Origin of the sequence: Trichodesmium erythraeum IMS101 (assembly GCF_000014265.1) — a bacterium.
Classification (GTDB): Bacteria; Cyanobacteriota; Cyanobacteriia; order Cyanobacteriales; family Microcoleaceae; genus Trichodesmium; species Trichodesmium erythraeum.
In genome coordinates, this window is the sequence record NC_008312.1 from 2,018,503 (window position 1) to 2,249,188 (window position 230,686).

The window sequence follows — 230,686 nt, forward strand, 5'->3', positions numbered from 1 at the left end:
CGAAAATATATTCCAGTTGTTAACAGTACTTTGATATTTTTGACAGTGAAAATGGCTTCAAACCCAACATGGAGAAGGAAAGTACATTGCTCGGGTTAGAAATAGCTCAAACCCAGATATATCAAAAAACAGTTTGATGCTATTTTAAATATATTTTTTACTAAAGTCTCGTTAAGCAATAAAACCGATAATATGAAAATTCTGTGATATTTATAATTCCTTGAAAAGCTTGTATTGCAAGCAGATTATCAAAATATTGATTTGTCAATAAAATTTTAGATGAGCTTGCCTTGCCCCGTGAGTTCACACACTGTTATTTTGAAGTGATACCAATTTTTATAAGTAATATTTATGTTTAATAATACTTTGTTGGTATATTTTTGATTGATAATACAGTTATCAAACATTAAGTATCTTTCTGTAAGTATTGTTTTAGCTATTGGACAATTTTATATTTCACATTTAGCCAAAAATATTGGGTCGGCACAGCTCTCTGTTAGCAGTGTAGTGATCAGCCAATATAATTGATTAGTTCTTGATATTAATATTGAAAATATTACGTTTTTCCAGATTTAAAATTTGAAAGTTAAATTATTGGCGATCGCTACATATAATCAGCTATTAACTATTACTTTTAGAGCAAAAAATTATTGATTTATCCAGAATTAAATCTTAGTAAAAAAAATAGCTTCCTTAACCTTAAAGTCTATTTTCATATAAACCCTGTCCTTCATTCCATAGTCTTATTGTTTAGAGCTAAGAAGTTGAGCGCTAATAGCTAAATAATTAAGTTAATATTCTAAATTACTTACATATCCTAGTAAGTGGTAAATTATAGAGTATTAAAAAATGAATAAATATGGTAAATTCTAAAGGGATTACTTGTTAACTAAAAATTTATGAAACTAATTGATTGGCTAATTGTTTTACTATACCTTATTTTAACTATGTGGATGGGGCTATATCTATCTCGCAAAGGTGCAAAAAGTTTAGCAGACTTTTTTGTTTCTGGGCGATCGCTTCCTTGGTGGTTAGCAGGTACAAGTATGGCAGCTACAACTTTTTCCATAGATACTCCTCTTTATATTACAGGGGTTGTAGCTAACCGAGGAATAGCTGGTAATTGGGAATGGTGGATTTTTGCTGTTTCTCATGTAATTATGATTTATATTTTTGCTAAAATGTGGCGACGCTCGGAAGTAATTACTGATGCTGAATTAACTGAAATTCGTTACGGCGGAAATATGGCAGCTGTTCTACGAGGAGTAAAAGCTTTTATCTTTGCTATTCCTATGAATTGTATTGCTATTGGTTATGCTATGTTAGCTATGGTTAAAGTTGTTGAAGCATTGCAAATTTGGCAAAGTTTAGGTATTGATGCTAATGCCAATAATCTCAAATTATTAAGTGTGATAGGTGTAAGTATATTTGTATTAATTTATGCTGGTTTATCTGGTTTATGGGGAGTAGTTGCTACAGATTTTTTCCAATTTTTTCTAGCACTATTTGGGGCAATTATTGTAGCGTTTTTTGCTGTTAATAGTGTGGGTGGAATACAAGAATTAATTATTAAAATTCCTCAAGTTATCCCAGACAAAGATATTTTATCATTTGCACCTTTTACTATTGGTGGAAATGGTAACTCTTGGATTACTTTTAGCAAAACAGCAGGCATAACTGCGAGTACATTTTTTGCTTATATTGCTATTCAATGGTGGTCTTGGCGCCGCAGTGATGGAGGAGGAGAATTTGTACAAAGATTTGCTGCTGCAAAAAATGAAACAGAAGCAGAAAAAGCAGCCTGGTTATTTAATATAATGCACTATGTTATTAGAACCTGGCCTTGGATTTTAGTTGCTTTAGCTTCTATTATAATTTACCCCGATTTACAAGATAGAGAATTGGGTTATCCTAAATTAATGATTGATTTTCTTTCTCCAGGAATTTTAGGCTTAGTTGTTGCTTCTTTAGTGGCAGCATTTATGAGTACAGTTTCTACTTCTATTAATTGGGGCGCTTCTTTTATTACTAATGATTTATATCGAAGATTTATTAAACCTGATGCTACTCAGGCAGAATTAGTTTTGGTAGGACGACTTTCTTCTCTATTAGTAACAGTTTTAGGAGGAGTTGCTGCATTTTTTGCTAAAGATGTGGCAACAGTATTTAGGTTAGTAATAGCTATTGGAACAGGTTCGGGGTTGGTATTAGTTTTACGTTGGTTTTGGTGGCGAGTAAATGCAGCAGCAGAATTAACTGCTATTGTCGCTAGCTTTTTTGTGGGGATGGCAACTAGTTTATTTCCTGCCTTCAAAATAGAAGATTTTGGTTTGCGAATTATCTTTATTACTGTAACTGTAACAGTTTTGTGGGTGGTAGCAATGTTGATTACACCGCAAGAGTCTGATGCTACTTTAGAAGACTTTTATCGGCGATCGCTCCCCGGTGGTCCTGGTTGGCAACGGCAAAGAGTAAGCACTGGTTTAGCTCCTGCACAAAATTTGGGTAAGGATTTACAAAAGGTTCTGGCATCTATATTATTATTGTTTGGAGCGTTGTTGGCGACTGGTGGTTTCCTGTTACTTAAGCCAACTATTGGTTGGATATTTATGATTATTGCTGTTTTCAGCGGGATGTGGTTGCGACAACTCAATAAGTCTAAAATTTTACCTATGCCAAGACCAGGGTTAGATGATGAAGATTTGTTATAAATGACTTCTGAGAATTTATCCATTTTAAAAATGTTTAAAGTAGTTTCGCTTCTTGTGATGTGAAATAATTACCTAGAGGAGTTCTATGAAAAGTGTTTTCCTCCTACTGGCGTGTCAAGCTTAAAATAGTTTATTAGGGTTAGAGGTAAGAAGTTATGACCACAGACCATCAGGCAATTGATAAAAATTGACAAGAAGAAACAAGCGATCGCTAAGAGAAGATTTGTAAAACAAATCTTAAGAATGGCCTGAGTTTTTAGTACTAAGCCTTGGTAATATCAATCTAATCATTGCAGTTTAAATCAAAGCTTCACTAATCTCAGGTAGTTGTTCATACTTGATAGCTAAATGTCGGTTTTGAACTAGCCATGCAAAAGTTCTCTCTACTACCCATCGTCTGGGTAAGACTTCAATTTTTTAACTATTATACCATTTATCAAAAAAAATGCTCTACTTAAATAGATATGAAAAATGTTGTATTAGTCCCACGGCAAGCCAATAACTCGTAACTACCCGATGTTGGTTGCATAAAAGAATGCCCGAAATTAGTATAACGAAGCATTCATAAGTGGCATCACGACTAAACACTGGATGTAAGTTGATCAATATTTGCTCTAGACGAAGTATTATATGCATCCCGAGAGTATTAGCTGGTCAAATTTAAGAATCATTAACCAGTGTGCACCATTCCCTGACATAAGAGCGGGGAATGTTTTTTTTCTACCGAGAACTTTGTACTGTCTGGTAATAAATAATAGTAATTAATTTTACTTAGGAATTTATAGGTTTTAGCTCTAAGATAGATACAATTCAAGCTCTCCTACAAACTTTTTTGATAACAAAACAGGTTTATGATCAAGAACAAGCAAGATATCCATGCCACAAAACTATCTACTATAAATTTTCAATTACCTTATCAATCAAATCACAACCTTGCGCTACAGTTTGTACTTTTGCCAACTGACCCCGCAACTCACCTGCTCCTGGAAAACCCTTAGAATACCAAGTCAAATGCTTACGAGCTTGACGAATCCCGCGATCGCCTTTATATTCCCATAGTGCCCGTAAATGCTCTTTAGCACACTCCAGTTTTTCTGCTGCAGTTGGTGATACTTTTTTTACACCATTTTTCAAAAAATAATCAATTTCTCCCACTAAAAAAGGATAACCTAAAGTTCCACGGGAGCACATTACTCCATCTGCTCTAGTTTCCTCCAAACAACGTATTGCAGCATCAACAGAGAAAATATCTCCATTAGCAATAACTGGGATAGAAAGTATTTCCTTAACTTTTGTAATCCATTCCCATCTGGCCGGGCCATTATATCCTTGGGCACGAGTCCGACCATGTAAAGTTAACATTTGGGCACCTGCATCTTCCATTCTTTGAGCAAATTCGAGAATATTAATTTCTTGATTACTCCAACCAATTCTTGTTTTTACAGTAACAGGAATAGGAACAGCTTTAACAACTTTACTAACAATTTCTCCAGCTAATTCTGGTTGTCTTAATAATGAAGAACCCCCGCCGTTTTTTGTGATTTTATTAACAGGACAACCCATATTAATATCAACAGTATCAGCTCCTTCTTTTACAGCCATTTCTGCTGCTTCTGCTAAGAAATCTGGACGACAATCAAATAATTGAATACTTATTGGTCGCTCATTATTATCAACCTCCATTATTTGAGGTAATTCTTTTACATAATGTAACCCTGTAGCATTTACCATTTCAGTGTACATCATTGACTCTGGAGCATGACGACGTACTAGACGACGAAATACTAAGTCTGTTACTCCTGATAATGGTGATTGAAGGACACGACTTTTAACTTCAAAGTTGCCAATTTTTAGTGGAGTAGATAATTTTTTCTTTAATTCAGGAGATAGAATAGTCATTTCAGTTATTACTTATCAGTTATTACTTATCACTTATCAGTTATCAGTACCTCTGAATAAATTAGGAGGCAAGAAAATACGTAATGCGTTTTTTTTATCCCTTCAAAAAGGGAAGCTATTGACCTAATTTATTGATTATTACTCAACAGAATTAATTTAATATTTTGATGAGTTATACCAAATTATTTCTCAAAAGCTTTACTATATTTTGATTTTCTATTTCTAAATACTATTTATTGGCATAATTTCATTTTTAACTAACCTATGTTATTTTTTTGAGTTATTTTGAATACTTTTCGAGTGTACCATGACTTTTAATGAATGGCGTCATACAAATTCTCAAAATTTTTGCGATATTTTAATTTTCTACGAGACAGTACAAAGTTCTCGGTAGAGAAAAACATTCCCCGCTAAACAGTCAGGAAATTTTGAGGAAAAAGACTGCTTCACTACAGAAAATCTAATACTTGAGACTAAGATGGTGACTCTCAGATATCGCTGTTTTTACTTGCATTAGGACTCTTATGTTAAAAGAGTTCCCTTTGTACTAGCTGTGTTGGCAAAGGGCAAAAAAATAATACTGCTGTCAACTGATATCAGTCTATCTGTCGCAGAAATGTTGAACGCTTACAGTTGTATTTTAAAGATTAAAGTCACTTTCGGGAACTTAATTTAACTATTATCCAGTTTTAGCTATCAGTTTTGGATGAAAGATATGACTCCGACTAAGGGGTTGCCGAAAGACCTTATTCTGAGCCGATATCTTCTGAAACAGCAGCAACAGTTTCACAAGAAAAGTCGAAGCAATGGAACGGTTTGTACTCATCAACGCTATAGCTCTGGGTGTTTTACAACTACTTAGTCTAGAAATACATAAGACTGTATGGAAGAATTTTCCTCGTTGGTTTGGTACTTTACCCTCCAATGGTTATCCGAGTGAACAGATAGTTTGACTGACATAACAGCGAACAGAGGAAGTATATTTTAGCCAAAAGTATGTCAGGGCGACTTTTGATAAAATTCTTAAATGCTTGAGCAGCATTGACGATAAAGTCGACAACAGAGCATTTTATCACATGAAAGCAACTGTTTTATGAATACAAAAACTTTTTACTGTCCAGTTTTCTATTTATAAATACTATTTATTGAGGTGATATGAAGTGTAGCCAATAGTTCCTAAACCCCTAACCATGAGACAAATCATGGTAATGTAAATCGTGGTCTCGGAGTTTTGAGACACATACTCGTAGTCTTTAGGACAGCGTCGATAGCAATTCTACCCTCCCTAGGTGCGCTCAACCACCCAACGTTTTTTGAGGAGAATGAAAACCTTTGATTCTTGAAGACATGGCACAATTTGCACTTACCACCCGTATCCATTAAAAACTGCACAAAAAGCTCGCCGCTATATCCTCCGTCTACCCAAACCAGATAGAGACGACGAACTTGCTCTCCCAATTGCTGTAATTTGGCTAAGACTTCCTTACCTCTTTCTCTTTCCGGACATTGGCGCAGCTCACCAGCACACACATAACTAGCCCCAAGGTATCCACTACTGTGTAGCGTTTTCGTCCTTTGCTTGGTTTGTGGGTGTCGTAACCCACAGCTTTATTCAGCATAGTGCTAGTAGGAACACTCTGACTATCTACAATCACTTCTCGTGGGCTTTCTTCTTGTCCAGACATAACTCGGTTCAAATTTCGTAAACGTTGATAAATCGCATCCCAAGCTTTATCCAAGCGCCAGTTACGTAAATATGTGTCGACTGTCTGCCAGACTGGAAAATTAGCCCTCAGACTCGCCATTTACACCCTTGGACTGCTAGATAAAAAGTGGCGTTGATAACTGAGAACATGCAAACACAAGGAGAACGACCCCCTTTCTTAGCTGGAAGCAGCAATAGTTTAATCAACTCAAATTGTTCATAAGTCAGATTACTCGTATATACTTTACCCATTGTTTTGACAGCCTTATGTGTATTTTTCCTTAATCATACTTTACACCGTGTGAGCTTTTTTACTCTCTCTCATACTTGTCAAACAGCCTAGGTCAGATATAAGAATCACAAAAAGAGCTAATAAGTCATCACTATCTACAGCGATATGGCTCTTGCTACCCTCTCTGTTTAATGTCAGCAATAGCCGAAAAGCTCTCAAAGATTACTCAAAGAAATCAATTACAGAACAACTATGGTGAAAACAAGTTTATACTACAGTCAGTAAATTAGCAAAATGGCTGAAATTTTTCCAAGATAAGGGAACCACCACACATGATATTAGATGGAAGATATAGTCTTTGAGCGATGTATCAACTTAATGAAACAGGATTCACGGTAGCCTTGCGTAGCAATATCGCTCCGGGGAATTATTTTTCTTCCTTCTCTATTATACACAAACAATGTTACCGGACATGATATCAGCCCTTAAGGTTAATAATTCATAACTGGTAGCTGATCACTGACGGTTGAATGCTTACCAATAAACAATAAATTTGGTTAACAATAAATATTGAAATTTGTGAAACTGTGAGAGTATATATTGGCAATTTCGCTCCGGGAAGCTACCAGAAAGCTCTAGATAATCAGCTAATGGTCTTTGGGAACATTATTTTTTCTACATCTTATTATCAAACTAAGTAGAAGGATGAGTCATATTTTCAGGAATCACAATTTCATCAAATTCCTTTCCCGAAACATAACCTAATTCCAAACAAGCTTGCTTTAAAGTTAAATCTTTTTCATGGGCAAAATGAGCAACTTCGGCAGCCCGATCATATCCAATTTTCGGACTTAAAGCAGTCACTAACATCAAAGAATTTTCCAAATAAAATTCAATTTTTTTTCTATTTGGTTTCAAATCAACCAAGAGAAAATCAGTAAAATTATTACAACTATCAGCAATCAAATTAATCGACTGAATCAAATTAAATATCATCATCGGTTTATAGGTATTCAATTCAAAATTCCCCTGGGCACCAGCCAAAGTGATCGCTGCATCATAACCCATCACCTGAGTCGCCACCATCGTCATTGCTTCACACTGAGTAGGATTAACTTTTCCTGGCATAATAGAAGATCCCGGTTCATTTGCAGGTAAAATCAACTCCCCAAACCCACATCTAGGTCCACTTCCCAACCACCGAATATCGTTAGCAATTTTCAGCAACGAACAAGCTAAAGTCTTCAAAGCACCGCTCGCCATCACTATCCCATCATGAGCAGCTAAAGCAGCAAACTTATTAGGTGCAGACACAAAAGGCAACCCGGTTATTTCACTAATATGTTTCGCAGCAAGTTCAGCAAAGCCTTTCACCGTATTTAATCCTGTTCCCACTGCAGTACCACCTATAGCTAATTCATATAAATCTGGCAATGTATGAGTGATACGTTGCAAATTTGCATCTAGTTGCGCCACATACCCCGAAAATTCTTGTCCCAAAGTCAGTGGAACCGCATCTTGTAGGTGAGTGCGCCCTATTTTAACAATTTCATCAAATTCTACTGATTTCTCTTGGAGTGCATCCCGGATTTTTTTGACTTTCGGCAGCAACTGTTTATGTAATGCTACTGCTGAAGAGATGTGCATAGCAGTAGGGAATGTGTCGTTAGATGACTGTGACATATTAACATGATCATTAGGATGTATCGGATTTTTGCTTCCCATTTTTCCACCAGCAATTTCGATCGCCCGGTTAGCTATGACTTCGTTAATATTCATATTGCATTGAGTGCCACTTCCTGTCATCCAAACTCGTAGCGGAAAATTTCTATCTAATTTTCCGGCAATAATTTCTTCTGCTGCTTGAATGATTAATTTTGTTTTGTATTCTGGAAGTTTACCAAATTCCTGGTTAGTTTGGGCAACTGCTTTTTTGAGGATAGCAAATGCTTTGATAACTTCCAGTGGAATGTAGTCTTGCCCAATAGAGAAGTAGATAAGCGATCTTTGGGTTTGAGCGCCCCAATAACGGTCTGCTGGTACTTCAATATTTCCCATACTATCCCTTTCAAGTCGCATTTTGGGGTGCTTTGATTCTGTCATAGTTAACCTTTGTGGTAAAGTGTATCTCTATATTTACCTATATCATTACTTTTTATCTCCAGGGCTTAGTTAAATTTTTATTTTTTTACTTTTTAGGCTTATGAACCTATCCCACCAATAAAATGGGATTAATCCAAATATGCATGGTGGCGAGCACTACAATTACTTCAATATTAGCATAAGTACCCTCCTATCCTACAACTAGGGGACGATATTTACGTTGATACCTGGTAAAACAACCCTCTTATTGAAAACGAGGTACAGAAATTTTGATCGCATTTCCTGGTTTCTTTTTATCTTTCCCAAGTCATTTGGGCATTTGAGGTCTCATCCCTATTCGATACCTTGCTTGTCTTTGTCCTTGACCATCATATCCTTTATCCGTTGCAATGACTGAGAATTCCTTACATGGACAGCCTCCTTTGTCAGTTTTCAGATTCGTACTATCAATTTAGCGGAATTAGCTGTTCTCTTTCATTATCGTTAACGGGGGTAATACAGTTACCTACTGGTTATCCATTTCCTTGGCTCAAGGTATGAATTAAAATTCCCTTCCCTTGATGGCCGTAAGCTACATCCTCTCCTCTACCCTGACCAAGGGGAAAAATAACCGTCCACAGCTGCATAGCTCCAATTGATTAATCCTTGATTTTTGGCAATTCATAAAATTCGTCCTTCTATTATATCACAACAACGACAACCTGTTATCTAGGGGCTTTGGTGAATTAAGGTATGATTTGAGTTCATAGCGATCGCGATCTTAGGCAGAAAAATTATGGAATGTCCAGAATGTTAATCAACTCACATCAATAAAAATGGCCAAAAGAAAGGAAAGCAAAACTACATCTGTGTTTATTGTGGTCGTCAATTTATTGATTGCTATGAAACTTATAGAGGTTATATAGTTATTCTGAATAAAAATGGTACAATATAGAAAGTAAAATATTAACTAAAATAAACCATTTAAAGAATGTCTTACAGCCTAGATTTACGAACAAGAGTCATTGATTATATTGAAAATGGAGGAAGTATTTTATCCGCCGCCAGAATCTATAAAGTGGGACGTTCTACAATATATCGGTGGCTAGCAAGAGTAGAATTACAACCGACAAAAGTCACAAGACGCCAGCGAAAACTAGATTGGCAAGCATTAGAACAAGATGTGAAAGAAAATCCAGATTTAAGATTGTGCGATCGCGCTGTTAAGTTTGGAGTTAATATTAGTTCAATTAGTTATGCACTGCATCAAATGAAAATCACACAAAAAAAAAGAATTAAGGTATCGAGAAAGAAATAGACACTGAAAGAATAAAATACTATAAATTACTCAGAGAATTAAGCAAAAAATATGGGATATAAATCCTTGTATCTACTGATAAAATTGGATTTGAGTTAATCCAAGAATGTCTATATGCCTGGTCAAAGAGAGGGAAAAAAGTCAGAGGGTAGAAACAAGGCAAAAGGAAAAAAAGAGAAAACTTGGTAGCACAAAGAAGAAAAAGAAAGAAAGATTTAATGGCCCCAATGATTTTTGAAAGAAGCTTAAACGCTGTTGGATTTTAGGGATGGTTAGAACAATATTTATTACCATCACTTGAGGGAAAATCAGTCCTAATAATGGACAATGTAGCAATTCATAGAAAAACCCTGATTAAAGAATTAGTCAATGGGCAAGGACATGAGGTTATATTTCTCCCTAAATACTCTCTAGATTTAAATGATTAATAACAGGACTTTGGCGCATTAAAGAAGAAAAGAATATACGAAAGAAAAGATAAATCTATTGATGATATAATTCAAGATTATTGTTCCTCTTAGTGTCCCAGTCTTATTCATAATAACTATAGTTCCTATAATTGAGATATTTTGTCTTAGTTTTTGAGGTTTTTCTCCTCTAGCTCTTTTCCATTTTAAGGCTCTAGCATATAATCGAAGCATTCCCAAATTTACTCCTCATTCATCTATAAAGACTAAATTATTAGCCTTTATTCCTCTGACTATTTCCCCATACTTTACTCTCTTATCTTGGAGTTGAACATTTTCTTTTTTAGCTGCATACAATATTTTTTTTTGAGACTATAGTCTAACTTTTCAGTTATCCAAAAATTGTAATTTTTCCTATTCTTTTTTAGCTGCATACAATATTTTTTTTGAGACTATAGCCTAACTTTTCAGTTATCCAAAAATTGTAATTTTTCCTATTCTTTTTTAGCTGCATACAATATTTTTTTTTGAGACTATAGTCTAACTTTTCAGTTATCCAAAAATTGTAATTTTTCCTATTCTTTTTTAGCTGCATACAATATTTTTTTTGAGACTATAGCCTAACTTTTCAGTTATCCAAAAATTGTAATTTTTCCTATTCTTTTTTAGCTGCATACAATATTTTTTTTTGAGACTATAGTCTAACTTTTCAGTTATCCAAAAATTGTAATTTTTCCTATTCTTTTTTAGCTGCATACAATATTTTTTTTGAGACTATAGCCTAACTTTTCAGTTATCCAAAAATTGTAATTTTTCCTATTCTTTTTTAGCTGCATACAATATTTTTTTTTGAGACTATAGTCTAACTTTTCAGTTATCCAAAAATTGTAATTTTTCCTATTCTTTTTTAGCTGCATACAATATTTTTTTTTGAGACTATAGCCTAACTTTTCAGTTATCCAAAAATTGTAATTTTTCCTATTCTTTTTTAGCTGCATACAATATTTTTTTTTGAGACTATAGCCTAACTTTTCAGTTATCCAAAAATTGTAATTTTTCCTATTCTTTTTTAGCTGCATACAATATTTTTTTTTGAGACTATAGTCTAACTTTTCAGTTATCCAAAAATTGTAATTTTTCCTATTCTTTTTTAGCTGCATACAATATTTTTTTTTGAGACTATAGTCTAACTTTTCAGTTATCCAAAAATTGTAATTTTTCCTATTCTTTTTTAGCTGCATACAATATTTTTTTTTGAGACTATAGTCTAACTTTTCAGTTATCCAAAAATTGTAATTTTTCCTATTCTTTTTTAGCTGCATACAATATTTTTTTTTGAGACTATAGCCTAACTTTTCAGTTATCCAAAAATTGTAATTTTTCCTACTTTTACTCCTGTAGCTAGTTCCAGTAATAACATTTATCAAAAATAATGCTATACTTTAATGAACATGAAAACAGTGAATAATATGGCGTGTCTTGTTAAACTAGATATTCTGGAATCATCCAAAGAACTCCAAGAAATATTATCCTGACAGACAACAATTGTTTCTCTTTTCAAAGGTACAAGCATTGTATTGGCACTTAATAGGAGCAGCAGATACTATTGAATATATATCAATGTTATTAGGACGTCATCGTACAAATTTATCACAATGGTTTGCTACCCACATAAAATTTAGCATAGAAGACTTATTGAACAATAGAAAAATTGTTAGTAAACCGAAAAAAATATCACCCATATTAGACAATAAACTTAGAGCTGAACTAGAAGAATTAGAGGGTTTTAATAGTTATAATAAAATACAAATATGGTGGAAAGCATTGTGTGATATTAATCTAGTATACTCAACAGTATACAGGTATGTTTATGAGCACTTAAAGGCAAAAAAAAAGTATATCATCCAGTGATTATTAAACGAAATTTAACAGATTTTGAAAAGTAAAAAAAATGCCATAACTGCCAGAAAAAGTTATTAAAAAATTTAAGTTCCAGGAAAAAATTATGGAAAAAAACTAGGTCATGGTGTAGTGATAAAACTAGAATAGGATGAAAAATTATTACGGGAAAAGTAATAACTATTAAAAGAATCAAGGGTAAAAAAACTCAAAAATGGCAGTATAAATATTTGTATTTATATAGATTAAATTGAACCAAATTTAGGAGAAAGTTTTTTATATGAGTTTAGTAATGAGATAATTTTTCTTGGGAAATATTTTAGGAGATATTTTCCCAAAATCACCCTAATTATTTACATATAATTCAAGTAGATAATGCTAGATGTTATTAATCATTAAACTTAATAATTTCTGATAATATTGTTTTCATATTTACACTAATTTATTGTTCAGAATTTAACCCGATAGAAAGGTTATAGTCAGGAATAAAATCAAAACTGAAGTGGATAATATTTGCAGATTTATCAGACATTTTGAGGAAATATTTAAGCAAATTATACTGAATATTAACCAGGACTTATAGCTTCATTAATAGGATAGCAGTTGTTCCTTAAGGCTTTATAAAAAGTAAAACTCCTATAACTTCTCATTAGTTGAATCATTATTTTTATCCCTTATTTCTACTAAGATAACTAATTCTTCACCATTGAGCTTAGAAGGATAACTTTCTTCTTGAGGTAAAGGTTTAATATTTTCAGTTTCTTGATATTTTTTGCTTAAGGTTTGAATAAAATTTTGGCTCACTCCAAACCTATAAGCCAGCTTTCTTATAGACATTTTTTCCGGAGCCACAAATTTCTACAATTTTTTTTATAAAGTCTATAGAATAAAGTTTCATCAGTTTCGCGATCGCTATAAAAATTAGCCCTCCTAGTGTACCTTACGACCATGATAAATGCTATATATAAGAAAATCAAATAAAGAATTTCTACTTCGTTTTTACTATAGCTATCTTTTTTGATGAAAGGGCGAAAACAATTTAAGCCTTTAATCTCTTAGTAACCAGGTAGTTGAGATAGAAATTAAAGGCGGGTATGTTAAAAAACTGAAAACCACTATAGACAATGATGATATAGAACTTACGAATAGAAAAATTAACTACTGACTTGAGATATAGCATAAAGCGCGATCGCTAAACTCAACCTTGCTTGTTCAACTTCAGATAAATCATGCCACTCAACAGATTCCATTGTTGCTAAAATATTTTCCACTGTATCATTTTTTTCACCACGCATAGAATAAGCAAGAGGACGGGCCATTACTTCCAAATCTTCCAAATCCCAACCTGGTAAAACTTCGCTAACACAATGTACCAATTGGTCTGAAAGAGATAAAGTAGAACCTAAACGATTTACCTGATCGACAACATTAATTGCAATCTTGACTAACTTCTTAAGAAAATTCTTAGGAGCAAAACCTGCAAACTTTTTATATAAAGCATTCTGAGTATCAATAATTATCCAAAGTTTGTCAGTTTGACTATAAAAATTTTGGCAAGTAGAAGTCATTTCCACATCATTAAGTAAATCAGATAAAGGTAACTTTTGTTCAAGAGAATTAAAATAAGCATCTGACTCTGGTGCTTTGGGATTCCAAGGATAAGCAAGATCTTCAAGAACTATCGCACTTAATAAATCTAACTCTATCTCACTAGAGGCATTATTAGGAGAAAATTCAGAACGAGAAGGCTGATTATTCATAATTTTATTCCTGGGTACATATAAGAATCTTCTATTCTATAGTAGGCATAGCTGAATTCAGAATAATTAGCAATATTTTTACTTCCTACTGACATAAGCTACAACAACAACTTAGTTAGTTCCGTAATCTCATTTTGATTAACTAACTTAGGTCTTCTGTTGTTTCAATCACAAACTCAAAAACTTGACCTTGAGAACTGCCAAATTTTAACAGTGTTCCTGATTTTATAACAAGCTGATCACGATGTATTCTTTGCCAAGTACCAGACCGATAAATCAAAGTCCCAAAACGAGAAATATCTCGTAAAAAATAAGTAGGTTCAAGTTCTTCATTCGGCAAGCAGCGACAAAAAATTTCCGCGTGTTTTTGGGAAACCCACCGCTCCCAAATCACCACATCATTTTCCTGAGAACGTCCAACAGCGATTGGATCAATCAAAATTGGCCAAACTTGATTATTATCATCTTGAGAACGTAAAAAAGCTTTAGAAGTGTAACCGTTAATCCAAGTCTGAGAGTTAGTAGGTAGTTGAGTTACTAATTCATCAAATACTTGAACTAATTGACCATTGAACTCCGGGTGCATATACAATACTGGCAAAGTCCAAGCTGGCTTATTAAACCTATAAAGAGTTAATAACTGCTGTCTTGCGATTACTACTGCCTGATCTATCAACATTCCCTCCGTCAAACTTTGAGCAAAAACTTGAATAAAACTTAAAGCTTCTCGATCAGCAATTTCATCTCGCATCCCTAAAACCGCAGGTACTCCATGATGGATTAATACTTCTGCCAGACTACTGCGTGGTATTGCCTGTACCTCACCAGAAGATAGACGCTCTGTAGCAGGTTGTGCTCCCCAGCAAGCATTGAATACTGCCAACCTTACTCCATTGCGCACTAAAATTTGTGCTAACTCAGTACCATTGAGGGTTGTATCAGGCGCTAAAAATAACCAACCTCCATCTGGACCTGGTATACCGTGACCAGCATAAAAAACTACATTATAAGTTTTTTTATCTAGATAGGAAGTTAATTCTTTGGGAGTGGGCTGAATTAGTGTATCCACTCTACAAGGAATAGTAGGATTAACTCTAGGTATATTTGAGTTTGTGATGTTGCGAGCCTTCAAAACCTCAATTAATTGGGCAACTTCTTCCTCAAGTTTTAATTTGGATAGAACTAGAGATTTATGGCCATTACCTGTAGAAGATTTTCCCTTAGGGCTACTTTCCCCAATTACCAACAAAATATTTAGGCATTGGGAAGGTGCTTGGTTGCGTAAGGGGTTAACATCACTGGTGGTACGGCTGAACAAAATTTCCTGACTTAGGGAAAAAGCGGGTAAAGCCACTCCTGGTTGCATAATTTCCCAGGGTAGAGCAATTAATTCAGGTTCCCGAATATCTAACCTTACCCGTAAGGGCAGCTCTTGGCCAATCGCAATACCTTGACTTTGGTGGAGACTATGAGCAATTTCTCCTTGAAATAGCCACTGCCAGAGATTAATACCTAGATTTTGCATTAGGCGACTGGTAAGATTTAATTTGATACCAGATTTAGAAACAGAATGAATATTTGGGGTTGATGCTAATGTCGGTTGAGAATTACCTATTGGAATAGCCGGTAAACTTTGGGGAGAGAAGACCTCTAACCAAGTCTGCCAAGCTTTTGATAAGGTTTCTGGCCAGACCTGGTCATGGTGGACATATCCTCGCTGAAAAGGAGCCTGCATGACCCAGACGGCAAAGTGATTAGCTTCTGGGATGCTTAGGCGCGCGAGGGCTATGCTGAGGCAAGGACTTTCTGAAGGGAAAAGCATTCAACTTTTTCTATACTATTCTTAATATACTTGAAGAAATCTATGCTACTTTCATGCTACTTTATCTCAAATCCGCATTAGTAAAAGAGTATTTAAAGACTTTAATTCTTTGCTTTTAAACGAATTTAGAGATAAAACAAGCACCACTAAATCAACCAGATTTTGTATTACCTAAGTCAGTAATTAATAGTCACATATCAAAAATACAGATAAATCAACCAGATTTTGTATTACCTAAGTCAGTAATTAATAGTCACATATCAAAAATACAGATTCAGAGGTCAGTAAGTAGTTAATAATTAGTAATAGCTAAGGATATTAATTAGTATATCCTTTTAATTATCAAAATGTAAATAAGTAGGTAGATAAATTATTTGTGTATAAATTTATTTGTTGCTGATATTTTAATAGCTGTTGAGGTGATTCATAAAAAATGCACAGTTAATTCTCTCCCTGGTACTTAGTTAAAAGACAATTATAGCAAAAGTCAAAAGTTAAATTCACACCACGGACTAAATTTGAGAATGTCTGCTTAGATGTAAATTAGCTTTTATCGGACTTCATGCCCTGATACAAAGGGTGAAAAAGTCATGTTATACTTAGCTTATGTAAAATTTTAACTATTTAGTAATTTAAAATAGGTACCAATAACTTTTTTGATCATTACATCTTATTTAACTATTTTTTAGGGACATTTCATGCAATGTCCCTAACTTCTTCTTCGTGTTTGCATGCAATGTCTATACTCACTGCCCCTCCACGGTCGGGGTTTTAATCAAGAAAGTATAGCAAACATTTATCTCCCTTAGTATTATGCTTTTAAACAAGAAATCAGGTTTTTTGTCATAATTATTGTTGTTTGCGCCTTATGGGATATTTCGCTTCATAACCTGGTTTCTTTATAAGTCCTAAGTTATAGAAATAGTATTTAGCTATAGGCAATTTAAGAATATTAATTTAATAAATTTTTCTGATTACTTCTTCTTTGTCTGATAACAAATGTGGCAGTTTAAAAAATATAGTTGGTATTTTTCCCTATCCTTATTTACCGTTATAGTTATTGGTTCATTCATTGCCAGAGGATATACTTTTCCCGTAGGAAATCATTACACTCATGTTCCTCAAATCAAATCAATGTTGAATTCTGAACTCTATATAAATGACTACTACGTTCAGGAAATGTTGCAGTTTACTCCTAGATATTACTATCAATACTTGGTTTATTTTCTATCCAAAATTACTGGCAGTCTTTCCCTAACTTATTTAATTTATTATCTGACTTCATTTATTAGTTTTATTTTGGGTTTATTTGCTCTAAGTAAAATTTTTACTCCTTCTAAACTATCAGCAGCAGTTTTAATTTTTCTGAGTTTAAAATCTTATACTTTAATTGGATATTTAAAACTTTTTCCTAATACTCCCATACCTGCCACATTTGCTATGAGTTTTACTGTTTGGGGTATTTATTTCTGTTTTCAGCAAAGATGGATAATTGGTTATTTATTTTTTGGTATTGCTTCAATTTTACAATTTTTGGTCGGTGTTTTGCCTGGAATTATAATGATTCCTATTATGTTAATTGAAACTATAAAAAAATATAATTATAAACAAGTAAAACACCAATTTATAGTACTTCTATCCTCTAGAATACTTAAAGTTAAAAGTATTACTAAATTGATTGATTTCTGGTTTCGTTATGAATTGATTTTTTTGGTAATTATACCCTTAGTTATTTGGTTGAGTTTTGCTTGTTTAGTTTATCTACCTATGTTATTAACTGGCACTACTAGTACCGATCAATTAACTAATGAAGAATTTGTTTTTATCTATGGTTGGGTAAGGAATCCTCATCATATTATTCCTACTTATTGGAATTGGAAAAGTAGGTTAGATTTTGTATGCTTTATTCTGGGTGGTTGTTTGTGTATTAATAAAATTGATATTGCCAAATCGAAATATTTCTTGCACCAGCCAATAACAGAGAAAAAACAAATCTACAGATATCCTTTTTCAGAGGTAGAAATAGGAAATATAAAAGAAAAAAAGGTCGGGGAAAATTTTTGCATTTCTAATAATATGAGATGTTTAGAGAAATGGAAGTTTTATCTAATTGTTGCTGAGTCAATTTTTGCTTTGTTTTTAGGTTATATTTTTCTGGAAGTTTACCCCTTGGCTTTATTTGCTAAGTTACAGTTGGCAAGAACTGTTCCTTTTGCTCAATTGATAATATTTATTGCTGTTGGTATTTTGGTTAATCAGTTATATCAACAAAAAAAATTAGGAATTGCTTTACTCTTAATAATCTCTCTAATTTTGCCTATACCTTATCAGGGCATTTGCTTTTTTATCTTATCGGTGGGATTGTTTTTTCTGGAGAAATGGCACCACAAACTAATAATTTTTTTGATGCTGTTAGTAGGGTTAATATTTTACTTCTTACATCCATCCATAGATTTAATTGTTAATCGTTTGTTTGTTATGCCTGGTTTATTTTTGGTTTTGATATTTCCATTTATTTTAGATGAGATTGATATAGCGATCGCTCAGAAAAAGTTAATGACTTATTGTTTAGCGCTATCCACAATTTTAGTATTGATTTTAGGATTATTTGAAGCATTGCCAGGAAAAATTTTGGAGGTATTTGAGCAACAGGTAAAATTTAACAGAGTTCCCCAAGATGAAGTTACAAAACTAGCTTTAAGATTTAGGGAAATTAGCAATAAAGATGATGTAATTTTAATTCCTCCATTTGTGTCAAATTTCCAGTTTTTTTCGGAAAGAGCAGTTATTGTTGACTTTAAACATTTTCCGCAAACTGATAGGGGAATTAGAGAATGGAAAAATCGGATGGAAGATGTTTTTGGTGTTCCTTTGAATGATAAGTTAGCGGTGGGAGCCATGGAAACTTTGTTTCAACAACAGACTGGAAAAGAATTAGTTAGTGTGGCGAAAAAATATGGGGCTGGATATATTTTGACTAGGGTTAACTGGCATGGAGATATTGAAGGAAAGGTTATAGATAAACAAGGAGAATGGGGGATTTTTCAAATAAATTATGATTAGTACAACTTTGATTTGTCAGCCATAATTATAATTATTACTATAGTATAGCAACCCTAAATTATTTGTAAAAAAAAGGTAGGGGTTTGGTCTTTTTATCCTATTTTCTTTGAGTTTATAGAGCAAATTATTACGAAAAATCTTACAACCTATAGTCAAATTGCTATACATTTAGGGTGATGAAAAAATACCCTATTTCTCATCACTCTAGACAACTTAAATTTTACTAAAAAATTATTTAATTAAGACAAATTTATATGTCAAATCTCAAAGTTAAAGACTTGGAAAGATTACAAGTTGCTCTGAATCAAGCTAGTTTAGATTATCAACTATAATTAGACGAAGGAAAGATATTATTTATGGGTCTGTCAGATATTGTTTCTAGTGAAGTTAGTGTTAGTTTAATAGCTGATTTTTATGCTTGGGTTAACCCAGGTAGCCTAGGAAATTTGTTTAATTCTAGTAGTGCTTTTATTTTTCCGGATACTAATATCAAAGCTCCTGATGTTTCTTTTGTTCGTGCCCAAAATCTGAAAAAAGCGTTCTTTATTTTGGGGAATTGGTGCCAGATTTAGTAGTGACAATTAAATCTCAAAGTGACAGAATTAAACCTTGAAAAGAGAAAATTAAGAAGTATTTATAACTAGGAATACAAGTAGAAATTTTGATATTCCCAGATGAGGAAATAGTTGTAGTTTATCCCTCCAATGGTGAAAAAAATGATTTTAATAATCAAGATAAGTTGACTATTCCTAAACTATTTACTAAGTGAGAATTGCCTATTGTTGAACCTTGGTCGCCTATATTTAATTAAGAAGAGTAATTTCTGTTATAGATTCTTACAAAATGTTTATAAACTAATCAGGTTCAGCTCATCTTAACAATCATTGAAAAATAGTATCTTTTCTGATGAGGTAGGTTTTACTAACAGATTTTTATATTAATTTAGTGACAAAAATACATTCCAATTGTTAAGTCGCAAAAACTGATAATATGAAAATTATGTGATATTTATAATTTCTTGAAAAGCTTGTATTGTAAGCAGGTAATAAAAATATTGATTTGTCAATAAAATTTTAGATGAGCTTGCCCTGACAAACTACTTGAGTTTCTTTGTAGTAAATTAGACTGCAAATAAGTTAGAAATAATAGTTACAGAAATAGAAATTTAAACCCCATATTTTTTTTTCCTAATATCAGATTCTAGGGAACTTAAAGGTAATTTTTATTTAATGTAAAAATATTACTCTATAAGGTTTTTAAATTATTTCTAACCTATTTTTTTTAGATTCCAGTTAAGTAATTTAACTTCTATAGATAATAAAATTCTCATTTCTGAATAAAACGAAGGTTTTTATTTTTAACGGCGGGGTAAAGGTGAACATTTTCTATAGATATCTAGTGGTCTTTAATGAAAAGTCTAAATACTGAAAAACCTTTTTTCTTCTGTCTTTAGCATCATTGCCTTTTCATAACGATAATTTTTAACGCCCCACCTACTAAGGTACTTCTAAACCAAGACTAAAAAATTAATCCAATGACTATAAAAAAGCAGTGAGACCCTTATTTTCCTTACTTATTCTTCAGCTAGCTGTTACCTTACCTGCCACAGCAACTAGCGAAATTCTCTACCTAAACTCAACCCGTGGTAGGGGTACTGGTAGCTTGGGAAATTTTCGTAGTACAATAGCCGAATGGTTAAGTAGGTAGGGAGCAAAAAAATTTAGCGATATTAAGATTTGTGTACTGAATTTAAGCACCTCCACATAGGTGATTTGAGGTTAATTTACATTTTGTTACATAGCGACAAATTTCAACACCGACCTACTTAATTCAAATTCAGCTATGGCGTGAGATGAATCCACAGTCAATCGATGTTAACTAATGAGACATTGATTGACAATATTATTGTGGTTTTTTTTTATTCTCAAATTGTCCGGACTGCGGTATGGCAATAGAGCGAGATGTAAATGCAGCAAATATAAAAAACAGGGCGGTAGGGCATTGAGTCCTTAAAGCTCGTGGAGTCCGATGGAGTAACGGGACTGAGAAGCGAGAAGCCCACACTGTAGCATCGGCTTAGTGTGGGAGTATGTCACATTAAATATATATAGTTCACCTACTTACTAGAGAGTACAAAGTTCTCCTAAAAAACTATTGCCTTTAAAGGCTGAAAGTATTATAAGAATTGGCTTACAGCATTTATAGTTGTTTTGAGAAAGTTTCTAACTTTGAGATAGCTGTAAGCCAAAGCTCGCAATAGTTATTCCCAGAATTTCCCTCTGTCTAGCTACTTACTAAATCAAATTAAGTATCAAAGCATTGACTGGTTTTAGCTTTAGGTCTAGGCCTTTTGGGTTTAAAAAAAGTGCTAGGTTTTTAGTCCACAGAGCTGACCCATACTAGTATTTTGGATTGACCATGGCTGAAAAATCAAGGGACAAATATATCCGACTACTTACTCTATAAATTCTTTGTTCGTTTATACGAACTTTATATGCAACTTCTTTACCTATTTTAAGTCCTCGTTGCGGTTGGGGGTGGGTCTCCTACTCTTTAAAAAGACTTTTTCAACTAACGTTATTTATTGAAAAAACCCTAAGTAGATTATTTATCTAAAATCTAATAACTAAGACGTTTGAGATGAATAAAACATCAATAAATACTATTAAGTAAATTATTTATCTAAAATCTAATAACTAAGACGTTTGAGATGAATAAAGCATCAATAAATACTATTAAGTAAATTATTTATCTAAAATCTAATAACTAAGACGTTTGAGATGAATAAAGCATCAATAAATACTATTAAGTAAATTATTTATCTAAAATCTAATAACTAAGACGTTTGAGATGAATAAAGCATCAATAAATACTATTAAGTAAATTATTTATCTAAAATCTAATAACTAAGACGTTTGAGATGAATAAAACATCAATAAATACTATTAAGTAAATTATTTATCTAAAATCTAATAACTAAGACGTTTGAGATGAATAAAACATCAATAAATACTATTAAGTAAATTATTTATCTAAAATCTAAAACCTAGACATTATCTGCATTTTTCCCTCTTCAGGTAATGAATACACCAAAGTCAGCAAAAATAATTGAAGGGTATTGTTTGGTATTTTTTTCCATGCATGAGAGCTCTGGAACTGATGATATATCAGGATTCTATATTTACTCAGCCAGACCTAATTGTTCTTACTTTTTATCACTCCCCCGCTCCTCTACTCCTCTACTCTTTCACTCAACAAAGTATAACAAAAACATATTAACATTAGTATTAGGTTTATTTACTGAACCTAATATACTTGGTAGTATCATAAAAATCTACCACCTCAAACCTACTCTTCTTCAATAAATTCACAAATTTGTTTATCCACATAATTATCATCTACATTTTTAGTAATTAATTCTGCCAAAATTCCTAAAGATATTAACTGTACAGAAAGAATAATACACAAAATTCCAAATAAAAATAAAGGGCGATTACCTATCGGTCGAATCTCCATAAACCAAAGTACAATTAAATATCCCAAAGATGTCATTCCTATAACACCAAATAATAATCCTAAACTACCAAACAAATGACCTGGTTTATGTAAATAATAAGTAGTTACTAAAACTGTTAATAGATCAATAAATCCACGAGTATAACGTTCTAAACCATACTTGGATTTACCCTTTGTACGACTATGATGTTCTACAACTACTTCAGTAATTTTAAATCCTAAACTATGAGCTAATACCGGAATATAACGATGTAATTCTCCATAGACCTTTATACAATCTAATACCTCTTTTTTATAAGCTTTTAAGCCACAATTAAAATCATGTAATTTGACTCCAGTTAAAACCGATGTAACTCCATTAAATAATTTCGAGGGTAATGTTTTAGAAAGAGGGTCATTACGATGTTTTCGCCATCCAGAAACTAAATCATATCCTGACTCTAACTTTTCCAAAAATTTAGGTATTTCCGCAGGATCATCTTGTAAGTCTGCGTCTAAAGTAAAGATAATATTTCCTCTAGTTTTTTTAAATCCAGCAGATAAAGCAGAAGATTTACCAAAGTTTCTTCTTAATCTAATTCCTTTGACTTGACGGGGGTGTTTTTTGATTAATTTATTAATCTCTATCCAAGAGCGATCGCTACTACCATCATCCACAAAAATGATTTCATAATTATCAATTTTTCCTAAATTCATTACATCCAAAATTCTCTCAAACAAGGGTTTGATTGTAACTTCTTCATTATAAACAGGAATTACAAAACTGAGGTATATATTAAATATCTCCATAAAATAAATAAGAGGGAATTGGTAATAGGAAATACAGAGAATTAATTAATAATTTCTGGTTCATAGTTAATTTTATTTTTGATTTTCGTAAAAGTCTATTATTCAATCTTAAATTATAATTTTCAAAACTATATTGACGACTTTTTATACTTATTAAAACGGTAGTTATGCGTATATAAACCGTAAATTATTTGTGAAAAAAATACTATGACATAAGCATAAATTTTTCTATTTAGGATTGTTCTAGTAATTGAAAATCAGGATTAACAACATTAGACAAGGGAGCCAGATACTCCCAGTATTGTTGTAGCTAACCAAAATAATTACAATAGACTACCATTATAATGCACTACCACCATCAAAACTATGTTTATTTGTTAAAGCTATCCAATCTTGACGATTTTTCAACTTAACATAAGCTGTTAGAATTTCCTTGGCTGAGATTTGAACATTCTCTTGACTTTCGAGTTTTGACTTTTCACTTTTGACCTCAATATATCCTTTCCAACCTGAAAATTCATATTCTGCTCCTAATAAATTTGCTACATCAGCACGAGGAAAACCAGACATTCCAAAACCTTTTACTACATTTTCTTGATTCAAAATAGCAATACATTTAATCTGAACATTCTCTTGACTTTTTACTTCCCAGTTTGAAGGAGGTAATAGTGGGTCTGACTTCCTAGCTTGGGAAGAGTAAGAGGGGAGTTTACTTTTAACTTTACTAACCCATCCATTTACTCTTGCTGTAGTTGGAGAAAATTTAGTCACATTATCAAAATATCCCTGCCAATTTTCTGGCAGTTTTCCAGTTAATAAATTAGAATTAATTTTCTCATCCAAATTAGCACAAAAATTATCCTTTTTTATATCTCGATTAAAAGGTACTAAACTATCAGATTTCAAAGCATCTACTAACCCTAAAAAAGCAGCAGGTCGGTTACCAACTTTCTCTTGAATTAAAGTCGGATCTAAAACTCCTATTTGTAAGGATAATGCTACTAAAGGTTGAAAAGTTGCCCGATGAGCAATTTCTTTAAAAGTTTCTGTACCTACTCGATACATTAATATAATCAAAATAGTCAAAAGTGCCACTAATGGAGCAACAAAATACCATTGTCTTCTTGGGGTAAATTGTTGTTGTTTTAACCATAAAAAAATCAGAATAATTAGACTTAACCAGAATAGAGCAGGTAGGGTTCCGTAACGAGAAGCGATCGCTTGTTCTATTCCAAACCCAGAACGACTAACAGCAGCCATCAAAGCAGTACCCAAAGTATAAATTATTATTGATAACCAGGGCAACCAATCTTGAGGATAAATTATAAATAACCAATAAATTAAAAATATTCCTGCTAAAACTAATCCTACCCAACCTATTGCCAAAGCCAGGGAAATATTATGAGTAAAAATTGCTCCTAAATAAATAGGAATGTAAGTAACTATATCAAGAAAATTCAGTTTAGATAATGAGGGATGATGAGAGGGTGTTGTGTAGGTGATAAAATAAATACCTATTACTAAAACAGAAAAAAATAGATAAGAGAAAGTCAACTTTTTTGGCAATTTATATAGAATGGCAACTCCACATAATATAGGCCAAATTCCTAGAGCGGTACTATAACTAATACATCCTAAAATTCCCAAGGTTATACTAGTAATAGCAAATCTATTTTGTTGAGATTCTAGTAATTTTTTGACGCAAAAAATTGAGGCAATGACAAATAAATTAGCAATTACCCAATGTACTCCACTATATCCGCGCATCCAGTTATGAGCAGCAGCAGGGGTAAAGTTAAAAACTGAGATAAATAAAATTAGTAAGAAAAGTATCGGACGATGTTTTTTGAGAGTATTAGGTACTAAGATTTTTAATAAAATTCCCTGAACACAAGCTAGGAAAAATGTAGTTAGACATAACCCAATATTGGAACCTTTAGTAATAACAATATTCAGGGCATAAATTATGGCAGGAATTAAGACAAAATGTTCATTTGCCCGAAAGATCCAGTCAAAAATATTAGTGGAGAAACCATCTATAGAATAGATATTTTTAATCATCCACCAATAATCGAAATTTAGTAATTCTCCCGCCTTTGATATCATAAAAAGTACATAAAAAGCAGGTAGTAGAATTGTGATAATTGTGAGGATTATAAAATTAACTTCTGATTTTTTTTTTGCTAACATAAATAGGAATACAAGACAGGAATTTTGCCACAGATTTACAGATTAATTTGAAACAGGTTAATCTTTGTTATGCTACTTAGAATGTTTGAAAAAAGAATAGACTTGACTAGTGGTCTGTCAAAGAGATTTTGTGGATAATTTTTTTCTAATTACTCCCTTTTTTAACTAGGAGGTTTTCCTTCTCCAAAATTAGTAGTCAACTTCGGGAAAAAATTTTTATTTTTGACCCTAATATTGATAAATTTGAATTTAATTTATTTGGATTTTACAGAGAAAATAACTTTTTCTATTTTTTGAGACTAAAAAATTATGCTCCTAGAGTTAAAACAAAATATTGTCGTTTTATTATCATTTTTTTATCACCTAAATTTTTACTGAAAATATATTTTATTGTCTATTTAAGTAGAGAGTCTTAAAATTTTACCCCTATTATTTTCAAACCAATATATTCCTTGTTTTATTTATTTGAAAGTAAAACCTCAGTAAACATTCATGATTATTATGTACAAAAGTGAAATGTTTAGACTTTTTTGTAACTCTTTTATTTGCGGTTTATCTTCATTAAAAATTACGTTCTTCAAGCAACTTACTTGTTTTATATTAACAAATTTTCTTTGATTTATGGCAAAAATATTTCTGAGTATAACATCTTACTAATATAACACTTTACTACTAATAAAACACCAAGTTTTTTTCAGACTCTTTATTTACCCTGATTTATGAACTGTCTATCCTAATTTTGAATATAGGGATAATTTTTATTTTCAAACTTTTATCCTCCAAAGGCAGTAATTATTCTCGTCAGAGCAGTATCCATGAATCTGATCTATTTCTTGATATCTACTAATTAGCCTTTCTACTTTTGCTAAATCTTTTAATGAATTAAATAGCTTAACTTTAAAGATAGGAAGCTTGTCTCTAACGTGTCTAAATTTGTCACAAAAAATTATTATCCTCGGCATAAAAGATAAGAATTCAGCTATTAACAAGTAAATTTTAGCTTTGAGGATAAATTTTAATTTTCCCTCAGTCGAGGTATAGTATTACTTCCTTACAAAATAATACCTGTAGACCAAATACTAATAATTAAAGACACAAAATATTTCTGGTACAGCTACTAATAAATAGTAATATAATTACCTGGTGAACCTGTTACCTCTTTCATTGTTAGAAGTACAAAAACAAAGATAAATTTGCCAACTTTATCCTCTATTAATTGACTAATATCCAAGTCATTAAAATTAATAATCCCGTGTTTAACCACATTCTATATGAAAGTCAAAAGGTCGATTTAAGTCTTCAGCAGAAATAGCTTCAGTTCCCCAAATATCTGACCCTACCATCACTATTTTTAAGGTAGATAAATAACGACGGCTATTAATATCAGGTCTAAGCCTTCCATTAATAAATAGTAATATAATTACCTGGTGAACCTGTTACCTCTTTCATTGTTAGAAGTACAAAAACAAAGATAAATTTGCCAACTTTATCCTCTATTAATTGACTAATATCCAAGTCATTAAAATTAATAATGCCGTGTTTAACCACATTCTATATGAAAGTCAAAAGGTCGATTTAAGTCTTCAGCAGAAATAGCTTCAGTTCCCCAAATATCTGACCCTACCATCACTATTTTTAAGGTAGATAAATAACGACAACTATTAATATCAGGTCTAAGCCTTCCATTAATAAATAGTAATATAATTACCTGGTGAACCTGTTACCTCTTTCATTGTTAGAAGTACAAAAACAAAGATAAATTTGCCAACTTTATCCTCTATTAATTGACTAATATCCAAGTCATTAAAATTAATAATCCCGTGTTTAACCACATTCTATATGAAAGTCAAAAGGTCGATTTAAGTCTTCAGCAGAAATAGCTTCAGTTCCCCAAATATCTGACCCTACCATCACTATTTTTAAGGTAGATAAATAACGACAACTATTAATATCAGGTCTAAGCCTTCCATTAATAAATAGTAATATAATTACCTGGTGAACCTGTTACCTCTTTCATTGTTAGAAGTACAAAAACAAAGATAAATTTGCCAACTTTATCCTCTATTAATTGACTAATATCCAAGTCATTAAAATTAATAATCCCGTGTTTAACCACATTCTATATGAAAGTCAAAAGGTCGATTTAAGTCTTCAGCAGAAATAGCTTCAGTTCCCCAAATATCTGACCCTACCATCACTATTTTTAAGGTAGATAAATAACGACAACTATTAATATCAGGTCTAAGCCTTCCATTAATAAATAGTAATATAATTACCTGGTGAACCTGTTACCTCTTTCATTGTTAGAAGTACAAAAACAAAGATAAATTTGCCAACTTTATCCTCTATTAATTGACTAATATCCAAGTCATTAAAATTAATAATGCCGTGTTTAACCACATTCTATATGAAAGTCAAAAGGTCGATTTAAGTCTTCAGCAGAAATAGCTTCAGTTCCCCAAATATCTGACCCTACCATCACTATTTTTAAGGTAGATAAATAACGACAACTATTAATATCAGGTCTAAGCCTTCCATTAATAAATAGTAATATAATTACCTGGTGAACCTGTTACCTCTTTCATTGTTAGAAGTACAAAAACAAAGATAAATTTGCCAACTTTATCCTCTATTAATTGACTAATATCCAAGTCATTAAAATTAATAATCCCGTGTTTAACCACATTCTATATGAAAGTCAAAAGGTCGATTTAAGTCTTCAGCAGAAATAGCTTCAGTTCCCCAAATATCTGACCCTACCATCACTATTTTTAAGGTAGATAAATAACGACAACTATTAATATCAGGTCTAAGCCTTCCATTAATAAATAGTAATATAATTACCTGGTGAACCTGTTACCTCTTTCATTGTTAGAAGTACAAAAACAAAGATAAATTTGCCAACTTTATCCTCTATTAATTGACTAATATCCAAGTCATTAAAATTAATAATCCCGTGTTTAACCACATTCTATATGAAAGTCAAAAGGTCGATTTAAGTCTTCAGCAGAAATAGCTTCAGTTCCCCAAATATCTGACCCTACCATCACTATTTTTAAGGTAGATAAATAACGACAACTATTAATATCAGGTCTAAGCCTTCCATTAATAAATAGTAATATAATTACCTGGTGAACCTGTTACCTCTTTCATTGTTAGAAGTACAAAAACAAAGATAAATTTGCCAACTTTATCCTCTATTAATTGACTAATATCCAAGTCATTAAAATTAATAATGCCGTGTTTAACCACATTCTATATGAAAGTCAAAAGGTCGATTTAAGTCTTCAGCAGAAATAGCTTCAGTTCCCCAAATATCTGACCCTACCATCACTATTTTTAAGGTAGATAAATAACGACAACTATTAATATCAGGTCTAAGCCTTCCATTAATAAATAGTAATATAATTACCTGGTGAACCTGTTACCTCTTTCATTGTTAGAAGTACAAAAACAAAGATAAATTCGCCAACTTTATCCTCTATTAATTGACTAATATCCAAGTCATTAAAATTAATAATGCCGTGTTTAACCACATTCTATATGAAAGTCAAAAGGTCGATTTAAGTCTTCAGCAGAAATAGCTTCAGTTCCCCAAATATCTGACCCTACCATCACTATTTTTAAGGTAGATAAATAACGACGGCTATTAATATCAGGTCTAAGCCTTCCATAATTAAATATTTGACTATTTTTGGCTTTTTTTTAAGGAATCAGACTATCCCATTCTTTTCCCCAGTAATTACTATTACCTGTGTAAAAAATAACTATATTCTATTATTTTATTCGAGCTATTTTTTGCTTTTTTTTATTGCTCCTTTAATTATGATTAATGGTAATAATGATCCAGGAATTATTACCATTACCTTGGGGAATTGGTAAACTTTCAAATCCTCAATAAGCATCAATATTTAACAACACTCTCCTAGTGACATACTCTAACTCTCCAATTTTTTCTACTCCCAATTTATTGAAACCATAGGGTGTTCCAAAGTATTCTAAAAAGTTACCATTATCAAAATATTTTCTTTGATAAGTATTGACGCCAATATAACCTAAACTATCAAATTGATTACCAACTTTACCTAACTCAGTAACCACATACTCATGATGAGCAATAACTTCATTTCCTCCGGATAATTTATAGTTTAGTAGACCGGGAATTATTAATTTCCAATTACGTTTGCCAAATACCGGAGCATAACTTTGATAACCATTATCAAGGATAGTAAATTTACCTTTTTTGACTAATTTTAGGGATTATAATTTTTTTTTATTATTAATCCAATTAACTGAACCTACTTCATCATTTTTGACAAAAATTTAAGGGCTCTATCTCTCTATTAAAGAAAGTTCATCAGCCATACTTGAGGAATAAAAATTACAGATATTTGATAGGATAAAAATAAGTAATCTGCTCAATTTTAAGTAATTAGAAATTTTCATTGAAAATATTTTAAAACTTGGTTATCCTCAGCAAACAAAAGTATCATATATCTACAGCCGTTTTGCAAGTATTGGAGGTACAAAATTTTAGAACTTTAGGGAATAGAAAATAAGAAGTAAGGAAAGAGATTAATTTTAAGCTGGAGGCACTGATAACTGATAACTAATAACTGTTCCCTAAAATTATATAAGCATTCAGCTATTAGCAGTCAGCTTGAGCGCTTTTCCTAGGTCATGCTGGGAAAAATATAAATAAAGCTAATCATTTTTTTCCTATCAGACTTTTAATTCTTCTGGGAGGCTAATTTCTCCTTCTAGCTGATAGCTGAGGGCTGAATACTTACATAATTATCTCATATAAATTTTAAGATTGCCTCAATTAAAACTTTTGGTTGTTGTTGGAAAAACATATGACCTCCTGGAAATTCATGTAAGGCAAAGTTACTAATAGTATGCTGTTCCCATTGAGATAACTTTTGCTTACTAACTTCTATATCATCTGTACCTCTAAAAGCAACGATAGGAAACTCAAAGGGTGCTTCAGGAAAATAAATATATTTTTCATTGAGGGTAAAGTCAGCTCGCAAAATAGGTAAAAATAATTCCATTAAGTCTTGGTTTTGCAGGACTGCCTCAGGGGTACCACCGTATTCACGCAATATGGAAATTAAGATCGGATTAGGTGCTTGATGACGTAGGTTATCAATAGGAATATGAGGAGGGCGACGACCAGAAACAAACATATATTTAGGAATAGGAAGTTTTTGCCTGCGTAGTTGACGAACTACTTCAAAACTTATTAATGCGCCGAGACTATGCCCGAAAAATACAAAGGGGTATTCTGTAATTAGGGGTTGTAATTCTTGAATTAATGGAGATAAGAGGTCATCCCATTTGGTAATCAGGGTTTCTTTGATTCGAGTTTCCCTTCCTGGTAGTTGTATAGCGCAGACCTCTATATTTGAAGGCAAGTATTTTCCCCAGAGGCGAAAAAGAGTAGCACCAGCAGCAGAAGGGTGAAAACAGAATAAACGTAGTTGAGGTTGAGGACAAGGTTGAAAGATTTTTATCCAAGGAGACGGAGTAGCAATAGTATTCATTAGCTCCAAATTTAAATCACAAAAATTCTAGCTGTCAAATTGTTAATTGGTTACAGCAGCTAACTGCTTTAACATTTGCCTCAAACTATTTAACCAGTATGGAGGATGGTTTCCCAAAACTTTTGAAATTTTGCCACTATTCAAAACTGAAAAGGCAGGTCGTTTTGCTGGAGTTGGATACTCGGCAGTAGTAATGGGAACTACTCGTTTTACCTCTAAAGGAAAACCCAGTTTTTTTGCTTCCTCAAAAATAGCCATAGCAAAATCATACCAACTAATAGCTCCACTATTTGTATAGTGATAAGTTCCATAAGTTTGGGAATTAAGATGAGGAATAATTTGAGCGATCGCCTCTGCTAAGTCTCCAGTCCAAGTTGGGCAACCGACCTGATCATAGACAACCCTTAATTCTTCTCTATCCTTACCTAAGCGCAACATAGTTTTGACAAAGTTACCTTTTCCATAGGCTCCATAGACCCAAGCTGTTCTGATAATAATATGATTAACTTCTGTTTCTCGAATTGCCTCTTCTCCAGCTAACTTAGATTTACCATAAATTCCGAGGGGGTTAGTCAAGTCGGTTTCTGTGTAGGGCCTGCTTTGACTACCATCAAAAACATAGTCGGTGGAAATGTGTATTAAGGTTGCCCCCAACTTTTTTGCCTCTTTTGCCATAATTCCAGGAGCGATCCTATTGACAGCATCAGCTAATTCTGGTTCCTTTTCAGATTTGTCAACTGCTGTATAAGCTGCAGCATTGATAATTAGTTCTGGTTGAACTTGGCCTATAAGTTGGGAGATAGCATTGGAGTCTGCTAGGTCTAAGTTTTCTCGCCCCACTACTGATACTTCTCCTATTTTTTTGAGAGGTGTTTGTAGCTGGTTTCCTAGTTGTCCGTTAATACCTGTTAATAAGATTTTCATTGGTAATTTTTCGTGACTAAGTTTCAGTTAAATTTTTCGATTTTATTTTGATTAGATTTGAAAAAAATGATTTTTAGCTTAGAGTTTTAACTCCCTATTCTATTCTTTAATTAGCATAACTTCAACCTTCTATTGGCTCCATGATAATATTAACTGGGAGAGGGATCTATTTTTTGTAAAAGCTTATTTTAAGATTTTTATCAATTGTAATTATTCATAATTTTATAGAAGCATATTTTTGAATTTATTTAATTGGATGAGTAGCAATTTATAAGTAATTAGTCTAGTTTTAGGCAAAGTCTATTTTTGATATTTTTGTAGTAAAATTTAATTTTTTTGCCACTTATTTTAATGATTATTTTGGTTCAGTAGTTAAATAGTTATTATGGTTAATATTTAGATGTTTTTCTTTTTTATTTTCCTCCGATTTTTTTTATCTAAGTATTCTATCAAGTTGCTAATATCTGATTGTTATGGCTTCATATTTATTTTTTTACTCTCCTTGCTTAACTATCTGTTCTCAAGTCAAAAATATTTTTCTAAAATAACTAGCTGATACTTCTTGAATAGGAATAATCAATTTTATAAAACATATACATCTGTTCATGGTAGTAATAAGACTCAACAAGATAATTCTCCGAGCAGAATATCTAGTTATCTACCTAGATATTAGGATTCGTTTCTATTAAATAATTGAGTTTTAAATAACCATATACTTAAAAAAACTTTTCATACAACTCTGAATAAAGAATTGGCTGCCAATACTTTCTGAGTTATTCAAGGTTAGACTGAGTTTTTTCTAATATGTATATTTTACTAATTTCCAGTTAACTAATCAAATTCCTGAAAATTATCTCTTGTATAATTAACTATATCTCTATCTACATCTGTATATAAGAAAATTCCCTTTAGTGCTTCTGATTAATTATTCTCTATATTTGACTCAGTCGTTAAAATATATCTAAATATATCATCCTTATTTAAATAAAAAATTAACTGAGAAAAAAGTAGAAAAGTATAATCTAGTAGTAATTATAGAAAATATATCAAATCATCAACACTATCGTGTTACTTACTCATAATAATCACCTAAAATTAAAATATAAAAAACATAATAACACTCTCTTACCTAACAAAATAAACCATATTTATGAGCATAATTTTTTCTTTTGCTTTTGGCTTTTACCTTAGAATTAAACCCTCATATTGAGGTACAGAATAATTAGTAATCTTATACAAAACATCCGCAGTTTCAGACACTACTAAAAAACCATGAGCAAAACCAGGGGGCACCCAAAGTTGTCGTTTATTTTCTGCACTTAAACAGCACCTACCCAACTTACCAAAATTAGGAGAATTTTTCCGAATGTCTATAGCAACATCAAATATTTCTCCCAAAACTACTCTTAATAATTTACCTTAAGCTTGTTGAATTTGATAATGCAAAGCTCGAAGTAAACCTTCACTATAACGAGAATGATTATCTTGCACAAATTCGAGATTTACTCCTGTTTTTTTGGAAAAATTACGTTAATTAAAACTCTCCATAAAAAAGCCATATTCGTCTCCAAAAACTTTTAGTTATATTAATAATACTTCAGGAATTTATGTTTCAATTACATTCATTTTTTTGACTTCAGTTAATTTAATTTCATAGAATAAGGAAGATAAAATATAGCACTACTATTGCAATACTATTTATAAAACTTATAAAGCGTAGACTTAAGTAAATCCCTTTTGTAGAGTATTTACATCAAATCAGCCTCTTTCAAAGTTGTACCATCTTTATCTTTTTGAGACAATTTTACCTCAATTCCATTTATTGGCCAACTAATCCCAATTTCTGAATCATTCCACAGAATTGAACGCTCATATTCAGGTGCATAATAATCAGTAGTTTTATACAAAACATCCGCAGTTTCAGACACTACAAAAAAACCATGAGCAAAACCAGGAGGCACCCAAAGTTGTCGTTTATTTTCTGCACTTAAAAGATAGCCTACCCACTTACCAAAATTAGGAGAATTTTTCCGAATGTCTACAGCAACATCAAATATTTCTCCCAAAACTACTCTTAATAATTTGCCTTGAGCTTGTTGAATTTGATAATGCAAACCTCGAAGTACACCTTGGCTAGAACGAGAATGATTATCTTGCACAAATTCGAGATTTACTCCTGTTTTTTCGGAAAAATTACGTTGATTAAAACTCTCCATAAAAAAGCCACGTTCGTCTCCAAAAACTTTTGGCTCTATTAATAATACTTCAGGAATTTCTGTTTGAATTACATTCATTTTTTTGACCTCATTTTTTATAAAGGATAAGGAATAAGGTAAATACTATTTATTTTTTCCAAGTTTACAATTCTCCTATCCATAAATCAAAGACTAATTTATCTAGTAAAAAAAAATTAAACCAGGAAATTGATAATAAAAAATAGAACAAAACCTACTGATCATACTTTAATCTATTCAAAATAGATCCCAGACTCATTAAATTACTGGTTAGCTTTAATTTTACATCAGAAAATTCACTTTTTTCTACATCTAATTTTATCGTCTTTAGGAATAAATAAGAAATCAGTAAATTTTTCTATTGCTTGATAGGGAATAGGGAAAATCAAGTGAAAATTCCTTTAAACTTATTACCAAAAAGTTGATATTTTTAGACTCAATAGGAAGAGATAACAGAAAATATAAAGACACTGGAAACTGTTAGATAATAACTGTAACTGGTAACTGTTAAATAATAACTGTTACTACCTCTTGTTTTTCAAGCTTATAACTATCCTATCCATAAATTAAAGACTAATTTATCTAGATTAAAAAATTGAGAAATTGAGAGAAAAAAAGAGAACCAAATCTGCTAATAATACTTCAATATATTCAAAATATATCTCAGAATCATTAAATTACTGGTTAGCTTTGATTCTACATCAGAAAATTCACTTTTTTCTACATCTAATTTTATCGTCTTTAGGAATAAATAAGAAATCAGTAAATTTTTCTATTGCTTGATAGGGAATAGGGAAAATCAAGTGAAAATTCCTTTAAACTTATTACCAAAAAGTTGATATTTTTAGACTCAATAGGAAGAAATAACAGAAAATATAAAGACGCTGGAAACTGTTAGATAATAACTGTTAACTGTTAACTGTTAAATCATAACTGTTACTACCTCTTTTTTTTTCAAGCTTATAACTATCCTATCCATAAATTAAAGACTAATTTATCTAGATTAAAAAATTGAGAAATTGAGAGAAAAAAAGAGAACCAAATCTGCTAATAATACTTCAATATATTCAAAATCTATCTCAGACTCATTAAATTACTGGTTAGCTTTAATTTTACATCAGAAAATTCACTTTTTTCTACATCTAATTTTATCGTCTTTAGGAATAAATAAGAAATCAGTAAATTTTTCTATTGCTTGATAGGGAATAGGGAAAATCAAGTGAAAATTCCTTTAAACTTATTACCAAAAAGTTGATATTTTTAGACTCAATAGGAAGAAATAACAGAAAATATAAAGACGCTGGAAACTGTTAGATAATAACTGTTAACTGTTAACTGTTAAATCATAACTGTTACTACCTCTTTTTTTTTCAAGCTTATAACTATCCTATCCATAAATTAAAGACTAATTTATCTAGATTAAAAAATTGAGAAATTGAGAGAAAAAAAGAGAACCAAATCTGCTAATAATACTTCAATATATTCAAAATCTATCTCAGACTCATTAAATTACTGGTTAGCTTTAATTTTACATCAGAAAATTCACTTTTTTCTACATCTAATTTTATCGTCTTTAGGAATAAATAAGAAATCAGTAAATTTTTCTATTGCTTGATAGGGAATAGGGAAAATCAAGTGAAAATTCCTTTAAACTTATTACCAAAAAGTTGATATTTTTAGGCTCAATAGGAAGAGATAACAGAAAATATAAAGACGCTGGAAACTGTTAGATAATAACTGTTACTACCTCTTTTTTTTTCAAGCTTATAACTATCCTATCCATAAATTAAAGACTAATTTATCTAGATTAAAAAATTGAGAAATTGAGAGAAAAAAAGAGAACCAAATCTGCTAATAATACTTCAATATATTCAAAATCTATCTCAGACTCATTAAATTACTGGTTAGCTTTAATTTTACATCAGAAAATTCACTTTTTTCTACATCTAATTTTATCGTCTTTAGGAATAAATAAGAAATCAGTAAATTTTTCTATTGCTTGATAGGGAATAGGGAAAATCAAGTGAAAATTCCTTTAAACTTATTACCAAAAAGTTGATATTTTTAGGCTCAATAGGAAGAGATAACAGAAAATATAAAGACGCTGGAAACTGTTAGATAATAACTGTTACTACCTCTTTTTTTTTCAAGCTTATAACTATCCTATCCATAAATTAAAGACTAATTTATCTAGATTAAAAAATTGAGAAATTGAGAGAAAAAAAGAGAACCAAATCTGCTAATAATACTTCAATATATTCAAAATCTATCTCAGACTCATTAAATTACTGGTTAGCTTTAATTTTACATCAGAAAATTCACTTTTTTCTACATCTAATTTTATCGTCTTTAGGAATAAATAAGAAATCAGTAAATTTTTCTATTGCTTGATAGGGAATAGGGAAAATCAAGTGAAAATTCCTTTAAACTTATTACCAAAAAGTTGATATTTTTAGGCTCAATAGGAAGAGATAACAGAAAACATAAAGACGCTGGAAACTGTTAGATAATAACTGTTACTACCTCTTTTTTTTTCAAGCTTATAACTATCCTATTCATAAATTAAAGACTAATTTATCTAGATTAAAAAATTGAGAAATTGAGAGAAAAAAAGAGAACCAAATCTGCTAATAATACTTCAATATATTCAAAATATATCTCAGACTCATTAAATTACTGGTTAGCTTTGATTCTACATCAGAAACCCCACTTTTTTTCAAAGCAAATTTTATTCTATCTAGGGATAAATAAGAAATAATTAAAGTGTTATTTTGGTTGATAATGAATAGGAAAAATTAACTGAAACTTCCTTTAAAATTATTACCAAAAAGTTGATAATTTTAGAATCAAGAGTGAGAGAGAAAATAAAATATAAAGAAGCTGAAAACTGTTAGTAAATAACTGTTAACCGTTAACTGTTAACTAATAACTGTTACTACCTCTTTTTTTTCCAAGCTTATAACTATCCTATCCATAAATTAAAGACTAATTTATCTAGATTAAAAAATTGAGAAATTGAGAGAAAAAAAGAGAACCAAATCTGCTAATAATACTTCAATATATTCAAAATATATCTCAGACTCATTAAATTACTGGTTAGCTTTGATTCTACATCAGAAACCCCACTTTTTTTCAAAGTAAATTTTATTCTATCTAGGGATAAATAAGAAATAATTAAAGTGTTACTTTGGTTGATAATGAATAGGAAAAATTAACTGAAACTTCCTTTAAAATTATTACCAAAAAGTTGAGGAATTTAGAATCAAGAGGGATAGATAAAATAAAATATAAAGAAGCTAAAAACTGTTATTAAATAACTGTTAACCGTTAACTGTTAACTAATAACTGTTACTACCTCTTTTTTTTCCAAGCTTATAACTATCCTATCCATAAATTAAAGACTAATTTATCTAGATTAAAAAATTGAGAAATTGAGAGAAAAAAAGAGAACCAAATCTGCTAATAATACTTCAATATATTCAAAATATATCTCAGACTCATTAAATTACTGGTTAGCTTTGATTCTACATCAGAAACCCCACTTTTTTTCAAAGTAAATTTTATTCTATCTAGGGATAAATAAGAAATAATTAAAGTGTTACTTTGGTTGATAATGAATAGGAAAAATTAACTGAAACTTCCTTTAAAATTATTACCAAAAAGTTGAGGAATTTAGAATCAAGAGGGATAGATAAAATCAAATATAAAGAAGCTAAAAACTGTTAGTAAATAACTGTTAACCGTTAACTTATAACTGTTATTACCTCTTTTGCCCCCAAGCTTCCAATTCTCCTATCCATAAATTAAAGACCAATTTATCTAGATTAAAAAATTTAGAAATTGAGAGGAAAAAAGAGAACAAAACCTGCTGATAATACTTCAATCTATTCAAAATATATCCCAGGCTCATTAAATTACTAGTCGGCTTTGATTCTACATCAGAAAATCCACTTTTTTCCAAAGCAAATTTTATCGTATCTAGGGAGAAATAAGTCAAGTGTTCTGTTGGTTTATAATGATACCAAAAAGACCCTAATAATCTATGCCAAAACCCTCCCACATTTGGAGTAGTAATAAAAATCCATCCTCCAGGTTTCAAAAGTTGATAAGCTGCTGTTAATTGAGCAATAGGATCTGTCGTATGTTCAATCATATCTTGCAACATAATCAAATCAAAAGAATTAGGTTCAAAACTATGATTAAACAAATCCCCTTGATGTACAGATAAGCCCCTACTTTTAGCAAAATTTACTGCATATTCTGAGACTTCTAAACCTTGAGGTTTATCCCATCCTAAATCTTTTGCTTGCTCCAAACAATCACCTAAAGCACAACCCACATCTAATAATAAACCTTGACCAAAAAGTTTTTTCTCTGCTTTTAATAAACGTTTACGAAAAGTCTGATTATTAATTTTCATCCCTTGGAAATAATTAGAATATCCTCCTTTAGGGAAATCGTTATTATAATAACTTTCCTGATAAATAGTAGTAGGATTTACTGGCGGATTATTATCCCATACCATACCACATTTAGAGCATTTTGCTAATAGATAGTTATCCCCTGCTTTATAATAGTTAAACTTGTTTGTATGACATAAGGGGCAATAATTTTTTTGCATAATATTTGGATTAAAATTACTTATATTATGATATTGGGGATAGCTATATTAAAATTTTAACCTCAATATTACCAGTGAACGTAATCCATCTTCACATATCAAGTGATTTTTAGAACACTAAGTATTTTCAGCCACTTTTCAGAGACTTCTGCTATTAGCCCTGAAGTTCATTTATGGGAAATTTTGGTGGTTATTATTATCTTATCTGTTTAAATTAAAATACTAGTCAAGACTTTTCTACCCTGACATTAACTTCATTGTTTAATTTAACAAATTCTTGTTTATTAGGGTTATAAACCCAAGCTTTAATAACAGTTTCTCCTACAGGTAAAGATTTCGCTGAAAATTTTACTTTCCATCTGGCTCTACTATAAAGTTTTGACTTCATAACTTTAGCAATATCATAACTCTCTAAGTTAACAATAGCATTAGCAAAAAAATCTTGATTATTACCAGAAGAAAGTAACACTAAGTTAGGTTGTTCTTTTCCATCAGGTTGAATTGCCCAACCTCCCAAATTTAGAGTTTCTTCACCTTTAATAATTAGAGGTTTTGCAGTTGTTTGAGGATGATCTAAATAACCATAATTTTGTTTTGGTTGTTTGATAAATTGTAGATTTTGAGGAAATTCTCGCCATCCGAGTTTTGCCATAATTTCTGCACCTCGTCTGACTAGCCAAGTTTTGCCATTCATTAACACTAAACAACTATCTGGAGATGTTTTTATAAATTCTGAATCTTCTAAATAGTTAATTATTTCTAGACATTCTTTCCGACTCTCAATATAGGGAAAACTTAATTTAATATTCCTCACAACATAGAGGGAGTTTATGAGCATAATTCCTGTGATTGCAACAGCTAAAATTTTATATATTAATAAATATTTTTGTTGCTTTTGTATAAACAAAGCCAAGAGATAAACTAAAGAGATAATTAATAATATTGATGTGGTTGTATATCGGGAAGAAGTCATAGCATTTTCCACCCCATATTCTGCTCTACCTACAGAAATAGATAGAGCAGAAATTATAGAAAATGTACCTATTGTTAACCAAGGAATAGTAGGAGGAAAAAAAGTTAGTTTATACAAAGGTTTCTTGAGAAAGTAATATGTAAAAAATAGGAAACTAGAGAATAATATTAATCCTGTTAAAATTGCAGGTATGGGAAGTCTAACTAGAGGTAAACCTATAACGGCTAAAAAATAATTTATTATCAAAAATGGTTTTTCTGTAAATAAAAATGGTTTTGGTTCGCGAATTGGATTGAAGTTAATTGCGTAGATAATACATGAAACTACAAACAGTAAGCTCCAGATCACTAGTCTAGTAATTTTTTGTTTAGCTTTCCCTTCTATAGACAATATTGACGGAATTAAAACTAGCCAAGAAAATAATCCTTGTATTAATGTAAAACTTCCGATAAAACAAAATATTGCTGCTAGAAATATTCTTCTTTTTGCCGATATATTCTCTAAGACATGAATCAAATATACCGCCATTATTAAACATAAGTTTGTGAGAAACCAAAATAGAGTAAATCCCCATAACCAGTTCTGATGTTGTACTAGGGAAAATAAAAATAGACAGCTTAAAATATTTGCTATATTTATAATATTTTGATTTTGATTATGAAAGTTAATTTGGGCTATTTTACAAACAGCAAAAAATGTGATGATGACAAAAATTACACTACAAATTATTTCAGCTTGAGTGTTCCATTTAGTGGCAAAAGCTAAGGCAGTAATGATTAATTTTGGTATTAATATTCTGTGATGTCCGTGTACTGTGAAAAAGTCAAAAAATGTGGCGTTTCCTTCAGCAACTTTCTCAAATATAGGGGTTAATCTCCATTGGTCCCAGTAGGGAACATTGACACTAAAATTAGCGAGAAACCAAAGGAGTAATAAGACTGGAAAAATATATAGGGTTACTAATAATATTCTGGTTCGGGAAAATATTTTTCGCATTATTCAAAAGTTGGCAGATAGCTTTTATAAATATTACCTTAAAGCGAACTTGAAAGTCCCGTCTCTTTAGAGCTATATAGCAATATAGCTAAATCAAATTTATATTTATGATTTGCTAAAAGTTTCTATCTCTATTTCCCCAAGTGAGTCAGACTGGATAAAAACTTCTATTGTCTATCTATGCAACAATAGAGATGAATTATTTCGTAGATAGTGAGACACAAAAGAGGCGATCGCTTCTTATTTGTCTATTCCTTTTTTTTCCATTTATTTACAAATAGGAGCTTAAATTTTATCATCAAAATTAGGGACTTCAAATGTTCATAATAACTTTTTGCTCTGGACTCTAAGCTAATCTATCTAGATATGCTTGAACAGCAATTTTACAACCTATTCCTAGTAAAGTGTAGTATGGTAATTATAGTATATTGGCTGAATAAGAATTAAAATTATATTCCAGACTTCAAAAACTATTTAAAAAGCTAGTACTACTGTATTTATAAATCACTTAATGCGCTGTATATAGTATTTATCAAGGAACAGTTTGTACAGTTTTTTCTTCTTTTTTATACCCTGTTTTTCTTGCATACTACTCTTTAAGGAACTTTGCATGGGGTTCCCCTACTAAAACAAATAAATTTTGTACCTCAAAAGTATGGGATTTTCTATATTCTTAACTCATAGCTGAATGATGAATTTTACTTATCAAGTTACCTCTCTATTCAACCTAATTTAAAATTTAATTTTTCAAGCCATAATATACAAGTTATAAGTTTTATTTTGTCTGAGTTGTCATCAAAAACATTACAACTAATATGATTTTGTCTTATAATGTAGTTAATTTGAATAATTAAAGATATCAACATATACTATAACTAAAATAGTAGTAAGCCCTGGGATAAAAATTGGAAAATTATTAATAATATTGGTGGCGGTGGTCAATGTCAAAATAATCTAGTTGAACCTAAAAATAATTCGTTTCCAGCTCATCAATAGGTTCTCAAAAAACTTAACAAACAAAATAACTATGAAAAACTTTCAAGAATGCATAGAAGAGTAGCTACTCTAACTATATATTTATTGGCTAGGAATACCAAGGTTAATTGATTGAAATTCACAACTTTGAAGTCAGATAATTTCTTTTATCTGGTAACTGAATTTATACCCAGAGATACCTTATCTAATTTTATTAAAACAGAAGTAATAAATATTTTTAATGGGATAAGTTTGATAATATAATTATCACATAATCTTAACTATTGCCATCAAATATCGATAGTAAATAAGATATTAAGCCAGATAATATCATATCAAAAATAACGAGATTAGCACCCCAGTATTAATATATTTTGGGATTTATTTAATCTCATCAGTTATATATTTATATAAATAATAGTATTTATCACTTAAATAAATATAAAAGCTATATCTATAATTTATTTTCAATTTTATAAAGGACAAGGTAAAGGATTAATAATGCTACTGATCTGGTTAGCAATTGTTAAAAGCTTTTGATCATTTCCATAGTTTCCTACTAATTGAACACCAATAGGGAGCCCCTTAGAGGATAAAGTTAATGGGATAACAACCACAGGATAACCAGTTAAATTAAATAAGGTTGTATAAGCACCGATCGCTTGAAAATATGGATAACTTTTTCCCTCTATATCTATATCATTACCAAAAGGAAAACGAGGAAAAGCAGGAAAAGGAACAACTGGAATTAACCAAATATCAACCTTCTGAAAAAATAGGGCTAATTGATTCATAATCATTTGACGTTTTTCAAGAGCAATCATATAGTTTTTCTGCTCATCTTTTGGCGTTGAAGGATTAAATTCATAGCTTAAAATATTTCTATAAATCTCCCAAACTTCATCCATATTGATTTGAGAAAGATTTCTATATTCTAGCTGATAATCTAACTCAGATAAAACATCAATAACTGTTTTAATAGCTTTTTTAGTTTCAGAACAACAAGGAATATTACCGAAACCATAAGACCATACAAAGCCATAAGAATTTAAACTAGAAAATGAGTTAATTTTTTCATTTAATCCTTGATGATTACTTTCTTTTATGACCGAAAAACATAACATTAAATCTTCAACTGATCGTCCCAAATATCCGACATTTTGACAATGATTAATTGTTAAAGGATTACCCGGTAATTCAGGAATATGACCATAGGTTGAAACCCTCTTTTCTGTTGCTTTAATGGTATAAATACCACAAAAATGAGCCGGAATTCGAAGCGACCCTCCCAAATCACTTCCTATGTCAAAAACCGATAATTGAGCAGCGATCGCAGACCCACCTCCTCCTGTACTTCCCCCTGGTGTATAGTCTAAATTCCAAGGGTTATTTGTGCGACCAAATAAAGGACTATTGGTTTGAAAATCTCCGGTTAATTTTGGGGTATTAGTCTTACCTAAAATAATAGCGCCGGCTGCTTTTAATTTTGCTACAACCGTTGCATCTTTTCGGGGAATATAGTTAGCTAAAGGTTCATAACTACAAGTTGTTCTCAGCCCTTTCGTTTCTAAACTGTCTTTAATAGTAATAGGAACTCCGTGTAAAGGTCCAAAACATTTTCCTTTTGCTAAGGCACGATCTGCTTTTTTAACCTGTTGATCAACTTGTTCTGGATCGAGAGTAATAATAGCATTTAATTGAGGGTTATAGTAAGAAATACGTTGAAGATAAGCTGTCACTACTTCTTCACAAGAAACCAGGCGTTCACGAATTATTTTTGCTAAGGTATGGGCAGATAAAGATGTTAATTTCACTTTAATTAATCATCATTGGTATGTCTATCAGTTGTAAAATAAAATAGGGGATTAAAAACTATAGATTTGAATGCCAATACAATTCTAATTTTTAGTCATTATTCTATCTAGCTTTAAGTGCATCTTTAAAAACTTCCAAAGTAATTCTATCTGTCATCTTTGTACATATATATCTACTCTATATTTATCACTTACTCCTTCCTAAATTGTCAGTATTCAGCGATAAGCTATGAGTTATGAACTCATTATATTGGAAGGAGGAATTAGTCTCTAAGGAAAATTAAAAAGTTATGTTTAGACAGCATAACCTTTGTATCCCATTCCGTATTTTAGGAAAGGTAAGGTAAGAACATGTAATTGGTCATTAGGTAACCTTAGTAGTTGTTTGGCAGTTATTCAAAAGCGCTCAAGCAGAATGAATGCAGTGCTCAATGATTTAAGGTAAATTAGTAGTTAATCTAAATTATATTCAGTCACCTAAATCAGTCTACAATGGCTCAAATGCTAGATATATCAAGGAACAAGTTGATTAAAAGTAAAACCTTTACTTTATCTGTATTTGATGTTATTTTTAATGTTTTATTTTGCTAAATTACCCATATAAAAAAAAGAACTCAAACCTGGACTTAAACATTATACTTGCAGCAAGTCCAGGATTTTTCTCATCGGGTTAAGTATATTTTCTGAGCCAATATAGCAATAATCAAAGAACTTTACAATATAGACTAGTAGTTAATCTTAAACTTTTGAAATATTTGCCACTATTGCCTATTTCCTGCTATAGCTGACTGCTAAAAGCTGATAGTTAATTAACATTAGTCAAACTCTTAAACTTGCCAGTAAACCTATTAAAGAACAACTCTAAAACAGTCCGCTTACCAACATTAATATTAGAGTTAATTGCCATACCATTCTGTAAGCCAATTTCCAGATCATTCTCATTATCCAGAACAAATGTTTGGCGTTCTAAATCAATTGTAGTTTTAAAAGAAAAATAAGGTCTTCCTGCTTCTTGGTCTGGTGGCATAGCATCATCACTAATAGAAATAACCTCCCCAGTCACAGTTCCAAATTCATTAGCAGGTAAAGCTTCAACTTGTACTTCTACAGGTACACAGTCTACATCACTTAAACCTAGTTTTTCCCTATTTTCTTTTAACTCCGGACAAGCACATTTTTTACCTGCTTCACATGCAATAACCTCTCCACCAGCTAACTCTTCGTCGTGATAAGGTTCTAATTTTTTGCGTTTATCATTTAAAGCTTTTAACACCAGAGCAACATCTTTATTCTGAATATAAACTACTGCTTTCAAACCTTCATCATCATCCAATACTGTCAGTAAAGGTTGAGTTTGTTGTGCCTCATAAGAAGCATCCTCACATCTTTCTGGTTGAATATCTCCTGGCTTCAAAACATCATTAATAACATATTGACAGATAGGGTCTGTCTTAATATCTAAAGAAGATTCTTCTTTAGTTGTAGGTTGTAAATCAAAAATCACCCCAGAAACTGGTGACTTTAAAACTTGATTATCACGAGCTTCTTCTAACTTTTCTATTTGAGCATTAACTTCAGTCAGTCGCTTGTTATTTTCTAATTGTAAGCGAGTAAATTGAGAATCTATTCTGGAAATTTCTCTACCTTCATTTTCAGCAATTCTGGCATAAAGTTCCCTTGCCCAAGCATCTCTTGTATTTTTTAATTGTTCTCTAGTTCTATTAATAGATACATTTAAACGTTGTTGTTCTAACCTAATACGTTGCACTTCTGCTTGACGCGCCTTAACCTCTCCTTCTCGGGCATTAATATCAGCTTTTCTAGAATTAATTTCACCCTCGCGAGTATTAACTTCTCCCTCTAAATTATTAAGGTCCGCCCTACGAGAATTTACTTCTCCTTCTCTAGCATTAATATCAGCTAACCGAGAATTAATTTCTCCCAATCTAATATTTATTTCTCCTGCCCTTGACTGTATTTGGTCTTGTTGTCTTAAGAGCTCACTTTCCCCACGAAATACTTCTTGTTCTTGACGTTTTTTTTGCAGTTCAGCCATAGCTCCTTCTTCTACCAAAGGAGATATTTGCTCTAGAATTCCTTGGTTAGAATCTAATACTTGTCCTGATTTATCTAATTGCCCCTTTGCTAGCTTTAATTGTTCTTGAGAATACTTTAATTGTGCCTGAGTATTGTTCAGTTGTTCTCTGGCAAATTTCAGTTGTTTTTCTGTATTATTTAATTGTTCATAAGCATAAGTTAGCTTTTGCTTACTATTATTTAATTGTTGTTTAGCAAATTCTAATTGTTGTCTAGAATATTGCAATTGATCTTGAGCAACCCTTAATTGTTCTGTTGCTGCTTCTTCCTGTTTTTCTGCTTGTTGAAGTTGTTTTTGTAGTTCTCGAACTTGTAATTCTACAGCACCTACACGAGAATTATATTCAGCCTTGTAATTGATATATAATCCTTGTAAACTTCTGTCAATATTCACAAAACGACCTCTGTTTAAATAAAGTTCATCAATTAAAGCGCCATAGGCTTGGTTTTCTGATAGTCTAGTTTGTCTTTCTTGAGCAAGTTTTCGCAAATCTGAAGGTAAATCTCTAGGAACTTTACCATTTAATACTTCCTCATAAAATTTATTTTCTCTTTTGAGAGTTTCTTTTAACTTAATTGCCGAACCTAAATCTGCACTGGGAGCAGTAGGGCTAAAAGTTAATAATGGTTGATTTTTTTCTACCCGATCACCATTTTCTACATGAAGTCTAACTACATTTCCACTGGTAGGAGCTTGGACATCTATAGAACCATCTTTAAGTTCTAATTTACCTGTTGCCGGTACAGCTTGGTCTATCTCGGCAAAGTAAGCCCAGATAATAGCTGAACTAGTCATAATCATAATCATCCAGAGAAATAGCCGAGATAATATAGCTGGTTTCTCTAAAATTATTGGTTGTTCTTTTAATGATATTGATTTATCTTGCATTTTTTTTCTCTTTTAATATATTAGGAAAAAGGAGTAAGCAGGAGGTATTTAGGAATAGTCAGGCAAGGAAAAGTCTTTTAGAAAAAAGTCGGAGGTTAGTCGTCATTAACTATTAGTGCTCCAGCAAAACTATTTATCTATTTAAATTATTTGTGCTTTTTAAAAGGCAAAGAATTCAGCTTGTATAAATAAATATGCAATTAATATTGCATGACAACTTCAGTAGCTTCTTTTACCCCTCCTAATTTTTAATAATTTAGGAATTGTGCTGAAATTTTCTTTCTCCTTACTCCTTCTTCCTCCTCCAAATTATTGTTGAGATTCTTGTTGTTGATAAAGGCAGAAATAACGCCCTTTTACTCCCATTAATTCATCATGGGTTCCCTGCTCTACCACCGAACCTTTATCCATCATTATGATAGTATTAGCATTTTTTACTGTTGTTAAACGGTGAGTAATAAAAAACACTGTTGTATTGGTAAAAGCCTCAGCTAAATTCTCTCCAACCTGACGTTCAGAACTGTAATCTAAAGCGCTAGTTGCTTCATCTAATATCAACAATTTGGGATTTTGTAGAACTGTCCGAGCAATTGCAATTCTTTGTCTTTGACCCCCTGACAAAGAAGCTCCTCTTTCTCCCACCATTGTGTTATAACCACTAGGCAAATTCATAATAAAATCATGAGCAACTGCTATCTTAGCGGCTCGAATAATTTCATCAGTCGTTGCATCTGGATTTGTCAAAGCAATATTATCTTGAACAGTACCATTAAACAGAAGAGTATCTTGTAAAACCACCCCAATTTGACGGCGTAAAGAGTATAGTTCTACCTTTTGAATATCATATCCATCAATGAAAATTCGACCAGAAAGTGGAGGATATAAGCGTTGCAATAACTTCATTAGTGTACTTTTTCCGGAACCACTCAACCCCACAATACCCACAAAATGACCAGCAGGAAATTCCAGATTTATATTTGCTAATTGTAAAGGTCCGCTTTGAGTAAACCTGAAGCAAAGTTCCTCAAATTTGACACTGCCATTAATTGGTGGCATATCAATATTATTCCGGTCTTCCTCATCTACTTCCGCTTCAGTATCTAAAACATCTCTTAATCGTTCAATTGACATTCCTACTTCTTGGAAACTTTGCCAAACACTAACAAAACGGAGCAATGAACCTGTCACATTACCAGCAATAATTCGGAAAGCAATTAATCCCCCTACAGATAACTGACCATCAATAACTAAATAAGCGCCAACCCATAAAAGCGCTAATCCTGAAAGTTTATTTAAAAATGTACTAATAGAACTAGAAGTAGTTTGAGTAAGAACAGTATTAAAACTAGCAGTCATAAATCTAGTATAACGGGATGACCATTCCCAACGAGACTTCAATTCTAAATTTTGCGCCTTAACAGTTTGCACACCATTTAGTACTTCTACCAAGTATGACTGAGAATCTGCATAACGTTCTGCCTTTTTCCGTAGTAACCTTCTGACAATAGGAGAGTTAATTAAAATAATACCAGCAAAGAAAGGTACTCCAGCCAAAGCAACCGCCGTCATTAATGGGTTGAGAGTCAACATTACAGCAACATAAATTACTGAGAAGACCGCATCTAAAACCACTGTTAAGGCTGTGCCTGTCAGAAAATTCCGAATATTAGCTAATTCTCCAATTCTACCTACCAAATCACCTACCCGGCGATTATCAAAATAAGTGAGTGGTAGACGAAGTAAATGGTCAATTACCTCTGAGCTAAGTTTGACATCTATACGGTTAGTAGTATCTACAAATAAGAAAGTCCGTAGACCTCCCAACAAAGCCTCAAATAGAGCCACTAATAACATCAAGATTCCCAGAACATCCAAAGCCTCAATATTACGTTGCCCCATCACTTTATCGATGATAATCATCGTCATTAGAGGGTTGACCAAGCCAAATACCTGTACAAAAAATGAGGAAATCAAAACCTCAATAAATACTGTGCGATGTTCCATCAAAGAAGGAACAAACCACCAAAAACTAAACTGTTCCTTCTGCTCAGTTTTTGGTGCTTCTAGTAGTAGAATTTGTCCTGACTCTCCCCAAATTTCCTGGAACTCACCTGGTTTGAGACGACTTAATCCTGATTCTGGACTCCCAACGACAATTTCTTTTTCTGTAATACTATAAAGTATACCAAAACTATTTTGCCATTCAACTAGAGCTGGTGCTCTGAGTCGAGGCACTGCTGATGCCGACACTTGTGCTAGTTGACCCGTTAATCCCATCATCTGAGCGATCGCCCCACAAGCCTGCATAGACACTCTACCTGCTGTGCGGATCTGATTATCCAATACTCGACGAATTACGTCCCGGCGAAACCTGAGGCCAAAATGTTTGGCTAGCATCTGAAAGCAAGCTAAAGGAGCTGCTATTTGTCCTTTAGCTCGAAAAATTGGGTACTTTTTTGATGAAGTATCTTGAGCCACAGTAGGTTCTGATGGACGTGCTGGTGCTAGGGGAACCTTAGATAAATCCAAGGGTACCAGTTGACTAGTTTCCGCCCAATTTTCTATTGTTTGTTCCTCATCTTGTTGTTCAGGTAATCCGATAATTCTTGCACCTCTTGGCCCTTCTATTTTAATAGACCTACCTGTTCCAGCTCTATCCAAAACTACTTGAGAACCTGAAGGAAAATCTCCTACTACCCCACTACTAACTAGCCATATTTTTTTTTTGTCGAGGATCGAAGCTATTTCTATGGTTTTGTGGTCTCCTTTCGGTAGATTTACTACTACAGTATTTTGGACAACATTTTGAGCTAGTTGTTTGAGGTTATTATTTACTTCAGCTCTTCTATCAAATTCTTGGCTTAGTAGTTCAAATACTTCACTTATTGCTGGACTTTCGAGAAAGACTGCTCCAAATTCTGGTTCTACTTCTAGTATTGCCAAAAAATCTGCTGCTGGTAAAGTAATAGCGATTAAGTCTGTGGAAGCGAGTGCTGTTTCACAAGGCATCCCTCGTAGCAACCCGGCCCAACCTAGAATTTCTCCTGGTCCTGCTAATTGCAAACTGATGTGACGTTGCGATCGCTCCTCATAACCTAATACTCGTGCCTGACCCTGATAAATAATTGCTATCTGGTTTGGCATTTTTTCCCTTTCAAATAGTGGTTGGCCAGCACGGTAACCTAGAAGTTGACACTTTTCCACTAATTGAGTTCTCAGAGCATTTTCTGAAAGTTTGTTAAATGGTGGCTTATTTGCCAGAAATTCTTGTACTTGTACTCTTGATATTGTCGAAGAAGGAGTAGCCATTTAGTTTATGTTATTTCACTATAGTTGGGAGATAACTATTGATTTTCCCTAATTTTTATATATTTGGGTATTTATATGATTCACTAGAAAATTGGGTCTGCTAAACTTTTTGAGGGACTTTTGCTAAGATTTCTGTGCCATAGAATATGCTATGTTCTTTAATTATTTGCAAGGGGGCACGCCTCCTTCGGAGGAGACGCCTCTTGCAGAGGAGCTTTGCTTTAGGCATATCTAGGAATTTGTTTTCTTACCCTTTACCCCTGCCGTCCAAAATCTGAATTTTGGAGAGGTATATTTCCGGCCACGGGTATGAAACCCATTTCATGTCGCGTTTGATCTGCATAGCGATAAGGAAAATAAAACTAAAATTATAAACGGACGCGGAGGAACCCGCAACTTTCCCTTACTTCCCTTTCCTGGAGGGGGTGTGAGTGGGTTGGGGTAGATGCAGCATCCGAATTCAGGGTAAGCTTTGGGTCAGCAAAACGTCAACCCACCGAATATCTATAGCTCAGGATAAATTTCACCATCTAATACCCGAAGAGGATCTCAACCCTAAACTTTTACATCTGATACATCTGAACCTAATGGCTTCAAAAGCCCAATTTTTCCTATTTGTTCTCGTATCCAATTTTCTAATAATTCGTCCATTAGACGCCGACGCATTGAATCATCAAGCTGTGCTGGGATAAATTTTTCTAACCTAATAATTACTGTCCATTCTGTTAATGGACGTGGAGCCCAGATTTGCCCTGGTTGACTTACTGATAAAATTTTGCTTATAGAAGGATGTGGTTGAATTAGGGGGACAGGGCCTAACAACCCTCCTGTTCGCCCTTCTGGGCCTTCTGAATATTCACGAGCAACTTCGGCAAAAGTTTGCTCTTCTTCTACTATCCGAAAGTATAGTTCATGGGCTAAACCAGGATTTTTTGTTCGAATTAGAGAATATACTACTTGGTCTAAGCTACTCTTGCGGGTGAGAAAATATCTTTCTACTTGATTTTTCCAAGTTTGTTGTTTAAATTTTTCTAGCAATACTGGCCTAATTGCCATTTCTTCTAGTTGTTCTTGGGTCATGTTTTGGCTTTTTAGCCATGCTTGTTTAGCTTCGGGGTTATTTAATTGGTATTGAGTCTCAAATTTTTCTAAGGCTGTTGTTTTTTCCTTTTCTGTGCAAGTCAAGCTAGCGATCGCTTCGTCAATTATTACCCCTCGTAAAAAATGAGGCATTAACTGATAACGTTGTAATAGCGATGGGATATCTTGGGCTTGCAATAATTTATCACCTATTTGAAATAATCCTGTCATTTTTTATCTCTCCAACTAACTTGCACTATTCTTTTTAATCTAGTTCTCTGTAAAAGGTAGTGCCAAATAGTTTACTGATTCATTTTTTTTTATTGCTTTATGTTTATTTATTAGAAAATAGATAATTTACACCTATGAGCTCACATATTACAGTTTTTAATTATTCTCTAGAGTCTATTCTAACTCTTGTAAATAATAGCTTTTAGCTCTACTGGTTATAAATAATGGTAATCAGAATCTACTCTTTCTGGATCATAACATTCTCTTACTACTCAAGCATAAAAACTAAATTGTAGGACATGGCCGACTTTTTTTGTTTCTTTATTTATTTATGATGATTAATAATCTTTTTTAAGAGGATATTTGTAAATCAACACTTAAACACTAATTCCAGCCATTGCCATGTTTTCTGTCATATATCTGTAAATTTTAAAAAAATGAGCTTAAGAAAATGTATAATTAATTTTGTCAAGCTTAAAATATTAAATCCTGGTGTAGTCAACCGACACATCTAAAATTATGTAATTAGCTTATCTAAAGTTGAGGAACGAAAACCAAGCAAAATAAGACACATGTTGAGTTTGAGTTCATTTTATCAAAGCCTACATTTTTTAATTGCCTTAGTCCATTAGGGTATACTAGATGTAGATTCGCCCATTAAACTTAATAATCTCTGTGATTCATCATAACTTGCCTATATGTAAGCTGTAAGCAGACCTAATATATTTTTTTTAGTATACCTTCTAAGAGTTCTCCTATTTGCTTTAAATAACCATAATCATCTAAAATTTTAGTCTTTAGAGGCAATCTTTTGTCAAACTTTTCCTGATTATAACAACATAATTTTTGTTTGTTTATAATGCTAGGCTTAACTTAATATATTATTTATAAGTATGAATAATTAATTCCAGCAATTCTTGTTATTTTAGTAAAGTTTCTATTTATCTTTCTTTTAACTCCTCACGTTTTTTTGAACACACACCATCAGTATTTATACTAACCAAAACTCTAGTATTAAGAATAATTTTATACAATGACAAAACACTAAAATTGAGGCTTATTTACTGAGCAATGTTTTTTAGACTGTAATTGTAAAACTTTAGGATCAGATATTACTGTTTTGCCTAGAAATTATAATATCAGGCCTCAAGAAGGAAAACGGAAATTGGAATAAAAAATAAATCTTGAGGAAAACAAGTTTATATTTCAACAATTACCCCTTATTGAAAAAAAAGAGGACTTAAGCCTTACAGCATATTCGGTAAGTAATGTGCAACAACTAACAGGGTAAATATTTTTTACAAGTTTACCATTCGTAATTCCCATATTCCCTAACCCCTACTCCTATGACCCTAAAAAAATCAACATAACTACCTAACATAACAACCCAGGAGTCGTAAATTCAATATATATTTACATTTTAGGAGTCGCTACTAATATTGTATGCGACGTTCGTAAAAAAGATAAACAATTCACACCCTCAGTGGATGCTAATGATGAAAAAAATTATTCTACCTGTGTTAATTACTTAATCGTTTAAGTTTCAAATTAAAAATAGCATTAAATAGCATTTATTTTTAACCCTTGGTGTAAGAATAGTTTAATAACTCATAGCTAATATTTGATAGCTGATGGTTAAATGCTAACAAATCATACTTATTTAAGAAAGTTGTAATTTAATAGTTCAATTAAGAATAATGTTATAGGAAAAAAAGTTTACTTTACCACAATTAGTAGTTTTTTTAATCAGTAGTCCCATGAATGTGGTGATATTTATTTATAAGTAGACCCCTTTCATTGTCAATAGTTTAACTGCAAAAATCATTACTTGTGCATCACTACCCTTTAATCAATGAGTTATAGTTATACATCCATCTCTGCCCACCTTTCAAGCTATGCTTTATAAACATCTTTATTAACATAAAACTTGACAAAACAGAGAAGTTATGTGCTTTTCATTAAATAGATATTTTAGGAGAATAGACTTACTTAATTAGAGGCTTTTCTCACCTATAGCTAGGTCTATTACATCCAATGTCCCGACCCATGCTAAAGACACGGGGAGAGAAGTTTTTGATAAATTATATAAAACAGTGAGATGTTTAATTCAATTTCTCCTCATATAACTTTCAGCATTTCCGTGCTGGAATGCTCCCCAAACAACTATCAGCTCAAGTCAAAACTATTCGTGATCAAGCATTGTAATTTGATAAATTTCCTAACACTTTTTTGTAGTCTTATAGTGTTGGGAAAAATGTGTGTTTTTCTTGCATAAAAATGTATAAAAACAATATAAAAATTGTGGATTTTGTTGTTCCCTATTTCTGATTTACTAATTGATTCAATAAAAAGCAAAAATGCGAATATTATTTACAATTCCTCATTTTTTCAACCCAGAAGGTAGCGGGCAACATGGTTCTTTACGAAAAGACCCACAAACGCGCAGAATAGCTATTACTACCTGTTTAACTGCATTAAAAGCCTTATATGGTCAATCTCAGTATATGATTGATATTAGCAGACACCAAGCTATTCCTGCTAATCAAAGCCATGGAAATAATGTGGATATTATTGTTTGTACAACTAAAGGTTTTCACTTATTATCTCAGATTCCTTTGGCGTCAAATTTCTTAATGCACCACAATACTAATGTAGAACCTATGTTATTAGGATTTGAATGTCAGGCAGTACTGAAATCATGTCTGGGAAAGTATGATTATTATTGTTATTTAGAAGACGATTTAATTCTACATGACCCTTGGTTCTTTGTGAAGTTAAAATGGTTTAATCACCATACTGGAAATAGTAATTTACTACAACCTAATCGTTATGAAGTGTCACCTTTGGGGCCTGTGCCAAAAGCTTATATAGATGGTAATTTAAAACCTGAAACAACAGCTAAGTTTCAAAATATTCGAGATCAACCTCAACTTAAGGGGAAAATAATGGAGAAAGTGATTGCTTTTCACAGAACTCTTAACCCTCATTCTGGTTGTTATTTTTTGAATTCTGAACAAATGGCAGAATGGGTTAGTAAACCATATTTTGGGGATAGAGATACTAGTTTTATTGGTCCTTTAGAAAGTGCTGCGACTCTAGGAATTATGAGGAGTTTTAGAATTTATAAACCTGCTATTGCTGATGCTAGTTTCTTGGAAATTCAGCATTTTGGTACTACGTTTCTTAGTTTAATTGGTAATCAAATATCACTCTGGGATAAACTTATTCAGGGTAAAGAAAAAACTAAGACTGAAGCTAAAAATAAAGTCAACAAAGAAGTTAAAACAGAAACTAAAACTAATTAATATTAAATATTTAACTATGAACTTTGAGGGAGAAAAGAAGACTCATCCAACCTAGCAAATTTTTGTGAACTAATAAGGAGTAAAAGGGTAGCAATTAGGATGGTCATTCTACCTTTTCCTATTGTCTACCCTGTCTCTCTTTTCCGAAACTATAAATTCTAACAAAAGCTAACCATTTACAGTAGAAAGTAGAATTTTGTCCACATTGGAGGTATCTCCCAATAGACTTCCCCTCCAAAGGTTCCCAAACCCTTATACTCGTCTTTTCAGATCGGTATTTTTCGAGAAGTCTAATGTATATAAGAAAATCTTATAAACTTTTTTATGAGTTATGTAGCCTTAGTAGTAGGCGTTGACAGAGATATTCTTAGTTGCCAAGACTCAGGCGGTTGGATCACTTATCAGGAATTAGAAAACTCATAGTAATTAGTAATAAGAGGGCAGGCATCCCTAACTACTCTGACATATTAGATTACGATATGATTAGTAGCTTTGGATTGCCAACTATTAATCCCCCTTGTCTAGCCACTCAAACAGCTATTTCCCTGGAAAGAAAACAACAATACCCTAGAAGGAGTTGGTTTTAGACCCAACTTTTTTGAGGATTTTTTCTAATTGCTCAGAATTAGATAATTAAAATATCGCTGTTCTCAAGACCTGGATTACCGTTGAGACGAGCAATAGTAACAACATCGCTGTTATCATCTGGACCACCACTACCACTAGGATCGTACTTTAATAAACCAGAATCTATTCTTTCATTTCCGTTTAGAGGCTCAGGCTCGTAGATAATTGTAGGATTAGTACTTCGAGCATCATCGTTGCTATAGTTATTGCCTGGGTCAATAAGAACCAAATCAGCATTAGCAATTGTTGAACCTGCCTCAGAGTTGGCTAAATTAAATCCTTGATCTCGAAGCAGTATTTTGTCGTCAGCAGTATCGAAATCTACAATAACACTATTTGGACTTTGGTCCTTACCATCCAAACCAAAATAAACGAAACTATCGTTTCCTGCACCACCAATTAATGAATCGCCTGTACTGTCAAGACCTCCTACAATATAGTCATCACCATCACCACCAATAATTGTATCTTTGCCACCACGTCCGAATATTGTGTCATTCCCTGCACCAGCAACAATACGATCATCTCCTTCGTCTGGGGAATCTTCACTGACTGAGTTACCACCAGTAATAGAGTCATTACCTCCTCCAGTAACTAGTGTGTCATTTCCTTTACCACCAGTAATAGTATTATTGCCGAAGGTATCTTGAATATTAAATCCTGATGTACTAGTTCCAACCGCAGCAATAGTATCGTTACCTCTGTTGTTCCCAATTAACTGATCGTTAGTTGATCCAAACTGGATAAAGTCATTGCCTGTACCACCATCGAAGAAGTTAGATACACCAGCACTAGTATTACCTAGTAAACTGTCATTACCTGCACCACCAATAAGGGTAATTTGAGCAGCATCAGTACCTGCAGCAGTAGCATTTATGGTGTCATTACCTCCACCACCATCTCCCTTTGTGAATATACCACTAAGGGAGTCATTACCATCACCCCCGATCATTGTATCAGTTACATATCCCCCTACTAAGGTATCGCTACCTGCACCACCATCCAATCTGTTTTGACCATCAGAACCTTCATCAGTAGACTTGCTTACAATAGAGTCATTACCTTCACCACCAATCAAAGTGTCCCTCGCACCTCGACCAATGAGAGTATCGCTACCCGCACCACCCTCTAGACTATTTCTACTATTATTATTCTCATCACTAGGAGATGGATCAAGCCCGCCCATAATCGAATCATCACCTTCACCACCAAGTAGGGTAGACCTTTCTTCCGAGTTAGTGATTGTGTCATTACCTTTATCTCCACTTATAAAGACTCGACTACCCGAAGAAATTAGTGTATCGTCCTCCTTACCACCATAGATAGTATCGCGATCACCAGACACCTTGACATAATCTTCGTTATTGTTTGCAGATATAAAATTAAACCCAGAATTTTCTGATGGAGTTGAGGTATCCCTATTAAGAATAGTATCATTACCTTTACCTCCATAAACAGTATCTCTCTCTGTTATGAAGAATCTATCATTATCTCGATTGCCTGATAGATAGTTTCCTTCAATCAAACTTATGAGAGAGTCCTCCCCATTACCTCCATACAGGGTAGTTTGGGTAATAGCTTTTAAGGTATCATTGCCCTCATCTCCAAATCCAGTGCCTCCTGCTGCTCTGAAGTCTAAGGTATCATCTCCATTCCCCCCTTCAAGAGTGTCACCTTCACCAGAGTTGCCAATTCCAGCAGGCCCTCTGGACAGCAAAGTATCGTTTCCATTTCCACCTCTAATTAGACTACCTCCCAGGGTAGAACTTAATATTATGTCATCTCCACCAATAGCATTAATGGTATCAGGTTTCATCTGGTCTGATTGGTCCTGATCAAAGTTATTGTCTGCGTCACTTAATGTCACCATACCGTTTCACTCCTCTACATTTATCTATAATATTTATGGTCAATTATTCTGTTTAGTTATACCACTAAAAACAGAAGTTATTTTATATTCGGCTGTAGTTTAACCTGTTTATCTGGAATAAGTCTAGCCTTTTAACTACAAAAATTATTAGCCAAAGTTGGGCCTAACTATTTGTCTATAGATTTACTCTTATTGACTTGGAAGTACAACGTTAGTACTTATTCTAAGACAGCATATTTTTAACTTAATCCGCATTCAAGTTCCACTCTATTAGGTAGATTTTCTGTTCCCCAAAGCTGTACTTTCAATGTGGCAAGGCTTAAAATGCTGTCGCCGTCAGGAAAGGGGTTAGTATGAATTGCGGGATTTTACCTGCTACTTATAATCAAAGAGTCTATTAAAACTCTTCTAGAATACCCAAACAATTTCGGCAAAATTAGGAAAAATTTGACCCACTCCTCTAGTTTCCCTTCCAGGATCGGTGATTTAACCTGGGAGGTCGGCCTATTTCATGAGACAGCACAAAAGTTTAGTCTATGGGAGATGGATATTTGCCTGTGGATGCTTATGTAAGACCAAGAAAGTTTTCAGATTTTCAAGGCATTGCATTAGGGTTTAAGTTTTAAAACCTAAACCATAAAAGACATAACTGGTTTGGGTAACTTTTGGTACTTTTTTAGTACTTTACTTATTGATTATAGTTTACAGTCTAAACATTACCGGAGGACGGTATTAATTTACTAATGGTTCCCAGATATATCTAATTTTGAATGTACCTAGAATTTAGATAAGGTAAGAGATCCTTTTGTTTCCTTACCTTTAGTTGGTGTTAAGCTACGATTAGCAACTTGATTAATTAGTTCTAAATGTTTTATTAATAGATTGGATAAAGCATAACGTTCTAATACAGTTTGCCGTGCTTTTTCTCGTATTTCTGCCATACGAGTTGGGTGATCTAAAACTTCATCAACACGGTCAGCTATATGCTTAGGAGAGAAGAAGTCTGCTAATAGGCCATTTTTCCCATCTTGAATAACTTCCCTAACTGGTGCTGTGTCTGAACCGACAATTAAGCAACCAGTTGATAGGGACTCAATCATTGACCATGAAAGCACAAAAGGTCTGGTTAGGTAAATGTGAACATCTGATGCTTGAATGACTTTCAAGTATAATCCATAGGGCAATGATCCAACAAAGTGAATTCTTGATAAGTCCAAGGGTATTTTTTCTAGCATCTCTTGTTTGTAAGTTTTGCCATTTGGTAATGATTTACCATAGCAAACTCTTTCAGAACCAACTACTACTACATGACAGTTGGGCCTTCTTTCTTGGATATAGGCGATCGCTTCGATAAATTCTGGAAAACCTCGATATGGTTCCATTCCTCTTGCTACATAAGTCACCAGTTCATCTACTCCAGACAAGTCTAAGTTGGGTAATACCAGTTTTGACCCCGGATTTGGTTTGAAATAGTCGGTATCCACCCCATCATGCAGTACAGATAGTTTGCTTTGGAGTTCTTGAGGAAATTGGGAGCGCTGCCAGTGTGTGGGAGATAGTCCCCAATCACAAGAGTACAAGTCTATTAATATGGGGGCATTTTTGATCCGAATTCTGGCCATATCATCTACTGTTAAGGGTTCTGCAGGGTCAAAATCTGCATCAGAACCCTGAGAATGATAGAACCATTCAAAGTAGCAAAGTAAGGGAACTCCAGGAAATGCTTCTTTAACAAATAGAGTAGGCCCCCATCCTGAATGACCACAAATTACATCTGGGACAAACCCTTTGACCTTAAGTTGTTCTGCCATTCTAAACACGGCTTGTCCATAAATTACTGCACTTTCTAAAGGACGCACATAATGGTGAGTTTCTGGGCGGGCTTCCCGACTGGGGTTGAATAGTGCTTTATGAACTCCTGGTATTTTCCATTCTGGCCTTTCGTTTTTTGTACCAAAGACGACTTGGTTTTTTGGGTTAGCTCCTAAAGCGGTAATAATATGACGATATTGAGCCGGAAAATTCGGGTGTAGAAATAAAGCTTTCATAAGTTTGATAATTGAAAATAATACTAAATCAGGAGAGACTTTCAATATACAACTAACCTAAATTATAAGTTTAGAGAGTAGGTAAACTGTTGTGCATTTAAACGACTCATTGTTATGTGCATTGTTTACGCGAAAAACCATGATAAATTCTGACTTATTAAAGGCACATTTTAAACTGGTATTAGCTGAGTAAGGGGTAGTAAATAGATACAGGAAAACAAAAAGGTCTAGTTCAAAAAATGATGATTTTTTTCCTGTTTCCTTAACTGTTAATTATTTTCAGGTGCTTGACAAATCCAAACACAATCTCTCGGAACTGAGTTAATATCTTTATGAATAATTTGGTAGTTAAGATGGGAAAGAAACTTTTCCATTATTTTGTCTGTCATTACTGAGTGAGCTGTACCATTTCGTTCACCCATAAGATTCTCATCCCAATCTTTGAGAAATCTTTGCCAACCTAAATTACTAAGAGTATTTGTGTGATGAAAGATACAAAGCTTTTTTCCTTTTAATTTGCTAGGAATTTTAGTTAAGTAATTGAAAATATCTCTGGGTTCTAAATGCACCATTGTGTCATAGCAAAAGCAAACATCTGCTACTTCTGATTCAATTTCATTTAATGTTATTCCGTCAACTTTTACATATTTTATTTGATCTTCACCCAGTCTATTTTTAGTAGCATTTAACATAAACTTAGAAATATCAGCACATATTAATTTTTGGCAGTATTTAAGTAACAATGCTGCGGTTCTTCCCCCACCAATTCCTATCTCTAACACTGTATCTTTTTGTTTTATATATGGAGCAATAAATTTTTTTTCTATTAATTTTTCGTAATCTGCTAATGAGTTTGCTGCTCCAGCTGCTTTGCCTATCCATTCATCACCTATATAGGTTAATTCTGGGTAATATTCTTGCCATTTTTTTGCATATTCTTCCCAGGCATTTTCATAATCAATAGTCATGGGGTATAGTTATATTTTATAAGTTTATTAGCTATAAACATTTAGCTATCAGCTAAGTTCCTATGCAAAATTAATTACATATTTTTTCGGTATTTTATCAAGTACTTTTTTGAGATATTGAAGTCAATTCTTTCAGTGGTAATCTATATCGTATACATAAATTTATACCCAAAACATCTTAATTATTAAGTTAACTATTAGTAGTCTTTTTAGGTATAACTTCTATCAAGAAAACTCCAGGAAAATAATGACTCAATGAATCTCTAGGGCAACCAACTATTTCTACAAACTACTTTGATGACTCTGGTAGTGGCGTTTTAAGCCTTAAATGTTGCTTTAGAGAAGTAGTACAATGCCAATTTTTCAAAACTTTTAGTTAAAAATATAGCGTTGGCGAATCCAGCTATAAAACTTAAATTTGGCCCAAGATAAAATTATTTTGAGTTAATAGTTAGGCGATTACTATTAAAGCACAATCAAGGGTCAAAATCACCAAGGCCAAAATCTTCTATATGAGTTTAACTGCAAGCTTAAAGTCGTATTTTTTTTAACGAATAACCAAAATTCATTACTCATTATTTCTAAGATTTTGAGATTTTCTACAGCAACAAAAAAGTCATTAGCAAACCTTATTACTTGCTTAATTATTTCAAAAATTGAAGACTTAAAGAAAAATTGGGTTTAACACTTGGCCCACCCATCGGGCGATTTTCAATTGTTTAATAAGATTGGTTTAAATACCTGCCTTGTCTCATAAATATAGAGTTTTTCAAGGTAATGATGTACAGTTTTTTTCTTCTTTTCTATACTCTGTTTTCCTTGCTTACTAATCTTTAGGGGAGCTTAGATGCATCTTCCCTACTAAAATAAATTTTTACCGACTCAGTGTGAGAATTGCTATAGTGCAGAATAAAAAAGGTTTGTCGGACCACTTAAAAGTTGAGAGTTGAACTTGGGAAGCTTTCAGGTTTCTGAGTAACTTCTTTATGTCAAAGCACAAATAAAGAAAAGACCAACAAGAATTTTTGGTAAGTCACCCTCGGGCATTCCGAGACTTAAAATGGACATAAAGACTAGGCTAACCCACCTCTCTTGCTTCTCCTAACAAGGAAAGTATGGGGATAAGTCTAGCAGCCCGTGAGATGTCAACCCGCATAGGTGTTATAGTTCGGTTGTTTAAGAGTTCCTAAAAGTCAGGCAGGATGTCAAAAGTAAATTCTCATATATTCAACTAATTTTTGATTGTATGGTTCAAAATATTCAACTAATTCTTGATATATTTCTTGACTAGGTTTTGAGTAATTACCAGGATTATATTGAATATATTTTTCTGAGGAATATGTAGGTATCTCTAAAAAATGAAATACTTTATTCATAGTTTCTTGAGGAGTACTAAATAAGTCTTCACTTTTGAGAATGAGAAATTGTTCTTTAGGAAAAATGCTCATCCAATTTTGGAGTTGTTCAATATATTTGCCCCTTGCTAGATATGTATAATGTTGATGGTTAAAACTATAATATGTTCCTGTTTGAATGATTTTATTAACTTCTCCCTGTAAACGAGTTTCTTCAGTAGCGATCGCCTCTTTCAAACTCAAAAATTCAGATCCTAATCTTACTTCATGGTAGTAATGAGAAATAGCTCTTTCAGTTGGGTTCCTCAAAAGAACAATTAGTTTCATCTGAGGATATTTATCAAAAACTCTTTGAGCTACTAGAGGATGAAATAAATAGTAAGGACTTGATTCTCCAGTAATCATTCCTAGTTCTAATTCGGGAAATTGTGATTTATACCATTCTAAATCTTTGTCAAAATTTAAATCAAAATAATGAATCTCATGTTGTAAAGATGGAGCAATTAAAGGATGTTGAACTAAATATTTATATAAGGAGTTAGTACCACATTTCTGGGCTCCAATTATTAAAAAATATGGCTTGTTAATGTTCATTTTTTCCAGATAAAGTTGTGTTTTTTTGTAAAGTTGATAGGAATATGTTTATTTTATTTTTAGTTATATAATTAAAGGTATTCAAGAAAATTTTGATGGATTTATGAGTCAATATAATTTTTTTTTATCCTCAATATTCAGAAAATAATCTATAGATTTTGTCTGCTAATTTAGAAAGTAAAATACTTTATTCAGAGTTCCTTAAGGACTCTCTAATAAGTATTTATTTTCCATAATTAAAAGTTTTTTTCTGAGGAAAAATTTGACCCAATTTTCAAATTACTCAATGTATCTAGCACAGTATAAATATGTAAATTGCTGATAGGTAACACTAGAATTTATTTCTGTCTTTATAACTTTATCTACTTCGACTTCTAGACGATAATATTATTAGGATATCTCCTGTTTCAAGCTCAGAATTTTATACTCTAATTTTCCTTCATGATGATAAACTCCGATAATTTTTAGACTACCTAAAACAGTTTTCTTGAAACCTCTATATTTCAATAAAAAAGACAGTTATGGGTTGTATAAATCAATAAGTAAACCTCTATATAAGTTACGCATAAACCATACATATAGCTTTTAAAATATAACGTTATAGCTTTTGAAATCTATATATATTACCATTGCATAAGTCCTGACTTTAGATAACTTTCACACTCTACAAAAGTAAGCTTCTTGGAATATTTGACCGTAAGTTTCAGTCATTTCTGCAAAGTTATTTAATGACTCCAATACATATTTAGCATTAGTAGCAAATTTATGACGTAACTCTTCATCTATCAATAAAGACGTCAAAACATTTGCTAATTCTTCTGGGTTTTCAGGAGTATAGAATAAACCGTTAATATTTGGCTTGACTTGTTCAACTATGCCAAAAACTGGAGTAGTAACTATAGGTAAACTATAAGACATTGCTTCTAATATTACTCTGGGGAAACTTTCTATGCGAGAAGTACAAACAAATATATCTGCTGCTTGATAATATTTTGCTGTTTCTGGAGTTTCTCCTACTATTTCTACTCTTTGTTGAATTTCTTCTGGTAAGTTTTTGACAAGCTCGTGTAATTTTAAGCTGTAAAGGTTGGGGCGATCACCTACTAGAAAACATTTAATTTTTTGTCTTTCTTCTTCTGGCATAAATGATAGGGCTCTTATTAAGTCATGTTGACCTTTCCTTTCACAGACAGTACCTAATAATAGAATAACTATTTCATCTTCTTTTACTCCTAAAACTGACCTTGCTTCTTGTCTAGACCATTTAGCGCTGGCTTTTTTTAATAATTCTAAATCTAGTCCATTATGAATGACTGTAAAATTGTGATGACTATTTAAAGGAAGATACCTATTTCGAGTAGCATCAGAAACAAAAATTATGCGATAAGGATAACGGAAACATTCTAATGCTCTGGCAGCTATCTCATTTCCAAAACGATTAAAATAAGTTTGCCAAGGTTCACTTTCATGCACATTCCAGACACTGGGAATATTTAACATTTGAGCCACATCTACCATAAAAAAATTTTCTAAAGTATTGATATACATCACATCAATATTTAGAGATTTTATTTCTTGAGCAAAAGTAGTTAAAGCTGTATCATAAGCATGTCTTTCGTAAATATGTTCTAGAGGATTATCTTTAACAATAACTTGAATATTTTGTTGTTGATAAATTTCTCTTAACTCCCCATCATTTACGGAAAATATTATTGGTTCAACAATTCCATCTTTTGCTAACTTTAGAGCTATTTCTAATTGATGAAGTGGGGCACCAGTTAGGTCTAAAGAATTACTACACATCAATATTTTAATTCTGGGAAAAGCTTCTTTTTGAGAAGTATAGAAGTTTTCTGTACTATAACTAATCTGATTATTTATTTCTGATTCATTTGGATAATTTTTCTCTAATGTCTGATTATTTATTTCTGACTCTTTATCAGATTTATCGACTTTTACTTGAGTATTTATTTCCGGCTCTTTCTTAGAACTACCTGAATTCATAAAAACTTCTGGCTTTTGACTTCTGACTTCTAAATTTCTAATAAAATATCTTCTCGGTTGAATTTGAAAACAATCACTTTCTAGAGACAAATGAGGACTATAAAACCCATCTATCATCTGAGAATATTTCCTACGATAATTTGCCTCTTCTTGAGGATTATCAGAATAACCCCGACTCGTTCCTTCCTTATGAATTAATTCAGCATCTGCACAATAAACCGAACGATAACCACTTTTTAAAAGTCGATAACCATAGTCAGCATCATTATAAGCAACAGCAAAATTTTCCTCATCAAAACCACCTAATTCTAAAAATAATTTTCGGGGAGTTAACATACAAGCTGCGGTTACTGCCGAATAATTTTTTGAAACAAACGCTTGGGAAAGATAACCCCTATTTTCACTATGTAATAATTTAAAAGCATGACCTGCTAAACCATGGTGTAAACCATGAATTACACCAGCATGTTGAATTCTTTTATCCGGATAAATCAACTTAGCACCCACCGCACCGACTCCAGGAATTTTTGCATATCCCATCATTTGACTTAACCAGTAGGGAGAAATAATTTCTGTGTCATTATTTAGAAATAGAATATACTCAGTTTTTACCTGTTCGACAGCGCGGTTGTTTATAGCAGCAAAATTAAATTTTCCATCAGTATTTTTCATCGGAAAAACTAATATATTATCTTCCCCAGAATACAAACATTTTAAACCTGCCAAATATTCTAAAGTTTCAGGTTCATCACTTTCATTATCAATCACAAAAATTTGATAATTCTGATAGGTTGTCTTTCTCAAAGACTCCACACAAGCTTTCAATAACTTAACCTGATTTTTCGTTGGAATAATAATAGTTACTGAGTCACCTTGATCGGGAAAAGTTGGTTTAAAAATTCCTAACTTTTCCCGCACTGCCCAGTCTGGTTGATAAATATTTCCTGCCACACCTCGACGAATTAAACTTTCTTGAAGTGCTTTTTGACCTGCTAGAAAACTTTTCGGTTTTTCCCCTCCAGAAATAGCAGTCGAACCTGGAGTTGTTCGCCAATGATATAACACTAAAGGTAAATGTCCGACTTGACGAGAAATTTCTGTTGCTCTTAAAGCAAAATCATAATCTTGAGAACCTTCAAAACCAATTCTAAATCCTCCTATTTTGTCGAAAATTTCTTTTCTCACTACACACAAATGACCTATATACATATAGGAAAGTAATAATTCTGGAGAATATTCTGGTTTAAATTGAGGGTCGAATCTTTTGCCTTCCGTACTAATTTTATCGTCATCGGAATAAAGAAAATCTATCTCTGAATTTTGACTTATATATAAAGCAACTTCCCCCAAAGCATCCGGAGTAAGTTCATCATCATTATCCAAAAAGAGAAGAAAATCTCCCGTGGCCAATTCGGCGGCGGAATTAGTCGCAGCACTAATATTGCCATTTTCAGAGCGGAATGTAAGTTTAATACGGGAATCAGTCTTAGCTCTTTCTGTCAGAATTTCCCGAATTTTCGGATTACTACTACAATCATCGGCTATACAAAATTCCCAATTTTGGTATACTTGATTTAGTACACTGGATATTCCCTGATGCAAAAATTTTAGAGGAGGATCATAAACTGGCATAACCACAGAAATTTTTGGCAAAGGAGTCCGACAACTTTCTAAACGGGATATTAAATATTGACGGGAGCGATCGCCCCAGTTATTTACTGCCAACCAAGCATCATAAACATCTACAGTTTCTGGTAGGACAAACCCAGGGGGAAGCAATAAATCTCCCCCTTGTTTTTGCTGCTGTCTATATATTGCTAATATTTGTCGGGCAATACTAGGTAATTCTGAAGGTAGGGGGATGATGCGACCTAATCTTTGTTTTCTTTCGGAAATTCGTTTTTGAATAGCTTGAGTAAATTTGGATAATTGCCGAAATTTATCTTTAGCTTTTTCCCAAAAACCATAACGTTTTAGTTGCAAAACTTCTGAGCAAGGAAAACCAACTATTTCCCCACTTTCCAAATATGCTTCTAAACTAACTTGCCATTTTCCGGGTGGAAGTTCAACGGTTACTTCAAAGCCACTATGGCCACTTCCTACCCAATTTGGGAAAATTTCCTCTACATCTTTCCGACGCAAACCATAAGCGCAGTCTACAGAAATATCCCCATATTTAAGAACTAATTTGGTAATTTTCTCTTCTCGATGGCAACACCAACCAGCAAATAAAATTACTCCCTCCCTTTGTTGCCAGTTTGTGGGAGCATCAAAATTTGCTTCGACGGTAGATATTGATATGGGGTAGGTTACCAATTCATGCCACTTTCCTTTCTTTTCTTCTACTTCAAGTATTAATTGGTAATTTCCTGGGGAAAGTTGTACAGATATTTGAAAGCCAGAATTTTGAGCAGTAGAAATATCATTATATTGTTGGGCAACATCTGGTCGTGGGATACCATACTTACCAAAAAAAACTTCGGTTCCTACTCTGGCACGAATATTTTGGATCTTGAGAATACTATTGTGGAAACACCAACCTACTATTTCTATTTGGGAGTTGGAAATTTTCCAATTAATAGGGGAGTCGATAGAAAAAATGAAGCGCCCTCGTAAATTTTTCAGTTTCTTTTTTAGTTTTCCTTTCAAACTAAACCACTTTTCTCGTAGTTTCCAGAATTTGGAAGATTTCATCCCAGAAATTTCTGCCCTAAGCATTTCTGTTTCGTAGTGTTGAGCATCTAATTGAGCTTGAGTTTGTTGGAGAGTGGCTTGAGTTTCTTGGAGAGTGGTTTGAGTTTCTTGGAGAGTGGTTTGAGTTTCTTGGAGAGTGGTTTGAGTTTCTTGGAGAGTGGTTTGAGTTTCTTGGAGAGTAGCTTGAGTTTCTTGGAGAGTGGCTTGAGTTTGTCCCAATACTCCTTGAGTTTGCCCTAATTCTGTTTCCAGGAATTGAATTTTATTTTGAGATTCTAATAATTTTACCTGAGTACCATCGAGTAATCTTTGAGCTTCTCCGAATTCTGTTTCTAGGAATTGAATTTTATTTTGAGATTCTAATAATTTTATCTGAGTACCATCGAGTAATCTTTGAGCTTCTCCAAATTCTGTTTCTAACAGTTGAATTTTAGTTTGAGACTCTTGTAATTTCAGAATATTGCCATTAAGTCGTAGTGTAGTCTGACCTAACTTAGTTTCTAATATTCCAATTTTTTCCTGAGACTCTCCTAACTTAATTTGATTTCTCTCAAGTTTCATTTGACTTTGCCCAAAGTCAGTTTCTACTCCTAATAATTTTTTCTGAGATTCAGTAAATTTAATCTGAGTACCTTCTAGTTGAACTTGAGTTTTTCCTAATTCTGTTTCTAAACTAAATATTTTGACTAAAGCTTCTTTAAACCTAGTTTTTGAGTTATTAAATTGTGTCTGAGTTTGCCCTAAGTCTACTTCTAATCTAATAATTTTCTGTTGAGACTCTTGTAATTTTGTTTGATTATTTTCCAGTTGAGATTGAGTCTGCCCTAGTGTTCTTTCTAATGTGACTACTTTAGTTTGAGATGCTTGTAAATTTTTTACTTTACCTTCGAGTTGAACTTGAGTTTTACCTAATTCTATTTCTAGTAATTCTATCTTTTTACTAGACTCTTCGAGCTTAACTGACCTAATATTAATTTGTTGCTGAGTTTCACCTAATTCGGATTCTAATTTTCCTACCTTTTTTTGTGCTTCTTTAAATATTTTTTGCCATTTTTCTACATCTGTTTCTAAACTACTAACTTGTTTTTCTAAACATCGAATATTGAACCAATCCCTAAACTCCCATAATTCTGATTCACTTTTAACCTTCGACTCTTGGATGTTGACCTCTAAATCTCCACCTATGCCATTTTTTTCTAGTTGCTGATAAGTTTCTAATGTTTCTGGAAAATATTTTTCTATGAGACTAGGTTTATTGGTTTGGCTAATGTCTTTCACCAATAATGATTCAGCAAAAATCTCAGGAGAAGGTGCTGGTAAATTCATTTCAAATTTTTCGTTAACTGCCTGGATAAAGCTTTCAGGATCTCTACCAATAATATCAACTTTACCTATTAAACATTTTGCTGAACATTGTTGATAAAAGTCTAATATTCTCTGATTGTAATTCAACCACATTTTTACAGCTATTTCTGGTTGATCCAATAACTTTTTATCTGTACTTCGTCGATAAAGAGAGTCTACTACTTCCCAAGGAGAACGATAAACAAAAATAAATTTAGCATCGGGCAATAACTTTAACCAAAAGTTTAAAAATAATGTAGTCCTAGGGTCTTTCCATCCCCATATTTTGTGAGATTTTTCATTTTCTTCTTGACGATTTTTTATAAGTTTTCTTGCTATTTTTAAGTTTGGCTTCTTGACTACAATTTCTTGAGTTTCTAAGTTACTACCGAGGTCATCTATATGTTGCGACCGCAATATTTTTTTATGGAGTTCTACAAACTCAATATCTTCAAAATGCCCTCTAATATTTCCCAATTCAGGACCGAGTAATTTTTCTCCTATATTCACTCCTAAACTTTGAAATAAAGAAGCAGTTAAGGAGGTTCCTGAACGGTGCATTCCGGCAATAATCAAAGCTGTTGTTTTCATCTAATTTTCCTCCTTAATATTAAGCAAAGTTTGCAAAATTCCAAGATACTAATACTTCTTGTTCTGGTGGTAAAGTGATTCTATCAGTAATTACAGTTTTTAATCTGACAATTACTTCTCCTGAATATTCAGGAATTTCTATTTCTATCAAACCATAATTAGTTTTACCAAATATATTTTTATTGTTTAGTGGCAGAGTTTTTTGTACTAAAATTTCTCCATTTTTGTTATTAACAATCTCAATTTTACAGCCAATAGAATAAGTACCTAACGGTTCTATTTGTGGATAAGCTCTAAATACTTTTTGACCTTCTATTTGAAATTTCATCTCAGTATGATATTGATGACTCTCACAGAATACTTTTTCAGATAAATTTCCAGTTTTTACATCATTAGATAAAGGTATGTTTCCTACTTGTGTTGTTAGTTGCTCCTTTGTTTGACTATCAGACAATATTTTCTCTGACAAATTTTCACCTTCTCCATTATCAGATATGAGTATTTTTTCTACTTCTATCTCTTTTCCTACTATTTCTTCCGTAGCATTTCCCACATTTTCTGTCTTTAGAAAATTATTAATTTCTAAATTATTATTTAGGAGTTCTAAATTGATATCTCCTGTTATTTTTTTGGTAATATTTTCCGCATCTTTCTTTTTACTAAAATTATTAATGTCTGATTTCTGACTTCTTACTTCTGACTTAATATTAATAGGTTGAGCAACTAAACTTCCAGAAATTGGTTTTTGTAAAATATATAAATCTTGACCATTTGCTAAATTACTTTGAGGAAATCTTTTAATGTGTTTAAACATAGAAAATATTTCCTGGTAAGCTGTTGGTGTATGAACTGCTGCAATAGTATGTTGACCTTGACCATCTGTTTCTCCTTGATGGTCAAGATATAAAAATAATCCCTCTTCACCAATACTATACATTTCTGCTATATGAGAATTTCCACTGCGAAAAACATCATAAACTATGGGGAAAAATTGAGGTCCGTGAAGAGTCATAAATAATATTCCACCTGGTCGTAAAACTCGATAAATATCCCACGCCCAAAGATGTTGTAAATCTAAACTTAGATGAGTAAATACTGAGATAGCATTAATTAAATCAAACTGATTATTTTCAAAAGGTAACGGTGGCTGAATATCGTTATTTTTGACAGTGGCAAATTTAATATTTTCTTGACACCATTCAGCACATTCGGCAAAAACGTCACAACCAAATAGTTTTTGATTAGGGGAAAGTTCAGGTTCAAATGCCATTAAGTAACGCCCTACCCCACAACCAAAATCTAGTATTTTCTCAAATTGATTAAAATTAAATCCTGCGGTTTGAAGATAACTTTTTACGGTATATCTTAGGTCATCAAATGAACTAATAAAAGCTTTGATACTCGGGTTGCCACTTATTCTTAGTAATAGATCATTTGGTGGTATTAATGCGATGTTATGAACGGGATAAATATTAACTACTCGCTCCAAATTAAAATTATTAATAATTTTAACTAGTATAATGTCATTTGCTGATAAATTTTGAGTATTAATAGTAGATGACCATTGATATTTTTGAGTTTTATTTTCAGGCTTTGGGTAACAGCTTTCTACTTCGTTTCCATTGATTAAAAATGATATTTTTTCTACCTTTTCTTCTGGATTAATATCTGCTGCCCATCCCTCTAAATAAATATCTCCTGTAACTGTCATTTGAATTTTTTTGCAACCTCCATCAGGATGACAATGAAAGTTTAATAATTCATCTATTTGTTCCCCAACTTGTTCCTTATTACTTCTTCTTGCTTCCTTCTTTCTGATAATATATAAGTCATGATGTCCACAAAGACCTCTTTGAATTCGATGCCATTTTGCCTTTCCCTGAGTAACTTTTTGAATTACTTTAGCTACCCATTTTTCTCCCACATAAGTAACTCCATAATCTTCAGTTTTCAGAAAAAGACTTTCACTTTCTGGAGTAAAATAAATTTCTTCTGCTTCTACGTCTGCCTCTATAGTCATTAAAGATAAATCATGAGTACTGAAGATTAATATACCATTTTCAGTCAAGCTACTATATAATTTTTCTAACCAACTAGTAAAAGTTTTTTGGGGAGTGTGACTAAAAAAAGAACAAGCAAAAATGCAGTCAAATTTTTGATTTATTTGATAGTTTTCTGGATAATTAGTTGAAACTATCCCTTCGACACCAAACTGTTGTTTTTGAAATTCTACTGCTTTGGGATAAATATCCGAAACCCATATTTTATTGTTTGGTATTTCTTGAACCAAAAACCTACTAAAACGACCATAACCACTAGCAAAGTCTAGAAAAGAGGATATATTTTCAAATCCATCAAAATACCATTCTACAATTTGTTTTACTGCATCTAAAATTCTTTTTCCATTAGAAAAATATCGTAGCAATGCTTCATCTTTCCTCCCGTCTGTATTTTTCAAAGCATAGAGATACATTTCATCTTGTGGATGAATTATCACGTTTATTTTGTCAGATTTTTTAGTTTGGTCTTGAATAAATTGATCTATAATTAACTTGTTATTGAAATCTATTTTTTCAGGGTTCATATTTTTATATTTTAATTTGTTTCTCTCGTTTTTTTTACCATATAAAATATCTAACAATCAAGGTTAAGGTTTAAGAAAGAGGTAGTACAATTTAAAAAAAATATTTTTATCGTAGAAGTTTTATGAACAAACATCTACAATTTTTAATTAATTAATGGGTAAATGTAATATTTTTCAAGTTCCTTTTAATTGGGAATAAAAAAATATTCCCTATAGGTATTTGAAGTATAAGGATTCAGTAGTTGCTACTAATAAATAATAACTGAAATAATCTGATTTTTTCTACCCTATTTCTATTTTAAATAGATTCAATTTTGGCTTTATTGTTCAGAGTATTATGCTCAATGTTTAAGCTAGGTTCTATTAAAAAGTCAATGACACCTGTACCGCATGAATCACTATAATGTTGGACTTTAAACATTGCAATGTCAATGCAACGGGATAAATAGGTTAGATGATCGTTTGCCATTCCAACAACTCCAGCATTTAAAAAATATACACCAGGATTTAGTAAACATTTGAACCTAAATTTAACTATAACTATTTGTTGTGCTGCAATATATTCTACTGATTTAGTATAACCATGTAAAGATGCTCCTCCTAACTCAAAACCACTGAGAGTTTTTATTAACATTCCAAACCTAATTTTGGATGTTGAATTAATAAATTTTACTCTATATGTATAGTAATATTCCCGGCGGTTAACTAAATGATTTACCCTTTTACCTTCCAAAGTAATAATATGGGGGTCAATAATTTTTGCTCCTTTATCAGGATAATGTATGGTATTTGAGGGTATCATATCTGGATCATAAATTTCTTCGTATTCTATTGATTGTGCAATCTGATATTGATCTAGATTTTCACTATTTATTGCCGATTTAGATGGTGATTTATCTGTATTTTGATCATCAAATAAATCTTGAATGGTTAAATTAGGAATTTGGCGAATTTCTTCTCTTATTGATGGAATTTTATCTGGAAAAGCATAGATTAATTTCTGATATTTAGAAACTACATATTTAGGAGTATGATAAAGCAACATTTCCCCATGATCCATCAAAATTGCTGAGTCACAAAGCTGAACCACTGTTGAAGCAGCATGAGACACAAATAAAATTGTACCTCCTCTTTCTTGAATGTCTTGAATACGTGCAAAACATTTTCTTTGAAATGCTTCATCTCCTACTGAAAGTGCTTCATCAACTACTAAAATATCTGGATCTACACTGGTAGCTACAGCAAATCCTAATCTAATAAACATTCCGCTAGAATAAGTTTTTACAGGTTGGTCAATAAAATCACCAATATCGGCAAAACTAGCGATTTGGTCAAATTTTGCTTCTATTTCTGATGTTTTTAATCCTAATAGTTGACCGTTAAAAAAAACGTTTTGTCTCCCTGTAAATTCTGGATTAAATCCACTACCAAGTTCTAGTAGTGCAGAAATTCTCCCTTGAATTTTTACTTTTCCTGTTGTTGGCGTTAGAGTTCCCACAATTATTTGTAAAAGAGTACTTTTTCCTGAACCATTCCGTCCTACAATTCCTAAAGTATGCCCTTTTTCTATTTCTATATTTATATTTTGTACTGCCCAAAATTCATCAGCACAACTTTTTCCAGGGAGTAAAATTTCTTTTAAACGGTCTACAGGATGTTGGTACCGTTTAAAACATTTAGAAACATTTTGTAGTGAAATTACAGTTTCAGGTATCATGGATTTTATATGTAAGCGTTTCCTGGGGAATGCTGTACAAATAGCTGATGGCTATTTGTAATAAGTTATTAACTTATTCTTATTATATCCAAGGAGGAATTAGTCTCCAAGGAGAATTAAAACTTATCAATAAAAAGGTAATTGTTATGGTATACTATATACTGTATAAATTATCAAATTTTAATCCTTTTTTTTGTAAGTATTTGCTTATTAACTATAAGCTCTTACATAATTTAGGAAGTAAAAGTAATTAAAAATTCAGTATAATTAAGGTTACTGTCAAAGTATTCTCTTTTAAGCATGAAAAATTATATTTTTCATTTAAACCTCGCTTTTAAAGGGGGTGAATATTAAGCTAATAGTTAGGGAATGAATACTTTCATAAAACATCGGCAAAAGCAGGACGTAATTTTTGATAAACCCACAAGCCAAAATAAAATATTAGTGTAGACATTAAAGTAGCAATTCCTAATTCTCCCCAGTGTTGAATTTCTCCTACTAATATTAGGTCACGATATACTTCGACTATCGCTGTTAAAGGATTACACCAAAATACCCAAACTCTCCAATTTTCTGGAATTACTGATGCAGGATATACTATTGGTGTAACATAAAACCAAAGATTAATAATTACTCCTAAAGTCTGTGGAATATCCCGTAAAAATACTGTTAATCCGGCAGTAAAATATCCTAAACCTGCTGTTAATAAAAGTTGAGGTATAAATACTATAGGTAGTAGCCATAATGTTTGATTTATTACCCCAGATGATATATAAAGCATTCCTATTAAAGCTATTAACCCAAATGTACTTTCTAGAAATGTTGAAAGAATAGGAACTAAGGGTAATAAACTGAGTGGAAAGACTAATTTTTTAACTAAATTGGGCTGTCTAATTACACATCCAGAAGCTTGAGTTAATCCATTAGTGAAAGCTAGCCAAGCTATTAATCCTGCAAATAGCCATAGTCCAAAGGTTAGCTTACTATCTTCTGGTAATCCTCTGAGGCTCAGTTTAACTTTAAGAATAATTGAGAAGACGTAGGTATAAATTAAAAGTTGGGATAGCTGATTGAGTAGTGGCCATAAATTTCCAAGAATTGAGCCTTTATACCTGGCCTCTAAATCCCTTCGTACTAATGTGAATAATAAGTTTAAATTAACTAACCAATCAGTATTTACCACGGTTAGCCAATTACTAACTCTGCTGGTTTTGCGGATAATACTTTTCATCATAAATTTTTGGTAAGTGGAAAACCCACCTCATGTAAACCGGATTTAGTATAAACTACTTACGAATGAGAACAAGCCGGAAGCCGGAGAAAATTAATTACGCTCAAGAGCTTTCTCAGGCACAAACTACAGATTTCCGGTTTTATTTAATTTACGTTCCCTACTGGACTTAGTTGATAAAGTCCTTTTTTTTAGCAAGCCCTAAGTAAGGGTTCTATCACTTCCTTAATTGCTTTTAATTGCTCAGTATCATAGCCCCAGCGTTTTAAAAAGCCTTTGTAGTTTCCCTCGCAAGTAGTTATACCTTGATATAATTCCTGAATATTACCTGATAAACTGGGTATTTTAATGCTTTTTATTAGTTTTGTGGTTCGCGATCGCACTTTTTTGGATTCATTGGCTGCCTTTTCATCTTGATTTCGCTGATGGTGGACTACCATTGCCGAACACATGGCCAAATTTTTAATCAACAGTTCTACTACTATCTCTGGAGCTGATTCTAAAGCTTTGAATACTGAGGGTGATGGATTATCCGCTAAAGCTCGAGAATCTGTAAGATAACTGACGAAAAATCCTCTAGCACCATTTTTGCTCTTGACTAAATCTCCAATTAATGATTCTATTTTAGTTTCTGATAGCTGACCTGTTTCTATCTCGGACATAATTTCTTGAGTTAGGGCGATCGCCTCTTCAAATGTTATATTTTCTGATACTGATAATAATGATTTCATAAATATGGGACAGTTATTAAATACACTACTTTGTATGATAATAAGGATGTTAGATATAATTTTCCAGTTATGGCCATAATTTCTTCTAAAAAACAATCTCCTCAACCAGAAAGGCCAGATGATGACATTTTCTTAGCCTCAGAAAATCAAGTTTCATATAAATATAAAACGAAAAAATCAAAGTCTCAAGCTCAAAGATCGGAAGTAGAAGCTTTATTAGAACCAGAGGCATCTGCTGCAGAAAAAAGTGATAATCAAAATGAGGAAAAAATCCGACCTCAAAGGTTAGATGAATATATCGGACAGAAAGACCTAAAAGAGGTGTTGAATATTGCGATTTCGGCGGCTAAATCTAGAAAAGAATCTCTAGACCATTTACTATTGTATGGTCCTCCAGGATTGGGGAAGACTACTATGTCTCTAATATTGGCAGCAGAAATGGAGGTTAATTGTAAGATTACAACTGCACCTGCTATTGAAAAACCTAGAGATATAGTTGGTTTGTTAGTAGGTTTACAAAAAGGGGATATTTTGTTTATAGATGAAATTCATCGCCTTTCTAAAATGACCGAAGAAATACTTTATCCGGCGATGGAAGATTTTCGACTAGATATTACGGTTGGGCAAGGTAAGAGCTCTAAGACTAGGAGTATTCCTCTCAAACCTTTTACTTTGGTAGGAGCAACTACTAAAGTGGGTTCTTTGACTTCTCCTCTACGCGATCGCTTCGGAATTATTCAGAGGTTACGGTTTTATGAGGTTGATGAACTGAGTTTAATTATTATCCGAGCAGCAAAAGTCTTAAATACGGATATTACAGAGGATGGTGCTGAGGAGGTTGCCCGTCGTTCCAGGGGTACGCCTCGAATTGCTAATCGTTTATTGAGAAGAGTGAGAGATTATTCGGAGGTGAAAAAGTTGACTCCGATAAATGCTGAGATTGCAGGTGAAGCTTTGGAGTTGTTTAATGTTGACCCTCTTGGTTTAGATTGGACTGACCGTAATTTATTGAGGACTATGATTGAGAATTATAATGGTGGTCCTGCTGGTTTGGAGACTATGGCTGCAGCAACTGGGGAGGATGCTCAAACTATTGAGGAGGTTTATGAGCCGTATTTGATGCAGATTGGATTTATGCAGCGTACTCCTCGTGGTCGAGTTGTGACTGCGGCTGGTTGGAGGCATTTGGGTTTTAGTCCGCCGGATGAGCAGTTGAGTTTGAAGTTGTAGAGAAATAGATGATAGATGTATAGATTATCTAAACTTACTTACTATCAACTTTTACAGGAAAAACTAGTGGAGGAAGTTGCTCATAACTTTTAAACCAGCTTTATAAAACTTACTCTTCTGAAGAAGCTGAACAAAAAGCAGCAAAGGAATTAGCAGATAGAGCAAAGCAATATCCTTTATTCAAAGAACATCTCAAAAATTGGAGGTTGGGGGGATTTGGATTTTAGTCCCCCAGATGAGCAGTTGAGTTGAAAGTTGTAGAGAAATAGATAATGGGTATAAGGAGTGATAAACCGCCGTAAGATTCTTTTTATGAGATTTCTTCATAGATCTAGAAAGGTTTTAACTTTTAGTGAATCAGCGATCGCTTAATCTACCTAATATTTTCAATTATCTGCTCAAGATACTATCATCATTCCAAAAACCCCTTCACTGTTTCAACGGGAATAGAAAAAGCAGGATGATTAAATATTGCTTTTAATGTTTCAAGACCCTCTGCTTTCTAAGCATTTATTAATCGCCGTTTGAAAGTTTGATGATTATTTATTTACTGTTGAATGGCTATTTCTGCCAAAGCTTCATTTGCAGTTATGGGATTTTGGGCAAGATGTTCTAATAGTGGTTGAATTTCCTTTCTAAGTTTCTCAATTTATGCCTCTAGTTGAGATTTTTCAAGTATTTTGTCAATATTTCCTGTTTCTAAATTACTATCATCTACATTTTCTGATATATTCATAGATGTATTACTTTCCTTAGAAAGTGAATCTTTAGAACTGCGAAGACTTCCAGTCTTCATAATAGTATCTATTACTTAACCAGTGACTATAATAGATGTATTATTTTTTTTACTTATAGTTTTACCTCTTGTTTTTATATAAACTAAATGTAGCATTTTTGAAAGAGTTGTAGAAATTAGAATCTTAAAGCAGTATCCGCCACTCCCCAATTTTCTGGGGGGGAATGTTTTTTTTAGCCATCACTTTGTACTCTCGATATATGTATAATCACATTTTAGAGTTAGATAGTCCATTTTCTTTTGAACGCTTGTATAGTCATCCTGGTTCTCTTATTCCCTATGACCAGGGCGGTACTCGCAAACAAGTTGCAATTATTGGCGGAGGAATTGCCGGACTTGTTAGTGCTTACGAACTAAGTCAACTAAACCATAAAGTTACTTTATTAGAGTCTGATTATCGCTTAGGAGGAAGGATTAAGACTCATTATTTTAGTGATGGAACTTATGGAGAGTTAGGTGCAATGCGGATTCCTACAAGTCATGGTTGCACTTTACATTATATAGATAAGTTTAAGTTACCAAAAAGACCTTTTATTAATTACAATCCTGCAACTTTTTATTACCTGAGGGGAAAGAAAACTCGTTTAGATAATTATCAAGAACTTTTTTCTGTTTATAATTTAACCTCTGATGAAAAAGAAGACCCTGGGGTAATTTACGACCAGTTATTGTCAGAGTTAATTAATTCTTTCTCTGAACAGGAGAAATGGGAGTTATTTGCGCCTACTTTTACCAGCGATCGAGTTAGAAAATGGGATGATTTAACAGTTACTGACTATTTTTGTAGTCATCTTTCTCCCGATGCTTTTCAGTTGTTAGGTCATGCTACTGGAGCAATTCATTATGAAAAAGTTTCTCTATTAAATGGTTTAATTGACTTCTTTGCTTGGCATCAAGTTGAACAATATGAATTAATTGGAGGAATGGAAACTTTAATTAAGGCTTTGGTTAAAAGAATATCAGGAAAAATTGAGACTGAAGCAAAAGTAACAAATATAGCGATGACAGATAAAGGGGTTCAAGTTGACTGGAATAAGTTGGATAAGCAACAGACTGCAGAATTTGACTATATTATTTGTACTGTTCCAACTACTGCTTTAGCTCGGATTAATTTTGACCCTATTTTACCTAGCAAACAACAGGAAGCTATTAACAATTTAGGTTATTGTAGTTCTAGTAAAAGTCTATTACACTGCACTGCTCGTCCTTGGGAATTTACAGAAAATATTTATGGTGGGGGCAGTTTTACAGACTTAAATATTGAAAAGTGTCGGTATCCTTGCGATAATGCTAAATTAGATGGAAACAATTTTTCTCAACCTCATTTTGTGGTTAAGAATAAAGATATTTCTTATCAGGCATCTGTATTAACTGCTGCTTATCGTTGGGAAGATAATTCTAGAAAGTTTGTTACTTTAGATGAGTCAAATAAAACAGATTTAACCTTAGAAGAAATTTCACAACTACATCCTAATATTAAACAATATACTGATGATGTTGTTCATAGTATTTGGGATGAAGATAATAATCCGGGTTCTGGTTCTTATGCTTATTTTGCCCCTGGCGATCGCGAGAAATATCAACCTTTTCTTGGTCAACCTTATCCTATAAATAATCCCCGTGTATTCTTTGCGGGGGAACATTTAGCTATTAATCATGCTTCGGTTCAGGGATCGATTCAGACAGCGGTTTCAGCAGTTATTGAGCTTTTGGAAACTGCTAATCTAAACTTGTAAAATAATTATTATAGCTATTACTTATACCAATTCCCAAAAATATTGCTATACTTAGGCTATACTTCAGTTATTAAGTAATTAATACAGGATAAATCATTTTTTACTAATAATAGCTTAGTTAATGTTTATTATTCTTATGTTTACTCCTCCCCACACTCCCCACACTCCCACACTTTCCCAGCAGATCGGTATAGCATTATTTTTGAAAATGGTATTACCTATGGATAAACCACATCGCCATCACCAAAATTTTGTAGGGACGTTTTGCTGACGCAAAGCTCCACTTTATATGTCGCGTAGCATTCCCTATAGGAAATTTTTGTCTGTCTAACCTCCCTACTCTGGTTTACCGTGCAGGAAAACCGCTGTAATGCCTAATTTAATCTTAAGTGCCTATAAATAAGTAACATGAAACATTACTTGCTAAAATTTGCCAAAAGTATTTCATCTGTCTGCCTTTTGACTACAACAAAATTAGCAAACTCCACAAGTAATCCCTAAATCCTTGAGCCATTTACGATACACGAGTTCCAGTCACACCTTTTTCATGTTCGTAGCCATAGAGCCAATACACACGACTAGCTACTTTGCCAACACTCTTAAATGTATGAGGTTCACCAGCAGGAATAATTATTTCTTCCCCAATGGTGGAGCGAAAAGTTTTACCTTGTAAAGACTTTACCTTGTAAAGACAATTCTAATTCCCCTTCCAAGGGTATAATTATCTCGTCTGTTTCATGACCATCACTTGACCAAAACTCTCCAGGCGGAGTAATTGAAATTTCGCACTTGAACCCCTTTTTTTGCCAAGTGTTCTTGATCTCTTTGATTCTAGATTCATTCATCATTTTATTTAAATCCTTTTTAAAATAGAATTCCAATTTTTTGAAGCATTATAACCGTAAATATCTTGATAGTAAGCATCGATTAAGTACTCATCTTGATGCTTCATTAACCAGCTTCTCAATTCATCAAGCTTGCGCCCTCCTCGCTGAATTAATTCCTGGTCTTCCCAATCATACCATACTTCCCACATGAACTTATTGGTGTCTTCGATAATCAGGTAATCTCCAGTTTGCAGACCATTGTGATGAAAATGCTTAAGAATACCAACTAGATTATCATGAACATCCTCTATAATTAACCAAGGATGAGGCAGTGAGACAAGCAACCCTGTGGGTAAAACAGCATTAATTTCTCGACAATCACCTTCTAAAAAATTAATCCTAGAGTCTGTTTTAGCTTTTTCATCAAGTTGAGAAAGGTCATTATCAACACAGTAAACCTCACCTTCAATACCAAATAATTCTAAGTGATCTGCTAACCAAATTGCACTTCCCCCTTTGAGCGCACCCAGTTCAATAATTGTCTTCGGTTGTAACTCCCGCAGCAGCATCGGATAAGCTGCTATTTGCATAGGGTCTTTCTCCAAAAGCACCCCTTTCCAAGTCTGTAAATAAGCATTGTTTGTCAGAGGTCTCCAAGCCGACTTGGGAATATCACATCTATCTTCTCGATCGGAGATTTTAACGAACCTTTTATTATCCAAGGTTTCTTGCTCAGATCGAGTGGATTGGTCAATTTTAGTATTCATTAATATCCCTCCCTTTTAAAACCAAGAAGATACATCAACTTGGCTTCGTCATAGATCGTAAAATTTTCTTCACTGACTAATGTCCACGGTAATTTATCTAATGCTATCTGCATTTCACGGCGATAGTCTTCCCGTATCGTCAACAAAAAAATTCCGTCCTCTCTTAAAAGACCGAATAGATTGTTTAATACCTTAACACCAGCATGGGCATAAGCAAAAACTCCTGCTGCAATAATAGCATCAAAAGTTACTGAATTGTTAAAAATTTGGGAATCTTCTAAATTACAGTGATGGAGAGCCTTGTAAACTTCTCTCTCTTTAGCGATCGCCAGCATTTTTTCTGACAAATCAACAGCAGTAATATTTGTATATCCTTGTTGGGCTAAAGCTTCACCCACTAAACCCGTTCCAGCACCAGCATCCAGAATTGCGGTTTCTTTGTGAGGAAGCAGTTGGCTTAATGTTATTGCTATATTACCAGGCATAAAAAACCAATCTTTTCTGACATCTGTATCATAAGTCTTAGCCCAACCATCATACTTATTTTTTAATTCCTCAGTGCTTTGAGTATCACAAATCCCTGATAACCAAGGTCTTGCTTCTAAGAAATCTTTGGATTGTTCTTCGACCATTTTTAATTACGCACCTACTACTTCAACAACAGTATCAGGAGATAAACGTTCTATGTGCCAATTAGTTACTTCTTCTCCTGGTATCAAAATCGGACTCCCTGGGGGAACTTTCTTAATCCAACAACTACTAATTTTACCTAATACTTCCCCAATGGGTAACTTTTCTTTCCGGCAAAAGAAAGCATCTTTAGGTAAAGTATTTATTTGAGGGCGACGGGAAAAGTAACTGTCAGGTACAATCTGTTTTATGGGTTTTTCCCTCAAAATTGCTACAACTTTAGCCAGAGTTTCCCGCATAAATTGGAAATCCTGTGGATTGTGATGAAAAGAGAAAATTAATAATAATCCCTCCTCTCCTGCAAATTCCCCATCTATGCCATATTCATACAAAAATTCTGCTAACTCTTCCCCTGTCATGCGATCGCTCTTTAAATAAATTTTCAGAGGATCGGTAACTTGAGGATCGTAAGTTAAAACCTGACCATAACTATCTAACTGACTACGCAGGAGGTCGCACTCTTGAATAGCTTTGTCAAATAAAGCCTTGCCTGATTCAGAATACCCCCTTTTAATAGCATCTTCAAGACTCAGCATCAACAAATTACTGCGGGTAGTAGTTTCAAACAAAGGTAAAACCCCCATCACTTGTTCGGTGCTAAACTGGGAAGATTTAGGTAAATGTAACAAACCAGTTTGTACTAAACTTCCGGCATATTTGTGCATACTATGGGAAACTATATCTGCACCAACACTAATTGCCGATTGCCATTGTTCGTCAAGAAAGGGAAAATGACTACCGTGAGCTTCATCTACTGCTAGAGCTATCCCATGCTTCTGACAATAATTAGCGATGGTGGCAAGCTCGATAGTTACCCCTTCATAACTTGGATGAGTTAGTAACAGTGCTGATACGCCACTCGTTTCTAAAGCCGTAATTACCTCATCAGTAGTAGGCATCAGCGACTCAGAATCAATAAAATAAGGCTCTAATCCTGCTAAGATGATGCCGTTTATAGTGGAAATATGACTATTGAGGGCGATCGCCACTTTTTTATACTGAGTACCTAGTAAAGCACAAGTGGTTAAAACTCCTTGACTACCTCCTGCTGTGAGCCAGAAAGTATGTTTTGTACCATACAGCTTAGAGAAATGCTTCTCTATATTTTCAGTACGAGGACGAGTCAGAAATGGTGCATCATATTGGTAAATTTCTGCACTCAGACGATGACCATTACTTTTAATACCTTGATGAGCAGGAGTATAGAGGCTAATCTGAATATCCTGATTGTGGGATGCAATCAGCTTATAGGTAGAAGATACTTGATTCATCAATTTACAGCAAAATTGGCTTAAGTTGTGGTATGGGGCGAATTGTACTTTCTATCGTAATCCCATTCCGTAAAGCTAACAGTAATCCTGTCGCTTCCATATAGCTATTTACACGATATATTTTATGCCCCTGAGTTTCAATTTGTAATTTTTCAGGAGTAATATCGTAATTCGTAGTATTATCTTTCACTAAGATTATAGGAACCCCTTGGTCTAAAGACGCTAAGAAAGGTATATTTCCTACAGTTGTTTCTGGCATTACCACTGCGGAAATATTTTCAACAGATATCCTAGTTTCACCTGCTGCTAAAGGAGTATCAAATTTTACCGGGCGAGGAGAATTGATTAAACCATTTAGAGGAGAACAAACATAAGCACTGGAAATTAATTCGGCTCCATCCCTAGGATCTACTAATTTACCAAATCCTGTATGTTCCCACTCCAATAACAAGGGAGCATGGGCAGCAGTAAAAGGATAGAAATTAGTAGTCATGTGGGTCAGAATTGCTTCTGCACCACCCCAGGGATTGGCAATAGATTCTCCTCGGTATTAAGCTTGACGTACTTTGTCATCTACTTGCAAAGTGGTCATTAAAGCTACTGCCCTAACATCAGATTTTTCCACTACATCCAAAGCCTTCATCAACTCGTCCATCCCTTTAAATTCCCCGGAAGCATTTCCATACTGGGAATAGGTACATTCAGTTTCAACAGGACCACCTGTTACCACTACAGGGTCAATATTAATACCTCCTACAGCACGCAAGCCATTGAGAGCATTCAGAACATTATTTAAAAATCTTTCATCTTTGGGCTTTTCGATAATTGCTGCAATATTTTTGCGCTTTTCTGGAATTACCCCAATATTGCCCAGGAGCAACTGACAGATTAAATTACCTTCTAGGTACAGAACATTATCCTGAGCGAAATAGATATCTGATGCTGTAACTGCATTGGGATTAGTGATTAGATAGTCACAAGCAGTTGCTAAAAGATTAGTACTAGGAGTAGCATCTCCGGCAAAACCTCCTATTTCAGCTCTTACTCCTGTAGGAATAATACTAACTGCCACAAAAGGTTGGTTAGAAACCCGTTGACGAATATTAATGTCTAGTAATGATGGCTAAACCGGCTTTCTCTCAGTATCAATGAAACTTGATTCAAAAGTGAGAGTATCATCTTCAACTTTCGTTAAAATCAAGCGAATAGGAATACTAGGCAAGGCAAGGGCTCTAATTTTCTGGGGAATTTTCTGGGAAATTTTTCTCCATGTGCGCTGTTCTGGAGGGCATTGAATGTCAAAGTTTTTGGTATATATTTGAGGTATGAAAAACTATTTAGATATATATTTCTTAAGTACATTAATTTAAATTCCTTATTTTTGTATACTTCTTAAAGTTAGATTTATATTTAAGTAGGTAGGCAAAAATAGTTGTAAAATAGGGTAGTAGAGTACGAGGAGGAATATTTAGATTTTGCCTGCCTACTTAACTATGATATTTATGATATTAATGCATAGTAATTAATATAACTTGAATCCTATCTTCTTAATTGGTATTTTTTAATAAATATTAAATCAAATGAAATATTTAGGACTTAACAATTGACAATGACACAATTAAAAAAATGACAAAATTTAAGTGGGTACTTTAGTATATATTCATCCTAACTATGACACAAATAGCACCATTAGGTTCTTGGAACTCTCCCATAACTACTGACTTAATTCTATCCGGGGCAATTGGACTTAGTAGTATCACCATTGATGGTAATAATGTTTACTGGATTGAAGGACGACCTTCAGAGGGTGGACGAAATGTAATTGTGCGCTATACTCCAGATGGAAAGACAACTGATATTACTCCTTCACCTTTTAATGTACGCACCCGCGTCCATGAATACGGCGGTGGATCCTTCTTAGTGGCAGATGATACGATATATTTTTCTAATTTCAAGGACCAACGTCTTTATCGCCAAACACCAGGTACAGAACCTCAACCTTTAACCCCATCAGCAGACCTACGTTATGCTGATGCAGTAATAGATAAACAGCGCGATCGCCTAATTTGTGTTCAAGAAGATCATACAAAGGATGGGGAGCCTACTAATAGGATAGTTAGCATTAACCTCAAAAATGGAGAAGATATCCAGGTATTAGCAGAGGGTTATGATTTTTATGCCTCACCACGTTTAAGTCCTGATGGTTCCACGCTTTGCTGGATTAGTTGGAATCATCCAAATATGCCTTGGGATGGTACAGAGTTATGGGTGGCTCAGGTGAATACAGATGGTTTATTAGATGAAAATAAGTTCGTGGCTGGAGGAAAAGAAGAATCAATTTTTCAACCCCAGTGGTCACCAGATGGAATGTTATGTTTTGTGAGCGATCGCTCTTTATGGTGGAATATTTATCAAGTTTCAGGAATTACTGACAAGGTAAATTTAGATATATTGTATTCTTTAAATGCTGAGTTTGGAGTGCCACAATGGTTATTTGGAATGTCTACTTATACATTTACAGAAGCTAACAAAATCCTCTGCACTTTTTCTCAAAATGGAATTTGTAATTTGGCAACTATTGATACTACTAAAAAACATCTACAGAAAATAGAAATACCATTCACTTCTATTAGTTATTTAACAGCAAAAAATAACAAAGTTTGTTTTTTGGGAAGTTCCCCCACAGAAGCTAGTTCAATTATACAAATAAATCTATCTACAGGTGATATTAATATTTTAAAACGTTCTACAGATTTAAAAATTGATTCTGGTTATTTATCTATTCCTAAAACAATAGAATTTCCTACAGAAAATGGTAAGACTGCTTATGGTTTATTTTACCCGCCGACTAACAAAGATTACACAGAACCTTTAGGAGAAAAACCACCTCTTTTAGTTAAAAGTCATGGTGGTCCAACAGCAGCAACTTCTGGTAGTTTAAGCTTAAAAATTCAATATTGGACAAGTCGTGGTTTTGCTTTACTTGATGTTAATTATGGAGGTAGTACTGGATATGGAAGAGAGTATCGGCAAAGACTCAAAAATAGTTGGGGTATTGTTGATGTTGATGATTGTGTAAATGGAGCTCAATATTTAGCTAAACAGGGATTAGTAGATAGTAATCGCATGGCTATTTCTGGTGGTAGTGCTGGAGGTTATACTACTTTATGTGCCTTAACTTTTAAGGATGTATTTAAAGCAGGAGCAAGTTATTATGGAGTTAGTGATTTAGAGGCTTTAGCAACAGATACTCATAAGTTTGAATCCCGTTATTTAGATGGATTAATAGGACCTTATCCTGAGAAAAAAGAGATTTATAAACAGCGATCGCCAATTAATTTTACTGAGAGTTTGTCTTGCCCTGTAATTTTTTTCCAAGGATTAGAAGATAAAATTGTACCACCAAATCAAGCAGAGAAAATGGTAGAAGTTTTACAGAAAAAAGGATTGCCAGTGGCTTATGTTGCTTTTGAAGGAGAACAACATGGTTTTCGTAGTTCCGAGAATATTAAACGTGCTTTGGATGGAGAATTTTACTTTTACTCTCGTGTATTTGGATTTACACCTGCTGATAATTTAGAGGAGCTAGAAATTATGAATCTTTAGATTTTTAGGCTGGTGGAATAGTTGAAAATCTTTTTTCTTTGATTAGTCAATAAATTTTCAAGAGTTAGGAAAAATTATTGATATATTTACCTTTATTTATATTGGAATTTTTGAGTAGTTATTCGGGGTAAATTAATAATTTTGTCGACAAATATACTAAAGTTTTGTGGGGCTTGAATTTTCTATAACTAACTACAAGCCTCTTGACCAGCTTTCTATCAAAGACGGAGTTACCAGCTACTTTGGGTAAAATGTTCAATGTATCGTTCAAATCTTTATTATATTTGATATCTTGAAATAATTTGAATAAACTACTTTTGACTAGTTTACTCACATAGATATCATTTTTTTCTATAGATTTCTAAGAAAGAAAAAAATACTTTTCTAGTTGAACTATCCTCGGTTATGGTCACCTTGAACCTATGTAAAATGTTGTCAAGTTCTATTTCTTAATAGTATTAATACACAGGGCAAACTCATATAAAATTTCTGACTACTATAGTTAGTTTTTTAAAATTAAATAAACACTATATTGGAAAAGTCTATTGTTAACAAGTACAATAAACCATGATTTATTGATAATTACAACCGGTTTATTAACAATGTATATTTGCCCTGCATAAATGCATTTATCTATTGTAAAATTATGTTTTTTTTATGTTCCAAAAATTTCTCTTAATAACAGTAATTTCTAACTTCATAATATGGATATACTTATTAATATTTCGCGGTAATTTTTGGCTGGCAAACCAACAACTATTATCAAAATCAAAAACAAAAATTGAGAATACGGAAAATTTGCCATCAATTTATGTGATAATTCCTGCTAGAAATGAAGAAAAATTACTAAAAATTACCCTAAATTCTTTATTAAATCAAGATTATTCAGGGATATTAAAAATAATATTAGTAGATGATCACAGTAAAGATAATACAATCAATATAGCGAATTCTTTGGCTCAACAAGGTCATAATTCTACAAAGCTAGAAGTTATTTCAGCAGCAGATTTACCTAGTAATTGGACAGGAAAACTATGGGCAATTAATGAAGGAATTAACTATGCAAAAAAACAAACTCCAGCCCCAGATTATTTTCTATTAACAGATGCAGATATTGAACATTTCCCTACTAATATTCGCCAACTTGTTGTCAAAGCAGAACAAGAAAATTTAGCCTTAGTTTCTTTAATGGTAAAACTACAATGCGAAACAATAGCCGAGAAATTAATGATTCCCGCATTTGTATTTTTCTTTCAAAAGTTATATCCATTTAAATGGGTAAATAATCCCCAAAATACTACTGCAGCTGCTGCTGGAGGTTGCATATTAGTTCGTCATAAAAATTTAGATCAAGTTGGAGGAATAGAGGTTATTAAAAATGCTTTAATAGATGATTGTAATTTAGCTAAAATAGTTAAACAAAAATCCACAAATAAAAATATCTGGTTAGGGCTAACTAATGATACGAAAAGCCGACGTTCTTATCCTGATTTAATGAGTATTTGGAATATGGTAGCTCGTACTGCTTTTACTCAGTTAAATTATTCTCCATTCTTGTTATTAGTAACAGTAATAGGAATGAAATTAGTTTATTTAATTCCCTCATTAGGAATAATTTTGGGAGTTATTTTTGGTTGGTGGCCAGTAGTAGTGATCGCGATCTTAGCAAGATTATTAATATTTTTAGCTTACTTACCTATTATTAGATTTTATGGACTTTCACCAATATATGCCATGAGCTTACCCACTGTTGCTTTGATTTATATATTAATCACAATAGATTCAGCTTGGCGACACTGGCGAGGGCGAGGCGGTTATTGGAAAGGACGAGTTAATACCAGTATATTCTGAATAAATTCTATTAAATATAGTGGTATAGGTATAAATAAATTTTAGCAACTAAGTTTATATTATAAAGTCTACTATACTGACATTGGTCCTTAATGAAAAGCTTCAGCGGTTAGGCAAAAGAGAGTTTGAATTCGGTTATTTAGGGAACTAATTATACACCAAAAGTGACTCTTATAATCTAATTCCACTATAATCATTTAGGCTTGATAAGTATAACTATATTAGTATATATAAACTTATAGTCATTTTAAATAAGAATTAGACACTCTTTGGCACAATAATTACGAATAATTTCATCAAGAGATATGTTGATAGGTGAATACATTCTATCTCTTTATTAATGCATTAAAATCATGTTCTTTGCCATTTAAATGAAGAGAGTATTTTGGCAAAAATAATAATTGATGATCTCCTGCTTCTACTAATTCTCTAATAACCTTTTTTCTATGAATTGGTTAATTCTCTATAATTAGTACACTGGGAATTTTTAATGATGGCAATAAATATTCATTTAACTATTGTTTATATCCCACGGCATTTAGGCTGACTTTAAATATAATTGGTACCATTAAATCTTTTTCTTTTTTTATTCTTCAGGCTACTAAATTTTCTATTTTTCCTCGTTCTTTTTCTGGCTCACTATCAACTTTTTTCATTTTTTTTAACCAGGCATAAATACAGTCTTGATTATCTTCAAATTCTAGTTTATAAATCAAGACAAGGCTTTTACTTCCAATTTTTTGATACAATTTCGTAGTTTCTGATAATATTTTATTCTTTCTTCTCTATTTATTTCTCTATAACGAAGTTGTTTTTTTTGAAGGAAATTTAATTTTTTTAAAACCATAAAATATAGGTGTAGGATTAACTACAAATTTTTTAGATATGTCTGCTAATGAGCTATTATTTATTTGGTTTTATATCTTTTTCTAATTCTTTCCCATCTAATTTTATTTGACGACTTTTACCTTAGTAGCTTCCAAATTTGGGGGAGATAACCATCTATATATCGAAGCTATTCCTATCCCAAATATATGAGCTACTTCAGTAAGCAACCAACATTTTCTACAAAATTTATTACTGTTTTTCTTAAGTCTAAACTGTAAGACATGATTAAAATTTGGTTTTATATCTTTTTCTAATTCTTTCCCATCTAATTTTATTTGACGACTTTTACCTTAGTAGCTTCCAAATTTGGGGGAGATAACCATCTATATATCGAAGCTATTCCTATCCCAAATATATGAGCTACTTCAGTAAGCAACCAACATTTTCTACAAAATTTATTACTGTTTTTCTTAAGTCTAAACTGTAAGACATGATTAAAATTTGGTTTTATATCTTTTTCTAATTCTTTCCCATCTAATTTTATTTGACGACTTTTACCTTAGTAGCTTCCAAATTTGGGGGAGATAACCATCTATATATCGAAGCTATTCCTATCCCAAATATATGAGCTACTTCAGTAAGCAACCAACATTTTCTACAAAATTTATTACTGTTTTTCTTAAGTCTAAACTGTAAGACATGATTAAAATTTGGTTTTATATCTTTTTCTAATTCTTTCCCATCTAATTTTATTTGACGACTTTTACCTTAGTAACTTCCAAATTTGAGGGAGATAACCATCTATATATCGAAGCTATTCCTATCCCAAATATATGAGCTACTTCAGTAAGCAACCAACATTTTCTACAAAATTTATTACTGTTTTTTTTAAGTCTAAACTGTAAGACATGATTAAAATTTGGTTTTATATCTTTTTCTAATTCTTTCCCATCTAATTTTATTTGACGACTTTTACCTTAGTAGCTTCCAAATTTGGGGGAGATAACCATCTATATATCGAAGGTATTCCTATCCCAAATATATGAGCTACTTCAGTCAGCAACCAACATTTTCTACAAAATTTATTACTGTTTTTCTTAAGTCTAAACTGTAAGAGATGATTAAAATTTGGTTTTATATCTTTTTATAATTCTTTCCCATCTAATTTTATTTGACGACTTTTACCTTAGTAGCTTCCAAATTTGGGGGAGATAACCATCTATATATCGAAGCTATTCCTATCCCAAATATATGAGCTACTTCAGTAAGCAACCAACATTTTCTACAAAATTTATTACTGTTTTTCTTAAGTCTAAACTGTAAGACATGATTAAAATTTGGTTTTATATCTTTTTCTAATTCTTTCCCATCTAATTTTATTTGACGACTTTTACCTTAGTAACTTCCAAATTTGAGGGAGATAACCATCTATATATCGAAGCTATTCCTATCCCAAATATATGAGCTACTTCAGTAAGCAACCAACATTTTCTACAAAATTTATTACTGTTTTTCTTAAGTCTAAACTGTAAAAGATGATTAAAATTTGGTTTTATATCTTTTTCTAATTCTTTCCCATCTAATTTTATTTGACGACTTTTACCTTAGTAACTTCCAAATTTGGGGGAGATAACCATCTATATATCGAAGGTATTCCTATCCCAAATATATGAGCTACTTCAGTAAGCAACCAACATTTTCTACAAAATTTATTACTGTTTTTCTTAAGTCTAAACTGTAAGAGATGATTAAAATTTGGTTTTATATCTTTTTCTAATTCTTTCCCATCTAATTTTATTTGACGACTTTTACCTTAGTAACTTCCAAATTTGGGGGAGATAACCATCTATATATCGAAGGTATTCCTATCCCAAATATATGAGCTACTTCAGTAAGCAACCAACATTTTCTACAAAATTTATTACTGTTTTTTTTAAGTCTAAACTGTAAGACATGATTAAAATTTGGTTTTATATCTTTTTCTAATTCTTTCCCATCTAATTTTATTTGACAACTTTTACCTTAGTAACTTCCAAATTTGGGGGAGATAACCATCTATATATCGAAGCTATTCCTATCCCAAATATATGAGCTGCTTCAGTAAGCAACCAACATTTTCTACAAAATTTATTACTGTTTTTCTTAAGTCTAAACTGTAAGACATGATTAAAATTTGGTTTTATATCTTTTTCTAATTCTTTCCCATCTAATTTTATTTGACGACTTTTACCTTAGTAACTTCCAAATTTGGGGGAGATAACCATCTATATATCGAAGCTATTCCTATCCCAAATATATGAGCTACTTCAGTAAGCAACCAACATTTTCTACAAAATTTATTACTGTTTTTCTTAAGTCTAAACTGTAAGAGATGATTAAAATTTGGTTTTATATCTTTTTCTAATTCTTTCCCATCTAATTTTATTTGACAACTTTTACCTTAGTAGCTTCCAAATTTGGGGGATATAACCATCTATATATTGAAGCTATTCCTATCCCAAATATATGAGCTACTTCAGTAAGCAACCAACATTTTCTACAAAATTTATTACTGTTTTTCTTAAGTCTAAACTGTAAGGCATGATTAAAAATAGTTTCTAGTTTACTTGATTTTATTCTACTCAATTTTTGTCTCAATCTTAATTAAAACGACTATATATCAATAAATTAAGCTCAAATAAGTAATAGTTAAATAGCCCTATTTCCTATTGTAATTTTCACAGTAGAGAAACCTGATCTGAAGTAAAAAAATCATTCCTTATACTTACCAAAAAACTAGTTTTAAAGCCTCCGCCTTTGAGGATAACTTTTGATTTTGAATATACTTTTTCAGAAGTTTCAAGCGGCACACCTCCAACCGAAGCTACAAAATATGATGGGCTTCAAAGCGACGTTTTGTGAGGTTTTCTATATCCTGCTGCTCCATATAATCTACTGAAAAAACCTTTAAGATAACTGACTATTTGAGATTAAGACAATTTGGGTGGATATTCAATAAATCCATAAATTTAATCTGTTTTTTTATTAAACCCCAATATCTTAAAGTTCATCTTTCTAGCTACCATCTCAAAGGAATTTTTAATTAATTCTAAGCCTTCAGCGGCCAATACACTTATCAATTATTAATTAATAACACAGACTAAATGTACTTTCAAATCTAAGACACTATGTCTTTCACGTTTTAACACAGATGCATGCCAAGAATGACTATGTTATAATTATAAATTATATGCCAAAAATAAATAAAAGATGAGAGCTAAATACAGGTACAGAATATACCCAACTAAATATCAGCTAACCAAGTTATCGTAATTATTTGGTTGTGTTTGCGTAGTCTAGAATGATAGTTTAGCCTATTGCGTAGAACAGCATAAAAAAGGCCAGAAAAAGCCTAGTAATTCTGAACTGCAAAAAGTATTGATTACCAAAGCTAAAAAGATTAAAGATAGAGAATGACTAAAGGAAGTTTCTAGTATTCCATTGCAGCAATCATTGAATGACTTAAATACAGCCTATCAAAACTTTTTCAATAGTTGTAAAAGTCATAGGAAAGGGAAGTCTATGAGACCTCCTAAGTTTAAGTAAAAAAAGTCTAGGCAAACTGCTGGATTGACAAAAGGAGGATTTAAAGTTAGTTAAGATAAAATTTATTTAGCTAAAATAGGTAAGCTGAAAGTAGTTTGGTCAAGAAAACTGCCGAGTTTACCTAGCTCAGTAACAATAATCAAAGACTCAGGTAATAGATATCTCCAAAATAGAAAATAAGGTAAAATTATCAAAACCATTTATGTATACAGTCTCTCAAATGAATCTAACTTTAGAATATATTTATAATCATCCAAAAGAAACAAAAAGAATTATTGGTATTACTTATAAACAGCTAATAAAATTAATAGAAAATGCTCCAAGAATAGAATCATAAAAAAAGTCGGCGATCGCGAAAACAGAAAAAGATTAATTAAAATAGGTGGATTCAGAAAAAAGAATTTAACAAAGGAAGAAAAAATAATTTTAACATGATTTTATTTACATCAAATACCAAGTTTTCAAACATTAGGAATTGGTGGTCCTGTATATGTAGTGATAAGCCAATATAAATGATTATTTATTGACATTAATCTTGTTGAAAATATTAAGTTTTTTATACTTAATAATTCAAAATTATTATCTAGGCGATCGCTACATAATAATCAGTTATCAAACTATCAGGAATTAAGCTCAACTATCATGAAAAAAGTATGCTATTATCTATAACAGTAATAAGAAAAAATCTATATAATTCAGATGTCCATTCATAAATTAATCTGTCCTAGTTGTGGCAGTAATCATATTGTCAAAAATGGGACTATTCACAACAAAAAACAAAAATATCAATGTCAAAATTGTCTCTGACAATTTGTCGAAAATAGTCAAAGAGATTATATTAGTAATGAAACCCAAGAACTGATTGATAAATTAAAATAGAGAAAAAATTAGTTTGGCTGGTATAATCTGTGTAATAGGTGTGTCAGAAAAATGGAACCAGAATTACGTCAATAATAAGTATGCTGAGGTTTTACGCTCTATTAAATGTACTAAAAAAAACCGGTAAACTCACCATTCAATGTGATGAAATGTGGTCATTTGTAGGCAATAAAAATAATAAACAATGGCTGTGGTTAGCGATTGATATAGAAACTCAAGAAATTGTGGGTTTTTACTTAGGGGAAAGAGGAGAAAAAGGGGCAGCATAGATTATGGAATTCTAACCCACGGTGTCTTAAGGCCGTGTGCAGTTTGTTATACAGATTTTTGGTCAGCTTACGAGCTTGTCTTTCCTGAAGAGAGATATAAATCAGTGGGGAATATTCAGGTTTAACAGCTTATATAAAAAGATTAAATAATACTTTGTGTCAAAGAATTTCTCGGTTGCTCAGAAAGACTTTATCCTTTTCTAAAAAGCTTCGGTCCCATCTAGGAGATATTTGGTATTTCATTAATCATTATAATGAAGCGATCGCTTCACTGTAATTTTATCACTACATATACAGGGCCACCAGGAATTAACTTTGGTATAAGTGAATCAAGTGCTAATAATATTTTTCATTACTGGATAGATATTCTTAGAGAATTACTGCCAGTAAGTTTATTAGAACAAGTAAAAAAAAAAGAAAATGAATTGGAATGGGTAAAGGAGATATTAACAGAATTAGAATTAATTGTAGATAGTACAGAACAAGGTAGAGAAAGGCCAAGTGAATATAAAAACCAAGAAAAATATCAAATATGAAAAAAGAAAAATCATACTTTTAAAAATCAAATAATAACGACACCAAAAGGAACAGAAATAGTGAATTTAATAGTAGAAAAAAAAGGTTTAGTAAGTGATGTAAAAATATTAAGAAAACAACCGAATAAATTTGATAAACAACAAAAATTTTAAGGATATAAAGCTGATGAAGGATTAGAAATAACTACTACACCAAAAAAGAAACCAAGAAAAAAAATGCTACCATAAATCAAAGAAGAAAATCAAGAAAAAGCAAAAAAAAGAATATTTGTAGAACATGTAATCAGATTAATTAAAATATTTTGAATTCTTAGAAAAAGATTCAGATTAAAAGATAATAATTCTCGAAAAGTAATTTTAAAAATATATGGTTTATTGCGACTAATAATTGGCTAATTTATATTAGTAAAAATCATCAAAAACTGAGATAAAAATAATAAATAAAAGTCTAATAAATATTTGAATTAGTAACACGAAGTATCTCTGATACCCATAAAAATGTACAAATTAACTATCTTCAAGGTGAGCTAACGCTCCACTAAAAATAGTTAGTATAAGCGTTTGAGTATTTTTGGAGATGTCTAATAGATATTCCTTAAGCTTTGTTGTAGAAATTCAACCAGAAGTTTGATCTAAAACTGATAACTCAGTAGGTATAAATTTAAGCATCAAAACTTTTGCTACATTCAGCAATGGTACAAAAATTGATGCACCAAAACTATTCAAGAAATGAATTAAGAAATATAGACAATTAAGTAAGTTATTATCGCGCTAAAACTAGGGGTACTAAAACGTGTGAAATAGCTAGGCTGAAGCTAGCTAAATTTCATGTCAAGTTAAAATATACTAGAACTGATTTTCTGCATAAGTTATCTACTCAAACAAAATACGAAAACCAAGTAATAGTTTTAGAATACTTAAATGTTTCAGGAATGGTTAAAAACCGTAAATTATCCAGAGCTATTTCAGATTTTGGTTGGAGACAATTTAGAATACTTTTAGAGGAAAAGGCAGAAAAATGCGGTAAAGAATTTAGAGTCATTGATAGATGGTAACCGACCTCTCAAGTATGCTCATGTTGTGGTTTTTGTGGAAGCAAATTAGACCTTTCAGGGGCGAAAATGGGAATGCCTTAGTTGCCGTACAAAACACGACCGTGATACGAATGCAGCAATAAACATATTAGTCGCGGGTGGGCAGTCCGAGACATTAAACGGACGTGGAGGCAAGGGTAAGACTACTGCCAAAGTAGCAGGCGCCGATGAAACGTTGACCCACCTTGAGCTGATATAGCTATCTTTATTTGATTGAGATAACTATTAGGTGGATAGGAATAGGAATCTCCGCGCCTTTAGGCCGGAAAGGATGTCAAAAGTAAAACAATTACTTTTTTCAGTCTAGAAAAAAGTTCCATAAAGTTTTAGAATGAAGTTTTGTAGATAGTAAAGTTTGAGGTATTAAGAATCAACAGTGAGAAAAACTATAATTGCTGGTAATTGGAAAATGTACAAGACCCAACTAGAAGCTAAAGAGTTTCTCGAGGGTTTGATGTCTCAACTAACAAAAACCCCCGAAGAACGTGAAGTAGTTCTCTGCACTCCCTTCACGGCACTAGATTTTATGTCAAAAATTTTGCATGGGAGTCTGATCAGGTTAGGTGCGCAAAATGTTCACTGGGAAGATGAAGGAGCATATACAGGAGAAATTTCTGGCTTAATGCTGAAAGATGTGGGAGTTAGTTATGTAATTGTGGGTCACAGTGAGCGCCGTCAATATTTTGGCGAAACTGATGAAACGGTGAATATGCGCTTAAAAGCTGCTCAGAAGCACGGTTTAACCCCTATTCTCTGTGTGGGAGAAACTAAACAACAAAGAGATTCAGGTGAGACAGAATCACATATATTTTCTCAGTTGGCCAATGATTTAGTTGATGTCGATCAAGAAAATCTAGTAATTGCTTATGAACCAATATGGGCCATTGGTACTGGTGATACCTGTGAAGCTAAAGAAGCTAACCGAGTTATTGGTTTAATTCGTGGTAAGTTAAATAATTCTAATGTCACTATTCAATATGGCGGTTCTGTTAAACCTAATAATGTTGATGATATTATGGCACAAGAAGAAATTGATGGTGCTTTAGTTGGGGGTGCAAGTTTGAATCCCGAGAGTTTTAGTCGTTTGGTTAACTATCAATAACTTCAATTTTTTCTTGTTCCCGGGAACTTGGAATTGGGAATCGGTGAAGACATGAGAGATATATTGGTCACTTATTTTTCTTTTCAAGAAAATAGGTGAAAACACAATTATTTGTTACTTGTTTTTCACCGTAACTTTAGTAACTATCTTGCTCATTTTCCTCTTTTTCTTTAATATTTATTCCTTCTTCCTTTTTCTATCGGGAGGTTGCATCCAAGGTTCCTACCTTATATAACATATAACAAAGTGATTAGTTAACACCCTCCCCAACTGTTAAACTCAGGGGGAGTCCTATTTGCTCCCAAATTCAAAGGCAGGTTAACCTTGGGGTGTGTGTCCGTTATAGTCATGGTCGGGCATTCCAAGATATTTTTGGAGTTGGCTCTTCTTTGTCTTTTTCAGGAGTAGAAGAGTAGGAGAGTGGGTATGTACATAGCAATTAATATAATGAAGAGAGGATATAGAAATTTATATAGGAGGTAGTCAGATATATTTGTCTATTGTCGCCCTCTGCTATGGGATCCAACAAAATACAATTCATGGACGAGCTTGAGGGACCGAAAACCAGGCACTTTTTCACAGCCAAAAATGCTTAAAGCCTTTATTTGTAAATGCTTTGATATTTAATCACAAAGCAATAATTCACATCATTATTATAACTCAAGAGTACAAAGTTATCCTAAAAAACGATTGGCTTATCATTACTGAAAGTATTATGAAAGTTTAGCAAGAAAAGGCTTACAGCACCTAAGAGAGTTTAATACCTTGAGATAGCGAAAGCTTTAGCTGGCAATAGTTACTCAAAGAACTTTGTAGAATGTATTACTTACTATAGGATATTTCTTTAAAAAAAACAACTAGTCTCCCACTGATGGGCAAGCTTTTAAAGCAAATTTTTTGGTAAACAGGGAATAGAAAAAATGCAGAGTTTAACTGAAAGTTTTATTTGGGGAAAACGTACCTACATAATGGGTATTTTGAATGTTACACCAGATAGTTTTAGCGATGGTGGTGATTTTAATACACCAGAAACAGCTTTAATGCAGGCAAAAAAAATGGTGAAGGCGGGTGCTGATATGATTGATATTGGTGGTCAATCAACTAGACCAGGGTCTGAAGTTGTTTCCATAGATGAGGAACTTAATCGTGTTTTAGCAATAATTAAGTTGTTAAGAAGCAATAAAAATATTGGTGCTGAAATTATAATTTCTGTTGATACTACTAGGGCGATAGTTGCAGAAAAATCTGTTGAAGCTGGTGCTAATTTAATTAATGATATTTCTGCTGGAACATATGATGATGAAATGTTTTCTGTGGTAGCTGCTCTGAAAGTTCCGATTATCTTAATGCACATCCGTGGTACACCAAAAACTATGCAAAAATTGACAGACTATCAAGATTTAATTGGGGAAATTTATCAGTTTTTAGAGAGCAGAATTAAGATTGCTTTTAAAGCAGGAATTAAAAGAGAGAAAATTATTATTGACCCTGGTATTGGTTTTGCTAAAAATTACGAACAAAATTTAGAAATTATCCGCAATTTATCAAGATTTAAAAGTTTAAATTGTCCCATTTTAGTGGGATTATCTCGTAAAAGTTTTATTGGTCAAATTTTAAATCAACCTAATGCTAAACAAAGGGTTTGGGGAACTGCTGCTGGTTGTGTGGCAGCGATCGCTCAATACGTAGATATTTTACGGGTTCACGATGTTAAAGAAATGTCTGAAGTTTGTCGAGTTGCTGATATTATTTTTAGGAATAAATAATTATCAAATCTTGGCACGACCATCTTCGGTGAAACAACCATAACTCACTTTTAACGAAATCCTCTAAAACTAAGCGGTCGATACTGACAACCAATAACTGATAACTCAAATGTCTCGTTCTAAAGCTCTTTATTCTTATATATTAATCCGTTTGCTATTGGCACCACTGATGTTGTGGACAATTAGTACTTTAGTTTTCTTATTATTACGAGCAACTCCTGGAGACCCTGTAGATGCTATTCTTGGGCCAAAAGCTTCAACGGCAACTAAAGAAGCTCTCCGGTCCCAACTTGGTTTAGATGGTTCACTACTAAAACAGTATCTTAACTATCTAGGAAAATTATTTAGTTTTGACTTAGGTACATCAATGACTACTCGTGGTGAGTCAGTTTGGCAAATTATTCAAAATTATTTTCCAGCTACTTTAGAATTAGCAGTATTTAGTATGGCGATCGCTCTAATTGTTGGGATTACTATTGGGTCTATTGCTGCTTCTCATCCCAATACTCGTTTAGATCTTGGTGGGCGTTTATTTGGAATTATTACTTATGCAGTTCCACCTTTTTGGGCAGGTATGATTTTACAATTAATTTTTGCAGTACAGTTAAAATGGTTTCCTCTAGGTACTCGTTTTCCTACTAGTGAAAATCCACCTCCAAGCATTACAGGTTTATACACAATTGATAGTATTTTAAGTGGTAATATCGAGCATTTTTTTACATCTATATATTATTTAGCTTTACCGAGTTTAACTTTAGGAATTTTGCTAAGTGGTATTTTTGAAAGAATCGTAAGAATTAATCTCAAACAAACATTAAAAGCTGATTATGTCGAAGCTGCTAGAGCAAGAGGTATTTCTGAATTAAGAATATTATTTGCTCATGCTTTGAAAAATGCCATGATTCCAATAATTACGGTTTTAGGATTAACATTTGCTGCTTTATTAGGAGGAGCAATATTAACAGAAGTAACTTTTTCTTGGCCTGGTTTGGCAAATAGATTATATCAGGCAATTAGTTCGCGAGATTATCCAACTGTGCAAGGAATAGTCGTATTTTTTGCTGGTATTGTTGTTGTAGCTAGTATTTTTATTGATATTTTAAATGCTTACATAGATCCGAGAATTAGGTATTAAAATTATGTTGAAAATTATGGCGCAAGTATTTTTTAGAAAAAATACTTGCACTATCAACCTAATCAAGACTCAATAATTGGATTTGGGGGAATATCTAAAGCTGGGTTTTCATCAAAGAAGTTCCAAGGCTTGAGTTTAAAGTGCATAGAATGAACAGGCATAATTGGCCAATCTTCAGCACGCACCATGTGAGTAGTTCCCATGGTGTACCACATTACAACGTCTTCTCCTACCAAAAGCTCATTATCTTGTATATAGGATGGTAAACCTTGACCGGGAACTCCCTGATTAGGATAGTTTCCAGCAGCATAAAGTTCTTCTGGATCGTACTGAGTAAACCAGGCATGATGATTGCTAAAACCTGAAAGTTGACGCGCTTCAGCAAAAGGAGATAACTGATTGAAGGCATTTTCTCCAGGCATTAAGGCATAAGCTGTTGGCAAACCAACCTGATTTTTATTCTCCAGACTATTAACCATCCACATACGACTCTGGTATGTATTAACATCTCTAACAGCAGCAGTTTCTACCTCTAAGGGAATGCCTTGCATAACAAAAGCATTGCCAGCAGGGTTGTCTAATCCTGCTGGAAGTGAAACTACATTCATTTCTATTGGCATATTTGTAATTCCATCTACATCCATGTCAAGGCGGAAATTGAAGAAATGCTGGTGATTTACACCAATCAGATTTGGAGCAATCAAAGTTCCATAAGCATCACTTTCACTTAGGGTTTCCATATCGGTTGCTTCTGTACCTTTAGCTAAAATAATTCCAGTTAAATCAGCTTCAACTTTTAATGTCCCATCCTGTTGAAATACCCAGTTAACAGCATAATCGTAGTTACCAATAGTCATAATAGACCGCATTACTAGCTCTCGACTACGACGAGATTCAATTTCTTCGGTCAGGTCAAAGTCAAAATGTGACCAGAGTAGTCCACCCTGCCGTTCGTAAATTGCTGCTGCTCCCTCCCAGAGATATGGTTCTCCTAAATCATCAGCAAAAGTCCCATCTAACAACTTTGCATTTTCTGGTATGTCTCTGCCTACTTCCATTGGATAAGTAAAGCGTCCTATACTATATTCCCCTACATCTAAAGCATTTCTAACCCTCCAATTTCCATCAGGATCACCATAGGGAACCGATAATTCAGACAATGAACCACGATAAAGAATGGAGCGATCATCATAGCTAACTTGGTGCAATACCAACCCAGTTCGAGGATCAATGGAGTAACGAAAATCCCATTTATCCCAACTTATTTGATTGCCATTAAATTCATAGCTTGCTCCTTCTGGTTCAACAATTTCTAATGGTGGTAGCGGCTCGCGCAAGTCTATTTCATCTGCACGAAATCCCGCATCACCAGCAATAGGAATATTTCCCGAGTCACTGACATTGAGAATTTGATTATTTGTCAGATCGACGGTGACAAGCAACCCCTCAATAGGTCGTCCATAAAAGTTAATGTCATCTCCAATCACATAGGGAATTCCACGAATCAAGCGAGAACCTGTGGCAGCTTCTTCTTGGCTTAGAGGACCTGGTGCCCAACCTGTAAAGTAAACATTGTCTGGATTAATTCTCCGCCTTTCCAGAGCAGCTAAAACTTCTGGATCGCTGGCAGTTAATTCTTCTAGGGCATCGTAATCATCTGGATCGAGGATTTGTACAAATACATTAGGGATTTGCTCCCAACTTTCAACTTCTCCAGTAATTAAATCGACTACTGCTTCATAGGTAATATTTGCTTGTGAATCAAATACTACAGCAAATGCTTCTCTCTCAAAGGGAGTACCGGGAGTATGAGTTACTACTTTTTCTTTTGCCGGTTCATTTAGGGCGATTCGAGGAAAAAATGTTGCTTCACTGAGGAGTTGTTGCTCTCCAATAATTTTAACTGTTGCTTCAATTTCTTCTGCTGTTAAGGGATCTAGAGGATGACTTTCAGCACTTGAAATTTGACTCAATTTAATTAATGAATTATCTATATGAGTGAATGAATCGGTTAATAAGATTGGGTTTTCATTATTTTCTAAGATATTTAGTTCCATAGTTTAATTGAAAAAGTAAAGGAAACTTTAGATTTATTAAGATTTAGTAGGATATTCTTGCTTTATAGCTATCTTTATTATAGCAATCTAAATTATGGCAACTAGTACAATAGTGATTTTAGGTTTTGAATAATCATATGGCAATTAGGAATGATTTATTAGAAAGGGTGGGTTATATATTTTATTAAATCATAAATTCAAGTAATTTTATTTTATATTTTTAGTCTGAAATATAATTATTAATTGCTGTTATTAAATAATATAAGGCTGACAAAATATAAGTTATTATTTTATTAATACATACTTAATAGCTTTTAAGATATAGTTAAATATTTTCTAGGTTAGCTATGATAAATTACCACAAAATAAATTACGGAAACTTTGCTAGGTAAGAATTATTAGTTAGGATAGCCAAATTTTCTTAAAGTGATAGAATTGAGAAAAATTTAGCATTACTAAAAAATTTTCAGTTTGCCAAAATTGAACTATAATTAATCCCTTAGGTTTAACTATTTACAATATAGCACTAGTTAAAATGCTCAAAATGAAAAACTTACTTATAACTAGCAGTTTTTTTTACTTTTACCTTTCAGCTTCTTGTTTAGCAAAAACTCATGAGTTTTCTGAATATAATTTAAAAAAATAGGAATTTTGCTAAGTGTTATTTTTGAAAGAATAGTAATAATTAATCTCAAACAAACATTAAAAGCTGATTATGTCGAAGCTGCTATATCAAGAGGTACTCCTGAATTAAGAATATTATTTCCTCATAGTTTTAAGAATACTATGATTCCAATAATTACGGTTTTGGGCTTAACTTTTGCTGCTTTATTAGGAGAAGCAATATTAATAAAAGTAACTTTTATCACGGGGTGATAAGCAGCTAAAAAACATTGTTGGATAAGGGTTTAAAGAATAATAAGTGAGGGTGAAAAATTGACTGATTTTGTGATAAGGGATAATCATTCTTGTTGTTAGTGTGCTTCGCTCACCCACACCACCAACCCCTTTTGATTTATTTTTCAAATATATGAATCTCAGAACATTTATGTAAATCAATTAAAAAATTTGAGCGATCGTCAATTAAAATTTTTAGCCCTGAGATAAATTATCAAAGTTACTTGCATCTAATTAAATAATTTCTAGTTAGGACATAGCTCTTAATCCTCTCCGATAATCAGGCTTTTTCTGAGGATTTAAATTCATAATATTTTCCACAATATCAAATAAATAATTCCCAGCAAGCGTCCACAAATAACCATACATACTCACCCAAAAATTACTATTTATTTTATCTTTTCTCTTCGCCTCTGTTAATCTACAAATATAGTTTTGAGACTCATATTTTTTGATAAGTCTACCTGGATAAAATGAAGTAGTATAAGCGATTTGAGCAGTAAAATTAAATTAGTCAAACCTTGTACATTGGCTTTACTTCCTTCTAGATTATATCCACCTGTTTTGCAGTCTTTAAATATCACTTCAATACCCATTCTCGACCGAGAAATTTTGAGAAATTCATCTAAACTTTCAATATTTGTCAACAAGTACCAAGGCTCTTTTTCTATCTTTTCTTTATATTTTCGTTTCCAATATATAACTATAGTAATCCACCCATAGGTCGTAACAGATATAATAATAATAATATATCCACTTCACTAGACAAAAAATGAATATTTTAGATGAACTAGACGATTTTATAAATAAAACATGCATAGTCAAAAGAAATAAAAAGAGGCAACACATGTCAAAATGATTTTGTCGGGAAAATCCTACCGTGAAATCAAAGAATTATTAAATGTAACTCAGCAGTTTTATTAGTGAATGGAAAAATCAAGCAATGTTTCATGGTGTATAAAGTTTAAAGCTTCAATTATATTGGAACAACAGGTTACTTAAAAGCTATCGAGAAAGAGCAAATAATTGAGTGGATGAGAGCACAAGTTTACCTAAGATTATCAGATTTACAAAAATATTTAAAAAAGCAATATGATGTAGTTTTTGAGTCTAATCAAAGTTATTATAACTTACTCAAAGAAGCGGGAATAACTTGGAAAAAACTCACTCATATAAATCCAGCTAAAAATGATGAATTAGCGGGACTTTAGTGAAAAAATAGTAAAAAAAAGGGTATAATGTATACCTGATATGTATTTTACGTTAATTACTAGCCTGGGAAAAGTTTGATGAAAGAAACAACTTCAGTGGCCATGCCCTCTTGTTTCCATCGATGGTGCGATCGCTTTAACAATGTCTTTAAAACAAAAGCCCAAAAAACAGGGTTTAGGGAATATATAGGAGGATTACTCTTGAGAAAGCGATCGAAAAAACTTGTCTCAAATTGCCAACAACACTGTAGGTCACACGTACCACAAATTACGGCATTTTCTAGTTCGAGCAAATTGGTCTGTAGATGCTGTGAATGAGCGTCGTCTTCAAGTAATGTGGGAACGTCGCCAAACAAAACCTTCTCGATCCTATTGCTTTAATTATAGACGATTCAGGCCACAGAAAAAGTGGTAATTTTACTGCAGGAGTAGGGCGGCAATATATAGGAGAAATAGGAAAAACAGATAATGGTGTAGTCGTGGTGACAACTCATCTTTATGATGGAGTTAAAAGTCTACCTTTAGACATAGCTTTGTATCAGAAAGCTGATTCTTTTCCAAAAGGAAAAAAAGACCCAGAATTTGTCAAGAAACCAGACGAGTGCAATGTCTCTAGTAGATCAATGTTTGTCCAGAGGACACCAACCAGAAATTGTGTTAATTGAAATTTGGCTATGGTAACAATACATCATTCTTAAATCAACTAGAGAAAAGAAGTTTAACTTATATAGGAGGATTAGCTAAAAATCGAAAAGTCATCATTAAAAAACAAGATGACATTAAAGAGGAAATTAGATTAGACAAGCTGGCAGAAAGTATACCTCAGAAAGCTTTCAACTTAGTTCAACTAAGTACAAAAAATGCTAGAGAAGTTTGGGTAGCTACATTAGAAGTAGAAATATCTAGGATGTCAGGTCAAAAAACTATAGCTATCGTTATGAATGCTAAAAGTTTTTCTGAGGCCACTGATATTAACTATTATATCACTAATAGAGAAGACAAATATGTAACTCCTGAGTGGATATATTCTACTTATTCTCAAAGAAATTGGGTGGAAGTTTTCTACAGGGAAGCCAAAGGATGGTTAGGATTAAGAGAATATCAAGTCAGAGATAAAATCAGCCTTAAAAGGCATTTTATTTTAGTATTTTGTGCTTATACATTTATTATCTGGCATCAGTTAACAGGAGGTATAAGAAGGCGTTGGGCTAACAAACCATTAAATACGTTTACTGATACTTTAGAAGCATTTCGTACCGCAATATCTTATCGTTTTGTTGAGTGGTTAGATGAAAACATCGACGTATTTACCGCTCATAAAGAGAGTTTAGGGTTTGTTTGGGCTTGAAATTTGCTAAAGTCCCGTTAGTGAAAGCAAAAAAAAGCAATAGAGGAATTATTGGTCAAATGGCAATCAGAAATAGAAGCTGAAAAGCTTGCAGTATTTATGATTGATAAATGTCATTGATTATGGGGCTATCTCCTAAGTTATGCTTGGGGAAGAAAAGATAAACGAATATAAATTCCTCTTAAAAATGAAAGAGAAAGACAAACTTATTATGGAGCCAAATATTATCAAACTAAGGAATTTATTGTGCAAGAATATAAGAAGTGGAAATACTGAGAAACGAATTGAATTTGTTAAATATTTAAAAGAGCAAAGCCTGGTAAAAAGATTAGCAATATTTTGGGACGGTGCAAGTTATCATAACTCTCAATATTTTCGAGAATATTTGATGTTAATTAATCAAGAAAAACCCGAAGAAAAATGGTTTATAAATTGTCTAAAATTTGCTCCGAATGCCCCAGAATAAAACCCTGTATAAGATATTTGCTTACAAACCAAAAACTTCATTAGCCAATTTTATCATCTTTGTAGTTCTTTGAAAATAGTTAAGTGGTTATTTGAATTTTTTGCAGACAGTCAAATCTTTGATTTTCCCAAACTTTTTCAGTATGGAATTTTGCCACAACCTAAATAGGATTACTATAAATTAAAACTTCCAAATCCTTGGTTATGAGTAAGATTAATATTACTCATAAATATTTTTGTTCCCGGAGATACAGGTAAATTTTTCAATGGTCGATATGTTTGATGTTTTCTGTAGCTAGTACCTTGTTTTTGTCTGAAGATAAAATTAATTTTTTGATTTCTAGCTTGAACTTTTAGCCAGTGAGATAACTCTAAACCGTGAAATTTCCGGTCTCCAATAACTACTAATTTATATTTTTAATAACCGTAAAACTGGTTTAATAAGTGCCTTTTGCTCGGCTAAATTAGTAGAGCCTTTTTTGTGAAAAACTTGCCAATAAATAGCTAATGCTCGTTTCTTGTATATGACAGCAATAACGAAAATATTATGATTTTTCCATTGTGTCCTATCTATGGTAAAAATTAATTGACTACTATCAGAAAATTCTTGATTAATAATTTTGATAATAGGAAACCAAAACAATGGCCAACTCAAAGATGCAGGATGTTAAAAATCTTTGAATGTGACGGCGACGGCTTTCATATTTAATTGGTAAAGGAAAACAGCCTGCAAGCCTTTCTATTTTGACAGTTTTCTGGACAGTAATTAACCAAATTAAAATTTTTCAAGTTTGGAGTTGAGTATTAGTCAAAGATTAGAGTTGTTGGGAAATAACTTAAGTGAGCGAAAAATGAAAACTTAAACTAATTAATTTTGGGAGCGTGATTTTATTATTTATGCTGCCATCAGGTACAAGTTCCATAGTCCAGTTGCTGTTATAGTTATTTTAAATAAGAATGAGACACTATCTGGCGCAATAATTACGAATAATTTTATCAAGATATGTATTGATAGGTGAATACATTCTAGCTATTTTTAATGCAGTAAAATCATGTTCTTAGTCATTTAAATCAGGAGAGTATTTTGGCAAAAATAGTAATTGGTGACCCCCTGCTTCTACTAATTCTCTAATAATGTTTTTTCGTAATTAATGGTGAATTATCCATGCAGCAGTACACTGGGAATTTTTAATGATGGTAATAAATGTTGATCATATCATTGTTCAAATCCCACGGCATTTAGGGTTTCTTTAAATATAATTGGTGCTATTAAATCTTTTTCCTTTTTTCTTCTCCCGCCTACTAAATTTTCTCTTTTACCTCGTTTTCCCTCTTGCTCACCATAAACTTTTTTCCCTTTTTTTGACTAGGAATAAATACAGTCTTGATTATCTTAAAATCCTGATTTATCAATAAACACAAGGCTTTTACTGCTAATTTTTTTGATAAAATTTCGAGGGAAAGCTGATAATATATTATCCTTTCTTCTCTATTTCTTTCTCTATAACGAAGTTGTTTTTTTCAAGGAAAATTAATTATTTTTAAAGCATAAAATATAGCTGGTTGATTAACTCCAATTTTTTTAGATCTGTCTTAAAATGAGCGACTCTGGATTTGGTTTTACATCTTTTTCTAATGCTTTCCAATCTAATTTTATTTGACGACTTTTTACCTTAGTTGCTGACAATTTTGGGCGAGATAACCATCTATATATCGAAGCTATTCCTATCCCAAATGTATGAGCTACTTTGGTAATCGTACCGCCATTTTCTACAAAATTTATGACTTTTTGTCTGAAGTCTAAACTATAAGGCATAGTTCAAAATAGTTTCTAGTTGACTTGATTTTATTATACTCAATTTTTTGTTTCAATCTTAATTAAAACGATTATAATATTAATTTGTCATCAAAATCATGCTTATGATTACGGTAAATCTGATTGACAGCCCCATAGCGCTTAACGCCCGCGAAGGCCTTTTCACATATAACTCTCTACTCTACAGGACTTACGCAAAGACACTATATATAGCGCATGACAATTTCGACGAACTTCACGCTTTGTCACGTGCGTTAGCGGAGCTTTGCGTTAGCAATAGCCTAACTATTTTTATTCAAAAAACCAATAGTAATTCAAGTCAAATAATACTAATTTCATAAACTTAAGCTACACTTTTAGAAGTAACCTATTATAGAAAATGTCCCCATGTCAGGAGTAGTAAAAATTGAGATAAATGAATCGGTAGAAACTCTCAAAAAACTTTTAAAAAGTGCGAGTACAGCTCAAGAAAAGGAAAGACTTCAAACTATTTACTGGTTGAAAACTCAAACAGTAGAAACAGTAAAAGAAATTGCGATAATGTTAGGACGCAATCGAGTCACAGTACAAAAATGGTTAGGGAAATATCGTACAGGTGGACTGAATCTTTTACTAGAACCAAAGAAAAATCTAGGAGGGAGGCCAAGTTCAATTCCACCAAATGTAATCGAGAAATTAGAAGCAGAATTGCAAAACCCGGAAGGTTTCCAAAGCTATGGTGAAATTCAACAGTGGTTAACGACTTGTTTTGACATCGAGCTGTCTTATCGAACAGTTCATCAATTAGTCAGATTTAAATTAAAAAGTAAATTAAAAGTTCCACGTCCAAATCACATAAAACAAAATAAAGAAGCTCAAGAAAACTTTAAAAAAAACTCTCATCTCAACTAGAAGAGAAAATTAAGTTAATTAATAAATATTCGGAAAATCAACTGCCAATTCGCTATTGGTGTCAAGACGAGACTAGAATTGGATTAAAAACTATAACAGGTAAAGTCATTACTGCTTGCGGTGTTAAGCCCATTGGTTTATATCAATGGCTATTTAAATATCTATGGCTTTATGGTTTAGTAGAACCAAAAACAGGAGATTCCTTTTTTTATGAATTTAGTCATCTAGATACTCCTTGCTTTGAAAGATTTTTAGAGCTTTTTTCTCAAACATATCCTGAAGAGATTCATATTATTCAACTAGATAACGGGCGAGGGCATCTAGGGAATGATTTATCTATCCCTGATCACATCATTTTATTATTTCAACCTCCTTATTGTCCCGAAGTTAATCCCATTGAAAGACTGTGGAAAGAGGTGAAAAAATTCTTGAAAAATCGAGTTTTCGATTCCTTAGATTTCTGACGCAGAATCCTGAGAAATATATTAACTGGATTTAGTCAAAAAGATATTGCTTCTTGTACAGGATATGATTTTATTCTTGAAGCATTATGTGTAGTCGGACTTTAGGAAATTGGTATTACCTTCATTTTAATTGAAGGATATTTCAATTGATCGGTTAGATATTTTGATAATAACCCATGCTTAACTTGATAAATACTTTTGCCTATTTTCGAGGCAAATCTTTTTAACAAGTTTCACACGCTTCATTGCACAAGCAATATGGTTTTTCTGAATTATTCGCAGACGACACGCTCCACGCGTCCTAAACCTGTTAATTGCTTAATTTATCGATTGATATCTTCGATTTTCCATCGAGTTTGAATCTCAAACTCTACATCTAAAGAGTGATGATTGAGTCAAGTCATTAGTAACAATATATTCTGCCCTGTTGGCAGACACACATAATCCAAAATATTTTTACCTTTTTGCAGAGTGGAAACCCTTTAATTTTAATTATTTTCCCTGATTTTTTTTTCGGCTTCATTCCAATTTAAATCTTGAACTTTTTTGTATTTTTCTACACCTCGTGTATCATCAACGCGCGCGATTATTTTTTAAAGGGCAGTAGTAAATTTTTCTATCATTATCTATTAATCCCATTAATCTTTGTGTTGCATACCCAAATCCATTAATACTGTTTTAAATGGTATTTTCTTATTATTTATGGCATTAAATATCATTTCTTCAACACTCTTCTATTTTTGTTTTATTGTCAGTATCTGGGTCATAAATCCTATAATCTATAATCCATAATTGTTCATTCCTTGATTAAAATATACACAATTAACTATTCCAAGACCCACGAACTTCGCAGCTGATAGAACGCAAACAACTTGATGAACCTATACCACTATATTGTCGTCGTGTAAGCTCAATACTATATCCATATTTTTTATTAATTACTGTGCCATCAAAAATTAAATAAGCTTCGGTATCACCAAACAAATTCTTCTTTAACATTTCGCCATAAATCTTCTGAATTCAAAGACTAATATCTTAAATAGCGATTTATTGTATCATGACTAATATTTTCGCTCTGGATTTCCTAAGGAGCGTTATAGTAAAATTTGTGTGGAATTTAAGTAAATATTGACAGTAGTCAACAAAGTTAAAATTCATATTTTTGAACTAATATAATCATGTCATTATCATCTAGTAATTAAAGATTTTTAGCAAGTTAATTTAACCTAATTGTAACCTTGTTTAAAGATACATTAAAAGTAATATCTATCTGGAAAAAAACTAATTATAGTATGGAGAATTTCATGTCGACAGTACGCTATATATAGCGTACCTGCGTAAGTCCTGCTCTAGATTGACTCAATGTCCGATTTTCGGTATTTTAACGCTCTATAAATGCTTGGACACTATTGATTTAGCCTTCTGGCAGCGCCTTTTTTTCTCCCAAGGCTGTTTCTAATATAGGCCCAATGATGTGCCTGGCTGCGGTCTATATCAAACAATATACCAGCCAAATCAAAGGTTGGGTAACATTTAAAGTAGAAGAGAATATAGAATAATTTGTCCTTACTGGTGCGTAAACGAGCCAAAAGGCCTCCTCCAACAGAGCGTTGACGAGGTTTCTCTAGCAACGTTTGCTCATATATTTGGTGAAAAGACTTCCAACTTGGATTCAAATGCTTTAGGATTTAATCGGTGTTAATGCTCTTAGTAACCTGTCTTGTTTTAGGTCTTGTTCAACGTTTAGCATTCTTCTGGCCAATTTATTCTTTGCTCATTCTACCTTATTTCCCAACAACTCTATTGTTTAAAAAGTAACTCATACAATGATAAGAATAACATTTTAGTCAGTCTATATCTGTAAGTGGACTGACTTTTTTTTAGCATTAGCATAAATTGTGACTGATGGTCATAGTATTTTGATTGACATAAAAATCAACCAAAATTGGGAAAGAAGGGATGGGTTTGCGATATAGCTGCCGCCACCATCCTCCGCCAACGCAAACCAACCCCTTGTCTTAGGAAGAATTATCATTATCTGACTCCAAAAATTCATATTTTCAAGCTCACTTTAATCCAATAAACCCTTCTCCAAAAGTGCTTTTGAGCTGTTTGTCACATCTTGAGGTAACTTTTTCTTGACCTGGTTTAGCAAAGTTTAGCAAATAGATTATATTAGGCAATTAGTTTGCGGGATTATCCGATAGTCAGGGGATAGTTGTATTTTTTGCAGGTATTATTCTAGTGGCTATTTTTATTGATATTTTAAATGCTTGCATAGATCCGAGAATTAGGTATGTAATGGTCAGTTATCATTTATCTAGCTCCGGCTGAAACAGCTTGAAATCCAAATATTGCTTTTCCCCGTCTTAACTCCCTATCTTCCCTACTCTCTAAAACTACTATTAGTAGTAAATATTAAAAAAACTATATTTATACTTTTTTTTGTAGAACTTTATCCTTTCTGGTTAGAGTAAACTTTGATATGGAATAGGAGTTACGCATTGACAAATCATGGGAAATATGATCCACCTGAGATAGATAAAGTGATCGCTATAAATTAGAGTTCTGAAAATTGGCTTAATAATAACAACAACTAATCAATAAATTAGAAAAAAATTAGCTTAAATTCTCTCAAATAAAATGGCGATTAACTTGAAGAGATATTTCTCTTTGCAGTTGATACCAATTATCAATCAACTCTTTATATCTCATCAATTCTAATTTAATAAAAGCTCGTAATGAACTAAAAAAATGATTTAAAATCGCCTCAGACTTTCTAACTATAAATTTATTGATACCATATAATTGCTTCAGAGCGCGATGGTAACATTCAATTCCCCAATGAATTGTTTTTAGCCCAATAAATTGAGTTTTATCAACTTCTTCGAGCGTCTTGCGTATCTTGGCAAAATAAAATATAAAAACGAACCATCCCGTTTTTGAAATGTTTCTTAAATACTTTCACTTTCCCAAAATCTTTCAAGTAAACGATTGTCCCAAAGGCTCCATATCTAAGCTTTCAACTGACTGATACTCTCCTTTTTTAATTGAGACTTGTCGATTTTTAGCTATTCCTATCATGAAACCTAATTCCTGTTTTTTCAGAAATTTAAGGTTTTCCTTTGAGGAATACCAACTGTCTCCAGTTACATAACTTGGCCGTAGTCCCCAGGCTACAACCTCCGATAACATCAAACGAAAATAGTCATTTTTAGACAGGTTATCTTCTTTGTTATAAAGTCGATAATTGATAGGAACTGATATTCCATTAGGGTCTGTATAAAATAACGTAATTAAATTAATTCCTTTGATAGTTTTGTGTTTATTTCCTGACCAGAAATAGCCAATAAACTCACTTAAGTTTGGATTACTATAAAGTTTTTCGATGACCGTATCATCAATACTTAATGTTCCACCTATCAGTTCAATATACTGTTTAACTTCATTGAATAAATCAAATTGATCATAACTTTCTCACTTTAAAAAAACGGTTTACACTGTCATGAGATAAATCATCGAACGTCTCGGCTAAACGATTACAACCTGAATATGATCGATTCAGCGATTAAATACCAAGTATAAAGTTCTATATTACACTTAGCTGTTGATTTCTTCGTAATAGTTCGGATAACTACCTCGTTTGCTCTACAATCTCCTCCATTTTATCAGTTTTCTGCTCTTTATTTTTAGCGATCGCTTTCTGAGTTCGTACTATGCACATTATATACTATCTGTCAATGCGTAACTCCTATGGAATTTACATTATTTTACTATTGACAGAAAATGCCATAAATCTTACTATTGTGAAGTACGCAATAGTAAAAATTATGTTCGTTGGTACAAAAGAAGCTGCTTCTCTTTTGAATATTTCAACTCAAAGAGTACGAGTCTTAATTAAAGAAGGCCGGGTTCAAGGAGCCAGAAAAATAAATGGTCATACCTGGGTAATTCCTTTATATAGAGGAATGCCAAGAGTTTCTCGTAAAAAGCGTGGACCATTAGCCCGCTGGTATTCCTGTAGTCATTGTGGCAAAAATACAATTCATTTCCATCGTCCTAATATTGCTGCAAATAAAAAGAAGAAAAATACCAATCTTCATGTACTTTCTGCTAAACGAGGAACTAAAACGTTAGCAAAAGGTCACGAAATTGAGATTCATGGTCCTTGTAAAATTGTTTATCGCCCCAATAAACCTCATTCTTGTGGAGCAACGGTCTGGATTGAGACTTTGGCAACAGCAACAATGTTGAATTTTGATGGTACATTGGAGCAAGTTGACAGCAGATGGATTGGAGAAGAGTCGTCAATGTAAGAAATTAGACGTTGGTGAATTAAGGTACTGGAAAGTACAAAAGTTATTCTAAAAAACGATGGGCTAAACTGAGCTGAAAGTATTACTGAACAAGGTTTATAGCAACTACAGTTCTTGGGAGAGAATTTAATATTTTGAGCTTGCTGAAAGGCTTGGCTAGCAGTATTCCCAGAACTTCCCACTGTCTAGTTACTGTCTAGTTAAGGTGTGATTTGAGTTCATAGCAATCGCGATCTTAGGCAGAAAAATTATGGGATGTCTAGAATATTAATCAACTCACATCAATAAAAATGTCTAAAAGAAAGGAAAGTAAAACTACATCTTTGTAGAATGTGGTCGTCAATTCATTGATTGCGATGAAACTTATAGAGGTTATAGTGATCAACTCACAGATGAATGGTTAAAAATGTATGTTAATGCTATGGGCTTAAGAGGAATATCAAGAGTCAAAAAGCTACACCATACTACAATTATCAACTTGATTAAACAAGCAGGAAAACTATTACCACGTTCTTACTCTCCTCAAGAAACTCCTCAAGTAGGAGAGCTAGACGAATTACAGACATAATTAGGCTCAAAAAAACCAAATTTGGCTATAAACCGCAGTAAATCATTTTACAAAAGGAATTTTAGAATGGGTTATTGGAAATCGTATTGGAAAAACATTTTATCCTTTGTGGAAACAAGTTAAAAAATGGGAATGTTATTTTTAAGTACAGATAGATGGAAAGTATATGCCAAGGCCTATTAATGATGGGGATAAAATTATCGGCAAAACCTATATGACCATTGTAGTTGGAGAAAATACTAGACTTCGGCAGTATCTTGCCAGATGACATCGAAGGACTCTTTGCTACTGAAAATAATTCCGAGAAGTTAAAGCATTCAATTCCCTTACTGATTCAGTAAATATCAATTTTGGGATGTTCCAGTTCCTTAGAGATATTCACAGCCATCACTATGAACTCAAATCATACCTTAATTCACCAACGCCAGAAATTATTGACATCCTCTCCCGACATAATTTTTGATTTGTCGGGAGATTCTCAAAACTCACGCCTTGGGTTTTGCTGTCATCTAGACAACTCATAAGATTTGTCCCCGACTCATCCACAGACATTTTCAACCACGACCTGCCCAGCCAAAATTAGACCCCTCGCACAAGTCACTTTAGCTGCAACTACATCTTGATTAATTTCTAGCCCAGATTCACGATATTTATCAATTCGTTGAGATAATTTCTTTTTTGCCCGTTTTAGTCTGACAATTTGGACAAATCTTTGAGGTGTAATTTTTATCTACTTTGCCCAAATATACACCTCGTTTCCAACATACCCAAGGAGCAAATATTAAAGAATTTATCAAAACCTGCATCATTGACATGCTTTATCATTATTCCTTTTGCCCAAGCTTTCAAGTCAATATCCTCAAAAAAAATTGAACCTGCCTGGTTGAATAAGTGGTGTGTCAAAATAAAATCAATTAGTAATATCTAATTATCGTAGAGATAGAGAGATTTTGCATAAAGATGGCGGAGGAGAGGATAGAAGTATTTAAATCAAATTGATTAATTTTTAGCTCAGATTCACGATATTTATGAATTCGTTGGGATAATTCTTTTTTGCCCGTTTTAGTCTAACAATTTGAACAAATCTGTGAGGTTTAATTTTTATCTACTTTGCCCGAATATACCCCTCGTTTCCAACATACCCAAGGAGCAAATATTAAAGAATTTATCAAAACCTGCATCATTGACATGCTTTATCATTATTCCTTTTGCCCAAGCTTTCAAGTCAATATCCTCAAAAAAAATTGAACCTGCCTGGTTGAATAAGTGGTGTGTCAAAATAAAATCAATTAGTAATATATGATTATCATAGAGATAAAGAACTTTTGGATAAATATTGTGGAGGAGAGGATAGAAGTATTTAAATCAAATATAAGATTTAGATTAAAAATACATTTTTTACAGCAATTATACACGCAAAAACTAGTTGCTAAGAAAAATTATTTGTTTTAACATATAAGAATATAAAACTATCATATAAATATTTAATGTCTAAAGGTGTTATTTATATCGCAACGGGAGAAAAGTCTATTAATGAGGCACTTATATCGGCATCTAGTTTAAAAGATAAAATTCCTGATTTGCCCATAACACTTTTTTCCATTGAAGAAGTTAATTATCAAGTTTTCAAGAAAGTTATTTTAATCAATAATCTTCAATATGGATGGATAGATAAAATTGAATATATCCCTCAAACCCCTTCTGAGGAAACTTTATTGATTTATAGATACTGATACTTATATATGTTCTAATTTTTAGATATATTTACTATGCTGAAATATTTTGATATAGCTGTCTCTAATGCACCAAATATAATAGTTTTTCAAGTAGTAAATGTACCAAATAGTTTACCAGAAACTAATATAGGTGTAATTCTTTTTAAACATTCTCAAAGTGCGAATATTTTTTTCCAGGAGTGGTTAAATATTTACAATAAAGATATGAATAAGCAAACAAATTCTTCCCACGCTAAACCAGCTTTTAGAGAGGCTTTATATCATAGTAATCTTAGAATAGCAACTTTGACGCCAGAGTAAAATTATAGATTTATAATGCCAGGATATGTTGATAAATAATTTAAAATACTTCATAGTAGACATACAGATTGACCAGCTATATCTAAAAGAATTAATTGATATAAAAACTAGAGAATTTTTAAACTAAATAAATTAATTAAAAGTTTGTATGTATGGTGAAAATAATATGGTAAAACTACACAAATATAGACAGATTATAAAAGATTTTTTTACCAAACACAGCAGTCACAAACTAGCTTTTGATAGCATAGAAGTAGAATTAATTTTTTATATAAAAATAGACTTTTACCGGCTTGTTCATGCAAAATGGAATAAATATTTTTGTATTTTTTGAAATAAATCCCTCATACTACCTAAACCTTTATCCATTCGATATAATTATTAATCGTTGAAACACTAAAATAATAGTTAAAATGATCAAAATTAAAAACTTATTTATAACCAGCAGTTTTTTTTGCCTTTACCTTTCAACTTCTTGTTTAGCAAAAACTAATGAGTTTCCTGAATATACTCTAAAAAAAATATCTATAAATATTATTTCTCAACGTCAAATAGAAAAAGAAGAGGAGTTAGAATCTCTAGATATATTTTCTCCTAATCCTCTAGAAAATACTAAACCAGATCCACTATTACCAAATCCTCCTACTTCTGGAATTATAACTGGAGAAAAACGAGAAAAACTTTCTCAGAAACTCGAGCAACTTAATGTTGAAGCAGCAGCATTATTAGCAGCAGGAGACAAAACTAAAGCTTTTGAAATTTGGAACAGAGAATTACGTTTGCGTCGTTATCTTGGTCAAGTAGAAGAGTTAGCAGCTTTGTCAAGAGTTGCTGAAATAGCTTGGGATAATAGTCAAAAATTACAGGTGCAATGGATTACAAAAAGACTCCAAATTATACAACCAGAAATTCAACGGGAAGAACCTCCTAATTTTGAATTATTACAAGCATTAGGTTCAGCATTTAATACAGTTCGAGCTAAAGATTCAGCAGTTGAAGTTTATCAACAGGTTATTAGTGAGGCAAGGAAACAAGAGGATTTTGTTACGCTAAAACAAGCTTTAATATCTGTAGGAGAAATATATTTGAATTGGTTGGATTATGATAATGCAGCGATCGCCTATGAAGAATTATTAGATGTTCAGCAGCAGAGTAATTCAGAATTCTCTAAAATAGAAACAACAAATCCTTCTATAAATGGTAATTTTGAAAAAGCAAATACTCTGAAACAATTAGCTTTCATTTATAGTCAAGGGGGGAAACTTTTACCAGCAATTACAGCTAAAGAAAGATTAGTAGATTTTTACGAAGGTCAACAAAATATTGCAGAAGTTTCAGAGATAAAAATTTCCATTGCTGAAAATTATGAGGAATTGGGAAGACTTAATCTTGCCAGTCAATACTATCAAGAAGCTTATAGTATTGCTCAATCAATTCAACAATTTTTAACTGCCAGTGATGCTTTAGAAAATTTAGCAGCCCTCTATCTTTCTCAAGATGAAAAAGAGGCAGCAATTGAAATATATAAGGTACAATTATTAATGGTTCAACAGTTTGTTAATGTTTATGGTATGATGGAAATTTATGATCGGATGGGGCAAGTTTATGCGCAGTTAAAGGCTTTTAGTTTCGCAATGTCATCTTTTCAAAAAGGTTTAGAATTATCGAGACAATTGGGTGGATATCGAGAAAGTTATTTTCTACAAAAGCTTGAAAAATTGAATAGAAATAGAAATAAGTGATTAGACTTAAATTTTTTAGTAGGCCTTGAGCAATATCTATCTTGGATATAAATTACTACTAGGGGTAGAATTTTTTGGGTTTTTGTATTTGAGTAATATCTATCTTGGAGATAAATTACTACTACGAGAATAGTATTACTTCATTAATGAAAAAATCCTGTACTTGTAGAGTATGCAAAATACAGCAATAGGAGTCAGTAAAGTTGCTGCTAGTTGAATAATTTTCTAAATAATAGAAGCCATTTTACTCATACCATTTTTGTTGGTATACTTGGCACAATCTTTAGGTAAAGGTTTCTGATAAATGTGAGTCATTTTTTTATTTATATTCCATATTCCCCACTTAAGTATGTGTTACAAAAAGATAAATAAATCATTATTCAGAATTTTAGCAAACAAATTAATTGCATAGAACATAGAAAAAGTTAGCCACACAACTATTGTTAGTAAACAATAGTAATTTTATTTAGGTTGTAGCAAAATTCCATACTGAAAAAGTTTTGGAAAATTAAATATTTGACCATACCGCAAAAAAAGCTTCAAATAACTTAACTACTTTAAAAGAACTGCAAAGATGATCAAATTTTCTGATGAAATTTTAGCCTGGCAACCAAATATCTTCAACAGGGTTTTGTTCATGGGCATTTGGAGTAAATATAGAGAAACACCAATAGCGGTTTAAGTATTTGCGGCTTTATGGATACGATAGAAGCTAAAACAGGAGAGAGTTTTTTCTATGAATTTAGCCATTTAGACACAGTATGTATGGAAAAATATTTGGAGTTATTTGCCGAAAAATATTCTGATGATTTACATATTATTAAATTAGACAATGGACTCTCTAAATCAAAGTTTAAATATGTCAATTCCTGAGAAAATAATTTTTTGATGTCACCCTCCTTACTCTCCAGAATTAAACCATATGGAAAGACTATGGTTAGAAATAAAAATAAAATTAAAATGGGAAATATTTGATATATTTAGAGCAACTTAAGAAAAGGTTTACATCTATAATTACAGGATTAACTTCACAGACAATAGAACTCTAGGCGGATCAGATTTAATTTTAAATGCTTTATTAAAGGCTAGAATTTAATTCCTAATTAAATCCTAGGTTTGACATTTTAATGTGTAGTTTATGTCTACATTTCCCTAGTTTATATCTGGCAGATATTCTGAAGTTTTAGCTTTTTTTTGATGTTCTATTCTACTTCCTTACTCATAGTGCGCCTATTTCTAAAACCGAAAATTTTATGGTAGTGCGTCAGTAAAGTGTGGGATAAGTAATTAAGTCGTTCCAACTCCAAGGAGCGAGCACGTTCCTCAGCTCTTTGCGCAGCTGTATTTTCTTTGTGACTATGAACCCAAATCCAATTAAATTAGGCCCTCGCCAACCTTACTGTTACCTCAGTTTGTTGCCAGAGCTTGCCAAATTTACGGGGCTTGCCAACCCAAGAATCCCCTGATGAAGCGTAGGGGTTTGCCAACCCAAGAATCTCCTTATGTCAATTCCTTATACTGGCACTGTTTTTGTTTTTTTGGACGAATGACTAAAACTAATCACTGCTGATTTGTGAGGTATTGATATTTTGGAGATGAGCATTATGAATCATTTGTCTTTTTTCAGAGGCAGTTCTCACCAAACTAATTACAGTATTATGTCATGTCCGGTAGCATCCTTTGTTTATAATAGAAGAAGAAAAAAATAATTGCCTGGAGTGATACCTATTATGCCAAGACGTTTAAGTATCCAAGAACACCTAACGGGACTTTAGCAAATTTCAAGCCCAAACAAACCCTAAACTCTCTTTATGAGCGGTAAATACGTCGATGTTTTCATCTAACCACTCAACAAAACGATAAGATATTGCGGTACGAAATGCTTCTAAAGTATCAGTAAACGTATTTAATGGTTTGTTAGCCCAACGCCTTCTTATACCTCCTGTTAACTGATGCCAGATAATAAATGTATAAGCACAAAATACTAAAATAAAATGCCTTTTAAGGCTGATTTTATCTCTGACTTGATATTCTCTTAATCCTAACCATCCTTTGGCTTCCCTGTAGAAAACTTCCACCCAATTTCTTTGAGAATAAGTAGAATATATCCACTCAGGAGTTACATATTTGTCTTCTCTATTAGTGATATAATAGTTAATATCAGTGGCCTCAGAAAAACTTTTAGCATTCATAACGATAGCTATAGTTTTTTGACCTGACATCCTAGATATTTCTACTTCTAATGTAGCTACCCAAACTTCTCTAGCATTTTTTGTACTTAGTTGAACTAAGTTGAAAGCTTTCTGAGGTATACTTTCTGCCAGCTTGTCTAATCTAATTTCCTCTTTAATGTCATCTTGTTTTTTAATGATGACTTTTCGATTTTTAGCTAATCCTCCTATATAAGTTAAACTTCTTTTCTCTAGTTGATTTAAGAATGATGTATTGTTACCATAGCCAAATTTCAATTAACACAATTTCTGGTTGGTGTCCTCTGGACAAACATTGATCTACTAGAGACATTGCACTCGTCTGGTTTCTTGACAAATTCTGGGTCTTTTTTTCCTTTTGGAAAAGAATCAGCTTTCTGATACAAAGCTATGTCTAAAGGTAGACTTTTAACTCCATCATAAAGATGAGTTGTCACCACGACTACACCATTATCTGTTTTTCCTATTTCTCCTATATATTGCCGCCCTACTCCTGCAGTAAAATTACCACTTTTTCTGTGGCCTGAATCGTCTATAATTAAAGCAATAGGATCGAGAAGGTTTTGTTTGGCGACGTTCCCACATTACTTGAAGACGACGCTCATTCACAGCATCTACAGACCAATTTGCTCGAACTAGAAAATGCCGTAATTTGTGGTACGTGTGACCTACAGTGTTGTTGGCAATTTGAGACAAGTTTTTTCGATCGCTTTCTCAAGAGTAATCCTCCTATATATTCCCTAAACCCTGTTTTTTGGGCTTTTGTTTTAAAGACATTGTTAAAGCGATCGCACCATCGATGGAAACAAGAGGGCATGGCCACTGAAGTTGTTTCTTTCATCAAACTTTTCCCAGGCCAGTAATTAACGTAAAATACATATCAGGTATACATTATACCCTTTTTTTTTACTATTTTTTCACTAAAGTCCCGCTAAGTGTTGATGAACTAGAAAAAAATTACTGAATTACCCATGACCCAATAGAAGGAACAAGATACCAAATCATTAGACATATCCAAGAATCTATAACCCAGTCATAGCAATAAAAACAGGCGAATTAGACTCGAAGCAAAAAATTGCCCTAAGAAGGAATTAATGGAGGTTTGAAGGGATAAAATCTAATTTCGGCATAAAACTATGGCTCATTCTAACGTTAACTACCTCTCCAGATTTGGAGGGTTCTATTATTTCTAAAATTAGGGAACCAATTCTCAAACGAACTAATCCACAAACAGTTAATAAGACCGATTTATATCAATTTTTATGCAAGCGAAATCTTTCTTTAACCACAAAAAATACTTTTACAACTCGAATTAAATGCTCTACAAAAATTCGATTAGATGATAAAGCTTTATTTTCTTCAATTTGATTTTCTGTCAATTTTCCCTTCTTGGGTTTTTTATGGGGAGTTGTAATTTGAGTTTCTCCAATGTAAGCTTTATCACCACTAAAAGTTTGGTTTGTCTTGAATTTATTTAAAGTTTGGCGACAGATTTTAATATCACTCATTGGTCCAGGTTTTCCAATTACTACATCAATAACATCTTCAGCTTTTGGTAAGATAATAAATTGACTTTTTCGAGTATTTCTTTGGATGTTTTCCTGAATAATATTGTTTTTGTTCTTGATAGTCAGAAGGTCTTTCAATTGGTTGTTCAGCAATGTATACAATTAATTCATAATCGGTTAACAGTTCAAGAATGCTCTCTTCTTCTTGAAACTTTTTTACTTGTTCTAACAAGCTTGGTGGTAACTCTCCTTCACAAAGTTTTTGCCAATATGTAAATATATTATGAGCCGTCGACTCACTTACTTGAAAGATAAGTCCTAAAAGTTGAAAACTTATATTATGTCTTAGATAAACTAACATGAGAACAATTTGTTCTAGAAATGATAATGATCGGATTATTCCCACTTCCTGGTTGATTAATTCTGATTTTTGTTTTTTCAATTTCTTCTTAATTTTTCTGATTGAGTAATTTTCTCTGGTCTATTAATTGTTCTAGTTGCTTGTAGTCGATTCCTAATAATCTTTTTGTCTGTTTAGGATATTTCTGAATATAGCCCCAAGTATAACTCTCCATCTGTTGTTTTAAAAATTTATTGTGAAATTTATTATACCATCTTTTTGGATTTGATTCAATTATGGAGATGTCTATTTGGCTTAAGCGCGAAAGGAAAAACAACACTCATAAGTTTCTTCAGTCACAGGCTATTGTTTGGAGGCTATCCGTAATTGCACGTCGCTACAACCAGCAGGGTAAAGAAGGATTGGTAGATCGTCGCCATCAACATCCAGGTCCAAAAGGATTCCTCTGTGATGAACGACAAGCTCAACTGGAAATAGCTCTCCAGGAGAAAGCTCCCGATGGAGGATTAGGTCATGGTCGCAAGGTAGGAGATTTGTTAACAGAATTAATTAATTGATTATCAAATTAATCGGCGCAGGGGATGGAAATATTTACGCTCAATGAGATATAGATTATGAATCCCTCGGCCTGAGCATAACAAATGAGCAACCCCAGCCGAACCAGAAGAGTGGAAAAAAACTCTGCTGTCAATTTGAAAAATTAAAAGCTGAATATTGAGAGACCACTGTAGAACTCTGGGCAATGGATGAACATCGTTTGGGTCTCAAGTGAATTTTCCGACAAGCATGGACACCTATTGGAGTACAACCAACTGCAGAGGTTAACTAGCGAATAAGAGTGTTTTTGGCTCTATGGGTTTATATATCCCTATGGCAGGAGCAAACTAATTGGTGGCTCTTGCCCAAAGTCAATATTACTGTTTTTAAGCAAGTGTTGGCCGACTTAGCTTAACATTTTGGTAACAGAGAAAATAAGCACATGATATTAGTGTTAGACAGAGCAGGTTGGCACAGTAGCCAAAAACTTAAAATCCCAGAGGGTTTGCACTTGGAGTAAATACTTGCCCGCACAACTAAACTACAATCAGAAGAAAGACTCTGGCCGATAATTAATGAACCTATAAGTAATCAAAACGACTGAAAATTTATCTCAGATGGAAGATGTAGTAAATGATCGATGTATCAACTTAATGGCACAGCGTTCGCGGTAGCGTTGCGTAGCAATATTGCTCCGGGTAATTATTTTTTTTCTTTCTCTATTATACAGAAACGATATTACCGGATATGATATGATTTACTATCAAAAAGTTTATTAGGGCTTGAGGGAGTAAGTTACCCATAGAACGATATGACACTGACGCGATCGCGATCGTTACTCCATTCTGCTGATCCAATTTTCAGAAAACTATATAGGATAAAATACTCACGGGGTGACAAGCAGCTCGAAACTATTGAAAGATAGTGGTTTTCCGGATATTCACTCTGTCAAAAATTGACTTTTTTTCTGAGAATGATAATTGTTCTTTTTAAGATCTGGGTTAGGGATTAACTCACATTACCATTTTTGTGTCCACCTTTGTGGTAGCGACAAATCACATTATATGGTAACAAAAGTCAGTCCATTTATATAAATAGACCGACCCCAATGGATTTTTTTTCATTATCTGAGTCAGATTTTCAATAATCTTTGACTGAAGGTCAATTCCAAACTTGAAAAATTTTAGTTTGGTTATTGACTGTTCACAAAACTGTTGAAATAGAAAGACTAGCTGCCTGTTTTCCTTTACCAATTAAATATGAGAGTCGCCGGAAACATATACAAAAGACATCTCCAAAAATACTCAAACGCTTATCCTAACTATCTTTAGTGGTGCTATCGCTACTTATGAAGATAGTTAATTTGTACAGTTTTATGGGCATCAGAGATACTTCGTGTTACTAATTCAAATATTTATTGTACTTTAATTTATTATTTTTATCTCAGCTTTTGATGGTTTATACTAATATAAAAGAGCCAATTCTTAGTCGCACTAAACCACATATTGTTAAGATTACTTTTTGATAATTATTATCTTTTAATCTGAATCTTTCTCTAGCAATTCTAAATATTTTAATTAATCTTATTATATGTTCTACAAATATTCTCTTTCTGGCTTTTTCTTGATTTTCTTCTTTGATTTCTAGCGGCATTTCTTTTTTTCTTGGTTTCTTTTTTGGTGTGGTAGTTCTTTCTATTCCTTCATAAGCTTTATCTCCTTAAAATTTTTGTTTTTTATCAAATTTATCCTGTTGTTTTCTTAATATCTTTACCTCACTTACTGGACCTTTTTCTCCTACTATTACATCTACTATTTCTGTTCCTTTTGGTGTCGTTATTATTTGATTTTTAAAAGTATGATTTTTCTTTTTTCATATTTGATATTTTTCTTGGTCTTTATATTCACTTGGTCTTTCTCTACTTTGTTCTGTACTATCTACAATTAATTCTAATTCTGTTAATATCTCCTTTACCCATTCCAATTCATTTTCTTTTTTTTTACTTGTTCTAATAAACTTGCTGGCAGTAATTCTCTGAAAATATCTATCCAGTAATGAAAAATATTATTAGCACTTGATTCACTTATACCAAAGTTAATTCCTAATGTTTGAAAACTTGGTATTTGATGTAAATAAAATAACGTTAAAATTATTTCTTCTTCCTTTGTTAAATTCTTTTTTCTGACTCCACCTGCTTTAATTAGTCTTTTTTCTGTTTTGGCGATCGCCTCCTTTTTCTCTGATTCTATTATTTGGGCCTTTGCTATTAATTTTATTAGCTGTTCATAAGTAATGCCAATAATTCTTTTTGTTTCTTTTGGATGATTATAAATATATTCTAAAGTTGGATTCATTTGGGAGACTTCATACATAAATGGTTTTGATAATTTTACCTTATTTTTTATTTTGGAGATGTCTAAAGATTTTTAACATTATATTTTTGAGCTTTCCCTTGTTGTGGTTTCCGATGATAATTATGATTTTTAGTCCATAATTTCCCGATGGTAGTCAATTAATTTTTACTATAGATAAGACGCAATGGAAAGATAGTAATATCTTTGTTATTTCTGTCAGATGTAAAAAACGAGTATTACCTATTTATTGGCTAGTTTTGAATAAAAAAGGCTCTAGTAATTTGGCATAACAAAAATGACTTATTAAACTAGTTTTACGGTCATTAAAAAAATATAAGTTTTTATTTATTGCAGATAGATAATTCTATGGTGTAGAGTTATCATACTGGCTAAAAAAGCTAAAATTACCTCAAAAAATTTATTTTTTTTCAGGCAAAAAATGAATACTGACTATAAATAAAACGGTTAAAAGTACTATTAATTCACTAATTTAGCCGTATATCCGGGAAATTCAATATTTTTAAGTAACATTAATATTACTCATAAAAATAATTTAGGTATTTTAATTTAGCTGCCTATTGGAGAAGAAAATATAAAAATAAAATGGATAAATAACCTTGGTACTTGTTGACAAATATTGAAAAGATAAAATTATCAAAAATTATCGATCGAGAATGTTTATTGAAGCTATGTTGTCTAGTTGTAAGAAAGGAAAATATAATCTAGAAGTTAGTCAGGCTAATATACAACGTTTTACTAATTTAATTGTATTAGTAGCCATTGCTTACACTGCTGAATTTTATCATGGTAATTATATCAAAAAATTAGGATATCAAAGATATATTTGTCGATAAAAAAAACAGGGCGAAGAGACAGAAAAAATAGTAATTTTTGGGTAGGTATGTATGGTGAATTATAGGTACTTGCTGGGGATTATTTAGTTTATATTGTTCAACAGATAATAAAGCTTAGTTCTCAAAAAAAGTCTGATTATCAAAGGTAATTAAAAGCTCTGTCAATGTTAGATAATATCTAATTACTTACAGTCAATGTCTAGCAATTCATCTGATCATTAAAAAAAAGTCAATTGATTTACATGAATGTGATGTAATTTTATTATTGAATAATAAATTAACCTAATTTCAGTGATGTGAATTAGCTTTAGCGGAGGATGGTGGCGGCAGCTATACCGCTAACCTACATCCTAAAAAGAATAATTATTATTCTCAAAAAAAACGTCAATTTTTGACGGATTAAATATCTGGAGAAGCACTATCTATAAATGGTTTTAAGCTGCTTTTAACCCCGTGAGGGTAAAATGTGTAACTGTTTTTGAAAAGCATTTCCTAAAAAATTAAGCGAATGGTGAGCCCTTATTCTTATATTTTGTGACTATAGTAATTAATGTTCAATTACATTTATATGACTATTTTATTGCCATTAAAATTTGGCAACTTTTCTATAGCAATTCATAATTTTTTTGCCTTAATAACTTAATTAATCAGCAATCAAAACATCTCCTTAATCTATATAATAATAGGTAGTTAATGCAATGGTTATTTTGCTTTTTGTTACTGATAGTGCTCGTAACTACTCTGTAACAACCACCAAATAAACTTATACCCATTCTATTTCTATTCTAATAATATTTTTTGAAATTAGTATTACAGATTTTTTGTAAGTATTGATAATGTTTACTAGAGATTTACAAAATTATTATTCATACTAGATTAAGAATTAAGCTTATTAAGCAATACAATGCTAAAAAATTAGACTTTTAGCTGATAAAAATTTTTAAATTATTCACAGCAAACTCTAATTCATTCAATTTTTCTATCAACCTGCCCGACTACTCTAATTCCTGCCGCCCTTCTAAGGCACGCGCCAACGTCAACTCATCAGCATATTCTAAATCTCCTCCCATAGGCAGACCAAAAGCAATGCGGGTAACTTTTGTAAAAGGTCTCAACAACTGACCCACATATAAAGTAGTAGTTTCTCCTTCCACACTGGGACTAATAGCAATAATTACTTCCTGAATATTTTCCTGACTCACTCGCCGTACCAATGGTTGAATACTCAACTGTTCCGGACCAATACCATCCATAGGCGAAATTACTCCACCCAGAACGTGATATTGACCCTTATATTCCCGTGTTTTTTCCAAGGCAATTAAATCACGGGAGTCACAGACAACACAAATAACTTCTTTGTCTCGCTGAGGGTTGCGACAAATTTCACAAATAGGTTCAGCAGATAAATGGAAACACTTCTGACATAAACCTATTTTTTTCCTCGCATCAACCAGAGCTTCAGCTAAAGCTTGAATTTCTGCTTCCGGGCGCTTAATAATATATAGTGCTAAACGTTGTGCTGTTTTCGGGCCAACTCCAGGCAAACGTTGTAATTGTTCAATTAACCGAGCTAAAGGCCGTGTATAAATTTTAAATTTCCTCCGAAGTTATTTAACTTATCAGTTATCAGTACCGACCCTGCTCAGCATCAGACTTGATATACTGAACTTTATTCTTTTCATCCCCTAAAAAGAGGAAGCTATTGACCTGAATTTTTTGGTCAAATATTACTATCCAAATTTTATCATAATCTTGGGTATTTAATAACTATCAGCCAAAGATAATAGAGTGCATATTTACCGCTAAAATTGAGACCGTGGAAAATATTTAAGAATCCTTTACATAGATGTGTCAATCCACTACTAGGGTGTCTAGGTCAAAGTTGTTGGTGAAACCTAACCTCCCGACTACCTTCTTTGGAAAGGAAAGGGGAATTGAACCCCTCTCTTTGAAAGAGACGAGTTAGGACACATACACCAGAAGTATTAACTTGTATAAGCCTTAACTTTACTATCAATTCCTGTAATATCTGTACCTACAACAACAGCATAAGCTCCTAAATCTATAGCTTTTTTTGTCATTGCTGGAGAAGCAATTCCACCTTCACAAATTGCCGGAACTGCTATTTTTTTTACCATCTGCTTTAATAGTTCAAAGCCAGGGGGAGATTCTGTTTTAGTTTCCTCAGTATAACCATACAGAGTAGTAGCAATAAAATCTGCACCTGCTGCCACTGCTACTTTTGCTACTTCTATAGTATCCACATCTGCCATTACTGGTTTTCCCAATTCATTGTGGATGAAATTAATTAATGTTGCTAAAGTTGCTCCATCCGGACGTCTTCTGAGAGTACCATCAATAGCAATAATATCTGCTCCAACTTGAGCGATCGCTTCTGCATCTGATAAACGGGGTGTAATATAAACTTCAAAGCCTGGTACTTGTTGCTTCCACAAACCAATGATAGGTTGAGTAATTCTCTGTCGCACTGCCCGAATATGTGATGGAGTGTCTATTCTGACTCCCACTGCACCTTGATTTATAGATGCTTGTGCCATAGCTGCAATTACTTCTGGATGATGTAAAGGGGAGTTCGTAGGAGCTTGACAAGAAACTATTAAGCCTTTTGGTAATAGTAGATTAGGATGTTTGTTAGTCATAATTAAAAATAGCTTTGATTTTGGTCTTTTCTCTCTCCGTTCTAGTACCGCTTAAACATAAGCTTGTAGTACTCACTACTAATCAGTACAATGGCCAAAAAATTAGGTCTCAAAAAAATACTCACCACTAGTATTTCTGGTGTTGGTGAATTAGAGTCTGATTTAAGTTCATAGCGATCGCTGTAAATATCCATAAGGAACTGGAACATCCCAAAATTTTAGATCAGGACTTAAGCAATAACATTATATATAACCTACTAATTTATTTCAGGCTTTTTAAAAAAATTATAGCGATCGCCTCAAAATAGATACCATATTCAAAACCAGGGTAAAAAGCACATAAGAAATAAAAATAGTCCTGAATATTATTGTAGGCTTCTTGAACTTTTGGCTCAAATAGTCTGAAAGTAATTCGTGTTTGACTTGATCAATAGTTTTTTCTATTTTTACTGCTAATCTTTTTAAGAATTTCCATACTAACATAGCACAAGCTATGTGATTTTTGAGAATTTTTCTAAGGCAAAATTAACAAGATTTTATACCTGTTAATTGCTTAGATAACTGACAAATAGCAATTGATTTTAATTAGCCAGTAAATGTATCATTTTATTCAATAAATATTCAAGATTAACTGGTTTAGTTAAACATTCATCCACACCAATAGCATCACAATATTCCCGATTTATTTCTGTATTCAAAGTAGTTAATGCCAAAAATTTAATATTTTTACTGCTGCTTGTTGTGCGTAACTGATCGATAATTTCTATGCCATTAATTCCCGGTAACTGCATATCTATAATTATAACAACAGGTTGCAATAAAATGACTTGCTCAACAGCAGTAGAACCTTCTATTATCCACACAACCTTTAACCCTGCTGTTGTTAAAATATCACAAATTACTGTAGCGATATCTTCTTCTTGTTCGATCAATACTACACTGCCTTGTAAAGATAAAACATTTGATAAACTTTCTCCTTTTTGTTTACGTTTTTCATTTCCTGATTTAAGTTGTTGTGCTGGCAATTTAACTGTAAAAGTAGAGCCGACATTGACAGTAGATTCCACTTCAATAATTCCATTATGAAGTTCAACTAATTGTTTAGTTAAAGCTAGACCTAAACCAGTACCTCCTTGTTGACGGTTATAAGGAGAATTTAGTTGTTGAAATTTCTTAAATAATAATGGTTTTTGCTCTTGAGAAATTCCCATACCAGTATCTTCTACTTGAAAAATTGCTGTATTTTTATATCTCATAACTTTAAGTCTTACACTACCCCCATTAGGAGTAAATTTAATCCCATTACTCAGAAGATTAAAAAGAATCTGTTTAACTCGTCTTTGGTCAGCAGCAAATAGATCTAATTGTGGATTTACTGTTGGTTCAAAAATTAGTTTAACTTCATTCTGTTCCGCCTTTTCCCTAAAATTTTGCAAAAGTTCATAACTAATTTTAGACAGAGAAAATTCACTAATTTTTAATACTGTTTTGCCTGCTTCTACTTGAGATAAATCTAGAATATCATTGATTAATTCCAGGAGATGTTCGCCACTATCATGGATTATTTTTAAATAATCTCTTTGCTTTTGTATCGGCATTTTCTTAGCTCCTCTATTGCCATAAGACCACTGCAAAAGAGTTGAAGAAATACCAATAACACAGGTCAGAGGAGTGCGTAATTCATGGCTCATTGTAGCTAAAAATTCACTTTTAGCACGGTTAGCTGATTCTGCACTTTGAACCGCATCATAAAGATCCTGAATTCGCTCAACTACCCGTTTTTCTAAAGTTTGTTTTTGCTTTTGTAATTCTCCATATAATTGAGCTTGATAAATAGCGATAGCTAAATGTTCTGCAATTTCTTCAAGAAATCTTTTTTCATCATCTTGCCATTCTCGCTCAGAACATTGATGAGCAATTAATAATCCCCACAATTTTTGATCAACTATAATTGGTACTAATAATTTAGCTTTTATTTGATGTTGTTCCATCAATTCTAGTAGCTCAGGAAACTTCTCATAAGCTACTTCAATATCAGCTATAAAATGAACAGAGATTTTACTATATTCAAATAAAGAACTATTAGGAAGAAAAAAGCAGTTTTTTCTCTCACTTAAACCTAATAAAGAAGAAATTTTATTAGATACCAAAGACTCATACTTGACGGAGCCTTTTTGTTCATTTACTGTTGTAATATTATCTGTTAATAATAAGGGATTATTCAACTCATAAATCAATAATCTATCTACTTGTATAAACTTTCTGACCTCCTTCACAGCAGTTGATAAAATTTCTGGCAGTTCTAAACTTTGACGAATTTGAGCTGTGACTTGATTAAGAAGTCTTTCTTGTTCTAGTTTTTGATTTAGAGCTATCTCAATAGGTTTACATACTAATGGATATTCTTGATCATTCATAACTGAATCTGATGCTAATAATTTCTTATTTTGTAGCAAATTAGTTTCTGTTATGAATTCAGTATTAGTAGTAGATTTGCTATGAAAATTAATTTTTGATAGCTCAGTATAATTTTTTTTTTCCCTTGGTTTTTGATTACTTGTCATCCTGAAAATAGAATCTATTTTTTCATCAGAAGTCAATAATTTGATTAATTTCAAGGTAAATTCACTCTGGATACTACTATTATTTGCTTGAAGATGATTAATTCTATATTTAAGTTTAGATCTTATGAATAACTTAGTTTTGTCTGCCTCTAATCTATTAATAATTTGGTGTAAAAAAAATTTAATTTCCTCTGGATCAAAACTTAACCCTACATTAAGTTTTAAACTTCCCAAATTTTTCGTATTAAAGGGAAAGCTAAAAGAGTTAGATTGTAAACTATAACTTTTTTCTTGCTGTTCTCTATTCTGGCTCTTAGGGTTTGATAAATCCTTGATGAGTTTGCCCCACAAAAGCCCATTAAACTTCTTGGAAATAACTGCTGTGAATTTTACCCCTGGAAAAATCAGGGATTGAGTGGTTGCCAATATATCTTCTGTAATGATTATACTGTCTAAACCTTGAACGGTTTTTTGTAATAGTTGACTTAACGGCTCAAGTATATTTAAAGGCAAAATTAAGTCTGGTTTTGCTGGTGGGAAACTGGGCATATCCCCAATTATTTTGTATGAAATAGCCATAATACTTATATAATATTTTAGCGCTGGACAAAGATTATTATTTATGCAATCATTAAATACTAATTAAATGTTAGATTATTTAATCTAATTTGTAACAGTATTTATGCAGCAAAAGAAGAAACCTAGTTGATAGCAATATTATTATTTTCAAACTAATAAATTTCGTTTAATTACCCAATTTTTGGGTAAATAATGCAAATTAATTCAAGCTTAATTTTTTTCATTTTTTTAATTTATTTCTGATTATTTTTAATGATAAATTATACTCAATTATTACATTCTAAACTTGCCTCATAACAATTTTAAAGTCAATTTAACTACTTGATAAAAAAGAGTAGTAAAAAAAATAGATTACAACCATAATTACCTTGAATTATTATTACTAAAAGTTACAAAATGTTGGCTATATTTTTCCAAACTAGGTTATTGCAATATATGAAATTACCTGAAAATAAAAAAATATATAATAGTCTATAATAGCTTTCCTATTAGTCAATTGCTAGATTGTATCAGCACTCCTTCTCTAGTTATTTAAGCAAAATTTTAAATTATCATCCTGTAGTGATCACAACACTAAATATAGCAAAAAATTATGTTTATAAACCTCCTGATTATAGTTTGGTATAAAACTAGTTTTAGATTGATATAATTACATGATTTATTATTGGCAGAATCAAAAATTTTCCTAAATATAGATAGAAAGTTTCAATAACAAACCCAGAAGTATCATTCAGTTCTTCCAAAATTATATACTGAAGAAAATGATGATGATGAACCGACTGGTTTTCTATTAAACTCAACATTTATACCCTAATCAAAAAAAATTGAAAAGAAACTCAAACAGCAAAAAAAAATAAATCAGCTCTAAGGGAATAGAGAGTAGGGAATAGTGGTAATTAGATATTTTCTAGGATAAAAAATGCCTGTTTACACAGCATTCGGATGGAAAAATTACCCTAGGTAAGGAAATTACATCAATGCCATAAAAATTCCTATAAACCCGGCTTCCTAAGTATTGATACTTTTTTGATATTAAAGTTTTTGCTTATTTATATTTAATTTATATTTAAGCGAATTTTTGGTAACCGTAAGTGCCTTATTCCATATCAGGAATCAGGAATTAGGGAGTAGAATAGGGAACAATTAAAAAATATCTACCTACTAACCGTACCATATTAATAACCGAATATGTTATATCTTAATCAATTAAATTTAGGAGAAACAAAATGAAGTTACCAACTTTTTTAGTTGTAGGCATAGAGAAAGCAGGAACTACATCAATTTATCAATATTTAAACCAACATCCCCAAGTTTATATGAGTCCTGTCAAAGAAACAAACTTTTTGGAGAGAGATTGGGAAAATTTTCAAGGGAAACCAAATCCAAAAATAATTGATACTTGGGAAAAATACTGCAACCTTTTTAACGATGTTCAAGATGAAGTTGCTATTGGTGAAGTATCTCCTAATTATCTTTTTCATTATAAATTTTCATCCTTAAGGATTATTAAATACGTTCCTGATGTGAAAATGATAGCTATACTTAGAAATCCAGTAGATAGAGCTTATTCTGACTATTTAATGCACCTTCGTGATTCTATAAATATGGAAAAACTTCATTCTTTAACTGAACAAGTTAGATTTCGTGCTGATACTTCTTTCACTCTTAAAAAAGGATTTTACTTTACTCCAGTTAAGCATTATTTTGATACTTTTGGGAAAGAAAGAGTGAAAATTTATCTGTATGATAACTTGTCTGAAAATTCTTTGGGAATGATGCAGGATATGTATCAATTTATTGGAGTAAATAGTAACTTTATTCCAGACACCTCAAAACGTCAACAAGTTGCTGCAGTTCCTAAGAACCAATCTCTGAATAATTTAATCAAAACTAAAAATCCTGTCAGAGCAGCAGTTTCATCTATTTTAAGGGTGGTAATGCCTCGGGAAATGAGACAAAAATTACGCTCTAGCTTAATCAATTTCAATTCAGGAGGAAAAGAACTCAAACCTCTTTCTTCAGAAGAACGTCAGCTATTAATTGATTTCTACCGTGAAGATATTCTTAAGCTACAAAATTTGATTCAAAGAGACCTTTCATCTTGGTTAATTTAGGGAGTAGGAGATTGGGAGAGTTGGGGAGTAGAAAAGTTGGACATTAAGGGACTTATAGCAACATGGGCTAGTATGTTTGCACAATACAAATTACTACTGATGTAATATATTTGAAGGTATTGGTAGTAGTAGCATAAATTTGTACTACATTTAAAGATAACAGGTCTTACACAAAGACACTATATATATTACCACTATATTGTCATCGTGTAAGCTCAATATTTGGGCGAAATAACCATCTATATATCGAAGCTCTTCCTATCCCAAATGTATGAGCTGCTTTGGTAATTTTACCGCCATTTTCTGCAAAATTTATTACTTTTTGTCTGAAGTCTAAACTGTAAGACATAGCTCAAAATAGTTTCTAGTTGACTTAATTTTATTGTACTCAATTTTTGTTTCAATCTTAATTAAAACGACTATAGAGCCGACTACCTCATCTATACCTTCCCTGTTCCTCCGTAGGGACGTTCCATAACAAAAATGCGTTCATGTCGCATTCGCGTTAGCTCCCTACCTACTCCTCTGCTCATTAAAAGACTTTTTCAGCAAACCCTAAATAGGCAAGATAATCTCTGTTAAAATCTTCTACTACTTAGAAGATAGAAATGTCAAAGTAGCGATCGCTAAATTTTGACTTCTGAAATTGAAAGTACCTTACCCACAAGTACGAGAGCCAGATGCTCCCACCCCCTACTCTCCTACTTCCTAACTATTGAGGATAATATTGAGCTAAAAACTTCTCAGCCTCAGAGCGATCGCTCACCTTCCCATCCAAAGTCGCAGCCAAAATATCATCCAACATCAACTTAAACTGACGCCCCGGCTTATACCCCATCAATTTTAAATCATTTCCATTAAAAACAGGTTTAACATTTGCCCACTGAGTCAAATATTGCCAAATTTGGCGTCGCATCCAACGGTCACATTGCACAATAATCAAAATCAACATTCCTAAATCATATTCCCTCAACAACCACACCACCTGACTCGGAGTATCACACTTTGGCAAATTCTCCATAACCATAACTTTTGCCAACTCCAACTCCTCCAACCTCTTCACACTATCCACAGACAACTGTAAATTTTTTCCAACCAAACTCCGATACCCAGACTCTAAACTAACTATCAAAACCTCTAAGCGCATTTGCCAATGAGACAATTTCTTGTCAGGATCAAAACCTTGTAAACACCTATCAAGTAGACACACCTGTCGCCATAAGTTCCTATCTAACACCAAGGTGCGATGAATACAACGCAACGCTCCCAAATTTCCTAATAACCTTAAAGCAGGTTTCCAGTAGGGAGCTTGCAAAATATATTTCAACTCACTTTTGAGTCGAGTTTCTAAAGCCGGCGCTCTTCTATTCTTTTCTCCCTTTTTAACATTTTCGCGGTCATATACTCCACTATTAATTGCATAACGAATATATTCCTCTGTTTTTGACTCGATCTCAAAACCCAATCTTACCGCAAACCTGACTGCCCGATAAATACGAGTCGGGTCTTCAATAAAACTATTAGCGTGTAATACCCGAATTTGTTTCTGTTGCAAATCTAATAACCCACCAAAAAAATCAAGTAATTCTCCAGTGCCTGGTTTAGTAAGCCGTGCTGCTAAAGCATTAATAGTAAAATCTCGACGATATAGATCTTGGCGAATTGAACTTACCTCAACTTCTGGGTTAGCTGCTGGATAGGGATAAAATTCTGTACGAGCAGTAGCAATATCTATCCAAAGGGAGTCTAAAACTAAATCATGGTGCCAGAGAAGAGCAGCAGTTTGAAATTGACCATGAATTTCTAAACGTGCTGTTGGGTAAATTTTTTGCAGTGCTTTTCCCAAGTTTACCGCTGGAGCATTAGCTACTGACTTAGAGCGGCAAGTATCTACAACTAAGTCTATATCTGTTAATAATAGAGTTTCGTCAAATTCTGATAACAGTAAATCTCTGACTCCTCCTCCGATCAGGTATAGTTGCCAACCTCGTTTTTCTGCTAACTCAGCAACACAACTGAGAAGTTGCCATAGTTGGGGTGCGAGACGTTCTTGTAGAAGTTCGGCAACTGATTTACAAGTTTCACCAGGAATGCAACCTAGTTGTTGATATTGGGGACGTTGTTGTTGATGCAATTCCCGTAAAACGTCGGTGCGGGTAACTATTCCGACTAAGGAATTATTTTCTAAGACAGGTAACCGCCCGATATCGTAAGTAACCATTAACCTTTCAATTTCTGGGAGATTTGTTTCTGGGGAAATAGTTTTAAGTTGGGGTGTCATGTAACCTTTAACTGGAGCATGGCTAAAACCATGATGGAGAGCAATGTCGATATCTCGCCGAGAAATAATTCCGACTAATTTTCCAGATGAGTCTACTACTGATAAACCAGAATGGTTATAGCGTAGTAGTATTCGGTGAGCTTCTTCTATGGATGTCTCTGGAGGAATAGTCCGAACTGGAGATGACATTAAATCTTTAGCAGTCGGTGGGTGAGGAATTTGATTTTTGAGTTGGTCTACGAGTTTTTCTAATGTTGCTTGGGGGTTGGTGTCTCGGCGACTAACTGCTGCTGCTCGGCTATGACCACCACCCCCTAGAGGTTGGAATAGTTGGTTGAAGTTGGTTTCTGGGATGCGCGATCGCCCGATGATATTTAGGCTTTTTTCTGTTGTGTTTTTGAGGGAGTGGGTATGAGCTAGTAAGAGAGCATCTATTTCTGTGAGGTCAATTAAGCTAGAAGCTAGACTGGATAAACCACGAACATGTTGATCAGTGTTTAATAGTATCCATCCTATTTGATAGGTTCTCACGGTGGAACGTTGTAAGTTTTCTAGAGCTAGTTTCAATAAATCTTGGAGTTGGGGTGATAGGCCTGGTTCTACATATTCGCCGATGACGGATAAACTTGCCCCTTGCTGCATTAACCATGCTAAAGCTGTTGCGTCTCGTGGTGTTGTATTGTCAAAAGTTAGTGAACCAGTATCAAGATGAATACCAAGAGCCATAATTGTTGCTTCTGCTGGAGTTAAGATCGGGGAAGAATTATTTTTTAGAGTCTGAAGTTTTTCTACTATTAGGGTTGTACTGGCTCCAACTGCTTCTATATAAGTTTGGGTGGCTGGAATGTCGGTTTGAGTTTCACAGTGATGGTCGTAGATGACAATTTCTGATAGGTGGGGTAAGTCTAACCATTCGGCGGTTTTTCCAAGTCGGGAGCGTGTTTGGGTATCTACTATATATATAGATCTGATTTTTTCTGGGTTGACGGAGCGGCGCTCGATGATGGCAAATTCGTCTCGATGGAGGGCCAGGAATTCTTTGACGGTGGGGTGGCAACCGCCAGTTAGTAGGAGGCGACTACCTGGGTGGAGGTGGGTGAGTCCGACGGCGGCGCCGAGACCGTCAAAGTCTGCTGTTGTGTGGCATAGAATTAGGTCCATTTCTGGGAAGTTAAATATTTGAATTTAAGATTAGGTCAGGACTGATGCAAAGGATCTAGTTGTGGTTCGGTATCTGAGTTAATTATTCAAAATACACTACATATAGGGGTACTGGATAAGTCCTATGGGTAATAAAAAAGTATTTTATTTCCTTAATTGTATTATATTCAGGATTTATGAAGACGAAACAAAAATGAAACAGAATTTTTTGGTTATTGGCCATCTAAGGTAGGTTTTACTTGGCGATCGCTTCTGTTAGTTATTTTTGAATGTGTTATACTAGGTAGAGGGTAAGAAGTTATCGTAAAAAAACATTTACTTGAAAGACTGAGAGAATTACAGGAATTGGTTTACAGCACTTATAGTTCTTTGGAGAGAGTTTAATACCTGATTATTGCTGTCAGCTTTAGTTAGCAATGGTTACTCCCAGAACTTCCCACTGTCTAGTAAGAATAAGTATTGAGGAAAAACCCCGGTTTCTGGGTTTGCCTGGGTAAGTCCACCCAAAGAAACCAGGTTTCTAGAGTAAGTCCTTGTTTTTAATAAATCTTCATTGAACCAGACAAAACTTATGATCGCTCAACCCCAAGATTATCAAAAAATTACCCTAGAAGAATACCTAGAATGGGAAGCTCAACAGGAATTTCGCCATGAATATGTAGATGGTGAAATTTTAGCTATGGCTTGAGCAAGTATTCCTCATAATGATATTGCGATTAACTTTTGTACAGCTCTCGTACCTCATCTCCGTCAAAAAGGATGTTGAGTTAATATGTCGGATGTGAAAGTTCGCGATAGTAAAAGTGATCGTTATTTCTATCCAAATTTAGTTATTTCTTGTAATACTGAAGATTTAAAGTCCCGTCAGTTTATCGAACATCCTACAGTAATTTTTGAAGTTCTTTCCCCCAGTACAGAAAAATACGATCGCGGCAATAAGTTTAAATATTATGGTCAAATTTCCAGTTTGCCAGAATATGTTTTAGTAGACTCAGAATCAATATCTGTAGAAGTTTTTCAACGCGGCGAGGGAAATTTTTGGCATTATTGCGAATATATAGAAGGTGAGTCAATTACATTATCTAGTATTGAGTTTACTTCTGCTATTGAAGTTTTATATGCAGGAGTTAACTTGGAAACTGATACTGTCCAGGGAGAATAGAAAGAATGGCCATTATTTGGTCGAGTATTAATTAAACTATAACGTTATAGTTTTTAGATTTTAGATAAAATAGATAGGGTAGCGATCGCCTAATTTCATTTTAGTTGAGTATTAATTCAACCATTGAACTATTGACATTTTAGATAAAGTAAGTTTCAAAGTAGTTTCAATGAGTTCTCTCAACCTTTTTTCCGAAATATTGCTAATTCTATTGTAGTCAAAAAAGCTAATAAAAAGCGGGCGGAAACTTCCGCTGCATATTGACGAAATTGGTCACTTTTATCATCATCAGCATAATCTTGAACTCCCTTAACAATAATGATGGGAATTTCCTCAATTTCTGCTACTGCACCAATAGCTGCACCTTCCATTTCTACTCCTAATATTTTCCGTTGTAATTTTTCGATACGTTGGAAAAGTTGGGGGTCTTTTTGTACTTTACTTGTAGTAGCAATTACCCCTGTATGAATTTGAGAATTTAAGGGGTCTTTGTAATGTTGGTATTCTAAATATTCTATTCGGTCATTCTTAATTTCTTTCTGAGCTTTTTCAGTTAATTCCAAGGAGTCTATTTTTAATAATTCTTTTTCTTTTAATTGTTGAATTACTTTTCTCCAATCTGGGCATTCTGTTGGCCTTTCTGGGTGCTGGTCAGGACGTAAATATTTGTCTGGTTGTTGTTGAAAATCATAGAGTTTGTGGAGTAACCAACGTTCTTGATGATAGTCAGATTTTGGTCTAGGAATTTGAATAGTATTTAGCCAATCTTGGGGAAATTCTTGAATCATAAATTCCCATTGGCGTTTCAAGTTATAAGTGCGAATATCATGGAAGATTTCTTCAGTACGAATTTGTTTATTACCTATTGATTCGTAATGAGTAACAAGTTTACCATAGTCAAATTTAAAGACTCGATTTGCAACAATTACATCACCTAAAAAAGTCTCTTTTTTATTCCCTGCACAAACTCCGGTCATTGCTAAACAACGAGGTTTTAATTCTGAAATAAGTCGAGTGGCTAGATTATTAGTGTAGTTTTCTCCCATTTCTACAGGACGAGCCGCTACTATATTTAATTGAGTACCGTTTTTATGGTTGAAAGTAGTTTTGTAGTAGGAATAATTGGAACTGTCTTTCAATTCTTGCCAACTCTTTCCAGATTGATTATCACAGTTTTTCAGAGCGTTTAATTCATCTTTTAGGGCTGTAATAATTAGAATATCAATAGTAGGTGTTTCATGAGGTATTTCTATTTTGAATTCTGGTTTTAATTCTTGGGTTTTGAATTCTGCTTTTAATTCTTGGATTTTGATTTTACCGATATTAATAATTTTCCGAGCAAACTTTATATCTGTATTCTCTAAGTTATATCTTTCTGGTTGCTTCAAAAGATAATCTAACAAAGCTATTAAAGGATGATAATCTAATCTTTGACTAGAAACTCGATAGTCTTTAAATTTGGAGACTAAAATAGTAATAAATTCATAAATATTTAAGTTAAAATCAAGACCAGCGATAAAATATTGAGCAAATCCAGCATTTTTCAAAATAGCTTTTCTTCCTGCTATACCATCAATATTTATCAAAATATTTTCCAATAATCTCTCTATTTTAATCAAATCGTCCTGTGATATATCTGAGAATATACGGGTGTTTGGCATTTGACTTTTCTTCCATTATTGATGTTTTAAATTTTAGCAGCTATCTACAAAATAAATTGTTGACCTAAGAAGTATATTAAGGTGTTAAAGTCGTTTCAATGACTTCTCTCAACCTTGTCCATACTACTTCTCCCTTAAATTTTTCCCAGAATGATGAAGGTTGGTCATAAAAATAAAGTATTTTTTCATCTAAACAATAAATAACAGGAACTTCGTACCATAATAAATCTAGATTTTGATCGAAAGGATTTTCTTGACGTATTTTAATTTTAGTTTCTTTGTCTAAGTTTTTAACCACAGCTATAGCAAAACAAATATTACAAGGTACCCTAGCATTTAAAATTTGTGTGCCAACAGATGAAGTAGCTTTATCTTTTCCATATTCTAGGCATTGAGTAGAATACTGTCTTAAACTTTTTGTATTTATAGAGGGAAAATAATCGATGATAAAAAACGCATCTCCTCTCATATTAAATGCATCGAAATGAAGTTCAAAATCAGTGATTTTTGCTACACGCTCAAATTCAAACTTTCTATCTTTACTTAGAACGTTATTTTGTATATCTAAAGCACCTTGATTTTTGAGATTTTTCTCAATTTTATTCAAGTAAATATCTAAATTTTGAGTATTACGTTTTATTGTTTCAGGAGATTGATTTTGCAGATATATTTTAATTTGTAAATCTCCCCTTTTCCGAAACGTTGCTAAATATTCAATATCTCGATCATCTAAATGATAAAATTTTTCTCTAGGTTGATTAATTACATAGTCTATAATGAATAACAGTGGATGATAATAAGGATTTTGTCGAGAGATTCTATAACTTTTTAAGTCAGCAACTAATATAGTTATAAATTGCTGAGGAGGTAAATTAAAATCTCGGCCATTTATAAAATAGTCATCTATTCCCGCTAACTGTAAAAATGCTCGCCTTCCAGAAATAGAATCAAATTGCTGAAATAATCTTTGGAAAATTAATTCCAGTTGTGTAATGTTATCTCGGTTTAAAATAGAAAATATTATTGCTTCAGTTGAACTCATTATTTTCTCCTTAATTAGGGTATTAATTATCTTCTAAATCAAGCTCTGTAAATTAGAGAGTTGAGAGATTGACTCTGGGATTGTTTTGACATCCTCTCCTGCCTAAAGCCGAGGAGATTCTTATCTATCAATCAAACAGATTAAGCTGCTTGAAAGACTCAAAGCGGGTTAGCATTTCATCACAATTAGCTGGCTTTTTACGGCAAGTCTTACCTTTGCTCAATGCTCGTTTTTGTTCAGTCTCCGACTGACCGTCGGCGACTATATTGAAAAGAGATAATTGTACAGGATTTTCTAATACTTTAGTTTCAATTACTTCAACCTTGGTTCTCAGTTGAACAACTTCTAAAATATTTACAGCAGCATTAACATCACGGTCATGGTGTGTGCCACATTTCAAACAATTCCACTCTCTAACATTTAATTCCTTTTTACCTCCACGAAACCCACAATGAGAGCATTTTTGACTCGTAGGTTCCCATCTGTTAATAACTCTAAACTCACGACCATATTTTTGACATTTAGTTTCTAATAATGTCCTAAACATTCTCCATCCTAAATCAGAAATAGCCTTAGCTAGTTTTCTGTTTTTAACCATACCAGAAACATTTAAGTCTTCTAATACTATTGTGTCGTATTCGCGAATTAACTTAGTGGATAGTTGATGAAGAAAATCAGTTCTAATGTCTGTGATTTTAGCATGAAGTTTAGCTACCCTTAATTTAGCTTTTTCTCTACGCTTACTACCTGGTATTTTCTGAGCAAGCTGGCGTTGAAACTTAGCTAATTTTTTGAGATTTTTCTTAAGTGGTTTAGGAGCTTCAAATTTCTGACCATTATTCAATGTAGCAAAAGTAGAAATTCCCAAATCAATTCCAATAGAATTATCAGTTTTGGGTAATGTTTCAGCAGATGTTTCTATTACAAAACTCAGAAAATATCTATTAGCTGAATCCTTAATTATTGTGACTGATGTAGGTTCAATAGGTAAGGGTCTTGACCAAGCAACTTTTATTTTACCTATTTTGGCTAAATATACCTTATCTTGACTTAGCTTAAACCCTATTTTTGTAAACCTAGCAGTCTGTTTTGACTTGCGCTTCTTGAATTTAGGAGATTTAATTTTCATTCCTTTACGCTTACCTGTTGCTGAGTTAAAAAAGTTTTGATAAGCTTGATGTAAATCGTTTAAGGATTGTTGCAATGGAACTACGGATATTTCGGTTAGCCAACTTCTCTCAATTGTCTTTTTAGCTTGAGTAATAAAGACTTTTTGAAGTTCGGAATTAGTTGGCTTTTTCTTAGTTGATTTAAATTCTTGAATACAATAGGCTAACCCATCATTCCAAACTACTCTTGTACATCCAAATAATTTAGCTAAATTAATTTTTTGTATAAGGTTTGGATAGCACCTATATTTATATCTTAGTTTCAATTTTTTGAGTCCTATCAATTATTTACACTAAATATTAACAGCGTAGCTCTTTGAGATTTATATTATATTGACTTTGCAGATATTTTTTAATTTATAAGTCTCCTTTTTTCCGAAATCTTGCTAATTCTATTGTAGTCAAAAAAGCTAATAAAAAGCGGGCGGAAACTTCCGCTGCATATTGACGAAATTTATCACTTTTATCATAATCAGCATAATCTTGAACTCCCTTGACAATAATTATGGGAATTTCCTCAATTTCTGCTACTGCACCAATAGCTGCACCTTCCATTTCTACTCCTAATATTTTCCGTTGTAATTTTTCGATACGTTGGAAAAGTTGGGGGTCTTTTTGTACTTTATTTGTAGTAGCAATTACCCCTGTATGAATTTGTGGATATGATGGGTCTTTATAGCGTTGTTCTTCTAAATATTCTAGTCGTTCATTGTTAATTTCTTTCTGAGCTTTTTCGGTTAATTCCAAGGAGTCTGTTTTTAATAATTCTTTTTCTCTTAATTGTTGAATTACTTTTCTCTAATCTGGGCATTCTGTTGGTCTTTCTGGGTGCTGGTCAGGACGTGAATATTTGTATGGTTGTTGTTTAAAATCATAGAGTTTGTGGAGTAACCAACGTTCTTGATGATAGTCAGATTTTGGTCTAGGAGTTTGAATAGTATTTAGCCAATCTTGGGGAAATTCTTGAATGATAAATTCCCATTGGCGTTTCAAGTTATAAGTGCGAATATCATGGAATATTTCTTCAGTAAAAATTTGTTTATCACCTATTGATTCGTAATGAGTAACAAGTTTACCATAGTCAAATTTAAAGACTCGATTTGCAACAATTACATCACCTAAAAAAGTCTTTTTTTTATTACCTGCACAAACTCCGGTCATTGCTAAACAACGAGGTTTTAATTCTGAAATAAGTCGAGTGACTAGATTATTAGTGTAGTTTTCTCCCATTTCTACAGGACGAGCTGCTGCTATATTTAATCGCGTACCATATATCTAAGTTTTGATAATAAATCTATATTTATTACATTATCAATTAAACTCTTTATATTAACTTCATTATAAGGATGATTCTCACAGGTAGTTTTTAGTCTACCATTACGAATCCATTCTTTTAATTTTTCAAGTTTATAAAAATGTGGATTCTGGCTATTTTTACAAGCAGCACAAGTACAAGGAAATAAGTGATTATATTTGAGTCGATTATTATAGGAACTGTGAATTTTATCTAATAGGTAAGTTACGAGAGTCATTAAAGCCCGTTTTTGTCGTCCAGAAACCCTAATTTTTATTTCTCTTCTGTCGTAATATTCAATTACCTCTGCTCTGGTTTCATTTTGCTTGATAATAACTCCCCTTTTCCAAACATATTTCTGTTGTTCAATATCTCGGTGCATATCTACAATAAACTGAGTGATAATTCCTCTGGGCATAAATTTGTAGGTGTAACGTAAAATCAAATTGTTATTTTCATCCCAGTCATATTCTGGTTGATTTTCTGTTAAAAGTTGAGGGGCAATATAGGTCTGAGAATTACCAAGAATTTTATAACATAGTTTAAATCTAATCATTAACTGGAGTAGTTCATCGCGCATATCCACATATTTTTCTTCATTCCAGATATTGGTTAAATCATCTTTGGTGAATTTGCCGAAGTTATTATAAACTGTCGGATTATCTAAGATTTTATAAACTGCCGCTATTCCCCATTCTGGTTTGAGAATAACTGTTTTATTTAACAGTGGGTTATCCTGAAAATGAAGACAAATTCCTAAGTCATGTAAATAGCGACTTAACTGTAATTTATACTCCAATTTTGTCAAGCCATTTTGTTTACAAATAGATAAATATTCTTCTAGACTAATATAGTTACGGGAGTCTAATTCTAAGATTTCCCGGACTTGTTTCCAAGTTTTAGGTAAACTACTGCCAATATGGGGTAATTCACTAATATGATGTTCGATTTCTCTGATAATTTCTTCTAAACCGCGATTAGTTTCAAGGTTGGTAGCTAAGATTTCTTTAATGTTAGTAAATTGCCCTTGCAATCCCCGTTGATTAATTTCTCGTTGCCGTTCATGTTTCTCATTTTTCACAATTAATAAGGGGCTATTATCGCTTAATAATTCTACTACATTGAGCCAATAATAAAAGTCTGTATCTTCTTTGCGAGTATCAACGACAAGGATATATAGAGAGCGTTTTGTTAAGAAAAATTGGTGGGTAGTGTGATAAATTTCTTGTCCGCCAAAATCCCAAATATTTATTTGAAAGTCATTTTGGTTTTTTGTCTTAAAGTTGTACTGATAAACTTCAATTCCTTTGGTTGTATCTTCATCTTTGAGTTGATAGTTTGGGTTGATAATTTTATTAGCTAAAGCTGTTTTACCAGCTCCAGCTTCTCCAACAATTAGTAATTTAGCTTCACAGATATAATCTATTCCTTTTTCTGGAGGAAACTCTGCCAAAAACTTTTTAATAACAGGATGAATTAAGAAAAACTTCTCATTACCTAATTTGACCTCCTCCCCATCTCCAAACTCTTCTTTTAACTCCTCAATTTCCTCCCCTAACCCCTCCTTTTCATCAACCAATAACTTTGCCAAAACATGAGAATTAAGCACCAAATTTTGATACTCTTTCCATAAATTAGTCTGCTCCAAAGGTTGAGCCAAAATCTCCACTAAATAAGGAATTTTTTCTTGACCAGCTAACCCCAAAACCGGATTATCTTCCGGCAAACTTTCAGATAAAAAGCTCTCCATTTCCCGAATTGTCCTATCGGGATCTAAATAAGCTTGAGCAATCCATTCTTGAACCATTCTTAACTCTCCAGATGGTTTTCTCTCCCCTTGTTTATCCAAATAAAACCACAAAAATTCAGCCAATTCAAAAGGTCGTCGCCAACCAAATTTATCCTCCAATTCCTCCAACAAAACTTCCCTCACACAAGGCTCAACCTCATAAACTCCCTCTTGTAAAGGACGACATAAAGAAGACAACAAAAAATTACTTTCTCCTATCCAAGGAATATTTTCCTCATCCAAAAAATTAATCCGAATTAAATTAACTAATTCAGGAGTTAAAATCAAAAACAACCCACAATGACAAGCAAGCTTAAAATTTTCTTCTCCAAAACGACGCTCAAATCTTACCACCTCTTCCACGGCATTCTCCGGAGATAGCCATAGCTTTCTAACAACCGCCTCAATAGTTTTAACCATGCAAATTAACTCCCATTGGAAAAGGATATCCTAACAATATTTTAACCAAATCATTTAATCCTTGTGGATTTAAAGAATACATAGGAATAAACGTAGCAATATCTTCAGCAGTGGTCATCCTCCACTGAAATTCTGGAACAGGGTTTAACCATCCATATAAATAAGTTTTATCAGATAATTGCCGTATAAATTCCTTAGTTTGATGGAATCTTTCACTATCATAAGTGCGCCGTGCCGCCCCCCCATCACTAACAATAACCACACTATTATTACCAACTTCCTGAGATAAAATTTCCTCAATAGGCAAAGGCTTAGTTAAATTAGGTTTAGTAAATAGATAACCCCTCGGCACATTGTGAAAATAAAAAATATTCTTTTGATTTAACAACCCTACTTTTTCAATACTTTCCTGTAAAGTATCAATCAACAATTTAAAAGGAGACATGGAACCTTCACAGTCAATTAACAAAACCAACTTAACTTGATTTTTTCTAGAAGGTTGTAAAACCACACCAGAGAAAAAACCCATTTTATAAAATAGATTAATTGTTCCTTGAACATCTAAATTTTCCGGCGCACCCTCTCGTTTTAACAACCTTAAATTACGCCAAATACTAGTCATTTCTCGGCGAGTTATTGGTAAACGGGGAATCAAATTATAACTTTGTCTAAATCTCAGTTTTATTGGGGTTATTTCTGACAGAGATTTTCTCGAAAAATCGCGAATTGGGATTGAATTAGTTGGTTGATTAGGTTGAGGTTTATTTTCCTTTTGAACTTTAGATGAAACTTGAGAAATAGGATTACTATTAATATCTAAATTTTCAGTCTTTTGAGGAGGAGAAGTAGAATCCTCATCAATTTTAGGCAATGGAGATTTATCAGCTTCTAGTAATTGCTTTTCTAACTCAGGTCTAACTAACTCCTCAAACAATTGATTAAAAATATATTGGTCTTCTAAAGACTTAACCCATAACAAACATAAAAGTCGTTTTAAACGTTCAATATCCTGCCACGCCCCTCGAGATTGAATCATTTTAATCGCCAGTAAATATTCAGAAATTCCCACGGGAATATCCTTTTGCCTCAACCTATTAAATAAAGGCAATAAAATAGTTTCAAATTCAACGATTAATAATTCAAAGTCAACCATTTATTAATTTTCAGCTTATCTACTGGTTTGGTATTGGATTTTGTTGCTTTATTAGTGTTTAGTTTCGCGAATCAACCAAATCTAAGCTCTTTTACCTCAACCTATTAAATAAAGGCAATAAAAGAGCTTCAAATTCAACAATTAATAATTCAAAATCAATCATTTTTTAACTTTTCTATAGTATTTTGGTCACTTTGATTTTTTACTAAAGTATGGAGAAAAGGAAGTTGATATAATTTAGTCTCCCTTAAAACTTCAGCTTTGATTTCCTGATACTCCTGAGTTGTATTATTTGGCAATCCTCTTTCTAAAAGTCGCAACCAATTAATAAACTCTCCCGTACTAGGTTTTTTCCGCCAAGAAATATCGTCACGAAGTTCTACAAATTTAGTTAAAGCAACTTCAAAAAGAGGAGAAACATCCTGTTGAAAATGATTAATAATAATCTTCCTCAAATCCTCCTTATTCGGAAAGCCAATATAATAAAACAGACAGCGACGTAAAAAAGCCTTAGGTAATTCTTTCTCTTGATTACTCGTAATAATAATCAAAGGCAAAAAATCCTTTCTGTCTTCCCGCTCCTCTCCTCGAAGAGCATCATATTTCAAGTTTTTTACCTCCTTTACTTCAAACTGTAACCTATCTAAAACCAACAGTAAATCATTAGGAAAATCAATATCAGCCTTATCAACTTCATCAACCAAAACCACCGAAGGAATATTATTTTTATCAGAAAGCTCAATAGCCTCTCCTAACTTGCCCAACTCTATATATGTTTCCCGGTCAATAACATTAGTTACTTGAGGTGAATTATTAATATCTTTCTCCTCTAATTTACCCTGAATCAATCTATATTCTTGAAGGTCATATAAACGGCGAATATTATCATAAGTATAGAGTAATTCTTCAGCCCGAATCGTAGAACGAATATAACATTCTTTCAAAGGATAACCCAACTCATAAGCAATAGAATAAGCAAGACGAGTTTTACCACAACCAGGTTCACCTTCCAACAATAAAGGGCGGCGTAAATAGAGAGCATCATTGACTGCCTCAGCCAAATTTTTAGAAGCAATATAAGGTTCTTTTTTTATGGGTATATCTAGAAATTCTTTCCCCTTTTCGTCTTTTAATCGTTCATACTTTTGGTCATTACCTTGACCTTCATATTGTCTATTTGCTAAGTCGTTCATTTTTTCAATATTTTTTCAATTAATTGCTCGTAGTTCGTCAATAATTCCTTCAAGAGTATTATAAGTAGAAAGCAAATGACCATCAGCATTTCTTAACTTTCTAAGGCATGTATTTATCATATCATCTTGTATCTGTAATTTTTGAAGATAACCCCTAAACCAGTCACATAATTCATTAATTTGAAATGATTTAGGTATGCTCAGGTTAATACAACCCTGAATAGATTGTTTTATCTTAACATTAGCAAAAATAATAATTAAACAGCGACTTTTATTTTCTAAATAGCAATTACATTTCGTTTTTATTTCTGATAAAAAAATATCTGTCATCGAATTTAAATTTTTTTTATTGATATTGTAATTCCAAATTATTAATACAACATCTAAAGGATCAGTCTCAGCTAATAAATCAGTTATTTGATTTATGTTGTTATTTTTTAAGTCATCATCAATTGATTTTAAATTCCGACTCAATCTAATCTCACGAGACCAATAATCACGTTGAGTTTTCTCCTGTAATTCGTGGAGAATTCTCTCAATAATATAATTCTTTAAAATTGTGTACTCTTCCCCAAGACTAAAAGCAAAAACTCCTTGATAATCTAATGCTTTTCTAAATTTGTAGACTAACTCATCTAAATCATATTTAACAATTATATTGTTATCTTTATTATTATCTTTATTATTATCTTTTATTTTGATAGGTGTTTTAGATGTCGGTATTTCATGGTTTTGTTGCCTTTTTTTAGACATACGTGAACGATGATCAGGAATTTGGTTTATTCGCGATCGCTTGGGCTTAAGTTTTTCAATATATCCTTTGATAGTCAATCTTTCATCTGGATCTAATTTATTTTGCAAATATATCAAAAAAGATTCTAAATCTTCTGGTTTCTTTAAAATTAAGCTATAAAAATTAGTGACTAACTCTTTCACAGGTAACTTGTAATCTATTGTCGTTATATCAATTTGTACCTCACTAATATTTATCATTGCTTTTAAACCTTCGCTAGGTTTTTCTAGCCCATTAAAATAGTCAGTTAAAATTTCCTCTAACTTAATTTTTTCATCAATACTCAACTTGAACATAAATCAGCTTATACCGGTTTTACTTTAACTATAATTTACTATTGATATAGAGTGGTAAATATCCCCATCATTACCGAATCATTGCAATGATTTTATTAACAAATAATTGTTCATCAGAATCTTTAAGTAAATGACTCCGAAAAACTCTCAGAAAAGATAGAGAATTCTCCCTACTTTTAAAAATTTCAGGATAAAAATTAGGAATTAACTCTCTCACAGGTAAATTGTAATCTATTGCCGCTGTATCAACCTGTATCTGACTAATATTTACTAATGACTTTAAATGTTGACCAGGTTTCTGCCGAGCATTAAAATAGTCAATTAAAACCTCTTGTAATTTCATACTTTCCTCAAAATTATCAGCCAAAAAATTAGAAGACTTTGGATGACTTTCCCCATTATATTCTTGATTTCTACTTAACCAAAACTTCCCTAAAACCTCAAAAGCAAAAGCACTAGCATGACGAGCAGCTATTTCTTGAAAACCCCCTTCATCCGCCCTACTTTTCCCATCAATTAAATCAGAAATACCCCGAATAATTAAAGCCGAAACCTGTTGATTAGCATGAGCAACTTTTAAAATACCATGACCTTCCATTTCCACTGCTAAAGCATCACCATAATTGTGCTGAAGAAACTCAAATAAATCTGATTTCTTATTAGTAACCACCTTTTCTCCCGCAGCAATAGGCTCAACAAATACATTAGGTTGAGCTGAATCAGAAAATCTAGCTAACCAATCTCTTTTTCTTGCCTCAGCTTTTGCCCGTTGAATCAAATTATAAGTTGAACGGCCAACATCCGGCCTTGGCCTAAAAGTCTCAGCCACCTTTCCCGACTCATAACCATAAACCTTAGTAGCAGCAACCACATCTCCCAATTGGACATCCTTAATTCCTCCAGCTACCCCAACAAATAGAATCACATCAGGCTTAAAATAAGCGATCGCTCTCTCAGCCTCCATCGCTGCAGGAGAATTTCCAGCACCAGTCTGGACAATACCCACTTCCCACTCTTGGCCACCAACAGAAAATTGGCCCCTCTCATAAATTGTCCCATTAGGGTGTATCTCCTCCCTCAAATCACTAAGATGAGCAGATACCGCCATATATTCGATACGAATTGCTGTTAAAATAACCGCACAAACCATAGCTTTTACCTAGTTGTAATTGAATTGCTTTGTATTATGGTAATTTATTTTTAAAAGTGTAAAAATAGAACAATTTTTCAAGAAACTTTAACTGATTTAAAATATTGCTCAATAGACTCTATTACCAACTTATTAAAGGTAAACATTCAGCACTTAAAAAATCAGCTCTCAGGTTTTGAATTTATGCAAGTAACTACTAAGGTTACCTGATGACCAATTACATAACATACCTAATATACGGATGCTGTCTAAACAAACTTTTTAATTCTCCTTAGAGACTAATTCCTACTTCCAATATAATCAGTGAATAACTCATAGCTAATAGCTGAATTCTAATCCCTGAATGCTTACTATTAGAGTGAATATTATATTCAGGCGATCGCATAAAATAATATTGCCTAATTGATAATTATATTAACCCAGTAATTTTAGCCGTCAAAAAAATCCATGAACGACAAAAAAACCATACTTCAAGCTTTTCTACTCGAATATGAAAAATTGAAAGAAGAGCAACTAAAACGTATTGAATTCCGAGACCAAATGATTTATATAACCCTAGGAATATTTGGTAGCATTCTCTCCTTTGCTCTATCAAACAAAACTAATTTGTATGCCCTCTTAGTTATTCCTTGGGTTTGCCTAATTCTCGGTTGGACTTATATAGTTAATGACGAAAAAATTTCAGCTATCGGAAAATATATTCGACTGACTCTCACTGAAAAAGTCAAAACACAAACAGATTATTCAGATATAGAATCTATATTTAGTTGGGAAATTGCTCATAGAAGTGATAAAAGAAGAAAAAGGCGCAAAATAGAGCAGTTAATTATTGATGAAATTACCTTTGTTTTCTCTGGTTTAGTAGCTTTATTTACTTTCTGGTCTCTAGAGACAAATCTTCCCTTAGTAATTCATATATTTTGTACCTTTGAACTTCTTCTATTAGCAGTTCTAGCCATAGAAATTATCATTTATGCCGATCTAGCTAAAGGTCGATAAATTGCAATTTTTATTCTTAATAATTAAGATAAACTTAGACGATTATGAGAATATTTGACTATTAGTTAAAATCAGGATTAGAATCAAAAAAAATCTAATTTCAAGAAAATGTTTAAAAAATACTTTTAAGGATTGATAAAATCTAAAAACTCACCCCTTCCCCACAAAAAAAACGGGATTTTCACACCCTCTCTTTTCCATGAAGAGTGGTTTGGAGAGAGGTTTTTTTATGAGTTAACAAACAATTTATAAAAGCAGAATTATTTACTGAATAATACTTTAATATAGCCATCCGTATTTCTTATGTAAAATCACACGCCTTCAATTAAAATAGCTTTAACTCCTGTGACTTCAACATAAGTGACTCCTGGGTTAAAATAGCAATTTTTACTTTTCAAATACAAAACTTCTGCCTTCTGCTGTCAAGCCAAAAATATCCCTATTCTAGATTAATGAAAACTGCTATAAAACTAGGAAAAAATCTGAGCGATCGCTGCTTTTAGCCACATCAGAAAGTCTAGTTAACCAATCAACAGATATATACTATATACAGTAGATTCTAAGTAATCCTGTAACCCCACCATAAATGTACCCAAACAAGCTGTCCTCAACCTTCTGAGAAACTTACAATTATCTACATAAATATCTGAAGATCCTCACCCTATATCAATTCTATTCAGTGCTTCACTCTGGCAAGGTTTTTTGGTAGTTATTGGGGTGCAATTCAGTTTTGAATTCAAGTAGCATGAATAAAGATAATTACAGACTATCATAGAGAATAACAGATTATAGCCAACAGCTTACATGCCCTCAAATACCCAATCAAAGAATATTGTATTCAACTAACCAAAATACTCTTCAAAAAAACCTACAATAATCTGAAAAATCTATTATTATCTCTTCTGTGGATATTCGATTATATTTCTCAGAGTTATCCTATTCCTATTCGCTAATTTCAATAGCCTACTCAATCTGGTAAATTTTTATCTATAGTATAGACCTATACTTATAAGCGCAGAACATAATATAGGAGCATAGTAATTATTACTCAAAGACATTTATATCATTCTATCTATAAACTAGGATAAATTCTATAAATTTGCTTTCCTTGAAATTACCAAACACCTATCATTACTGAAAATTTATTAACTCAAATTAAAATTACAATCGCCCAGTATATGATAATCTAATTTTTTATACGATAAATTTGCTGTTGTACAGAGGGAAAAAAAATGCTAACGTTTCTAACATTACTATTTCAATTTTTACTACTTCTATTAGTAGTCTTATCCTTTATCTTAGTAGTTGGGGTACCTGTTGCCTATGCTTCTCCTCAAATCTGGTCTAAAGGTAAACCTTTAATTTTTATTGGTTCTGGTTTGTGGTTATTACTGGTAATCTCAGTAGGTGTTCTGAACTTTTTAGTCGTTTAGTCCAGGTTTAGCTAGAGCATCAAGAAATCTCTAAGCCATAATCTGAATTTTGCCTGAAATGAATCGGCTGTAAATTAATGGCCATTAAACCCCATGAATTAATAGATATTGTTTTTTGCACTCTTGGCCAAAAATTGACATAATCATAACCCTAATCAAGCTAACCTTTCCATTATGGGCCATCAGACAAAATTCATCAGGTAAAATCAAGGAGTTGGAAATAAGTCTGTTTGAACAGCTCGAGGAAAACTACAGGCGCGGGTTTAAACCTGTATTCTTTTAGGTTAAACTACTTGGCTTAGTTTAACAAAAGTAATCTGAATAGATTTATACCAGACAGACTAGAGGTATTTTTGGCTATGCCATTAAGAGTTAAAATTGCCGTGATTTCAAGTCCGTCGATTATATTCCCCTTAAAAATTCTTGCGACCTTAGTCCGGGAAGTGTCAATCTTGTCCTTCAAAGCAACATTGTGATGTGTCTGGAACAAAACCCAGCCAGAAATATCAAACATATAGCAATAGGACATTTCCTTCTTAAAGCATGCCCCAGTCCGATAGAATTCTGGGATGGTATAACCAAAAGTCCATCACTCAACTGGTTAGTCTAGGAGTATGTGAAATTAATCTAAATTGGCAATATACAAAATGTAAGATAGGAAACAATGAATTTTAAGAGACAGGAGATAGGAAGTTGGTTATTACTTACTATCTCTAGACTCTTAAAACAAATAACTATCACCTTTGACCCCAATAATTAACATTAAAAAAAAATTCTGATATGACAGTTTTCGAGGGAACGTTTACTCAAGTTGACTCTTTACGCTTTGCTATTGTAATTGCTCGTTTCAACGACTTAATTACTGGCAAGCTGCTTGAAGGTTGTCAAGATTGTTTGAAACGCCACGGTGTCGATCCAGATCCAGATGGTACTCAAGTTGATTATGTTTGGATACCAGGCAGTTTTGAAATTCCTCTAGTAGCACGTCAATTGGCTATGAGTAATAGCTATGATGCAGTAATTTGTCTAGGAGCTGTAATTAAAGGCCAAACTCCTCATTTTGATTATGTAGCTGCTGAAGTCTCTAAAGGAATTGCTGCCGCAGCATTTCAAACAGGAACACCTGTAATCTTTGGAGTTTTGACCACAGATACTATGCAGCAAGCTTTGGAGAGAGCTGGCATTAAAAGTAATAAAGGTTGGGAATATGCGATGAATGCCCTAGAGATGGGAAGTTTGATGCGTCAAATTAAGGGTAGTATTAATTCTTCACCAAATAATTATAGTATTACTGGTAAAACTCAAGCACTCCCAATAACTTCAAACGATTTTATAGAGTCTGATATATCTCCAGAAGTATAACTAAGTTCATCAAAGATTTACTCTCAAAAAAAAAATTTTTGCTTAGAGGTTGACAAATAAAATTATTTATGAAATTATATAAGAAGTAGTCAAAAATTGCGGGTATAGCTCAGTGGTAGAGCGCAACCTTGCCAAGGTTGATGTCGCGCGTTCGAATCGCGTTACCCGCTTAACTAAAACTATAAAATATTTTATACTATATTTTTGAAAAAATACTATAGGAATATTATGAGTACTATATTTATTTATCAAAAATCATTTATCATCTATCAGTTAACCATAATATAATTCTACGACTCACAGCAGAAGATTTTGTCATAAAGTATGGCTAGCATAAACTGTTGAGTCAGGTTCTAGTTTAATAGAGGCTTGAATTGCAATAATATAATCAATCTCAAGTTTTGGATAATATTTTTTCAAAATACTTTTTCAATAAATACTTTTGGTTACAGTAACATTATTTATTCATTTTTATCTAATTGAATTGCTGGCTTTTTCTCTGGGAAACTATAAGCAATTAACCCCGCAATTATATTCACTATAAAATTCGGCACACTTCGATATCAAGAGTGAACAAGTTATGAAATATTTTGTAATTTGTCATTGACAGTTTCAATTAATGAAGGTTTTCCTACACATTAATTTCTCCCATAAATTTACTAATTTATTTTTCGGTAGTCTTGCATAATAATGGTAAGATATAAGATGTTTAGAGTAATAAAATTCAGTTTGTACCAGATGAATTGTTCTAAATACCAGTCTACTAAAATTATAAAGCGTAAACATACTCACTTTGGTAAACGTCGCATCCCTTGTTAGCATTCTGGTCGACAATTTGTGGAACATCCTAGCAAACAGCCTATTAATGAAGCCAAAAGAATATTGATTGATAAAATGTTGCTAGAGCGATTAGCATTGGCTGCGATAGCTAGAACGACTGGCGTTTCCGCACTTATGGTTACAGATGTACGTCAATAATAAACATGAGCAAATTCAACAGGAAATTAATGTTACCCAAAAAAAACAGGCAAATTGACAATTTCCTATAAATGAAATGTGGTCTTATGTCGAGTCTAAAAGCAATAATCAATAGATTTGGCATGCTTAAGATATTAACGATCGCTCAATTGTAGGAGTATATATTGGCGTAAGGGAGCAAGTGCGACAGCTACATTGCTCTAAACAATTAGCTCAAGGTTTTTGGGAATCATTACCCTCAGTATATGGTCAATGTGCTATTTGCTATACAGATTTTTGGGGAGCTAGTCTGAGGAAGTTTTACTTTTAAAGCGACATTGAGCTATTGGTAAGGATATAGGAAAAACTAGCTATATAGAAAGGCTTAACAATATGATGGGAAAGCGTGTTGGAAGGTTAGTAAGAAAAGCATGATCTTTTTATAAAAAGTTAAGCAATCACATTGGAGCTATATGGAACTTCATATATTATTATAACGACACAATTTGTACTTGATCATTACTATGCAGGACTACCTATTTTTTATATTTTTCTGATAAGGAGTTACTAACTTTAGATTACTTGCGTTTAATTTCTTAAATAATTTTTGATAGATATAGCTTTGATATCCAAATAAACTTACCCATAAATTTTGATATCAAAAGGGAACTGGTTTCCGTTCCTATAGTTTACCTAATGTTACTGTAAAAGCTAAGATTTCTCAAATTTCATTAATAATTAAGTGGAGTGAAACATTCAAAATACCAATCTACTGAACTTTTACCCCATCTTGCTAATTCCTTAAAAACTTTATTTCTTTTTGGTCTTTTATTATGACAAATATATGTTTAAAAAAGACTAAAAAATCGCCCTAGAAGGGCTAAGTTTTAAATCCAATTTTTTGGTACAAAGTAAAAGGGTGAACAAGACAATTTACGAAACTACTAAATTGCTCTTCAATGATGGGTTACGACAGAGCCTAAATACCTTACACCTCAAATTTTAGCTATAAATAACTACTCTAGAATAGACCTCTCCAAAAATGCCAATTTTAAAATGACGGGGTAAAGTTTAGAGAATCTTTTCTAGAGATATCTCATAACGAACTATTAGCTTAAAACTATTTTGTTGCTAATTTCACGTTAGTAGCTAAACCAAAAGCTTGCAATAATTGAATCATCATCCAAGTTGTATCAATTTCCCACCATTTCAAACCATGACGTGCTGAATACTGAAAAGCATGATGGTTATTGTGCCAACCTTCACCATAAGTTAACACAGCTACCCACCAACAATTAGTCGAAGAATCACCAGAATCATAAGTACGATAACCAAACTTATGAGTGGCACTATTAACTAACCAAGTACAGTGAAAAACAGCTACTATCCTTACAAAAATACCCCAAACTACAAAAGACCAACCTCCTATAAAGAAAAGCAAAATACCAAAAGCAAATTGAATGAGAATAAAATTAGCTTGCAAAAACTTGTAAACAGGGTCGTTTGCTATATCTTTTGTGTAGCGAGATATTTCAGACTTCATTGGTAATTTATGGAGCATCCAACCCATATGACTCCACCAAAAACCACGATGAGAGTCATGAGGATCTTGTTCATTATCTGAATGCTGGTGATGAATACGGTGTAAGCCTACCCAATCACAAACTCCACCTTCACAGGCAAGTGTACCGCAAAAAATAAAAAAATATTCAAGCCATTTAGGAGTTTTAAAGCTGCGGTGTGTAAGCATACGATGAAAGCCTAAGGTAATACCTAGACCACCTGTAACCCAGTGTAAGAGTAGGGCTAGGCCAACTGCAGTCCAACTAAAGTTACTGGGAAATAGGGCGAACAAGGCTCCAATATGCAGGAACGCCATAAAGCCTATTATACTCCAATCAAGAGAAAGTGTTTTTGATGTTGAAATTGTCATAAAAAATCTTTAAGTTAATAAGTAGATAGCTCCAAAGAAACTAGCTTAATCAAAGCAGGTGTATATTTTTGCATAGGATATAGAAAATATTTTTTAAGAAAGTAAAAAATATTTTCTCATACTAGAACCTGGATGTTATTAATAAGCTATCAGCTTTTGGAATTAAGCTAGCTTCCTCAATAGAAACTGGCTTAATAGCTTTTATAGATATGGCCTCAAATATCCATTTTGTATAAACCGAATGGTAATGGGGGAGTTAAAGTTTCCTTAAAAGACCTTAAAAAAGTGATCTTAACTGATGGCTGATTGGTTATTGTTGAATGCTTCTTTAAGTGTTTAAGTCTAAAATTACAAGTTTATAAAACAGGAAATTTTTATAAAAAAATAGGACTATAAATATAGTAAATAAATATAGTAAAATTTATAAATTTTGGTAATTAATTGACTCGGAAAATTTGATTAATAAGAAAAGTCAACTATAATGTTGATACTAAGCTAAACAATGCTTTGTTTTTTAAGATTCTTGATTATTTTCCTCAAAATTGTCATAACCTTTTAATGAAACTTTTTTCTTTATAATTACAATCAGCCTTAATATCTATCTAAAATTAATTTTTTTTGTATTTATAAAGAAACTTAGATTTTATTAATAGCAATATTAATAAGATAGATTTTATTTTTTTTTTTATTATATCACAAATAAAACAAAAACAAATTTAAAAAAATAAATATGAATAGTATTGAATATCTACAAGCTGGAGAACAAGAGCTATATCCCATATTTTCGGAAATTGATAGCTTGGTTAAGCAAAATCTCAGGGGGGTAATAGATGCTTTTCGTCATCATCGAGTAGGTGTCCATCATTTTTCTGGAGTTACTGGTTATGGCCATGACGATATTGGCCGGGAGACTTTGGACAAGGTTTTTGCAGAGATTATGGGGGCTGAGGCAGCAGCAGTAAGAATCCAATTTGTTTCTGGAACTCATGCGATCGCCTGTGCTTTATTTGGGACTCTAAGGCCAGGGGATGAAATGTTGTCTGTTGTGGGCCCTCCTTATGATACTTTAGAGGAAGTAATTGGTCTCAGAGAAGAAGGCCAAGGTTCTCTGAAAGAATTTGGTATTAGTTACCGAGAATTACCCCTGACCGAAACTGGGACAATAAATTGGCAAGGGTTAGAATCTGCTGTTACTGAAAAAACTCGTCTGGCTTTAATTCAACGTTCTTGTGGTTATTCTTGGCGAGCTAGTTTAGCTATTTCAGAGATTGAGAAAATTGTCAAGATAGTTAAGCAAAAAAATTCTGAAACGGTTTGTTTTGTAGACAACTGTTATGGAGAGTTTATTGAAGACCGGGAACCGATCGCAGTGGGAGCAGATTTAGTAGCGGGGTCTTTAATTAAAAATCCTGGTGGCACAATTGTTATGGCGGGGGGCTATGTAGCAGGTAGAGCAGATTTGGTGGAAGCTGCAACTTGTCGGTTAACTGCTCCTGGTATTGGTAGTAGTGGGGGAGCAACTTTTGAGCAAAATAGATTATTGTTTCAAGGTTTATTTTTGGCACCACAAATGGTGGGGGAAGCGATGAAGGGAAATCATTTGACGGCTTATGTTTTTGATAAGTTGGGTTATGCTGTTAATCCTCTTCCTTTTGAAAAACGACGGGATGTTATTCAGGGGATTAAGTTGGGTTCCCCGGAAAAGTTAATTGCCTTTTGTCGAGCTATTCAGCAATATTCCCCTGTAGGGTCTTATTTAGATCCGGTACCGGGGCCGATGCCTGGATATGACAGTCAGTTGGTTATGGCAGGTGGAACTTTTATTGATGGGTCTACTTCTGAATTTTCGGCAGATGGACCTTTGAGGGAACCTTATGTGGTTTTTTGTCAGGGGGGGACTCATTGGACTCATGTTGCGATCGCTCTGGAGGCGGCTATTAAGGCAGTAGGGAGTAGTAGAGATATTCTGCAACATCCCTAATTTTTAGGAACAGGAGCCAACAATTTTTGGGGTAATCATAATTCATCATAATGCATCATGAAACGCGCAAATATCTTAATTTATAGTTTAATTCACGAACGCCGAACATGGATTATTTCCATAATATTTTCTCAAAATTATTCTAGAATTTAAAGATGTTCAATGATTTTTATAATAGGTTTAGTTTACTGATAGGAATTTATTCAAATGGGTGATGATAATTTCTAAATTCCAAATATAGTAATCCGTGGGTAGGTCGCGACAGATATAATAGTAAGAATAGCATATCCAGTCAAAATAAAAAAAATAAGCGTTATGGATGAACTAGATGATTTTATCAATCAAATATGCATAGTCTAAAGAAATAAAAAGAGCCTAAGCGGTCAAAATGATTTTGTCGGGAAAATCCTAACATGAAGTCAAAGAATTATTAAATGTTTCTCACAGTTTTATTAGGGAATGGAAAAACCAAGCACTATTTCATGGCGTAGAAAGTTTAAGGCTTCAATATAAAGGTAAGCATTCAGATATTAGCAGTCAGCTCTGAGTTTTTTAGTATATGCAAACAACTACTAAGGCTACCTGATGACTAATTACATAACAAACTTTCCTTTCCTTTCTTTTCCTTTCCTAACATACGGAATGCTACTTAACAGGAATTATGTGCAAACATAACTTTTTAATTTTCTTTGGATACTAACTAATTCGTCTTTCTAATATAATGAGTTAATGACTCATAGGTGATGGCTGATAGCTGACTGCTAAATGCTTAAATATCAAGTAGTAAAATGTCATTTAAATGCTGTCGAAAAAGAGCAAATAATTGAGTTATTGAAGGCACAATATTATCTGAAATTATCAATTATATTTACAAATTTACAAATTTACAAAAATATTTAAAGAAGCAATATAATTTAGTATTTGAGTTCTTAAAAAAATATTATAATTTGCTCAAATAAGCTGAAATAAGTTGAAAAAAAACTCAAAAAAAGAATCTAGCTAAAAATGATGAATTAGTGAAAGTAAAAAAAGTTAGGGAGGAATTATTGACTAAATAGTAACCATAAATAGAAGCTGAAAACCTAACAGTTTTTGTGATTTACTAATGCCATATTTTATGAGGTTATCTTTCAGGCTATATTTTGGTAAGAAAAGATAAAACAATATAAATTCCGATTAAAAATGATTGGAAAATACAAGCTTATTATAGAGCGTTAGACTATAAAAATAAGGGATTTATTATGCAATAATTAAAGAGTAAAAATACTGAAAATATCATTAAATTTGTTAAATATTTACAAGAGCAAAAATAAGAAAAAAAAATTTGTAATATTTGGGGGAGGTGCAACTGATCATAACTCTTAATAATTTCGAGAGTATTTGATGTTAATTAATCAAAATTTACCAGAAGAAGAATAGTTGATAAATTGTACAAAATTTGCTCCAAATTTCTCTGAACAAAACCCGGTTGAAGATATGTATTTTTCAGGCAAAAATTTAATCAGAAAATTTCATCATCTTTGCAGTTATTTTAAAGTATTTAAGTTATTAGAAGTTTTTGGTGTTCTGGTCAAATATTTGATTTTCCTAAACTTTTTCAGTATAGAATTTTGCCACAAGCAATTATAGGATTGCTATAGCTAGATAGTATTCTAGAGAATTAAAACTAGTTAATGCAAATAATTTGATATTATATACTGCTTCAGCACAGCTAAAACAGCAAATAAATTATCTTGTTTTGTTACTAAACAACGTCTTTTTAATGATTGTATTCCTTTCCATAAATCTGAGTGTAAAAGTGGAAAGTCTGGGGAAGTATTATAAATATCTACTGCTGTTTCTTGACTTGCCATCCATAATATTACTTGCTTTTCTAGCTCTGACAAACGCTGAAAATATTTGTCTAATATCGGTTCTAAATCTCCTAAATATATACTAGGGCAAGATAAAATTTGAGCTATATTTCCATTAAATAAATCTTCGACCGCATCAGCAATAATATTTAACCACAAAGGATTTCCGCTATAGAGATTAATCAACTCTAAGGATTGCTCTTCATCTGTTAAGTTTATATCTTTTAAAATTGCTACTGCTGACTTTCCTAAACCATCAATTTTTAAAGTCTGACAATGATTATTAGTTGATATTATTTTTGGTTTTTCTTGACTCAGAAGTAACAAACAACTTTGATGAGATAATGTAGCTATTTGTTGGAAAAATTTACCATAATTTTCATGTTCTTGCAGATAAGTACCAGCTAGTTTTCCACTAGCAAAAATTTCTTGTAAATTATCAAAAATAAGTAAACAACGATATTTCCGGAGGTAATCTATTAATTGATTGTTGATGGTTTGAGACTTAGAAATTTTTTCTTTTTTTTGGGATGTAAAATCTGTTTGAGATAAAAATTTAAGAATGTTTATTTGTAGAGATTCACAGGAGGAGTAGTTGTCAATATTGCGCCAGATTATATAATCAAATTTATTTTTTATTTGTGCAATTAATTCTACAGTGAGAGTACTTTTGCCGATGCCAGTTAATCCTAATATGGTGATGATGCGGCTGTGATTTTGTAGTATCAATTGTTTGAGGGTGGTAACTTCGGAGTGGCGATCGCACAGGGGATATAAATCAGGAGCTTCAGATAAATCATAATAATTTTCTGGGTTAGTGTTGTCTTGGTTTTGGTCAATGAGAGTGGGGGAAGATTTGTTTTTAGGGGTGGGAGATTGTTTGTTTTCTCCACAGATATTTATATGATTACTATTAATATTTACGCAGTCATCACCTGTATTTGAAATATGTGAAAAGTGGATTTTTTCTAATATGGAACGAGCATTAGATTTTTTGATATTTTTTCCTAAAATATCCGAAAGAAGTTTCCATAATTTTGTACCTACCTGTTTGATATGGTCGGGATGACGTTGACAATCATCTGCTATTTGGGGGTATTTTTTACCATTTAAAGTACCTTTTAATACTTCCTTTTGTAGAGAGGTTAAATGTTCTCTAGTTTTGGTGAATATTAAATTGTCTGCTAATTCTACTAATGTGTCAATGTCCATAGCTACAGGTAGATTGGTAGTTTAGTTATGCCTCGTATGACTTTATCACACTTTTTATCACTGGAAAAATTAAATAGCACTTTTTAACAATAAATTAGTTATAAAAAATAGTTATAAAAAATAGTTATAAAAAAAATTATTTTTTTTCACTAATTCACATTTTTTTAAGTTAGCAAAACAGAGATGTATGTGACTTAATAGAAAATATTATAACCAAATGCTTTACTACCTCATCTCCCAACTATTCAAAAAGAGCGATCGCAACATTCATATAACAAACCAATTCACAAATGTAACCTCCAAAAAATCCTGATAATTTGACAAATTATTCATTACTAGAATCAAACCATTAACTTTAGCAACTGCTGAATTTTACCATCAGCAAAAGAAAGCGTTTTACCACTATCTAGCTCTTTCAAGTCCTACAAACACTATATAACTTGATATCTTAATATTTTGCATAAGTCTAATTTAATATGAAATCTATAATTTTGACTTCCCATCTCTTTTCCCTGAATTCAAAATCTTCACAGTAGCTCCATCATTCAACTTCTGTAAACCCGAAACAATCAAATTATCCCCAGGCTCTAAACCAGACATTACCTCAGTCATATCACCCTTAACCAAACCCAACTCAATTATTTGACGCCTTGCCTTTTGCTCTTCACCTTCTCCCTCCAACAAATACACAAACCGTGTTTCCCCTTCAAAACCCACTGCTGTCATCGGCACAACTACAGCTTGACGCTGCTCCCAAATCACATTAGTTTGCACAAACTGACCGTCTTGTAACTTTCCAGAACTATTATCCACATCTACCTTAACCAAAACAGTTTGAGAATCACTAACAGTAGGAGAAATAAAACTAACCTTACCCATTCCCAAAACCTTACCTTCAGGACTCCTAACCTCCACAGGTAAACCCAACCACAAATCTCCTAGTCGCTCTAACGGAATTAGTAAATTTACACTCAATACCTGATTTGCCGTCACAGTAGTCATAATGTCACCATCATTAACAAAATCCCCAATCTTCACAATCATATCTCCAATCACACCTGCAAAAGGAGCTACAACTACTGTCTCCTCAAACTCAGCCTGCCAACTATCTACCTCTGCTAATGCTGCTGCTACCTCTGCCAAGCCCTCAGCAATTTCTTCAGGGCGAGTGCCATTTTGCAACTCTTCTAAATTACTACGAGCCTCCGCTACCTCCGCCTCTGCCCTAGCAATTTCTTCAAGGCGAGTGCCATTTTGCAACTCCTCTAAATTATTGCGAGCCTCCCCTACCTCCGCCTCTACCCTAGTAATTTCTTCAGGGCGAGTACCATTTTTTAGCCTTCTCAATATCTGGCGTTGTTGTTCTACCGCTGCTTCTAATGTTTGAATTGTAGATTCTCTATTTCTTTGCAATTGCGTCACTCGTCTTTTTGCTTCTTCTACCCTTGCCTGAGCTGCTTTCTCTTCTTGAAAAATTTCCTGAAAAGTTAACTCAGCGATCGCTCCTTCTGCTCTTAAGTTTTGGTTTCGCTTGACTTGTTCACTAGCTAATTCTAATTCTGCCTGTTGTACTTTTATTTGCGCTTTTGCTTGGGCAATTTCTTCTAAAAGACCACCGGATCTAGCATTTTCTAATCGTACTTTTGCCTCTTGTAATTCTGCTTTTGCTTGAGCAATCTCTTCATCACGAGTACCCGCCCGCAGTTCAGCTAACCTAGCCTGAGATTGCTGGAGACGGGCTCTGGCTGCTGCAATTTTTTCTGGTCGCGTGCCTCTTTTCATTTCAGCCAACCTAGCCTGAGATTGTTGGAGACGGGCTCTAGCTGCTGCAATTTTTTCTGGTCTTGCTCCTATTCTCAGTTGTGCTAAACGTGCTTCACTTTGTTGGAGGTTAGCTTTGGCTCTCTTTAAGTTGGCTTCCACATTATCACTTTTGAGTTTAGCGATCGCCTGCCCTTCAGAGACAAAAGTTCCTTCCTTTACTAAAATTTCTACCACCCTACCATCTATTTCTGGCTTAATTTTAATAGACCGCGTTGCCTCCATCGTTCCCACAAATTCTGAAGTTTCTTGGAGGGAGATAGTTTTTATTGGCATTACTTTAACCAGAGTACTTCTTCGTCTACTTGGCGGTACTGCTGATGTTTCGTTTGGTGTTTTATTGCTATGAGATTGCCACCATTGTCCTCCCACGAATCCTACTCCGAGAGTTGTAGTAATTATTGTTGCCAAAAGTAGAACAGAAAAATTCTTTTTGTCAGATCGATACCATTGAGGAATCGTATTTTTTTCCTCTTGATATAATTCTGTTTTAGTATTTTCTTGTAAATTTTCTATGGATCTAAGTTTTTCTTGAACAGCTGAATTTGATGAATTATGAGTTAGCATTTTTTATTTTATTTTGATTTTTTTTAATAATTATTTAGCCAATTAATATTAGAGTAAAAATGCATTTTTTTCTACTTTCTTAGATGAAAATTTATCATTTATCGCTCTTTCCTAGCCTATTTTATTTGTAAACTTAGGGATTTATTGAGTTTAATTTTAACTGCAAAAAAGAGGGAGTATGATATGGGGGAAAAGAATTGATAAATAAAAGTAGGATCATTAATTCGATTTTTTATGATCGGAGATGTCTACTTCCAAAACCAAGTTTCAGTAGTAGTTACTGATAACTGAAACAGTGATTACTTCATTTTTTACTTATCTGATATATATGGCCAAATAAATATATTAAGAAATATTAACTTATATTATAAACAAAGTTCTCAGGTTTTATAGTTAAACAATGAATTTGTAAAAAAATTGTCTAAAGTCTAAAAAGTATAACGTTATAGTTATAACCGTTTTATATCCGAGTAGAACAGAAGCAGCATTTTTACTTAATATCTCAACAGGCAGATTACAATTGCTATTGAATCAAAAGTGAGTCATCCGTGGGAAAAAAGTTGGCCGACTTTGGGATAATGCCACTCAACGATCGGGGAATACCAGAAATTACACCTGGTCGTCGCGGCCCTGAAGGTACTTGGAACAAAAATAATCGTACAGGAAATACTTTTATCAAAAATTTGGGAGAAGACCCGCAATTTTCCGCAGGGGAGTATCGGAATGGATACCAATCAATCTTAGAGTCTCTTTAAAAAGTATGAGAGAGAGTAAAAAAGCTCACATGGGGTAAAGTATGGTTAAGAGAATATACATATAAGAATGAGGAACGTATTAGGGAGTAGCAAAAAAATAGCTTACCAGTTAGATAGGTCCAATAGTAATAGCCCATTTAGGCAAACATTCATTTAGAAATTATTTAAGTCCTGACTTCAAAACAAATACTAAACTTTGACTCCCATATATTTTGATTAGTTTCGGTAAATCCTGATAATACTTTATCCATTATAATCTAATACTTTGCGCGATAACATACTTCTTTTTTTTCTGGTTATTTTCATCTTTTTGATAGCCTTAAAAATTACAGTTATACTTACAGCTAATTTTTCAGCTGTGTGTTTTAATACAGCCTCAGAATTTTCTTGTTAATCTATTGATAATTCTCTTATATCTAGCGCTTGATGACGATATTTTACCTTTGTTGCTGCTAGTTCATTTCTCTTAAACAATCTGTAGATTTACCCTTTTCCTATTCCAAAAACTTGCACCACTTTGGCGATTCTACTAGCATTTTCTATTATTACTATTACTCTTTGTTTTAAATCTAAACCATAAGCCATGATTTCTACTCCTATACTTTCTCTGTTCAATCTTATACTCTTTTTGTTTTATTCTTAAGTTAAATGATCATATCTGCTACCACCAAATACAGTCATATTTACTTATAAACTCCAATTTAAACCAGCAATTTTAGGAATTGCACCAAACCAATTTTTTTGAACAAAAACAATCCATTTTTGTTATCTTTAATGCATTTTGAATAGATTATTTTAAGAGCTAATTACCGACCCTTATATCCTTTTTTTTGTGATATCAATCTAACAAGTAATCAATTCCAATTACCCTAGGTTATAAATCATAAATTCGTTTAAATAAACTAGCTAAATAACCTCACATCATAGGATTAGGTTCAGATTTTTTTGCTTTTATAATTGACTCATTATCTATTTTTACTAATAACACAGGTCGAATATTATTTGTTAAATTTTGATGAGTATATTGACGATAAATAGCTTGTACCAAAAAACCGCCTGTCTGACAAAAATTTCTGCGCCGATAACTGCCAACTAATTCCTATTCACACTACTAAAGTAGCAACTTATTTCCAATTAGGAACCAGTTTTTTTAAACTCTTATTTCTTAAACTTGCTAACTGCTACTATACGCAATCTTGATTAACAATTTTCTGATATTTTTTATTAAAAATAACTAACTTATCTCGTTTTTTAATAACTATCATTGACAACCTAAAATTCATTTGTATGGTGCCATTATTAACTTTAATTTCTACCTGTAATAATTTTTTTTGATATGGCCTAAATAATTGATGTGCGAGTAGAATTTTACTGAGTAAATAATGGCGAGTATATTTTAAATGAGTAGACTGATTTTTATCCTTCCAATCTGTCAAAATATGTTATTTTATCAAACTATCAATATCTAGTTGATTAGTACCTAAAAAATCAATAATAATTTTACAAATTTTTTGACTTAAAAAAGGTTGATTACCACTCCTATCAAAAACTTTTTATCAAACAGCTTCTAGTTCATCAACCACTCCTTTTAAAACCTCAGTTAATTTTTTTCATCTTTAAAAGTTAACTGTCTTAATTCAATCCCATTATTAATATTAAAAGGAGTCTGTTTGCTATCTATAACCAAATCTTCTGGAGTTGCTGCTCCAAAAAAACAAAAACTAACCATTGTAATTAATTTTATAGCTTCTAATTGATGTAATTCAATATTTTTATTTGGTAAACTTAAAGGTGAAATAGCTTTTAATATTTGACTAAAAACTGCTTTAATATTTTTCTGATTAGACAAATTTTTAAATGTGCACTTAAATGTTGTTGATAGATTCCACTTTCAGTAGTAGTAGTATATTTTAATAGCTCTTCAATTGTTAATTCATCCTCCAACATTTTATACAATTCTAATCTGATTAAATAGGGATGACCTCTTATTATAGACATCAAAGAAACTACTACTGTTATTGGTAATTTATATAAATCTGCTAACTTAGTGACTTGCTCTGGTATAAATTCTTTTAATTCTATAGGTAAACCAACATTAAAAGGAGAAAGATGAATATCTAATTTGCCATAATATTCTGTAGAATAAGCAATTACCATTCGTAAATTTTCCAAAATTTCTTTATGGTTGCTCGCCTCATACCAACTTTTTAATATGAGAAAAAAGTCTCTAGATATTTCTGGATAGTTAAAAATTTTATCGACTTCATCTAAGATTAAAACTACTACTTTATCTTAATGATATAAGAGATCCTCAATTTTTTCAGTTCAAGATATTTTACCATTTTTGTCGTCCCATCTATTCCTGTTAGGAGCATCAGGAAACTGACGTTTAATATTTTTACTGAATGCTTTAATAAAATTATTAATATTTTTAATATTTTCTAGTTCAATTAGTTTGTCAAATCTGAGATAAATAGATTTATATTTATTTTTAATTGCATGAGCTTCTATCTGCGTTAATAGAGAATTTATACCCATTTGTTTTGGCATTTTAATTTTGATTAAACAATCAGGAACTTCTATATTTTTATAGTATTTTTCTTCGATATAACATTTTCTAATTCGATAACTTTCTATATAAAAAGCAGAATCTAGTTTTTCTTGTCTACCAGGAATTACAATTTTGCGAGCACTAGAAAAATATTTATCTTTCAACTTCTGACAAACTAAGTAGGGTTGATATTTATTGAATATTTCTACTAAAAAATCTTGAGACTATTGAGCATAACTATAGTTTTTTGAAAAACCAAATTTAACAGCGATCGCCTTTAATTTTTTACTGATATTTGTCATCTACTAATTCATATAATCAGATTTTTTTTGTTTTGATAACCAGCCAAAAATAACTTTAGTACTTATGACTCATTATCTGTTAATTAATAGTATAAAAATATGTTAAAATACTTCTTTATTAATATTTTTTATATCTAAATATAACACTGGTATTTTGCCTTTTTCTGAGATGATATTAATAGCTTAGTGGCACAAGAATTTTGCTTATTAATATATTTTTAGTATTTGGGGAATAGAGAGAAACAGAAAAGGGATGCAGTAGAAAATTACAATAATTATTGTATAGATGTTTAGATGAATATTCAAAACGTGAATTATATTTTCACCTATCTTCTGGCTTAATACTGAGGTGAAAAAAATGTCATATTTTTTCTAGGTTAATTCTCAGGGGGAAAAAATATCACATTATTATTTTTCAATGGTAGAAACCGGATTTGTATTTAGACCCCTTACTATACTTACTTTTATTTCCAATGACTCATTATCTGTTAATTAATAGTATAAAAATATGTTAAAATACTTCTTTATTAATATTTTTTATATCTAAATATAACACTGGTATTTTGCCTTTTTTTGAGATGATATTAATAGCTTAGTGGCACAAGAATTTTGCTTATTAATATATTTTTAGTATTTGGGGAATAGAGAGAAACAGAAAAGGGATGCAGTAGAAAATTACAATAATTATTGTATAGATGTTTAGATGAATATTCAAAACGTGAATTATATTTTCACCTATCTTCTGGCTTAATACTGAGGTGAAAAAAATGTCATATTTTTTCTAGGTTAATTCTCAGGGGGAAAAAATATCACATTATTATTTTTCAATGGTAGAAACCGGATTTGTATTTAGACCCCTTACTATACTTACTTTTCTTTCCAAGCAACCCGGTTTCTAATAAAATTGAAGGTGAAAGTTTACTTCACATTTTACCTATTCCCAAAAACCAAACTATGATTATTTGTAATGAAACAAATTCAAGAGAAAATCATTTTAATTTATCGGTTTTAGGAAACAACATAATTCAATTATCAAAAACAAAATAATGCTCAAATTTAGAACCTTAATAGTTAACATTTTCCCTCAAGCAGCAAACCGATATGGAGAGGTAATTATTGTTTCATATATCTCTTTTTTGTTGATTTTTTATTCCAGTTTTTACAATTTTTTCTTGATTTAATAAATTGCCAACTATTTGTCTAATTACTGCAAAATTTTCTAGAGCATTATTTGTTCTACTTCTAGAATTATCTTTTTGAAATTGAACATCCAGAACCCAGTTTAATTGATTTTAAATTCCCCAATAGCCACGAATAGCTTCAGCTAAAAGTTCAGAATTATTATCTAAACTACTAATGTAATATCTTCGTATCCCTAGTAATTTTCCATCTTTTTGATAACGAAGATAATCCACAAAGCCAATTGACTTGATATTTTTTCATTCCCCAAATGGGTCTACTTATTCAGCAATATTACTCACCATATAATAGTATAGATATTCCTGACAACCATGAGATAATTCTAGTTGACAATAATCACTTTGTGTCCTTTCTTTTCCTTCATTTTTAGATAATTTATTTAGCAATTTTTTTACCTTTTAATAAAAATAACCGTGATGTTTTTTGTATCTACTCAATATAATGGGGTAGGTAATGATTGATCACTACCCTCACCACAAGAGCAATGGAGTGTATTGGGCGAATCACAAAAAAGAATAAAGGATAAAAAATAACGACAGTGGAATACAGTTGGTGATCAAATATGAAATATGAGACAAGCATCTAGAAGTGTCAAAAATTAGTTACTCAGATTCTGCAAACAATCAACTCAAGGGTCATTGAAGACAAGTCTTTGTCTTAAAAAGTAGAGGTAATATTGAATCTGTGTGAGCGCCTTCTAACACAACTCAAAGAATTACAAGAAAAAAACAATCCCTAAAAGACGAAAACAACTTTCTGAAGTGAGAACAACAACAGCCCATTTTCAAAGTTAAAACACCTTGAAGATTTTCTCACAACTATTGAGTACAAAAAGAACGAAAGCTACCTCAAAACCATTTATCGAGTACTAAAAAATCTCAGCTCAAAATAGATAGAGAACAAATACTAGAGTATTTGATGGAATTACTGCCTATTGATGCACAGTTTAAAGATTTAGTTGAAGTAATCATTCAAGATCTTACCAACAGAACAGATAAGGTATTATTCCTTAAAAAGAAATACTACTGACCTCAAAAGGGAAAAACCCCTAATGGCAAAATTACCACCAGGTAGGCTATCAGAATTTGCTCCTCGAATAAAAAGTTTAATCTAAGGTTTGTACTATGGGGGAAATATGACCCAAGACCAACTATTAGATTTTCGGAGGGCGGTTTTGGGCATCTCTATATCACCGGGGAAGGGAGTCAATTTTTTTCATCAAAAACCAGTCTTTTTTTGAGACTCCAAAAAGCGAAATTTATCATTAAGTAGTTCCTGGCAGCATTTTGACCAAACAGGAGCCGGTATAGGAGCACCCAACTATACTACAAATCTAGTGTGTAGCCTTCTTTATACCATCTACTTTACTACTCCCAACAAAGAGCAATTAAGTTGACTTCAAAGTTTACGTAAATAGACCAGAACATGAGTTTATTCTCAACTTTTTTCCGTTCTCACTGTTGGAGACCTTACATCTACCAGATAAATGGCAAAAATCTCTGAAATTATTGCTCCAGTAATGTAATTGAATTCCATAAAGTTTAATGGGTTACTAGATAGATATTTACCATTATTAGGGTTACTTTTGCCTAAACCTATTTTAGAACTGGCAGGAATAGCTTTTGATCATCAGCTTTCTGACTCGCAAGTCAGAAAAACTCTCATAAGTGATGATGCGCCTCAGTTTAAGTTACTTTCAGTATAGAGTTTGCTTTGTGTTGGGTACATCAGGAACCACATTATCAAAAGTTAACTCCCAAGGTTAATTATCATCAAAAACTCCTCCAACAATTCTTGGATTATTTTTGGTATAATATTAAAAGTTACTAGCCTTTAACAGATGCTCCCATACTTTCGACTGCCTTAAGACTACCCTCTGAATTTTTAGAACTTTTCACAAATGTGAGTAGGTAATCAGCAGCTTGGTAGAACCAAAACGATTAACTGTTACTCTTCATTTGAGAGTTGCTGTTGGTGTTAGAGCATCCCCAATTGCCATTCCATAATAACCAGGTGCAATTAGCTGCTTGAGCTATGTTAGCTAAAAAGCATATCAGTTATGGAACTCAGACGATGGATGGGACTGCATCTTGGGATACTTTTATGTTCCGGGTTGCTACTACCCGTAAGCTAGGATTAAGCTTTTTTGAATATGTACACGATCGCATTTCTCAGACCATGAATATTCCTGCTGTGGCAACTATTATTTATGTTCGCGGAGCGTGGCGTTAGCCATATCGCTCCTTTATTCATTCCTTTGCTTGTTCTTAGCAACTAGAAATCATTGCTTACCCCACCATATTGAGTGGATACTTTTTGTCAAAGTAATTACATAATCACTCTGTTGTTTTGTAATTACTTTGACATTTTATTTCTGACTTCCCTAAGCATAAATGGTAACTACCACAGAGGGATAAAACTTTGAGAAGTTAGAGAATTGCAGTGATTTCAACTGCTGTAAAGTTCCTACTATATATGGTGGTGATGAGTAAGTTCTGGGTAAGCTTTTTAATTAAGTCAATGGTCTACTTAACAATAGAGAAATCAGTTCCTTTTAGGTTCGGTTTCCCTTCCAGAATAGCAAAATTACCGCCACTACCAAAGCCAGCCTCGCTACCATTCTCATTGTAGAACAAATCACCGGTTTCTTTGCTGTAAACGATAAATGCGTCACTAGTTTCAGCCTCCTCATTGTTAGCAACGGCATCAAATTCAGCGATAACGCTAAAACCTTTACCTAAAGTGCTTTCTAACTTATCAAAAGTTTTTTGGCTTAAAAGAATAGCATCCTGGCCACTTTTAAAATCAGTTATGGTATCTAGGCCAAAGTCTTCAGGCTTAAAAGAGCTATTGCTACTAAACTTAAAACGATCTTTACCCTGACCTCCAGTTAAGGTATCATCGTCATTACCTCCCATCAACATGTCATTACCCTTACCCCCAGTCAGGATGTCATCATCATTACCTCCCATCAACATGTCATTACCCTGACCCCCAGTAAGAGTATCGTTACCATCCAAACCTTTGAGCCGGTTTCGCTTTGTATTACCAGTAATATTGTTATCTAACTCGTTACCAGTACCATTAATATTGCCCTTACCAATCAATCTCAAATCTACTTCTTCGTCTTTGAGGGTATGGTTTTTGTTCGACTTGATAGCTTCGGGAGGCTTCTCACCTTGATTATAAAGCACAGAGAATTGATTAGTAGTCTCAGTGGAGAATTGAGCCTGAGCTATATCTATGTTGCCATCCTCATTGAAATCTCCCAAAGCAAAATTGTTACTTTGAAGAAAACTTTCACTTTTGGTTTCTAAGGTCTTGGGAGTAGTAGAAAAATTGCCTTTGCCATTCCCTAAAAATACGGATATTGTTTTAGGGGAGGAATATGGGGAATATGGACCAGGCAAATCTGGGGAATATGGACCAAACGAAAAATTATTCTTGAACGTTGCTATGTCGAAGTTACCGTCGCCATTAAAATCTCCTACGATGGCATCATCGATCTGCTCTTCCAATTTGACGGTTTTTCCTTCCTTAAATTTACCCTTACCTTGACCTAACAACACCTGAATTTTTTGAGATTCGTCAGGATCCATTCCTCCTGTCCGTACCACTAAATCTTGTTTGCCGTCCTTGTTAATGTCACCTCCTCCTACAAGGTCAATCAGATTTTCTACTTTAACATCAACAGATTTATCCAATTTGCCGTTTGTCTTGCTCAGGTCAATGCGGATCGAGCTTTCTCTAGATGTTTCAGTTGAACTGACTGTTATATCGTCTAATCCATCATTGTTGACGTCTTCAATGGAGAGGAAGGGGAAACTATCTTCCTCAAAAGCAACTTCTGTATCCAGAGTAAATTTACCTTTACCGTCTCCCAGAAGTAAGGAAATTTTTTGCTTGCTGGGGCCAAGATCAGAATAATCATAATATCCCGAAGATCCCGAATATGACAGAATGGCTAGATCGAGGTTGCCATCGCCGTTAAATTCACCTACTCCTACCAGTCCATCATCTTCTAACATAATGCTGGATGTTTTTAAGGGTTTAAACTTGCCATTTTTCTGCCCCAAGTCTATAGAAATTGTAGTTTTTCCAGAGGAGTAGTTGAAAACGCTCTTCACCCGATCCATCAAACCGTCACCGTTGAAGTCTCCGAGCGCTACTGGATTAAATTTGGCGTCGAAAGCTGCAAAAGGAGAATTATCAACCGCCTCAAACTTTTGGTTTTTTCTTAATCGTATCTCGATCTTGCTTGGGGTAGAGAATGAGGATGAGTAATTGCTTAAAGACAAATCATCTAAACCGTCGTTATTAACATCTGCAAAGGATATCAAATCGGTATTTATGACATTAAGTTGGGTATCGACGGTTAGTTTCCCTGTATCGTCTACCTTTAAAGCCGTAATTTTGCCGAAAGTCTCATTAGTTTTTGTGTTATATGCACTGGTAACTGCTACTGCGTCTAGGTTGCCATTTCCGTCGAGTTCTCCTATTTGGATGTCAGTGGGATTACCTAGCAACTCCAGACTTTTGCTACGCTTTGGAAATTTGCCTTTTCCATTTCCGAATTCGATGAAGACTGTTGTAATGGGGGATAATGTATCTGGGTCTATAGATCCTTCCAGAACTATGCGGTCTAATTTTTCATCTTTGTTGAAGTCTCCAAAGGCAAAATAAGCTGGTAGATCTTCGAATTCATAGAAGACTGGAGAGTCTTGGGATGGGATAAATTTTATCTCCAAAAGTCCCGGGTAGTTGGCGATCGCCTCTGATACAAGTTGATTTTCCCCTATTTGATTTTCCAGTTGAGAAGTTCCACCAAGAGCTATATTTCCCACTTTGTCTCTGGATGCAGCTATATTCGCTCCCGTTAACTGCTGGAGGCGGCCTATAAATTCTTCATCTCTGGCAACGCTACAGGCATATAGTTGAATTTCCTTGACTCCCCATTCCGAGAGTAAGTAGTTGTATTCATCTATGTTGCTAGCTTTAAGCAGCTTGTTGCCAAGATACAAAGTACCAGGCTCGCCGTGACAGATAATACTCAGACTTTCTGCATTTGTTTGGGATAGTGCTTCGGAGATTTGAGATATCGCGTCCCTATCTCCATCTAATAAAACTATAGACTTTTGCCCTGCTATCCCTCTGACTAATTGAGGGTAATGTTCTAGAGATTTATCTATTGCTACTAAAGACTTTTCCGTTCTTACTTCCTTAGTGAATGTTGATATAACTGAGGAAGCTGTAGCATTATTATTGTGAGCTACTATCATTATACACTTAACCTCTAAACTTTATCTCTTTTTTTTTGACTAATTCAATCTAGCATATTTTTTTGTAGTTAGGGGGTTTTAATAAACTTTAACACTTTCTCATTTTTGGAGTTTAGACTAAATAGTTGTCTAATTTTGTTTCAGATATATTAACGGTCGCAGAAACTGAACAAATATCAAAAGAACGACATGAGCATTGACTTAATCAAAAAATATAGGTTAAAAAGTATACTATTAGACCACTTTTCCCATTTATTAAACAAATGTCAACAAACCGAAATTATTCTAAACTTGAGTCGTTGAGTATATCACTTACAATGTCTGGGTCATTTTGAGTTAATAGACGGTGCTTAACGGGGTAAACCTGATAATCTGCTCCGTCTATTTCTTTTCTCAAGACAGAAATTGTTGTTTTCACAGCCTCATAACCAATCTGAATACTAGACTGCTCAATAATCAACTGTAAAGGACTATTGGGATTAAGTAATTTTGTAGCTTTATTTCTTGAGAGGTCTAAAATTCCAAAAACCTTAACTTTATTCTTCAAGGCAGATTCTGCTACTGCTGCAACTGTAACCTCCGTTGCTATATTTGATCCCCCCCAAAGTATCTGAACATCAGGATTATCTTCAAGTAGTTTTTTAACTTTTATAATATCACTACCAAAAGCAATGCTAACAGAGTCAACAATTTGAAAAGGGATACCCGAATGGTTGATCGCTTTTAAGACTCCTTGAAGATAGGGATAGTAGCGATCATATACAGCACCATCAACTAAACCAATTTGAACCGATTTTGACTGTAAATTCTTTTGAGCCCATTCTGCTATATATTGGCCTGAATCATAGCCCATTTGAAAACTATTTGTATTATAGCAAGCAATAGCTAAATCTTCTGCATCTATAGGATTAAAGCAGAAATCAACAGTGGTAATAGCTACTCCAGCATCCCTTGCCAGTTTCAGGGCATCAAGGGACTGAACAGGATCTTCAGGCGTTAAGATAATCCCATCCATGCCATCCTTAATCAACTGCCTAATTATTTTCGCTTCGTTCTTCACACCACCGGGATAAGAAATACCCCAAATTTCCACACGACGGTTAGCAGCACGACGCATCCCAAATTCATAGGTATCAGAAATACTGTCAGCATTTTCTGGTTTGAGCAAAGCTATCCTTAAACGGGGTAAGCGTGCTTGTTTGATTTGCTGTTCCCAATTAGGCATCCTATTGGTTTCCTGCCAATTTTTAGCCTGTTTAATTTGAAATATTGACCACATTTTTGCTCCCCACAGATCAGCACCTTTTAACTGAGTTTCTCGGAAATTAGTGGGGTTTAATTTAGCTTCGATCACGTTAGTCGTGCTACCAAAATCGGTAAAACGCAAGGAGGCATTCTCTAGATTAGCTTTATAAAAATCAGCCCCTCTTAAATTTGCTCGATTAAAATTCGCTGATTCTAAGTTTGCCCGATGGAAAATAGCATTATGAAAATTAGCCCATAAAGCTTTCATATTGACGAGATTAGCTTCAGAGAAATCAGCTGCTTGAAGGTCAGATCCATACAAATTACTATTATCTAAATTACTATTTTGAAGTATGGCTTTCTTTAAGTTAGCGCGTGCTAAATTAGCACCTTCTAAATTGACGTCCTTTAAATTCGCACCTTCTAAATTAGCATTTACCAAGTTTGCACCTTGAAGATTACTCCCCTGTAAATTAATTCCGGCAAGATTAGCACCTGAGAGATTTGCTCCTGTTAAATTTGAATAGGAGAGATCCATTGAATATTTATTAACCTTAAGTGAGCCTTGAGTGAAAGATAAAGATTGACAAGGACTAAGGGTAAGATTAGCCATATTCGCACTAACTGCTTTTAATCCTGGATTACTTTTGCAGCCTTTATTTAAAACTTTCAGGGCAGCAATTCTGCTATCACTATACTCATAGCTAGATTCCTCCCGTAGAACTTTTCGAGCATTTTGTATCTCCTGTTTTTGTCGACTAGGTATGGTAATCACATAAGATACCACGGCAAACAACAGTGCGCTCTGACTTAAAATAGCTGCTAACTTAATTAAAGAAATATTTTGCAGCCATTCAACACAATCAGAAATTTTTGTATCTAAAAGAGAAATAGGCTTCAAGAGTGTAGATTTTTTGAGCCTAAGTTTTTGATAAATTCTTTGAGAATTTTCATGATTGATAAACTCAGAGTTACTCATTTCTTTTGGTAAGTTTTTTTCTTTTTTATCCATTAGTAATTTTTCCTATTAAATTAATCTATAAAAATTAATAATTATTGAACAATTTTTCTGAATCATATTTATGGAAATCTTTAAATCCTTGAGGAGTTAAAATACTTATTAAAACTAGATTAGAGGAATTATTTAGACCTTTAGTAAAATCAATTACAACACCACCTAAATCAAACTTTGACATAGCAGCTTGTTTTAAAAAACTCTCACGATTGATTTCTCCTGGTATTGCTTTGAGAATTTTTAAAGTCATTTTTCCTATAATATATCCTTCTAAAGATACATGATCAAACTTACTATTTAGCTTAGATTTTGCCTCCTGAACAATAGGTAGATCAGAATCTAATTGAGGAACAACTTCTGTAATAATTACTTGATCTGTGATCCCGTATTCTTCTAAATCAAACTGTAATTCTTCTTTATGGGCAAATGATAGTGAGGAAATAACCCAAGGCTCTCCTTCCTTTTTAGCTACATTAATAAATCGTGCAGCATTAGTAGAAGTTGCTGCTGTTACGACTAATCTACAGTTTATTCCCGTATTTTTTTCCCACTGTTTTAATGAGTTATAACCTTCCTTTGTATAGGGAGTATTACGGGGATAAAACCCTATGGGGCCAAGTAAAGAATTGCCTTGATTTCCTTTTTCTTTATACTCTAAAACTTTTTCATATGGGCGTAATATACTCTGATCAACTTCTGCTTTTACTAAAGCATATATAAGCCCTTTTAATCCTGACATTCCATAGCTGTCATCTTGAACATAAGCACAAATTTCATAGGGTTTTACCCCAGCATTTAAAGCGATTTTTACCACAGCTTCTATTTCCTCTGCATAAGTCGCACGATAATTAATGATTAGTTCAGATCGCGAACGCAAAAGTTCAGAACCTGTAAAAAAACCAACGGCAGGAACATTGTTTTTCTTTAAAATTGGCAATGTTTCTTTTGCGGTCGGTGTACCAACATTTCCAATCATCAAAAAAATTCCAGACTTAATCAACCTTTGTGCTTTTTTACGAGCAACTAAAGGCTCATAATAATCATTTTTAAAGATTAATTGAATTTTTTTTTCCTGTACTAATTGACCATCAAGTGCAGCTTCTAAGCCAGATTTCATTCTATTGCCTAAAATCTCTTCTTGTCCTTCTAAAGCGAGGACAGAACCTAGTCGAATTGTTTGTTCAGTAATTCCTTCTGTGGAAATTGTATGATCTGAATTTTTTGAACCTACATTTTCAGTTAATTCAACATTAAGAGTGAGGGGTTTAAAAGGGTTCGGACTACAAGCCCAAGCAAAAATAGTCATAAAGCCCATACAACCAGCTAAGATGGTGGGACCTAAATTTCGTTGGTGATCTGTTTTTTTTTCTAAAGTCATGTCTAAAATATATCTCCAAACAAGGAACATTGAAGTTGCACTTCCATCGCCTAACTACTTGTCGGCTAAGGTAAAAAGGTTTCCGCGATATCGTCTCCTACTACCAAAACATTGATCTCCTTTCCTTAGTGCTTAACTGCTCTCGAAATCTAAGTTTTCTTTTTTTTGAGCCGAGAAAAGTTTAAAGGAATTTCGTTAAGCTCCCCAAATGTAATAATTTATTCAGGGTCTTAGGTATGTGGTAACTGTTTTCAAATCTGACTTGAGGGATCAAATCACAGTAGTCAGCTCCTATTAATATCTCTATCTCCGGAAAGCCTGTACCATTAACATACATTTTCCAGCATATTTGACGAGCATCATCCCTATACTTTTTTTTTGAGTTTGAGGATAAGATACAAATTAAGGAGCACAATTTGTGTCCATTGTGATTTTGCTTCCCAGATCAGCTTACTATTAGATCCAAATATGTTTGGACTGGCACCCTTGATATTCCATACTTTTTCCCTTTTATTCCCTTTGTCCTAACCTATAATTCACCCGATAAATATGTAGCGCACCCAATTAACTAAATTTTATTAATGGTTAGGATATTGAGATTCAAGTTGTTCTTAGGAGCTATATAAAAACAAGTTGTATAAATTTTACTTTAGATAAATTGTAAAATTGAGCCTTGATTAAATTTAGCTTCTATAAAAAAGCTCTCCAACTTACTTTTACACTAGCATTTTATGCTAACAGGATTTTTTTTAATTAACAATATAAATTGTAATATTTTTTAAAATATTTTTCCAAACTTCTCTATATTCTCTTGATTTTTAGTAAAGTAAAATTTATTATTTTAACTCTATCCTCTCTTCTAAGCAAGGGTATGCTTTGAAGTTAAAAATATTGTTGAGTACCAGGAGTGATAATGATTTACAGAAATTTAGTTACACTTCAAGTGTTTAGAGCGAGTAAACTGCAAGTCAAACAATAACTTAAGCATACTAGTCGGCACCCAGAAAAAAATAGCTACTTTTGCTTCAATATTGGAAAATATTCCAGCAAAAGTAGGCGATCGCTTCCTTAACTCTCTACAAAAATCTCTTATCAAATAATTCTTAACCACTTAAGCATTTGTAAATGAGATATCAAAAAATATCAGACTTTTCAATACTAAGAAAACTGAATAACTTCAAGCCAACCAAAAGCTTAAATCAACCCTTAATAACATTAAAAATTATACTTTTCGATAACACCTTATCAGTAATTTTTTTAGCTGTAACCAAACTCCCTAAATCTGATTTTTTTCCGGAGCATTAGGAGAAAATAGTTAACAGATGACTTTCCACTATTCCTCTCTCTGTTAAATTTTGATTCATACAACTAACTAATTCATGCATTTCTTTTCTTATGCTTGACCTACCAAAATATATATTTTTCCTGTCAAATAACAATTATATATTCTCATTATTGAATACATTATGCTTACATCCCCCCAAGAAACGCTATATTAGTAAATAGTCAACTAATACAACTATGAAAAAACAACTGATCGCGGTCTCTAAAAAATTAATAACCCTAATATTAGGAATCATCCTTATTATTAATTTACCCATTCAACAGTCATTAGCAGCATCCCCAGAAGATTTACAGGAATTACAACAACTACTTGAAACCCAACTTGTACGATCCTATCAACAATCAGTTGAAGATGCTGTTGATGCAAGAATTGATGAAATAGACAACTCCTTATGGTCAATTACTTTAGATAATACCGATCTAATATGGCAAAAAGTAGACGGAAAACCCCAGGTATTGATGGTAACCTGGACTTCCTGGGATGGCTATGATGACAAAATAGGTGAAAAAATGCAGTTAACCCGAGAAGTCTGGACTACTCCTGTTCCCCAGTTACAAACCTTTATATCCCAATTTAACCTCAATGAAGATAATTTAACCCTCAGACTGGAACAATATCTGGGCTTACCTCCTGAAAATGGTAAAACCAAATTTGTGCAGATGTGGGTTGAACCTAAAGACTTATTCCGTCCTTGCCCAGATCCAGAAATTATCGATACTAGCTGTAGCTTGAAATTTCCTTCTAATGTTGAACCCCAATATCAGGAATGGGTAAATGAAAAAATACTCACTTCTTATGGCAAGAATGGTTATCCTTGGACAAGGTTAGGCTATACTTATGATTGGGGAAGTATTACTACAGAAATAGGAGCAAGTGAATATGTAGTTCGCGTAGGTGCAGAGGTGGAGATAGATTCAGTTATTAATACTATTGAATATGTTCAATAAAATTAAACTTTGAGCTAAGTCTCAAACCAGCCCTAGTGCCCAGAAAAACTGTATAGTTTAAATCCAGTTGAATACTTATTTTATGGGTGGAAAGGTCCGGAGGTCCGGAGGTGGGAAGATTGAAGATTGAAGTAATTATAGAATCATCAACACATACTATATAATTAGATTCTATAGTAATCCTAAATCCTACATCTAAAATCATGATTTATTAAAAAATAGCTCCAACTCCTATTACTCCAGCTCAATTACCTCCTGCCTTCATGCAAACTATTTCTTTCACCCATCAGAAGGATGACTATCTGACCATTAGCACTCCCAAATATCTTAAGTTTTAGTAGATTTGCTGGTTTGGTGGTTTCAGGTTGAGAGCAAAGATAATTAGTAGGTTTAGTGGTTTCAGGTTTGGTGGTAGAGAGCAGAGATACAAAATAATTGCAGTCAAAAGTTATCCATAAAAACCTAGGCAAAAATCAATTGATTTGGTAGTAAGTTGTGATCAACTTGTTAAATTTTTAACCTGACACCTGACACTTGATACCTTAAATTAACAACTAATTCTATTTTTGCGAGGACATCAGTTACTATATATAAATTATTGATTCAATCTACCCATCTTTACCAATAAAACTTAAAAAAAATTATGAAAGTAGTTAAAATAACTACCCTCCATTATCAAGACGATCGCTCAGATAAAATTTATGAAGTCGAGCTATTTGAAGTTACCAAAAATCAGCATTATATGGTAAATTTTCACTACGGTCGTCGCGGTTCACGATTAAGAAATGGTATCAAAACAGATGGCTATGTTCCCTTGGTAGAAGCTGAAAAAGTTTTCCAGAAATTAGTACAAGAAAAAATTAAAGGTGGTTATCGTGACATTACTGGAGTTTCCCTAAATTCTCTCCCCAAAAAAACAGAAATTCCATCTCAATATCACCTCCGCAAACAAGCAATTTTGCAACATTTAGCTAGAGAAAAAACTAGTCGTCCTCTGGAAAAAATTATTTGGCGAGCCGGAGAATTAAAAATAGCTGAAGCTACTCCCATGTTAATTAATTTTATCGGTACTGGTACAAATTTCAGAGATTATTGTATTGCTTGGTCTTTGGGTTGGTGTGGTGGAAAAGATGCCCTCGCAGCTTTAATTAAACTGTATGAAAATCCAGCAACTTCAGGGTTTGTTAGTCGGATAGTTTTTGAAGGAATTTTGAAATTGTCTGACCCTGAAGTTAGAGTAAAATTGCAGACAGAAATAATCAATTTTTTATCCCCAGAATTAAGAGATTTGGCTCGTCATGGAACGGCAGAAAAATTTGAGGAAGTATTTAACCAACTTCTGGGGGAAGGTAACAGTTTCTCTGACATAGAAAGGCTATATCAAATAGATAATAAATATGTGCGACCTGCACTTTTAAATTTTCTCCGCACCGCTCCATTTGAAGAAAACTTTTTTCAACCTATTCGTCATATTTTTAAAATAGCTGAATATCGTCGAGACCCAGATGTTTTTGCCATTCTTACTTATAGATTTGACAAAGAAAATACAACTGGCTGGAAAGTTTATACTGAAAAAACTCGTAATTATTTACGTAAACGAATTTGGCGAACTTTAGAGAAACTTGGCATAGATAATGATATTGAATATATTAATTTGGCGGTAGGTGTTTTACTGCAATATTCTGATACTGATGCTATCTATTATTCTCAACTAGAAAATAAATTTGTTCATTTTTTAATCTTATCTCATATTCTTTACACAAATCATTCTCGTTATTATTTATCTTATGATCGACTAAATTGGTCCTTTGGTGGCTACTTTGGAAGAAGTAATAAGGAGGTAAAACAACGGGGAGAAGCTTTTCCAGAATTATGGGAACAACAACCGGAAATATTGGTAAAATTATTATTGGAAAGTAACTGTCACGCCGTACATAATTTTGCTGTCAGAATATTGGAAAATTGCCACAGTTTTCATCCCAAATTTGATATTAAAACTCTCATAGAATTTATCAAAAAACCTTATGATGTTACAGCTAGATTTGGATTTGAATTAGCTATAGAAAGATATAAAAAAATAGAACCAGATATTGACTTAGTTTTAGCATCAGCAAATAGTGTTTTACCTAAAGCACATACAGCAGCTTATCGCTGGATAAATGCACAACCAAATAGATTTATGAATGCTAATTTTCTGGCGGGTTTAATCACTAGTCAAGAACCAGAAACTCGTGAATTTTCTGAAACATTACTCAGGTCACATAGTCTTACGGAGGGTACTGCTAAAGTATTAATTGGCAAGGTTATTGCTGAGTTATTAACTTTCAAAGAAGAAACCCCCTGGATAGAAGAAGTCGCCCTAGAAATTGCTAATATATTGTTGAGTTATTTCAGCGATCGCCTAAAACAATTAGGGATGGGAGTTATTATAGATTTACTCCAACATCCACTAGTAGAAATTAAAGAATTAGGAGCAAATATTCTAGAAAAACATGAAACTCCTCCGGCTGAATTACCTACTAATTTAATTGAATCATTGATTGAATCTCCCTATCCAAAAATTCGGGAAATTGGAATTAGAATATTTTGGCAGTTACCAGAGGAAGTTTTGATAAGTTCTCAAAGAGATTTAATTATTGCTATGGCAGTTAGTTATGAGGAGGATATTCGGAGTTTAACTCAACCTATTATTCAGGATTTGACAAATAAATATTCAAATTTTGCCAATCACTTAGCCAGGGAATTTATTGATATTTTGGTAATACCAGAAAAGTCAGAAGGAGTTCACGATTATTTAGTGAATTTATTGAGGAATGATATTCCGGGATGGCAAGAGAATATTAGTTTAGAAAAAAATCTGCAGTTATTAAGAACTAAATCTGAACTCGCTCAAGAATTAGCAGGTTTAATATTAAAGGCAAATTATCGGCAATGGGCAGGAGATTTTAAAGCAATTGAAATTGTGAAGTTGGCAAATTATAAAGTTGTAGCAGTTAGACAAGCTGCATGGCAAATATTTTTGGAAAATATTCCTCATTTTCGGAGCAATTCTCAGGAGATGTTAGCTGCAGTTAAATTGTTAGAATCTGATTGGGAAGATTCTCGTAATTTTGCTTGGGAAATATTTCAATCTTATTTTGATAAAATTGATTGGTCTCCGGAAATAATGGTGAGTATTTGTGATAGTTTACGAGATGATGTAAGAGAGTTTGGGCGTCAATTAGTGATTCGTTATTTTGAGGATAGTTACGGTCAAGATTATTTGTTAAAGTTTAGCGAACATCCTTCAGGAGATATGCAGGTTTTTGCGACGAACTTTTTGTCAGATTATGCAGCAGATAATCTGGAAAGATTACGAGATTTACAACCTTATTTTATTAGTGTTTTGTGTCAGGTAAATAAGGGTCGGGTAGCAAAGCAGCGAGTATTTACTTTTTTAGAGCAGGAGGCAGAAAAAAGTGAGGCTGCGGCGCGAACTGTGGCTGAAATTTTAACTAGGCAATCTCTGACTATTGCTATTGGGGATAAGGCAAAGGCGATCGAAATTATGTTGAAAATTCATAATAGTTATCCAGAGGTTTCTTTGCCAATTTCTGTTAAGTCTGTTTCTGAGGTTCGGGGTTATAAAAGAAGTCAATAAGAGCTCAAAAGATGTTGAACCAGGACTTAGCGTTGGGAAGTAAAATTGACTTCGGAACTGAACTTGGAGAGATTCGAGTTGAAATTTCCTTTCAAATTTTTTGACACAGAAAACATTAAATAATATCAGGAGAAACAATTTATGTGCGCACTTACTGGGAAGACATTAGCAACTGCTGTTTTAAAATCTGCTGCTGCATCAGGCAACGTTCCTATTGCTCCACCTCCCACAGTTGAAATATATTCTACAAGTGAGATTTGGTGAAGTTTGTAGATTTTTAGCAGTTCTAGAACAGATCAATTATCAGTCCTTTAAGCAAATTAATCAAAAGCAGAAATCATCTATCTGCGCACTTCGAGTCGGAACATTATCTACTTGCACCCTGAATTTTATTTGGATTTGTTTATGACAAATCTGTTTCCATTTCAGTTATTAAGCAATTAACACAGAACGAAGAACCTTTTTAATAATTATGGGTGGATGATTAAATATCAAAGTATTGAAATATAAGTAAAGATTTTAGCTTTTTTGGAGCTTTGAAAAAGTTCCTGGTTTTGGGTCTAGTAAACTTCAAAAAAAATTAGTATTTTCTGCCATCCCATGGCAGTAGGGCATTTTTATTAAAGGCGATCGCAAAAAAAATCAAAGGGATCAATAAGAAGTGGTAAAATGAAAAAAGAGTGCTTAGTTTTTACTGTAAAGATATTATAACTAACAATATATTTGATAACTTGAAAAAAGTAAATTATTTTCGTCAAAATATGGTAAAATACATCAAATTTTGGTAGTATCAATCTTAAGTATTTTAACAATAAATAGTAGTTATAAACAGATTAATTGTTTAGTAACATTAATCGTTATAAAACTGATAAATAGCTTAAACCTACCATCAAAAAAGTAACCTTCATATAGTAAAACTAGGAGATTTATAATGGGAGCAAGAAAGTCAGAGATATTAATCAATTTTTCATGAAATAAACCTCAGTACCCACCTCCATCCCCAGTGTTGCTTTCAACTCAATAACAGAAAGAATATATTGGTTGGGTAATAATTGGGATCAAGTTTTAGCACTCTCTACTTAAATAGACAATAAAAATATATTTTTAATAAAAACTCAGGTGAGAAAAAAAATGAGAATAAAACCATAATCTCTTGTTTGAAAAGCCAGAAAACCGAGCTTTTAGTGAAACTCGGTTCTGAACTGATATTAGATGAAGCGTAATCGCCATTACCTACAAATTTAATAACCTTTTTCCATGAATAACTGCAGCCACTGTTACCAGATCACCTTTAATCTTATAAAGGACTCGGTAACTGTAAGCATAATTTTGTCGATAACTGTCGTCACCAAACTCTTTGACTACCTCTCCCCCTAAAGGATTATTAATCAAATTTCTAGTGACATTAATTACCCTGTGGACTACTGCCGCAGCATAGGAAACAGAGTCACGCGCTATATAGGAAGCGATCGCATCAACATCATCTATAGCTTTAGAAGACCAAACTACTTTATAACCCATTTACTCAAAAGCCCTTCAGCTTCTTCTTGTGTAATTTTTCTTTCTTTATCAGCTACTTCTAAACCATGAAGAACTTTTTCAATCACATATAAATGATATTGAACATCTTCAAGGGAGCAATTATCTGGCAATTTGCTTAATAGAGATTCTACTTTTTTCTTAGCGGTATTCATAAAGTTCATATTATTAAGTCACTGTTCCTAGGTGTACATGATCCACTGGACAGCGACATTTAGTGTGTTCTATTATCTGGCTTTCCAGACATAAAAAAGCGAAAAACACACCTCCTCTCAGAGGAACCTTAAAGGTATTAATCGTTTTTAGTTGTAATTTTTTTATTTTGAAACCAGGAGGCCTCATATACTTCCTTTAAATTAGATGCTTTCATGTTCCAGCGCCTTTCGCAAAAAAATAGTTCAGATTACCGCCCGCCTTGGCTCTAGATAATAAAATAGGAAATATAACTCATCAAAACATACTCACATAAGATTCTATCTTTGTCTTGTCGGTTTGACCCAGACTAGGTGAACTATAACACCCTAATTTCCATAGCTCAAAGCATTTGGGACCATTTTTTTCATTATGTTTAAATAACCACTTATATCAGCATTAATTAATCTTCCACTTCCTGTACGATACAGTCCTCTTTTCAGTCTTTGGCCACTCCATCTTGACTGATTTTCCTCAACCCATTACTGATTTAATGGCCAACAAACTAATCTGAGGTCAAAAGTTTCATATACTATCAAGAGCTTATCAAACAAAAGATCAAATAAATAGACCTACTTTCAATTTTCAATTTGTCCAGAGGCGGATCAATGGTTATAAACATAGATTTTAAAACCTTAACTACTGAATCAGGTGAATAACCTCCTTTTAGATAGGGACTCAAAAATTAACTTCAGTATTTCAAATCAGAGTAATAATAACTGATAACTGAAATAACCTCATAAGGTTAGCTTCAAAGTATAAGGCAAAATTACCCTAGTTGAAGATTTAGATTTTCTGTATACATAGACCTAGAAATTTTCATAATTGGCGATCGCCTTTGTCATCTTCTGAATTACCTCCATCACAGGTATACTTCCCAATTCACCAGTACTACGAGTACGAATACTCAAACTATTAGACTCAACTTCCTTAGCACCCACAACAGCCATAATAGGAATTTTTGCCTTCTCAGCATTACGAATCAACTTACCCAAACGCTCATTACTCATATCCACTTCAGCACGAATACCTACTTGAAGCATCTGCTCCGCAACTTCTTGAGCAAAAGGCCAAAATTCAGAATTAACTGGTAAAAGTTTAACCTGGGTAGGAGCCAACCACACAGGAAAATCTCCTGCATACTCCTCAATTAAAATTCCAATCAACCTTTCCAAGGAACCAAAAGGTGCCCGATGAATCATCACCGGACGTTTTCTTGTACCATCTTCTGCTACATATTCTAAATCAAATCGTTCCGGTAAATTATAGTCTACCTGCACAGTCCCCAGCTGCCATTCTCGCTCCAAAGCATCCTGGAAAATAAAATCTAACTTTGGACCATAAAATGCAGCTTCACCAATACCCTCAAAATGATCCATACCCATTTTTTCCACAGCTCGACGAATTGCACCTTCAGCTTTTTCCCAAGCTTCATCAGAACCAATATACTTATCTAAATTAGGGTCTCGGAAACTTAATCTAGCCTTAAAGTTCTGTAGTTGTAGACTTTTAAATACAAATAGAGTTAGGTCCACCACACTGAGAAACTCAGCATCAAGTTGTTCGGGTGTCACAAATAAATGAGAATCATCTTGAGTGAAACCCCGGACTCGGGTTAAACCACCTAATTCCCCAGATTTTTCATGGCGGTAAACAGTACCAAACTCGGCAAGTCGTATTGGCAACTCTCGATAAGAACGTAGTTCATTTTTATAGATTTGGATATGAAAGGGACAGTTCATTGGTTTTAAAACAAAACCCTGTTCCAGAGCTTCTGCTTGTTCATCCTCAGCCATCATCGGGAACATATCCTCTTTGTACTTTTGCCAATGTCCGGAAGTTTTGAATAAATCTATTCTGGCAATATGGGGAGTATCTACAGGTAAATAACCCCGTTTCAGTTGTTCTTGTTGAAGAAAGTCTTTCAGTGAATTTTTTAACATTGTACCTTTAGGAGTCCAAAGAGGCAACCCTGGTCCAACAAGATCGGAAAAAATAAATAGTCCTAATTCTTTACCTAGTTTACGATGGTTCCTTTTGAGAGCTTCTTCCTTACGTCTTTTATACTCAGTCAGTTGTTCTGGAGTTTCCCAAGCAGTACCATAAATACGTTGCAATTGGGCTTTGGTTTCATCTCCACGCCAGTAAGCACCTGCCACAGTTTCTAACTCAATTGCCTTGGGATTAATTTGCTTTGTACTTTCAATATGAGGGCCTGCACATAAATCCCACCAGTCTTCACCAAGATGATAAATGGTAATTGGGTCTTCTAAATCTTCAAGAATTTCTAATTTATAAGGTTCTTTAATTTCTTCAATTCGACGTTTAGCCTCTTCCCGGCTGACTTCTTCTCTAATTACGGGTAGATTACGTTTAATGATTTTTACCATCTCTTTTTTGATGGCTTTTAGGTCAGCTTCTGTAAATGATTCTAGGGTATCAAAGTCGTAGTAGAAGCCATTTTCAATCCATGGACCGATTGTTACTTGGGCTTTGGGAAATAGCTTTTGTACCGCCATAGCCATGACATGAGATGTGGTATGACGAATTTTTTTGAGAGTTTGTGACTCGCTAGTGCGGGGTAAATGAATTTTTTCTGATTTTTCAGGGGAAGAACTAGATTCTGAACTGGACATTAGTTATTTATTCTGAGGTTTTAATATTGTATATTTTTACAGAGATGGACTTAGATTGAATTTTAGTTAGGTTATCACAATGTAGGAGTTTGAAGTTTTAAAAACTAATACATATATATTATAATAGAAGTTTTGATTACTATATCTAGAGCTTACTGAATAAATATAGAATCTTGATAATACATCAGTTTAAGTAGTGGTATCTTAATTTCAGAAAAGTACCAAAAATATCAGTACTACGAATAGAAAATTTTTTACAAGAGGTAAAAGTTACTAACATACTGACTATAATTATTCCTCAAAAAAAAATTAGGTATTTTGGTTTCATTTAAATTGGATTTAAAAAAAAATAGATGTGTAAGTACAACTAAATAACATAATATTTACAGCCTATTTTAGGATAGCAAACTCCATCTTAATATTCATCTATTTTACTTTTTTGCTGTTCCCTAATACCCCCAAATCGACAAAAAAATTAGCTTGAAAGCATCATATTTCCCAGGAATAAAAAAAGTTGCCATACATCCATAAATATTGTAAGCATAATACTTCAGCTAAAGCGACTAATTAATGATAACTGAAATCAATTCCAAAACGACAAAAATTATGTCATTAATTAGATGCTTGTCTAGCAATTTTTAACCAAGTATCATATTTTTCCTGATTATTTTTTACCCATTCTTGAGCATGACGCAAAATATCTTCTTCTTTGTCTTCACCCTCTTTAATGCGTAAACTTTCCCTATTCATATCTGCTATTGGAATTTCTACTAATTCAAACCACTTTTTAGCTACTGGATTAGATTCTATAAACTTTTTATTAGCCACAATGCTCTGTTTACTTCTTGGAAAACCAAGATTTTTTCCATCTACTGACGTATCTTTTTCACTTAGACTTGCCATATTATTTGGTAAAGATGTGAAAGGAACTGTTAACCAGACTACATCTTCCCCTGGTTTTAAAACTGCAGATATCCAGTGGGGATTATAGGCATAATAGAGAATAGATTCGCCTTTCTTATAACGAGTAATAGCATCTGCCAGAAGCACTGTATATTGTCCACTATTATGTTCTACTGTATCTTCCAGTTCATACTTTTCAAGTTGATGGTCTATATTTAACTCACAAGCCCAACCAGGATTACAACCAACTAAATTTGCTTTGCCATTTTTATCTGAATCAAAAAGTTTGGCTATTTCTGGATCTTTTAATTGTTTAAGATTAGTAATATTATATTTATCTGCCGTTCTTTTGTCAATTTGATATCCTTGCTTTCCTGGGGGTGTTAAAAATCCAACTCCCTCTAATTTTTTTTCTCCACCAGCATTTGTGAAGAATTTTTCATGCCCTGGTTGATAGTAAACTGTGCTGTATTCTAAGTCTCCATTGGCAATAGAAATATAAATTACTGGATAATCACTTTGTTTTGGTTTATTGACTTTGTAGCCTAATTGTTTTAGACCAATATTAACAATTTCAGTTTGAAATAATTCTTCTATCCAACCACTATTATAAGCACTACTAATAATGACACTTGAGGGATTGGGTACTTGTTGACAGGAGGTAAAAATTATTAATAAGCTAGTTATAATTGTGCCTAAGATTATTTTTAGCGGTGTTTTTTTCATTTTGCTTAGATTAAATAAACTTCAAGATAACAATTTTATTTAGTAGTGAGAAATTTTGTTCCTGGTTATCAGAAAAGAAAGTCATTTCAGTTATCATTATTGGCCCCTAAAGCCAGATGTTTGAAATACATAAGGCAAGTATTTTTTTCATCCCCTCAAAAGGACAGTCTTGAAACCTAATTTTTTTGTCATCAAAAAAAACTGCTATCTTAAGAAGATAATAAGTTCTATCTCCATATTATCAGGTTAAGCTCCGTACTTTGACAAAGCATAAATTAAAAATAACATAAAACCATTATACAATAATTAATTATTTTACATTTTATCTACCTGTTTTCTGCTCTATCCTTTGTTTAAGCTATTTTTAGGAAAACCTGGATATTTCCTTAACTTCAAAATATCAATGACTTCGTATTTTACCCCTTAAAAAAACAAATTCCTGATAGTTAAGATTCTCTTTATAAAATTATTATTAAGATATTATAAAAATAGTAAATATCTTCAAGTGGAAAGACTTCAAGTGATTAAAATATCATTGCTTGACAAAGTATCATCTCATCCTCAATTTACAGTAAAAAATTATTATTTATCTTTTCTCCTAATCCCTTTTTTAGTTCACCAGGCAGCTTAATTAGCTGCTTTTTTTGCTATTTCTAACCAATTATTATATTTTTCTTGATTATTTTTTATCCACTCTTGAGCATGACGTAAAATATCTTCTTCTTTGTCTTCACCTTCTTTAATTCGTAAACTTTCAGTATTCATATCTGCAACTGGAATTTCTACTAATTCAAACCACCTTTTAGCCACTGGGTTAGACTCTAAAAATTTTTTATTAGCCACAATGCTCTGTTGAGTTCTAGAAAAACCAATATTTTTTCCATCTAGTAATGTATCTTTTTTTGTGATATTTCTCATATCTGGTAAAGAGGTAAAAGGCACTTCTAACCAAACTACATCTTTACCTGGTTTTAAGATAGCAGATATCCAATGAGGATTATAGGCAAAATAAAGAATAGGTTGCCCTTGTTTATAGCGAGTTATAGCATCTACTAATAGAATATTATATTGACCTCGACTATGTTCTACTGTATTTTCTAGTCCATAAGCTTCGATGTGATGGTCTATATTTAACTCACAAGCCCAACCAGGATTACAACCAACTAAATTTGCCTTACCGTTTTTATCCCAGTCAAAAAGCTTGGCTATTTCTGGATTTTTTAATTCTTTAATGTTAGTAATTTGATATTTATCCGCTGTTTTTTTGTCTATTTGATATCCAGCTATCCCATCAGGTGTCAAAATTCCAACTGCCTCTAACTTTTCTTCACCACCAGCTTTTTCAAAGAATTTTTCATGAGATGGTTGGTAGTAAATAGTACTATATTCTAAGTCTCCATTAGCAATAGAAATATAGATAGCTGTGTATTCAATTTGTTTTGGTTCTTCGACCTTATACCCGAGTTTTTCTAGACCAATATTAACAATATTAGTTTGAAATGACTCTTCTATCCAAGTACTATGGGCAGTCCGAATAGTTACCGTTTGAGAATTAGGAACTTGTTGACAAGATGTAAAAATTATTAATATGCTCGTTAAAATTGTTCCTAAGATAATTTTTAGGTTTTTTTGTTTCATTTCGATTTGATTGGGAAATTTTACTATTTATTAAATATTTAATTTTCTGATAATTTTTTGGTTGATAAACAGCTATCAGTTTTATAGTTTAGGGAACATAACTTAGAATTAAGCTTTAACTTAAAATCTTCAACTATAAAAAACAGCATAATGCTACTCAAACAATATGAATGAAAGACTAATAATTGATAGCTAAAATCACCTTTTTACTTCCTCGAAAACTTAATGATTGATAAATCATAGCTAATGGCTGATGGATGAATATTTAGCTTTTAATTATAACTTGATATAATTTTCGATATCTCAAACAGAATCATTATTTTTTATGGCTCGAAAAAATACCCAGAACGATATCATACAGTTACCTATTATCATATCCAGTATTTCCTAATTATTATTAGTCCTAGTTAATATTTCCAAAAGAAATACTATACCCTCAATTAATCTATAGTCAGCTCCTATTCTATTCTTAAAATTAGGATATAATATAAATTTGCAGTAAAAGATTTATAATTATAGTCATGGCCAAAAAATTACAGGTAGTATTGAATAAAGATGTTAACAAGTTAGGAAAATCAGGAGATGTTGTAGATGTAGCTCCTGGTTATGCCCGTAACTATTTGATTCCGAATAAAATTGCTTTTCGTACTACTCCAGGTGTTCTTAAACAAGTAGAACGTCGTCAAGAACAAGAGCGGCAAAGACAAATAGAATTAAAGCAGGGAGCATTAGCTCAAAAGACTGCTTTGGAAACAGTTGGTCGCTTTAAAATTGCCAAACAAGTAGGTGAAAATGATGCAATTTTTGGTACAGTTACTGATAGAGAATTAGTAGAAGTAATTAAGGAAAGTACAGGTCAAGAAATTGATAGACGCGGTGTTACTTTACCAGAGATTAGCAAAATTGGTTTTTACAAAGCTGAAATTAAACTTCATCCAGAGGTAATTGCTGAAGTGGAAATTCAAGTAGTAGGTCATTAATAGTTATCAGTTATCAGTTATTGGTTGAATTATCAAAACGAATAACTGATATCTGATTGACTAGATATTAAAAATATTAACCGTTATTAATAGTTGACTAACAACTTTTACTTTATAGATATATAGTATTTAGAACTAAAAAATGCGGAAGTTTTGTCTAAATAGGGCTTACTCAAAAACACTAACTATCAGCTATTTTTCTCTATCGCCTGATAAACAAATTCACCGTAAATAATATTATTAGATACACTAGGACCATCAAGTTGCCCAACCTTTTCTTCACCATTTTCATATCTTAATACTAGCTCATCTTTTTGAGTAATATCCCAAGTACCAAAACGATTCGTTGAATAATCATAAATGTGATAAAATGAACGATCATCGTCCAGGAAAATTCCTTCATATATGCTCCCATACGGAGCGTAAGCTAACCAATGATCACTAAAGAATTCTTCCCAGTCAGTAGGTTCAGGAAAATCTAGACTTTCAACTACATCATTTGCGATATCTTTATAGTCTTTTAGTTTATTAACAGAACCACCCACTGTCACAGTAGCAATTTCATCATTAGGCCCTACAGTACTAACCACATAATACTTTTCTTGAGATATTGAATTTTTGGCAGTATAAGTATTAGTAATTTGATTACCTTTTACCTTTGCTTTTCCTTGTGGTTCATAGGTGGTTTCGTCAATTGCCCAGGTATTAGCCAAGTTCTGTATAAGCCCTGTCAAATAATTCGATCTGACGCTTAATTCTACATAGACATCTGGATACTTTGTAGAGGTTAGTGTAAATGGAAAATACTGACCATCAACAAACGATCTTCCTTCAAATATTGTTTCAAACATTGATTTTTGTTTACCAACCCATCCTTCAGGTATTTCCAAAGAAACTCGGTTTTCAAACCCTACTCGTGTACCTGATTCATAAGTTTCTAATACCGATGGAAAAACTGTATTAACCTCCTGAGAACTCAAACTAAGTTCATAATTTGTTTTAGCATTACCTTGAGCATAAACTTCTACATAATAAATTCCTGGTTCTAAAACTTCTGTAATTTTTTCTGAATTTTTACCCTTGTTAGTCGATTTATCCAAAACTGTTTCACCGTCTTCATCAATTAATCTTAGATTAGAGTTTTGCTTCAGTTTATTCAGATTAATATCTACTTCTTGTTCTTCGTTAATCTCAAAAAAATACAAATCTATTCCATCTCGTTTACCATTTTCTCTGTAGCCAATTTTATCATTAACTTTCAGTTCTTTCTGAGATAATTTTCCTAAATTATTCGCTCCATCTATACTTTTATCATCAGGAACGTTTTCTAAAATCAAGCGATAAGGAGTTTTTGCATTTCCCACAGCAGATACCCGCAGATAATAATCTCCTGCATCTAAATATTCAGTAATATTTTCTGATTTTTTACCTCTTTTATTCGACTTTGCCAATACTTTTTTACCACTTTCATCAAATAAGTGAAGATTAGCATTTTTCTGGAGTTTATCCATCTCAATATTTACTTTCATATCTTCAGATATGCCGAAACTATAGTAGTCATATTTATCAACCTTGCCCTTTTTTTTGTAGCCAATTTTATCATTAAGTTTCAGTTCTTTCTGAGATAATTTTCCTAAATCATTCGCTCCATCTATATTTTTATCATCAGGAACTTTTTCTAAAATCAAGCGATAAGGAGTTTTTGCATTTCCCACAGCAGATACCCGCAGATAATAATCTCCTGCATCTAAATATTCAGTAATATTTTCTGATTTTTTACCTCTTTTATTCGACTTTGCCAATACTTTTTTACCACTTTCATCAAATAAGTGAAGATTAGCATTTTTCTGGAGTTTATCCATATCAATACTTACTTCCATATTTTCAGATATGCCGAAACTATAGTAGTCATATTTATCAACCTTGCCCTTTTCTTTGTAGCCAATTCTATCGTTTATCTTAACTTTCTCACCAGAAACTATATCTATTTCAGTTGCAGTATCAATCTTATTATCTGACTTTTGACCAGCTCTTAACTGAATATTTGTATCAAAATTATCACCTGTAATTTTATCAATTTCTTCTGTATTTTCAACACTTGCAGAATCTCTAATAGAGATAGATTCTAATTCATTTCCTAGGAAATTATAAGAACCAAGCGAATATTCAGTAGAGTTTATATTATCCTCTAAAGTTGAATTTTTTATGGTAATATCTGAAGTAGAATCGAAATAATTAATCTTATGATTTGAAAGTGAAAATAAATCACTTTTACTATCAGCTTTTGTGCCGAATAAATCAGAAAAAAATGAGTTTATCTCACGTTCAATATCCATTGTCTTTGCCCTCCAAAATTATATAAATAATTGATTTTACATCGAAGTTATCATGATTATGTTTTTCTCGGGTTAATTTTAATTATTTGTTCAGTTTTTTGTGTACTCCAGAGGTTTAATATCCAAACCCTATTTTCTCTTTAGTTTGAAAACTAAACCGATAAATATTCAGACAAACATAATATTTTTTTATCTCTCCCCTGCTCTCCTACCCCCTCGTCAATAAAATGTAGAAAATTTTTTGATAAATAGTATAATTATTAGCAATCTCTCAATTGCTTTTTCTTCTTTTAAAAGCAATGAAGCTGATAGTTGAATACTTACAAAATGATTTTTAGTAAATCTTAGATAAATGCAGAGCGATCGCTTACCCCCCCAAAATATTGAATCAGAAGAAGCTATTTTAGGCGGTATTCTTCTTGATCCAGAAGCTATTAATCGAGTCACAGAATTGTTACACCCAGAATTTTTTGCTATTCAAGCTCATCAAATTATTTATAAAGCAATGTGCCAACTTTATAGTCAAGGCAAACCTACTGATTTAATGACTGTTACCAGTTGGCTTTCTGATCATAATCAATTAGAAAAAATTGGTGGGCGAGTCAAAATAGTTCAACTATTAGAACGAACAGTTTCTGCAGTTAATATTGACCAATATGCAGCTTTAGTTCTCGATAAATATATCCGTAGAAAATTAATTCAAGCTGGAAATGAAATTTTTGATTTAGGATTTCAAACCGCTACTAAATTAGAAATTATTCTTGACCAAGCAGAACAAAAAATTTTTGCTCTGACTCAGGATAAACCACAACAAGATTTAGTTCCTATTTCTGAGACTTTAATTAATACTTTTCAGGAAATTGAAGATAGAAATGAAGGGGTTGCTTTACCTGGTCTTCCTTGTGGTTTTTACGATTTGGATGCAATGACTGGAGGTTTTCAACGGTCTGATTTGATTATTGTTGCAGGTAGACCTTCTATGGGAAAATGTGCTGCTTATGATACTTTAGTTTTGCAAAAAGATGGTAGTTTAGTTACTTTAGCAGAGGTTTATAAAAGGCAGGAAATAGAATTATTAACTTTGGGAAAAAATAGCAAGTTTTATTTGACTAAACCTAGTGCTTTTATTGATGATGGAATTAAACCTATATTTAGAGTAACCACAAAATTAGGAAGATTTGTAGAGACCACAATTACTCATCCTTTTTTGACGGTTAATGGTTGGAAACCTTTATCCAAATTACAGGTTGGAGAAAAAATAGCTGTACCCCGTCGGTTAAATATTTTTGGTAATGAAACTATTTCAGAAAGTAAGTTTTCTTCCCTGATTAATTTTGACAATTTATATCTTTTTCCTCTTGTATTTCAGTTAGAGAGATCCCAATTAGCTTTATTTATTAGATATCTATTTTCCTTAGATGGATGGGTGAAAATATATCAGAACAAGATAGTATGTTTTGGTTATTCTACAGTTAGTGAAAAGTTGATTAGGCAAATACAACATATTTTGCTTAGGTTTGGAATTGTTAGTGGTATTGAAAAATTTGAAGAGAAGAGAACTGAAAAAATAAAAGTCGTTAAAGAAGTTAAAAGTCAGAGGTCACATAGGGAGGAATTCACATTTGCAACCTACAGAAATTGTTATTGTGATGGGAAATGGCATTTGACAATTACTGATGCTTTATCTCAGAAAAATTTGATGGAAGATATTGGTGGTTTTGATTCTAAAAATTTTTATCTATTCGATTTACTTCAACCCCATAATTCCGGAAATCAGGAATTAGAAAATCATCTAATTTTCTGGGATGAATTAGTGAATGTATTAGCCAAATTTGCCGCATCTAAAAATCAGTCTCTAAAAAATAGAACTGCCAAAGGAAAGTCTCCTAAAAATTCTGAGAACTTAACTACTACTGAGACTATCTGTAGAAAAAATATTCTGGCAAATATGGAGAACCTTCCATCAGACAATCAAAATTTTGACTCCGAAAAATTAGATTTATCTCAACCCCATAATTCCGGAAATCAGGAATTAGAAAATCATCTAATTTTCTGGGATGAATTAGTGAATGTACTCGCCAAATTTGCCACATCTAAAAATCAGTCTCTAAAAAATAGAACTACCAAAAGAAATTCTCCTAAAAATTCTGAGAACTTAACTACTACTGAGACTATCTGTAGAAAAAATATTCTGGCAAATATGGAGAACCTTCCATCAGACAATCAAAATTTTGACTCCGAAAAATTAGATTTACCTCAACCCCATAATTCCGGAAATCAGGAATTAGAAAATCATCTAATTTTCTGGGATGAATTAGTGAATGTATTAGCCAAATTTGCCGCATCTAAAAATCAGTCTCTAAAAAATAGAACTACCAAAAGAAATTCTCCTAAAAATTCTGAGAACTTAACTACTACTGAGACTATCTGTAGAAAAAATATTCTGGCAAATATGGAGAACCTTCCATCAGACAATCAAAATTTTGACTCCGAAAAATTAGATTTACCTCAACCCCATAATTCCGGAAATCAGGAATTAGAAAATCATCTAATTTTCTGGGATGAATTAGTGAATGTACTCGCCAAATTTGCCACATCTAAAAATCAGTCTCTAAAAAATAGAACTACCAAAAGAAATTCTCCTAAAAATTCTGAGAACTTAACTACTACTGAGACTATCTGTAGAAAAAATATTCTGGCAAATATGGAGAACCTTCCATCAGACAATCAAAATTTTGACTCCGAAAAATTAGATTTATCTCAACCCCATAATTCCGGAACTCAGGAATTAGAAAATCATCTAATTTTCTGGGATGAATTAGTGAATGTATTAGCCAAATTTGCCGCATCTAAAAATCAGTCTCTAAAAAATAGAACTGCCAAAGGAAAGTCTCCTAAAAATTCTGAGAACTTAACTACTACTGAGACTATCTGTAGAAAAAATATTCTGGCAAATATGGAGAACCTTCCATCAGACAATCAAAATTTTGACTCCGAAAAATTAGATTTATCTCAACCCCATAATTCCGGAAATCAGGAATTAGAAAATCATCTAATTTTCTGGGATGAATTAGTGAATGTACTCGCCAAATTTGCCACATCTAAAAATCAGTCTCTAAAAAATAGAACTACCAAAAGAAATTCTCCTAAAAATTCTGAGAACTTAACTACTACTGAGACTATCTGTAGAAAAAATATTCTGGCAAATATGGAGAACCTTCCATCAGACAATCAAAATTTTGACTCCGAAAAATTAGATTTACCTCAACCCCATAATTCCGGAAATCAGGAATTAGAAAATCATCTAATTTTCTGGGATGAATTAGTGAATGTACTCGCCAAATTTGCCACATCTAAAAATCAGTCTCTAAAAAATAGAACTACCAAAAGAAATTCTCCTAAAAATTCTGAGAACTTAACTACTACTGAGACTATCTGTAGAAAAAATATTCTGGCAAATATGGAGAACCTTCCATCAGACAATCAAAATTTTGACTCCGAAAAATTAGATTTACCTCAACCCCATAATTCCGGAAATCAGGAATTAGAAAATCATCTAATTTTCTGGGATGAATTAGTGAATGTACTCGCCAAATTTGCCACATCTAAAAATCAGTCTCTAAAAAATAGAACTACCAAAAGAAATTCTCCTAAAAATTCTGAGAACTTAACTACTACTGAGACTATCTGTAGAAAAAATATTCTGGCAAATATGGAGAACCTTCCATCAGACAATCAAAATTTTGACTCCGAAAAATTAGATTTACCTCAACCCCATAATTCCGGAAATCAGGAATTAGAAAATCATCTAATTTTCTGGGATGAATTAGTGAATGTACTCGCCAAATTTGCCACATCTAAAAATCAGTCTCTAAAAAATAGAACTACCAAAAGAAATTCTCCTAAAAATTCTGAGAACTTAACTACTACTGAGACTATCTGTAGAAAAAATATTCTGGCAAATATGGAGAACCTTCCATCAGACAATCAAAATTTTGACTCCGAAAAATTAGATTTACCTCAACCCCATAATTCCGGAAATCAGGAATTAGAAAATCATCTAATTTTCTGGGATGAATTAGTGAATGTACTCGCCAAATTTGCCACATCTAAAAATCAGTCTCTAAAAAATAGAACTACCAAAAGAAATTCTCCTAAAAATTCTGAGAACTTAACTACTACTGAGACTATCTGTAGAAAAAATATTCTGGCAAATATGGAGAACCTTCCATCAGACAATCAAAATTTTGACTCCGAAAAATTAGATTTATCTCAACCCCATAATTCCGGAACTCAGGAATTAGAAAATCATCTAATTTTCTGGGATGAATTAGTGAATGTATTAGCCAAATTTGCCGCATCTAAAAATCAGTCTCTAAAAAATAGAACTACCAAAAGAAATTCTCCTAAAAATTCTGAGAACTTAACTACTACTGAGACTATCTGTAGAAAAAATATTCTGGCAAATATGGAGAACCTTCCATCAGACAATCAAAATTTTGACTCCGAAAAATTAGATTTACCTCAACCCCATAATTCCGGAACTCAGGAATTAGAAAATCATCTAATTTTCTGGGATGAATTAGTGAATGTATTAGCCAAATTTGCCGCATCTAAAAATCAGTCTCTAAAAAATAGAACTACCAAAAGAAATTCTCCTAAAAATTCTGAGAACTTAACTACTACTGAGACTATCTGTAGAAAAAATATTCTGGCAAATATGGAGAACCTTCCATCAGACAATCAAAATTTTGACTCCGAAAAATTAGATTTACCTCAACCCCATAATTCCGGAAATCAGGAATTAGAAAATCATCTAATTTTCTGGGATGAATTAGTGAATGTATTAGCCAAATTTGCCGCATCTAAAAATCAGTCTCTAAAAAATAGAACTACCAAAAGAAATTCTCCTAAAAATTCTGAGAACTTAACTACTACTGAGACTATCTGTAGAAAAAATATTCTGGCAAATATGGAGAACCTTCCATCAGACAATCAAAATTTTGACTCCGAAAAATTAGATTTACCTCAACCCCATAATTCCGGAAATCAGGAATTAGAAAATCATCTAATTTTCTGGGATGAATTAGTGAATGTACTCGCCAAATTTGCCACATCTAAAAATCAGTCTCTAAAAAATAGAACTACCAAAAGAAATTCTCCTAAAAATTCTGAGAACTTAACTACTACTGAGACTATCTGTAGAAAAAATATTCTGGCAAATATGGAGAACCTTCCATCAGACAATCAAAATTTTGACTCCGAAAAATTAGATTTACCTCAACCCCATAATTCCGGAAATCAGGAATTAGAAAATCATCTAATTTTCTGGGATGAATTAGTGAATGTACTCGCCAAATTTGCCACATCTAAAAATCAGTCTCTAAAAAATAGAACTGCCAAAGGAAAGTCTCCTAAAAATTCTGAGAACTTAACTACTACTGAGACTATCTGTAGAAAAAATATTCTGGCAAATATGGAGAACCTTCCATCAGACAATCAAAATTTTGACTCCGAAAAATTAGATTTACCTCAACCCCATAATTCCGGAAATCAGGAATTAGAAAATCATCTAATTTTCTGGGATGAATTAGTGAATGTACTCGCCAAATTTGCCACATCTAAAAATCAGTCTCTAAAAAATAGAACTACCAAAAGAAATTCTCCTAAAAATTCTGAGAACTTAACTACTACTGAGACTATCTGTAGAAAAAATATTCTGGCAAATATGGAGAACCTTCCATCAGACAATCAAAATTTTGACTCCGAAAAATTAGATTTACCTCAACCCCATAATTCCGGAAATCAGGAATTAGAAAATCATCTAATTTTCTGGGATGAATTAGTGAATGTACTCGCCAAATTTGCCACATCTAAAAATCAGTCTCTAAAAAATAGAACTACCAAAAGAAATTCTCCTAAAAATTCTGAGAACTTAACTACTACTGAGACTATCTGTAGAAAAAATATTCTGGCAAATATGGAGAACCTTCCATCAGACAATCAAAATTTTGACTCCGAAAAATTAGATTTACCTCAACCCCATAATTCCGGAAATCAGGAATTAGAAAATCATCTAATTTTCTGGGATGAATTAGTGAATGTACTCGCCAAATTTGCCACATCTAAAAATCAGTCTCTAAAAAATAGAACTGCCAAAGGAAAGTCTCCTAAAAATTCTGAGAACTTAACTACTACTGAGACTATCTGTAGAAAAAATATTCTGGCAAATATGGAGAACCTTCCATCAGACAATCAAAATTTTGACTCCGAAAAATTAGATTTACCTCAACCCCATAATTCCGGAAATCAGGAATTAGAAAATCATCTAATTTTCTGGGATGAATTAGTGAATGTACTCGCCAAATTTGCCACATCTAAAAATCAGTCTCTAAAAAATAGAACTACCAAAAGAAATTCTCCTAAAAATTCTGAGAACTTAACTACTACTGAGACTATCTGTAGAAAAAATATTCTGGCAAATATGGAGAACCTTCCATCAGACAATCAAAATTTTGACTCCGAAAAATTAGATTTACCTCAACCCCATAATTCCGGAAATCAGGAATTAGAAAATCATCTAATTTTCTGGGATGAATTAGTGAATGTACTCGCCAAATTTGCCACATCTAAAAATCAGTCTCTAAAAAATAGAACTACCAAAAGAAATTCTCCTAAAAATTCTGAGAACTTAACTACTACTGAGACTATCTGTAGAAAAAATATTCTGGCAAATATGGAGAACCTTCCATCAGACAATCAAAATTTTGACTCCGAAAAATTAGATTTACCTCAACCCCATAATTCTGGAACTCAGGAATTAGAAAATAGCGATATTTTCTGGGATAAAATTGTTTCTATAGAACCAGTAGGAGAAAAGCAAGTATATGATCTGACTGTGCCAGAAACTCATAATTTTGTAGCTAATGATATTTGCCTACATAATACTAGCTTCGCTGTGAATATTGCTCATAGTATTGCAGCTAATCTAAAGTTGCCAATTGCTATTTTTAGTTTGGAAATGTCTAAGGAACAATTGGTATTAAGACTATTAGCTAGTGAGGCAAGAATTGAAAGTAATAGGTTACGAGCTGGGCGTATTAGTCAGAATGAATGGGAACCTTTAACTTCAGCTATTACTAATCTTTCTGAAATGCCAATTTTTATTGATGATACTCCTAATATTACTGTTAATGAAATTCGTTCAAAAACTAGACAACTTCAGAGTGAACAAGGTGGGAAATTAGGATTAATTTTATTAGATTATTTACAGTTAATGGAGGGAAATAATAGTGATAATAGAGTTTTAGAGTTAGCAAGAATAACTAGGAATTTGAAGGGTTTAGCACGGGAACTTTCGGTGCCTATTATTGCTTTATCTCAACTTAGTAGAAGTGTAGAAGCTCGAACTAATAAAAGACCGATGATGTCTGACTTGAGAGAGTCTGGTTGTTTGACTGGGGAAAGTCTAATTTGTTTAGCTGATGGTAAGAAAATTCCTATTTCTTGTCTGGTTGGTAATTCTAATTTTGCTGTTTTGGCTTTGAATGAAAATACTTGGAAATTTGAGTCGGCGATGGTCAGTCGAGTATTTTCTACTGGGGTTAAACCTATCTTTTCTCTGCAAACTTCTTCAGGAAAATTGATTAGGGCAACGGCTAATCATCCTTTCTTTTCTATGGGGGGTTGGAAACAATTAAATACTCTGAATATTGGGGATTCTCTTGCTATTTTGAACCAAAAAATGCTTAAATGTTCAATATTGTATGATGGTCATTTTTTGTCTCAAAGTGATTTTGGGCCAAAATATGGTAGAAATTTAGGGTCTATAGTTAAGTCTCATGAGTGGGAAAAGTCTACTGAAATTGATGTAGAATGGGATGAAATTGTCGAAATAATGCCTCATGGAGAGGCGGAGGTTTTTGATTTAACTGTGCCTGGTCTGCATAATTTTGTGGCAAATGAGATTGTTGTTCATAACTCTATTGAACAGGATGCCGATCTAGTTATTATGCTTTATCGAGATGAGTATTATTCCCCAGATACTCCCGACCAAGGTATTGCTGAGGTTATTATTACTAAGCATCGGAATGGTCCGACTGGTACGGTTAAGTTATTGTTTGACCCTCAGTTTACTAAGTTTAGAAATTTGGCGGTTGATAAAAGATAAGCTATCAGCGGTCAGCTTTAGGTTAGAGCGATCGCTCAATCCATAATATTTTCATTTTGGGAAGCTCTTTAAATGGTTGTTTTTCCCTTATTAATTTTTTTATCCATCCTGACTCAATGAACAGCCACAAATATTTTCATTCTGTGGAGCTCCGAGAAAAACAGCGGGTCAAAATATTTTCCTCCCCATTCTCAGATTTTTTGTGATATTATTAATGTTATAGGGGGTTACTTGCCTATATGCATGACTTTTTGTTCAACAAAATAAGTTTCCAGGCGATCGCCTTTTCAGTTATTAGCTATCAGCTAAAAAAAATCAAATAATTAATTGTAGGCTGGGTTGAACCAAGTGATACCCAACAGAACCATAATTTCGAGTCATAGAAAAGTTGGAGATACTTAAGAGTCAAAAAAAACACTAAGATTTTCATTCTGTGGAGCTCCGAGAAAAACAGCGGGTCAAAATATTTTCCTCCCCATTCTCAGATTTTTTGTGATATTATTAATGTTATAGGGGGTTACTCGCCTATATACATGACTTTTTGTTCAACAAAATAAGTTTCCAGGCGATCGCCTTTTCAGTTATTAGCTATCAGCTAAAAAAAATCAAATAATTAATTGTAGGCTGGGTTGAACCAAGTGATACCCAACAGAACCATAATTTCGAGTCATAGAAAAGTTGGAGATACTTAAGAGTCAAAAAAAACACCAAGATTTTCATTCTGTGGAGCTCCAAGAAAAACAGCGGGTCAAAATATTTTCCTCCCCATTCTCAGATTTTTTGTGATATTATTAATGTTATAGGGGCTTACTTGCCTATATGCATGACTTTTTGTTCAACAAAATAAGTTTCCAGGCGATCGCCTTTTCAGTTATTAGTTATCAGCTAAAAAAAACAAATAATTGTAGGCTGGGTTGAACCAAGTGATACCCAACAGAACCATAATTTCGAGTCATAGAAAAGTTGGAGATACTTAAGAGTCAAAAAAAAACACCAAGATTTTCATTCTGTGGAGCTCCAAGAAAAACAGCGGGTCAAAATATTTTCCTCCCCATTCTCAGATTTTTTGTGATATTATTAATGTTATAGGGGCTTACTTGCCTATATGCATGACTTTTTGTTCAACAAAATAAGTTTCCAGGCGATCGCCTTTTGAGTTATTAGTTATCAGCTTTCTACTTAAATTACGAATATCTAAAGGATGAAATATGACAGAGCGATCGCTGCTTTCATACATAAAAAAATCGGATAATTGTAGGTTGAGTTGAAGAAAGTGAAGCCCAACAAAATTGATGAATATTTTCAGTCTTATATCTACACATTGAAAGTTAAAATATGAGAAAAGGAAAGAGTAAGATATAAAGATATAAATAGCGATCGGCTCTTCAATATTTTGATAAAGTAAGTTAAATCAAGCAATATTTTCATCCGGAGTAATTTCAGCTTTTGAACTTTAATATTTATTCTATTTTCAGATTTAGAATAATTGTTTAGTTACTAATCTTCAGCAGCTAAATCTATTGAGCTTTGCTAAATTCCGAGAAATATTTATTATATTTTAAAATATTCTTCATCTTCTTAAGAGGATTATGAACTTTGCGTTCTAAATTTTGTGCGTAAATCCACAAAATTGAGGAAACAATTAACATAATTGCCCAGATTAATAAGGTTGTTTTCCAAGGGAAAGAAAACGTTAATAACCCATAAAATAGCAACATATATCCATTTAATCTAAATATTAATCTAAATAGTTCTAACAGACTGTTGACAGCATATTTCCCCAGAAACATTAATAATATACCATAAACGTTTATTGAGATAATTACAAAAATAAAGAATAGCCCTAGATTATAATATTTAATTGAATAGATAATAACTAGTGTATAAACAAAAATACTCAGTGGCCATCTTAGAATAAAGGAAAATTGCCGAACAGTTTGTCCATGATCTAAAAATAAAAGACCTCCTAAAAATAGCAATAAAAATTTTGCAAGTAATATAAGATAAAAGACAACTAAATTCATGTTACCAATCAATTCAATAAAAAAATCAGCCACCTTAATTACCATTGATGAAATTAACATGCTTAAAATTGATATAGATAATGCGGAAAAATATGCTCCTAAAAATACACCTTTTATATCCGAAAAAATATTACGCCAGTCATAACGGGTTGGACGGCGATATTTGATAAGACTAGAGAATAAGGAAAATTGTAAATGTATATTCAAAGTTTTAAACAGAGATAACCATCGTTCTGTAGGATTAGCTAAATCAATTACAAAATCTATAAAATCTTGTATTATTCCATCAACATCTTCTTTAATTTCATTAATATGTTCTTGTTTGATTTTTAATTCTTCTGATATTTCGCATCTTTCAAATATTTTGTAATAGCGATCAGAAAGTTCTGTTTCCAACTTTTTTAGTTGTAAAATATGAATTTTTAGTCGTAAAATATTAATTTCGTCAAGCAAGACTATCCCACATAAAGGAATTACTATTCTTGGGTCTATCTTGCGTTGATAAATTTTTTCAGGAGTACATTTACAACAAATAATCCAAGCCACTTTAGCCATACTTTCTCTTTCCGATGGCGGAAAATGAACTGCTATCCACTCCCAATCTTTTAAATTAAATTCCTTATCAACTTTTGCCATATTTACTACTCCAAGAAAACCTAATTATTTAAACCCCTAAATTCCGCAAGATTTAAAGCAGCTAACCTTTGAATCTTTTCATCAGAATGATCAAGTAAATCACTTAAAACTTCTCTCCCATAAGGAGTACCAATTTTCACTAAATCTCCCATTGCTATTTCCGAACCTTTCTCCGCTAAACCCTTCAATAAAGAGACTGCAATATCCCCCATATTAATAAGAGCTTGACGAGCATCTACCAAATTAATATCCTCATAATACCTAAACAAAATATCCGCAGCTTGTGGCAAATTTGTCTTAGATAATACCTTAACAGAAGCCCGACGAATTTCCAGATCTTCAGAATAATTCAAAGCATTTTCTAGGAACTCAAAAACAACTTTTCCCCTACCACTCGGACGAATATCAGAAGCAACTGCTCCAAAAGCTCTAGCCAAATTTTCATCATAATTTGCTTCTCCCAATTTTTCCTTAAACTCTTCAATAATTTTCTCCGCCAACTCAGGAGAAACTTCTTGAGCATCCGCTAAACATTCAAAAGCCGTCAAAGAATCTTCCTGATAAATAACCCCTATTAAATTTGTACTATTTCCCGCAAACCCACACCAAAGTTTGACCGTTTATCGCCAACGTTTCGGGTCATTTTTAAACCTTTCTATTAACTCATTTTCTTTCTCCCTCAAAGCCGCTGCTGCAAAATATTCTTGCAAAGTTAAGTGAGCAAATTGATATTTATCCCCCCTCTCAATTTTTAACAATAATCCACTACGTTCGACAATTTCTCTTAATATTAGTTGAGTATCTTTTTCAGGATTGAGATTCAAAGAAGGTAAAACTTTTTGAACTTGTTCCAAGACTATTTGATAGTCTAAACTTAGGTCATTTTTTTGTTGTTTACCAGCATTATCTTGAGCAAATAAAGCCAAATGTTGTAGCACTCTCCGCTTATGAGCACTCTCCTTATATTGATTAAAATTATTCTGCCATTGATTCAATAAAATATGAGTAGATTCTTGATAAAAATCTGACCGAGACTGAGGCAAAACAAAATTAACTTGAGTATAAAGATGAGCAACAATTGTCAACATTAAAGGATTTCTAGCTAACTCCATAATTAGAGGTCTATCTCTCAAAGTTTGTATGAGTTGATTGATAGATTTATCTGGTGGCATTTGATATTTCCATGCTTCTAAAAAAAGTCGCATTTGTCTGTCACTAAATTCTTTAAGATCCAATGTTTTTTCTACAGACTCAGCAAAATCATTGTAATAAACTGCTGCCCGACAAGTAATAATTACTCGACATTTATCGTACTTATCTAATAAATCATTAATAGCTTGTACAATTTGATAACGAATGGAACTTTTAACTTCATCTAATCCATCCAATAACAAAAATAATTTTCCTTTTTCCAGACTTTGCTCCACAAAAGAATTAGCTTTAGGAAAATCATCCCTATCCAAAGCTTCTACTAATTTATGTTTGAAAACTTCCATGTTGAGGGCAGAAATTTCTATTTCATTGAAGCGATATAACTCTAATAAAATTGGCACATATTCATTAGAGGAACTATTTAATTTTTCCCTCGCCCAAGAGAGAACAAGATACTTTAATAAAAGTGTTTTTCCTGCTCCAGGTTGCCCCTTAATAGTCAAACAATTATATTTTTTAATCTCAGAAAAATTAATTGGTTGATTATTAGCTTTTTCCAAGAATTGCAAATCCACATAAATTTCTTGCAGACTCAAAGGACGATTAGGACGAAAAGGAATTTTTAGTTGTTCGTGTTTATTAATGAGACCTATTTTATAGCGTTTTATAGAGAAATTCCAAAACCATTCAAAACCAGCAATTTGATTATATAACCAGTTGCCAATAGTATTAATAAAATCAGTTATCCAACCTTGTATAGCTTCCTTAAAAATTAACACAATAAAAAGTGCTAAGGCAGCAAACCATCCCAACCCATAAAATAGATCGTCATTAATTTTTTCCCAGAGATTACTATCTTTTGCTTCCTTGAGTCTTGGGTATTCTTCCTCATAAATTTTGGTAATTTCTGGAGTAGTTAAACCTACATAATTTTGCTCATATAGTTCAATCATTAACCTACTATCCATTGCCTTATCATTCTCAACATGACGTTCGGCATAGTCTTTAATTTCTTGAATTAAAACTGCACGGTTTTTAGTATTAGGTGTCTGAGTATAACTAGGTAATATCCAATTCCAAGACAATAGAATAGTTAATGTTAGTAAAAATAAACTAATCGAAAACAGTCGTTTAGAGGTATGTCGAAAAAGTTGAGTATAAGATAAATTATATTTAGACATATAAAGCTAATTATTAAATAATTCAGAAGTTAAATTATTACTTTGTTGTTTTGAGAAAAATAGGTTAAAATATTTAACTGATAAAGAATAACTGATAACTAATTCAAGGAATATTAAATCCTAGCTTAGGATAGGTTTCGGCTGTCGCCAACATAAAAAGGAAACAATATATATTCTTAATAGTAAAAATCATGTATTGCGGGCATCTTGCCAGCATAGCGATACCTTGTCACAACGGAAAACATTGTAACTTTTAACTTTTAACTTTTAACTTTTAACTTTTAACTTTTAACTTTTGAATGTATGCCGTGAAATAGTATTATTAACTTGGGAAACTCTATAGTAAAACTTATTCATCTTCATCAAACACAGGTGGCCAAAGTTCAAAAATAGATAATTCCCACTCACCAAATAATTCAGGAATAGTCAAAATATCTCCATTTTTTAACTCAATTTCTTCACCATTAGAACGATAAACTATAACTATTTCTTCATCAGGGTCTATCAATATTCCTACTTGCGCCCCTAGTTCTAAATATTTTTTTATTTTCTGTTTTAGAGATTTAATTCTATCACTTTGAGACTTAATTTCTACTACTAAATCTGGGGTTAATTCCCCAAAATAACGAACACTTTTTTTCAAACGTTGTGCACGAACAAAAGAAACATCAGGAACTTTCAAGTTAGTATCTGGAAGGATAAAAGCACCACTAGAATCAAACAAACGTCCGAGACGACGTGGGTAAACCCAACTGCCTAATAGTCTAATTAATTGAACGCCAACTTCACTAGAAATAATATCTGACGGACCCATCACTAATATTTTTCCTTCATCCAATTCTAATTGATAATCTAAACCTACTTGATTAAGAGTATCTTGCAGTATTTCTAAGTCTTTAACTGTGAGATTTGACATATAATTTATAGGGTTAGTTAAGGATTAAAAAAATATAAAAAGGAATAGAGAATTGTTCTCTATTCCCTATTAATAATTATAATTTTGGCAAAAGAATTATCAGAGTAGACCCAAAACCTATTGAAGCTATAATTTAGAATTTAGAAAGGTTTTTTTCTACATAGTGGCATACAATAATAAGTCGTTTAAATGCACAAAAGCTTATTAATCTCAATACTCCTATCAACAGACTAAAACACTGTAACAGTATTTTTGAAATATGGCATGAGAGCTTGTCAGAGGTTTAGCATTCCCGCCCTAGATGTAGTCAAGAGCTAAATAGAGACCATACTTACCCACCCCTCTAAGTTTTCTCCCGAGGAAGGATGGGAGCAGGTAGAGTTGTGATCAACAGAGGGGGAGAATATTATCTAACCTCAGAACTACCCTCAGGACTTCCCTGACTGAAGAATCCCGCTTTGTTACCAATGCACAAAATCAAGAATATGTCAATTAGCAATTCTCAATAATTCTACATCAAAAATAAGAGTAGCATTAGGAGGTATGACTCCACCAGCACCACGGGAACCATACCCTAAATCCGATGGTATAATCAACTTTCGACGTCCACCAACTTTCATACTACCTACTCCTTCATCCCAACCCTTAATAACTTGACCTACCCCAACTTTAAATTGGAAAGGTTGATTGCGATCGCGAGAACTATCAAACTTAGAACCATCCTCTAAAGTTCCAGTATAGTGAACCACAACTGTCTGACCCCTTTGAGGAGTAGCACCATCTCCTTCTACCACGTCCACATACTGAAGACCAGAATCAGTAGTAGTAACTTTTTCATCATCTTGAGCCATAATATTTTCTGCCATTGTAATTGTTGGATTTAGTATAGTACCTTCTGCCACTTGCTCCTGAATTTCAGTAGAACCTATAGTATCTGGTGTATTTTGAGAAGCAACCACATCTTTTCCCGAACCTATAATTTGAGAAATAATCAAAACCAAACCACAGACTATTGCTATTCCCAAACTAATAATAATTCCGCGCAAAATTAATCCTCCTAATTTAACTCGCAAAAAAAACTGTAAGGGTTTGGTCTCCAAATCTCGTTTCCCTAAGGTTTGGTCTCCAAACCCCTAAGATAAGATATTACAACCTATGGACAGATTATTATATTATCAACCACAAATGCTTATAAAAAAACCTTTTTATTGTGAGCATCTTGCCCAGTACAACTGTACCTCACCCTTGATAAAATCCCCTTATCTAACGCCAGTTGCGGTTTTCCAAATCTCGTATCTGACGCTCCAAACGATCCAAACGACCCCGCAGTTCGTCCAATTCCGATTGACGAGGAACTCCTAGATCCTGCATGACATTCCGCATTTGTCGCTGCATCTGAGTTTCCCAGTTTCCCTGTTCTGACTTAAGTTGCTGCATTATATCATCAACAAAAATCTTAGCTTGGTCTGGGTTGATCGTACCATCCTTAACCCATCGGTTAGTTACTTCCTGTATTTTTTCTGTCACCAGGGAAGTTGTACCAATGCCTATCATTAAAAGTTGTTGAAGTAAATTTTCAGTATTATTCATAATTTTTGGCCATAGTACATATTTTTAGTCAACTATATTGATTATGATTTATCCCAATACCCACTTTGTTGAGACGTAGGACATCTCGCCTAGTTAAATTAAACTTCAAATCAAAGTAGTAATTAAACTTATAAATCTATAATTTGAGATAATCAAAATGTTAAATTGTCCTCGTTGCCATCAAGCTGTTGATAGTCAGGCGATCGCTTGTCCGTATTGTCAATTTCCTCTGAAAGCTTTTGGTCATCCTGGTATTCCCCTTTATCAAGCGAAACCAGAAGAATATTTGTGTAATAAATGCTTCTACCATATAGACGATAGTTGCAATTTTCCCCAACGTCCCTACGCTAAAGATTGTATTCTTTTCCATGACCAATCTGAACCTCTTGTACCACATGATAATTATGATACTAATCATAATGGTAGGTTAAAAATTGTCAAATTTTGGTTTCAAAGACATCCTATTTGGTGGTTATTGTTAACTGTAATTCTGATAAGTTTTTTACTATCTTTTTGACTATTCCCTGGACTAAATTCATGGGAATTAGTTTGAGAATATTTTTATCCACAACACCCACTGGACTGACACATCTAACAAAAGTGTAATAAGGTTAGGTAAAGTTGAGGAAAGTAGTAAAATCCCGTCTGGGTAACCCAAAAATAATAAAGCTTTGTTAGACTGCACTTCGTTCTACAAAGACCATTATTTTTAGGTATGCCATAGCACGACAATAATAAACTTATAACTTCTAACTTCAGGTGATAACTGAGAGCTATATTTAAGGTACTTCCAATAACTGATTTTCTTCTGGTACTGACCTTTCTTCAAATACTGCTAAATCAAACCAAAAAGTTGTGCCTACACCAAGTTCACTTACGAGGTTAACCTTACTATGATGCTTATCAATAATATTTCTAACAATAGACAAACCTAAACCTGTTCCTTCCAAAGTATGAACACGATTTTCAACTCGGAAAAACCTTTCAAAAATAGCTTCTTGGTCTTCAGGTTCAATACCACTTCCTGTATCTGAAATTTCAATTCTGACAAACTGATTATTAGATTTTAAATTTAGTTCTGTTGGTCGAGGTGGAGGAGGAGAAACTATCCATCCTCCTTGTTCTATTTGTTCAATTTCTATATCAGATTCTAACAGATAAGCTCTAATTACTATTCTACCTCCTGGTTCAGTAAACTTCATAGCATTGCCTACCAAATTAGCAAATACTTGTAGTAATAAATCATAATGACCAACTACAGTAGGCAAGTTAGATTCTATATCATAATTTAATTCTATTTTTTTATCTTTAGCATTAAGATGATAAGTTCTTAAAGTTTGTTCTATTGGTTGAGCAACATCAACAGCATTTAGGTGATAAATCATACAAGATTCTAGACGACTTAAATCCAATACATCATTAACTAAACGAGTCAAACGATCTGTTTCATGATTGGCAGTCTCTAAAAATTCTCGTCTTTCTACTTCACTTAAATCTTCCCCATATTCATGCAAAGTTTCGATGAAAGATTTAATATTAAATAAAGGGGTTCTTAATTCATGGGAGACATTACTAATAAACTGACTTTTTGCGTCATTTAATTCTACTTCTCTAGTAATATCTTGTACAGTCATAGCAATTCCTTTAAGACTATTTCGGTATGGAGAAATAAAATCTGTTCCTAGCTTATTTTCATAAAGTGTACATTCATAAACTACAGGACGATTAGCAGAACTACAACTATCGTATGCATCATAAATACAACTTTTACAAAGAGATTCTGTACCTGATGCTCTGTATAAAAGAACAGTTGTTAATAAAACTCTAATTGTACGTTTATTTGGTTCATCTAAAGTACAACGATATTCACCCCCTTCTATTTCCCCTGTAGCTATTTGATAAAGTGGTCTATTTAATTCCATCTGTACAGCTACAGGTAAATTATCCGTCACCTTTCCACCAATAACCTTTTTTTCTTCCCAACTAAAAATACGCCGAGCAGTTGGATTAACTAAAATCAATTGTAAATTAGCATCTAACAATAAAGCGCCATCAGCAATTGTGGAAACTAAGGTTTCTAACTTTGCTTTTTCTGCCGTTAATTTTTCAATATTTTGCTTCTTATAATTTTCTAACTGTTCCGCCATTTCATTAAAGCTCAAAATCAGTTCCCCTAGTTCTCTTCCAAAAGATAAGTCTATCCTTTGTTTAAAATTTCCCTGAGCAATATTTTTGACACCTTCCGATAATTTCTTGATTGGTTTAGTAATAATCAAAGCATGAACAACTGCACCTAAAATTACCATTGCCCAGATCGAAACAAAAACTGCTAAAGTTACATCTCTAGTCAGATTTGAAGAGACAACCACAGTAGGATTAGGATTAATTCCAACTGCTAAAACTCCTAAATATTTACTTTCATCAATAAGGGGAACAAAAACATCCGTTAATTGACCATTAGGAGTTAAATGTTGTCGCACTAGAGGCAAAGCTGAATATTTTTCATCCTCTATATTGGCCATAAAATCTTCTGGCAGTTGAATACGACGACGGAGAGTAAGAGATGTTTTTACCTCAGATTCTGAGAAGGGAATACCTAAGAAAATCTTTCCTTCTTCATCAGCATAGAGCATATAACGTACACTAGATGTACTTTTGTAGAAAAGTCTGGAAAAACGGGCTACTTCGTTGCGATTGCCTTCTGCCATAAGTGGGGCGACATTAGCGGCTAATAATAAACCCAGGTCTCGACCATAACGAGTGTCATTCAGGCGAGCATCCTCCTGAATAGTATTTACTGCCCAGAAGCTTAAGCTACTCATTAGCAAAGATACTATCAGGGTAATAACTGCCATAAGTTTGCTCTGGAGGGTAAACTCAGACCACCAATTAGCAATAATTTCTCCGATTTTTTTGAGGAGGGGAAGCATTTTTTAAGTCAAAAGTCAAAATTTAAAAGTCAATAAAAGTTAAGATTACTTCTCAATTCTACTCTATATTAACTGGGGTAGTTAGGCTTTACCGAAAGGTTATATTGATTTTATGATTCAGTTGTGCTCAAAGGGAACGAGGAATAAAAAGTTGGTAACTCTATAAAAGTTGCGATCTAGCTGTCACACTTGCTCACCATGGGGTAGTCGCGCAGCATTATATGTTAGTGACAGCCAAAAACGCAACCAACTCCTTTAATGGAATTAAATAGATTTAAATTTTGTAGCTCTTGGGTTTACCTTTTTGAATCATACGGTTGATTATGTCAAAAGCTTACTAATCACTCTACTGGTCACTCAAGCTTTAATTGAAAGATAGAGTTTGTTTGATATGGGGTAAGTGCCTGAGTCTGAAATTTTTCATCTCCCAACTTGCCGACAAACATCACTTTGCTCTTAGTCACATTGTAGTTTTCTTTGCCGAATCCTGCGCAAAGGGATCTAGATCCGCGATGATAAGCACTTTCACCTTTATAAATATTCCCCCTACTTGACTAATAAATCTGAGGTTTCCATCTATTTGGATAGGGAATGGCTCTACTCTAATTTCTAATTGCTAAAAACCTGACGACCTATATCTCTGCGATAGTACATTCTTTCAAATTGAATACAATCTACAGCAGCATAAGCTTTTGCCTTGGCTTCAGTAAAATTAGCCCCCACTGCTGTTACTCCCAAGACACGACCACCCTCAGTGATTAAATTTTGTGCCTGGAATTTTGTTCCTGCGTGAAATATTTTTACTCCAGTGGCTTCAGCCTTTTCTACTCCACATATGATTTTTCCTTTCTGATAAGTTCCTGGATAACCCCCAGAAGCTAAAACTACACATACTGCTACTCCTGATTTCCAATTAATAGGGGGCAGCTGACCCAAACGTTGTTCACAACAAGCTAATAATAATTCCTCCAATGGAGTTTCCAGCAATGACAGAATAGGTTGAGTTTCTGGGTCGCCAAACCTACAGTTAAATTCCAATACTTTTGCCTCTCCTGTGGGACTTATTATTAATCCAGCATAAATCACACCTCGATAATCTATACCACGTTTTTGTAAATTAGTCAAAGTTGGTTCTAGGACTTGTTGTTGAATGTGGGTCATGAGTTCGGGGGTAACAATAGGAGTAGGGGCATAAGCACCCATACCTCCAGTGTTAGGTCCTGTGTCTCCTTCTCCTACTGCTTTATGGTCTTGGGCTGGTAATAGGGGACGAATGGTTAGTCCATCGGTTAGGGCTAATACTGATATTTCTTGACCTGTGAGGAACTCTTCGATAACTACAGATTGGTTTTTTTTGTCAAATTCTCCTTGAAAGATCCTATCTATAGCATTGTGAGCCATTTCAATTGTAGTGGCTACCGTAACTCCTTTTCCAGCCGCTAGACCATCTGCTTTAATGACTATGGGAATTTCTGTGATGTATTCTTTAGCAGCTTCAGCCCTGGTAAAGGTGGCTGACTTAGCAGTGGGAATATTTGCTTCGGCCATGAATTGTTTAGCCCAAGATTTGCTCGCTTCAAGAATAGCCCCTGCTTTAGTGGGGCCGAATATTTTGAGATGGGATTTTTGTAGGTAGTCGGTAATGCCGAGGGCTAAAGGAACTTCAGGGCCAACAACCACTAGAGAAATGTTTTCGTCAGCGATGAGTTGTCTGAGAGCTGGAAAGTCTGTCACTGGGATGACTATGTTTTGACATTTTGCCTGGGTAGCTGTGCCGCCGTTGCCAGGGGTACAGAATATTTGTTGAACTTGGGAAGAGTGGGATAGTTTCCAGGCGATCGCGTGTTCTCTACCACCGTTACCTACTATTAATATTTTCACGTTTTTTTTGCTTTTTGAATTATTTTTTTACTGAGTTTTTTATTATCTCACTGTTGATAATTTTATTGAATCAGCAAGAAATATTTAGTTCTCAATAACAGAAGTATCAATCATAAAATAGTATAAAACTATAACTAAAAATGGGGATAGGTGTTTAAGTTCATATAATACAGTTCCTAGTTTAAATTTGTTGCTCAATTAATTGAATATTTTAAATTAATTAATAATTATATTTTTTGATTTTTTTTATTTTATAAATATACATTTATAGTTAGCAAATTTAATAAATAATATTCTCGATAACTAAAGATAAAAAGTAGAATATACTATTTATTTAAGTCATAAAAATAAATAGTATATTCGGGAATATTAAAGATAAAATTTAAACTTTAAATACAGTATTTATAAACTTGGATAGCAGTCAATGATAGTTAGTGAGTGAACAAATAAAATCCACATTTTTAAAAGTTGGTAATAGTGATTAACACATAGACAAACTTATACAAAAAAGTCGTATTAATCTTTAATTATAATAGTATCAATGATACTAGTAAAATTATCATTATTTCAGTATATAATTAATCTAATTCATCAGCGATAGCTCGAAATAAAGCCACAGTTTCTACATCATCAATAGTTTTCAAAATACTATTACTAGAACCAGTTTTTACCACAACAAAATTCTTTTCTGGATTAATATAAATGTATTGTCCCCAAGCACCAGTTGCACAATAATCACCTTTTGAACCTTCTGGAATCCACCAATGATGTTGATAACCCCATTTCAAATATCTCTCATCTGTTGTTCCTGGTTGTAAGTGGGAACTATCAGGTATTGTTGACTCTTTTACCCAACTTTTAGGGATGATTTGTTGTCCGTTAAAATATCCATTGTGTAAATAAACTAAACCAAATTTTGCATAATCCCTCAAAGTACAATTCATCCCACAAAAAGTTACTTCTGTCCCATAATTATCCGTTAACCAATAAGCATCTGATTCTGCTCCCATTGGTTGCCATAATTTTTTTTCTAAATAACTGACAAGATCTTGCTCAGTTACCCGCCTTAACAATAAACCTAATATTTGAGTATTCAAACTCACATATTCAAAATAATCTCCTGAGGGAAATTTAGAAGGATAGTTTAAAATCACCTTTTCTATTGGTTGCATATACAAAAATAACTTATATAAAAGTTGTTGAATATCAGAATTTTTATCTTTATAAGCTTCACTAAACTTGATACCTGAAGACATTTGTAGAATATGTTTAATTGGTACATTGTTATATCCCGATTCTTTTAACTCTGGCATATACTTAGTAATCGGGTCGTCAAGATTTTGAATATAACCCTCATTAAGAGCAATTCCAATCAATGCAGAAATAAAGCCTTTTGCCACTGACCAAGAAGTTTTTTTGTCAAACTTTGTATAACCTTGAGAATACTTTTCATAAATAATAAAGTCATCTTTAAGTATTAAAATTCCTGTGTTACCTGTCCGTTGTAAAAAATCTACTATTGTCCGAGTTTCACCCTGAAATTGATAGGATGTATTTAAATCACAAAAACTTTCCTGAAAAATATAGGGTTGAGTAGCACAACGGATAATTTTACTGGGAAAAACCTGATCCATGCTGCGAAAGTTTTTTACCCTTTTGTGATCATCAAACATAGTTATTTTGGGTTCGAGATAGAAGCGCCAAATAATTAAACCAATAGCAATTAGAGGCAAAATAAAAATTAGAATAAAATTTAAAATGAGCATAGTTATTATTTAAGAGATAGATAGGGATACTGCTGAGGCAATGCTCTGTTTTTGATATTATGTATTAAAACGCTATTGATGTTACCATCTTAATAGCAATTTCTTTAAGTATGCCTACATATTATACTCAATAATTAAATCATATAATCTTATTAATATTAAGTAACTTAGCTTAAGTTTATGAAATTGGTATTAAATAAAATTAACTATGCTTTAACAGACACCAAATAATTAAAAACTATTTCTCATTAGATATCTCAAAAAAAAAATTAAGCTATAATTGTAATGAAAATTGTGTAAAAAATATATATCAATGAATAAGATATTAAAATAGATCAATAAGTACTCACAATAAACCCAAATATTTATTGGTATTACTAATTCTAATTTTATGTCTATAATCTTACTAGTAACTATGGGATTAACATAGTATAATAAAGCTTTGATTAAAATAGTAAATCACTCTTTTATAACTATTTTTTCCTACATTTTTAAATAGTTTCTGGAATAAGCTTAACTCAGTTTACTATAACATAATTATCAAAAAATAAAAGGGGTTTAACTATTTCAAAAAAACTGCAAAGATAATAGAATTATCTAATTAAAATTTTGGTTGATTAGCAAATATATTCAACAGGATTTAGCTCAGGAGTATTTGGAGAAAATTTTGTAAATTTATAAACTATTCTTCTTGTGATAAATCTTGATTAATTGTCATTAAGTATCCTCAATCTGCTTGAGACTTATGATAAGTTGCTTCATCCCAAAATATTGCTAATCTTCTACTATATCTATTGCGACTAACATGGGATTACTATAGGTAATTATAAATTATTTCTTTGCTTTCCTTTTGCTAACTAAGGAAATAATAATAAAATTTTTATTTGTAAAATACAAAAGCTTAAATTAATGGTAAAAATGAAAATGAATGAAGAGGAAAAAAAACAACAAAACAAAATTCAGCGAGTGGGTGTTGTTGGTGGTGGTCAATTAGCATGGATGATGGGGGATGCAGCAAAAAAACTAGGAGTAGATTTAATTATTCAAACTCCTCATCAAGATGACCCAGCAGTATCTATTGCAAAGGATATAATTTTGGCAGAAATTGATGACCCTCAGGCAACTACTAAGTTAGCAAATATTTGTGATGTGATTACCTTTGAGAATGAGTTTATTAATATAGATGAGTTATCATATCTTGCTGAAAAGAATGTAATTTTTCGTCCTAGTTTATCTGTGTTGAAGCCGTTATTAGATAAATATGAACAGTTATGTTATTTACGATATTTGGGTTTACCTGTACCGAACTTTTGGGAGTGGGGAATAGAGATTGAGCCTTTATCTTTCCCTTTGGTATTGAAAGCTCGTCGTCATGGTTATGACGGTCAGGGTACTTTTATTATTAAGAATATTGAGAGTTTAAAATCTCAGGGAAATTCAGAATTTTTCATACAAGAATTTATTCCTTTTGAACGAGAGGTTGCTGTTATTGCTGCTCGTGGAGTTACTGGGGAAGTTAAGGTTTATCCTGTGGTAGAAACTCAACAAGAAAACCAGGTTTGCCAGCGGGTTTTTGTACCTGATGAAAATTTAGAATTAGTAACAGAAATTGAAGAGATCGCTCAGACTCTCCTTAATAGTTTAGAAGTAGTAGGAGTATTTGGGATAGAAATGTTTATTACTAAAGACAAGAAGGTTTTAATTAATGAAATTGCTCCAAGAACTCATAACTCTGGTCATTACAGTTTGGATGCTTGTGAAGTTTCCCAGTTTGAACAACATTTACGGGCTGTTTGTGGTTTACCTTTAGGTAATACTACTCTCAAAGTAAGGAGAGCGGTGATGGTAAATTTATTGGGTTATGAATTTGGGGAAAATTACTACTTGACAAAACGGCAAATGTTAGAAAAAATTCCTCATGCTTCGGTTTGGTGGTATGGCAAAACAGAATCTCGCCCAGGACGGAAGTTAGGTCATGTGACTGTTTTGCTAGATGAGGAAAATTTTGAAATTATGGGTCGCAAGGGTGAGGCGATCGCTAATAAAATAGAGAATATCTGGTACACCTAAAGCTTGCTGTTGCCTCTTTTAGACACTTTATGACTTTTGACTTTTAAATTTTGAAGTTTGACTGCATAAAGGGGGGTGACAGAAAAAAAATAACCGCTATAATAATCATTAGGTTCTACTATGACGTTGGTAACTGCCAAAAATGTTTTTTTGACCTACAAATCAAAAAACATGGGAATCTAGATTTTTAAGTGTCAGTAAACTGGGCTTGTATCCAGAAACTTTAAACTTAAGCCAAGATACCCACCTGGTATTATCCAGGTCAAAAGCTGAGGTAAGACGGCGTTGCGGTAGACCATTTTTATGTAGAGTAAAAAAGTTGGAACTAAAGTTTTGATATCCTCCCTGGCTGTGACTCGCGGGAAATAACTGAGAAAAGCTCCCTCAGCAGCTTGACGTTTCCAAGGCTGCTAACCACACTCCTTTCCCTGAGTATAGTTTTTGTACCGCAGTTGAAACCCTTCCATTCTCGCGCCTTAAAGGTCTAACTTACCAACTTTAAACCCATAGAATGAAACAATTTTAATGTTGGCTCCCAAGGAATAATTATTCGGAACGAGGGACCTTATTTTTCTGATTTTCCCTCTAAAAATATTTGTATGGGTTCTTTATCTGATCATCACTAATTGCTTTTGTTCTTGTATCCTATAGCTTTCCCTGAATAAGAGTGATTTTTACCCGTGTATTTTTATATCATTTAAATAGTATCATAAGTCGTGATAGTGCTTTATATAGTCAAGAGAATATCCAGTTAATCTCAAATTTAAAATGGACAACTAGGACCTCAATGACTTGAAAAAGGGCGAAGGAAATAATTGAATTAGACCTTGAAGAGGTAAAAATTTTTTCTGAAACAGACCCAAAAATCACAAAAATAACCAGGGGTACTTCTTGAAATTGAATATTAATGGTTGCAACAAAAAGTTACTTATGCTGGTATTAGAGGGTATCTATAAATAAAACCTTAAGGGACAAGACCATTTAGTTTTAGTAGAATTATAGCAATTAGAGGATACCATTGATAATTTCTTGTAACTCTACTATTTGCTTTCTCCCTCGTAATTCTGATTTTACCACAGTTAGGATGGGAGCTATTGTTTCCTAGTGACGATCGCTTAGGTCTGTGGAATAGGTTTTGGGAGTCATATACTCTAATTTTTAATATCTGGTTATTTCTATCTTCTTGCTTTTACCCCCTTTATTATTTGATTTTAATTTTTTTTAACAGGTATCTTCTTAAACAAAAGAGTTGTTGGGAATTAAGCCTAAAAAATGCCTAAAACCAAAAACAAGTTTAGGCTAAAGGGTGCTCTTGAGAATGAAAAAAACTAAAAAGCTTATAGAGTAAACTTTTGAGAATTTAAAATTTTCCCACACCCAACAAATCTAGTATTCATCAAGTTCTATAAGCTTAATTTTTTTAAGCGATCGCCTCTTAACTTACCTACTCCCCAAATAATCTTCCTACCGAAGCCTCCAGAACCCTAAACACCAAAGGTATAACTACCCCCTGACTCAAAATTTCTTGCGACTCATAACCGGCATCAGTAGGAGAAGAAAAAAATTCGAACTTTGTGCTCTGACAAATTAATTATCCAATATTCTTGAATACCTTCCACAATATAAATCTTCTTCTGTTTTTCTTTAAAAGTACTACCAACGGGTAAAGATGATGAGTAGGTAAAAAATAGTGAAAGACTTACTTGTCTCCATTGCAATACTAATCTAATAATATAGTTTCGCTAATATATTTATGAATAAAAACCAGAAGTGAGTGACTTAAGATTATTAGATCATGTTCAAGAATATACAAATCATAAAAATCAGTTAACAAAAGAATATGTAGTAGTTTTTATATCATATAATATTATGTTTATGCCACAGAAAAGCATCTAGTAATTTACCCTGAGATTGTAATATTTTATAACTACGGGGTTTGGTCTCCAAAAATGAGTAAAAATAGGATTAATATGACCAAAATTATAGAGTTTTTTTTACCAATTATTTCATATTACTATCTAAAAATATCGTTTTAAGCTTCTGGCTTTAGCAGTAGACAATAAAAGTGAAAAAATATTTTTTTCCCTTAAAATGATAGGATTAAGACATTATTTATTTTTCAAAAATAATGAATAATCGGATATTTTTAATCAAAATAATTCTCATAATTTGTGTTAAATAGAACACAGTAAAATAAGTTTTTTTATTGTAAGAAAATATAACTTTATTTACCGGATAAATTTTTGCTGGTGATGGATTGTTATGATAGTCTATTGTAATTATTGGAGTCAAAAACAAGAGCAGTGGGGGCATCTTGGAACCATATTAGGTTTTTTTAATCCCTACTATTGCGGGAAAAGAAATACTAAACTTTTATATTTTCCTTATTATTTTAACAGGAACTTTTGCTATATAATAATATAGATATTTATAGTTGCTTACCAAGGAGAAATCAATATGAAAAATCAAGATTGGTTTTTGACTGGAGACGGTCAATGTCAACCTTGTAAAACTGTCAATGACTGGAAGTTATTAAGAGAAAATTATAGGCTATATCGATTTTTAACAGAACTTGAAGATACTTTGAAAGATAGTATAGATGAAGTTAGTTGTTTACCAAAAATTCGACTGTTAGTCCGACAATTTATTACTAATTCATACTGGTTGCAAACTCAAGAGCCAGAACCTTGTGAAAAAACAGGGATATCTGTTACTTTGTTGTATGATGAGTTAGGTTTTCCCCTCACAGTACAAACAGTAAAATTTATGCCAGGAACAATTTCAACAATTCATAATCATGGTACTTGGGGAATAATTGCTGTATTAAAAGGTAAAGAAAAAAATACTTTTTGGAAACGTAGTCCTGACCAAAAAAATAAATATAAAATTGAACTAGTTGGAGAGCAAGTATTACAACCTGGAGATTTAATTAGTCTGAGTTCTGATGCTATTCATAGTGTAGAAGTAGTTGGAGATGAACCTACATTCACTTTTAATCTCTATGGAGAAACAAAATCTTCTGAAAGGTTTGAATTTGACCCAGTTGCTCAAACTGCGAAAAAGTTCTGAGCAAGAAAGAAAGAAGAATAAAAATTTACTTTGGTTTTAATTCCTAAGACTAATATCATGGCAGAGTATTGAATAAATAGAGGTTAAAAGTATTAAAAATATTGTATTATTACATCTTTTCACTTTCTTTTTTTAACTTTTAACTTTTAACTTTTAACTTTTAACTTTTGACCTATAAAATAATGTCTAATCCTTTACTTTCTCTCAACTATGAACCTGCCATTCAAGCTTTAGGCGGTGACTATTATGATGAGGTACTTTCTGCTGAATTTCCACAACATATTTTGCGATTTCGTAATGATCAATTACTCCCTAAAATAGGACTAAATTCTCAAGATGTTAAGGATGAGCATTTTATTGAAGCTTTTGGTAAGTTTCATTGTGTTAGGCCTTTTTTAGCTCTACGTTATCACGGTTATCAATTTGGTGAATATAACCCTTACTTGGGAGATGGTAGGGGTTTTCTTTATGGTCAAGTGCGTGGGGTAGACGATGAATTATATGATTTTGGTACTAAGGGTTCGGGTAGAACCCCTTATTCTCGCAGTGCTGATGGTAGACTTACTCTCAAAGGAGGGGTACGCGAGGTTTTAGCTGCTGAAATTTTGCACCGTCATGGGGTTCGTACTTCTCGATGTCTAAGTTTGATTGAAACTGGGGAAGGGTTATGGCGTGGGGATGAACCTTCTCCTACTCGCTCGTCGGTGATGGTGCGTTTTAGTCGTTCTCATATTCGCTTTGGAACTTTTGAAAGACTTCATTTTTATAAGCGCCCAGATTTAACGAAAAAACTATTAAACCATGTAATTAATTGTTATTATTCTAATCTGAAAAAAGAGAATATTTCCCAAAAGGATCCGTTTCAAGATTGCTATTTTTTATTCTACTTAGAATTAGTAAAAAGAATTGCAAAATTAGTTGCTCAATGGATGGCTGCTGGATTTTGTCATGGTGTATTAAATACAGATAATATGTCAATTACTGGAGAAAGTTTTGATTATGGTCCATACTCTTTTATTCCCACATATAATCCTAAATTTACAGCAGCTTATTTTGATTATTCTGGTCTTTATCGTTATAGTCATCAACCATTAGTTTGTAAGTCAAATTTACAACTACTTCAAGAAGCATTAGCTGCAGTTATTGACCGGAAGAATATGAGGTCAGCCTTAGAAAAATTTGATGATTTTTATCTACATGAATATCGACAATTAATGATGAGGAGACTAGGGTTTAAAAAGTTAGCTGAAGCCGATGCAGATAAGTTACTTCAGCTAACCATAAAAATGCTCACAGACTCTCAGGTTGGATACCACGATTTCTTTTTGGAATTAAGACAAAAATTTTCTCCCGAATGGCGTGATGATATTAGTCAGATTTTTGCTGATTTTGAACAGCCAGAATTAATTGATCCGTGGCGACAATATTATTATCATCTTTTGCAGACTTATTCTGATAATGAATTAGAGGAAATGACGGAAAGGTTACAACAATATAATCCACAACAAAGTTTAATTAGACCTGTCATTGAGTCAGTCTGGGAAGCAATTACACTAGAGGATAATTGGCAGCCATTTTATGATTTATTACAGCAAATATATGATTGAATAAAGAAGAAGTAAAGAGGAAGAAGGAAGAACTAGTAAATTTTGAAAAAAAGGGAAAAATAATAGATATCTTATTAATTAGCCATAATAAAAATGCTTTTCTTTTTCTAATTGCTCCCAAGTCCAAATTTCCAATTCTCAATTCCCTAAAGTTTTTCCACAGTGAATATTCAAAGAGACATAATATAAAATGAATTGGAGGAGCACTTGTTGTAGCATTCTTTTTTCAATGGTTGTATTATAGCATATTGAAAGTATGTGAAGTCAAAATATTAATTACCAAGTATTTATAGTGCCGGCCTCTTGCTCATTACTGCTGTACCTTACTGAAAATTAAGAGTTTAATACAAATTCCTATTTACTAATGCTTTACTGAAATAAAGCTTTAGTTATTAAGTAATTAACATAAAGGGAATAAATGTTTTCTCACGGGGTGACAAGCTAGTTGAAAGCTATATATAGAAAGGAATTTGTGTTCGGGAACTGAAGAATATTTCAACAAAAAGAAAACGCTTATTGGACTGGGAAGGGGTGTAGTGCGAGCGCAGAGCGCTCGCACTACACCCCCTACCCATGGTTGATTATTTATTCATTAAAACATTAAAAAAAACTGTTAAAAATATGATAAAAAAGGGTTAATAATTACAAAAAAAAAAGAAGAAAAAGTGAATATATTAGGCTTTTATCAAGACCATATTAAGCAAAAGTTGAGTCCATCTCAAGTAGTAACATTACAAATATTATTATACTTAATTTCAGTACATAAAACTGTACAAATATCAAAGCTAACCAATTATTTTCAGCTACCAATTAAATCAGAAAGTAAGCGAAAACTTATGCGAAAGATTTTTAACCCTAAAGGAATTAAGTTTACCTATATTTTGGTTCCCTTTAGTCAAAATAATGGTAAAAAATCTCTTCAGCTTTACCTCAGAGTTAGTGTTGATTTTAGACCGCACTCAGTGGCAAAATATTAATATTTTAATGATAACTGTAGCTTGGAAAAAGACAGCTTTACCTATATATTGGAAGATTTTATCTCATAAAGGAGCTAGTAATTTAACCGAACAAAAATCAGTAATTCGCCCTGTATTAAAATTATTGAAAGCACACAAAATAATTCTCACAGCACCCTAGAATTCCACAGTATTTTCCTGTGCCATTGGTTGAAAGAATATAAAAAAAAAGACGTATATTTTGTCTTAAGACAAAAAAAATCAACTATGATAAAACGAGGGAGAAAATATTGTCAACTCTCAGAGTTAAAAGTAAATATCGGTGAATCCCAACTATTATTGAATCAAAAAATTACCAAAATTTTGAAGGTAGGAACATATAATTTACTTGTATATAAAAGACAGAAATATCGTCACAATTCTGTTTCAGAGAAATGGTATATTCTCTCCAATTTATCATAGTAATGTGGAAAAGTTAAAAAAATATATAGCCAGAGAATGGCTATAGAAGCCATGTTTAAGGATTATAAAACTGGTGGTTATAATCTAGAATCAGCAAAAGCCAACGAAACTAGACTTAATAATCTAATTTTATTAATAGCTATTTCATACACAGTTAGTTCATTTAAAGGACAAGAAATTAAAAACAAAGGAGTTCAAGAATATATATCAAGAACTAATGAAAGAGGTAGAAAAGAAAGAAGAAACAGTAGTTTTTGCTTAGGGTTATCTAGTATTTATTGGGCAATAAATGATGATTTAATGTGGAAATTAGTAGAAAATTTAATGAGCCTTAATCCTCATAAATTACTATATTATCGCAGGGGAATAAAAGCGATGAATAAAGTGGTTAATTAGACTGTAATTTTTGATTAAAAATTAATTAATAAAGTTAAGTTTTTTCATGATATTATTCTACTGCACAACTTGAATTATTATTCAACCCAGTTAGGGGGTGTAGTGCGAGCGCTCTGCGCTCGCACTACACCCCCTTCCCAGTCCAATAAGGATTTTTTTTTATTGAATTATTCCTCAGCTCCTGAAGGTAAATCCCTTTATATATATAGCTTTCAACTGGCTTGTCACCCCGTGAGAAATGTTTTACACGATTAAAGCCTTAGAATTATGTTAATTTTATAAATGTTTAAGTGGGGACGTTCTATAGAACATCTCTACTTACTTTCCCTCCAGGGAGTGGTTAGGAGTGAGTCCCGGACTCAAAATACTAATTAGAAAAATTGTTGAGAAATGGTGTAATTCTGAATTATGCTACACATAGCGATCGCCACATAAGGACAGAATAATTATTATAATTCAGTTACCAGGGCAGCTCATAAATTTTCGCAAGAGTTCTGAGTGCTGAGTTCTCATTTCAGCTATAAGTGAGCGATCGCTACGTAACCACAGAATAATTATTATAATTCAGCCCAGCTATCAGAGCAGCTCATAAATTTTCGCACATCTAAAAATTTGAGCCTATTAACTTCTGAGTTCTGAGTTCTGAGTTCTGAGTTCTGAGTTCTCAGTTCTGAGTTCTGAGTTCTGAGTTCTCAGTTCTCAGTTCTCAGTTCTCAGTTCATAAATTTTCCCACCTGTGAAATTTGAGTCTATTAAATTAGAACTTCTGACTTAAACTATATAGGTCGATCGCTACACAAGCACAGAATAATTGTTCTGTTGAATATCAAAATTAACATTGTAATATGGGTCTCCCAGATCCATATCAATTTGCCATTTATCTAACAACAACATATAATCAAGCATATCATAATTTTCCTGTCTATGTTTCTCTAATTTATTATTAATTAAAACACTGCGAGGAGTAAACATAATTCGCTTACCTTTTTTCCGTAACTTCAAACACAAATCAACATCCTGATAATCACAGAAAAAATGTTCATTAAAACCACCTACCAATTCAAAATTTTCACGACTCACCATCAAACATTTTCTACTTACAGCAGACACCTCTCTTGCACAAACTAAAGAACCTGCATAACCATCATCATTAGTAGCAAAACCTCGCATCACATAGTTAACTTTTCCCAACTTTCCTAACACAATACCTGCGTCTTCAACAGTTCCGTCAGGTAAAACCAAAAACCCTCCCACAGCACCAATATCAGATTGTTCTGCATAATATAAAAGATGTGTTTGCCAATCTTCAACTGTAGGTTCCAAATTAGTATTCAGAAAAACAAAATATTCACCCTTAGCAGTTTTTGCAGCTAAATTATAAGCACAAGAATAATTAAATTTACCAGATAAACTTAAAACCTTCACAGCAGGATTTTGGATTAAATTATCTGTTCCATTGCCACTAATTAAAATTACTTCATTTTCAGGATAACTAGAAACAGATAATAAATTTTCCAACCATTGATTGAGATTTTCCGAAATATTAGGAATAGCAATAATCAAACTAATTAAAGGATAATTATTTCTTGGCAAAGGATGAATATTTACCCGATGTCTACCCAAACCAGGTTCCGCCTTTGCTGCTAAACCAATTCTTTCCAAATGAGTATTAACAGCAGCCTGTTGTAATTTTTCAATATCTGCTTTAGCATCAGCATCTCCCGAAATACTTCCTTTCACTTGTCGCCAATGATAAAGATGTTTAGAAATATGAGCAATTTTATTAGTTTGCTCGGAAACTCGTAACATAAACTCATAATCTTGTACCCCATCAAATTCACTCTTAAAACCTCCAACAGCCACAGCTATTTCTCGACGTAAACATAATAAATGACCGACATACATTACACCACGAAAATATTCGGGGGACCAGTCAGGTTTAAAGAATGGATGAGTATAATTTAACCCAGAAAAATCAATTTTATCTTCATCAGAATAAACCACATCAAATCCTTCTGCCAGTTTAGACAAACTATTTTCTAAAGCTGTCGGTGCTAGAGTATCATCATGGTCTAATAAACAAATAAATTCTCCCGTAGCCATTTTTAATGCCTTATTTGTCGCAGCACTAATACCACCATTATCTTCTGACAATATAACTTTAATTCTCGACTCTTTTTCTGCTAAACCTGCCAGAACATTTTTAATTTCTAGCTGTTTTGATCCATCATCAACAATACACCATTCCCAGTCAGGAATAGATTGGTTGAGAACACTCAAAACTGTTTCTACAAACCAATCTAAAGAAGAATTCCAAGTAGGGGTAAGGATACTAATAGAAGGTTGAGAAAAATCTCTTTTTCCTTCTATTGAAATTACTAGATTAATAATTTCCCAGAACTTTTCGACTGTTACTCCTGATAAACCCAATAATTCTTGTTTTTGTTTTTTAGGGTTTCCCGGCAAATTCACATTTACTTCTGCTAGTTTTTTATCAGTAATTTTGTCTTCCAACCCAGGCAAATTATTAATTTCTGCCACTGGTTTAGCAGGAGTTTTTTCTGCTAAACTCAACAATTTTTTATCTTGCTTGACAGGAAATAGATTTTGAGTTGGAGTATTTGTATTTCTAGATTTGAACTTTTCCAAATCTGCTTGAATTTCTTGAATCTCTGTTTGTGATTTTTCCAAATCTGCCGTTATTTCTGTCAGTAACAGAGAAATAGAAGAGGTAGCTGTAGGAATTATTTCCACACTTTTTTCTGGCTTTTCAATTTTCAATTCTGACTTCTTTTCTTCCTCCTCATTTCCTGTTTTTTCTTCCTTCTGAATATCAATTAAAGTAGCTGTAGGAATTATTTCCACAATTTCTTCTGGCTTTTCAATTTTCAATTCTGACTTCTTTTCTTCCTCCTCATTTCCTGTTTTTTCTTCCTTCTGAATATCAATTAAAGTAGCTGTAGGAATTATTTCCACAATTTCTTCTGGCTTTTCAATTTTCAATTCTAACTTCTGACTTGTAACCTCTGAATTCTTTTCTTCCTCCTCATTTCCTATTTCTTCTTCCTTCTGAATATCAAATTCTGATTTATGAGTTATGGGTTCTAACTTTCTGATTTCTGACTTCTCAAGGATCAACATATCCAGATAACTTTTACAACCTACTCTTCCACACCAAGAACCATAAAATTTTCCCAAGACATCAAAACCAGAATTATTAACCCACTTCAACAATAAAGACTCCAGAAAACCCATACCTTTTTCTGGTGCATTTAGGTCTTTAGTAAAACCTTCTTGAAGTCGATGAATAAGAGGTTGAGAACTTTTACCTTTAGAAATTAACTTTTCTGACTCATGGTTAACTAAGAAACAATTAAATAGCAGACGACCACCTGGTTTTACAACTCGATAAACTTCATCTAAATAATTACGAATTTCACTCCCACCCACCTGAGTAAACCTAGAACTAATAAATACAAAATCAAAGCTTTTTGCATAATAAGGAAGTGGTAAATATGAATCTATCTGACGGAAGTTGCAATGAGGTTTTTGAGTAGTAATATTTTGTTGCGCCCAAGATATTAATTCCTCAGAAAAATCAAATCCTTCATAACGTCCTGGAGATTGCAAATAATAGGAAAGACCATAAGCTATATTCCCAATTCCACAACCAATCTCTAAAACTTCAGCAGTTGGTTGAAGAGCTACCCTTTGGATAAAATCACCTAAAAATTTAAAGCTTCTGGGAATAAAATTTTTTGCTCCCCCATCTATATATTTATCATTAGGAATAGGTAGGGATGGTTGAAATAATTTAAATAGAATATTTCCCTCTTTTCCTGAGAATATTGGAGTTAGAACAATCAAAGAATTTTGACAATTTTTAAGTTGTGCTTGAGAGAGAGAAATTTCCAGACGAAACCTAGAATTTCCAGCATTATTAAGTTGAGGGCGAACTTTTGCTACATCTGGACTAGGTAAACCTAATTCTTGCACAAAAGAAGTAAATTTTTGACCGCCAATAACAACCTTAAAATCCTCTACAGAACCAAATTTAACCGAACCTACCCAACCAGATACTACTAATTTTTGATTATCAATTCCTACCTTTTCTAAATAACCAAAAGAATCAACCACTATTGAGGTAACAAATTTATCAATTGCAGAATATTGCTCAGAATATTGTTGATTTTCAACTTCTGACTTTTGACTTTGACTAAGAGGTTGACCTGCCGTATTAATAGCTTCAATTGATTCTATACAATTTGATTGTTTTGAAAGTATAGGATCTTCAGGAAAAGTACCTTGTTTAGGGATATCTAAAGTCTTAGATAAAACTCCAACTTGATCATCTTTAAAGATAGGAATTAAATCAATCTGATAATTTTGGAATTGTGAAACTTGTTCTGAATTTAGAGATACTTTGATATGGAATCTAGCATGATGAGAATTATGAAGATTAGAGTGTATTTTTTTGACATCTGGACTAGGAATACCAGTCTTTAGTTCAAAACTGTTTATTTCTATAGCATCAAAAGTAACTTTAAAGTTTTCCAAAAAACCATTATTAATATCAGCAACCCAACCTTTAATAGATAATTCATTTTTATTTGTAAATTCTACTTTTTCCAGATATCCAGTTTCAGAAATAAGTTTAATATCCGGCATTTTCCGATCCGGAGATTGGTTGATAATTTCTGGCTTAGTAGCGATCGCTTCTGGAGACAAATCAAAATTTTCCTTCAGATTTTTCCGGAGCAATACTATATTTTGATTACCTCTAATTCCCCCCGGAAAATAATCAACTATTTCAAATAAATTAACCCACTTATTTCTGACATATTCTTCTGTCTGAAGCGTAATTCCATACCAATCTGGAAAGACATTTTTATATGCTGAAGATGGCATATGTATTAATCCTAATTCTACTAATTTAGGTGCCATTTCAATAGCTTCCTTAGGACTTCTTAGTTGGCGAGTTGTTATTAGTACAACACCCCCTGGTTTAGTAATTCTTTCCAATTCTTGCAACCATTTCAACTGCATTTCCTCATTAATATCAGTAAATACTGAGATGAGATAAATAAAATCAAATTGATTATCTTCATAAGGCAAAGGTGGCAATGCTTGGTTAACATTAAACTTAGCAAACTTAATATTTTTTTGACACCATGATATAGCTTCAGTATCAGTATCTGTAGCGTATAGAGAAGTAGAATCACTTTCTGAACTATACCAAATAATTACCCGTCCACAACCACAACCAAAATCCAATACTGATTTAAATTCACTAAAATTTTTACCAATTTTCTGGAGTGCCGTTCTTATATCTATACTTATTTGTCTACCTACCTCTAAAAAAGCACTAATTTCAGAGTCTCCATGAACTCGCGTGACTAAATTTTTTAGTGGAAATGATATAGATTTGCCATCAGGTAAAACTAGATGAGGGGCAACATTCTTATCCTGATTAATAACTTTATAGTTAACAGCTTTATCCCGTCCATCAACAGGAGAAATTACTTTAAGAAGCGGCAAACCTTTACGCCCCTGAAAAAAGGGAGTTAAAGCTACAACAGAGCCTATAAACTCTTCAATTTGTGTTTGAGATAAAGTTACTAATAAGTGAAAACGAGCAACTTCAGCACTGTCTAAATGGGGAAAAGTTTTTTTAACATCAGGACTTGAGAGACCCAAAAATTGTTCAAAATTTATTAACTTTTGACCTGCCACAGTAACTTCAAAACTATCTACAAGACCAGAATTAAATGAAGCTGCCCAACCAGACAAATTTAACTGTTGATTCTTAATTTCTGCAACTTCCAAATTTCCTACCGTTGCTACAGTTTTATATTTTTGTAGAGGTGAACTTATAAAACTTAATTTTTTCCTAGGAGTTTTTCGTAAATTCAAAGCAGCTTCATAAAGCTCCATATCTTGACTATTAGCTACTGCTAATTCATCCATTAACTTTTTATCTGACAAGACTTTCTTTTGAAACTCAATATATTCTGGATAGGGATTTCTATTTTGATAAATCACCTCATAATCACACCATCCAAAAATACTTTTCAGTTCCAGTAAATCCTCAGCAAAATGTTCTGTAATTCCTATAAAATCAAAATAATCTAAAGACTTAGCATTTACACAGTAAGCCATCAAATTACTATTACCTTGAGCAAACTTTAATAAACTCTCTTTATTTAAATGATCTTGAGTAGGATTAGACATGTGGCGAAAACAATAATCAGAAATTAACCTGTGTATCGGTTCTCTTAACCATGTAATTCTGTAAGCATTAGGAAATAATTTGTCATACTTACCTG

Annotated in this window: 135 protein-coding genes, 1 tRNA gene, 1 other RNA gene and 31 pseudogenes (1 of these 168 cut by a window edge); 59 read left to right on the top strand and 109 right to left on the bottom strand. The window is 32.8% G+C overall.

From position 1 onward, the window contains the following. The first annotated feature begins 899 nt into the window (after positions 1-899). Positions 900-2,711: a sodium:solute symporter family transporter gene (locus TERY_RS06145; protein WP_011611024.1), complete on the top strand. Its 1,812-nt coding sequence runs from the start codon at positions 900-902 to the stop codon at positions 2,709-2,711. Between the two features lie 297 nt (positions 2,712-3,008). Here the strand turns inward: TERY_RS06145 and TERY_RS27345 are convergent. Both TERY_RS27345 and dusB read right to left on the bottom strand, forming a co-directional pair. Continuing rightward, positions 3,009-3,122 (bottom strand): annotated as a pseudogene (locus tag TERY_RS27345) (transposase); the annotation flags it as partial. A gap of 483 nt (positions 3,123-3,605) precedes the next feature. Beyond that, on the bottom strand, positions 3,606-4,610 hold the full coding sequence (gene dusB / locus TERY_RS06150) for a tRNA dihydrouridine synthase DusB (protein WP_011611025.1): 1,005 nt from the start codon (positions 4,608-4,610) through the stop codon (positions 3,606-3,608). Positions 4,611-5,416: 806 nt separating this feature from the next. Between dusB and TERY_RS32505 the strand changes: the two genes are divergently transcribed. Then, positions 5,417-5,563 carry a hypothetical protein gene (locus TERY_RS32505; protein ID WP_155994335.1) on the top strand — a complete coding sequence of 49 codons (147 nt, stop codon included), beginning with the start codon at positions 5,417-5,419 and terminating at the stop codon, positions 5,561-5,563. 185 nt (positions 5,564-5,748) lie between these two features. On the opposite strand, the pseudogene TERY_RS06155 reads toward TERY_RS32505, so the two are convergent. Beyond that, positions 5,749-6,567, bottom strand: a pseudogene (locus TERY_RS06155) (IS5 family transposase). 673 nt (positions 6,568-7,240) lie between these two features. Next, complete coding sequence (gene fumC / locus TERY_RS06160; protein WP_011611026.1) at positions 7,241-8,650, bottom strand: class II fumarate hydratase; 1,410 nt, start codon at positions 8,648-8,650, stop codon at positions 7,241-7,243. 805 nt (positions 8,651-9,455) lie between these two features. On the opposite strand from fumC, the pseudogene TERY_RS32510 reads away from it, so the two are divergent. Further along, positions 9,456-9,551, top strand: a pseudogene (locus tag TERY_RS32510) (IS1 family transposase); the annotation flags it as partial. A gap of 69 nt (positions 9,552-9,620) precedes the next feature. Beyond that, a pseudogene (locus TERY_RS30055) lies at positions 9,621-10,468 on the top strand (IS630 transposase-related protein). Positions 10,469-10,492: 24 nt separating this feature from the next. On the opposite strand, the pseudogene TERY_RS36365 reads toward TERY_RS30055, so the two are convergent. Further along, positions 10,493-10,749, bottom strand: a pseudogene (locus TERY_RS36365) (IS630 family transposase); the annotation flags it as partial. Positions 10,750-11,899: 1,150 nt separating this feature from the next. Between TERY_RS36365 and TERY_RS06180 the strand changes: the two are divergent. After that, on the top strand, positions 11,900-12,265 hold the full coding sequence (locus tag TERY_RS06180) for a hypothetical protein (protein WP_011611029.1): 366 nt from the start codon (positions 11,900-11,902) through the stop codon (positions 12,263-12,265). A 624-nt stretch (positions 12,266-12,889) separates the two neighbouring features. Here the strand turns inward: TERY_RS06180 and TERY_RS06185 are convergent. The 3 genes from TERY_RS06185 to TERY_RS06195 form a co-directional block, all read right to left on the bottom strand. Further along, positions 12,890-13,090, bottom strand: a complete 201-nt coding sequence (locus TERY_RS06185) for a hypothetical protein (protein WP_155994336.1) — start codon at positions 13,088-13,090, stop codon at positions 12,890-12,892. A 317-nt stretch (positions 13,091-13,407) separates the two neighbouring features. Beyond that, positions 13,408-14,013 carry a hypothetical protein gene (locus TERY_RS06190; protein WP_011611031.1) on the bottom strand — a complete coding sequence of 202 codons (606 nt, stop codon included), beginning with the start codon at positions 14,011-14,013 and terminating at the stop codon, positions 13,408-13,410. 142 nt (positions 14,014-14,155) lie between these two features. Then, entirely contained in the window at positions 14,156-15,835 is a 1,680-nt protein-coding gene (locus TERY_RS06195; protein WP_011611032.1) for a CHAT domain-containing protein, read from the bottom strand. A gap of 999 nt (positions 15,836-16,834) precedes the next feature. Between TERY_RS06195 and TERY_RS24885 the strand changes: the two genes are divergently transcribed. From TERY_RS24885 to TERY_RS32515, 3 genes are all read left to right on the top strand, one after another. Continuing rightward, the gene (locus TERY_RS24885; RefSeq protein ID WP_011611033.1) at positions 16,835-18,898 is read left to right on the top strand and encodes a DUF6798 domain-containing protein; all 2,064 of its coding nucleotides are present in this window, start codon (positions 16,835-16,837) and stop codon (positions 18,896-18,898) included. A gap of 356 nt (positions 18,899-19,254) precedes the next feature. Next, positions 19,255-19,470: a hypothetical protein gene (locus tag TERY_RS36370; RefSeq protein ID WP_370496716.1), complete on the top strand. Its 216-nt coding sequence runs from the start codon at positions 19,255-19,257 to the stop codon at positions 19,468-19,470. 979 nt (positions 19,471-20,449) lie between these two features. Further along, on the top strand, positions 20,450-20,605 hold the full coding sequence (locus TERY_RS32515) for a hypothetical protein (RefSeq protein ID WP_155994337.1): 156 nt from the start codon (positions 20,450-20,452) through the stop codon (positions 20,603-20,605). Positions 20,606-22,246: 1,641 nt separating this feature from the next. Here TERY_RS32515 and TERY_RS06210 read toward each other — a convergent pair. The 14 genes and pseudogenes from TERY_RS06210 to TERY_RS06275 form a co-directional block, all read right to left on the bottom strand. Beyond that, on the bottom strand, positions 22,247-23,203 hold the full coding sequence (locus tag TERY_RS06210) for a glycosyltransferase (protein WP_011611034.1): 957 nt from the start codon (positions 23,201-23,203) through the stop codon (positions 22,247-22,249). Between the two features lie 339 nt (positions 23,204-23,542). After that, a complete protein-coding gene (locus TERY_RS06215; protein ID WP_370496718.1) occupies positions 23,543-25,309 on the bottom strand; it encodes a hypothetical protein in 1,767 nt (588 codons plus the stop codon). Positions 25,310-29,287: 3,978 nt separating this feature from the next. Further along, positions 29,288-29,494, bottom strand: coding sequence for a hypothetical protein (locus TERY_RS34645; RefSeq protein ID WP_011611036.1), 207 nt, complete (start codon positions 29,492-29,494; stop codon positions 29,288-29,290). Between the two features lie 698 nt (positions 29,495-30,192). Further along, positions 30,193-30,939: a thioesterase domain-containing protein gene (locus tag TERY_RS06230; protein ID WP_011611037.1), complete on the bottom strand. Its 747-nt coding sequence runs from the start codon at positions 30,937-30,939 to the stop codon at positions 30,193-30,195. Positions 30,940-30,981: 42 nt separating this feature from the next. Next, complete coding sequence (rfbD, locus tag TERY_RS06235; RefSeq protein ID WP_011611038.1) at positions 30,982-31,863, bottom strand: dTDP-4-dehydrorhamnose reductase; 882 nt, start codon at positions 31,861-31,863, stop codon at positions 30,982-30,984. 1,188 nt (positions 31,864-33,051) lie between these two features. Further along, positions 33,052-33,468 (bottom strand): annotated as a pseudogene (rfbC, locus tag TERY_RS30060) (dTDP-4-dehydrorhamnose 3,5-epimerase); the annotation flags it as partial. Positions 33,469-33,611: 143 nt separating this feature from the next. After that, a complete protein-coding gene (gene rfbC / locus TERY_RS06245; protein WP_011611039.1) occupies positions 33,612-34,157 on the bottom strand; it encodes a dTDP-4-dehydrorhamnose 3,5-epimerase in 546 nt (181 codons plus the stop codon). A 3,700-nt stretch (positions 34,158-37,857) separates the two neighbouring features. Then, complete coding sequence (locus TERY_RS06250; RefSeq protein WP_011611040.1) at positions 37,858-38,718, bottom strand: methyltransferase domain-containing protein; 861 nt, start codon at positions 38,716-38,718, stop codon at positions 37,858-37,860. A 226-nt stretch (positions 38,719-38,944) separates the two neighbouring features. Continuing rightward, entirely contained in the window at positions 38,945-40,687 is a 1,743-nt protein-coding gene (locus tag TERY_RS06255) for a hypothetical protein (protein WP_011611041.1), read from the bottom strand. Positions 40,688-42,135: 1,448 nt separating this feature from the next. Beyond that, the gene (locus tag TERY_RS06260) at positions 42,136-43,476 is read right to left on the bottom strand and encodes an amidase family protein (RefSeq protein WP_011611042.1); all 1,341 of its coding nucleotides are present in this window, start codon (positions 43,474-43,476) and stop codon (positions 42,136-42,138) included. Positions 43,477-43,492: 16 nt separating this feature from the next. Beyond that, positions 43,493-43,626 (bottom strand): annotated as a pseudogene (locus TERY_RS36375) (IS4 family transposase); the annotation flags it as partial. Between the two features lie 655 nt (positions 43,627-44,281). Continuing rightward, complete coding sequence (locus tag TERY_RS06265) at positions 44,282-46,462, bottom strand: biotin/lipoyl-binding protein (RefSeq protein WP_011611043.1); 2,181 nt, start codon at positions 46,460-46,462, stop codon at positions 44,282-44,284. Positions 46,463-46,771: 309 nt separating this feature from the next. Beyond that, positions 46,772-49,771: an ABC transporter transmembrane domain-containing protein gene (locus tag TERY_RS06270; RefSeq protein WP_011611044.1), complete on the bottom strand. Its 3,000-nt coding sequence runs from the start codon at positions 49,769-49,771 to the stop codon at positions 46,772-46,774. 555 nt (positions 49,772-50,326) lie between these two features. Continuing rightward, positions 50,327-51,082, bottom strand: coding sequence for a peptidylprolyl isomerase (locus tag TERY_RS06275; RefSeq protein ID WP_011611045.1), 756 nt, complete (start codon positions 51,080-51,082; stop codon positions 50,327-50,329). 2,357 nt (positions 51,083-53,439) lie between these two features. On the opposite strand from TERY_RS06275, the gene TERY_RS06280 reads away from it, so the two are divergent. Further along, positions 53,440-54,387 carry a hypothetical protein gene (locus TERY_RS06280; protein WP_011611046.1) on the top strand — a complete coding sequence of 316 codons (948 nt, stop codon included), beginning with the start codon at positions 53,440-53,442 and terminating at the stop codon, positions 54,385-54,387. Between the two features lie 625 nt (positions 54,388-55,012). On the opposite strand, the gene TERY_RS06290 is transcribed toward TERY_RS06280, so the two are convergent. The 9 genes from TERY_RS06290 to TERY_RS06330 form a co-directional block, all read right to left on the bottom strand. After that, the gene (locus tag TERY_RS06290) at positions 55,013-56,884 is read right to left on the bottom strand and encodes a calcium-binding protein (protein WP_011611047.1); all 1,872 of its coding nucleotides are present in this window, start codon (positions 56,882-56,884) and stop codon (positions 55,013-55,015) included. A 776-nt stretch (positions 56,885-57,660) separates the two neighbouring features. Beyond that, on the bottom strand, positions 57,661-58,932 hold the full coding sequence (locus TERY_RS06295; RefSeq protein WP_011611048.1) for a glycosyltransferase: 1,272 nt from the start codon (positions 58,930-58,932) through the stop codon (positions 57,661-57,663). 269 nt (positions 58,933-59,201) lie between these two features. After that, a complete protein-coding gene (locus tag TERY_RS06300) occupies positions 59,202-59,900 on the bottom strand; it encodes a methyltransferase domain-containing protein (RefSeq protein WP_011611049.1) in 699 nt (232 codons plus the stop codon). Between the two features lie 1,205 nt (positions 59,901-61,105). Continuing rightward, positions 61,106-61,849 (bottom strand): sulfotransferase domain-containing protein, encoded by a 744-nt coding sequence (locus TERY_RS06305; protein WP_011611050.1) that lies wholly within the window; start codon positions 61,847-61,849, stop codon positions 61,106-61,108. A 657-nt stretch (positions 61,850-62,506) separates the two neighbouring features. Next, the gene (locus TERY_RS24895; protein WP_011611051.1) at positions 62,507-68,482 is read right to left on the bottom strand and encodes a glycosyltransferase; all 5,976 of its coding nucleotides are present in this window, start codon (positions 68,480-68,482) and stop codon (positions 62,507-62,509) included. Between the two features lie 19 nt (positions 68,483-68,501). Next, on the bottom strand, positions 68,502-71,066 hold the full coding sequence (locus TERY_RS24900) for a methyltransferase (RefSeq protein WP_011611052.1): 2,565 nt from the start codon (positions 71,064-71,066) through the stop codon (positions 68,502-68,504). 298 nt (positions 71,067-71,364) lie between these two features. Continuing rightward, on the bottom strand, positions 71,365-72,783 hold the full coding sequence (locus TERY_RS06320; RefSeq protein WP_011611053.1) for a Wzt carbohydrate-binding domain-containing protein: 1,419 nt from the start codon (positions 72,781-72,783) through the stop codon (positions 71,365-71,367). Positions 72,784-73,162: 379 nt separating this feature from the next. After that, complete coding sequence (locus tag TERY_RS06325) at positions 73,163-74,017, bottom strand: ABC transporter permease (RefSeq protein ID WP_011611054.1); 855 nt, start codon at positions 74,015-74,017, stop codon at positions 73,163-73,165. 188 nt (positions 74,018-74,205) lie between these two features. After that, positions 74,206-74,745 (bottom strand): hypothetical protein, encoded by a 540-nt coding sequence (locus tag TERY_RS06330; protein ID WP_011611055.1) that lies wholly within the window; start codon positions 74,743-74,745, stop codon positions 74,206-74,208. Between the two features lie 69 nt (positions 74,746-74,814). Here TERY_RS06330 and ruvB point away from each other — a divergent pair, with 69 nt between their 5' ends. Beyond that, positions 74,815-75,975, top strand: coding sequence for a Holliday junction branch migration DNA helicase RuvB (gene ruvB / locus TERY_RS06335; protein ID WP_011611056.1), 1,161 nt, complete (start codon positions 74,815-74,817; stop codon positions 75,973-75,975). A gap of 649 nt (positions 75,976-76,624) precedes the next feature. On the opposite strand, the gene TERY_RS32520 is transcribed toward ruvB, so the two are convergent. Further along, positions 76,625-76,771, bottom strand: a complete 147-nt coding sequence (locus TERY_RS32520) for a hypothetical protein (RefSeq protein ID WP_155994338.1) — start codon at positions 76,769-76,771, stop codon at positions 76,625-76,627. A gap of 164 nt (positions 76,772-76,935) precedes the next feature. Here TERY_RS32520 and TERY_RS06340 point away from each other — a divergent pair, with 164 nt between their 5' ends. After that, positions 76,936-78,507: an FAD-dependent oxidoreductase gene (locus TERY_RS06340; protein WP_011611057.1), complete on the top strand. Its 1,572-nt coding sequence runs from the start codon at positions 76,936-76,938 to the stop codon at positions 78,505-78,507. Between the two features lie 853 nt (positions 78,508-79,360). Here TERY_RS06340 and TERY_RS06350 read toward each other — a convergent pair. The 4 genes and pseudogenes from TERY_RS06350 to TERY_RS36380 all read right to left on the bottom strand — a co-directional run bounded on the left by TERY_RS06350 (position 79,361) and on the right by TERY_RS36380 (position 83,134). Beyond that, positions 79,361-80,101: a CmcI family methyltransferase gene (locus TERY_RS06350; protein WP_011611058.1), complete on the bottom strand. Its 741-nt coding sequence runs from the start codon at positions 80,099-80,101 to the stop codon at positions 79,361-79,363. Further along, positions 80,101-80,733 carry a methyltransferase domain-containing protein gene (locus TERY_RS06355; RefSeq protein ID WP_011611059.1) on the bottom strand — a complete coding sequence of 211 codons (633 nt, stop codon included), beginning with the start codon at positions 80,731-80,733 and terminating at the stop codon, positions 80,101-80,103. The genes TERY_RS06350 and TERY_RS06355 overlap by 1 nt, the downstream gene beginning before the upstream one ends. Positions 80,734-80,739: 6 nt before the next feature. After that, positions 80,740-82,062, bottom strand: a complete 1,323-nt coding sequence (locus TERY_RS06360) for a DegT/DnrJ/EryC1/StrS family aminotransferase (RefSeq protein ID WP_011611060.1) — start codon at positions 82,060-82,062, stop codon at positions 80,740-80,742. A 4-nt stretch (positions 82,063-82,066) separates the two neighbouring features. Continuing rightward, positions 82,067-83,134, bottom strand: a pseudogene (locus TERY_RS36380) (DUF3326 domain-containing protein). Between the two features lie 599 nt (positions 83,135-83,733). Here TERY_RS36380 and TERY_RS06370 point away from each other — a divergent pair. Together TERY_RS06370 and TERY_RS06375 are read left to right on the top strand one after the other, a co-directional pair. After that, positions 83,734-85,668 (top strand): prolyl oligopeptidase family serine peptidase, encoded by a 1,935-nt coding sequence (locus tag TERY_RS06370; RefSeq protein WP_011611061.1) that lies wholly within the window; start codon positions 83,734-83,736, stop codon positions 85,666-85,668. A gap of 657 nt (positions 85,669-86,325) precedes the next feature. Then, the gene (locus TERY_RS06375) at positions 86,326-87,519 is read left to right on the top strand and encodes a glycosyltransferase (RefSeq protein WP_011611062.1); all 1,194 of its coding nucleotides are present in this window, start codon (positions 86,326-86,328) and stop codon (positions 87,517-87,519) included. A gap of 247 nt (positions 87,520-87,766) precedes the next feature. Here the strand turns inward: TERY_RS06375 and TERY_RS30070 are convergent. From TERY_RS30070 to tnpA, 11 genes and pseudogenes are all read right to left on the bottom strand, one after another. Next, positions 87,767-88,630 (bottom strand): annotated as a pseudogene (locus TERY_RS30070) (IS630 transposase-related protein). A 52-nt stretch (positions 88,631-88,682) separates the two neighbouring features. Continuing rightward, a pseudogene (locus TERY_RS36385) lies at positions 88,683-88,839 on the bottom strand (IS630 transposase-related protein); the annotation flags it as partial. Between the two features lie 48 nt (positions 88,840-88,887). Beyond that, complete coding sequence (locus tag TERY_RS34665; RefSeq protein ID WP_196797231.1) at positions 88,888-88,992, bottom strand: IS630 transposase-related protein; 105 nt, start codon at positions 88,990-88,992, stop codon at positions 88,888-88,890. Positions 88,993-89,096: 104 nt separating this feature from the next. Next, positions 89,097-89,201: an IS630 transposase-related protein gene (locus TERY_RS34670; protein WP_071820554.1), complete on the bottom strand. Its 105-nt coding sequence runs from the start codon at positions 89,199-89,201 to the stop codon at positions 89,097-89,099. Positions 89,202-89,305: 104 nt separating this feature from the next. Then, complete coding sequence (locus TERY_RS36390; RefSeq protein ID WP_155994653.1) at positions 89,306-89,485, bottom strand: IS630 transposase-related protein; 180 nt, start codon at positions 89,483-89,485, stop codon at positions 89,306-89,308. 29 nt (positions 89,486-89,514) lie between these two features. After that, positions 89,515-89,619 carry an IS630 transposase-related protein gene (locus tag TERY_RS34680; RefSeq protein WP_196797231.1) on the bottom strand — a complete coding sequence of 35 codons (105 nt, stop codon included), beginning with the start codon at positions 89,617-89,619 and terminating at the stop codon, positions 89,515-89,517. 104 nt (positions 89,620-89,723) lie between these two features. Further along, positions 89,724-89,828: an IS630 transposase-related protein gene (locus TERY_RS34685; protein ID WP_071820554.1), complete on the bottom strand. Its 105-nt coding sequence runs from the start codon at positions 89,826-89,828 to the stop codon at positions 89,724-89,726. A 522-nt stretch (positions 89,829-90,350) separates the two neighbouring features. Beyond that, positions 90,351-90,455, bottom strand: coding sequence for an IS630 transposase-related protein (locus TERY_RS34690; protein WP_071820555.1), 105 nt, complete (start codon positions 90,453-90,455; stop codon positions 90,351-90,353). Positions 90,456-90,559: 104 nt separating this feature from the next. Continuing rightward, a complete protein-coding gene (locus TERY_RS34695; RefSeq protein WP_071820746.1) occupies positions 90,560-90,664 on the bottom strand; it encodes an IS630 transposase-related protein in 105 nt (34 codons plus the stop codon). A gap of 104 nt (positions 90,665-90,768) precedes the next feature. Then, the gene (locus tag TERY_RS32565; protein ID WP_155994340.1) at positions 90,769-90,984 is read right to left on the bottom strand and encodes an IS630 transposase-related protein; all 216 of its coding nucleotides are present in this window, start codon (positions 90,982-90,984) and stop codon (positions 90,769-90,771) included. A 127-nt stretch (positions 90,985-91,111) separates the two neighbouring features. After that, a pseudogene (gene tnpA, locus TERY_RS34700) lies at positions 91,112-91,535 on the bottom strand (IS200/IS605 family transposase). 599 nt (positions 91,536-92,134) lie between these two features. Between tnpA and TERY_RS34705 the strand changes: the two are divergent. From TERY_RS34705 to TERY_RS06415, 8 genes and pseudogenes are all read left to right on the top strand, one after another. Continuing rightward, positions 92,135-92,364 (top strand): annotated as a pseudogene (locus tag TERY_RS34705) (DDE transposase family protein); the annotation flags it as partial. A gap of 267 nt (positions 92,365-92,631) precedes the next feature. Next, positions 92,632-93,357 (top strand): annotated as a pseudogene (locus TERY_RS30080) (IS1 family transposase). Next, complete coding sequence (locus tag TERY_RS34710; protein WP_011611064.1) at positions 93,335-93,616, top strand: transposase family protein; 282 nt, start codon at positions 93,335-93,337, stop codon at positions 93,614-93,616. Before TERY_RS30080 ends, TERY_RS34710 begins: the two are co-directional and overlap by 23 nt. An 809-nt stretch (positions 93,617-94,425) precedes the next feature. Then, positions 94,426-94,671 carry an IS200/IS605 family accessory protein TnpB-related protein gene (locus TERY_RS32575; protein WP_370497166.1) on the top strand — a complete coding sequence of 82 codons (246 nt, stop codon included), beginning with the start codon at positions 94,426-94,428 and terminating at the stop codon, positions 94,669-94,671. A 64-nt stretch (positions 94,672-94,735) separates the two neighbouring features. Beyond that, positions 94,736-94,909, top strand: a pseudogene (locus tag TERY_RS30095) (zinc ribbon domain-containing protein); the annotation flags it as partial. A 177-nt stretch (positions 94,910-95,086) separates the two neighbouring features. Then, positions 95,087-95,812 (top strand): triose-phosphate isomerase, encoded by a 726-nt coding sequence (tpiA, locus tag TERY_RS06405; RefSeq protein ID WP_011611066.1) that lies wholly within the window; start codon positions 95,087-95,089, stop codon positions 95,810-95,812. A 920-nt stretch (positions 95,813-96,732) separates the two neighbouring features. Further along, the gene (gene folP / locus TERY_RS06410) at positions 96,733-97,578 is read left to right on the top strand and encodes a dihydropteroate synthase (RefSeq protein WP_011611067.1); all 846 of its coding nucleotides are present in this window, start codon (positions 96,733-96,735) and stop codon (positions 97,576-97,578) included. 109 nt (positions 97,579-97,687) lie between these two features. Then, entirely contained in the window at positions 97,688-98,713 is a 1,026-nt protein-coding gene (locus tag TERY_RS06415; protein ID WP_011611068.1) for an ABC transporter permease subunit, read from the top strand. Positions 98,714-98,775: 62 nt separating this feature from the next. On the opposite strand, the gene TERY_RS06420 is transcribed toward TERY_RS06415, so the two are convergent. Continuing rightward, the gene (locus TERY_RS06420) at positions 98,776-100,686 is read right to left on the bottom strand and encodes a primary-amine oxidase (protein ID WP_196797234.1); all 1,911 of its coding nucleotides are present in this window, start codon (positions 100,684-100,686) and stop codon (positions 98,776-98,778) included. A 726-nt stretch (positions 100,687-101,412) separates the two neighbouring features. On the opposite strand from TERY_RS06420, the pseudogene TERY_RS06425 reads away from it, so the two are divergent. Beyond that, positions 101,413-101,634 (top strand): annotated as a pseudogene (locus TERY_RS06425) (ABC transporter permease subunit); the annotation flags it as partial. 449 nt (positions 101,635-102,083) lie between these two features. Here the strand turns inward: TERY_RS06425 and TERY_RS32580 are convergent. Next, positions 102,084-102,314: a hypothetical protein gene (locus TERY_RS32580; protein ID WP_196797235.1), complete on the bottom strand. Its 231-nt coding sequence runs from the start codon at positions 102,312-102,314 to the stop codon at positions 102,084-102,086. 125 nt (positions 102,315-102,439) lie between these two features. Between TERY_RS32580 and TERY_RS27440 the strand changes: the two are divergent. From TERY_RS27440 to TERY_RS36395, 3 pseudogenes are all read left to right on the top strand, one after another. After that, a pseudogene (locus TERY_RS27440) lies at positions 102,440-102,866 on the top strand (transposase); the annotation flags it as partial. Between the two features lie 90 nt (positions 102,867-102,956). Further along, a pseudogene (locus TERY_RS06440) lies at positions 102,957-104,226 on the top strand (IS701 family transposase). Positions 104,227-104,253: 27 nt separating this feature from the next. After that, positions 104,254-104,860: pseudogene (locus TERY_RS36395) on the top strand (transposase); the annotation flags it as partial. A 240-nt stretch (positions 104,861-105,100) separates the two neighbouring features. Here TERY_RS36395 and TERY_RS32590 read toward each other — a convergent pair. Both TERY_RS32590 and TERY_RS30110 read right to left on the bottom strand, forming a co-directional pair. Next, a complete protein-coding gene (locus tag TERY_RS32590) occupies positions 105,101-105,346 on the bottom strand; it encodes a hypothetical protein (RefSeq protein WP_011611072.1) in 246 nt (81 codons plus the stop codon). A gap of 310 nt (positions 105,347-105,656) precedes the next feature. Continuing rightward, positions 105,657-106,507: pseudogene (locus TERY_RS30110) on the bottom strand (IS630 transposase-related protein). 387 nt (positions 106,508-106,894) lie between these two features. Here TERY_RS30110 and TERY_RS06460 point away from each other — a divergent pair. Together TERY_RS06460 and TERY_RS27465 are read left to right on the top strand one after the other, a co-directional pair. Next, positions 106,895-107,398 carry a helix-turn-helix domain-containing protein gene (locus tag TERY_RS06460; RefSeq protein ID WP_011611074.1) on the top strand — a complete coding sequence of 168 codons (504 nt, stop codon included), beginning with the start codon at positions 106,895-106,897 and terminating at the stop codon, positions 107,396-107,398. A gap of 8 nt (positions 107,399-107,406) precedes the next feature. Beyond that, positions 107,407-107,862: an IS630 family transposase gene (locus TERY_RS27465; RefSeq protein ID WP_081432519.1), complete on the top strand. Its 456-nt coding sequence runs from the start codon at positions 107,407-107,409 to the stop codon at positions 107,860-107,862. A 101-nt stretch (positions 107,863-107,963) separates the two neighbouring features. Here TERY_RS27465 and TERY_RS30115 read toward each other — a convergent pair. The 3 genes and pseudogenes from TERY_RS30115 to TERY_RS06470 all read right to left on the bottom strand — a co-directional run bounded on the left by TERY_RS30115 (position 107,964) and on the right by TERY_RS06470 (position 111,455). Next, positions 107,964-109,020: pseudogene (locus TERY_RS30115) on the bottom strand (transposase). 248 nt (positions 109,021-109,268) lie between these two features. Next, positions 109,269-109,493: a helix-turn-helix domain-containing protein gene (locus TERY_RS06465; protein ID WP_213960314.1), complete on the bottom strand. Its 225-nt coding sequence runs from the start codon at positions 109,491-109,493 to the stop codon at positions 109,269-109,271. A 1,003-nt stretch (positions 109,494-110,496) separates the two neighbouring features. Next, a pseudogene (locus TERY_RS06470) lies at positions 110,497-111,455 on the bottom strand (transposase). Positions 111,456-111,602: 147 nt separating this feature from the next. On the opposite strand from TERY_RS06470, the gene TERY_RS06475 reads away from it, so the two are divergent. From TERY_RS06475 to TERY_RS06500, 6 genes and pseudogenes are all read left to right on the top strand, one after another. Further along, the gene (locus tag TERY_RS06475; RefSeq protein ID WP_052845763.1) at positions 111,603-112,178 is read left to right on the top strand and encodes a helix-turn-helix domain-containing protein; all 576 of its coding nucleotides are present in this window, start codon (positions 111,603-111,605) and stop codon (positions 112,176-112,178) included. Positions 112,179-112,458: 280 nt separating this feature from the next. Then, positions 112,459-113,118: pseudogene (locus tag TERY_RS06480) on the top strand (IS1 family transposase). 1,115 nt (positions 113,119-114,233) lie between these two features. After that, entirely contained in the window at positions 114,234-114,479 is a 246-nt protein-coding gene (locus TERY_RS06485; protein WP_011611078.1) for a hypothetical protein, read from the top strand. Between the two features lie 36 nt (positions 114,480-114,515). Further along, positions 114,516-114,782 carry a hypothetical protein gene (locus TERY_RS06490; protein ID WP_011611079.1) on the top strand — a complete coding sequence of 89 codons (267 nt, stop codon included), beginning with the start codon at positions 114,516-114,518 and terminating at the stop codon, positions 114,780-114,782. Positions 114,783-114,948: 166 nt separating this feature from the next. Continuing rightward, positions 114,949-115,116: an element excision factor XisI family protein gene (locus TERY_RS06495; RefSeq protein WP_213960313.1), complete on the top strand. Its 168-nt coding sequence runs from the start codon at positions 114,949-114,951 to the stop codon at positions 115,114-115,116. A gap of 79 nt (positions 115,117-115,195) precedes the next feature. Next, a complete protein-coding gene (locus TERY_RS06500) occupies positions 115,196-116,524 on the top strand; it encodes a tetratricopeptide repeat protein (RefSeq protein WP_011611080.1) in 1,329 nt (442 codons plus the stop codon). A 462-nt stretch (positions 116,525-116,986) separates the two neighbouring features. On the opposite strand, the pseudogene TERY_RS34715 reads toward TERY_RS06500, so the two are convergent. Continuing rightward, a pseudogene (locus TERY_RS34715) lies at positions 116,987-117,179 on the bottom strand (IS630 family transposase); the annotation flags it as partial. Between the two features lie 41 nt (positions 117,180-117,220). Between TERY_RS34715 and TERY_RS32600 the strand changes: the two are divergent. Next, a complete protein-coding gene (locus tag TERY_RS32600; RefSeq protein ID WP_011611081.1) occupies positions 117,221-117,397 on the top strand; it encodes a hypothetical protein in 177 nt (58 codons plus the stop codon). A gap of 908 nt (positions 117,398-118,305) precedes the next feature. On the opposite strand, the pseudogene TERY_RS06510 reads toward TERY_RS32600, so the two are convergent. The 4 genes and pseudogenes from TERY_RS06510 to TERY_RS36410 form a co-directional block, all read right to left on the bottom strand. Next, positions 118,306-119,575 (bottom strand): annotated as a pseudogene (locus TERY_RS06510) (IS701 family transposase). Positions 119,576-119,987: 412 nt separating this feature from the next. Continuing rightward, positions 119,988-120,395, bottom strand: coding sequence for a transposase family protein (locus TERY_RS36400; RefSeq protein ID WP_370496734.1), 408 nt, complete (start codon positions 120,393-120,395; stop codon positions 119,988-119,990). Further along, on the bottom strand, positions 120,280-120,603 hold the full coding sequence (locus TERY_RS36405; RefSeq protein WP_370497168.1) for a helix-turn-helix domain-containing protein: 324 nt from the start codon (positions 120,601-120,603) through the stop codon (positions 120,280-120,282). The genes TERY_RS36400 and TERY_RS36405 overlap by 116 nt, the downstream gene beginning before the upstream one ends. Before the next feature lie 88 nt (positions 120,604-120,691). After that, the gene (locus TERY_RS36410; RefSeq protein WP_370496736.1) at positions 120,692-120,817 is read right to left on the bottom strand and encodes a hypothetical protein; all 126 of its coding nucleotides are present in this window, start codon (positions 120,815-120,817) and stop codon (positions 120,692-120,694) included. A gap of 61 nt (positions 120,818-120,878) precedes the next feature. Here TERY_RS36410 and TERY_RS06525 point away from each other — a divergent pair, with 61 nt between their 5' ends. After that, entirely contained in the window at positions 120,879-121,160 is a 282-nt protein-coding gene (locus tag TERY_RS06525) for a hypothetical protein (RefSeq protein ID WP_011611084.1), read from the top strand. 702 nt (positions 121,161-121,862) lie between these two features. Here the strand turns inward: TERY_RS06525 and TERY_RS36415 are convergent. The 3 genes and pseudogenes from TERY_RS36415 to TERY_RS06535 form a co-directional block, all read right to left on the bottom strand. Next, positions 121,863-121,997, bottom strand: coding sequence for a hypothetical protein (locus tag TERY_RS36415; protein WP_370496738.1), 135 nt, complete (start codon positions 121,995-121,997; stop codon positions 121,863-121,865). 601 nt (positions 121,998-122,598) lie between these two features. Beyond that, positions 122,599-122,847: pseudogene (locus TERY_RS32605) on the bottom strand (transposase family protein); the annotation flags it as partial. A 263-nt stretch (positions 122,848-123,110) separates the two neighbouring features. Beyond that, a complete protein-coding gene (locus TERY_RS06535; RefSeq protein ID WP_044137222.1) occupies positions 123,111-123,494 on the bottom strand; it encodes a helix-turn-helix domain-containing protein in 384 nt (127 codons plus the stop codon). 674 nt (positions 123,495-124,168) lie between these two features. Between TERY_RS06535 and TERY_RS06540 the strand changes: the two genes are divergently transcribed. Next, the gene (locus TERY_RS06540) at positions 124,169-124,348 is read left to right on the top strand and encodes a hypothetical protein (RefSeq protein ID WP_011611088.1); all 180 of its coding nucleotides are present in this window, start codon (positions 124,169-124,171) and stop codon (positions 124,346-124,348) included. A 995-nt stretch (positions 124,349-125,343) separates the two neighbouring features. Here TERY_RS06540 and recR read toward each other — a convergent pair. The 3 genes from recR to TERY_RS06555 all read right to left on the bottom strand — a co-directional run bounded on the left by recR (position 125,344) and on the right by TERY_RS06555 (position 130,151). Then, complete coding sequence (gene recR / locus TERY_RS06545; protein ID WP_044136513.1) at positions 125,344-125,937, bottom strand: recombination mediator RecR; 594 nt, start codon at positions 125,935-125,937, stop codon at positions 125,344-125,346. A 396-nt stretch (positions 125,938-126,333) separates the two neighbouring features. Continuing rightward, entirely contained in the window at positions 126,334-127,008 is a 675-nt protein-coding gene (locus TERY_RS06550) for a putative N-acetylmannosamine-6-phosphate 2-epimerase (protein WP_011611090.1), read from the bottom strand. 581 nt (positions 127,009-127,589) lie between these two features. Beyond that, a complete protein-coding gene (locus tag TERY_RS06555; protein WP_011611091.1) occupies positions 127,590-130,151 on the bottom strand; it encodes an ATP-binding protein in 2,562 nt (853 codons plus the stop codon). A 1,226-nt stretch (positions 130,152-131,377) separates the two neighbouring features. On the opposite strand from TERY_RS06555, the gene TERY_RS06560 reads away from it, so the two are divergent. Beyond that, positions 131,378-132,265 (top strand): sulfotransferase domain-containing protein, encoded by an 888-nt coding sequence (locus tag TERY_RS06560; RefSeq protein ID WP_011611092.1) that lies wholly within the window; start codon positions 131,378-131,380, stop codon positions 132,263-132,265. A 205-nt stretch (positions 132,266-132,470) separates the two neighbouring features. Here TERY_RS06560 and TERY_RS06565 read toward each other — a convergent pair. Both TERY_RS06565 and TERY_RS06570 read right to left on the bottom strand, forming a co-directional pair. Next, positions 132,471-132,614, bottom strand: a pseudogene (locus tag TERY_RS06565) (IS630 transposase-related protein); the annotation flags it as partial. Between the two features lie 363 nt (positions 132,615-132,977). Then, positions 132,978-135,707, bottom strand: coding sequence for a CBS domain-containing protein (locus TERY_RS06570; protein ID WP_011611094.1), 2,730 nt, complete (start codon positions 135,705-135,707; stop codon positions 132,978-132,980). Positions 135,708-136,479: 772 nt separating this feature from the next. Here TERY_RS06570 and TERY_RS06575 point away from each other — a divergent pair. Beyond that, positions 136,480-136,869 carry a Uma2 family endonuclease gene (locus TERY_RS06575; protein ID WP_011611095.1) on the top strand — a complete coding sequence of 130 codons (390 nt, stop codon included), beginning with the start codon at positions 136,480-136,482 and terminating at the stop codon, positions 136,867-136,869. A gap of 179 nt (positions 136,870-137,048) precedes the next feature. Here the strand turns inward: TERY_RS06575 and TERY_RS06580 are convergent, their stop codons facing one another. The 10 genes from TERY_RS06580 to TERY_RS06625 form a co-directional block, all read right to left on the bottom strand. Next, positions 137,049-138,530, bottom strand: a complete 1,482-nt coding sequence (locus tag TERY_RS06580) for a nucleoside phosphorylase-like protein (protein ID WP_011611096.1) — start codon at positions 138,528-138,530, stop codon at positions 137,049-137,051. A gap of 76 nt (positions 138,531-138,606) precedes the next feature. Beyond that, positions 138,607-139,572 carry a hypothetical protein gene (locus TERY_RS06585; RefSeq protein WP_011611097.1) on the bottom strand — a complete coding sequence of 322 codons (966 nt, stop codon included), beginning with the start codon at positions 139,570-139,572 and terminating at the stop codon, positions 138,607-138,609. Between the two features lie 127 nt (positions 139,573-139,699). Then, positions 139,700-141,007 carry an RNA-guided endonuclease TnpB family protein gene (locus TERY_RS06590; protein WP_011611098.1) on the bottom strand — a complete coding sequence of 436 codons (1,308 nt, stop codon included), beginning with the start codon at positions 141,005-141,007 and terminating at the stop codon, positions 139,700-139,702. A 91-nt stretch (positions 141,008-141,098) separates the two neighbouring features. Beyond that, positions 141,099-141,488: a nucleoside phosphorylase-like protein gene (locus TERY_RS06595; RefSeq protein ID WP_011611099.1), complete on the bottom strand. Its 390-nt coding sequence runs from the start codon at positions 141,486-141,488 to the stop codon at positions 141,099-141,101. Positions 141,489-141,539: 51 nt separating this feature from the next. Beyond that, entirely contained in the window at positions 141,540-141,971 is a 432-nt protein-coding gene (locus tag TERY_RS06600; protein ID WP_011611100.1) for a hypothetical protein, read from the bottom strand. 26 nt (positions 141,972-141,997) lie between these two features. After that, positions 141,998-144,244 (bottom strand): COR domain-containing protein, encoded by a 2,247-nt coding sequence (locus TERY_RS36420; protein ID WP_011611101.1) that lies wholly within the window; start codon positions 144,242-144,244, stop codon positions 141,998-142,000. Further along, on the bottom strand, positions 144,237-145,397 hold the full coding sequence (locus TERY_RS06610) for a hypothetical protein (protein ID WP_011611102.1): 1,161 nt from the start codon (positions 145,395-145,397) through the stop codon (positions 144,237-144,239). Before TERY_RS06610 ends, TERY_RS36420 begins: the two co-directional genes overlap by 8 nt. A 155-nt stretch (positions 145,398-145,552) precedes the next feature. Further along, positions 145,553-146,590 carry an AAA family ATPase gene (locus tag TERY_RS06615; protein ID WP_011611103.1) on the bottom strand — a complete coding sequence of 346 codons (1,038 nt, stop codon included), beginning with the start codon at positions 146,588-146,590 and terminating at the stop codon, positions 145,553-145,555. 15 nt (positions 146,591-146,605) lie between these two features. Then, positions 146,606-147,679: a hypothetical protein gene (locus tag TERY_RS06620; protein ID WP_011611104.1), complete on the bottom strand. Its 1,074-nt coding sequence runs from the start codon at positions 147,677-147,679 to the stop codon at positions 146,606-146,608. 70 nt (positions 147,680-147,749) lie between these two features. Next, the gene (locus TERY_RS06625) at positions 147,750-148,829 is read right to left on the bottom strand and encodes a 5'-methylthioadenosine/S-adenosylhomocysteine nucleosidase (RefSeq protein ID WP_011611105.1); all 1,080 of its coding nucleotides are present in this window, start codon (positions 148,827-148,829) and stop codon (positions 147,750-147,752) included. A 447-nt stretch (positions 148,830-149,276) separates the two neighbouring features. Here TERY_RS06625 and TERY_RS06630 point away from each other — a divergent pair, with 447 nt between their 5' ends. From TERY_RS06630 to TERY_RS06650, 4 genes are all read left to right on the top strand, one after another. Further along, entirely contained in the window at positions 149,277-149,828 is a 552-nt protein-coding gene (locus TERY_RS06630) for a hypothetical protein (RefSeq protein ID WP_011611106.1), read from the top strand. Between the two features lie 1,232 nt (positions 149,829-151,060). Next, on the top strand, positions 151,061-151,261 hold the full coding sequence (psbZ, locus tag TERY_RS06635) for a photosystem II reaction center protein PsbZ (protein WP_011611107.1): 201 nt from the start codon (positions 151,061-151,063) through the stop codon (positions 151,259-151,261). Positions 151,262-152,041: 780 nt separating this feature from the next. After that, the gene (gene ribH / locus TERY_RS06645; RefSeq protein WP_011611108.1) at positions 152,042-152,623 is read left to right on the top strand and encodes a 6,7-dimethyl-8-ribityllumazine synthase; all 582 of its coding nucleotides are present in this window, start codon (positions 152,042-152,044) and stop codon (positions 152,621-152,623) included. Positions 152,624-152,721: 98 nt separating this feature from the next. Beyond that, positions 152,722-152,793 (top strand) — tRNA-Gly (locus TERY_RS06650). Positions 152,794-153,084: 291 nt separating this feature from the next. On the opposite strand, the pseudogene TERY_RS36425 reads toward TERY_RS06650, so the two are convergent. Then, a pseudogene (locus TERY_RS36425) lies at positions 153,085-153,274 on the bottom strand (transposase); the annotation flags it as partial. 87 nt (positions 153,275-153,361) lie between these two features. Here TERY_RS36425 and TERY_RS36430 point away from each other — a divergent pair. After that, positions 153,362-154,096, top strand: a pseudogene (locus TERY_RS36430) (IS1 family transposase). 215 nt (positions 154,097-154,311) lie between these two features. Here TERY_RS36430 and TERY_RS27490 read toward each other — a convergent pair. Further along, on the bottom strand, positions 154,312-154,422 hold the full coding sequence (locus tag TERY_RS27490) for a transposase (protein WP_081432530.1): 111 nt from the start codon (positions 154,420-154,422) through the stop codon (positions 154,312-154,314). Between the two features lie 278 nt (positions 154,423-154,700). Continuing rightward, positions 154,701-155,513 carry a fatty acid desaturase gene (locus TERY_RS06660; protein WP_011611109.1) on the bottom strand — a complete coding sequence of 271 codons (813 nt, stop codon included), beginning with the start codon at positions 155,511-155,513 and terminating at the stop codon, positions 154,701-154,703. Positions 155,514-156,243: 730 nt separating this feature from the next. Here TERY_RS06660 and TERY_RS06665 point away from each other — a divergent pair. Next, complete coding sequence (locus tag TERY_RS06665; RefSeq protein ID WP_011611110.1) at positions 156,244-157,494, top strand: aminotransferase class I/II-fold pyridoxal phosphate-dependent enzyme; 1,251 nt, start codon at positions 156,244-156,246, stop codon at positions 157,492-157,494. A gap of 1,670 nt (positions 157,495-159,164) precedes the next feature. Here the strand turns inward: TERY_RS06665 and TERY_RS06670 are convergent. Both TERY_RS06670 and TERY_RS06675 read right to left on the bottom strand, forming a co-directional pair. Further along, on the bottom strand, positions 159,165-160,559 hold the full coding sequence (locus TERY_RS06670) for an NB-ARC domain-containing protein (protein ID WP_011611111.1): 1,395 nt from the start codon (positions 160,557-160,559) through the stop codon (positions 159,165-159,167). 483 nt (positions 160,560-161,042) lie between these two features. After that, a complete protein-coding gene (locus TERY_RS06675) occupies positions 161,043-162,947 on the bottom strand; it encodes an efflux RND transporter periplasmic adaptor subunit (protein ID WP_011611112.1) in 1,905 nt (634 codons plus the stop codon). Between the two features lie 548 nt (positions 162,948-163,495). Here TERY_RS06675 and TERY_RS06680 point away from each other — a divergent pair. Further along, positions 163,496-163,702: a hypothetical protein gene (locus TERY_RS06680; RefSeq protein WP_044136516.1), complete on the top strand. Its 207-nt coding sequence runs from the start codon at positions 163,496-163,498 to the stop codon at positions 163,700-163,702. 243 nt (positions 163,703-163,945) lie between these two features. Here the strand turns inward: TERY_RS06680 and TERY_RS27495 are convergent. The 7 genes and pseudogenes from TERY_RS27495 to TERY_RS36455 all read right to left on the bottom strand — a co-directional run. Continuing rightward, positions 163,946-164,077: pseudogene (locus TERY_RS27495) on the bottom strand (IS630 transposase-related protein); the annotation flags it as partial. A 15-nt stretch (positions 164,078-164,092) separates the two neighbouring features. Continuing rightward, a pseudogene (locus TERY_RS36435) lies at positions 164,093-164,287 on the bottom strand (IS630 transposase-related protein). Positions 164,288-164,618: 331 nt separating this feature from the next. Next, positions 164,619-164,750, bottom strand: a complete 132-nt coding sequence (locus tag TERY_RS36440; RefSeq protein ID WP_370496748.1) for a hypothetical protein — start codon at positions 164,748-164,750, stop codon at positions 164,619-164,621. 552 nt (positions 164,751-165,302) lie between these two features. Further along, entirely contained in the window at positions 165,303-165,551 is a 249-nt protein-coding gene (locus tag TERY_RS06690) for a hypothetical protein (RefSeq protein ID WP_044136521.1), read from the bottom strand. Further along, positions 165,506-166,417, bottom strand: a pseudogene (locus tag TERY_RS36445) (AAA-like domain-containing protein). Before TERY_RS36445 ends, TERY_RS06690 begins: the two are co-directional and overlap by 46 nt. 1,430 nt (positions 166,418-167,847) lie before the next feature. Then, positions 167,848-167,970: a hypothetical protein gene (locus TERY_RS36450; protein ID WP_370496751.1), complete on the bottom strand. Its 123-nt coding sequence runs from the start codon at positions 167,968-167,970 to the stop codon at positions 167,848-167,850. Positions 167,971-168,015: 45 nt separating this feature from the next. Beyond that, the gene (locus TERY_RS36455; RefSeq protein WP_370496753.1) at positions 168,016-168,141 is read right to left on the bottom strand and encodes a hypothetical protein; all 126 of its coding nucleotides are present in this window, start codon (positions 168,139-168,141) and stop codon (positions 168,016-168,018) included. A gap of 1,139 nt (positions 168,142-169,280) precedes the next feature. Here TERY_RS36455 and TERY_RS30140 point away from each other — a divergent pair. After that, a complete protein-coding gene (locus tag TERY_RS30140; RefSeq protein ID WP_044136523.1) occupies positions 169,281-169,460 on the top strand; it encodes a hypothetical protein in 180 nt (59 codons plus the stop codon). 329 nt (positions 169,461-169,789) lie between these two features. Then, a complete protein-coding gene (locus TERY_RS06710) occupies positions 169,790-169,987 on the top strand; it encodes a hypothetical protein (protein ID WP_044136524.1) in 198 nt (65 codons plus the stop codon). Positions 169,988-170,280: 293 nt separating this feature from the next. Here TERY_RS06710 and TERY_RS06715 read toward each other — a convergent pair whose 3' ends face one another. The 3 genes from TERY_RS06715 to TERY_RS06725 all read right to left on the bottom strand — a co-directional run bounded on the left by TERY_RS06715 (position 170,281) and on the right by TERY_RS06725 (position 176,672). Further along, positions 170,281-173,034: a DUF4347 domain-containing protein gene (locus TERY_RS06715; protein WP_011611117.1), complete on the bottom strand. Its 2,754-nt coding sequence runs from the start codon at positions 173,032-173,034 to the stop codon at positions 170,281-170,283. Between the two features lie 280 nt (positions 173,035-173,314). After that, positions 173,315-175,291: a pentapeptide repeat-containing protein gene (locus TERY_RS06720; RefSeq protein ID WP_052845764.1), complete on the bottom strand. Its 1,977-nt coding sequence runs from the start codon at positions 175,289-175,291 to the stop codon at positions 173,315-173,317. 34 nt (positions 175,292-175,325) lie between these two features. Continuing rightward, a complete protein-coding gene (locus TERY_RS06725; protein WP_196797236.1) occupies positions 175,326-176,672 on the bottom strand; it encodes an ABC transporter substrate-binding protein in 1,347 nt (448 codons plus the stop codon). 1,521 nt (positions 176,673-178,193) lie between these two features. Here TERY_RS06725 and TERY_RS06730 point away from each other — a divergent pair. From TERY_RS06730 to TERY_RS36460, 3 genes are all read left to right on the top strand, one after another. Beyond that, the gene (locus TERY_RS06730; protein ID WP_011611120.1) at positions 178,194-178,964 is read left to right on the top strand and encodes a hypothetical protein; all 771 of its coding nucleotides are present in this window, start codon (positions 178,194-178,196) and stop codon (positions 178,962-178,964) included. 643 nt (positions 178,965-179,607) lie between these two features. Next, on the top strand, positions 179,608-182,604 hold the full coding sequence (locus TERY_RS06740; protein ID WP_011611121.1) for a WGR domain-containing protein: 2,997 nt from the start codon (positions 179,608-179,610) through the stop codon (positions 182,602-182,604). A gap of 141 nt (positions 182,605-182,745) precedes the next feature. Further along, positions 182,746-182,868, top strand: a complete 123-nt coding sequence (locus TERY_RS36460) for a hypothetical protein (RefSeq protein WP_370496758.1) — start codon at positions 182,746-182,748, stop codon at positions 182,866-182,868. A gap of 969 nt (positions 182,869-183,837) precedes the next feature. Here TERY_RS36460 and TERY_RS06745 read toward each other — a convergent pair. The 5 genes from TERY_RS06745 to proX (TERY_RS06765) form a co-directional block, all read right to left on the bottom strand. Then, positions 183,838-184,125, bottom strand: coding sequence for a type II toxin-antitoxin system RelE/ParE family toxin (locus tag TERY_RS06745; RefSeq protein ID WP_011611122.1), 288 nt, complete (start codon positions 184,123-184,125; stop codon positions 183,838-183,840). Continuing rightward, positions 184,110-184,307 carry a hypothetical protein gene (locus tag TERY_RS06750; protein ID WP_011611123.1) on the bottom strand — a complete coding sequence of 66 codons (198 nt, stop codon included), beginning with the start codon at positions 184,305-184,307 and terminating at the stop codon, positions 184,110-184,112. Before TERY_RS06750 ends, TERY_RS06745 begins: the two co-directional genes overlap by 16 nt. Positions 184,308-185,144: 837 nt before the next feature. Next, a complete protein-coding gene (gene thrS, locus TERY_RS06755) occupies positions 185,145-186,971 on the bottom strand; it encodes a threonine--tRNA ligase (protein ID WP_011611124.1) in 1,827 nt (608 codons plus the stop codon). A 612-nt stretch (positions 186,972-187,583) separates the two neighbouring features. Beyond that, positions 187,584-188,600 carry a glycine betaine/L-proline ABC transporter substrate-binding protein ProX gene (proX, locus tag TERY_RS06760; protein WP_011611125.1) on the bottom strand — a complete coding sequence of 339 codons (1,017 nt, stop codon included), beginning with the start codon at positions 188,598-188,600 and terminating at the stop codon, positions 187,584-187,586. Positions 188,601-189,227: 627 nt separating this feature from the next. Beyond that, the gene (gene proX, locus TERY_RS06765) at positions 189,228-190,238 is read right to left on the bottom strand and encodes a glycine betaine/L-proline ABC transporter substrate-binding protein ProX (protein WP_011611126.1); all 1,011 of its coding nucleotides are present in this window, start codon (positions 190,236-190,238) and stop codon (positions 189,228-189,230) included. A gap of 521 nt (positions 190,239-190,759) precedes the next feature. Here proX (TERY_RS06765) and rplI point away from each other — a divergent pair. After that, on the top strand, positions 190,760-191,218 hold the full coding sequence (gene rplI / locus TERY_RS06770) for a 50S ribosomal protein L9 (RefSeq protein ID WP_011611127.1): 459 nt from the start codon (positions 190,760-190,762) through the stop codon (positions 191,216-191,218). A 188-nt stretch (positions 191,219-191,406) separates the two neighbouring features. Here rplI and TERY_RS06775 read toward each other — a convergent pair whose 3' ends face one another. After that, positions 191,407-193,554: a pre-peptidase C-terminal domain-containing protein gene (locus tag TERY_RS06775; protein ID WP_011611128.1), complete on the bottom strand. Its 2,148-nt coding sequence runs from the start codon at positions 193,552-193,554 to the stop codon at positions 191,407-191,409. A 352-nt stretch (positions 193,555-193,906) separates the two neighbouring features. Between TERY_RS06775 and TERY_RS32610 the strand changes: the two genes are divergently transcribed. Further along, positions 193,907-201,724, top strand: a complete 7,818-nt coding sequence (locus TERY_RS32610; RefSeq protein ID WP_011611129.1) for a DnaB-like helicase C-terminal domain-containing protein — start codon at positions 193,907-193,909, stop codon at positions 201,722-201,724. A 1,093-nt stretch (positions 201,725-202,817) separates the two neighbouring features. Here TERY_RS32610 and TERY_RS32615 read toward each other — a convergent pair. The 7 genes from TERY_RS32615 to TERY_RS06805 form a co-directional block, all read right to left on the bottom strand. Beyond that, a complete protein-coding gene (locus tag TERY_RS32615; RefSeq protein WP_155994348.1) occupies positions 202,818-202,961 on the bottom strand; it encodes a hypothetical protein in 144 nt (47 codons plus the stop codon). 280 nt (positions 202,962-203,241) lie between these two features. Then, positions 203,242-204,384, bottom strand: coding sequence for a hypothetical protein (locus tag TERY_RS06785; protein ID WP_011611130.1), 1,143 nt, complete (start codon positions 204,382-204,384; stop codon positions 203,242-203,244). 20 nt (positions 204,385-204,404) lie between these two features. Beyond that, complete coding sequence (locus tag TERY_RS30150) at positions 204,405-204,932, bottom strand: hypothetical protein (protein ID WP_011611131.1); 528 nt, start codon at positions 204,930-204,932, stop codon at positions 204,405-204,407. Positions 204,933-205,004: 72 nt separating this feature from the next. Continuing rightward, positions 205,005-206,717: an NACHT domain-containing protein gene (locus TERY_RS06790; protein WP_011611132.1), complete on the bottom strand. Its 1,713-nt coding sequence runs from the start codon at positions 206,715-206,717 to the stop codon at positions 205,005-205,007. Positions 206,718-207,066: 349 nt separating this feature from the next. Beyond that, positions 207,067-207,633 (bottom strand): Uma2 family endonuclease, encoded by a 567-nt coding sequence (locus TERY_RS06795; RefSeq protein ID WP_011611133.1) that lies wholly within the window; start codon positions 207,631-207,633, stop codon positions 207,067-207,069. 488 nt (positions 207,634-208,121) lie between these two features. Beyond that, positions 208,122-208,679, bottom strand: coding sequence for an FKBP-type peptidyl-prolyl cis-trans isomerase (locus TERY_RS06800; RefSeq protein WP_044137230.1), 558 nt, complete (start codon positions 208,677-208,679; stop codon positions 208,122-208,124). Positions 208,680-208,896: 217 nt separating this feature from the next. After that, on the bottom strand, positions 208,897-209,223 hold the full coding sequence (locus tag TERY_RS06805) for a phasin family protein (RefSeq protein WP_011611135.1): 327 nt from the start codon (positions 209,221-209,223) through the stop codon (positions 208,897-208,899). 157 nt (positions 209,224-209,380) lie between these two features. On the opposite strand from TERY_RS06805, the gene TERY_RS06810 reads away from it, so the two are divergent. Continuing rightward, complete coding sequence (locus TERY_RS06810; protein ID WP_011611136.1) at positions 209,381-209,740, top strand: zinc ribbon domain-containing protein; 360 nt, start codon at positions 209,381-209,383, stop codon at positions 209,738-209,740. Between the two features lie 262 nt (positions 209,741-210,002). Here TERY_RS06810 and TERY_RS06815 read toward each other — a convergent pair whose 3' ends face one another. The 3 genes from TERY_RS06815 to TERY_RS06825 form a co-directional block, all read right to left on the bottom strand. Beyond that, positions 210,003-212,153: an ATP-binding protein gene (locus tag TERY_RS06815; RefSeq protein ID WP_011611137.1), complete on the bottom strand. Its 2,151-nt coding sequence runs from the start codon at positions 212,151-212,153 to the stop codon at positions 210,003-210,005. Between the two features lie 609 nt (positions 212,154-212,762). Next, entirely contained in the window at positions 212,763-214,034 is a 1,272-nt protein-coding gene (gene purD / locus TERY_RS06820) for a phosphoribosylamine--glycine ligase (protein ID WP_011611138.1), read from the bottom strand. Positions 214,035-214,612: 578 nt separating this feature from the next. Beyond that, positions 214,613-215,800 (bottom strand): serine hydrolase, encoded by a 1,188-nt coding sequence (locus TERY_RS06825; protein ID WP_011611139.1) that lies wholly within the window; start codon positions 215,798-215,800, stop codon positions 214,613-214,615. A 918-nt stretch (positions 215,801-216,718) separates the two neighbouring features. Between TERY_RS06825 and TERY_RS06830 the strand changes: the two genes are divergently transcribed. The 6 genes from TERY_RS06830 to TERY_RS30165 all read left to right on the top strand — a co-directional run bounded on the left by TERY_RS06830 (position 216,719) and on the right by TERY_RS30165 (position 224,360). Further along, positions 216,719-217,870 (top strand): 5-(carboxyamino)imidazole ribonucleotide synthase, encoded by a 1,152-nt coding sequence (locus TERY_RS06830; RefSeq protein WP_044137232.1) that lies wholly within the window; start codon positions 216,719-216,721, stop codon positions 217,868-217,870. Between the two features lie 112 nt (positions 217,871-217,982). Further along, a non-coding RNA gene (ssrS, locus tag TERY_RS26195) (6S RNA) lies at positions 217,983-218,168 on the top strand. A 2,159-nt stretch (positions 218,169-220,327) separates the two neighbouring features. Then, the gene (locus TERY_RS06835) at positions 220,328-220,939 is read left to right on the top strand and encodes a cupin (RefSeq protein ID WP_011611141.1); all 612 of its coding nucleotides are present in this window, start codon (positions 220,328-220,330) and stop codon (positions 220,937-220,939) included. Between the two features lie 182 nt (positions 220,940-221,121). Further along, positions 221,122-222,546: a protein adenylyltransferase SelO gene (locus tag TERY_RS06840; RefSeq protein WP_011611142.1), complete on the top strand. Its 1,425-nt coding sequence runs from the start codon at positions 221,122-221,124 to the stop codon at positions 222,544-222,546. A 903-nt stretch (positions 222,547-223,449) separates the two neighbouring features. Further along, complete coding sequence (locus TERY_RS30160) at positions 223,450-223,683, top strand: hypothetical protein (protein ID WP_011611143.1); 234 nt, start codon at positions 223,450-223,452, stop codon at positions 223,681-223,683. 317 nt (positions 223,684-224,000) lie between these two features. After that, on the top strand, positions 224,001-224,360 hold the full coding sequence (locus TERY_RS30165; RefSeq protein WP_011611144.1) for a hypothetical protein: 360 nt from the start codon (positions 224,001-224,003) through the stop codon (positions 224,358-224,360). A 792-nt stretch (positions 224,361-225,152) separates the two neighbouring features. Here TERY_RS30165 and TERY_RS06855 read toward each other — a convergent pair. Beyond that, positions 225,153-230,686, bottom strand: the 3' portion of a protein-coding gene (locus tag TERY_RS06855; protein WP_196797237.1) for a glycosyltransferase. It continues 592 nt past the right edge of the window; 5,534 of the gene's 6,126 nt are visible here — the last part of the coding sequence; its start codon lies off the right edge, out of view; its stop codon occupies positions 225,153-225,155.

Excerpts from the sequence above, each read along its gene's own strand:
- TERY_RS06795 (WP_011611133.1), bottom strand. The coding sequence starts at position 207,633 with ATGTCAAATCTCACAGTTAAAGACTTAGAAATACTGCAAGATACTCTT.
- ruvB (WP_011611056.1), top strand. The coding sequence starts at position 74,815 with ATGGCCATAATTTCTTCTAAAAAACAATCTCCTCAACCAGAAAGGCCA.
- TERY_RS06830 (WP_044137232.1), top strand. The coding sequence starts at position 216,719 with ATGAAAATGAATGAAGAGGAAAAAAAACAACAAAACAAAATTCAGCGA.
- TERY_RS06370 (WP_011611061.1), top strand. The coding sequence starts at position 83,734 with ATGACACAAATAGCACCATTAGGTTCTTGGAACTCTCCCATAACTACT.
- TERY_RS06290 (WP_011611047.1), bottom strand. The coding sequence starts at position 56,884 with ATGGTGACATTAAGTGACGCAGACAATAACTTTGATCAGGACCAATCA.
- TERY_RS06720 (WP_052845764.1), bottom strand. The coding sequence starts at position 175,291 with ATGGATAAAAAAGAAAAAAACTTACCAAAAGAAATGAGTAACTCTGAG.
- TERY_RS36410 (WP_370496736.1), bottom strand. The coding sequence starts at position 120,817 with ATGGAGAGTTATACTTGGGGCTATATTCAGAAATATCCTAAACAGACA.
- TERY_RS06495 (WP_213960313.1), top strand. The coding sequence starts at position 114,949 with ATGGTAAAACTACACAAATATAGACAGATTATAAAAGATTTTTTTACC.
- TERY_RS06145 (WP_011611024.1), top strand. The coding sequence starts at position 900 with ATGAAACTAATTGATTGGCTAATTGTTTTACTATACCTTATTTTAACT.
- TERY_RS32615 (WP_155994348.1), bottom strand. The coding sequence starts at position 202,961 with ATGTATGAAAGCAGCGATCGCTCTGTCATATTTCATCCTTTAGATATT.
- TERY_RS06575 (WP_011611095.1), top strand. The coding sequence starts at position 136,480 with ATGTCGGATGTGAAAGTTCGCGATAGTAAAAGTGATCGTTATTTCTAT.
- TERY_RS06355 (WP_011611059.1), bottom strand. The coding sequence starts at position 80,733 with ATGGTCGAAGAACAATCCAAAGATTTCTTAGAAGCAAGACCTTGGTTA.
- TERY_RS06340 (WP_011611057.1), top strand. The coding sequence starts at position 76,936 with ATGTTTTTTTTAGCCATCACTTTGTACTCTCGATATATGTATAATCAC.
- TERY_RS06270 (WP_011611044.1), bottom strand. The coding sequence starts at position 49,771 with ATGGCTACTCCTTCTTCGACAATATCAAGAGTACAAGTACAAGAATTT.
- TERY_RS06295 (WP_011611048.1), bottom strand. The coding sequence starts at position 58,932 with ATGAAAGCTTTATTTCTACACCCGAATTTTCCGGCTCAATATCGTCAT.
- TERY_RS06265 (WP_011611043.1), bottom strand. The coding sequence starts at position 46,462 with ATGCAAGATAAATCAATATCATTAAAAGAACAACCAATAATTTTAGAG.
- TERY_RS06775 (WP_011611128.1), bottom strand. The coding sequence starts at position 193,554 with ATGGATATTGAACGTGAGATAAACTCATTTTTTTCTGATTTATTCGGC.
- TERY_RS06190 (WP_011611031.1), bottom strand. The coding sequence starts at position 14,013 with ATGAATAATCAGCCTTCTCGTTCTGAATTTTCTCCTAATAATGCCTCT.
- TERY_RS36420 (WP_011611101.1), bottom strand. The coding sequence starts at position 144,244 with ATGGTTAAAACTATTGAGGCGGTTGTTAGAAAGCTATGGCTATCTCCG.
- fumC (WP_011611026.1), bottom strand. The coding sequence starts at position 8,650 with ATGACAGAATCAAAGCACCCCAAAATGCGACTTGAAAGGGATAGTATG.
- TERY_RS06560 (WP_011611092.1), top strand. The coding sequence starts at position 131,378 with ATGAAGTTACCAACTTTTTTAGTTGTAGGCATAGAGAAAGCAGGAACT.
- TERY_RS06825 (WP_011611139.1), bottom strand. The coding sequence starts at position 215,800 with ATGCTCATTTTAAATTTTATTCTAATTTTTATTTTGCCTCTAATTGCT.
- TERY_RS06610 (WP_011611102.1), bottom strand. The coding sequence starts at position 145,397 with ATGGTTGACTTTGAATTATTAATCGTTGAATTTGAAACTATTTTATTG.
- TERY_RS32600 (WP_011611081.1), top strand. The coding sequence starts at position 117,221 with ATGGATACGATAGAAGCTAAAACAGGAGAGAGTTTTTTCTATGAATTT.
- TERY_RS06185 (WP_155994336.1), bottom strand. The coding sequence starts at position 13,090 with ATGTCTATAAGAAAGCTGGCTTATAGGTTTGGAGTGAGCCAAAATTTT.
- proX (WP_011611126.1), bottom strand. The coding sequence starts at position 190,238 with ATGAAACAAAAAAACCTAAAAATTATCTTAGGAACAATTTTAACGAGC.
- TERY_RS06715 (WP_011611117.1), bottom strand. The coding sequence starts at position 173,034 with ATGATAGTAGCTCACAATAATAATGCTACAGCTTCCTCAGTTATATCA.
- TERY_RS06550 (WP_011611090.1), bottom strand. The coding sequence starts at position 127,008 with ATGACTAACAAACATCCTAATCTACTATTACCAAAAGGCTTAATAGTT.
- TERY_RS30160 (WP_011611143.1), top strand. The coding sequence starts at position 223,450 with ATGGTAAAAAATCTCTTCAGCTTTACCTCAGAGTTAGTGTTGATTTTA.
- proX (WP_011611125.1), bottom strand. The coding sequence starts at position 188,600 with ATGAAAAAAACACCGCTAAAAATAATCTTAGGCACAATTATAACTAGC.
- TERY_RS06360 (WP_011611060.1), bottom strand. The coding sequence starts at position 82,062 with ATGAATCAAGTATCTTCTACCTATAAGCTGATTGCATCCCACAATCAG.
- TERY_RS32505 (WP_155994335.1), top strand. The coding sequence starts at position 5,417 with ATGGAACGGTTTGTACTCATCAACGCTATAGCTCTGGGTGTTTTACAA.
- TERY_RS06475 (WP_052845763.1), top strand. The coding sequence starts at position 111,603 with ATGCGTAACTCCTATGGAATTTACATTATTTTACTATTGACAGAAAAT.
- folP (WP_011611067.1), top strand. The coding sequence starts at position 96,733 with ATGCAGAGTTTAACTGAAAGTTTTATTTGGGGAAAACGTACCTACATA.
- TERY_RS06710 (WP_044136524.1), top strand. The coding sequence starts at position 169,790 with ATGTTAGCTAAAAAGCATATCAGTTATGGAACTCAGACGATGGATGGG.
- TERY_RS36370 (WP_370496716.1), top strand. The coding sequence starts at position 19,255 with ATGGGTCTGTCAGATATTGTTTCTAGTGAAGTTAGTGTTAGTTTAATA.
- TERY_RS06215 (WP_370496718.1), bottom strand. The coding sequence starts at position 25,309 with ATGATATCAAAGGCGGGAGAATTACTAAATTTCGATTATTGGTGGATG.
- TERY_RS06525 (WP_011611084.1), top strand. The coding sequence starts at position 120,879 with ATGGAGATGTCTATTTGGCTTAAGCGCGAAAGGAAAAACAACACTCAT.
- TERY_RS24895 (WP_011611051.1), bottom strand. The coding sequence starts at position 68,482 with ATGAAAACAACAGCTTTGATTATTGCCGGAATGCACCGTTCAGGAACC.
- TERY_RS32610 (WP_011611129.1), top strand. The coding sequence starts at position 193,907 with ATGCAGAGCGATCGCTTACCCCCCCAAAATATTGAATCAGAAGAAGCT.
- TERY_RS06630 (WP_011611106.1), top strand. The coding sequence starts at position 149,277 with ATGAACGACAAAAAAACCATACTTCAAGCTTTTCTACTCGAATATGAA.
- TERY_RS06535 (WP_044137222.1), bottom strand. The coding sequence starts at position 123,494 with ATGAATCCAACTTTAGAATATATTTATAATCATCCAAAAGAAACAAAA.
- TERY_RS06415 (WP_011611068.1), top strand. The coding sequence starts at position 97,688 with ATGTCTCGTTCTAAAGCTCTTTATTCTTATATATTAATCCGTTTGCTA.
- TERY_RS06570 (WP_011611094.1), bottom strand. The coding sequence starts at position 135,707 with ATGGACCTAATTCTATGCCACACAACAGCAGACTTTGACGGTCTCGGC.
- TERY_RS06740 (WP_011611121.1), top strand. The coding sequence starts at position 179,608 with ATGAAAGTAGTTAAAATAACTACCCTCCATTATCAAGACGATCGCTCA.
- TERY_RS06625 (WP_011611105.1), bottom strand. The coding sequence starts at position 148,829 with ATGGTTTGTGCGGTTATTTTAACAGCAATTCGTATCGAATATATGGCG.
- TERY_RS06330 (WP_011611055.1), bottom strand. The coding sequence starts at position 74,745 with ATGAAATCATTATTATCAGTATCAGAAAATATAACATTTGAAGAGGCG.
- TERY_RS06615 (WP_011611103.1), bottom strand. The coding sequence starts at position 146,590 with ATGAACGACTTAGCAAATAGACAATATGAAGGTCAAGGTAATGACCAA.
- TERY_RS06350 (WP_011611058.1), bottom strand. The coding sequence starts at position 80,101 with ATGAATACTAAAATTGACCAATCCACTCGATCTGAGCAAGAAACCTTG.
- ribH (WP_011611108.1), top strand. The coding sequence starts at position 152,042 with ATGACAGTTTTCGAGGGAACGTTTACTCAAGTTGACTCTTTACGCTTT.
- TERY_RS06745 (WP_011611122.1), bottom strand. The coding sequence starts at position 184,125 with ATGGGTTATAAAGTAGTTTGGTCTTCTAAAGCTATAGATGATGTTGAT.
- TERY_RS06305 (WP_011611050.1), bottom strand. The coding sequence starts at position 61,849 with ATGAACATTAACAAGCCATATTTTTTAATAATTGGAGCCCAGAAATGT.
- TERY_RS06660 (WP_011611109.1), bottom strand. The coding sequence starts at position 155,513 with ATGACAATTTCAACATCAAAAACACTTTCTCTTGATTGGAGTATAATA.
- TERY_RS06665 (WP_011611110.1), top strand. The coding sequence starts at position 156,244 with ATGAATAGTATTGAATATCTACAAGCTGGAGAACAAGAGCTATATCCC.
- TERY_RS06585 (WP_011611097.1), bottom strand. The coding sequence starts at position 139,572 with ATGAGTTCAACTGAAGCAATAATATTTTCTATTTTAAACCGAGATAAC.
- TERY_RS06725 (WP_196797236.1), bottom strand. The coding sequence starts at position 176,672 with ATGACTTTAGAAAAAAAAACAGATCACCAACGAAATTTAGGTCCCACC.
- TERY_RS06320 (WP_011611053.1), bottom strand. The coding sequence starts at position 72,783 with ATGATACCTGAAACTGTAATTTCACTACAAAATGTTTCTAAATGTTTT.
- TERY_RS06600 (WP_011611100.1), bottom strand. The coding sequence starts at position 141,971 with ATGGGAGAAAACTACACTAATAATCTAGTCACTCGACTTATTTCAGAA.
- TERY_RS06300 (WP_011611049.1), bottom strand. The coding sequence starts at position 59,900 with ATGACTATTGATTATGAAAATGCCTGGGAAGAATATGCAAAAAAATGG.
- psbZ (WP_011611107.1), top strand. The coding sequence starts at position 151,061 with ATGCTAACGTTTCTAACATTACTATTTCAATTTTTACTACTTCTATTA.
- TERY_RS06325 (WP_011611054.1), bottom strand. The coding sequence starts at position 74,017 with ATGATGAAAAGTATTATCCGCAAAACCAGCAGAGTTAGTAATTGGCTA.
- TERY_RS30165 (WP_011611144.1), top strand. The coding sequence starts at position 224,001 with ATGGCTATAGAAGCCATGTTTAAGGATTATAAAACTGGTGGTTATAAT.
- TERY_RS06750 (WP_011611123.1), bottom strand. The coding sequence starts at position 184,307 with ATGAACTTTATGAATACCGCTAAGAAAAAAGTAGAATCTCTATTAAGC.
- TERY_RS24885 (WP_011611033.1), top strand. The coding sequence starts at position 16,835 with ATGTGGCAGTTTAAAAAATATAGTTGGTATTTTTCCCTATCCTTATTT.
- TERY_RS06620 (WP_011611104.1), bottom strand. The coding sequence starts at position 147,679 with ATGTTCAAGTTGAGTATTGATGAAAAAATTAAGTTAGAGGAAATTTTA.
- TERY_RS06580 (WP_011611096.1), bottom strand. The coding sequence starts at position 138,530 with ATGCCAAACACCCGTATATTCTCAGATATATCACAGGACGATTTGATT.
- TERY_RS06785 (WP_011611130.1), bottom strand. The coding sequence starts at position 204,384 with ATGGCAAAAGTTGATAAGGAATTTAATTTAAAAGATTGGGAGTGGATA.
- TERY_RS06375 (WP_011611062.1), top strand. The coding sequence starts at position 86,326 with ATGTTCCAAAAATTTCTCTTAATAACAGTAATTTCTAACTTCATAATA.
- TERY_RS06810 (WP_011611136.1), top strand. The coding sequence starts at position 209,381 with ATGTTAAATTGTCCTCGTTGCCATCAAGCTGTTGATAGTCAGGCGATC.
- TERY_RS06555 (WP_011611091.1), bottom strand. The coding sequence starts at position 130,151 with ATGGCTATTTCATACAAAATAATTGGGGATATGCCCAGTTTCCCACCA.
- TERY_RS06460 (WP_011611074.1), top strand. The coding sequence starts at position 106,895 with ATGTCAGGAGTAGTAAAAATTGAGATAAATGAATCGGTAGAAACTCTC.
- TERY_RS06815 (WP_011611137.1), bottom strand. The coding sequence starts at position 212,153 with ATGCTTCCCCTCCTCAAAAAAATCGGAGAAATTATTGCTAATTGGTGG.
- TERY_RS06500 (WP_011611080.1), top strand. The coding sequence starts at position 115,196 with ATGATCAAAATTAAAAACTTATTTATAACCAGCAGTTTTTTTTGCCTT.
- TERY_RS32520 (WP_155994338.1), bottom strand. The coding sequence starts at position 76,771 with ATGAAGACTGGAAGTCTTCGCAGTTCTAAAGATTCACTTTCTAAGGAA.
- TERY_RS36460 (WP_370496758.1), top strand. The coding sequence starts at position 182,746 with ATGTGCGCACTTACTGGGAAGACATTAGCAACTGCTGTTTTAAAATCT.
- TERY_RS06230 (WP_011611037.1), bottom strand. The coding sequence starts at position 30,939 with ATGAATACTATTGCTACTCCGTCTCCTTGGATAAAAATCTTTCAACCT.
- TERY_RS06210 (WP_011611034.1), bottom strand. The coding sequence starts at position 23,203 with ATGGAGATATTTAATATATACCTCAGTTTTGTAATTCCTGTTTATAAT.
- TERY_RS06275 (WP_011611045.1), bottom strand. The coding sequence starts at position 51,082 with ATGACAGGATTATTTCAAATAGGTGATAAATTATTGCAAGCCCAAGAT.
- TERY_RS06250 (WP_011611040.1), bottom strand. The coding sequence starts at position 38,718 with ATGCAAAAAAATTATTGCCCCTTATGTCATACAAACAAGTTTAACTAT.
- rplI (WP_011611127.1), top strand. The coding sequence starts at position 190,760 with ATGGCCAAAAAATTACAGGTAGTATTGAATAAAGATGTTAACAAGTTA.
- TERY_RS06790 (WP_011611132.1), bottom strand. The coding sequence starts at position 206,717 with ATGTCTAAATATAATTTATCTTATACTCAACTTTTTCGACATACCTCT.
- TERY_RS06195 (WP_011611032.1), bottom strand. The coding sequence starts at position 15,835 with ATGCTTTTCCCTTCAGAAAGTCCTTGCCTCAGCATAGCCCTCGCGCGC.
- TERY_RS06670 (WP_011611111.1), bottom strand. The coding sequence starts at position 160,559 with ATGGACATTGACACATTAGTAGAATTAGCAGACAATTTAATATTCACC.
- TERY_RS06540 (WP_011611088.1), top strand. The coding sequence starts at position 124,169 with ATGTTTATTGAAGCTATGTTGTCTAGTTGTAAGAAAGGAAAATATAAT.
- TERY_RS34710 (WP_011611064.1), top strand. The coding sequence starts at position 93,335 with ATGAAGCGATCGCTTCACTGTAATTTTATCACTACATATACAGGGCCA.
- dusB (WP_011611025.1), bottom strand. The coding sequence starts at position 4,610 with ATGACTATTCTATCTCCTGAATTAAAGAAAAAATTATCTACTCCACTA.
- TERY_RS06255 (WP_011611041.1), bottom strand. The coding sequence starts at position 40,687 with ATGCGAAAAATATTTTCCCGAACCAGAATATTATTAGTAACCCTATAT.
- TERY_RS06835 (WP_011611141.1), top strand. The coding sequence starts at position 220,328 with ATGAAAAATCAAGATTGGTTTTTGACTGGAGACGGTCAATGTCAACCT.
- TERY_RS06490 (WP_011611079.1), top strand. The coding sequence starts at position 114,516 with ATGCTGAAATATTTTGATATAGCTGTCTCTAATGCACCAAATATAATA.
- TERY_RS06675 (WP_011611112.1), bottom strand. The coding sequence starts at position 162,947 with ATGCTAACTCATAATTCATCAAATTCAGCTGTTCAAGAAAAACTTAGA.
- rfbC (WP_011611039.1), bottom strand. The coding sequence starts at position 34,157 with ATGAATGTAATTCAAACAGAAATTCCTGAAGTATTATTAATAGAGCCA.
- rfbD (WP_011611038.1), bottom strand. The coding sequence starts at position 31,863 with ATGAAAATCTTATTAACAGGTATTAACGGACAACTAGGAAACCAGCTA.
- TERY_RS06280 (WP_011611046.1), top strand. The coding sequence starts at position 53,440 with ATGCGAATATTATTTACAATTCCTCATTTTTTCAACCCAGAAGGTAGC.
- TERY_RS06805 (WP_011611135.1), bottom strand. The coding sequence starts at position 209,223 with ATGAATAATACTGAAAATTTACTTCAACAACTTTTAATGATAGGCATT.
- TERY_RS36405 (WP_370497168.1), bottom strand. The coding sequence starts at position 120,603 with ATGTTAGTTTATCTAAGACATAATATAAGTTTTCAACTTTTAGGACTT.
- TERY_RS06730 (WP_011611120.1), top strand. The coding sequence starts at position 178,194 with ATGAAAAAACAACTGATCGCGGTCTCTAAAAAATTAATAACCCTAATA.
- TERY_RS24900 (WP_011611052.1), bottom strand. The coding sequence starts at position 71,066 with ATGAACCCTGAAAAAATAGATTTCAATAACAAGTTAATTATAGATCAA.
- TERY_RS06840 (WP_011611142.1), top strand. The coding sequence starts at position 221,122 with ATGTCTAATCCTTTACTTTCTCTCAACTATGAACCTGCCATTCAAGCT.
- thrS (WP_011611124.1), bottom strand. The coding sequence starts at position 186,971 with ATGTCCAGTTCAGAATCTAGTTCTTCCCCTGAAAAATCAGAAAAAATT.
- TERY_RS06485 (WP_011611078.1), top strand. The coding sequence starts at position 114,234 with ATGTCTAAAGGTGTTATTTATATCGCAACGGGAGAAAAGTCTATTAAT.